Raw genomic sequence first — 214,845 nt, forward strand, 5'->3', positions numbered from 1 at the left:
CCATCGTTTAATCGAACTACTGTAAAAGAAGGCCTTAGTTGCAGCTAAGGCTTGGGCCTCACTTTACCCTAAATAGGTTTAAAAAGAATAAGTAAGATGGGTGTATTATCCATACAAGAGACTATGGTGCTGAACGACCGCGTCTTGCACTTTCTGGCAAGAGCTAAAAGCGGACCTTGGTATTATTTTTTAGGTTGCTAGATCCCCAACGCCTATATTTTCAAACTGAAAAATGAATAAATAAGGAATAACTAACTTTATGGACAAAACACTAGGTTCAATTTTCTCGCTGATAGGTCTATTTTTACTGTCTGTAAATGTTTCTGCTTTCTATTTAGGTAGTGAACCTATAATGAGTGAAACTAAGAATACAACACCTAATCATTCAATCTGGCAAACTCAAGGTTATGGGTACATATTAGAAGTCATCGGCGAAGATATACGTTTTTACGATATTACAAAACACCATTGCATACTTAATACTATAGAAACAGGTGAATATCCTAGTCGTAACTTGATTGTCGAGGGGGATTCGGCTGAATTAGATTGGTATACGGTACACCCTGTAAAACTAAAGAGACTGAGCCATTTGCCTGCATTATGCAAGCAAAACTTGCAGCCCAATGCAGATGCTCATAATATCAAATTCTCAGCCCCAGAAGTGTTTGATATTTTGTGGTTTACCTTTGCAGAAAACTTTGCATTTAACGAAGAGCTTAATTGGAACTGGCATACCAACTATAAAACTTGGCGAAATAAAATTTCAGATAGTATGAGCGAATCGGCATTGGCGGAGGTCATTACGGAACTTATAGATGAATTAGGTGACGCTCATGCATATGTAGAATCAGATAATGACAGCTTCTTTGCTATGAACAACATTAAATGGGAACAGTTCAGAAGTAGGATGATTAAGGAGGGGTTTTCACAACAGACTGAGTTTTCATCCTTACGTGACTTTTTTCAAGCTATTAGTAAAAAACGCAACAACATAATTTCAAGCTATTTTGACAAAAATCACCCGCCGCAGAAATTAAACCGCAGCTTACTATGGGCTTCACTTCCTCATGAAATAAACTACTTAAGTATTGATGATATGAGTGAATATACTGCTGAAGAGACTATTCAAGCGGATATAAAAGAAGTAGACAGAGCGATACAGTATATTATGCCTATGCTCAGGAATGCCAAAGGTCTAGTAATCGATTTACGCTGGAATAGTGGAGGATACGACATTGTTTCACAACGATTGTTATCCTATTTTATTGATAAACCATTGCTAGTTGGCAGTAAATCGTACCGAACTGAAAATGGTTTTAGCAAACCAGAAAGTATTATTGTTCATCCAGCAACATTTGACCGTTACGTAGGGCCTATTGTAGTCCTTACCAGTGGTATAACCATGAGTGCAGCTGAATCATTCTTACTTGGTCTGGCTGCCAGAGCACAAGTTACCATCATTGGAGAGCCATCTAATGGCGGTTTTAGTGATTCACTTCCTAAGCAACTGCCAAATGGCTGGTCGTTTACGTTATCTAATGAACGTTATTTTGACTCAAAAGGCGAAAATTATGAATATCGTGGTTACCCAGTAGAGAAGAACTTTGAATATTTAAACGCATCAGATTTAAAGGGCAAAAAAGATAGTGCACTCATTGAAGCAATGAAAATTCTTAAGTAAAGCCTTTGTAGAGCAGAGTTTTACAATGGCACTACCTTTCCCTTTTGGCACATATGAGATTGCCAGATTTGGTTGGGTTCTATTAATCAAGTCTGACAGTTCAAATTAAGACTTATTCAGCTTAATATTATTCATTTTAATATATGGTATAGGTTGCACCCGCTTCGTTTAACGCCTGATAAAAATCTTCGATGCTACACTCTTCTTCTAACTGGCAGAGCAAGCGGTATTTTTCGATAGCTGGCTGATAGCCTTGTTTAGCCGCTTCAAATAACCAGCGTACGGCATTATTCATATCTCGTGAGCCTTCTATGCCGGTTAAATATAGCTCTGCTAGATTAGTTTGTCCTGGCGGATAGCCTAACTCAGCTGAACGCATTAACAACACGAAAGCTTGTTCGAACCGATCGTCTAGGTAGGTTAGCTTAAGTAATGCCATGGCTTTGTTGTTTTCACTTTTACCGGGAATGAAGCGCCACTTTTGCTTAACTTTTTCGATGTTACTAACAACATTTCCGTCAATTAAATAGGCTGACGTATTTTGAGCAATGATTGCCAACTCTGGCCTGACTGCTCGATAGATAAAACCTTGTTGAAATAAGCTATCTAATTCTGCGTAAGAAAAGTGATGCCTCTTTTTTTCAAAATAATCAAAATCCCGGGTATGGCCTAATGCTACCCCTTTATCTAACGTAGACTTTAGTGGATAAAAGTAATTTCCATAAGTTAGTGAAACCATGCCGCCAGTAATATCGACTACTTTAGCAATGCGGTACTTATGATGAGGACGAAATTCACCGGCTACTTTCTGGTAGTCTAAATAATAGAAATCGTTAATCTTAGGAGTATCAATATGTACTTGGCTTTGACGGTGTTCTATTTGGGCTTCTGAAAAATAAAAACTCAATAACAGGATAATAAGAAAGCTGCCGGTAAAGGTGCTTAACAGGCGAAGCCGGTTTGCTAATGATAAAACAACATTTGAAAAAATTAATTTTAAATCAGGCGAATTGCGTGGTAAATCAGCGACATTTTTACATTGTAAACAAAGCAATTGAGTATTTTGCTTTACCGGAAAAATGGGTAAATATTCAAGGAAGTAATAACAATAGGTAATGACCGAATTAACACGATGAACTTGCCCGCCACAACAATGACAAAGCCATTTATCTGTAGTTCCTATACATAATGTTGATTCGCGGTAGTCCATGTTTTAACCTGTTGTTTTCCGTTAAATTATTTTATAGCACTTGTTTATAAATCAAACAAGGCTTTACTACTAAAAGTTTCGTATTTTCGTTAAGGCCTAGTAAGGTTGAAGGAACAAGAGACTATTTTGGCCCCTATTATGTCGTTTTATTTGGTCGTTAGAAGTGATAGGGAGTTAATTTCAACTAAATAACGAGAGTTGGTTAATAATTAGTGTATACATTAGCAATTGTTTGCTGATATTAATTCAAAAGGAAAACGCGATTGACCAGTGAACACTACATAACCTTAATGCAAACCCTTGGTGGGTTAGGAGTATTTTTACTTGGCATGATAGTGATGACTGACGGACTGCGGGCGTTGGCAGGACCTGCTATGCGCCAAGTACTGGTTAAGTTTACACGAAGTCCATTAACAGGGGCTTTAACAGGGGCAGGGTGTACCGCGATTTTGCAATCATCGAGTGCGACAACGGTTGCCGCGGTTGGCTTTGTTGGTGCTGGTGTAATGAGCTTTTCAGAAGCGTTAGGGATTATTTTCGGTGCTAATATTGGTACAACAATCACTGGCTGGTTAGTGGTTCTTGTCGGTTTTAAATTGCAATTAGCTACCGTGATGTTACCTGTGATATTAGTTGGGGTTGTCTTAAAGCTTTTTAGTAAAAACAAACTCGCTACCTTAGGGTATGCATTGGCTGGGTTTGGCTTGATCTTCGTTGGCATATCAATGATGCAACAAGGAATGACAGGGGTAGAGCAAATTATTACCCCAGAAAGTTTCCCTCCTGATACTTGGCTTGGGCGGATCCAGTTGGTGCTGTTGGGTGTATTAATCACCTTGATCACTCAATCTTCAAGTGCTGGAGTGGCTGCGGCACTCACCGCGTTATTTGCTGGTGCGATAAACTTTAATCAAGCGGCGGCATTAGTGATTGGTATGGATCTTGGTACAACCGCCACGGCAGCGATGGCAACTATCGGTGGCTCTATCGGTTCTCGCCGCACAGGGTTTTCCCACGTAATATACAATGGCTTTACCGCTGTTGGTGCTTTACTACTGTTAACACCGTTTACCTATTTTAGCTCGACGTATTTTCCTGGTAGTTTAACCAATAACGCTGAAGTCGCTTTAGTCGCATTTCACACCACCTTTAATATTATTGGGGTTATTGTGGTGTTACCATTTACCAAGCAGTTTGCGGCATTTATCAAGAAAGTGATTGCCCAGAATGAACTTTCTTATGTTGATCAACTTGATAGTCAATTACTTGCTGAACCCAGTGTTGCATTGACGACAGTATTCTCAACGTTAAAAGTTCAGTTGCATCAATTGCTTAGCTATATTCAATGGCTACTTAATAATACCCATCGTAAATGCTTGATTGATTTTGCTCAATTACAAATTGCCTTAGACGAAACGCATGCTTATGTTGATTTAATTCATTTAGATCGCAGTAATAGTGATGAATGGAATAAGTTAATCAATATTATCCATGTACTCGATCATATGCAGCGCATTCATGAACGATGTGATGAAGCCTCAACCCACAGTGCGAACTTGCTTCGCCAACAACAAGTAGACGCGATACTAGAACAGGTTCGAGATGAAATTTCACAAATTGCGACCTGTTTTGATGAGGAACAATGGCGCAAAGCACAGAAAATTGCATATAGCACCCGTAAAAATTTAGCAAAAATGTTAGAGCCAGTACGTAACAATATTATGGAGCGTATTGCGCAGGGAGAATTAACCGTACCTCAAGCGACTGAGTTAATGGAAGGCATGCGCTGGCTGCAACGGATAATTAATCATATTGCTCGCATAGCTCATCATTTAAGTCATTAATATATACAAAGTTAGTTAAACTATTATGATAAGTATTTTAATCTAATCATTTTTTTAAATATCGAAAGAGTCTTACAGGATGTTGATAAGGAAAGTTTGTATAAGAGTACACTGGATTTTTATACTGAGTATTATGCTACTAAGTGGGGCATGTACATCAAAATTGCATGTTCGCTTGTATAGCGAGCACTTAACTGAAGAGGATGTTGTTAAGGTATCTAATGCGCTTGAGGCAGCTAATATACGTTTTTCAAATACGACGGTTAGAATGCCTAGAGCAATAAATGACAATACCATTATCTACACTCCAGCTATTGATCAAAACCAGCAGATATATTACTTGGTTGAGACATTAAGTTCTGTGGGATTCAGTATTCACAACTCGTCTATTCTAGGAGTAGGAAACCATAGTTTCACAGCTAATAACCTTGGTCTTTATTTGTTTTCAGAGGGAACGAAAAGAAAAGCCCTTCAAGATGATTTGTTGAAAATAGATGAGTTTGGTAGTGTAGAGTGCGGAAGTGTATTGACGTTAAAAGAAAACAATACATTTGACATTGTCTTTGATATTTGGGATCACAAGCGGTCTGATTACATTGAGTATTTGGTAACTGGAACGTGGCAGGATATTGGCTCTGGTGACATTAGTCTTACATCAGAAGGTTGGCGTAACGATTTGAAATTTATTCGAAAAACCACGATAGAATCAACTGAGGAAGGAAAGTTAAAAACAATCATATTAACTCCTGTGGCTTTAGGAAGAGAAGCTGGTTTTTACCTTGATAATGATAAAAATCAACCTGATGTTAATTGTTACTACCGAACCAGTATGTTTATTTAACAGGTTTTTCTTGTCTATCTCCATTTAGTGCTTATTTTGTGTGAGTTAGCTAGTTATACTCATGCTAGCTTTGCCGAACAACAACTACTTTAACAAGGGATTATGATGCAACCACTTTCTAGGTTGATAATGGTTTTGCTACTGCTATGCAGCTTTTCAGTCTATTCAATTAATAGTACACAACAACAAGTTCAAATCAGTCATCCAGATTTCGATGAGCCTTTCGTTTTTAATGTTGCACTACCGGCTGGCTACGATAGTAATCCAGATAAATCGTATGTGATGATGTTTGATTTCCATCCTTTTTCAGATACTTACTTAACGGGTATGCATGATTGGCTGAGTCATAATGGTGAATGGCCTTGGCTGCAAACGATTATTGTTAGCCCTCAGGCAGGAAATCGGGTTGGGATGTTATTTGATCCTAGTGGCAAATCGACACCGATGTTGGATTTCTTTGAAGAAAAGTTATTTCCGCTCATTGACAAAAAATACCGAACTAATGGTTTTCGTATCTTTAGTGGTTTTCGTGTTAATGGCACCATTGTGCTGTCTTCATTAATCAATAAGCCTGATCTATTTAATGCTCATATTGCGGTGAGTCCAGAATTAAAAGATGATTACGCGGCGATACTCTCAACGAGTGCTAAAAAGCTTAACAAACTCTCTGAGCGGCCACGTTTTTTATTATTTAGTCATGGCACCAATGTTAAAGAAGATCACCAACAACAAGCTTATGCACAGTTAAAAGAGATCCTCGAAAAATCAGCCCCTAAAAGCTTAGATTGGCACTATAAACATTTTAGTGATCATTATTTTATGTCATTGCCGTTGTTGTCAGTGATCACTGGCATTGAAAAGTTATTTAATGATATTCACCAAGGGTTAGCGCCTAGTTCTGAGATCTCAACACAAGGTGTTGATGCGATAATTCAACATTATCAATTTTTGTCTCAACAAAAGTATGGCTTTGAGGTTTCTCCTCAAGAATCGATAATCCAACTGGGGTTTTATTTGATTGAACAAGAGCCTGATAAAGGTATTAATGTTTTCAATCAGTTGATTAAGCGATACCCTGATGATGCTTATAGTTATCATCATTTAGCGAAAGCATACGCAAAATTAGGTAACTTCTCGCAAGCTGTTAAACACCAAGAAGTCGCAGTCAAATTGTCGGAAAGTATGCTGACATGGCATCAAAAGCGCATGAAAAAAGCGTTGGAAGAGTTTCGTGCTAAATTGGCGCAGTAAAATACTGGATGAGATGGTTTACTGTTATTATTAGTGCTAGGTTAATTGATATCACATTGCTCCTCGCTAATTAATAGCAGGGTAGTCAATAAGTAATGGTTAAGTAATGTTAAGGTACCTGAGTGAATTATTTAGCGCATTTATATTTTGCCAAGCCTACCGCTGATTCTCATTTTGGCAATCTTTTAGGTGATTTTGGTGGACGTAGGCACGCCAAACACTTGCCATTGTCGGTACAAATTGCGCTCGATAATCATTATTTAGTTGATAAGTTTACTGACAGTCACCCTTTGGTTAATGAGGCTAAACAGTACTTTTCAACAGAGCGTAAACGCTTTGCTGGTATTGCAACGGACGTTGCTTTTGACTATTTCTTAATTAAACATTGGGCGAGCTTTCATCAACAGCCGCTAAAAACGTTTAAACAAGTGAGCTATCAGTTACTGAATTCGCGCTTGGCGTTAATGCCAGCAAGAATGCAACGAGTAGTAACGAGCCTTACCAATAACGATTGGTTTAAAGAATATGAAACCATAGAAGGTATTGGTTTAGCCCTAGATAACATCGCGAAACGAATTCGCTTTGAGAATAATTTAGCGGAGCAATTGATGATGTAGAGCGCTATTATGATCAATTCGAGCAGATATTTTTAGCGTTTTTTCCCAGAGCTTATTGCGCATGTTGAGCATCATCAATTAGAGAAAGACCACGACGGTAAAAATGAGCAGATAACGAAGGTCAGAGCGTCAATTTCATGAAGCTAGTTCAAATGCAAGGGTACATTCAGTCAATTTATTTTGCGGTGTACGAGGATAAAATTTTACTGCTCGACGGTTGCTGCAAAGCCGATGTCAACAACATAAAACATTTTGTTACTCAAGAACTCAATCGGCCAATTGAACAGCTAAAAGCGGTGGTTGTTACCCATATGCATCCTGATCACGCTGGTGCAGCCAACACGTTGAAAAAACGTTTTGGTTGTAAAATTATCTCTGGCAACGCACAAGGGCAATGGTATAGCGGTTTTGATGGTTGGCTGATGTATCTCAGTGATATCTTGTTAACCTTATGGGTGGCTAAGCGACTCAATAAACAACGAAAAAATATTTTCTATAGTCCAAGATTAGAGGCTGATTATTTGTTGGCTGATGAACAATTGGTCCCTGGTTTTGAAGATTGGCAAGTCATTGCAACTCATGGCCACACTGATAGGGACATCTCATTATTTCATCTACCGTCACGTAAGGTATATGTTGCTGATTTGGCGGTTAAGGTAAAAAATAAATTTGTGCCGCCTTTCCCTGTTTTTTATCCGAATCGGTATCGAAATTCGTTAGCAAAAATTGAACAGCTAAAGCCATCGACTGTCATTTTGGCTCACGGTGGTGAAGTTAGTGTCAGCCATCAAGAATATCTTCACTTGGTGAGCTTAGCGCCTAAGGTTCCGCTAACTCATTGGCGCGCCACTAAAGCTAAAATTAAAAAACTGTTTTCAAAAGAACGATGAAAATGTTACTACCATTTAATTTAAAGGAGTAGAAGCGTTAATGAAAATAGCTTCAGTACAAATGCGCTTCGTTTTAGGCGACGTAGACCACAATATTTGTCGTCATCTTGAGAGTATTGAATTAGCAATTAAAGCGGGAGCTCGGGTGATATACTTTCCAGAATTATCGATAACTGGATATTCAGTAGATATCGCTAAAAGAATTGATATTGAGGAGGTTTATCAAAAACTTGAGGTTTTCCAGAAAATTAGTGACCAATACGATGTCTTTATCGGTGTGGGGGCACCTTCGCGAACTTCTCACGGTGTGCACATTGCAATGCATTGGTTTAGTAAGCATCAACCTCGTCGCTGTTATGCGAAACAATTTTTACATGGCGATGAAGCTAGTTATTTTGTGCCAGGTAAGGCACAACTTACGCTAACAATAGATGGTTACCGATTGGTGCCGGCAATTTGCTTTGAATCGCTGCAACCAGCGCATGTTTGCAATGCCGTGAAACTTGGCTGTGATGTTTACCTTGCCAGTGTTGCTGAGTCAGCCAGTGGCTTGGATAAAGCTATGGTGCATTATGCGCAAATAGCGAAACAATATAGATTAGCTGTTGTTTTTGCAAATAGTTTAGGTGATTGCGGTAGCTTTTTCAGTATCGGAAAATCGACTGTATGGAATGCTGACGGACAGCTAGTCGAGCAATTAGACAGCCAAGAAGAGGCAATTATGTTTTTTGACATCAAGACCGCGCAAGGTAGCAGTGTTAAACTGTCTAGCAGCTAAGTGGTATTTGGCTAAAATGCAAATCTATGCGGTGATTAACAAAAATAGTTTTACCTTAATAGTTAGCTCAATCGTTTGGTTTTTAAATTGCATCCTTATGAAAAGGTTGATGTTATTAACATTAAACTTGTTAATGTTTCGACGGCAATCCTTCCTTAAAAAAATTAAAAAATATAATGCTATACTTTATTGGTTATCTAGCGTACCATGACTTCGCTTTAGAAATTTAAAGCCTTATCTACTACTGCATCTTGCACCTCTTTTTCTACTTTTAAGTTGAACTTGTATTTACATTTGCTCTATTGGTTAATGTTTTACTTGTTATCTCTAATGCTTTACTGGTGATTTTCACCCAAACTTAAATTTATAAAAGGTTTCAAATATGTCTAATTCTGTAAAAGGCGTAGTTAAGTGGTTTAATGAAGAAAAAGGCTTTGGCTTTGTCACTCCTAATGATGGTGGTAAAGACGTTTTTGTTCATTTTCGTTCAATTGTATCAGAAGGGTTTAAATCTCTAGCTGAAGGCCAACAGGTTCAATTTGACGTAGAGCAAGGCCAGAAAGGTCCTCAAGCGTCTAACGTTGTTGCTATCTAAGCCAACGACTTTCTTCAAAGGCTAGCACTAACTAGCCTTTTTAAAACAACAGTAATACTCTCTTCTTGAACTAACCCTCATCTAAAGCCTTACTGCTACACTAATATTTATATAAGATTTACAATATGACTCAAACATTTAATGGCATTATTATCGATGCACAACCCCCTATATCTACCATAACGGTTAACAAGTTCTGTGTAGTGTTTAAAGATCGCACTCAACAAAAAACGGTGAGTTTACAAAACTCGCTAGAAACGAAGAAGTTTATTCATTGGTTAACGGCAATGTAATGAAAACAACAGCTTAAAGGATATTTAGTAAAGTATTGTTAAGCAATAGCTGTTAGGAAACCATAAGCATAAACACGTGTAGAATTGATTATACTTTTTCCTGCCACACTTGAAATGCAATGTTATTTTTCTTATTTGATTTGACGGTATACATTAGCTGATCCGCGATTTTTATCGCCTCTTTAATGTCTTTTGGCAACGACTTGAACGTGACGATGCCGACACTGAATGAAACATCCCACTTATTTTCTTTCATTATCATTTTTAGGGCATTAGAGGCCTTGGTAAAAGCATTTTTTACTGCTGCTTGATCAGTTTCTGGAAAAATAATCGCAAATTCATCCCCCCCTAGTCTGGCAACAACATCGGTTTCTCGTAAACTAGACACCAAGATTTCGGCCACTGTTTTTAGCAACTTATCTCCTTCTTGATGACCAAGCGTATCGTTAATACGCTTGAAGTTATCAATGTCGATATAAGATAAAGAAAAGGTATGCTCATACCTAATTGATCTTAGGATCTCATTAGCAAGTTCTATGGAAAAACTTCTTAAATTTAATAGCTTAGTTAAGTGATCAAGGTTGGCGAGATCAAACTCTTGATTATGTGCATCCCTGAATAATAAAACGAGTTTGATAATGAAATAATATACCGCTAACTGAAAAGTGAAATAAATAGCGTCAGAAAAGTGAAGTGTTTGAGCCTCTGCAGTTTGCCAGCTAACGATAGTTGTCAGTGAAACGATAACAACAGCAAGTAGGTAACCATACCTTTTCCCACTATGCCAACTGATGATTAAAAGCGGGAAAACGTTTAACAATACTAAGTGATGTAAATTATTGAAGAATAGACCGGTTAAGGTGATCACTAACACCAAAAATGTGCACACTAACGCTACAGCTAAGCTGTGACAGTGTTCAAGTAGAGCTAAGACAATTAACATTCGGTTATGTTTATTGCCATTATGAGCGCCCACGGGGGTTCCTCGCTTTTACTATCTAACGGAGCAGTAGTTAATAATTCAAAGAGAAACTATTTGCTTTTTAAAGCGTTTGGTTTCCCCAACATGATATTACTGACGACTGCAAAGCCTGTTTTATCATCACAATAGGGTACAGAGACTGATACTTGGATAGCCGGATTATTCAAAAAAGATTCCCTAATATCGATTCGCATTCTTGTCAGTTTTGAATGGTCAATAATTCTTCTCGCTTTTTTAGCGATAAACGCTCGAGGAAATCGACAGGGCAGGTCAACTTTAATTGGCTTGCCTTGGCTAGATAATTGAAATGTAAAAGAGCCATCATCGTTGAACTCGAGATACGAAACTTGGCCACTATAGATTTCGGTTGCTGAAACGTTAAGGTTTATTGCTAAGCAAAACAATAAGGTAGTAGATTTTACGGTAATGAGTTTATGATAACTCACAAGTAACGGCTAATAATGAAAGAGCACATAGGTTAATCTCTAGTTGAGGTTAAGCTTCAGTATAAGCTAATTTCGTTGGGAAAGCTGTCTTTAGTCTCGGTATTTCATATTGCCAACGCATAGCAGATAATGTTTTACTGTATCTAAATAAGCGGGTGAAAGGAACGTTCACCCGCTTTTAAGAACTTAAGTAAGCCTAAAAAAGAAATTTTAGAAGAAGTAAATAATAATATCGACCGCAATCAACCAGATAATAATCCACTCAAGAAACGCTGAATGTTTGTGGTTTTGTTCACTAGAAATCATATCTAATAAGCCATGAATAGTGTCGAGCTTTTTGTTGAGAATATTTAGCCGAGCATTTAAATCAAGGTAGTTGGTGATTTTTAGGTAATAAGGTTCTAACTCTGGATAATCCCAAAAGAATTCGGGGGTATCTAATAGGTTAAAGTGCAGGGCAATATCGCTGCTGGTATCAAACAATATACCGCGCAGTTTCGCTAACTCACGACGACCAATAGAAACTTTACCTTTGTGCGCCAATTCTTTGGAGATAAAAGCGTTATCTTGTATCACTTTTTGAGCCTTTTCTTCAAAAAAATCGAGCTTTGCTGATTGTGCAAAACCGTGGCTAAGTGCCAGTCGAGTTAACAGTGAATCATCAGGCAAGCCAATACTGTCATGATGCACATTAAATTGCCCACTTTGTGAAAAGTAATAGCTATACTGTTCAGATGTCGGGCGTTCAAAGCTTTCGCTAACGTAATCTCTGAGTGAGTAAATAAGCTTTTGACGAGCATTTTCTGGCATGTTCCAACTGACTAACACACCATAGTCAAAGAACCATGCTTCGCCATGGTCTTGCTTGAGTAAATAGGCATCACGGTAACGTATTGCCCCAAGCTTATTGATTAATGCTTCGCTAGCTGTTTCATCCGATAAACTCGTACCTAATGCATCGATTGAAATGCTAAAGCTATCGGTTGTTGTTTGTGTTGCCATTTTTGGTTTTTCCAATAAAAGTTGTTTTCATTGTTAATGTTGAGCTATCACGATCGCGCAGCGTAATCGACTTGTACCGAACATCGACATTTTCTCAAAGTCTGTGCGGGCGATCGGAGTATGCTGACAATCCATTGCCACTTGCCAGTTTTCTTCAACATCAGAATCGTGAACATAAAGGCATCGTTCATCGATGCCAGTAATAAAAACCCAGTGCGGCGCTTTTGCACCATCAAGTCGATAGGTGCTAATTAACATCAATGCTGCTTTACCCTGTGAAAGCCATTGTTCAACATCAAGTAAACTGACTTCTTGATAATGGATCGCCAATTCAGACGCTTGGCATTGTTGCTCGAATTGCTGATGCACTAAAGTCATCACTTGCTTTTTAAGATGAGTACGCACACCATCAATAAAAAGCGGTTGATTGTTATTGATAAAAACTTCGGCACTAAAACCGCGCTTTTGGGCTGCTAATGCGAGACCAAAAGGGTGGGTGCCACCAAGCCCTGATGTCATAAAAATCGTGGTGGATTCGCGCCACAGCTCCAGTTCTAACGACTGTTCACAGCTGATCGTGTCATCTAGGGTCGCCATTGCCATCATCAATGCACAAGGACCACAGGTAAAATCTGTTGTTTGAGGACACCAAGGCGCTGTGTGATGTTGAATCGTGTGAGGTTTATGCCAGATTTTTTTTTGCATCCGCAATGCATCTTGATGATCTTCATAATAATCAAGATACTCTCCAAAGCGTCGATAGCCATGAAGTTCATATAATCGAATCGCCGCTTTGTTTGATTTAGCAACCTCAAGGCGCATAAATAACCGGCCGCTATTTGCTATCGCTTGTTCGCCAGCGTTGAGCAGTTGTAACCCTATCTGTTGTCCTCTAGCTTTTGGTAAAACAGCTAATGAGTACAAACGCGCCAGGCGAGTGCCTTTCAATAATAAACACAATACATAGCCTAGTATTTCTCGGTCTTGGCCTATTGTAGATTCAGCAACCTTAGATTGAGCAACGATGGATTCAGCGACAAGCAAGCGACTATGCGCAGAGTTTAAATGGTACTTAAAACTGCGACGACTTAGCCGATCAACGGTAAAGCATTGCTGTTCGATCGAAAGCAACGTATCGAGATCGTTAGCTTGCGCTAAGCGAATGGACAGTGTCATTACTATATTCCTAAAACCAATACTGGTGTAGCTAAGATCATTTACGTAACCCTCTAGCTTCAAAACGGCGTAAGAACTCCGCCATAATTTGCATATAAAGCTCATTGCCTAGGTGTTTATCTTCGACCCCATATTCTAGGCTTGGGTTATCGTTTACTTCTAACACAAAGGCTTTGCCGTCGACTTCTTTGACATCAATACCGTACAAACCATTGCCGACAGCGCTGGCGGCTTTTAAAGCCGCTTGTAACACGCTTGGTGGTACCTCAAAGATAGGCAAGGCATCAAACCCGCCACTAAAGTTGCGTTTTGATTTATGGTTATATATTTGCCAATGGTTTTTGGCCATATAGTAACGGCAAGCATAAAACGCACGGCCATTAAGCACGCCAATACGCCAATCGAAGTCGGTAAAGAGGTACTCTTGTGCGATGTATAAGGCCGAATCAGCAAGCAACTGCGTTGATGTTTCAATTAACTCTTGGCGATTTTTTATTTTAAAAACCCCTTTAGAAAAGGCACTCTCGGGAATTTTCAATACCAGTGGATACCCTAAGTCTTGTTCAAGTTTTTCTAGGGTTGCTTCATTGTTATTACCGAGGATAAAGGTTTTTAAACTAGGTACATCATGATAGGTAAAGGCATCGTGCAGGTATACTTTATTGCAACAACGTAGTATCGAATTGGCGTCATCAATCACCACTAAACCTAACTTTTCTGCCTCATGGGCGAAGCGGTAAGTATGATGATCAATAGCGGTAGTCTCTCGGATAAATAAGCCATCAAATTGCGCAAGCGAACTCATCATATCGCTGCTAATTTCTGTTGCTTTTATGCCAAGTTTCTCCGCCGCTTTAATAAAACGATTAATAGCACCTTTGTTACTTGGAGGCACTTGCTCTTGACTATTCGTGAGAATCGCAAGATCCCAACGGTATTTCTTCTTATCACGCTGTGTCCGCCACGCTTTTTGTGCAAAAGAGCGTAACACCGTTAGACAAAATTGGTGCTGTTCGCCATTAAGTTGACTCAAGCTACATCGATTGATGGTTAAGCTTTGCTCGTGCAGGTTAACGAGCAGCAATGGCGCAGCAAATTGTTGATAAATCCATTCAGCAAGTTTCTTGTGTTCAACATCATGTGTTTGTCCCATACAAATCACAAAATCTTGATGGTTTGCCTGCTCTAAATGTGATGATTTTACCGGTATAGATGTTAACGATATCCGCTGAGCATGACTTTCTCTTAACGCATTTATCACCTTTACGTTTGGTAAAACTGGATGTTTGCGAGCCTCGGCTAACAATGAACAATAGTAACCATGACTTAGATAACGACTGGTATCGCATAAATTGATTATACGAATTTTGGTTTCGTTAGCTTTTGGATACTCTTCCAAATATTGGGTAAAGCTAATGCAATGCATGCTTTCATCGCTTTGTAAGCTCTGGTCATCTGAAATAAAAAGTGTTTTATACACAAAAAATACTCTGCAAGCTGGGGAGACTTTAGCACATCAAGGGCAGAGCGACTGACGGGGTTGGTTACCCCATAAAAAGGGCAGCTATTTATAACATTTATTTTGAAAAAGAATACGTTTTATTGATGAAATATTTTGGTTATTTACATAACGTTTTTTTATTGATAAACAATTTTCTATCGCGTTCTAAGTACAACGCTGTTAACGAGAAAACTCACCCAAAATGAGATCTTCTTGCAGTTCATCGAGCCGACCTGTTAAGGCCAGTTTAGCTAAACCGCGATTAAAATGTTGCATTAATCTTTTACTGTCTTTTTTAGCTTTGGGGAATAATAAATGCCCCGTTTTGACGCTGAGTGGTGGATACATCACTTCAACACGGTTTATTTGCTCTTTGGCAAATATGTTTTGAAGGATGTGCCAGCCGACAATTTCTTGCGCAGGGGTGATATCGATTCGATCGAGCAGGAGCATTTTTAAGTTTTGTTTATCGGTACTGACAATTGAAACTCGTTCATTATTTTTTTCAGCATACTCCCATAATGCACTGGTGTAGGTATAGCTGCGTGTTAAGCCCATTCTCAGTCCATTAAAGTCTGTGAGGCTTTTCCAAATTAACGGCTTTTCTGATTTAAGTCGAAAAAACACCACTTTTTCGGTGGAAATTGCTTGGCTGAGATAAAAATCTTCAGTATGCATGTCGTCTTTATACCAATAAGAGGTAGCGTCAACGTTACCGTGTTTTGCCTCTTCATAGGCGCGCGACCAAGGCATAAAGAGAAATTCGACGTCAATATTTTCATGATAAAATGCTTCAATAATAATTTGACTAATATAGCCAAACTTAGGTGCCGTTTTTGAAACATAAGGTGGCCAGTTAGAGGTGGTTATGGTGATTTTTTCCTTGGCATTAATCGAAAGGGAGCTAAATAATAAAATTAGCGTTAGCAGTGAATAAACAATTCTCATCAATGTCAGCCCTTCAAGTTCCTTTAGATAAAGCGTAGTGCTTAACATTATTATTTGCGAATAATCACTTGTTCAATATCAACCCATTGATGGGATTGAAGTTAGCTTTGTTACTTCTCTGTTACTTCCCTAAACCATAGAACCTAAAGACGATAAACAAGTTACCTAGCCTTAGCTTGGCGCTGACTGTGTTTTATTTGTACAAAAATGCGATGACAAGCGTCATCCGGCGCTAGCATGAATGAGTAAATATCGGTAACATAAACTCAATGTTCATTGAGAGAGTATAACGTTGTACCAGTCGATAAAGGTTGACCACCTACCTTTGATTTTATCGCCTGATCAAATAGAGGCTTTTAACTTGTCTCCCGATATTATTTGGGTGTTTGATCTAGACCGCCATGGCTTTTGGTGGGGGAATCAAAATGCATTATCATTTTGGGGTTTAGATACCGTTCAAGAGTTAATTGATAAAGACTTGTCTGCAGATACAGAAGGCGCGAGAAAACGTACAGAGCAAACCTTTGTTAAAGCTGCAACTGAAGGTCAAACCCAAGACCCATGGACAACGTATCCTAACGGTAAACCCACTTTAATGATGATGCGACATAAAGCCGTATTGCTCGGCTCTGAAAAGCATCGCGGAATTATCGCTTTTATTAGCGAGCAAGTTGATACCAACCGCCACCCTGAAAACTTATTGTTTGCAGAAGCCATTCGTTATACGAAAGCGCTGGTAAGCTGTTATGACTTAGACGGTAAAAAATTATTTGAAAATCCCGCCTTTACAGATTGCTATGGGAACCCTAAAGGTGGCCAAGGTGTCAGCGATTTTAGTTGCCGGTTTGATGATATTTCTCAAGCACAACAAATTTTTGTACAAGCAAAACAACATCAAGGAGCCTGTGCTGAATACCTAATGAAGACTCGCTTGGGTATTAAGCGCCACAATGTCGATATTCGCTTTAGCCGACATCCGGTTACAGGAGCCTATGTTTTTTTAGTCACGGAGTATGATGTTTCAGAGCTTCATGACACCATCGCTGTTCTTGAGCAAACCAGAGAAGAACTTAAAACGCTTGCCCATTATGATCCTCTCACTCAGTTGCCAACAGCATGGCTAACAAAGGAAAGACTTAAGTCGGCGTTATTGGATGCCAAACGCGAACAGTGCTTAATCGCGGTAATGTTTATCGACTTAGATGGATTTAAACTGGTAAATGATCGATTGGGTCATGGTGCTGGAGATGAGTTGTTGGCTCAAGTAGCTAAGCGATTAGTGCAAACATTTAGAGAATCAGATACGGTTGGACGTATCGGTGGTGATGAGTTTTTAGTTTGTTTACCTAATCTCGTTCAGCAAAAAGATGCCTTAATGTTGGCTGATAAAACCATAACAACGTTGTCACAACCGTTTACCGTTCATGATGATGATAAACAGTCTCACGAGGTGGGTATTAGTGCCAGTATTGGTATTGCTTATTATCATCATAATGAGCTTGATGAAAATGGCGATACACCAGAGCAGTTGATCAGTGCCGCCGATAAGAAGATGTATCAAGCAAAACGCTTAGGTAAAAACCAATATTGTTAAGTCATGACCTTTAATACCTCACCACGGCAGTGGCCACTTAAATAAGGCTGAACCACGCAGAGCATTGATAACCCTATAATAATCAGTTAATAACGGTAGACTTTGGTTGAAAAGTGTTCAATAATTTCCGCTCACTTATTGCTGCTAAAAGGGAACTTTAATGATTTATTTCCTTGGTCAAATTACCTTTGTCCTAATACTCATCTACGTGGTACTGCTGTTTATCCGTAAAGCCGTTGAAAGCGAGGTGGATAAAGTAAAAACGATTATTGGTGTTGAAAATATGCCCGTTCTTCGACCCATTCCTATTGCAACCGTCAAACAGAAAGATCCTTTAAATAAATTGCTGGCATTTGTTTTTTGTATTCGCAAATGGCGTTTAGAAGAGGCTTTTGTTTATGAGTATCGCGGTAAGCGCTATGCTATTCACGCTGGCTTTGTTTTTGATGGGGCCTCGATCCCAAAAGTGTTGTGGGCGTTAATTTCTCCCGTTGGGCTGTTACTTATACCAGGGCTAATTCATGATTATGGTTATCGATACAATGGCATTTATGTCATTGATGATGATGGCAATGTAAATTGGGATACCTCGCTGTCCACACAGCAACAGTGGGATCAACTATTTCGCGACATTGGTGATGAAGTAAATCAAATGCCAGTGTTAAATGCGTTAGCTGAATTTGGTCTTTGGTTAGGAGGTTTTAAAGCGTGGGATACATGGCGCGATAATAAAGAGCTACAACAACCGTTTGTTTGGCGTTTAGGCCAAGCTGATGCTCCTACAGCTCAAAAAGAAACCACAAACGAACCGCAACCACCTGTTGTCAACAACGACAGTGACATTGATGCGGAACAACCACTTGAAAGCCATGACTCAGATCAAGACTTTGTTAGCGGCACGACCAAAACCACCCAAATAGATTACACTAATGCCAACCAACAAAAAGTGCATGGCACGCGCCACGTTGAAGGTACAGACAATAATCAAGTCGCTTATAAGTTAGAGTGTTTAGCATGCGGTGAAGTTTATGGCGCAAATGGCTCAGAAATTTATCGCAGGAAATGTCCAAAATGCCAAGGTGGCAAACCAGGGATAACGTATTAATTGTTCAAATTTTCATGAAGGTTGGGGCTGAGGATGATTTACTCAGCCCCCATAATTTTTGGTAAATTATCTTTTATTGAACAAATACAAAGACAAACAGACTTACTATTACATATTGCTTAACGAGGCGAAAATAGAAAATTGGCAATGTATAGCAAAGTGTTTGGAAATCATATACTCTGAGACTACGAGCCGTGAACTAATGATCTATTAAGTTGTATTGCCGATGAAAGCGCCCAGCATTCCTGTTAATGAAAACCTTCGAATTAACTCACTAAAATCATTAAATCTTTTAGATACGGCACCGGAAGAAAAATTTGATCGTTTAACCCGTACTGTAGCGAATATGTTCGATGTGCCTATTGCGTTATTTACTCTCATTGATACCGATCGACAATGGTTTAAGTCTCAAGTTGGCCTTGCGGTAAAAGAAACACCAAGAGATATTTCGTTTTGTGGTCATGCGATTTTGCAAGAAGACACCTTCATTGTTAACAATGCCCTTGAAGATGAGCGTTTTGATGATAACCCGTTGGTAACTTGTGCGCCGAATATTCGCTTTTATGCAGCACAATCTGTTAAAGCACCTGATGGCAGTGTCATCGGCACCCTGTGTTTAATTGATAATAAGCCAAGATCCTTTAGTGAAAAAGAATCGTTATTACTAAAGCAGGTTGCGACAATTTTAGAGCTTGAATTAGCAAATAAAAACAGTGAGATGCTTTGTAAAGAATCAAAGCTTTTAAATGAACAGGGCTTTAACCAAATCGCGACTATTGCTGTTGAAGCATGTCGTTATACGCAATTACCATTGTGTATTAGTTACTTTTTTGTCTCTGGTTTTTCAGGTTTAGGGGCGAGTGAATACGAAAAATACCGCTCAGTACTTGATATTGTTACCCATTCGCTAAATGCTTTTACTACCCATTCAGACGTTGTCGCTCGATATGATGATGGCTTTGCGGTGTTGTTTTCTAATAGGTCATATCAAGAGGCGTTATCAAAGACGGTTGAAATTACCAGTGCAATCGAAACCAAGTTACAGAAACTACATTATAAAGGGATGAGAGTCGTTTATGGTGTGGTTGAAGACGATGGCCAACAGGCACTCGAAGATTTAATGGTAAACGCCTTTATGGAGAACCATAAAGGCAGTCGTCTTTAATTATTCACGTGGATAATCAAGTCAATTTGTTTTAATTGAATCTACAGGTCATCTTCGTCATCGTCATTATCTTTGCTTTTGTTGGCTTTATGCTTGGCTTTTCGCGCTTCTTTATCAGCTAAATGCTTCGCCTTTCGCTCTTCTTTCTTAGCTTCATGTTGAGCTTTTCTCGCTTCTTTATCTGCTTGGTGTTTTGCCTTTCTTTCTTGTTTAGTTGCTTTACGCTCGGCTTTTCGTACTTCTTTTTCGGCTTTACGCTCCGCTTTTCTCGCTTCCTTATCAGCGAGCTTTTGCGCTTTTAACGCTTCACGCTCTTCTTTTGCTTTCAGCTTGCGTTCAGCTCGCTCTTGCTCTGACAGCGCTTTTTTATCTTGTTGCTGTTCTTGATAGCGTTGTTTCCTTTGTTCGATCAGCGCTTTTTTTTCTTCTTTTGAAAGCGTTTTTTCTTCATTGGCTAAGGTGCTACCTTCAAGGGCTGTTGCCATTAGTGATGAACTGATTAACGCGGTAGATGCCACTAAAACCATAAAGCACAGTGTTTTTTTCATTTTAATCATCCTGTTATTTTTAAACACGTTTAAACTATAAAAGATAAGTAACAATAAATCTTTATCTACAATAAATAAAAGCAGAAAAATTATCGTTGAGCATAGCTTTGTTGTTTTGGTTTAAAAATAACCAATGGATAATGGGGGAACTGCGCAATTATTGAAGTTATCGCACAACTAAACCGAACTCGCTGTATTTACGTACCATGGGTATTACCAAGGTTGATAGGTGTAAAGGTTGATAGGTGCATAAACGCAATTTATCCGAAAAAGTATGCATGACGTGTCAGCGGCCATTTAGTTGGCGCAAAAAATGGCACAAGGATTGGTCAAACGTGAAGTATTGTTCAAAGCGTTGTGCAGGACAGCGTAGCAAAATAAGGGGTAATGCTGTTGAAAGGCATTAAGCGACTACGTTTGATTCTAGGTGATCAATTAAACGTTAATCATTCATGGTTTGAATCTAAAGACTCAGACACCCTTTACCTGATTGCCGAACTACATCAAGAAGCAAGTTATACCCAGCATCATGCACAAAAAATTTGCGCTTTCTTTAAGGCAATGGAGCAATTTGCTCAAGCCTTGCAGCTGGCGGGCTTTAATGTTTTGCATCTAACCTTGGATGACACTGCGCAGTACTCAGATTTACCGGCACTGTTAGCAGATATTATCAAGCAACACCGCATCGAATCCTTTGAATACCAACTCCCTGATGAGTATCGCTTGAGAGCGCAACTTAGCGAATTTTCCCAAACATTAACTATCGATACCGTCGCGGTTGAAAGTGAACACTTTTACTTGGCTGACAGCGAGCTTAAGGATTATTTCAAGCAAGCTACCGGCCATCGTTTAGAGCATTTTTACCGTAAATTAAGAACCCGTTTTGATGTGCTGATGCTTAATGGTCAACCGGAAGGTGGGCGCTGGAACTATGATAAAGAAAACCGACAAAAATTGAAAAGTGCTGACTTAGCCAAAGTGCCTGAGCCTTTGCTGTTTGCTAATGATGTCAGCGACATTTGGCAACGTATTCAGCGCCACAAAATTGTTACCATAGGCAAGGCTGAGCCAACTTTGCTTTGGCCAGTAACTCGCGTGCAGGCGCATGATTTGCTGCAGTTCTTTTGTAAATACTGTTTAGCGCAATTTGGCAAGTTTCAGGATGCGATGACCGGGGCGTTACATTACTTAGGTAAAGACCAAGGGTGGAGCTTGTATCATTCTCGTTTATCATTTGCGTTAAACAGTAAAATACTTAGCCCGCAATATGTGGTTAATACTGCCATAGCCTATTACCGCCAATCTTCTGGAGACATCACTTTAGCGCAAATTGAAGGCTTTGTTCGCCAGATACTCGGCTGGCGAGAGTTTACCCGTGGTATTTACTGGGCCAATATGCCTAATTACGCCACGTTGAATCACTTGAATGCCACTCGACAGCTACCTGATTGGTTTTGGAGTGGTGACACTAAAATGCGATGCTTACAACATGCCATCAGCCAGTCGCTTGAATTTGCCTATGCGCATCATATTCAACGCTTGATGGTTACTGGCAACTTTTGTTTGATTGCCGGTATACATCCAGATGAAGTCGATCAATGGTATCTCGGTATATATATTGACGCGATTGAATGGGTGGAAATGCCGAACACTCGAGGGATGAGCCAATTTGCTGATGGTGGTATTGTCGGTTCAAAGGCTTATGCTGCTAGCGGCAACTATATACAAAAGATGAGTGATTACTGTGGCGATTGTCACTATCAAGTCAAAGCCAGTCACGGTAAAAATGCTTGCCCCTTGAACGCGTTGTATTGGCATTTTATGGTCAGCCATCAAGCTGAATTCTCTAGCAATCCACGTAACAGCATGGTTTATGCGAACTGGAATAAAAAAGCAGAAAATGAGCAACAACGTATTATCGAAACAGCTAGCTATTGGTTGAACCATCTTTCATCACTATAAGGTGATTCATCGACGAACATCGGCAAGCTATCTTGTTGCATTTGATCGACAGCTTTAATGTCTGTAAAGTGCCATGCTTCAATTATCATATTAATAATAAAAGAAGTGCGTATGCTTAAAAAACTTACCTTACTTTCCGTTAATCTTTCGTTTTACCTTGTTACCTTAAGTTTGTCTTCGCTGGTATTTGCCAAAGCAGATCTCGAGATGGCAAATAAGATCAGACAAGAAGGTTTTCATAACTCACACGCAATGTCGACATTGCAATATTTAACTGACGAAATAGGTCCTCGCTTATCAGGTTCGCCAGCATTGCGAGAAGCCAATGATTGGACTATGCAGCAGCTCAGTGATTGGGGATTAAAAAATACTCACCTTGATGACTATCATTTTGGTCGCGGTTGGAGTCATCAATCCGCTACTATCGACTTGGTGTCACCACGAAAAGTTACCTTGCACGGTATTCCAGTTGCTTGGACTCCAGGAACTGAAGGCACGGTTACTGGTGAGGTTGTTGCGTTTAACTATGGCGCGACAGAACAGTTAGAACAATACACAGGTAAGCTAAAAGGTAAAATTTTGTTACTCGATGATAGCAAAGAGATGAAAGAGCCGAAAAAGCCTTTTAGTCGTTTTACGAGCAAAGAACTTACTGAAAAAGCGAAGTATTTGGTTTCAAACCCTGCGAGTCACGCCGAGCGTTACACACCAGCAGAAAAGGAAGAACGCATTCAACAAATTAAGTACAAGCGAGCGTTAAGTAAATTTATTGAAAAAGAAGGTGTACAGGCGGTTATTTATCGAAGCTGGCGTCAAGGCGGCTTAATTGGCGTGTTTGGTGGTAACCACCGTGAAGGCTATACCTTTTCAACACCAGCAATGATCATAGAAGCCGAGCATTATGAAAAGCTTATCCGCTTAATTGAATTAGATAAGAAACCCGTTGTTTCACTCAATATTGATGCCCAATTTCATGATGAGGACCATAAAGGTTATAACACCATTGCTGAAATTCCTGGTTCTGATGCAAACGGCGAAATTGTCATGGCAGGTGCTCACCTAGATTCATGGCATGCCAGTGATGGAGCCGTAGATAACGGTGTTGGTGTCGCTGTGGTGATGGAAGCTGCACGTATTTTATCGAGTTTGGATATTAAACCTAAACGCACTATTCGATTTGCTTTATGGACAGGTGAAGAGCAGGGGCATATTGGCTCGCTAGCCTATGTAGATAAACATTTTGCTTCACGGCCAACGCCAAAAACAGCTTTTGATAAAAGCGTTAAACCCTACTTTCGTCAGGATAAAGGCTGGCCTATTAGCTTAAAACCTGCTCATGAAAAATTGTCGGTTTACTTTAATATGGATAATGGTGGCGGCCGTTTCCGTGGGATTTATACCGAAGGAAATGTAGCCGTTAAAAGTACGTTAAGTGATTGGTTCTCGCCATATAAGGATATTTCCGAAGGGATCATTTCAACGCGTTCAACCGGTGGTACTGATCACGAGAGCTTTGACGATGTAGGCTTACCGGGCTTTCAGTTTATACAAGATCCACTCGATTACTTCCCGCGTTTGTGGCACTCACATATCGACTCATTTGATCATGTGGTTGAAGACGATGTGATTCAAGCATCGGTGATCATGGCCGGAATGCTTTATGAAGCAGCAAATGCCAAAGAGCGTATGGCGCGCAAACCAGTGCCCATGAAACCGTCAGACCATATTCGCGAGCAGCAATTAAAAGCAGCTGAAAAGGCTCGTAAGAAGCGACAAACCGAAGCATTAAAAGCACTAGAAGTTGATAAAATATAGTTTCTAGGTAAATAAAAACGCGGCATTATGCCGCGTTTTTTACATTTACTGTATTAGTTACCACATTTTTTGCCGCGACAAGGTTTATCACCACCGCCGCCGCCACCGTCACCTCCACCCGTAACGGTAACTTCTTGCCACGCTGTCCAAGCGGAAGCGCCTAGGGTATTCAGCGCTCTCACACGATAACGCTTGGTACCTTCACCACTGGCGTCATTATAATTAATAACGTCAGCATTGAGGGTGGCCACTATTTGTGCGGCATGCCAACGGCCATTTTTATGCAGTGATTCTCGCTCGACTTCAAAACTTTGTTCATTATCACTGTTATCTTGCCATGAAAGCTGTGCTGTACCATCTTGGCCATCCGCTACTTGCAACAATGAAGGTGCTAATGGGGGCTCGGGTTGTGGTGGTGCAACTTGCGTTGTCGCACAAGCTTGCGCTGAAGAAACGGTAACATTGCCACTTAAATCACGGGCTTTTACAGTGAAACAATATTCAGATTCAGCGGCTAAGCCCGTAGCACTATAGCTAAGTTGATTTTGCCAAGCAGAGGTTGAGCAGCCAACACCGCCTTGTACACAAGTAAATTGGTAGCTCACCATGCCGCCACTGTCATCTATCGCCGTGCTGGCTTGCATAGAAATTTCACTGTCACTGACAGCAGACGGTAATACCTCAAAGCTCATTGGGTTAGGATCAGGAGGCGTCGTGTCTGGCGTACCAACGCTGACTTGACCATTTAAATAGTAATGACCTTGACTACCATAATCGTTAGCATAAGGCCCCGCCATACCAAATACCTCAAGCAGATGAATGCCTTGACTGAGGTTAATTGCAAGCGTCGCGTTTGAGTCACTATCATCGCCACTACTGGCGATTAAGCTACCCGAAGCATCGTAAAGGCGAATACCTATATCTAAATTAGCCCCTCGACGCGTTGTGCGAGTAAACGCATCCCAAGCAGGGGTTGCGGTAACTTCAAATAGCCCGTCACCGGCGTTAAATTGAAACCAGTCACTGTCGCCAACTTGCACTGTGCCTTTATTTTCTGGCATGACATTGCCAGGGTCGACTTCGCGATTCGTTGCACCAAAGAAACCGTTGGCATCGGTAACCAATACGCTTGGTGAAGCGCTGCTCCCTTCGTTATCGCTGCTGGCCCCTAGGTGATTAGTAATAATAGCGATATCGTCTTGCTTTTGATTGGCATCAGGGTAATCACCTTTACTCCACTGGGTGATGTTTTTACTGTAGCCGACACCCATAATAGGGGCCCAGCTGCTTAGCTCGCTGTTAGCTCCTAAACCTTGGAAGTAACTGGTTGTTGAGGTGCCATCATGACTGAGGCTTAAATTGTGACCCAGCTCATGAGAGCCCGCTTCAGCCATGTAAGTCGAGGTACCACTACCTAAACGGTTGTAGTAGACAAATGCTGGTTGGTAGTAAGTGTAATTACTTCTTCCCCAAACGCCAACATAAGCGACACCGCCTGCGCCTTGTGAAGGAAGTGCTTTATTGTTTGCATCACTATCTTTAGTAAACAATAGCCAACCAGTATCAGGGCCAAAGCTAGCGGGAGCTTCTGTGGTGACATCAATATCAAATGCCGCAAAATCGTCGGCAATGCGAGTCCAAATTTCATGGATACGAGTTCTTTCAGTGGCGCTAAAGGTGGTAGGATCGCCATCTAAATCATAGGCAACAGTGTCGTAACTACTGCCTCCACCCCAAGCACGGCCACTAACGATACCGCCATCAAAATCTAAAAATACTTTATTTGTTGAGTTAGGTTTACTGTGCAGTTTAAATACATCAACTGCAGGTAAGGTTGCAGAGCTTTGCTCGAAGGTTTGGCTTTCTGCAGTGACTAAACCTTCTTCAACGTAGAAAATTTCACCGTCACTATCTGCTTCTAATAATAGGGTATCGATGGCTGGAATACCTAAAGAAGATAGTTTGGAAATAACTTTGTCTTGTACGTGAGGAGGAAGTTTAGATAAGCTTTGTTTTAGTCGTCCTTCAGGCAGTTTTCCATTTGCTTGATAGGCAAGACTTGGGGTTGTAAAACTCAAGGTTGCTATGGCTAAGCTAATGCAGCCTGAGAGCAGACCAATTCTGCTTTTTATTACCGTATTCATATAATGCTCCAAATCATTACTGCTTGGTCATTGGAAAGGTAGTCAGCTGATAAACTAACTGAACTAGCAATCCCGCTATCATAGGGCTATGCCCCTTAGACCGGTGACTTTGCGCCCCACACTTTCACGTGGTTTGCCCATAAATCAGCATTAAGCTGATTAGTTTCAGCCTAGCAAAACCTCATATAAGTTGCCAATAATAAAGGCGTAGATAACGAGCATTTATCGCTAGTTCGCGATTTTACTTATCATTTTTTCACAAGTTTTCTTTTTTGAAACAACTCATTAGTTAGCGGTTCATTTTTTATAGATTCTTTTGTAGGCTAGATAATCACCGATATAAGTTTACGCAATAAAAATAAGCATCAACACGAATAATGTTTAAGTAAAACCATTACTTATGGTCATTTTATCGTGATGCGCTATGGTTGTAGTTAATCGTTTTCAATTGAGGGAATCGCAATGGAATTTCGTACAGAACAAGACAGCTTAGGTGACATCAATGTACCCCAAGACGCGCTATACAGTGCACAAACTCAACGAGCCATTGATAACTTTACATTTAGTTCATTACGATTACCTCCTAGATTTATTCAATGCTTAGCCCGAATAAAGTCAGCAGCAGCGAAAGCCAACGTTGAGCTTGGCTTACTTGACCATGAGGTTGGTGATGCTATTGCAGAGGCTGCAAAGCTTATCACCAATGGGGAATACCTAGATCAGTTTCCTGTTGATGTTTTTCAAACTGGCTCTGGCACCAGTACGCATATGAACATGAATGAAGTGCTTGCTAGCCTTGCATCACGTTTCTTAGCTAAAGAAGTTGATGCTCATAATGAAGTAAATATCGGCCAAAGCAGCAATGATGTTTTTCCTACCGCTATCCACGTCAGTTCAGCTTTAGCCATGAATGAAATGCTGTTTCCAGCAATAAAACAATTGCAAGGGGCGCTCGAAAGTAAAAAGCAAAGTGTTGGTCAGGTGATAAAAAATGGGCGAACCCATTTAATGGACGCTATGCCGATATCATTTGCTCAAGAGCTTTCTGGTTGGCACTCACAATTAGCGTTGTCAGCTGAACGTTTAGTTGATTGTCAAAAACGTCTGTGCTTTGTCGCGCAAGGAGGAACCGCGGTGGGGACAGGTATTAATGCCGATAAAGAGTTTGCCTCATTGTTCTGCACAATTTTATCAGAAGATACAGGTATTAACTTTGCACCGGCAACTAACTATTTTAGTGCAATTAGCACTCAAGATACGGCAGTTGAATTGTCGAGCCAACTTAAATGTTTAGCGGTTAGTTTAATGAAGATCGCTAATGATTTACGTTGGATGAACAGCGGGCCTTTATCTGGCATTGCTGAAATCAATTTAAAAGCAATTCAACCTGGTAGCAGCATTATGCCTGGCAAAGTCAATCCTGTAATACCGGAGGCAGTGACAATGGCTTGTGCCCAAGTTATTGGTCTCGATACAGCAACAACGGTCGCAGGGCAGTCTGGAAACTTTCAACTTAATGTCATGTTACCCATTATTGCCTATAACTTGCTCCATAGTATCGAGCTATTAAGTAACAGTTGTATGTCGCTAGCAAAAACGGTTGAAGATTTTAGCGTCAATCATGATAAAGTTGACGCAAATCTTGCTCGTAACCCTATTTTAATTACCGCATTAAATCCTATCATTGGTTATTCAAAAGCCGCAAAAATTGCTCAGCGCGCTTACGAAGAGCAACGCCCAATTATCGATGTTGCCAAAGAAATGACTGAACTTAGTCAACAACAACTAGAGAAAATGCTAGATCCTAATCAGTTGATTTAACCGAACTAACGTTGAAGAATTGTGCGTTTGATTTGCTGCAAACTGGTGAATAGTGCAGTGACGTGTTATCTTTCCGGGCCACTATAAAAATAATTAAGAGGACTTTTCTCTATGGCGTCTGTGAACCAGCCTGTGAAGGTTCAAAATAATGGTTTATTTAACCGATTTTTGGCTACCGTTGAATTTCTCGGTAATTTGTTACCTCACCCGATAACGTTATTTGCGATTTTTTGTGTCGCCATTATTGTCGGCAGCGGGATTGCTGAATGGCTAGATTTTAGTGCCATCGATCCAAGACCAGAAGGTGCCAAAGGGCGTGATCCTGATGGTGTCATCGAAGTCGTTAGTTTAATGTCAGTAGAAGGGCTTCATCGTATTGTTACTGGCCTTGTTACTAATTTTACCGGCTTTGCACCATTAGGAACCGTTTTAGTCGCTATCCTTGGGGTAAGTGTCGCTGAGCATTCAGGTTTATTATCGGCAACACTACGCAATATGGTGATTGGCGCCTCACAACGCCTCGTCACTTTTACCATTGTCTTTGCCGCTATTTTATCTAATACCGCATCAGAGCTTGGCTATGTGGTGTTGATCCCGTTATCAGCAATGATATTTCATAGCTTAGGTCGACACCCACTGGCGGGTTTAGCTGCTGCTTTTGCTGGGGTATCCGGTGGTTACAGTGCTAATTTATTGTTGGGCACTATAGACCCGCTACTAGCTGGTATTACGACGCCCGCTGCACAAATGATTGATCCTAGTTATCAAGTTGGCCCTGAAGCGAACTGGTATTTTATGATGATATCAACATTTTTGATTGCGATCTTAGGTACAATAATCACTGAAAAGGTGGTTGAACCGCGTTTAGGTAAATATGACCCTAGTGAAGCAAGTGAAGATTTATCTGACAATAAAGTTGAAGAAGTTACCCCATTAGAAAAGAAAGGCCTGCGCTGGGCTGGAGTAACCTTTTTAGCGATGTGCGCCTTGCTCGCGTGGAGCATTATCCCAGAAGATGGTGTTTTACGTAATCCTGAAACAGGCTTAGTGGCGGGTTCACCATTTTTAAAAGGTATTGTTGCCTTTATCTTTGTTACCTTTGCTATCCCGGGTTTTGTCTATGGGCGTGTAGTTGGTACGATGAAAAACGATCGAGACGTGATCAACGCGATGGCCAAAAGTATCAGTTCTATGGGACTTTACATTGTATTAGTTTTCTTCGCGGCGCAATTTGTTGCATTTTTTAAGTGGACTAACTTAGGGACTATTTTCGCGATTAAAGGCGCGGCATTGTTGCAAGCATTGAACCTGACAGGGCCTGAGATCTTTGTTGGCTTTATCTTTTTATGTGCGTTAATTAATTTAACGCTTGGCTCATCGTCTGCACAATGGGCGGCCACTGCTCCTATTTTTGTACCTATGCTAATGCTAGTAGGTTATGCGCCAGAAACTATTCAAGCGGCATATCGTATTGGTGATTCTGTCACTAACCTCATCACTCCAATGATGAGTTATTTTGGTTTGATCTTGGCGGTCGCGTCTAAGTACAAGAAAGACATGGGCATCGGGACCTTAGTGGCAACCATGCTACCGTACAGTATGGCGTTTTTTGTTGGCTGGGTGATCTTATTTTATGTCTGGGTATTCGGCTTTGGTATGCCAGTTGGGCCAGAGTCGCCGATTTATTATCAGCCTTAATTGATTAATATACTAAATCTAAAGGAAAAAGGTGAGCGTAAAGCTCACCTTTTTTGTTTTGTTGAGTATACTTTATGGTAATTAAGATAATAGCTACTGTTGCAGTACAACGAGGTATTAGGGATGAAAATGGTCTACACCCACAGTAATCGACTTATTGTTGGCAACATAAAGAACTTAGTTGAATCTCAGCGAATCGACGTTTTTGTCAAAAATGAATACGCACAGGGGGCAATTGGGGAGATAAGTACCCTCGATTGCTGGCCAGAACTGTGGGTCATTAATGATCATGATTATTCAAAGGCAATGGCGGTTGTTGCCAATGCCAATCAAGCTAAACATGCTGACCAGTGGATTTGCAATGCGTGTTTAGAGCTAAATGAGCCAACTTTTGAGCTGTGTTGGAATTGCCAACATGAAGATGAGGTTAACTAGCAATACATCAGGAGGCATTAGGTAAGAGTTGATACTTTATCGCAATAGCTTGCTTTCCAATTTCTAAACAACTTTTTGAGATATTCTATTCAACAGCGTTATTTATAGTCTTTTATTGAGTTATATAACCAAGATTGTTGATAAATTGTTATTTTTGCAGTTGCTGTTATATTTTTGTTGTTATATTATCACAGTTATGAAAGGTTTTATTCCACCAACAGTTCAATCGAAATTTGGATTAACCAGCCTAGTGCTTTTGGTTAGTTTAATTTTTGCTGGCTTTTTTCATAACCATGCACTGGCTTATGATGAGGCTGCAATGGTTGCTGAGCAGTTAGATTGTAAGCTGTGCCAAGTTCAGGTTGAGCTTCCAAAGCAAAAAGTTGCTTTGGTGGGAATAAATATAGGCTGCTTTTATTTAGATGCAGAGCAGCAAACTAAAGAGCCTGTCATCAAACCACAACGCAATGCTTTTCAGCAGCGCGCTCCCCCTTATTGTTAATTTTATCGATATTTTCTTTATTTATGAGTTTTTCCAAGGAGTGGCTTAGGCCACTCCTTTGGGCGTTATCTGGTATTTGACTTGGCTAGTCTTTGCTTAGCAGGTCATTCCTAATCAAGTGTTTATCAACTAGGTAAGCTCCTAAACTCACTATTTGTTTGTTAACACCATTTCTGGTGTTTTTGCTGTAACGATTTTTATTGGAATTAACATGAAATTATCAAAAATTGCCTTGGCTTGTTGTTTAACTGTTAGCGCTGCTCCGACTGCGTTTGCTCAAGATATTTCTGGCATTGTCAAAAATGCACGAGGTGAGGTAATTGCTAATGCAAACGTCGCTATTGTTAATAGTAAACAGGCCACTAAAACTGACGAAAAAGGCCGATTTATTTTTAGTGGCTTAACGGCTGGAACTTTTGAGTTGCACGTTACTGCTAACAACTACAGTCATAAATATCAACGCATTATGGTTGGTGAGCAGGACGTTAACAATGTCGAATTTTTACTGCACTCAAGTGCAATGGAAGTTATTGATGTCACGGCAACACCATTACACACCTCAACGATAGAGTCAGCATTACCCGTTAACGTGATTGCTGCTGATGAACTGCGCCTCAAACACGCTTCGACGCTTGGAGAAACGCTAAAAAATGAAGTAGGGGTTCATTCAACCTATTTTGGCCCCGTTGCGAGTAGCCCGATTATCCGAGGTATGGATGGTCCGCGGGTTATGGTTACCCAAAATGGTTTAGATGTTGGCGATGCATCTCGTGTTGGCCCTGACCATGTGGTGTCTTCAGAAACGGCAACAGCGCAGCAAGTGGAAGTGCTAAGAGGCCCTGCAACCTTATTTTATGGTAGTGGTGCCATTGGTGGTGTTGTTAATGTTGTTGATAATCGTGTACCAACCAATTTGGAGCAAAGCTTTGACATGATGTTAAAGCATAATGATGTTGCTAGTGAAGATGAAGCGTCATTTTCACTTAACCGTAGTGCAGGACAGGTGGCTTTTCATTTAGATGGTTTTTGGCGCGATGGTAATGACTATAAAATTCCGGGGTTTGCTGAATCTGAGCAAGCTCATGACGACCATGAAGAACACGAAGAGCATGATGAACACGAAGAACACGAAGAACACGAAGAACACGAAGAACATGATGAGCATGAGGAATTAGGTGCTTACGGTTATCTACCTAACAGTGCCTCGAAATCATCAGGCTTTACTGTTGGCAGCAGTTACATTATTGATAATGGCTTTATTGGCTTTTCATATGGCAGTATGAGTCGAACTTATGGTGTGCCAGGGCATAGTCATGGCCATGAAGAGCATGAAGAGCATGAAGAGCATGAAGAGCATGAAGAGCATGAGAGTGAAGAACTTGAGCACGATATGCATGAGGAAGAAGGTGTATATGGTAAGTTAGATCAAGATCGTCTTCAGTTTTTAAGTGAGCTTGCTTTTGATCAATCTTTTATTAATAAAGTGGCGAGTAAATTGTCATACACTGATTATCAGCATCAGGAGATTGAAGAAGATGTTGTAGGCACCACTTTTAGTAACGAAATGCTAGAAGCGCGTTTTGATGTTTATCATCAGGCTTTAGATGGATGGAAGGGCGCTTGGACATTACATTATAAAACCACTGAATTTGCTGCTGAGGGTGAAGAAGCATTTACCCCTTCGTCTGATAGCGACACTTTGGCATTGGCTTGGTTGGAAGAGAAACATTTATCTGAAGATCTTTTGGTGCAACTTGGTGCCCGAATCGAACGAGTCAATATTGATATTCTTGACCACGCTGACGTGCACGATGAGCATCATGACGAAGAACACGGTGAAGAGGAAGAGCATCATGAACAAGCTCATTTTGATGCACAGTCTTTTACGCCAATTAGTTTGTCAATAGGGGCCGTTTGGGAATATGAACATGGTTACAATTTAGGCTTGTCATTGTCTTATTCTGAACGAGCACCTTCTGCTGGAGAGTTATTTGCGAATGGTCCGCATATTGGTACTAATTCTTTTGAAGTTGGCGCATTGTATGAGGCTCATGTTGAAGGTGATGAAGTTCATTTTGATATAGGTGATCAAGATATTGCTGTAGAGGCGGCAACCAATATCGATATTACTTGGCGCAAGTATGAGGGGAACTTTGGCTTCGTCGTAGGCGCTTTTTATAATCAAATTGATGATTATTTTTATCAAGCGAATACCGGACTTTATGCTGAAGATGCTCACGCACATGAAGAAGAGCATGCAGAAGAAGAGCATCATGAAGAAGCTGGCGCGGAGTTAGGCTTACCGATTTATATTTATCAGCAAGGTGATGTTGATATGTATGGTATTGAGGCGGAAATGCTTTACCAATGGGACAATGGTTTTAAAGCAACAGTCTTTACCGACTTTATTAAAGCCGATTTGAAATCAGGAGGAAATCTTCCTCGTATTCCACCAATGCGTCTAGGTGGTCAATTAGATTACCAAGGAAATAAGTATAGTGCTCAACTATCGGTTACTCATTACTTTAAACAAGATGATATTGCAGCGCTTGAAAGCGAAACGGATGGTTACACCTTGGTTGATATCAATGCGAATTATTACCTTGATGGTATCGGCAATGATTTCGTTATTTTTGCCAAGTTAAATAATCTAACGGATGAAGAAGCTCGCGTGCACACGTCGTTTTTGAAAAACGTAGCACCTTTGCCTGCGCGTGGTTTTGAGCTAGGGATCAGAGCAAGCTTTTAATACCAATTAGCTTAAATTTTTAGTCAGTTCAGAGCTATGTCAGGGAAGTTAGAACCAAGTAAATTGATGCTGTTGTAGTCACTCTACATCAAAGAAATTTGTGAGGTTATCACTTTCCTGACAAGCTCCCCAAGGGCTAGTTTAAAAGGCTTATATGCTTCGTTATTGCTCTTGATAAGGGAATGACCATTACCTACAATCAATGCCTTGCCTCTAAGCCTTTTAATTCTAGCTGAATGATCAAATAATTTAACTAATTGGTATAACAAAAAATAGTTGTTAAACACCGACTAAAAGCTAATAAGGGTTATCTCTTATTAGCTTTTTTTTGAACCTTTTTGGGCAATATAGCTACGTTGAAAATAAATAATGCTTAAAGTGACCACAACACCGATTGGTGCTGATATTAAGAAAGAGTAGAGTATTATACTTATTCCTCAATTCTTAGAATCTACTATTGTTATATACTATAAGTGATTGAGTTTCATTGTGTTATAAAATAATTTTTCCTGTCTTGACACAAAGCGTTTTCGTTTGCGACTAACTTAATATCTCATGAGAAAAAACACATTTTAACATTTAATTAGAATTTGAGTTTATGAATAAAGCATTTGAGCAGGTAGTTGCAGAAAATCTTGGGCGAATTCGGCACATCGTTTCACGTTATAGCTATGGTGATGAAGCTGAAGATTTATATCAAGAAATTTTATTGCAGCTTTGGCGCAGCTTTTCATCCTTTACTGGTCAATCGAATCAGAGTACCTGGATTTATAAAGTTGCCTTAAATACCGCCTGTACATTTGTTCGCTGCGCATTGAAACAAAAGCGAGGCTCCCAAAAAAGTCCAGATTTTTCTGTGAGTGAATTGTTTGCGCCGGCACAAGATACTTGCCAAGCAGATATATTACAGAAATTTATGAATGAACTAAGTGAAGTGGATGCCAATGTTTTAATGATGTACCTCGATGGTTTGTCATCTGACGAAACCTCGGATGTTTTGGGGATCAGTGGTAACGCTGTCCGTTCAAGACTAAAGCGCATTAAACAAGAATTCGAGCAGCAGTACATTGGAGAATAAAATGAAGTTAGATGATCTTAAAAGTGAATGGCAAAAATCCATTGAAGGAACTGCAGCTCCGGAAAAAATAACACAGGTAATAGAAAATATGATTAAAGAAACAAACAAGGTTGAGCGAGAGTTGAAACGTCGTGACATTCTCGAAATTACCATCGCGATGTTTTTAATTCCATGCTGGGGTTATGGACTCATTAATTCAAGCGGCATCATCCAATCGCTCGGCTTTATTATTGGTATTTTGACTAGCGTGATGATCTCTTACCGTTTAATTATGGCAAAGAAAGTAGAGCCGGCAGTTGATGAAAGTCAGTATGCTTTTTTGGTGATGCAAAAACAAAAGTTCGTTCAACAAAAGCAGTTACTAGAAAACGTTTTTTGGTGGTACATCGCACCGATCGGACTCACCATCTTATTGGTTACACTAGGAGCTACCGTTGATGAAAGTGGCGTTCCACGATTAACCGAGCACTTAACATATTACTATGCAGTGGTAACCTTTTTTGGGGTTGGGGTGTATTTCTTGAATAAACAAGCCGTAAATAAAAAGTTTCGTCCGCTTATTGAAAATATTGACCGCCAACTCGCTAATCTTAGCCAGTATAAGTCGTAAGCCATTACTAATAGGAATAATCCCATGAAAAAGAAATCATCAGGTGCAATCATCGTCATCTTAATCACGCTATTTATCATTATAATCAGCGCAAATAGCTGATAGTTAAAATTCTCACTTTACCTCAACTTAAGTTGAGGTTTTATGCTGTCGTTCTTTAGATGTAGAGAGAAAAAAGGAGACAGCATGAAAAAATTAGTTTTATTCTCAAGCGCCAATAAACAGGGTAATACCGCCCAATTAATTCATCGATTGACTGAAAATCAATCGTTAGAAGTTATTGATATCGATGAGCTTAACATTAGCCCTTACAATTATCAAAATGATTACCCTAAAGACGACTTTTATTCGTTGGTCGATAAAATTGTTGCTGCAGATAAACTAATATTTGCTTCACCAGTCTATTGGCATGCACCAACCGCTGGGATAAAAACTCTCATTGACCGGATAACTGAGCTTACCGATGTCAGTGAGTTAAAACCTATGGCCCGAGCACTTGCTGATAAAAAGGCATTAGTGGTAACTACGTCAGCCAGCGAGGAAATCTCGGATATTTTTGATGGCTTTTTTAAACGATTCTTTGATTATTTTAACATGGATTATATCGCCAAATTGCACGTTTGCTGCCGCAACGGCTTTGATGTTGATAATAATGCGCTTATACATTTTAACCAATTACTTAACAGATAACTGACCAAATAATAAGTACTTGATAGGGAAGGGAAGACAGCGCCAAATTGGTGCTGTCATTTACTGTCTAACCGGACTATTTGTTAATATCATCACTGTCTAGATCAGCAACTTTATTAAACTTTGCTTTTAGGCGTTTGCGGTAGTTAGCTTTTGCGAGCTTCTGTAAGTCTTCTACTTGGTCACTTTCATCGACAATTTCTCGTCCTAGAAATGTTTCTATCGCATCTTCTAAAGTTACGATGCCTTCGGTTTGACCAAACTGATCTTGTACTAAAAAGATATGCTCTTGGCGTTTAATAAAAATATCTAACAGATGACTCACCGGCATGTTCTCTGATACTGAATACAGCGGTGTCATTAATGTCTCTAAGGTCGTATCCCCTTGGCCATTGCGCTCAGCAATATAAAGTTGCTCTTTGAGGACAACTCCTTTTATATGATCGATGGAATTTTCAAAAATTGGCATTCGGGTAAAGTTTGCCGTTTGCGGATGTTCGAGTGCTTGAGATACGGTGGTGGTTAAAGCGAATGCATGCACGACACTTCTTGGTGTAAAAATATCCGTTGTTCGAACATCTCTTAGGCTCAGCACATTTTCTAATAGTTGACTTTCTTGATGGGCTATTGCGCCTTCTTTATGGCTTAAGGCAGCAAACGCTAACACTTCTTCGCGACTAATGTGTTGTTGATCTCCGCGGCTGAATAATTGCGTTAACTTGGATGATAGCCACACTAACGGGTAAACAAGTTTTACCAAGAGTGCGATTAAATAAGCAGAAGGTATTGCCAGGCGACGCCAATAGGTTGCCCCTAATGTTTTTGGGATGATTTCAGAGAAATACAAAATAGCTAAGGTTAATAAAAAAGCAATAAGTGCTTCTTTTTCCTCGCCAAAAATACGAACCGCTTGCGCACCAACACCTGCTGCACCCATGGTATGAGCAAAGGTATTTAAGATTAATATACTGGATATTGACTTATCGAGATTATCTTTAACTTGTTTAAGTACCTTGCCGCCTTTGGGTCGATCTTTTTGCGCTTTTAACACATAGCTTGAAGATACCGAAAGTAACACCGCTTCTAAAATTGAACATAAAAAAGAAACACCAATGGCAATTGCTAAATAGATAAACAGTAAAGTCATTATACCTTGTCTTATAGTTTGTCAGGTTAGTTGTCAGATCTGCTGTCTAACAACCTTGTTCCATACATTATGGGGATTGTTATTAGCAAATTCTAGTGGTTGAAGGTGAGAAAGTCGCTTTAGTAAGGTTTATTTAATCAACTTAGCACCCAGTTGAGAATTTAGATTTCAACATTGACTTCAATTCAAGATTAGCCTGTATCCCTCCTATAGTTTAGCTGGCCTGATTTTGCGCCAGATGATCTAAGTAAAGTCATTGCGATTAAAAAAACTACAAATAAGCTTGCACAAATTTTGTGGTGCTTGTACCATTGGTTCGAGTGGTACATGAATTAAAAGTTGATTAGATGAACATTGTTATAGCGATAACGAGCACAGATGCAATGCAAGCCGTGTGAAAGAGGAATATTGGCGTGGAGATAGTCATTGATATTGAAGATGAAACACCAATGTTTGCCCAATTGGTTGAACAAGTAAAACAAGCGGTAGCCGCTGGTAATTTGCTTCCAGGTGCGCAATTGCCATCAATTAGACAATTAGCAAATGATTTAGATTTAAACAGTAAGACGGTGGCTAAGGCATATAAGCTATTAGAACGTGATGCGATTATTGAAGCGAAAGGGTATCGAGGTTCTTTTATACACCCCAATGCTAAAGAAAACTGCACAGTAGATTTTGAAGCGTTAGCGACTAATAAATTAACGAATGTCATTAATGAATTAGAACAAGCAGGGGTGACCTCCTCCGAAATTCGTATTGTGTTTAATCGGCTGATGAGCGGGAAAAAATAAGGAAAGAGCATGGTAGAAAATATAGAGTTTTACATCGTATTTGCGCTACAACTTGTCATAGTGTCGATTGTACTGCCAAATAAAATATTTAATCGAATAACCTACGTGGTTAACAATTTTCCACCGGAGAAGTATCCAAAGCTGTATCCAAACACGCAATTGCAACAACAGGTTAAAGAGCATACCTATATAAAATCTAATCGCTATATCTTTGCGACTGGGCTGGTGTTGCTTTTGGGGATTCTTTATTGGGACGTCAACAATGTAGGAAAAGTGAATGAAATGCTGCCCATTGGCTTCTTTCTTTTGCAAATGTACCCGTTGATGATACTTGAATGTAAAGAGCGAAAGTATTTTAACGCGATGAAAAAAGCCAGTAATTTGGCAAAGCGCAACAGTATACTGGCGCCGAGACGCCTGTTTGATTTTGTCTCACCTTATCTGGCGTTAGTGACAGTATTAGCGTTGGGAGGAGGTGTAGCAATTGATGTTATGGTTAACCAAGGTGCAGAGACTTATTTGTTTGGTGTTAGTCAAGATACCTTTTTTAGATCGGTAATGCTGATTTTATGTAACTTGATGTTTTTGGTGGTGATCTACTTTAACTTATATGGCAAAAAGCTGGATCCATATCAAGACAATCAAGATCGTTTGGTAGCGATTCAAGCCAATGTTCGTTCGTTGTTTTATATCAGCATTGCAATGAGCTGCTTCTTTGCAGTTCGAGAAGCAACAGAGGACACTCAGTTTGAATACTTGCAACCAGCAATAATGTCGCTTTACTGCACGATTATATCAGTAATGTCGATAGTCAGTCGCCTCAATACCTTAAAAGTCGAACACATAAATTTTGATGTCTATAAGGCTGAAGTCGACACTAAAAATGCTGAGAAAGCATAGTGATAGGCTGAGAAAGTTCAGTTTTAGCCAATTAAAGTTAGTAAAAAGGAGAAGAAGGTGAAAAACAAATCAAATAGAAATGGTTTATTGGTTATCGTTTATTCGATCATGTATGCTGTTGGTATACTTTGGGTTAGTTACCTCATTAAAGGGCATCCTGAAAGTCAAACAGTAATGTTAATTATGATTTGTTTGTCTACGGTACCGCTTACACTTTTGGGGAGGAAAGATGAGCAGCATTGTAAGCGCAAAGAATAACAGGTAATGCTTCGTTTAAAAAGATAAAAAGCGGACTTATTGTCCGCTTTTTATCATTCAACCGTGTACAGATTTTTAACGAATGACGATGAAGAACGAATTACCCTTACGATTGACTTGAAGTAATACTGAATGACTACTTCGAGAAAGCGCAGTATTAAAGCTTTCAATATCGGAAACACGGCGCTTATTGGCTGCGACAATGATATCGCCAACACGTAAACCACTGTATGCGGCTGTTGAGTTTGGCGCTAATTGTGTAACTATCACGCCTTCATTATTCGGGGTGTTTTCAAATTTAACCCCTTCAAGAGCAGGGTGTAATTTAGTGTTTGATGCCGTTAGGCTTTGTGGCTTACCCACTTTAGCTCGCAGCGTATATTCTTTATTATCTCTAAGTAGTTTAATCGTCACTTGTTCACCAATGGCGCGCATACCAATTTGACTGCGTAATTGTCCTGTGGTTTGACTTGCTTGACCATCGATACTGAGAATAATATCACCAGATTTAATGCCTGCTTTATCGGCTGGAGAGCCTTCAACAACGTTAGACACTAAAACGCCCATCACACCATTTTCTAGATCAAAAGCTTCGCGCAGATCAGGTGTTACATCTTGAATACCAATACCGAGTTGTCCACGCTTAACTTCGCCGTGCTCAAGTATTTGTTCCATGCTTGATTTGGCCATATTGGATGGAATCGCAAAGCCGATACCGACGTTGCCACCTGATGGGGCAATAATTGCGGTATTAATACCTATTAGCTCTCCGGCTAGATTTACTAACGCTCCACCTGAGTTTCCAGGATTGATTGATGCATCGGTTTGGATAAAGTTTTCATAGCCTTCAATACCTAAGCCACTGCGCCCAAGCGCACTAACAACCCCTGTGGTTACGGTTTGACCTAATCCAAAAGGGTTACCAATGGCAACGACAAAATCACCTACTTCAAGTATGCTTGAGTCGGCCAATTTGACTTGGCTGAGATCTTCAGCGTCAATGCTAAGCACCGCGATATCTAAGTCAGGATCGCTACCGACAAGCTCAGCTTGGTAACTTCGACCATCAATCAAGGAGACTCTTATCTCATCGGCTTGTTTGATGACATGATAGTTGGTGATGATGGTGCCTTCTTTTGCATTAACGATAACGCCAGAACCCGCACTTTGCTTGCGTTTCTTGGGAAGAGAATCTTGTTTTCTCCGCTCTGGCACATTAAAAAAATGACGGAAAAAAGGATCATTTAACAGCGGGTTTTGGCTATATTTTTGTTCCGAGTACGTCGCAATATTGACGACTGCGGGGTTCACTTGCTTTAGCATCGGTGCGAGTGAAGGGAATGGTTTTCCTTGGGCATCAACATTGGGCAGCGAAGCGTGCGCTATAGGTGATACCATAAATGCCAGTATAAAAGACAATAAGTAAAGTTTAATAAACCGCATAGTGGGCTTCCTATCTGAAAAACTAAGCCGATTTTATCGATAATAAATGAGTAAGCAGCGGTGCTGCTTACTCTATTGTTGGTGACTAAGCCGCTTTACTTTCTTGTTTAGCGTCTTTTGTCGTGCTATCGACATTGTGTCCAATGGCTTTTTGAGGTTCGCCAATGGCAATGTTTTTTGGTTTCATCGCTTCTGGTATTTCTTTAACCAGATTGATGGTAAGCAAACCATCGCGTAGATCAGCATCTATAACCTCAACATAATCTGCTAAATTGAATTTGCGTTCAAAAGAGCGGTTTGCGATACCTTGATGCAAGTAATTGCGATCTTGTTCATCTTTGGCTTTTTTCCCAGAGACAGTTAATACGCCTTTTTCGACGGTTATATCGAGCTCTTCACGGGTAAAGCCTGCGACGGCCAAAGTGATCGCGTAGTTGCTTTCATCTTTTACTTCGATGTTATAAGGGGGATAACCCGATGTCGAAGTTTCGGTATTTAACGTACTATTTAACATTGAAGCGAGGCGATCAAAGCCAATGCTACTGCGATAGAGTGGGGTAAGGTCTATTGAGTTCATCATATATCCTCCAAAAGAAGCAATACAAAATAAAAACATAGTTTGTAGAAGCAGTTCTCAATGAGACACTGCCTTACATGATAAAAAATAGGGATAGAAATTCGCTTTTCAAGAGCACTATTTATAAAAAAAATTTATAAACTTATTTTTATAAATAACCAATAGATATCATGCTCCAGGAGTAATCGGTAACCTTTTCACTTTAATAGTTGCCCGAGTGAGCGGTTAATATGTTAATCGTAATCAAATATAATCTTAGTTAGCGTTTAAGCTAAGAGGTAAAGTGATGAGCATCAAGTAAAAAATATGAAGTAATTTTGGTTAAAGTGTGTTTTAAAACAATGAAAATACAACTTCGGCTATTATAGACATTACCAAGACTGCTCAATAAGCCCTTTACATCAACAATAGAAGAAAAATGAATGATCTCGATAAAACAAATTAACTACGCACTGGCAGTAGAAAAGCATTTACACTTTAAAAAGGCGGCAGAGTCATGTCATGTTTCTCAATCAGCATTGAGTACCGCAATTCATGAGCTAGAAAAACAGTTGGGTGTGATGATCTTCGAGCGCAACAATAAGCAAGTCATTGTTACCGACAATGGTCATTTGGTACTAAACAAAGCCAAAAAGGTCAAACTAGAGCTCGATGAGTTGATGCAAATAGCGCAAATTAATAATCAACCTTTTACCGGTGAAATGACCATTGGTGTGATCCCAACAATTGGACCTTACTTGCTACCAAAAGTATTACCGGCATTACGGGCAAAGTATCCTGATTTTAAATTGAAAATAATTGAAGACCAATCTCACGTGTTAGTGGACATGGTGCGAGTAGGGGATATCGATACCGCTATATTAGCACTGCCATACCCAATTGATGGTTTATTACAATTTGATTTTTGGCAAGAAGATTTCTACTGGGTTAGTCACAAAGATGAATGTCCAAGTGAAGTGAAAGAAATCACCAGTGCCGAATTAGCGTTAGATAAGTTGATGTTATTAAAAGATGGTCCTTGTTTAAAAGACCATGCTTTAGCGGCCTGTAAACTTAGGCAACAAACGCAAAGCAATGACTTTGATTCAGCAAGTTTGCATACCTTAATTCAAATGGTGGCAGGTAAACTGGGATCGACGCTAGTACCGCAAATGGCACTTGATCAGTTAATTCATCATCAATCAGAGTTACGTGCTATTCATTTAAATGAACCTGGGCCACATCGAACCATTTCTTTTATTATTCGACCAAATTACGTCCGGACGAAAGAGATTACCTTGCTAAAAGCGATGTTTAGCCAAGAGCTACAAAAAGCATGTGGCTAGGTATTCGTTGTTCATAAAAATTAATCATCAGCTTAGTTTTTATCGAATTTACTTAATCAATCAAATGCTTAATGATGGTGATGTCAAAGGCAAATGAGGGATAGACAATGAGTAACTTAATAAAGCAATTGTACGAAAACATCGTAGACAAGCATTTTGAAACGCAAACATTGCAATGTAATTACCCTGATAATTATTATGGCGATCAGGTTTGTCGAGTAATAAGTAACGATAAGATGTCTCAAGTAGCGTTCAAACCTGTGACAAAAAACTAGCAGATGTTTATTCTTTATGATTGAAGGTGGCAATGTGAAGCACTGCGCTTTACTTTGCCACCATAACACTTGCTATTTTATCTACGATTATCAATACAAGAAGTTGACTGCATTAAGCAAATAGCAGCCATTTAATACATAGTACGGTGGACATCTCCGTCTCGGCTAATAGAGTCACTAACGATTATGCGCTCTCTGCTTACGTCATAACTATAAAAATCCGATAATGGTAATTTGCGGGTCTCAGATTTTTTATTAATTGGTATGATATATAGGTATTCTTTATCATTTTCTGCATTAACATAATACAGGTTGTTTGAATCGACCTTTGCATGATAAAAGTCAGTTGGTAAGGATATTTGCGTATTAATGAAACTTAACTGGTTAGGATAAAGGATGCCATCAACAGATGCATAGTTTGCTTGGTACAAGGTATTACTTTGTTGTTCAATAAAATACAGACGATTAGGCTGTTCACTATCTTTCAGCCCATACGCCCATCTTCCATCTAGTTTTAGCGTTTTATTGCTGGGAAGCTGAACTATGACCAACTCAGGATTTCCATTAACAACCTGTGTAATAGCCACACTCTCGCTTGTAAGCCAATCCAATGAGATGATGGGGTATTTACTTTCATAAATTAAATGTTCTGATTTAAATGCATTCAAAAGTTCATTTGGGTTTAGTGCGCTCACAGAAACCTGATAGACCTTGTTATCAACATTTAACAAAACAAACCTATCGTCTTCAGAAATAGAAAGGTACTTAAGCCATTGAGAGTTTTGTAAATTAGTCACTATTTGGGCTTGCTTGTATTGGCTGTTTGCTAGATATAATTGCAGGCGACCACTTCGCTTTGAGACGAATAAGTACTGCTCGCTTTTATGAAATAGTGCAGGATAAATATCAAGTACAGATGAATTATCAATAGAATTGCTGTCGTTAAAAGAAATTAACCAGCGATTGCTATAGTTTTTGTTTTCTGTACTAAAAAGTATATTTTTACCATCAGGCAACCTTGAAAGCTTTGGCAATATTTCTTCAGATATATTGATAACTTCAGTAGTATTCTCGCCATTGATGTCACTTTTTAAAATTCGCTGAGAAGGTGATGCAGCAAAGTAATATACTTGCTCAGAATCATGATGCCATATAGCCTCATACACGGGCTTTTCAAATTTAATACCCTTTGTAATTTTGTTATCCGACAAATTTAGCGATAGTAACTGCGTTTTGTAATCACTATCTGTACTCATTATTAAAAGTTTTTCGCCATTAGGGGATATATCAAGGCTATGATGGCCCCAGCCTTTGGGTTGAGATTGGGTAACGATTCTGTGCTCTGCAGTTTCAACATCAAAAGCATAAATTTGATTCGGCCAATAATTCTTAGGTTGAGCAGCGTAATAAAAAGCATTTTGATCAACATGATAATCTATGTCTTTGATCCTCTTATCAGCGCAATCAAATAACTTTTTTTGGACTTGGCTTGCCTGATTTAGCTCTTCTGGCGCAGGTAAAGGTTCTTGATAAACTCCACAACCTTTCGCGAATAAGTCAAGATAAAAGAGGATAGTTTGATTAGTATTCGTGTCTTCAATGATAGAAATGATTTGACTAATATTGCCTTTAACTCTTACTTGCTTAGTGACGGAGGTGTTAGTGTTTTTTAGCCAAAGCTCAAGACTTGTGTGTTCGTCACTTTCTTTTAAATAATACAAGTGCTTATTGTTAGGGTGCATTATAGGAGAGAGCTCTGCACCTTGGTCTCGTGTTAGTGCTACAGAATGACTACTATTTGAGGAGCTGTTGTTACTCGATTTAAGCATCATAAAGTAGCTTAAAGTAATGAGCAAAATAACAGCAAAAGAAATCCCTATACGGGGTTTCCGCTTTTCCTTCAAAAAACCAAGTGAGGCTATTGGAGGGCTGCTTTTTGTCATTAATTTTGCGTGATTTTTTGCGGAGTCGTTAATTACTAGTGTTTCAACATCACAAACTAGACGGTATCCCCGTTTAGGCACAGTTTGAATGTAATTCGGTTTTTTCGCATCATCAGCAAGTAACTTGCGAAGATTACCGATTAATTTGTTGATGGCATTGTCAGTAACGATAGTGCCAGCCCACAATAGTTCAAGAATATCTTGCCTTGAGATAACAGCATTAGGACGTTCAATGAACAGCAGTAATAATTCAAAAATTTTTGGCTCTATCAGTATTTCAGATTTATCACTAGAATTTAGTAAACGTGAATGTTCTACATCGAGTATATACTCGCCAAATTTAATCATAACTTACTGTAATAAAGCTCAAACTACTCAATCTCGTTCAAACGATATCACATCGAAAGTTATATGGAAAAATAATTAGTTGCACAGCTCAAATAGAGTGACTAATTTTCAAAATTCACCTTTTCATCACTTTTTTTCCCAACATCATCATTACTTTTCGATCGTTAGTTGTCACATTAACTCTTTAATATTAATAAGGTAATGGAATTTTTATGTTTAAACAGATAGCAGTTATACTCTTTGTGCTTTTATTTAGCTCAAGGGAAGCCAATGCCAATGTCCGCGGTATTTCAAAGACTGACAGCTTATATTCAAACGTTTTGTCAGAGCAACGAGACTTGTTAATACATTTACCTAATAACTATAAAGAAAATCAAATGCTTGATTATCCTGTGCTGTATTTATTGGACGGACAAAGAAACTTTGCTCATACCATCGGTACTTTAGATTTACTGAATCAATCTAGCATGGCACCAGAGATGATTGTCATCGCGATAAAAAACACACATCGCACAAGGGATTTAACGCCTAGTTATGATGAAAGCTACAATGAATGGGGGGTCTCAGGAGGGGCAGATAACTTTCTAGATTTCATTGAGAAGGAACTGATTCCCTATGTTAATAAAACTTACCGAGCAAACAATTTCAAGCTAGTGTCTGGTCACTCATTAGGAGGCTTGCTTTCTATCTACGCTTTTCAATCCAGGCCAGAGCTATTTCAAGCGCATTTCGCTTTTAGTCCGAGTTTATGGTGGCATAAACAGATCATATTTAAAGAGGCAGAAAGCTTTTTAAAAAATTCAGACGAGCTAAATACGTATTTGTACGTAAATATGGGGAACGAAGGTGGTCATATGTTAAGTTCATATGAGCGATATATAACATTACTTGATTCACATAACCGAAAAGGATTCAAATTTAATTCAGATTTAGATACCTCTGAAACACACAACACAACAGCGCTTGCTGGAAATTCATTAGCCTTGCAAAATTTATTTGTCACATTGAACCCAAGTCATGAAATTATTGCCAAAGGGATCCCCGCAATTAAAGAGTTCTTCAAGAAACAATCAACAATCTATGGCTATGAAATAAAGCCAAGTTACGAATCGTTAAATCAAGTGGCTTATAAAGCCCTCAAGGAAAAAGATTTTACTAAAGCAATCGCTATTTTTAAGGAAAATGTTAAGAATTACCCTTATAAAGCTGATGCTTATGATAGTTTGGCTGATGGCTATAAAGCAAATGGCGAGCTAGATAAAGCTTTGGAAATGAGAAATCTAGCCATTAAAAAAAGTATTGGTGAGAACGTTGAAAATAACGCCTACAAAACTCGTCAAATGAATCTATTAAAACTGATTGAAGCTGAAAAAAACAAACACTAACAAGGAAGTGATGATGAAATACCTAGCTGCTTTTTTACTACTATTTTTCACCTGTCATTTAAATGCGGTTGTAATAAGACATGACGTAGACCCAAACTTGTACAAGGTTGATAACGTTCCTGAATTTTATATCGATATGCCATTTCAAGGTGGCGCAGTATTGATTGATAAGCACTGGTTATTGGCGCCTGCACACGTCCTTTATACTTTTATGTATGACTATATAGATAAGCCAATAATGATACATGGTGTAGAGAATAAAATTTCAGAAATCATTATTCATCATGATTACAAAAAGGTTGAGTGGCGTAAAGGGGATCCTAAGTCACTAATGGAGCAGTTAAACCAGTCTAAAGATATTGCTTTAATTCGCTTAAATAACGCGGTTACCCACGTGAAACCAATAACCTTATATAAAGGAAATGACGAACTCGGTATGCAAATGACAGGGTTTGGCCGTGGTGCAATTGGAACAGGTCTGACAGGTGAAGTAGAGGACTCTCAAGGACCAACGGCAATAACTTATTATTGGTATCAAGTCACTAAATTTTTTTCAGACTGGGCTTTCACTTCAGATGATTATCAATTGCGCACATACAACAATGTGATCAGTGAAGCTAAAGAGCATTGGCTCAGATTTACCTTCGAGCAAGGAAATTATGCGCTTCCATTGGAAGGAACAATTGGGTCAGGAGATAGCGGTGGCGCTGCAGTCATTTATCAAAATTCAACTCCTGTTTTAATTGGCTTAGCTTCTTGGAGAGAGGTTGACGGTGATTTCGAAAACTATACGTTTGGAAAATATGGGGCGACAGCAGTATTAACCCGCGTATCTTATTTTAATAACTGGATAAATAAGCATATTAACAACGCTACTCATGCTAATTAAATCAGCTCACCCATCGTTTTGACAAATAAGGTTGAACTTGCCAGCGTCTGACATTAATCTATGCGGTGAACTAAGCCTAGGCTAGCTTGACAAAAAAGCCATAGTAGAGATTTCATAACCTAGTTTTTAGTGTAAAAAAACATTTTGGAATACTCGAAGTGAAAAACGCTATATTGAAGTTTGGCGTAAGCAGGTAAAAGTAGTTGCGTTATTCAATTGCAGCTCTGCGATACTGCATCGATTGGAGAGTTTGGGTTGAAGTTTTTTGAATAGATAAAAAGCCAATCAGTCGGACTTAATCCGCCAGTAGTTTTAAAAGGAGTTTTGTATTGGAATCATTGTATGTTTGTCTAATTATCGCTTGTATTGTTATTTGGTTTATCGAAAACAGAGTCGATTTATCCACTGCCCATAAAGCTTTAATTGAAAATGGAGATGAAGTGATAGTTAACCCAACTATGCTATCTCGATGCTGTGGCTTTTCCTCTAAAGTCGTTACTAAAAACAAGGTTACCAAAATTCAACTTGCAGACAATTGTATTAGCTTATTTACTCAAAGCGGTAATGCAATAGACATTTGGTTACCTAAAAAATCATGTGGCGATGTGGCCAATCAGGCTAAGAAATATTTTGAACAGGCTAGTTTGGTAAAAGTATAAGGCTAGTGCTAGTGCTAGTGCATCAGTATCTATATGAGTCAACCAGACTGTATCAAACATAAACGAGAGCACCAACAGGAATTAGCTAAGAAAAAGTTACTATTAGTCGTATCTACTTTTTGTTTACACAGGCCTCTTGTGCAAACACAATATTAATCCTGTTATTTTCTCTATAAACCGAACTTCGAGAGCCAAAATCCCTTGAAGGTGCGATATTATCAACGGTTTACTCGGCTTTCGCTTTACTATTTTAGTAAACTGTTTTTGCCTCGTAGCGGGCTGTCGCTGTCTTAGCGTCGCAAAATCAATCCCAAAGCTATTATTTTTTACTGCAACATTGTTTCCACAGTGTATTGAAACTGCTAGAACTTCTATGATTTCAGTTTTAGTGTTAAGTTTCATGCTGTTAACATGTATTTGTTTGTCTTCTTATGCTCTAATGGCACAGCATGCTAAAACACGCAAGATAAATACATAATTACCAAAATTACTTGGAAATATTTGTGGTGCAACATTTGTTGGTGCAAGCTGTATGCTTGAGACGATCACAGAACAACGGCTAGTTTACTTGGTAATAAAAAGTAGCACTCTTAACTGGTGCCTAGGGTCAGTTTATTTACTTTTTCACCCACTTTTATTCGTCGCTCATAGCGGCGTTAAATGCAAAAGTTTGGCAAGCTATATGCGCTAAGGTAGCATGAAAGCTTCAATTGTTGTGTGAAATCAACTTTATTATTCAAAGGATTAAATTTTATGTTTCAAATAAAAAGGACTATTTTCTTGTTTATCGGATTATTGACTTTTGTGAGTCAATCGGTGTTGGCCGACCAAATATTGTATTTTGGTAATATACGTTATAACCATGTCTCACCGCATGTAGAGATCAAAGGGGTCATTCCTTTGACAAAAGAGCAAGCAACTAATCGTCCTCACTTTATTTTCACTGTTGACGTTCAAAATAGAATAACTTCCATTACGGATCATAGCTACAATGTGGTAAAACGTCATCATTTAGCAAGTTTAGGTGCCTATAAAACAATAATTAACTACGAAGATGCTAAAGAAATTAGAACATTCTTTGATATCAATAACACCCCCATGGCTAATATTAAAGGTGTTTACAAAGAAGTATATTCTTATGATAAAAATCAATTTAAACAACGGCTTGATTTTTATGATGAAAATGATAGCCCTATGGAATCACGTTGGAAAATAAGCCAGTATAAATGGCAGGAGCATAACAACTTGATCATAGAAAACCGTTTTAATCTTAAAGGTGAAAAACAGCCTTTATCGCCATATTTTGCCTTTGGAACCACTGCGATAGAATATGATGAAAACGGCAACCCTTCTAAGCATTTTAATATAGATAGTAACTTGCAGGTGACAAATAACGAGGTAGGTGTCGCTTATTATCAAGATGAATACTTAGAAAGTGGTTTACACACTAAGTATTCATACTTCGATAACACAGGAAGGTTGGTTAACAACCCATGGGGGTTTTCATATGCGGTAAAACATTATGATGATTTACATAATTACCACAGTGTGTCTCGATATAATTCAGATAAAGAGCTCTTACCGCCACCTCGGTTAAATAAAACTAATTCGCCTATTTCAGATATCGATGAACAAGAGGTTTTAAGGGTCTCTCGGGGGTATTTAGAAGCATTGCAGCAATTAAAGCCTGAGTTGATGAAGGAAGTTATGCATGAGGAACTATCAAAGCATACGATTCAAACATTTGCTGATAGCAAGCAAAAATTAAGACCAACAACGTATGCGCAAATGATTAATTTTGCTCACAATTGGAATAAAGATGGTACGCGTTTTCCACCGAACCCAACTAATAAAGTCATCATTTTAGACAGTTATAATGGAATGGCTTCTGTCAAACTCATTTCTGATAATTGGGTTGAGTATTTACATCTACTGAAAATAGAAGGGAAGTGGAAGATTAAAAACTTAGTTTGGGATTACAATGCCCCAGAAAATAAACCATAGTTTTTAGGTTGTGTTGATCTCAGGAGTTGTGTTTCAACAGGTAGTGGTGTTTTTATAGACTGCATCGCTGTAGTTAAGTGGTTATTCCGCGTTAGCTCATTGCACCAATGCTACTGACAAATAGGGTTCAATACTTAACCCCCTATTTGTCAGTCAATGTTGGCACTTATCTACAGTAGATAATATCTTGGTTAAGGGTTAGTGCGAAATCGATTTTTCTGTAAACAAGTAATCTTTTAATTCTTTATCAAAAGTTTTGTCTTTGCGTCGTATCCATTCTAAGACCATGGCAGCATGCTCTTTTTCTTCGTCTCGATTGTGACGAAGAATGGCTTTTAACTCTTCATCTTTACAGGCGTCGATGCGTTGATTGTACCAATCTACTGCTTCTAACTCTTCCATTAGCGACACAATGGCTTTGTGCATATCTTTGGTTTCTTGAGTTAGTTCTTCTACGGGCTCATGATAGCCTTCGTTTGCCATTTGATACTCCTCTTGTTATTGAACGTTCGAATGGTTATTTCTCTTCATTCAGATAAAGCGATTTACGTTTTCGCTTTAACTATTAACCTTAGGGCAAAGATTTAATTTATCAACCCTGTAATACCTTACGTTAAAAAAAATGATAAAGATCAGATGGCTAGTTTGTCGATGTTGAAAGTTTATAGTGACTTGGTCATAAAATATTTGCATCCCTTTTTAGGGTAGCCTTCTTGTATCCATTGAACTTCATAGCCATGTTTTTTGTAAAACGGCATCGCTTGAAAATTTAACGTATCGAGTAAGCACTTTTTACAGCCGCGGGTTTTTGCTGCATCTTCAATCTTTGTTAATAACTCAGAGCCGATATCTTGGCCTCGCAGTTGCTCAGAGACCCATAAGGTATTGAGCAATAACCAATCACCAAATGTTCTACCAGCGGCGCCTGCAATCACTTCACCCGAATCGTTTTTTAGTTGCACCGCCAATGGCAAACGTTCACTGACTTCCCAGTGTGTCCAATTAAATTCCGCAATTTTTTGATTGAGAAAATCAATCAAGTCTTGCTCAGGGTCGTCGAGTATTTCTAATTTCATGTTAAGTTTACTTTTTGAGAGGAATAAAAAGGCAGTTAAACACTGCCTTCTGTTTCAATAACAAGGATACGAGCTTCGCCTTGCGGATGTGCAACATGCTCTGTGCCAACACTGGCATAAAAAATGTCGCCTTGATGAAGAGTAGCAGTATATTCTTCACCTTGCTCTCGATAATGCATTTCAACGCAACCATCGAGCACAACAAATACTTCTTCACCATCATTGATGTGCCATTTGTATGGCTTATTAGTCCAGTGAAGCTTGGTCGTGATACCCTTCATGTTAGCGATGTCGAGCGCGCCCCAAGCACGCTCAGCAGTAAAGTCTTTTGCCCTAATGATTTTCACTGACTCATTTTCCTTTATTGATGTATTACTGGTTGGACATCGAGGCCATAGCCAAACATGGTGGCAGCAATCAATACGATAGCGGCTGCTAACATAAGCTTAGCCAATAGCGGTAAACAAAACTTAAACCACTGGCCGTAAGGAACTCCAGCCATACCAATAATACCCATCAATACCGCATTGGTTGGAATAATCATGTTAGAGAAACCATCCCCAAATTGATAAGCAAGTACCGCTACTTGACGAGGAACACCGACAAGGTCACCAAGCGGTGCCATTAAGGGCATAGTGACGTAAGCTTGTCCCGAACCTGATGGAATAAAAGTGTTGAGTAAAGTTTGGATAAACAACATTCCTACCGCAGAAATTTCTGCACTGACATAAGACAGAGGCAAACTCATACCATACACTAAACTATGAAGGATTTGTCCGTCATCCAAAATAAGTGCGATACCGCGAGCAACACCTATGAGGATTGCGGTAGTGACTAGGTCTGCGGTACCTTCAATAAATTTGTTTGCTGCAGTATTGGCGTCTAATTTCCCTAAAACGGTAATAACAATGCCCCACGCAACAAATAAACCACCAAGTTCATAAAGGTACCAGCCATGGGTAGCAATACCCCAAACTGCGATCACTAAGGTTGCAACAAAGCTAAGTAAAATCATCTGATGGCGACGACTTAACTTCGGGTAATGATGAGATTCTTTTCCTTGAAGAGGGCAAGGTATCCCTGCCATTAATGAGCGTTTGGGATCTGCTTGTACTTGTTTGGTATACGACCAGACATGATGGAACCCAATCAAAACAAAAGGAACAAAAATCGCTAATCGTAACCATAGTCCTGAGTAAACAGGAATTTCAGCTATCTGTTGCGCAATCAATACGGTAAAAGGGTTAAATGCGGATACGCCGTAACCGATCCCGTAGCCTGCGACAATCATACCAACGGCGGTCATCGCATCTAATCGCATAGCCTTGCATAGGGCAACAAGAATTAATACAAAGGGGATATATTCACCAGCAGTGCCAATCGCACTTGATGCAAGGGCAAAGCAAAATACCACCATAAAAATCAGTTTTTGTGGTGAGTCGCCAAATCGCTCTAATAAGCGGCCAATTAACGCATCAACGGTACCCGTTGCGCGAGCAATAGAGAGTACACCACCAACGATCAAGACAAAGAAAATTACATCTTGCGCGGCCGCAAAGGCTCTGGGAATTGCGATCAGAAAATCCCAAGGTGTTAAATAATGTCGTTCGGCGGCTACCTGATAGGTGCCTGGAACAACGGCTTGTCGGCCAGACTCTGTCTGAACCATTTCAAAAAAACCTTGCGGGACGATCCAAGTCGCTAGGTAGGCGATAAACATCATCGCTAATAGCAATACGAGGGTATGAGGTACTTTTATTGTTTTGGTCATACGAAATCTCTCATTGTGAAGAAGGCGTTATTTTATGCGTTATTGGCATGTTAAAAAAGCATTTCGTTGAAACAAACAAGCTGTTAACGAAATAATGCTTAAAAAAAAGAGCGCAACGCGCTCTTTTTGATCAGCTTTTAACAAGCGTCAGTTACTTTTTATTTAAGATCCACTCTGTTAATAGACGGACCCCATAACCCGTGCCGCCTGTTGGAACTTCGTCTTTGCTTGATTTTGCTAACGCATTACCAGCGATATCTAAGTGCGCCCAATTCACATCGCCAGCAAAATGCTGTAAAAAGCTTGCCGCCGTTGTTGCACCTGGACCGCCAGTACCTGTATTTCTAAGGTCGGCAATATCACTCTTTAACATATCTTTGTAGCCCAGCGGTAAACGCCATAAGTTTTCGTTTACTTGCTTACCAGCAAAGGTTAATTCATTAACCAATTCATCATTTTCTGAGAAAATTGCGGCGTACTCATTACCAACAGCACGAACTTTTGAGCCGGTTAATGTTGCTAAGTCAACTAAGGTATGTGGCTTATAGTATTCACGTGCATACCACATCGCATCAGAAAGCACTAAGCGACCTTCTGCATCAGTGTTGGTAATTTCAACTGAGATACCTTCAGCTGTGCGCAAGACATCACCGGGCGCAATGGAGTTTTCAGAAACCATATTTGCTGCCATGCCCATCACAGCGACAACGTTCACTTTTGCTTTGGTTAACGCCAATGCTTTAACCGTACCTAACGCCGCAGCAGCGCCAGCTAAGTCAACTTTCATATGAGCGATAGAGCTGTGGGTCTTAATGTTGTAACCACCTGAATCAAAGGTGATCCCTTTACCTGCAATAGCTAAAGGAGCACCATCGCTATTTTTGTAGTGCGCAACAACTAAACGAGAGCCATCTTTACTACCACGGCCAACGCCTTCAAGCGCACCCATGCCAAGCTTTTTAATTTCTGCCGGCTCAAGCACTGTTACTTTTACACCTAGCTTTTCTAATGCTTTTGCTTCTCTGACAAAATCAACAGGGGTCATTTCTGTTGCGGTTTGACTAGTAATGTCGCGAGCTAAAAAGACACCGCTTTCGATATGCGCTAATGGCTCGTAAGCGGCAGCTGCTTTTTTGCCATCGTTAACGTCAAAGTAATAGCTTTTTTCTTCACGCTTTTCTTTTAAGTATTCGTCAAAACGGTAAGCTCTTAGACTAATACCATGGGCAATTAAAGCCGCTGTTTCTGCATTATTTTCACCGATATTGTCTGTTGCAACGGTAATGGCTTTGATATGATCTTTCTCTAAGTGACCTGACAAGTTGCCACCTAATTTAGTCGCTTGTGATTTCGTTAACGCTTCTTCACCTAAACCAACAACAACAATCCGTTGATAATCTAAATTTGTTGGCGCTAATACGTCAACCATTGAACCATAATCGCCCTTGAATTCTTCAGACGTCAACGCTTTGCTTAATTGGCCATTGGTTTTCTTATCAAAAGATTTAAATGCGTCAGTTGCATTATCTTTGCCATAAAAGAGCACCAAAGTGTCAGTGTTTTTGCTGACAGTCGTGTTGAATGTAATTGATTCAGCATTGACCATCGATGTGGCGCTGATTAATGATGCCGCTAATGCAATTTTTGAAAATTTAGAATGCATGTGTTTACCTATTATTATAAGACGAAATGAACTAAGTTTAATTGAATAAAATTACCAGTATTTTCTATTTGCGCTAAGTAATATACGTTAAACGATAAAGTTTTTGCGATAAAATTTTGTTTTAGACGTAATATTCCGCAAATTGTCACCACAATTTATCTAATCAAGATACAATCGCTATGGTGCACAAACGTAATAAGGAGTGATAACGTGTCAGCTCATCTTAAGGATCAGTTACTTGATCAACAACTTGTTCGTACCCGCTCGTATATTAACGGACAATGGTGCACGGCATCAAAAAAATTTGCCGTTATAAACCCTGCAACCGAAACAACATTGATTGATGTTGACGACGGTGGAGTTTCCCATGCAAACCTCGCAGTAGCTGCTGCTAAAAGCGCTTTTAGTGAATGGGCCAATATGCCAGCACATCAACGTGCGCAGCTTTTGATGAAATGGTATGAGCTGTTAATGGCGAATGTTGATGATCTCGGCTTATTGTTAACCTTAGAGCAAGGTAAACCGCTTGCTGAAGCTAAAGGTGAAATTAGCTATGGGGCATCATTTTTGCAATGGTTTGCTGAAGAAAGCAAACGTGTCTATGGTGATACTATTCCTTCATTGTCCCCGAAACAGCGCATAACGGTAATGAAACAACCGGTTGGTGTGGTAGCAGCAGTAACACCATGGAATTTTCCTAATGCGATGATAGCTCGTAAAGCTGCTGCGGCATTAGCAGCTGGCTGCACTTTTGTCGTTAGGCCTGCCGCACAAACACCATTATCAGCTTTAGCAATGGCTGAACTTGCCGATAGAGCCGGTATTCCGCCGGGCGTTTTTAATGTTGTTATAGGTGAAGATGCTAAAGAAATTGGCGAAGTACTGACTCAGCATCCAGATATCGCAAAGTTTAGTTTTACAGGGTCTACTAATGTTGGAAAGCAGTTGCTTAAGCAATGTGCGACAACGGTTAAAAAAGTGTCGATGGAGCTTGGTGGCAATGCACCCTTTATTGTGTTTGAAGATGCCAATATTGATGCTGCCGTCGATGGTGCAATCAAGGCAAAATTTCGTAATGCAGGACAAACCTGTGTTTGCGCTAACCGAATTTTGGTTCAACGCAGCATTTATCCAGTATTTGTCGAAAAGTTTAGCCATGCACTCTCACAGTTGGTTGTTGGCGAAGGCACTAAGGAAAATGTCGATATCGGTCCGCTTATTTCAAAACAAGCAGTAGAAAATGTTGATAAGTTAGTTAAGCAAGCAGAGCAGGCTGGTGCAAAAGCTAAAATAATGTCTCAGAGTAGAGAATCGACAGGGTACTATTACCCAGTAACATTATTAACCGATGTGACTAACGATATGGAGGTTGCAGCAACTGAAAACTTTGGCCCCGTTGCACCTATCATCGTCTTTGATGATGAAAGCGATGCAATCGCTTTGGCGAATGATACTGAGGTGGGGTTAGCTTCTTATTTCTATGCTCAAGACATTAATCGCATATATCGTGTTGCTGAAGCACTGCAGTTCGGTATGGTGGGAATAAACGAAGGGATAATCTCCAATGCTGCGGCACCTTTTGGAGGCGTTAAGCAATCAGGTAATGGACGCGAAGGCTCTAAATACGGTTTGGATGATTACTTAGAAGTTAAATACCTTTGCCTTGGCGGTTTATAATAGCAATTGAATAAAATCATTTTATTGGTATAAGTGCAGAGCCTTTTAGCCATTGCTCTTTATGACTCAAGGCGGCAAACGCCACCTTGAGTTATCGATTGTTGTTAATCATTACGTTGATAACACAATACGTTTATCTGAATTTTCGTCGGTATAATCCAAGTAGTAGTAAAACTGTTGAAAATAACATTGTACCGCCACTTGATTTGGAGTCATTAGATGGACTTTCCGTAGTGGGGGACTCTTCACCATTATCGCTTGTAGAGTCATCACCTTCACTTTCATCTGATGAAAGCGTATAGATACCATCACCATTGATTGCCAGTTGATTGCTTGTTTCTGAAAGTGTCCCAACAGCTTGGCAATTTCCGTCTAAATCTACCGCAACAAACTTATCACCTAAACTCCAGTTGGCTTCCCACGAATCACCAGGCGATAGTGTGATATAGCTATTATCCGAGCGCATTCCTGTTAAATGATTTAACCAGAATATTTCAATACTTTGCTCTGTTTCATTTAACAAAGAAACGTCAGCGTTTTGTGATGCCTTTCCGTCATAAATTTGTTCTTCCTGACAGTATCTTCCTTCGTCGTGTCTATCGAGTAAGCTATCGACAGCACTAAGCGCTACGTTAACGTAGATATCATTGCCCGGCGCATTAACAAGTGCATAATAGCGCCCTGGTGTAACGTCGCTAAGCGGGCACACTTCATCACTTTTTCCGCCGTTTACTTTTCCTTTGTTTGAAGAGCATAGTACATTTTCTTGTGAGAATGGGTTAGGCACAGTGTCTTTAGCGATGTAAAGGTCGGCATTACCTCCGCCCAGCGTTGTTTGAAAGGATAATGCTGGGAGATCGTTGTCAATATCTATATAGAATAACTGTCCATGCTGGCTGGTAATAGTTTGGGGTTGCTCAAGCACTAATGGTTTGGCACTTTGACTAAATTCTTCAAGTAATGTGGTGTCGAGCCATAGGTCAAAGTTTGCTTGATTCGCTGCTGCCCAATCATTGAGCCACTGATCTAACTGACTATACTGGCCACCTCTTGCCATTGTTCTTAATGTTTGCACATCATTTGGTGTTTGCTCAAACATATATTTTACAACGGTTGCTCCCCAATCATAGGGACTTGCATCGCCATCGTAGCCACTTTCGATAATTTCTTGTAAGGTAAATCTTTGGGCTTTTTGCGCCAGTTTAACCGACAAGTAAGGGTGTTGATGATCCGCAATATATTCGGCGAGTCCTTCTGTCCACCAATCAAGGTGATGAGCACGTGTGGTGCTAAATGTTCCTTGTTTGTTATAGCGGCCATCTAAATAATGAACATATTCATGCCCCAGTTCCCAGATAAAAAACTGATGCTGCGCCCATTGTCGCGCTTCAAAAGTTATCACCTCAGCAGATGCAGTTGAACTTGTTGGGTTAGTTTCAAAATAAATCCCAGTACCAGCATCATCACGCATATTATGAACGTGTTGCCCCGTTGTCATAAAAGCAGCTCTGTTCGCGTAAATATTAACAGAGACTTGATCATTAATATCTTCAGGTACTGGCAATTGTGCTTGCGTTTTATCAAAAAATAGCTGTTCAGCCTCTGATAGCGTTTGGCAGATGCTGTCTTGTTGAGATTGACTTAACGCGGGATTTTGCAATTTTACTACCGTATTATTTGCCATATTCATACATTGATAATCAACAAGGTGTGCTGTGGTAGAAGCTAGCACTGACAATTGATCAAAAGGTGCTATCGTTTGAATATCAAAGGTATAGGTGCCTGCGGCAGGATTTTTAATAACGCAGGACTCGTTGCTACCATGCATTTCACTTTCACAATCGACTTGTGCACCATTACGTTGTGTAATGATCAGGTCTGCATTGCCGTTATCACCATTGATTACAATAGACAGTCGCTGTTTTGTTTGTGGCAGCGTTATGGTGAATGTTTGTACTTCATTTGCACTATTGTCAATGATAAACGGAACACCATCTGACAATTGAGTATCGGCGAAAGCACTTTGCGATAATAGCAATAAGGGGAGTGACAGTGGCAAATTTATTGATTTCATAAAACACCTGTACAATTTAAATTTGCAATAATGGTATTTTAAATATTTTATACAATCAATAGGTTTGTTTATATTTTGTTAATTGAAAGGGTTTAGATGTTAATAGCGGTGTTGTAGCTGAAATTGTTGACTCATGATCAGTTTTTTTGTGTATTTATGCTTGGGCTGCTTTAAAACGGCTCGCGTAGGGCCTTGTTCAATCACACGACCATTACATAACACAATAATGTCATCGCAGAAATGTCTAACGATACCTAAATTATGAGAAATAAGAATGTAGGCAAGTCCCATTTGTTGTTGTAAATCCAGCAACAAATTTACCATTTGTGAACGTAAAGAAGGGTCGAGCGCCGCTAACGCTTCGTCTAAAATCACAATTTGTGGATTGAGTATAATAGCCCTTGCCAGTGAGATGCGTTGCTTTTGTCCACCTGAAAACATATGTGGGTAAAAACTCATATGCTCTGCTAGCAAACCCACTTTTTGTAAGGTTTCACGGATCAGAACGATCCGCTCTTGTTCGTTCAAATTAGTATTAAGTTTCAAAGGTTCATCAAGCAATTGCTCTATGGTTAAACTTGGGTTTAGCGTCGTTCCCGAATCTTGAAAAATCATTCGAATATGCTGACATCGTTGCTTAAAATTACCTTGTTGGAGTAATTGACCGTTTAGCTTTATTTCACCAGTAGATGGAGTTTCGGCACCAGCGAGGAGCTTTGCAAGCGTTGATTTGCCTGAGCCTGTTTCTCCTACTATTGCTAAGGTCTTATGTGCTTCCAGCGTAAATGATATTGGCTCAAGCGCTTCTATGATCTTATCTTTGTTTAAAAAGTTAGCAATACGATATTTTTTGCTGAGGTTGTTTATTTCTAATAGCGCTGACATCCTAGTAACTCCCTCTTAAGGAAAAATGACAACTTACTTGATGTCCTTGATAATTCTTGATTTTTGGTGCTTTTACACATTCTCTTTGTGCTCTAGGGCAACGTGGCCCTAATCGACAGCCAATCGGTAAATGTTGCAATATTGGAATGCTGCCAGGTAAGGTCATTAACCTGGCTTTTGCTGGTATTTGTATGTTTGCACTCGGACTACTATCGACAAGTGCGCGCGTATATGGGTGATATGGCTTAGTAAATATTTGTTCTGTTGTTCCGGCTTCTACAAATTGACCGGAATACATCACAGTAATTGTATTTGTCCAATGGGTAACATTCTCTAAATCGTGACTGATCAGCAAAATCGACATATTTTTAAGCTGGTTTAAGCTGGCAAGTAATCGAAATATCTGACCTTGATTGGTGCTTTCCATTGCTGCCGTTGGTTCATCGGCAATTAATAGTAACGGCTTTTTCGCGAGTGCCATGGCGATCATTACCCTTTGGCATAAAGCTTCCGTTAATTGATGAGGATAACTTTTTAAACAACTGATATGATTTTTAATACCAACCTTGTGCAGTAAAGCTATTGCCGTGGCTTTACGCTGTTGACGTCGTTGCCAAAAATTACCTGTTAGGTCTTGATTTGCAACGGCTTCTTCAAGTTGTTCTCTGATAGTTGCTGTGGGATCTAAGCATGCCATAGGCTCTTGAAATATCATGGCAACATCATTGGTGATGATTTCTTTACGTTCATCAAGCGATAAGCGCATTAAGTCGTTGCCACGCCAATGAAATCTATCCGCGTCTACTTTCCAGCGTTCGTCTAAAACACCCATAATTGCTTGTGCAAGCAGTGACTTACCAGAGCCAGATTCCCCGACTAAACCGCGAACTTCCCCTTCTTTTATCGATAAGCTTACGCGATCAACCGCCATAATGGGTTTGGTTGGTGATAGTAACTCTATTGATAGGTTTCGAATATCGAGTATGTTCATTAGTTTTCTTTTCTAAGTTTTAACGCGTGGCGCATGCCTTCACCTACTAAGTTGGTAGCAACGACCGCAAACAAGATAGCTAAACCAGGTAAATAGACGGTCCAGGGGGCAACATAAAAGTAATCGATACCATTTGCAAGCATAGCGCCCCACTCAGACATTGGAATTTGTGCGCCAAGGCCTAGAAATCCTAGTGCTGCAATATCAAGAATAGCGGCTGATTGAGCTAGTGTTGCTTGGCTAATTAACCTTTCAATGATGTTAGGAAAAATAGAATAAAATAAAATCCGCATTGGACTAGCACCATCTAATCGCGAGGCGAGGACATAGTCTTTTCTAAATTCTTCTCTAACGGCATTGCGGGTGATATGAATAAACTGAGGAATTAACACCATGACAATAGCCCATAATGTATTACTCAAGCCAGGTCCTAATATGGCAACGATAATAATCGCCAGCAGTAATGAAGGGATTGAGAGGATGACATCAAGAAAATGATTTAAAAAACTTGATTTAACCCCTTTAGTAAGTGCTGATATTGAGCCGATAATCACACCGACACCCAACGAAATCATCACCACGACAAAACTTAAACCAAAGGTGAGAGAGGTGCCATGCATTAACCTTGAAAGCATATCACGACCTAAATTATCGGTGCCAAGTAAGAAACTAATATCACCATTGTTGTGCCATGCTGGCGGCAAGAGTATTTGGTCTAAGTGGTTTTCAACCGATGAATAAGGGGTGATAATTGGTGCAAAAATGGCTAAGGCAATTAAAAACATAAAACATGAAAAGCCAATCATGACCACAGGTGTTTGTTTAAAGTTATACCATAACTGTAATAGTGGTGTTGGAAACTCTTCTTCTTGGTATATTTTTTCACGCGCCATATTTTTTGCCTCTGGCCATTGGGTTTAAACCCGCGTAAACAAAATCGGTAATAATGTGCACAATGAAGATATAACTCGATAACACTAAAAGGCCACCTTGAATAGCGGTAAAGTCTCTTTGATAAATACTTTCAATGAGCCAACGACCAACGCCGGGCCAGCTGAAAATAACTTCTGTGACCATGGCAAGTGTCACCAAATTTGCAAATTGAAGGCCGACATCTCGAATAACATTTACCATTGCATTTCTTATCGCATGACGATAAATGATTTGCGTCATGGTTAGCCCTTTTGCTTTTGCTGCTTTGATATACTGGCTTTCTAAAACTTGCATCATCGCCGTTCGCGCTAAACGGATAAAAATTGTCAGTGGTGCTAACGCTACGGTTAGCGCTGGCAAAATAATATGTGCAACAGCATCTTGAAAAGCTTGCCATTTATAGGGGTTATCGCTAAGCAAAGTGTCTACTAAGATCAACCCTGTTTTATGCTCTACGTCAAACAATAAACTAATGCGGCCAGAGGATGGCAACCATGCCAGTTGTATGGCAAAGACTAAAATGACAAACAAGCCTAACCAAAAAACAGGGATAGAATAGCCCAGCATTGAAAATGTTAAAATACCATTATCTATCGGCGTTCTATGCTTTATCGCTGCGATAAACCCTATCGGTATACCGACTATCATTGCGATAAACAGTGCAATGAGCGTTAATTCTATTGTCGCGGGTAAATGGATGAGCATTTCATTAAAAATAGGGGTTTGACTGGTCATTGATAATCCCCAATCACCCGACAAAATATGGCTAAGGTAGGCACCGTATTGGCTTAAAATCGACTCATTTTGTTTATAACTTTCCGCTAGCATTGCAAGCTGCTGCTCAGATGCATTCACCTGGCCCGATAAGTTAATTAGTGCATCGCCAGGAAATAAAAAACTTAAACTAAAAGCAAGCAAAGTTAGCAATACAAAAGTAAAAATAAATAAGTTTAATCTTCTTATCGTGAAAACTAGCATATTATTCCTTTGTCACTTCAGAAAAGTCGATACCGCCAAATGCACTTAAGATGTTGCCTTTAACTGTCGTTTTTCGTGCTTGAAATCGTTTTGAATGTGCAATAGGGATGAGCGGGATTTCGTCGGATAAAATTGAAAGTGCTTGGGTATAATATTGCTTGCGAGTTTTGATATCTGTGGTTAACAAAGCATTGCCAATGGCTTCATCAAACGCTTCGTTACACCAAAATGTCCGGTTATTGCCAGTAAAAGTTGAAGCGCAACTTAACAATGGTGTTAAAAAATTGTCAGGATCTGGATGATCTGCTGACCAACCAAGTAAAGCCGATTGATGGCTTCCCTGACCGAGTAGCGCAAGGAACTTTGACCATTCATAATCTTGAACAATGGTGACATTAATATTGATTTTCGCTAAATCTGCCTGAATTAACTTGGCCATCGTTTTTGCATCTGGATTATAAGGGCGCTGTACTGGCATAGCCCATAAATCCATATCAAAGCCTTGTTCCAATCCGGCTTCTTTCATTAATGCTTGTGCCTTTTCCAAAGAGTACGTCGGCTCCTTAATGGTTTCATTAAACGCCCAGGATGACTTTGGTAAAATGGTGGTCGCATTTTCAGCTTGCGAAGCATATACCGTTTCTAGAATGGCTTCCTTGTTAATTGCATGAGCAATCGCTGTTCTTACTCGTTTATCATTAAGTGGTGGTTTTTGGGTATTAAAGCCTAAATAACCGACGTTAAATGATGTTTTGCTATCAAGTTGTAAATCAGGACGTTCGCTGATTTTTTCATGGGCAATTGGATAAGAGATAATGTCACATTCTTTTGCTAACAATTTTGTTAAACGGCCATAGCTGCTCGGTGTTATGTCGACAATTAACTGTTCAAGTTGAGACTTTTTACCCCAGTATTCTTCATGGGGTAAGTATTTAATATACGTGCCTGCACGATACTCTTTTAATTTAAATGGGCCAGTACCAATGGGGTTAATATCAAGCAAGTGATGGTTATTTTCTTTAGCAAGCAGATCCGCGTATTCTTTTGATAGAATGACAGCGAAATCACTAGCCAAGTTCGCCATTAACGAACTGTCTGCTCTGGTTAAGTTAAAGCGCACGGTGTAATCATTTAGTTTCTCGACACTACTGATCAGTTTTTCAAACTCAACACTTTGAAAAAAAGGAAATTTTCCTCCAACGATTTGATGATAAGGTGCTTGATCGTCGAGAATACGATTAAAGCTAAATATTACGTCATCAGCATTAAGTGCTCGGGTGGGGGTGAAAAAATCGGTTTGGTGAAACTTAACATCTCTACGCAGGTAAAAGGTGATTTTTTTCCCATCCTTAGTGACATGCCACGATTTTGCAAGTGAGGGGATAATGGAATTATCTTCTTTATCGAATGCCATTAAACGGTTAAATAAATGGTTTGATGTAACGTCTATAGTAACACCAGATGTAACCGTTTGGGGGTTAAAGCTTGCAGGAACGCCCTCACTGCAGTAGATAATGCTTTTGGCGCTGAGCGAGGCGCTCTCGCCAAATTCACATCCTGTAGTCAATAAATTAACCGCGCATACAGCAATTATCGACAGTGTTTTCGTCATTGGCCTAATGATGTATGTATTGCCTGGATTAAGCATTAACTATTACTCTTCTTCTTTAGCCGTCGAGTCGAGTAAATTGTATTTTTTTAAGTAACCCCTTAATTGATGATAGGTTAATTCTAGTGCTTCGGCAGTTTTCTTTTGATTATATTGGCAATTTTCCAACGCAGTTTGAATCAAATTAATCTCATAGTCTTGAGATAAGTTTTTAAGCGACAATGGAAACTCGAAATTATCTTTCGTTTGTTGCGTTAATGTGTTTTTAAGGCTCGCAGGCTCTGATGTATTTACTTCTGCTGGAGGAGCAATTGGTGCTGGTGCTGCAACCACTCTATCTTGTGTTTTGATACGTTTAGAAGGTCGGTAAGGAGAGTCAAAAGGATCAATCACCAACTCATGTACTGGTAGATGTGGGTTATTACAGCGATACACACTACGCTCAACGACATTTTTAAGCTCTCGAATATTACCAGGCCAATGGTAGTCGAGCATTGCCCGTTTTGCTTTTTCCGTAAAGCCACTAAACAGCTCAAAATCGAGTTCTCTTGCCATATTAATAGCAAAATGCTCAGCAAGCATTAAAATATCTTCTACTCGTTCTCTTAATGGCGGTAATGTAATGACATCAAACGCTAGACGGTCTAGTAAATCTGCACGAAACTCACCCATATCAGCCATCGATGGCAAGTCTTCATTAGTCGCGGCAATCAAGCGTGCATTGGTTTTTATCGTTCTGGAACCACCGACACGTTCGAACTCTCCATATTCAACTACGCGGAGCAGCTTTTCTTGAATAAGCCCTGAGGTATTGGCTATTTCATCTAAAAACAATGTACCTTTGTCAGCGCGTTCAAAACGCCCTTCGTGTCGTTTAGTGGCGCCAGTAAATGCACCACTTTCATAGCCAAACAACTCACTTTCAAGTAAGTTTTCATTAAGGGCTGCACAATTTAACTTTAAATAATTTTGGTCCCATCGCTTTGATAGGTAATGGAGCCGGGCAGCAACAAGTTCTTTACCGGTTCCTCGCTCGCCGATAATAAGGACAGGTTTACTTAACGGAGCCACTTGAGAAATTTGCTCAAGAACCTCTAAAAAACTATTGGATTGACCGATTAAATTATCCTGTTGACTAAAGCGAGACATCTTTGACCTAATTATTAGTATTTTTCACTAACAAATAGTGTATTTTATTAACGTACTTGTTTGAAGCTTTTTTTTAAAATAAAATAAGTTTTATTAAATCAAGTAGTTAAAATTATATTTCAAGTTGGCTTAGATAATGAATAGTAAATGCCAGCCATAGATAAATTTATTCATTATAGAGGAAGACGTTATGGGTGTTTTTTCAAGATTTACCGATATTATTAACTCTAATATCAACAATTTGCTGGATAAAGCGGAAGATCCAGCCAAGATGGTTCGTTTAATCATTCAAGAAATGGAAGATACATTAGTCGAAGTACGTTCGTCCTCAGCCAAAACTTTAGCAGATAAAAAGGAATTAACCAGACAAGCCGAACGTTTTGAGCAAGATGCTCAACAGTGGCAGGATAAAGCGGAGTTAGCCTTAAGTAAATCTCGTGAAGATTTGGCTAGAGCAGCATTGATTGAAAAGAAAAAATGCCAAGAGAATGCAGAAGCATTAAAAGACGAATTGGCACATGTTGAAGAACATATTGTTAAATTACAAAATGAAATTACGCAATTACAAGAAAAGTTAGCTGATGCTAAAGCGCGTCAAAAAGCAATTATTATGCGAGAAAAAACAGCAAGCTCTCGTTTAAAAGTTAAGCGTAATATTGATAGCGAACGCGTTGAAGATGCGTTAAGTCGATTCGACCGCTATGAACGAAAAATTGATGATTTAGAAGCGCAAGTTGAATCGTATGATTTAGGCAGTAAGTCGTTAGCTGATGAAATTGCTGAATTAGAAAACGATGAAAACATTGATGATGAATTGGCGCAATTAAAAGCTAAAATGAAGTCCGATAAAAAATCTGATAAAAAGACTAAATAAAACGTACTCATTCAGTACAATAGTAATAAGTAGCGCGAGTTTAGGAGAGTACAATGGAAGAATTAATAATGGTGCCAGTGATCATCTTCATGGGTTTAGTCGCACCGATTTGGTTGATTCTGCACTATCGAAGTAAACGTCAGATTAGCCAAGGTTTTAGTGAAGAAGATTACCATAAGTTAACAGAGTTATCTGAACTTGCTGACAAAATGGCCGATAGAATAAAAACACTTGAAGCAATTTTGGATGCAGAAACACCAGATTGGAGAACGAAAGTATGACCAATTTACGTCGAGGTGAATTATTCCGTATACCCAGCAAAGGTAAAGTTGCCGGAGTATGTGCTGGAGTAGCAGATTACTTCGGCTGGGAAACTTGGTTAGTAAGGATATTACTGGTTTCTGGAATTCTATTGGGAATGGGGTGGTTTATCGTAATTTACATCGCGGCTTGGTTTATTTTAGATAAAAAGCCAGGTGATCGTGATGCCAATACCCCGCATAGTAAGTTTGGTAAAAAAGTGCATGATAAAGTGACCGAAGATTTGGCAGATTTTGCTGGAGAGTCAATTAAAGTTAAATCGCGCATTTGGCAAGCAGGTGAACCACCGAAGCAAGCTTTTAAGGATATCAGACATAAGTTTGAATCGATGGAAAAGGAGTTACAGAAAATAGAAAGATATGTAACGTCTGCAGAGTTTACAGTTTCCAGAGAAATCAATAAGTTGTAGAGTAAAAGTAGCGGCAGTAGCCGCTTTTTTATTGTTAAGAAAAACCACTAATCTACCGTTCACCGTTAAACTTTACCCTTTGTTTCCCATCATGAGTAGGCTATTGTAAATAACAATCATCTCATTAACTGAAGATTTTGGTGTTATGCAAGCTTACGAGACAGCCAGTAATTTAGAATTAGAGCCAAAAGCCTTTTCAAAGCAAAGTCACCAATTTTGGACACTGCAACTCAGTGGTTGGTTAGGGTACGCTTTAGTTGTCTTTGTTGCCATTATTCGTCCACAGTTTGATGATCCTAATTTTAACATGTCTGGGCAGCTGATTAATTTGGCGATTGAGGTTTTAGCAGGTTTTGGTTTATCGTACCTTCAATGGTTGATTATCCAAAAGATTGTCCACCTTCCACTTAGAACTACGTTACTTATCAGTTTTTCTAGTGCTTTTATTTTGGGCTTGATTTTAAATATTATTAAACTTGCCGCCTATAAAACGATTGTTTACGACCAGGTTTGGTATGAAGAGCTAAATATGCTTGAATTCGGTGGTTGGTTTTTATTTTCGTTATCTACCATGTTTATTTGGACGGCGCTTTTTTTTATTATGCTCTACAACACAAAGCTTCAAAAAGAGCATGAAATGCTATTGAGGGCGCAAACATCGGCAAAAGAGTCTCAGTTGCAAATGTTACGTTATCAATTAAATCCACATTTTATGTTTAATACCATGAACGCGATTTCAACGTTAATTTATAAAAAAGACAATGAAAAAGCGGGGGAGATGGTTGATAAATTATGCACGTTTTTTCGCTATTCATTGGATGAAAAAAATGCCCGAGTTAGTACATTAAGAAAAGAAGTTGAGTTGTTGGAAGTTTACTTCTCGATTGAGCAAGTGCGCTTTGCCGATAAATTAACCGTCGCGATGAATATCGCACCGCAGGCACTCGATGCTCGGGTACCGACATTGTTTCTTCAACCTATCGTAGAAAACGCCATTAAACATGGAATAGAAGCGCGAAAGCAACATGGTCAGATTGAAATATCAGCAACGTTAGTGTCAGACAATGTTCTAATTGTTGTTAAAAATGATAACGCAGTTGAAACGAAAAAAGCGGGTGAAGGTTTTGGTATCGGATTAACTAATACGATAGAAAGGTTAGAGACGATGTTTAATAAGCATTGTCAACTAACGCTAAATAATCAGGGTGATCAGACAGAAGTTCGCATTATGTTTCCATATATTGTTGAGGGGCAATATGTCAGGTAAAAACATTACGGCAGTTATTATTGATGATGAACAATTGGCAATTGAAGGGCTTAAACTGCGCCTTGAAAATATTGATGATGTCGAAGTTATCGGTGAAGGAACAGACGGTGAACAAGCAATAAAGTTATGCCAGCAATTACAACCTGACGTGTTATTTATTGATTTGAGATTACCCGGTTTAAACGGCTTAGAAGTCGTTCAATTGCTGCAAGCAGATACCATGCCTCTGATCGTATTTGTTAGTGCTTATAGTGAGTATGCGCTTGATGCTTTTGAACTCGATGCGATAGATTACATTATGAAGCCTGCCAATATCGGTCGTCTTAATAAAACGTTAGAGCGAGTGCGCGAGCGATTAACTCCAGTTCAACGCAATGTTGAAAAGTTTCGACTATTGAAGGCTCTTGGTGAAACCTCCGGTCTTGCTATTTCTGAGTTGGAAGAGTGGTTGCAAAGTAATTCGAGCGAATTACCAACGCCTTATCGAAACGAGTTAGTGATAAAAAATTCTGATAATGAAAAGATTTTTGTGCCAGTAAAAGACATCATCTGGATTGATGCCGCCGGTGACTATATGTGTATTCATACGCCTAATGAGAATTATATTGTTAGAATGACCATGAAGAAGTTGGCTGAAGAGTTGGATAACCAAGTCTTCCAACGAATTCATAAATCGACGCTTGTCAATATCAACAGTGTAAGAAGTATTCAACCCTTAAAGAATAATGAAAGTTTGTTGGATGTTGGCAATGACGTAAAGTTAAAAGTAAGCCGCAATTATAGCGACGCTGTTAAACAAATTATTGCTACGAGAAGCAAATAATTCACTTCATCTTGTTTTTATCTCTTTTTATCGCACTTTCTAAGATATTTTCTTTGATACCGCATTAAACATTCCTGATGTCGCATTTTCATTGTGATGTTGATGTGCTTAAACGACTATCTCAATAGTTAAAAGTTTAACTTACAGCTTTTAATCAATAGCCTATCAATGCCAAATGAGAAAAAAAATGACATGGTATTGATAGTCCTGGGGAGAGGGTAGTGTGCGATGCGATCAATATATTCTACTACTATGAATATATGAGTATTCATCGTCGCGTTACTAAAATTGGAAACACATTATGAAAAAACCAGTGCTACATAAATCGACGATAGTCGCTTGCCTATCAGCATCTTTATTAATTGGATGCGGTGGTGGGGTAGAGACTAACACAAACACCAGTAATATTGATCCAACCGCACCAGTCACTGATTGGCAACTTGTTTGGAGTGATGAATTTGATGGAACCTCAATTGATTCAACGAAATGGAATCATGAGGTAAATTGTGCCGGTGGCGGCAACAACGAACAACAATGTTATACCGATAGCAGTGATAACTCATTTATTGCAGATGGGCTTTTGCATATTGTTGCTATGCCAGCTGAAGAGGGGGCTGATAAACCATACACTTCAGCACGCTTAACTACAAAGTATAAAGGTGATTTTAAATATGGTCGTTTTGAAATGCGAGCGAAACTGCCAAGCGGGCAAGGGAGTTGGCCAGCGTTTTGGATGATGCCAACTGATGAGGTTTACGGCGGTTGGCCGAAATCTGGTGAAATTGACATTATGGAAGCGGTTAATCTAAAAACGCTCGATGAAGACGGTAAGGCAGAAAACAGAGTACATGGTACTTTGCACTATGGTAGAGCTGGATTATACAGCGGTCAAGAATATAGTTTGCCTGAAGGAATGAACCCTGCTGATGATTTTCATACCTACGCGATTGAATGGCAAGAAGGAGAAATTCGCTGGTATGTAGATAACTACCTTTACGCCACGCAACGTCAATCAGAAGTACGCTATAACAGCAAAAAACAAGCAGTTGGATTAGCGCATCAAGGTTGGTTTGCTGAATATTATGATCAAACCACTGGGGAGTTAACAACGCATTGGGATAGCGCCCCGTTTGATCAAGACTTTTACATGATTTTGAATTTGGCTGTTGGTGGTAATTGGCCTGAGAGTGCTAATAACACTGGCGTAGATCCGAGTGTTTTTGAAAATGGCCAACATTTTGAAATTGACTATGTTCGTGTTTACGAATGTATTCAAGATATAGAGACTGGTAAAGGATGTGAAACCGTGAGAGCTGGTTACGACCTTGAAGGTGACGGACTGGTTCTTGGTAAAGCTCCAATCCCTTCTCCTCCTTCCGCTGGTGGCGAGGCAAGTGTTGATATCTTCTCTGGTACACCGAATCCGAACTGGCCAGCGTGGGATTGTTGTGGAGGTTCAACGCCGACCTTGGTTGAAGATGATCAGCTTGGTAATGTATACGAATTTGTCGTTGGGGCAACAGCAACAGTCAATGGTTTTATCACCAGAGCAGCTGAAATCACCGATCCTGAAGGCAAGCCAAGTCCTTTTGATGCCAGTGCAGTACTCGCAACAGGTACGGTTAGTTTCGATCTTAAAGTGGTATCCCCACCAAATAATACCGATTCAGTTTGGAAGTTCAAAATAGAAAGTGACCAAGGTGCAACAGCACTAGAACTAAATTTAAGCGATAGTGTTGAGGGGCAAGCACCGATCGTTGGCGAATGGCAAACCTTCACGTTTAATTTGTCCGACCTTGCTGAAGCAGGTTTAGACGTTAGCGCTATTGATGTTGTGATGATTTTCCCAGCCTGGTCTACAGGTGAAGGAGCGGTTTACCGTGTCACCAATGTTAAAATCGGTGCAGATGTATCTTTACCAAAACTAGTTGTTTTTGAAGATGAAGAAAACCCAAGCTGGCCAATGTGGGATTGCTGTGGTGGTTCTACTCCATTAGTTCAGGTCGATGATGATGAGCATGGCGCAGTTGCCGAGTTTTCGATAGGTGCAGAGCCTACCGTGATGGGCTTTATCTCTCGAGCAGAAAATATTACTGACCCAAGTGCACAACCTATGCCTTTTGACGCTAGTGCCATTCTAGCCGACGGTGTTGTACAGTTTGACTTAAAAGTAATAACTCCGCCAAGTAATCCTGATTCAGTTTGGAAATTTAAAATTGAATCCAATCAAGGTGAAACAGCATTAGAGTTATCGCTAACAGAAAGCGTTGAAGCGCTTAGCCCAGCTACAGAGCAATGGCAGACCTTTACCTTTAACTTGTCAGATCTCGCTGATAAAGGTTTAGATGTTAGTGCTATAGATGTCTTAATGATTTTCCCAGCTTGGGGCACGGGTGAAGGCGCTCTTTACCGTGTCGATAACGTGAAAATTTTTGACCCTACTGCTTCAGACGGTTTTATTGGTCACGTGTTATTTGATGACCAACCATTAGATCAATGGACAATTTGGGATTGCTGTGGTGGCAGTACACCAACCATTGAAAATGACGATGCAGACCATGGCTTAACCGCAGAGTTCGTTATCGGTAGCACGGCTACGGTAATGGGGTTAAAAGCAGATGATGGTGTGTACTTGGATGCGTCTAATTTACTCAATAGCGGTGTCGTACAGTTTGAAATGAAAGTGATCTCTGCGCCAAACGATGCTAATGCTGCATGGAAATTCAAAATTGAGTCAAGTGATGCGACTGGAGCTGTAGAGTTAGACTTGACCGCAAGTCAAGAAGGGGTCACACCTGTTGTAGGTCAATGGCAAACCTACACTTACTCGCTAATTGAATTGTATGATGCAGGTGTAGATATAAGTGCCATCGATGTGATTATGGTGTTCCCACAATGGGGGGCTGGAGAGGGAGCGGTTTATCGCCTTGATAATGTCATGATTTATGATCCCAGTAGTCTACCCGCTCAACTTGGTTTGACCTTGTATGATGACGCTCAAAATCCAGAGTGGCCTATTTGGGACTGTTGTGCTGGTTCAACACCTACCGAAGAAGATGATGACACGGAACACGGTAAAGTCGCAGAGTTTGTTATTGGCGATACGGCAACCGTTATGGGATTCAAAGCAGAAGATGGTGTGACTTTTGACGCGAGCAATTTATTTGATAATGGCGCGGTAAAGTTTGATTTGAAAGTAGTCACTCCGCCGTCAGATAGTAGCTCTGTCTGGAAATTTAAAATCGAGTCGAATAAGGCTGAGACTGCGTTAGAGCTTAATTTAACAGACAGTGTTGAAGGGGTTGCCCCTACTACGGGTGAATGGCAAACCTATACGTTTATGCTTGATGATTTATTTGCTGCTGGACTGGATATCAGCGCAATTGATGTCGTCATGGTTTTCCCTGCTTGGGGAACGGGAAGTGGGGCGGTATATCGCATCGACAATGCTGCGATTACAGTGCCATAAATCGTTTTTTTAAAGAGCGTGCGGCTATTTAGCCGCCTTCATTAAACGTAAAAATTTTAAGTAGGTTAACCATGAAAAATTTAACATTTACCAAAAAACATTTAGCAGTGTGTATCTCTTCTGTGTTATCAGCTGCTATGTTATCGCCTGTTTATGCTCAAGAATCTCAATCAGCTAATGAGCAATCAACAGATAAAGAGAAAGAAATTGAAGTTATTGAGGTACGCGGCATTCGCGGAAGTTTGATTCGCTCGATGGATATAAAGCGTAACAAGTCGGGTGTTGTTGACGTTATCTCTGCGGAAGATATGGGGAAATTTCCAGATACTAATTTGGCAGAATCTTTACAGCGTATTACTGGTGTGGCAGTCAGTCGCAGTAATGGTGAGGGTAGTCAAATTACCGTGCGCGGATTTGGCCCAGATTTTAACTTGATTACCTTAAACGGTCGTCAAATGCCTGGTACAGGTAATACGCGTTCTTACAGCCTAGAAAATCTATCTTCTGATGGCGTGCAAACACTTGAGGTCAATAAAACGGCTCGAGCAATGAATCCTAGCGGAGGTTTAGGGGCAACGGTTAATATTGTTACTAATAAACCATTGTCTAGTCCAGGAGAGCGTTATTCGTTATCTGGTAAGGCAATACACGATAAATCGAATGTCGCTGGTGATGATGTTACCCCAGAGTTTTCCGGTTTATATTCCAATACTTTTTATGAAGACACGTTAGGGGTTGCTTTTTCATTTAATCATCATCGAAGAGACTTTCAAAAGCAATATGCAGGAAGTCAAGGGTGGCTAGCGAATGTTGACTTACCAACTAACCTTGACGAATCTATGGTGGTTGATCCAAGACCCGTAGATGAAGAAGGGAATAGAATAGGTAATCATTTTTTTCCTCGTGACACATTTTATGCAATGGAAGATTGGCAACGCGAGCGTGTTAATGGACATGCGATCGTTCAGTATACCCCCAGAGAAGATTTAGTTTTCTCTGTTGATTACACGACAACTACCGCTACTAATGGCATGAACGCCATCGGCTGGAATATTTGGAATGAATTTGGTGGCAATATTAATGCCTATGAGTTAGATGCTAATGGTAACGTGATATACGCTGATATCAGTGGTAACGATGGTTCGTGGACGGTTTCTAGAGAAACGAGTGAGGTGAAAGAGTCCTCGGTTGGTCTCAAAATTGAATGGCAGGCAACCAGTTCGCTCAGTTTTGAATTGGATTACCATGATTCGAGCAGTGAAACAGATAATGGCTTAGATCCTGGATTAGGGAGTCATGGTTCTCTCATCGTTGGTTCAGATCAACTAGAGACAAAAATTTATGATTTTAGAGAGGGAGAAATACCTCAAGCCTATATTCGTTGGAATAATGGCACAACGACACTAACTCCTGCAGAAATTGATTCTCATTTTAGTCAATTTATTCACAGCCCAGGAAAGTCTGAGGTTGAACAGCTGCAACTGCATGGTGTTTGGGAAAATACCTTTGATATCCCGCTGGTTGATGTTCGGTTTGGATTGGCGATGACAGACCAAAAAATTGGCGGGTCCCACGCGTGGAGTCAACTAATTGGAGGGTTCTTATTTAATCCATCGTTTACGGAAATATTCCCCGATGGCATGTTTACCCTGCATGATACTAGTGATTTCCTCAATGCCTTTGAAGGAGGCGGTAATAGTTTAATGTGGGATTATTACTATACCTTTGATTTTGACGAAGCGGTTGCGCGCTCCGAGGCGTTTTTAACCAATGAAGTCTTAGGTGGTGATGATTATTTTGCGACAGACGCATATCACCCTAAAGGGCAGTTTTCGCAAGGTAGTGTCAGAGAAGAAACGAAGAGCTTTTATATTCAGTCAATGTGGGAGTTTGATATTGGTCGTTTTCCTGCGCAGTTAAACATTGGCGTTCGCTACGAAGAAACTGATGTAACCAGTGAAGTTGCTCAACCAGTGCCGACTGAAGTTTGGTGGAAAGGTGGTGCAGAGTTTCATACGCAATACCTTGATGGCGATAACACTGTGTTGTCGTTGACGGGAAAGCATGACTTGTTGCTACCAATGTTCGATTTAAAAGTTGATTTAACTGACGATTTAGTCGGGCGCTTATCTTATGGTAAATCAATTACTCGTGCGCCATTAGGAAATCTTGCTGGTGTTAGGAGTTTGTCGGGAAGTCCAAAAATTGGCTCGAGAAATGGACGAGAAGGCAATACCAATCTCCAACCGTTTGAGTCAACCAATTTTGATATCGCGCTTGAGTATTATTATCAAGAAGGTAGCTATGCGGCTCTAGGTTACTTTAAAAAAGAAGTGAAGAACTTTATCGGTGAACAGATAGTCGATACCACCATTGATGGCTTTAGGGATATTTATAAAGGGCCGCGTTGGAATCAAGCAGTAGCTGATATTGAGGCACGTGGAGAGCAAGCAACTAGCGACGCGATTTTTGCTCAAATGCAGGAAAACGGCGCGGTATTGAATGCTGAGGGATATATCGAACCGAGTAGCGATGACCCATTAATGATCTGGAGTATTACTCGTCCATTTAATAGTCCAGATACCAAAACGGTTGATGGTATTGAAGCAGCAGTGCAGCATTTGTTTGGCGATTCTGGTTTTGGTGTCGGTATCAATGCAACTTTTGTCAGTGGAGATGTCGAGTTTGATGTTGATAGTTTAGAACAACAAACCCCGCTGACCGGGTTAAGTGATTCGGCAAACTTCCAAGGGTTTTATGAAAAAGACGGTTTATCAATTAAGTTAACGTACGCATGGCGTGACGAGTATTTAATGGGGGTTGGGCATGATGAAGGCTCTTCAGATAATCCGCCTGAATTTGTCAAGGCATTTGGCCAATGGGATATTAGCGTTAATTATGATATTGACGAAAATATCACCATCTTCTTTGAAGGTATAAACCTTAACAATGAAACTGAGCAAGGTTTTGGTCGCTATCGCTCGCAATTTTTGTATGCGCGCGAATATGGGCCACGCTACATCTTAGGTGCTAGATATAGCTTTAAGTAGTAAGAGGTAGCGCAGAAAGCCAGTCGGCTTTCTGCGCAATACTTACTTGTTCAGTTTCAATAACCTTTCAATACGTTTTACGACGTGTGGTTCCGTTTAAATTTTTTATAGGGGCTTTATTATGGCCGAAGCTTCAGTGATGTTGCAGTCTGGCGAACCTAAGCTTGATCCTGCATCGAATAGCAATAATCGATTTGCACTAATTTCGTTAACCTCATTATTTTTTATGTGGGGTTTTTTAACCTGTTTAAATGACATCCTTATACCCTACTTAAAGGGCGCATTTGAGCTGTCATATACACAAGCTATGCTAATTCAGTTTTGTTTTTTTGGCGCGTATTTTATCGTTTCATTGCCAGCAGGTGCGCTGGTGAGCAAAATTGGTTATCAACGAGGAATTGTTGCTGGTTTAGCAATAGCAAGTTTTGGTTGCTTTTTGTTTTATCCAGCTGCGCAAATGGGCATCTATGCAATATTTCTAATTGCATTGTTTGTTCTTGCTGCGGGTATTACTGTCTTGCAAGTTTCTGCTAACCCTTATGTGAGTATTTTAGGCCCTGAAAAAACAGCGTCATCGCGCTTAACAATGACACAGGCCTTCAATTCCTTGGGAACCACTGTTGCGCCGTTTTTTGGTGCTTGGTTAATCTTCAGTGGTAGCGAACATGCTCCAACAACGGATGCGTCTTCTGTCCAAGGTCCATATTTGTTTTTGGCGGCGGCATTACTGTTATTAGCAATAATTTTTATGCTACTGAAACTGCCACAGATGGGCAAAAGTGAGCATACGAGTATTTCTCCGCGCATTGCTCTTCAGTATAAACACCTAAAGCTTGGTGCGGTTGCGATTTTTCTCTACGTCGGTGCTGAAGTTGCGATAGGGAGTTTTTTAGTTAATTTCTTAAATCAACCGTCAATTGCTGGTATGAGCGAAGCACAGGCATCAAAATATATCGCCTACTATTGGGGCGGAGCAATGGTTGGACGCTTTATTGGTGCGATAGTGATGCAGCGTGTCGCGGCAGGTATGTTATTGGCTTTCAATGCGTTGATGGCGGTTGTCTTAATTACGACAGCAGTAATTTTTGACGGTAAAGTGGCAATGTGGGCGATTTTAGCGGTTGGTTTATTTAACTCAATTATGTTCCCAACCATTTTCAGTTTAGCAATCAATCGTTTAGGTGATGCAACTAGTCATGGTGCTGGTGTACTTTGTTTGGCCATCGTAGGCGGCGCTATTGTGCCACTTGCTCAAGGGGCATTAGCTGATACTGTTGGCATCCAACTGGCGTTTGCATTACCTATTTTATGTTATCTCTACATTGCATTTTATGGCGTTAAGGGCTCAGAGCCAGAGCTTTCTTTGCAACAGGGAGGCGGTCATGAAAAGTAAATTTTTAAAAGCGGCAATTGTCGTTAGCCCGATGTTATTGCTAGGTTGTAGCCCTGAAATCATTAAACTTGGTCGTGATAATACTAATACGGTAGTAGAAGACAACATCTGGCCGAAAATTACCTCTGAAGTTGAAACAGACCCGAAAATAGAAGCTCGAATCATCGAGATCATGTCGAGTATGACCTTAGAGCAAAAAATTGCTCAGATGATCCAGCCAGAGATCCGAGATATTACCGTTGATGATATGCGTCGCTATGGCTTTGGCTCTTATTTAAATGGCGGTGGTGCTTTTCCAAATAACAATAAGCACTCAACGCCAGAAGATTGGATCACCTTAGCAGAGAATATGTATCAAGCATCCATTGATGATTCGTTAGATGGTTCAACGATCCCAACCATGTGGGGCACGGATGCCGTGCATGGCCACAATAATGTTATAGGTGCAACATTGTTTCCGCATAACATTGGCTTAGGTGCTGCGAATAATCCTGCGCTTATTGAAAAAATAGCGCAGGTGACAGCTACTGAGGTGATGGTGACCGGAATTGATTGGGTTTTTGCACCGACTGTTGCGACGGTTAGAGACGATCGCTGGGGAAGAACCTATGAGGGCTACTCTGAAGATCCTGAAATAGTTAAAAGTTATGCAAAAGCTATCGTTCATGGCTTGCAAGGTCACGCTAATAAAGATTTTCTTGCAGATAATCGCGTTATCAGTACAGTTAAGCATTTTGTTGGTGATGGTGGCACCTTAAATGGTGTAGACCAAGGAAATAACTTGGCTGACGAGCAAACCTTGTTTGATATCCATGCACAAGGTTATGTCGGTGGTTTAACGGCAGGCGCGCAGTCTGTGATGGCTTCTTTCAACAGTTGGCAAGGTGATAAAATTCATGGCAATCGCTATTTGCTAACCAATGTTTTGAAAGAAACCATGGGATTTGATGGCTTTGTTGTCGGTGACTGGAATGGGCATGGTCAAGTTAAAGGCTGTACGAACAGTAGTTGTCCAGCGGCGATTAACGCTGGATTAGATATTTTTATGGCACCAACGGAAACTTGGAAGCCTTTGATGGAAAATACCATCGAGCAAGTCAAGCAAGGCATTATACCCTTATCTCGAATTGATGATGCCGTTAGTCGAATTTTAAGGGTTAAACTACGCGCAGGCTTGTTTGAAAAACCGAGTCCTGAAAAACGTCGCTTTTCAGGAAAAACTGAGTTGATTGGTAGCAGTGAGCACCGTGCAGTGGCTCGTCAAGCTGTCCGAGAGTCTCTTGTCTTGTTAAAAAACAACAACAACCTATTACCTCTTTCACCTAACGCTAAGGTGTTAATAGCTGGCGATGGTGCAAACAATATCGGAAAGCAGTCTGGTGGGTGGACGATCACTTGGCAAGGGACGAATAATACCAATAATGATTTTCCTGGCGGTACATCGATTTATGATGGTTTGAAACAGCAAATCCTCGCTGCTGGTGGGCAAGTTGAATTAAGTGAAGATGGTCAGTCTTCGATGGAAGCTGATGTCGCGATTGTGATTTTTGGTGAAGAACCTTATGCCGAGGGACAAGGTGATATTAAAGACTTGGTTTATCAAGCGAAGACCAAAAGCGATCTAGCGTTGTTAAAACGTTTGAAATCTCGAGGAATTCCAGTTGTTTCTGTATTTATCAGTGGCCGTCCAATGTGGGTCAATGCAGAGCTTAATGCCAGTGATGCGTTTGTCGCTGCTTGGCTGCCTGGCTCAGAAGGTTTGGCCGTCGCGGATGTCTTATTGAAAAATCCTCAAGAGCAAATTCAGCACGACTTTAAAGGTAAGCTTTCGTTTTCATGGCCAAAATCACCTGATCAAATAGTTAATCGTCATGATGAAGATTATCAACCGCTTTTTGCTTATGGTTATGGCCTAACTTATCGTGATTCAGTTAATTTAAGCAACGATTTGAATGAACATTATGATATCGACCATAGCAGTAAATCACTTGCATTTTTTGATGGCGGCATCGTTAGTCCATGGCAGCTAGCGTTGCAATCGAAAGAAGAGAAAGTGGTCGTAAGTTCCAATAGTGTTGAAATTAATGGGGTTTCATTTAGAACGATTGATCGGAATGTTCAAGAAGATGCTTTTCATTTAACTTTTGACGGAAGTGAATACGCCAGTGTTGAATTCTTAACGCAACAAACATTGAGTCCTGCACTCGATAATGATCTTAAGACATTGCTAACGCAACCAAGCTTATTTAACTTTACGATAAACATTGAGAATGAAGTGACTCAGCCGGTGTTGTTATCATTTGGCTGTGAAAATACGGTTAGTTGCCTTAAATCAGTGGATATAAAACCATTGCTTAATCAGTTAGAAAGTAATAAATGGCATAGCTTTACTGTTGATAGCCGGTGTCTTATTGACGCAATTGTGACAGATAAAGAGCTTAAAACAGCGCTTAAACTTTCTACTACTGGCACGTTGAATTTATCGGTTAATCGCATGGTCATTGAGGAAAAACCGGAACATCAAAAAGCAGATCTAGAATGTCAGTAATGATATAAGCGGCTCAAATCTAACTAGCTAGAGTAAAGGCATCACGTTATCGTTGATGCCTTTATTATTTTTTAGGAAGATGAATGATAAAAACTGCGCCAGCCAAACTATCGGTTTGCGTATTACCATTTTTGGCGACAATTGCTCCCTTATGCCAAGATATCACTTTCTTGCAGATAGCAAGCCCGAGCCCAAAATGTCCTTGTTCGCGAGAGCGATCTGCATCAAGCTTAACGAACGGATCAAATATTTCTCTTAGTTTATCATTAGCGATGCCTTTACCATCATCGGTGACAGTAATTTCAATATCGTCTATATTTTTAGTCAATGTTAAGCAAACTTGTGACCTCGCATATTGGCATGCATTGTTTATAAGATTATCAATTGCACGTTGAAACCAATAGCAGTCTATTGGATACGTTATTTCTTTTTCAGGTAATTTGGCTACTAACCTGATGTTATATTGCTCGGCCAGAGGTTGTAGTTCTTGACAAACATCGTAAAGAAATGAATTAAGATTGATCGGCTCAAGCTTTAGATTAACCCCGTGACGTTCCATTCCTGCATAAGATAAAAAGGTGCTGGTCATCTGCTCCATGTTGGTAAGTTCAGCTTCCATTCGTTCAAGATAATTGTTCTTCTTAATTGGGTCATTTGTAGATAAGGCGGCTTCCACACCAAAACGAAGACAAGACATCGGGGTTCTAATATCATGAGATAAGCTTCGAGCAAGTAATTTATTATCGTTTAAGAGCTTTTCAATTTGCGCGGCCATTAAATTAAAGTTCTCTTCCAACGGATGAATATAAGAGAGCTTGCTTTCTGCTACTCGAATATTAACTTCACCTTTACCGATCAGGTTTGCTGCGTTTGTCAAAATAAATAATCTTCTAGCTAAAGGGAGCAGCCAGATGATTAAAATAATGCAAACCCCTAAATACAAGGTGATCGTCAGAATGATATCAAGGCTTTCATTGTGCGCTTGTTTTGTCGGTAGTTCGAGGCGTAATAAGTAATTAGGATGGTTAGGAATTGTTTTTAGTAGATAAGGTTGTTGTTCAGTTGCCAGTAAAAGCCCACCTTTTGCGCTCAACTGGTTTGCAAGCGACGAAGGGAGAGCGACATTGTTACTATTATCAATAGATAATGAAAGGCCAAACTCAGTGGAGAGTGTTTTTACTTTATCAACGATTTGATGTGCTGCTGGCTGATTTAGCTGCTGACTGAATCCATCAATAAGCTGTCGGTAAACAATTATGTCGTCACTTTCTTTTGGCTCATCTTCACTGAGGACTAAGTTATCTAATCCCACACCAATTAAAAATAATGATCCTAACACGGCGATAATGATACTGATAAAGAGTCTTGTCATGATTTACTCATTCCAAGCATCCGCAACGAATAAGTACCCCTTACCCCAAACAGTTTTAAGTTTTTGTGGACTTTGTGGGTCGTCATTAAACAACTTACGTAATGTCGACAGCATCACGTCAAAACGACGATCTTGTCCGTCATATTCACGATTTTTTAATTGCTTAAAAACAGTATCTCTATCAACAACTTTGCCAGCATGCTGGGCTAGAAAACATAAAAATGCGAACAAACTTGTTGATAATTCAACTTCTTTTCCTTGATACATGACGCGGTTGGCTTCGGTATTAATCGACAATTGGCCAAAATTTAGCTCACAATTCTTGGCGTTTGGTGTCGTAGAAGCGCTCAGTGCTCCTTTGATTCGCGCAAGCAAAGCTCTTGGGCGTGCAGGTTTTATAATGTAGTCGTTAGCACCAGCTTCCAAACCGATAACCTCATCAAATTCATCTGCCCGAGCGGTAAGCATGATGATTGGAATCGGCGTTTTTTGCCGCAGTAACTGACATACTTGGATACCATTGATGCCTGGCAGCATTACATCGAGTAATACCAGATCAGGTTTGAACTGTTCAAAAACCTCGATTACCGCATCGCCACGTAAAATATGTTTGACCTTAAATCCTTGCTCTTGCAAATATTCAATAACCCAATTGGCAAGTGATACATCATCTTCAACCAGTAATATTTTTTCATTGTTACTCATAAAGTACCTCGATAAGGATCAAAATAATCGCCAACGACGTTTTCTGGGAGCTGCATTATGGACCCAGCTAACATCAATACTGGTTTTAGCAATCACTTTTTTATCATCGCTAGATGTGAGCAGATAAACAATTTTCTCGCCAGACTCAAATTCAAATATAACTTGTTCATTATTAGTATTTTGCCAGCACTTTAAGGGCGAATGCTCGTTTTTTGCGTAGATACAAAAATTTCCTTTTACTGGTGTACTCCATTGTAAGCTAACTTGAGCATAGCATTTTCTGCCTTGACGAAGCGTAACGCAATTTGCTGGCTGGGCGTTAAAAGAAACTGAGGTTTTACTTGGTGTAGATGTTACCTTTGTATGTGTTTCTGCATTAACAAAAAAAGCAATATTTCCTATGGCGCCTAAAAATAATAACCAAGCAACTCCTTTGCTTTGTTTAAAATACATAAAAGACTCCCAGCATTACTTCGGTAGCGTTTTGTCTTCTAACAATGGGACTGTCCGTAATATTGGCGGTAAAAAAACTGTGACTCGCGCCAAAATTAAGTGTCCATGATTCTGAGAGAGGTTTGAGCGCAAAAAACTCAAATTGTAATTTTGCTGCCTTACTGCCTTTATATTGCTGACGAAGCGAGCTAACCTCACTAGCATCAACACCATAGAAGTAATCGATAATATCGTTTGGGTAGTAAGTTAAGCTACTATTAAAGTACATATCCCAATTACGATAGGGCATCGCGTGACTATAAAACAGCTCAGCTAGCAGACCGTGAGCTCCAGTAGAAGGTGATAAGGTTGCTATATCCAATGAAACCATATCGTCCTGCATGTAACGTGTGTATCGTAAGCCGATGCCAGCACCCACTCTTCTATCTTTTAAACCTGAAAGAATGGGGATGTCGCTATCTGCTTCTTCAAGCGTTTTTTCAATCGAAAGCCCAGCTATATAGGCTTTAGAGATGATATCTAACTCTGATGTTTCATTAACAAAAAGTTGATAGCCTACTTCTCCACCTAAAGAGTGAGTATCAGCCCGATGGTGATCAGACTGAATAAAAAATCCTTTGTAATAAACATCTACGAGTAACGTTAAGTTAATATAATCTGCAAAGTGGCGCTGCTCTAAACCATCTAGAATTTCTCTTTCAAAAGCGAGCGCAAAGCCAAGTTGAGCATTCCAGCTAATGGTTTCGTTAAATATTGTACTTTCATTTTGGGGCTTTTTATCATTGGCAGATAAATAACTGCTGAACAGGCAAAGGACGCCTAACATGATGACTCTTATCATGCCCAAGTTACTCCGGTTATTAGAGGAAATTAACGATAAATAGCAGTAAAACAAACTAGATTTAAGGTTAATGGGTTATAAACATATGGTGGGCATGTTATCAAAGTTAATTGAGTCAGGGCAGCTTTTGAAAGAAGATAATTGTTTAAAAATTGTAAGATTAATTCAAAAAATAGCCTCTAAAGATCAACTCTCTATAGCGTTTAGTTTGCATTAGAGCGCTTATAAAAGCTGTTTATTTCGTTTTGAATATAAATATAAAATTTACGATAACTCTTTATTTAACGGTATAATCATTGAAACATTAAGATGTTTTTAAACTAGCTTCAAAATTGGATAAATAACAATGATAAAACGGACCACCTGGCTATCATTATTGGTCGTTGTGCTATCGGCTTCAGTTCTACCAGTAAATTCTCAAGAAATAGACAATGAAGTTTTATTAACAGAAATGAGCTCTGACAGAGCTAAGCAAACTGCTGAGACTAGCGCAGAGGTTAAGGAAAGTTTTTGGTCGAAAGTTATTAGAAAAAGTGAAGACTTTAAACAACAAAAATGCCAAGAAGAAGGCATGTATTTCCGTTGTTTATCTGGTTTTGAACCATCCTATTTTGGTTACGTTGGGCGAGATGACGCCCATCTAGATGGAAGTCATCTCGAGTTTAAGGTCTCAATGAAGTATCCGCTATGGGGCGGTTTGGATGACTATGGAAGTGATCAAATAAGCGATCTACGTTCAAGTGCCGTATATTTTGCTTACACGGGTTTATACGACTTTTATTTTGGCTCTCGTTATTCTGCTCCCGTTATTTCCCGACGTCAAAACCCTGGAGTTTTTTATCAATATCAATATGAAAATAAACCTAGTGGCTATCAGTATTTTTCCTTGGGGTATTTTCATGAATCTAATGGTCAAGAAATTGATCGAGAGCAAATGTTTGATAATAAAGTACAAGATCTATTGCTACGTAATTGCACAGATAAGGGAGATGACTGCTTGACTGACCCATTCCAGCAGAAAAGGGCTCGAGCAATGGCCACTGACTACTTGAGTAGAGGTTGGGATTACTTAAGAGCATCAACAAAATATACAATAACACATCGCAGAGATTTGCTTGGCCGTCGATTAGCTATTCAAACAGATATCTATTTTTCCGCAAGAGTCTATTTCAATTGGCAAGGGTTAGGGTTTGTTGAAGGTCGAGAAGAAAACATTGATTGGTTACCTGAAATCGATAATAGCCGTGAACAAATTTATGACTTCAATACTTATGAACTTACCTTATCGCGAAAACTAAACTCTCTTAACTGTAAACCAGCGACTTCAAATCGTTGCAGTACGTCAGAAAGTAGAGATATGCAAGGTAAGGATTGGCTCGATTATTTGGCTGACACTACCGATTGGAGTGTCACACTAATAACGGGTAAAGATCTTAATCACCTTTCATACCGATTAGATATTACTCACCATTTGGCTGGTCAGTTTCCATTAAAACTAATGTATTTTAATGGATATGGTGAGAATATCTCGACGTATCAACGTAAAAGTCATTATTGGATGCTTGGTATCGAGTTATGGTAGCTTTTAGTGCTTTTTTAATAACGTTCTTGCTTTTGTTATTGTTACAAAAAGTTACACTTGTCGAACTAGCTAAAAGCTTTAACATTAAAAGCTTTGTTTGAGGTTTGAACAAAAGTTGCTTATTTTTTTATCGGCTTTCTTTACTTCGTTTTTATCACATCTATACTTAAATTAACGCTGGTTTGTTAATTTGCTCAAATCAAGTCGCGGTCAATATCACAATAGTTTTCAATAAATTATTGTATACAAAAAAGATAGAGATATTGTCGGCATTCCTGGGAAAGTACATTGCTTTTGTTTAAGTAGACTCTCTAGTTAGGGGCTAAATTTTGGCTGTGAGGTTTTCGAGGGGGGAGTATGATCCTTAACCATTCAACATTAAAGATGATGGCTTTGCTGATTGCATTGTCATTAGTGAGCGCTCCGTCATCAGCGCGTGGTGATGTGATTAAATCATCTCTATTTGATCGAAATGCAAACTCGAAAAATACACTATCACCAAGTCAAGTTCAAAAAGTGGTCGAGGAATATCAGCAAGTAATCGACATACTTGAATCGAGTGAAGGTGTTTATGGGGCAACCCTCTCTCAAGAGCTTTTAAACCTGGGCAATTTATATCAACAGTATAACCAGCATGAGCTTGCGATTAAAACTTTCAAAAGAGCATTGCATTTAACGCGTGTAAATGAAGGGCTGTATTCAACAGCTCAAACACCCATAGCGGAAAAACTTATTAATAGTTACTACGCGAGTAAGCAATGGGGAAAAGTAGAAAGTCAGCTTTCATATATTTACTGGCTTGCTCGTCAAAATTTTGGTAACAATTCAATCAAGCTGCTTGACGTGACACTTCAAATAGCTCATTGGAACATTAAATCGTTTGCTCTAAGACTTAAAGAGGAGCCAGTTTTAGATTTAGTTAGCGGTTATTATACGCTTGAAAAAGCAATTGAGTTAATCAAGACTCATTATGGGGAAAAGGATCCACGACTTATTGCGCCATTACGAGATTTACAGTTAGTTAATTATCTTATCGCTGTTAGTCCGGTATCTATAGATAGCACACTCAAAAAATCTAGCCAGCGAAACATGGCGATAGAAGACACTAATATCACTAGCAAGATCGGGACGTTAAAGTCGAAAAGTTATGTTAAAGGAGAAGAATTAATTGAATTTGAGTTATCTGTTCAAAAAGCTATGAATGATCAGCCGATTAATGTCGGTAATACCATGCTTAAGTTGGCAGATTGGTATCTATTGTTCGGTAAAAGAAATAGAGCCAATCGCAATTATCAGGCGGCTTTTGAATATGTAGATAGTCAAATAAGTGATGATGAAATTGTCACACAGATGTTTTCTAAACCAGTGGCATTGCCTGATTTTCCCCGTTTAAATAATACGTTTGTTAGTTTAGAGGGGACAAGTATGGTTACAGGCAAGCAGGAGTATGTTCTTGCCTCCTTGGACGTTACTCCTTACGGAAAGCCTCGAAATATTGAAATTGTCAATGACACATTAAAAAGCAATGCAACCAAAAATAAGTTGATGCGAATACTTAGGCAAACTCAGTTTCGGCCAACTATAGCAAGGGGGACACCTGTTCTTGCTGAAAATATTCAATTACATATTTACCCATAACTCGGAGAGAGCTGAAGATGTTTCATGGAAAAAAATTGGTCATTGGCGTCATTAGCATGGTTATGTTTGTTGGTTGTAAAACAACGCAACAGGCACAAACACCGCCGCCGCCAACGAGTATGCCTTCAACTAGTTCACCAAGTTCAATGCCAAAACCTCCTTCAACGGCTTCGCGTCCATCAAATGCTTCTCAGCCACAACAAAGACAAAGTAAAGCTAAGCAGCAGCAAAGTGAAAGTGGTGAACGCTCTTCAAGTGCGAGAAAATCATCCACTGAATCTCAAAGTAATACAGGTGCAAAGACGTCTCGTCAAGCTGATGTAAAGTCGAGTTCGAATGCAGAAGGTAGTGAATCTTCAAGTCAAACGCAACAAACTGCTCAGCAAGATGGTGGCGAAGCATCTGATAATTCACAGGAAGAGTTTGAGCCAGTAACAGGCGAAACAAGTGAGTCGCAAAGCGATGAGATAGACTTTTCAGAAGAAGAAACTGAATCCAGTTCTAGTTCAAATTCAGCAGAATCTAGTTCGGCTAGTCAATCGAGCCAAAGTAGTTCAAGTAACAGTCAAGCCAGTCAAAATAGTTCGAGCAGTAGCCAGGCAAGTCAATCACGTCAAAGTAGTTCAAGTAACAGTCAAGCGAGTCAATCTAGCCAAAGCAGTTCGAGCAGCAGCCAGGCGAGTCAATCGACTCAAGCTAAAAAAGCTAAGAATCGAGGTCAAATAGTAGCTGGAAGTAAAAGTGACCCCTTGGGGTCTAGTAGCAATAATCAAACATCGTCAGAAAAAATCGCTGAATTAGAGCAGGAATTAGAACAAGGAATGGGAGATTTTGACGGCATGATATTAGCTGAACGAGCTCACGTAAAAAGCCGCCAAGATGAAACGGGTAGTGAAGATGAAGTAGCTGCCGCGAACGATTCCTCAGCAGGTGGGGCGTTATATGATGACGTGTTAAATGGAGCACCCGATAGTTCGCAATCACAAGTTGGAGACGGCAGTCCATCGGCCCCTGTTGCCAGTAGTTCTGGTGCAGGGACAATGCCAAATAGCGCGCCAAATCAGCGAGAAGGTGACTATAACCACAGTCCACAAGTATTTGCTCCACCCGCTGATATTCCTAGTGGTAATGATGATGATGTTGTTGCTCGCCAAATAAGAGAGGCTGCGTTAAAAGAGTCTGATCCTAAGTTAAGAGAAAAGCTTTGGGAAGAATATCGTAAGTATAAAAAACAACAAGAGTAAATTACATGAGAATATTCGTAAATCTGGTTACTGTTCTTACTATTATCATGATGAGTGCTTGCAGTTCTGTAGAGGTGAAAACAACTGATGTTGTTAAAATTCAACATAATATGCAAGATATTCCAGATCGTGAGTTATTAGATATTGGCATAAAGATATTTGATCCCGGGTTGGATAAGCTAGACGAACTTGATGAAGATGAACTTGTCTTTCCGGAGATCCGTATTGCTGAGGCAAGCTATTTTCCATATAAGTTAATGGAAGCCATTCAAGCAAGTTCAGTTTGGGGAGCGGTTAGGGTAATACCAAGTAGTTACGATGCTATCGATGTTATCGTCACAGGTACTATTATTCGTTCTGATGGCGAAAGAATGAATATCTCGGTAAATGTTGCCGACTCGAAAGGTCGGCATTGGTTTACTAAAGAGTATTATCATATGGCAAGTCGTTATTCGTACGATAAGAAGATGCGCCGACAAAAAGAGCCTTTTCAGAATATATATAACCAAATAACCAATGATATAAACAATTACAGGCACTCGTTAAGTTCTGAGCAGTTAGTTGAGCTAAGACAAATATCAACCTTAAAGTTTGCTAAAGCATTTGCACCGGAAATATATAGTGAACATCTTGGTCGTGATAGCAATGGAAACATTGCTATTAATCGGCTCCCAGCTGAAAACGATCCTATCTTTCAACGGATTTCAAGAGTACGGGATCGTGATCACCTCTTTATTGATACCTTGCAAGAGTATTATGGTAGCTATTATCAGGAGATGAAAACACCGTACTTGCAATGGCGACATGAAAGTTATAACGAAGTTTTGGCGCTAAGAAATATGCAGCGCAAAGCAACTAACCAAAAGTTAATCGGGGCTGCAGCTATTATTGCAGGAGTTTTAGGTGCAGGCAATAGTAATGCTAGTGTTAGAACGGCGTCTGTATTGGGTGCTACTGCAGGGGCCTATGTTTTGAAAGCTGGCTACGATAGAGAAGCTGATGCTCAAATTCACGTTGAAGCGTTGCAAGAGTTAGGAGATTCTTTAGAAGCGAGTATTGCAGAGCATGTCATAGAGCTTGAGGATAGAACCGTCACTTTAACAGGGACAGTTGAAGATCAATACAAACAATGGCGCGAAATTTTACAAGAACTTTATCGTATCGAAGTTGGAAGTTAAGCAGAAGTTAATTTGTTGTTCTATAGTTTAATTAAGACTAAAAAGTGAGTTGTTTCATGAGCGATAAACTGAAAAATAACAATAATAACAATCAACAACAAGAACAAGCCGTCTCCTTGGTATTTGCGAATAAGCCGACTTTCAAAGAAAGGTTTTTTGCTAAAACAGAGAAACGAAACTTACTTGTATTTACAGTTCTATTACTTTTTATTTTCATTGCTTATTATGTATTTTTTAAGCTACCACAAACGGTTGAAAAGCCAGCGATCGAAACAGATGCTAAAGCGTTTATTGCTAAAGAGGATGCCAAGCCAATTAATGAATCTCCATTTAAACAAACGCAATTGGCAAAGTTTAGACAGCAAGCCCAGCAAATATTATCTGAGGTCATCGACTTACAAAATAACTTAGAAGAACGCAAGGTTCAGTTGTGGTCAAAAAAACCGTTTGAACAAGCATTAAATACGGCGAGCCAAGGCGATCTATTTTATCGCAATCAAGAGTTTGAACAGGCGATCGCGCACTATAATCAAGCGCTAGATGCCTTGACTCGTATTGATGAAAGCGCCGAGACGTTCTTTCAACAGTATTTAACAGCGGGACGCGATGCAATAGCCGAGCAAGATGCAGAAACAGCAAAGAGTTCTCTGGAACTTGCAATGCACATTTCACCGCAAAATGAGCAGGCAAAGCAATTGTTTGATCGCAGTTTAGTACTTGAGCAAGTGATTGATTATTTAAATAAAGGTGACGAACTGGTTTTAGAGCGAAAGCTAGAACAAGCTAAAGTATGGTATGAAAAAGCTACGGGGCTTGATCCTTTGTCAACATTGGCACGTGATAAGCTGGAAGATGTTAGTTCACGCATCATCGAGCAAAATTTTTCTAAGGCAATGTCTCGTGGTTATCAACAATTACAAAATAAAGCTTATGACCGCGCAATTAAGAGCTTCCAGCAAGCATTAGCAATTAAACCTAATGCAAAACTGGCACAAGATGCGCTTGAACAAAGTCATAATGAAAAAACCTTAGCTAAAATAGAAAGTTTACTTAGTCTTGCCGTTGCTGATGAACAAAGTGAGCGTTGGCTGCAAGCACAACAACATTACAAAAAAGCACTTACCCTTGATCCGACCTTGGTTAAAGCCAAAGTCGGAGAATTAAGGGCAACGGCTCGATTAGCGTTAGACACAGATCTCAAGCGCATAATTGATGAGCCCAATCGATTAGCCAGTGAAAATATCTATAATCAAGCGAAAAGTACTTTTGAAGATGCGTTAGCCATTAACAAGCCAGGGAAAAAGCTATCGGCACAGATATCGGCAGCGCGCGCAATACTCAACAAAATGAAAGTACCGGTCTCTATCACATTAAAATCTGACAACATTACGCAAGTAACGCTATATAAAACAGGCTCTCTTGGCACTTTTATCGAGAAAGAATTAACGTTGACACCTGGTGAATATACCCTTGTCGGAACGCGAGACGGCTTTAGGGATGTGAGGGAGGATTTTTCACTAGGTCCAAATGACACGTCAAAAACAATTGTCATTCAATGCAATGAAAAGGTAACCAATGGATGAGTAGATTTGAACACTTCTCTGAGCACAATTTGAATGCAAACCCTAAAAATCATTTTATTCAGGCCAGTGATTTTACCCCGTCACAAGGAAAGAAAAACCCTAAAATAGGTCATTTTTCTCGACCAGTTAACTATATATTAGTACTCGTATTTGTTATGGCTTTGGCAGCGCTATGGTACTTGTTTACTGCAAGATCAGTCCTTGTACAAACGGTACCCGCGAGTGAACAAATTGAAATTTCTGGAGGTTGGGCATTTAAATGGAATGAGTATTATTTAATGCAACAAGGGCAGTATCAGGTTAATGCTCAACTGAAAGGGTATTATCCTATTGCTCAGAGCTTTACTGTCGAACAAGCGCAGAATCAATCGAAATCATTTGCCTTTACGCCTCTGCCTGGAAAGCTGGAACTTAATGTCTCACCTACAACCTCTTATCAGCTTTTAGTCGATAATAAGTTAGTGCAGGTTAAAGAAAATTTGAGTGATGAGATAAGTGCAGGTGAGCATCAGGTTACCATTCGTGCCCCGCGCTATTTTGAACAAACGAAAACGGTAACGATAGAGGGCAAGTCAACAACGCAATCGTTAGCTTTTACGTTAGTGCCCGCTTGGGCCGATATTTCGATTTCAAGTGACCCTGAAGCCGTAGAGGTTTACCAAAACGAAACATTACTTGGCGTTACACCATTAACGACCGAACTATTGCAGGGAGAACATCGATTAGTTTTTCAAAAACAAGGTTATCAAACAACGTATCGTGATGTTCGTGTTGTTGCTGGGGAGCACCAATCACTAAAAACTGTAGGTTTAATAAAAGTCTTTGGTAACCTTGTGGTTGAATCACAGCCTTCGGGTGCCAGTGTTACTTTTGGTGATAGCTTTCTAGGAAAAACCCCGCTAGAAGCTGAGGTAATGCCTGATGAAAATCAACCGCTTATGTTGTTTAAAGAGGGATATAAAGCGTTAACCGTGATGCTTTCAGTACCGTCGGGGCAACAGACTCTTCAACGGTTTACCTTGCAGCCATTAATAGGTGATATAGAAGTTAATGTTGTTCCTGAAGATGCGCTTATCTATATTGATGAACGCTTAATGGGGCGAGCCAATCAAACTTTTTCTTTACCGATAAAGAAACAATCGATAAAAATTGAAAAAGAGGGGTACGTCAGTTATCAAGCCGATATTTTGCCTAGTGCGACACAAGTACAAGCACTATCGATTACATTAAAAACAGAACAACAAGCTCGATTTGACAACTTAAAACCAGAAATTAGTGCGGCAACGGGGAGTAAGTTAAAGCTGTTTAAACCTAATGATACATTTGTCATGGGAGCTTCGCGTCGTGAACAAGGACGAAGAGCAAATGAAGCGCAACGAACCGTAAAATTAACCAAACCGTTCTATTTTGGCGTTACTGAAATTACCAACCAAGAATTTAAACAGTTCGATAAAGCACACTTCTCTGGCCATGTTAAGGGAAATAGCCTCAATGGTGCTAGGCAGCCTGTGGTTGAAGTTACCTGGTTACAAGCAGCGCTATTCTGCAACTGGTTGTCAGCACGAGATAACCTCACCGCTTATTATGTGGTAGAGGATAATAAAGTTGTTGGACAAAATGAACAAGCAAACGGATATCGTTTGCCGACCGAGGCTGAATGGAGTTATGTCGCAAGATATGAAAATGGTCAAATGGCAAAATATCCATGGGGGGAACAACTACCTCCGCCACAAGGAGCAGCCAATTTAGCCGATGTTGCGAGCGCACCGATCTTAGGAAGAATCTTAACCAACTATAACGACCAATATGTTGTTAGCGCTCCGGTGGCTAAGTTTGTACCGAATAGCAATGGGATCTTTGACTTGTCAGGTAACGTCGCTGAGTGGGTAAATGATTATTATCATATTCCGACAGGTTTATCCTTAAAAACAGAGGAGAATCCTCTTGGACCTGACACTGGTGATTATCGCGTGATACGTGGTGCAAGTTGGGCACATGGAACGCGCACTGAACTAAGGCTTTCTTATCGCGATTATAGTAACGATAAAAGAAATGACCTTGGTTTTCGTATTGCCAGAAATGCACTTTAAGTGAGGTAGGTGTATGCATATTGCCATGGTCACATCAAAGAAAGTGCTGAGCGTTGCGCTTGTGTTATCAGTGTCGAATTTTTCCATAGCTCAAGAAACACTAGCAGTCAATAAACCGGAAGATACAAAGCAAGTTACTGCAAAGCAAGATAGTAAACAATCAATTGTGTTACCAGCTGAAAATCAACAAGTGAAAGATAGCAAAGGTGAAGCTAAAACCGATTCTGTTGACGTCAATAAATTGCCAAACAAAAAAAATGATAGTTTTGTACCAAGTGAAGAAATCTCTGAAGACTTAGCGGTTTCTTTTCCGGTCGATATTTAAGAATAATAAGGAAGAACCATGAAGAGAAATGCAGGTAATGAATTTATATATCAAATTTTCGCTCTGTTACTGTCGATCATTGTTGTTCATGCTGCCTATGTCACCATGATTCGTCCCAAAGCTGACGCGATTGCGCAGCAGCAACTCGCGCAGCAAGCTGCGGGAAGTTTAGTGACCAATCACCGTTCACTTTATGTTGTTCTTAAAGACTACGAGCAAGAAACCTGTTTAATTTTAATGTGTTGGGCTTTGTTGATTATGGGATATAAAGCGAAATATTTTCATTTTGAAAAGAATATGCTTAATCATGCGATGCTCAATGTAAAGCCGGGGACCAGTATTTTGCCTGTTGATGCTCGAAACTTAATTCGGCCGTTGCAAGAATTACCTAAAGAACAGCAGCAAATGCTAGCACCTCGCACATTGCTTATAGCGCTGCAAAGGTTTGCAACAACTGGCAATGTCGCTGCCGTTGCCAGCGCGATAAAAGATGTCTGCGAAGCGGAAGCTGACAAGCTCGATAGTGAGTTAGCAATGATTCGCTATATTGCTTGGGCGATACCATCTATCGGTTTTATTGGAACTGTTCGCGGAATTGGTGAAGCGCTAGGACAAGCACATAAAGCCGTAGAAGGCGATATCATAGGTGTCACCAACAGCCTGGGGGTGGCATTTAATTCAACATTTATTGCGCTTGTTATCAGCATATTTTTGATGTTCTTTATGCATCAATTGCAGCTTATGCAAGAACGATTGGTGCAAAATACACAAGATTATTGTGATAACAATTTACTTAATCATATGAAGTCAAACAATGATGAGGTAAAACAATGAATTATGCGGTATTGAATATCAATGACTTCCAGCTATCTTTGCGCTTTGATGGTGAGGCCTGCTATCAACTGGGCAGTGCCTGGGTAACTAAAGATGGTGTCACTTTTGATGAAGAAGCATTGCACCATAGCCGCACCAATCCACAAACTTGCTTTGACCACTATTGGCAGCAAATTTCTTTAGATGACATCGACAGCGCTAATGAGCGAGTAAATAATTACGCTGATTTAGTCTATTTGCAGTTTAATGAAATGCTCAAGTCGTTGCCGGCTTTTCATCAAGTGGTGGTATTGGTTAACGGTCAATATAGTGAAAAACAGTTATCTCTATTACTTGGTGTTATTAAGGCGTGCCATGTCGATGTGATTGCCGTGATTGATAAGTCAGTATTAACCGTTGCATCTGTAGGTAATGAAACTACCAATTATTTTATCGATCTTGGCCTGCATCAAACCACATTAACTATGGTGCAATTAGGTGATAACGCTGAATTAACCGAATTTCATGTCGTCAATCAGCATGGTTTTTTAGATTTATTAGAAGAACTAGCGACTTGGTTAAATCAGCAATTTATTAGCGAATATCGTTTTGATTGTTTTGATGTTGCGATTGCAGAACAAAGCCTAATAGACCAGTTATACGCGTTGATTAAAGATCCCAGTTTGCCATCATGCATAACCATCAGTGATCAAGAGTTGTCCGAAATTACCTATCACTTTAGTGTCGATGACTTTAATGCCATTGTTTCGCGTTTTTTTAAAGATAGTTTAAGGCAGTTCATTTCACCTAACGTTCCATCATCAGCAATTTTTTATAGCACAGCCTTTGGATGTGTCGGTAAACGTTTATCATTTTTAGATGCAACACCTATTACCTTTGAACACAGTATTGATTGGCAATCGTTAAATGCAGTGCTTGAGCAAAACTCTCAGGGCATTTCGAGGATCACAGCATTACCACGATTTTATCAAGTATTAGCGCAACCTATGCCAAAAGAAGAGGTTTCTCATATTATTTTTAATGGTGATGTTATTAAACTCAGCAGTGATGTTATTGCTTTACCATTAGAGAGTGACCAATGCTTATCTTTTGTCGATCAAGAACCATTACAAAGCATGCTGACATTAATTTTACAAGACGGTTGTTGGACGATAAAAAATAATTGCCACGCTAAAGTTTATCTTAACAACACTTTGATCAAACAAACGGCAACGATTAAAAAAGGGGACCTCGTAACTTTTGCTGAAAATGGTAATTGGTTTTCATTAGCTAAGCTTATGTTATCAGGTGAAGTTCATGGCTAATAAGCGTGGTTTCAATACTTTCAGTTTGTCTTTTCTCGATATCATGTCGTGTGGTTTTGGTGCGGTCGTTCTTGTCTTTTTAATTATCAAGCACGATGTCAATGTACAAGTTGAAAGTCAAAACAATGATCTTCAGGCAGAGGTTAACCTACTCGAAAAAGAAGTATTAGTCGGTAAAGAACATTTAGTCGCGGTAAAAAATACGCTGTCGTTACTCGATCAGGAGTTGGTCGAAGCCAATGGTTTAGCAAGGCGCATTAATGAAGAAATTGATGCAATAAAAAACAAGATAGTCACTATTGATACCGAAAGTGATGATCAGCAAATAGTTAAAATGAAGGAAGAATTAAAAACGCTATTATTAGAAAAAGAAAAATTAGAAGAAGAGCAAGCTAAAGGTAATAATGCGAGGCGATTCATTGGCCAAGGAGAGCGTCAATATTTAACGGGATTACGCTTAGGTGGCAGCCGAATACTCATTTTATTAGACACCTCGGCAAGTATGTTAGATCATCAAATTGTTAACGTGATCCGTCGACGTAATATGTCGGATGATACTAAAAAGCTATCAGAAAAATGGCAGCGGGCGGTTAGGGCCGTCGAATGGTTGATTGCCAAGCTGCCCATAGAAAGCCAATATCAAATACATACCTTTAACACGAAGGTTACAGCATCAGATCAGTCAACTCTTGGTCAGTGGCTAGTGTTGTCCGATCAGGAGCAATTGGAAAAGAGTTTAACTAATTTATATGAAGTTGTCCCTCAAGGCGGCACTAGCTTATTAAACGCGTTTGCTAGTATTAATAGTCTTGATCCGCTTCCCGATAATATCATCCTGATCACCGACGGTTTGCCTACAATCGGCTCCCAAACTAAGAAAAGTGGCACTATTTCAGGTCCAGAAAGGGAAGTCTTATTTGAAGAGGCGTTAACCTATTTGCCCGCTAATATCCCAGTTAATACTCTGCTTTGGCCTATGGAAGGAGATCCTATGGCGGCGGAGGCGTTTTGGCGTTTGGCACAATTATCTCGAGGGTCATTTATGAGCCCCTCTCGTGATTGGCCTTAGGGGGAGCTATGGCTAGCAAACGTCGAAACATAGAAGAGTTTTCAATAGCGTTTTTGGATGTTATTTGCTGTGGTTTTGGCGCTATTATCTTGTTGTTAATGATAACTAAAACCATGGAGCCAATAGTACTGGAAGAGTCAACCAATAAGCTTGATGGGCAAGTAAGAGCTTTGCAAGAACAGCTCTTTGCAATTCGTGGAGAGACCAGTGTCTATAATCGTGAGCTAACCGCAAAGCATGAACAAATCGACGTCAATAAAGAGCGGATAGCCATACTAAAAACGCGTTTAGCCACGATAGAAGCTCAGTATGCTCAAATGGCAAAAGCTGCTTCATTTAGTCAAAAAGAGAAGGGTAAGTTAGCCATAGCTATGCAGCAACTAACCGAAGAAATGGAACGCTTGCTAGGGCAAAACTACAAAAGCAAAAATGATCTGGTTGGTGGCATACCGGTCGATAGCGAATATTTGATTTTTATTATTGATACCTCTGGCAGTATGTTTAATTACGGTTGGCAGCGGATGATCGATGAGGTTATCGCAACCTTGAATATTTATCCAGAAGTCAAAGGTATTCAGATTATGAACGACATGGGGGATTATATGTTTACCAACTATCGGAGAAAATGGATACCTGATACACCTGCTCGTCGTTCAGCTATCATTAATCGTTTACGCTCTTGGAACCCATTTAGTAACTCAAGCCCTGTCGAAGGTGTTCAAAAGGCAATCAGTACGTTTTTTGCTCAAGATAAAAAAATTAGCCTTTATGTCATGGGGGATGAGTTTTCAGGACGCTCAATTCAAAATGTGATTGAAACAATAGATCGCATTAATCAAGCCAATCAGAGCAGGGAGCGCTTGGTACGTATTCATGCTGTCGGCTTTCCTGTGCAATTTGCCAGACAACGTCACTTGCAAACGACAGGGATTAGGTTTGCAACCTTAATGAGAGAATTAACCTTTCAAAATGGTGGAACGTTTGTTGGTTTAAATGATTTTCGGCCATAAGTGGAAATAGGTGATTATTTATGTTTAACAAAAAGTTACAAGTAAAAGCGCTATGTTATCTATGGATGGTTTTTTTGGGGCTTCTATCTGGCTGTAAAAGTACCTTAAATGTTGAAGGGACATTTCCTGTGCCTGTTGTAAACCAATTACCGTTGCGTGTTGGAGTGGTTATGTCGCCTGAGTTTCGCGCTTATCAATATATTGAAACTAATGAACAACGAAGTGAGTGGGAGATCACTATAGGTAATGCGCAAGTTGATTTAATGAATACAGTTTTTGGTGCAATGTTTTCGCAATCGGTAAACATCGCATCAGTAGCACCCAATCAGACCCCTAAATTTGATCTTTTTATTGAGCCGAATTTGGAAAGTTTTCAATATAGCGTACCAAGGGAAACACGCGGCAAAATGTACGAAGTTTGGCTAAAATATAACATAAGGGTATTTGATGAGCAGGGTCAGATTATCGCTGATTGGATCTTAACATCTTATGGAAAAACACCCACTGCATTTTTTAAATCTAATGAACAAGCGCTAAATGATGCGTTAGTCATAGCGTTAAGAGATCTTGGGGCCGGTTTATCAATAAGATTTATTAACTTACCTGAAATTAGTCAGTGGTTGAATAGTAAAAACGTGGCGTTAAATAACAAGGCATTTGACAAGGAAAAGAAACTAAAAGGATAGTTTGAAGGTCTAATATTTTACTACCGCATGATAGTTGGAGAGTACATATGATCGTTAAAACTAAAGTAACACTAATGCTCTGCTTGGGCATCATGCTCGGCAGTGGTGGCTGTACATCGGTAACTGTAGATCAAGTAAAGCATCAACAAGTTTCCTTGGAAGCAGATTCTTCTATTGTCGTTATTGGTAGACGTGCTGGTAGTGATTATGAAACAGAGCCTGAACTTGTATCTTGTATTGGCGATGTTATTAATGGGTCTAATCAAGGCGTTTCGGTTGTTCCGGAACAAGATTTTGTCGATACCTTGTATCCGTGGTTTGAAGCGCGTACTGCACCTGCTCATATTCGTGACTTAAAACGATTATTGGCTTATGAGCGAGTTTCACAACTTATAGAAGGGTTTAATGTTAAGTATATCGTTTGGGTTGACGGTAACACGGAGAAAACTCGCTCTGCGGGCAGTATCAGCTGTGGCTTAGCAGCTACCGGAGTCGCCTGTTTTGGTTTTGGTACCTGGGACACTAAAGCTGAATACGAAGCGACTATTTGGGATTATAAAAATGGGCAGATTCTCGGTAAAGTCAGCAGTGTCACCGATGGCACATCATATGTGCCTGCGGTCGTGGTTCCAATACCGTTAATTGCGCCAGTTCAAGGTGATGCATGTAAAGCAATGGCTGCACAACTTAATACATTTTTCTCAACTAATAGCGGCATATAGCGTTATTATATCGTTAACGAATAGATGGAAGCTTAAATGATGAACTTTGGTTATTTACTACAAGGTCTTGGAATATTGACGATGTGTGCTTTTTTGTCGTCCTGTGCAGTTAACCCAGCTACAGGCACTCCTGACTTGGTTTTTATGTCTGAAAAAGAAGAAATCGAAACAGGTCGGGAAATGCATGAAAAACTGATGAAGTCTATGCCGATATATCAGGATGAAAAATTAGCAGAGTATATCAATACAGTCGGACAGAAAATTGTAAAAAATAGTCATCGGCCAGATATAAGCTATCAATTTCATATTATTGATGCACCTGACATTAACGCTTTTGCGTTACCAGGTGGCTACATTTATATCAACAGAGGATTGTTAGCTTATTTAAACTCTGAAGCGCAACTTGCTGCCGTGCTTGCTCACGAGATTGCGCATGTCACAGCTAGACATGTTGTAAGGCAAGATGCTGCTCGAACAGGTGCAACGACGTTGTCGATATTGTCTGTTTTAGCAACGGGTCAAGCGGCACTGGGTGATGCAACAAGTTTATGGGGAACAGCTGCAGTAAAAGGCTATGGAAGAGAAATGGAACTTGAAGCAGATGGTTTAGCCGCGGAATATTTGTTTAAAACGGGTTACGATCCTCAAGCGATCGTGGAAACTATTGGTGTTTTAAAAGACCAAGAGAAATTTACACGCTATCGAGCTAAGAGCGAAGGAAAGCGACCTGTGAGCTATCATGGGGTGTTTTCAACTCATCCTCGAAATGATGTTCGCTTAAAAGAAGTTATTGCTAAAGCTGGAATACTCCCCAAAACTGAAGGTGCAGAAGTCTTAGAACAACCCTATCGAGAGCATATTCAAGGTATGGTATATGGCGTGAACTACGAGGCAATGATGAAAGAGAAGCCAGTAGAGGAAGGGCGATATATTCATCGAAAACTTGGTTTTTCTATTAAATTTCCGAAAGACTGGGAAGTGGAAAATCAGCGCAGTGCAATTGTTGGCTCTGCAAAAGATAAATCAGCGAACATGACACTACAAATAGGATTGAATCGTCAGCGCGTGCCGCCAGATGAATATTTAAGAGGTGCTATTGGTGAAAACCTCTTATTACGGTCTGAAGATTTTGCGCAAAATGGCTTGATCGGACACACAGGTATTATTAGTGGTGATAAAAATAATCAAGAACAGAGGGTCGCGGTATTGTTTCAGGGGACTAGAGCCTATGTAATTAAAGGCAAAGTAATAAAGCCAACTCAAGGTGTAGATTATGATGCAATGTTCTTAAAAAGTATTAAAACCTTTAGGCCTGAGCGTAATATTAGACGACCTAAAAAATCGATGACAATTCATTATGTAAAGGCTAATGAAAATACTGACATCGACGAATTGGCTAAACAGATAAATTTGGGAGCTTATACGCCTCAACAGTTAAGGTTATTAAACGGCTTATATCCCAGAGGTGAACCGAAGCCGGGGGATTGGATTAAAATTATTCAATAGTTAAACCTATTGTTTAATCTACAGCTTGAACGCCAGGCGGGTAATAGCTAATTTCAAAGCGTATTCCGTCTGGATCTTTCATAAACAGTGCTCGTACGTCACCAAAGTTTTGTATTTCTGGTACTTCGAACCCGCTGGCTTTCATCTCTTGTTGTACATGATAAACAAACTCACTAGAAGGAGCGGTAAATCCCAAGTGATTCATTCCTGCCCCAAAGCGTTCATAAGGGCTGCTACCTGCTTTTGATTGATTAAATTGAAAATAGAAGCCTTGTTGATCAGTCCAAACAAAGTCTCGCAATTTCGTATAGCCAATAAGGGATAAAAGCTTCTCATAATAGGGCATACTGTGCTCAAGTGAAGACACGAGAATAGTAACATGATCGATTTTTAAGGCCATTAAAATACCTAACAGATTATATGGTTTTACTCGGGCGTGTTGATCTTTTATGGTTGAATTTTGTTCGAATTAACTGCATGTTAATCGCGGCACTAGTGATACGCATAGTTATTCTATGCGCAGAGCAAGTAGCAAAGCGTAATATGCAGTTAAACAAATCCAAAGGACAGCATTTCTGATGTTTCTTTACTGCGTTATCGTTAATTTACGTGGAATAACCACACGGCATCAACGCTATCTTGTATTACAACATCAACAATTGCTGCCAACATAGCCTCTAAAGATCAACCCATCTTAACGCTAAAGTTACTTAGATAATGCTGCTAGTTCAACGGTAACTTGCTCAATACCATATTTTTCAATGCGATTATTGAGTTCAGCACGCTTGCTGTCAAGTAATGATATACCTTCGGCAATTAAATTAAAGGCTTTCCATTCACCCGTTTGCTTATTTTTTCTTAATTGAAATACCAAGTCTATTTCTGGTTTGTTTGCTTCGACAATTTTGGCAGTGACGGCAACAATCGATTTATCTCCAGTAGACTTTTCAGGTTCAAATAATACTTGTTGATCATGATATTGGGTAAGTGCGGATGCATAAGTACGAACTAAGTATTGTTTCATTGATTCGACAAAATTCTGCCTTTGCTCTTTAGTGGTTTTTGATAAATGCTTGTTACCCAAAATTTTAAAAGCAGCATAGCGATAATCAATCGCAGGCATGAGTTCCTCTTTTACGATATCACGCATTAGTTCAGGAAACTTTTTTAACTCCTGTTGATTATTCTTAATACGTTCGAATAAACGACTGCCAGTCTCCTCAACCACTTTGTACGGTGATAATGGTGCTTGATTAGCGACAGCTTGACAAGGTAATAACGATAGAGCAATTAATAATAATGAAAACTGAACGAGGCGGTGCATAGGTTGTCCTTTATGGTCGATAGTCAAAATACGTAATAGTGGTATTTTACATACCGACCGCTCGGTTTGTAAATAAAAGATTTAACTAAGTTAGCTAATTTCATTGTAAAGGCTTAATTAGGAAGTTTCACAGTAGCTTTTAGATTTCTTATATACTTACACAACTCTTTAATAACCATAGAAAAAAGTTCGCTGTTTTTAGAACTCTTACTTAAGTTTAATGCACCATGAAAAGTAGCAACAATAAAATAAGCAACTTGCTGAACGTCAACGTTGTCGTTAAGTTGATTGGAAATTCTGGCAAGATTTTTAGCGATTAAGCCATTTAGCTGCTGTTGCATACTAAGAATACGTAACCTAAACCCTTCATCGACTGATGACATTTCCTGACAAAGGTTGTTGAGTGGGCATCCACACGCGAGTTCATCACAACTAATTTCAGTGAGCATGCTCTCAAAAAACTCGCATAACCCCTCTATGGGATCGGCAACTGAAACCGCCGGCTCCCAGAGTGCGATAAACTCTGGCGTAAATACTTCTTCAAATACTGCGTATCCTAGTTCCATTTTATTAGTGAAATGGTGATACAAGGCGCCTTTAGATATATCGCAACGAGATAAGATGGTTGATAAGCTTGTGGCGGTAAAACCATGCTTTCTTATTTCTTCAGCACTAATAGCTAATATTCTTTGGCGGGTAGTTTCAGCGTCTCTCACAAGTTTGTACCTCTTTAGTGATTAAGCTTATCTTACCGACCAAGAGGTCGGTTGCCAAGTACTCTCATCAAGAATTGTCATCAATCAGGCAGTTTTTCATCTAATGCTTTTAATGAACGTAAAAATAAACCTAAACCACCAATGGCTAGAATCAGTATGACGATTAGATCAAAAGAGCTCATGGTTTTGAAGCTGAATCGAATAGATGAAATAACTCCAAAGATGAGACCGGCAATAGAGCCAATTGATAATATCCAGCCGAATAAGTTGCGACTGTTGTAAAAGATCATCCCAATACCGAAGATAAAGGGGATCATAATCATTCCGCTAGTCAGTTGATAACTACTACCCATAGCTGAAAAACTATAGAGTCTTGTCGACATGCCAAAACTTGATGAAACGGAAATCGCATTTAATAGCATATAAAAACCACCAGACATCATTATCAAACCAATGAAAAAATGGCCTAATCCGCCAGATGTTCCACCTGCTCCTCTCATATATCCTCCTATGGTGTTACTTTTCTGCAGAGTATGGGTCTTCGGCCAATAGATAAGCCCTTAAGTCAGCTTTGTTGGGCTGTTGGATTAACCATTCTCTAAGCTCTTTAACTTTTTGATAAGTCTGTTCACCAAACTTTTCTTTGTAAATTTCTGCGAAGTGCTCTTTTGTACTACTCATTCGGATGTTCTTTTGCCAATGTGCGGTTAAAACGCCATTGAGTGAACCGGCTAAACCTTCTTTTTTTAGTAGCTCCCATTCACCTTTATCTAACCAAACTCCACCGACACTCGCACTGTAGTCTATGCGATGTTCTGTGTTAGGGGATAGTCTAAGTTTACGCATTATCGTGCCGGTAACAGGGCAAAGAACTGCTTGCTTAGATTCATCGAGTTGCACATCGATAGTGTTGTCAAAATGGTGTTGTGGATTTCTCTCTTTCCATGCCACATAATCTTCAATCAATACCCAGTTCCCGCCACAATGAGAGCATGTATGCGCTCTAAACAGTCCTTCTAAGAAGCTAGGGATTAATTCACCTTGCTTGCAACTCGTACATTTCATTACATTATGTCCTTACAATTGTTAGATTACTTTATCGTTTTATCATAAAACTATTACCCATCAAAAGTCATATAAAATAACTAACCAATATTATTTTTGAGATAAAAGCGATGACTTATTAATACTCTTGTGCTACTTTTCAATGTTATAAAACTGTTAATTAGCATAACGGGTTGACATAATATGTCAACCCGTTATGCTAATTACATTGATTTTAGTGCTCAATTGACGAGCCCTAGCTATGTTTAAGGATGAACAATGACATATGTCTTAGAAGTTTCCTCTCATTTTCCATCGCTGATTTATTCTGTCTTGCTTGGTGTGGTCATTGTCTATTGGCTGGTCGGATTGTTCGGGGTTGTTGATCTAGATTTATCGGGAGATATGGAGGTTGATCTCGATGCCGATGCGGCTACATCCGTTTCAGGGTTAACGGGATTATTCTTAACGTTCGGTTTGACCGGAATTCCTTTTACGTTAGTGATTAGTATCTTAATTTTAGTCTGTTGGCTGATCAGCTTTTACTCTCAACATTATATATTGGCCTTGTTACCAGATGGTTGGCTTTATTATCTATTTGGTACAGTTAGCGGCTTAGTGGTGTTTATAATTTCACTACCGATTACTGCACTGATTATTCGTCCGCTTAAAGGAATGTTTAAAAGTGCTGAAACAGTGACAAGTCAGCACTTGGTTGGTCTTGAGGCAATTATCGCTACCAGCATAGTGAATGCAGACTTTGGTCAGGCTCGTATATCTCATAATGGCGCTGAAATTTTGGTAAATGTTCGGTGTGCGCCAGATCAAATTTTATCTCAGGGGGATTGTGCGGTTGTTGTCGACTACCTCCAAGATCAACATGTTTATGTTGTTGCTCCTTATCAGCGATAACAATTTAACGAAAACCAAAATATTAATATCAATAAATTTCACTGTTTTAGTGAAAAATAGCAAGAGGAAATGCTCATGGTAATGGAACCCCTTTATTTAGCGATAGGAATAGGCGCACTATTAGTCTTTTCCATGTTAATAATGGTTGCTAAATTTTACAATAAAGTCGAACAAGGTCAGGCACTTATTATAAACAAGCTGCGCGCTGAACCAGAAATTACCACGACAGGTGGAATGGTTATTCCTGTTATCCATAAAAAAGAAATTATGGATATTTCAACCAAACGTATGGTGTTAGAGCGAAAAGGTCGCTCAGGTTTGATATGCCAAGATAATATTAGAGCAGATATTATTATTACGTTTTATATTCGAGTTAATGAGACGAAAGAAGACATATTACGTGTTGCTAAGCAAGTAGGCTGTGAACGTTCTTCTTTTCCAGAAACACTTCAAGAACTATTTGAAGCAAAATTTTCCGAAGCGTTAAAGACGGTTGGTAAGCAATTAAACTTTACCGAGTTATTTACTCAGCGAGATAATTTTAGAGATAAAATTAAAGCCGTTATAGGTCAAGACTTATCAGGCTATGTCCTTGAGGATGTTGCAATTGATTTTCTTGAACAAACCTCAATTCATGATCTTGACCCTAATAATATTATGGATGCGGAAGGTATTCGACGCATAACAGAACTTACTGCGCAACAAAGTGTCGAGACTAACGATTTGAAACGCCAAGAAGAAGTAAGGATAAAACGTCAGAACGTTGATGCAGAAGAAAAAAGATTAGAGCTTGATCGTCAATTAGCGGATGCCCAAGCAAAGCAAGCAAGAGAAATAGCAACACTAAAAGCAAGAGAAGAAGCAGAAACCGCAAAAATAGTTGAAGAAGAACGAGCGAAATCAGAAAGAGCACGCATTGATACTGAACAAATGATAGCTGTTGCCGAAGAAAATAAACAACGAGAGGCAGAAATTGCACAGCAAAACAGATTGCGTGCTTTAGCAATTGAAGAAGAAAAGGTAACTCGAGCTCGTCAAATCGAAGAAATCGACAGACAAAAAGAAGTAGAGATATTACGCATCGATAAAGAAAAAGCTCTTGAAGTAGAGCGCAAAAACATTGCAGATGTTCATCGAGAGCGTATCGCAGTTGAAAAGAATGTTGCTGAAGAAGAAGAGCGAATTAAAGATCTTCGTGTCGTTTCTGAAGCGAATCGTAAAAAAGAGCAGCAAGTTATCAGTGCTCAAGCACAAGCAGAAGAAGCGCTTGTTAAAGATATCGAGTCAGCTAAGGCTCAGGAACAAGCAGCAGAATTTATTGCGAAAAAAATGCAAACAATGGCTGATGCGGAGCTGAAGGCTGCGAGTAAACAAGCTGAATCAAAACGGATTCTAGCGGAAGGTAATCAAGCAGAAGCGGCCTGTAAAGGTTTAGCTGAAGCACAAGTTACGTTAGCGCAGGCTGATGCAAGTGAACGTCAGGGGGAAGCAGAGGCAAGAGCATTAGAGTTGCGTTTAACAGCTGAAGCCAAAGGTATTGAAGAGAAATCACTCGCAGAAGCTAAAGGTTTACGTGAGAAACAAGACGTGTTGAATTCAATGTCTGAGCAAGCGAGAGAGTTTGAAACGTTTGGATTGCGCTTAAATCAAGAAAGAGAGCTAACCTTTGCAAAACTTTCTAACAGTGTTGATTTGGCGGAGAAGCAAGCCGAAGTGTTAGCAACAGCTTTAGCGGAAGCTAATATCAATATCATGGGAGGCGATGGTGACTTCTTACGACAATTTATGAAATCAATCACTGTCGGTAAATCGCTTGATGGTTTAGTGAGTGAGAGTGATACCGTAAAACGCTTATTTAAAGATCAACTCGAAGGTGATAGAAACATTATGGATGATTTAGGAAATGTGTTTTCAGGAGCTGCTCAATCAAGCGAAACCCTAAAAAACTTTAACATGGCCAAATTGTTATCAACCTTAAACAATGCTGACGAAACTCAAAAGGGAGCGTTGGCGAGTTTGTTAAATTTAGGCAATCAAGATAAGTCAGATATTAAATAAGTACTTTTTAATTACATTTATGAAAATCAGGCTGTGCAATGTTGCAGCCTATGCCTGTAAAACTAATTAATTAACAGGCGATGTTATGGCAAATTTTGGGGTATGGAGTTTTACATGTCTGATAAGGAAAGTCTTAGCAATCCGTCAGAGGTTGATAGCGGTTCTTACGATATTATTCAACGACGTTTAACGGCTTTAGGCGAAGCATTAAACACGCAAATTAAGCAGTTAAATAATGAACGTTTAACAACGTTCGGCTCAACAGATATGACGGTAGCTGCGCGTATCAGAGTAAGAACCGAACATAATTGTGTTGCTCGTGATATTGCTGCTGTTGGAGATACCTTACTCTTTGGATATAACGTCTTTTTGGGACTAAAACGAAACATTACCGTAGCCGATGTCTTTAGTTTGCACCAACTCCAACAAACTGAAAGCGGGCTTGAAATTGTTGATGTACCAGCTGAAGACTCGTTTTTAGACGATGCTAATTTTATAAGGGATTTCAATGAGCTTTATACTTACTACAATAAAACATATCTAGCTCATGTTTATCGTCAAGGTAGTAAGCTTTTTGCCATCTTTAGGATTGGCGAACGTATTGATGATATTAGAGTATTCCGTTGGGCGATAGATGTCGATCATCGTGTTAGTTATATCGATAACCGTGGTGAGCGAGATATTAAGCCACCGGAGAACTTCGACTTTGAGTGGTTAAAAGTCACACGTGAGCAACAAGAGCAAGGCAAATTTCCTCATTATAATTTATTTGACACCCTGTTTGTTGAATCAACAGGTGGAACAATAACGCTAAAAGTTGAAAACAACACCGAAGATGGCGAGGGCATTTATTCAGAACCAGTAGAAGATGAACATCAATCGCTCGATGATGCTGATATTCACTATGCTAGAGTTGGTGAGTTAATTTTATTAAAGATAAAACCTTATCGAGAAGAGCAAACTAGACATCTCATCTATAATAGCAAAACGCAGCAAGTACTCCGTCAAGATGCGATTGCTCATGCCTGTATTCAGTTACCCGAAGATCATGGGATAATATTCCCTGGTGGCTATTATTTACAAAATGGTGATCATAAGCGTTTTGAAGATAATGCAGAAGACTTGCAATTACATCGGGTGATAAAATCGCCCAATGGTGAAGATTTTCTTTACATATTCTTTGAACCTAATGAGGGCCAATACGCACTATTTGGTTACAACTTAATCACACGTACATTGCAAAATCCGATATATGGGCATGGGCAAAGTATTTATGAAGATGGTCAAGCGGTTATTTTTAAAGCGGAATCGGAACCTTCTCGAGTTCATGCCATGCAAATCTGGAAAACACCATTTTGCTCGCCTGAGTTTGCTAGTCAACAACCGCTCGATAATAGTTTTTATGGCAAAATAGGTAATCCCGAATTGGTAAGAGGGATTTCTGATTTGTACAACATCTCCCGCAAGATAGCGGTAAATGAAGTAACTAGTCAGCACTATCACGATCTAATTAAAGAAACCAAGTTGTTATTTGATAAATATCATTGGCTTGAAGAAGCAAAACTTGATGAAACTCGAGATATTATTAAGCAAATAACTGATACCTCAGAACTCGTCTTAGATGAGTTTGAAAAGGTCTTTAGTGTTAAGGAAAAAAGCAAAGCTGCATTATTAGCATGTCAGACAAAGTTTGAGCAACTCATTCAAGAAACGGAAGTTTCTAAGTTTTCATCGTCAACAGAGTATGTACAGTACTTAACGAAACTGACGAGTTTTAAAGGGGAGTTGTTAACCTTAAAAGAACTGAAGTATGTCGATGAGCAAACTATTGACATGATGGAAGATCAATTAGCACAAAAAACAGCCTCGTTAAGTCAAGCCACAGCCGATTTTTTACTTACTGATTATGCTTTAGAACCGTACCTTAACAGAGTTAAAGCGCTAGAGCAGCAAGTTGAAGAAAGTGACTCTGTATTATCTCTTGTTCCAGTGCACGACGATATTGCATTGCTGATCTCAGAATTGGAACTATTAAACCATACGATGTTGTCCATCGACATTGAAGATAGTCGCCAAAGAACGCGTATTTTAGAGGATATTTCCTCGATATTTGGTCAAATTAATCGAGTTAAAGCTACCGCTGAATTGGCGGCAAAAAAAGTCGGTAGTGAAGAAGCTAGCGCTGAGTTCGGAGCCCGTTTTAAGCTCCTATCGCAAAGCGTTACCAGCGGTCTGAGTGCAAGTACGTCGCCTCAGTTATGTGATGAGCAATTGTCGCAAATCTTAGTTCAGTTGGAGGAACTTGAGAGTCAATTTAGCGATTATGATGAATTCTATCAACAGATATTGATTAAGCGGGATGAGATCTACGACAGCTTTGAGCAACATAAGCAACAGTTAATTGATACCCAACAGCGCAGATGTCTGAATTTAATGACAGCAGCACAACGCATTATCGAAGGTATTATCAGGCGAAGCCAAGCATTTAGTGAAACCAAGGAACTGAATAGCTATTTCGCTGGTGACCCTATGGTGTCGAAACTTAGACAAGTAATCAGTCAATTAAGAGAATTAGATGATCAAGTTCGTGCCGATGATTTAGAAGCCCAATTAAAGAATGCTAAAGAACAAGCCACTAGAGCACTGCGAGATCGTTCAGACATTTACTCTGCAGATGGTACCTTGGTTAAAATTGGTGATCACCAGTTTTCAGTGAACAAACAAAAATTAGAGTTAACCTTATTACCAAAGCAAGAACAAATGCTTTTGCATATCAGTGGTAGTGAGTTTTTTGAAGAACTTCCCAAAGACTTGTTTTTAGGTACTGAAGCATTATGGGAGCAAGAGCTGGTTTCAGAGTCTGCGCAGGTTTATCGTGGAGAGTATTTAGCGGCTTCAATTTTGTTCGAAGCGCAAAAGCAAGAAACATTTGATGAAAAAGCCTTATTAAACGCCTTTGAAAGTAACGAACTGGAAGCTTTTGTTTATCAGTTTGCTCAACCAAGGTATCAGGAAGGGTATGATAAAGGTGTCCATGATGCTGATGCGACCAAGATACTAACTGCATTATTAACATTGAAAGCCTCAATTGGTTCACTTGCCTATCCCATAGAGGAAAGAAAGCTAGCTATTTTTTATTATTTAGAGCATTTGTGTGAGCAAGATAAAGAGTATCTTTCAAGTCGTTGTCAAAACCTTGCACTTATGGAAAAAGTATTTGGCACAACTCAATTAAGAAAAACGTTGACCAATGAGCTTGCCGAGAAGTTACTTGATTATCATCAGACCCATTTGTGGTTAGCGGCTAATGTTAAGTTGTCCGCCAGTTATTTAATTGATGAATTAGCATCTAATCAAGATAAGTTTGTCATAAAAGCAAACACTTTATCATTTGTGCAGCAATATGAATTAGCGATAAAGCGAAATAAAGTTGGCGAGCAAATTAAACAAGCTCTTGTTGGTTGTGAAACGACCTTGCAAAAATACAATTTACATTATCATTGGCTACAGGCTTTTAGCTATAGTGAGGACATAACTGTCGATACGGATGAACTTATTGAAGCAGCGATCTATTTAACCGCGAATGATCAAGAGCTATTTTATAGTTCTGACGCTAATGTGGAAATAACAGTGGAAGGTTTATTAGGTCAACATCGGAGAATTAAAGAGCGTTGCATCGATATTAACTATCAAGAGTTTATTGCTCGCCTGAGTCATTACTATTTTAACGTTGTTGAGCTTTTTCAACAGTTTCATCAAAAGAAGCAACAGGTTATTGCAAAGCAACGAGAGTTACTTAAATTAGATGATTTTAAGCCCAAAGCATTGTCGTCTTTTGTCAGAAATAAACTCATTAACGACGTCTATTTCCCAATTATTGGCGCAAACTTAGCGAAGCAAATAGGTGCTGCGGGCAGTCAAAAACGCTCTGACTTAATGGGCTTGTTGTTGCTAATTTCCCCTCCTGGTTATGGTAAAACTACGCTAATTGAATATATCGCCAGTAAATTAGGAATGACGTTTGTTAAGATCAATTGCCCATCAATTGGTCATGACCAAGTATCATTGGATCCGTCTCAAGCGATTAATTCAACAGCGAAAAGTGAAGTAGAGAAAATCAACCTAGCGTTTGAAATGGGTAATAATGTCATGTTGTATCTCGATGACATTCAACACACTAATCCCGAGTTTTTGCAGAAGTTCATCTCTTTGTGTGATGGTTCACGTAAAATTGATGGTGTATGGAAAGGGCAAAGCAAAACTTATGATATGCGTGGTAAGAAGTTCGCAGTAGTTATGGCTGGAAACCCATATACGGAATCAGGAGAAGCGTTCAAAATCCCGGACATGCTCGCAAACCGAGCAGATATTTATAACTTGGGTGACACATTAAGTGGTCGTGAAATGGAGTTTTCACTAAGTTTTATTGAAAACAGCTTAACAAGTAATCGTTATCTTGCACCGTTGGCAACCCGGGATATGGATGATCTCTATAAGTTAGTAAAAATGGCCGACGGTCAACCAGTAAACGCAAATGAGCTAGCACATGATTACTCGCAAGCTGAAATTAATGAAATTGTAGCCGTCATTCAACGCATTAGAAAAATCCAACAAACGGTTCTAAAAGCGAATACCCAATACATTGCCTCTGCAGCGCAAGACGATAAGTACCGAACAGAGCCACCTTTCAAATTGCAAGGTAGCTATCGAAACATGAATAAAATGGTTGAGAAGGTTGTCCCTGTAATGACAGATGATGAGCTTGAGCAATTGATCGCAGATCATTATCGAAGCGAAGCGCAAACGTTAACCATTGGCGCCGAGGAAAACTTACTCAAACTTGGTGAGTTGCGCGGAACATTAAATGACGCTGAGGCAGCACGTTGGATACAGATTAAAAAAGATTATGCACGCCACCAAAACCTAAATGGTAATGACAACCCGATCAAGACCGTCGCTAATCAAGTCGCATTATTGCAGCAAAGTTTACAGGAAATGACGATAACTTTGAAAGATAGCCAACACAGCGGTTTAGCTAAATTAAGTGAGGCAATTTCTGGTCTGAATTTAGCAGTGAATATTGAAACTGGTCAGAAAGATAATCAAGTAAACCAAGCTGAGCTTAGTCAAGATATTCTTCAACAACTAGCACAAACCCTAACGCCGTTAATAGACGTATTGGCGTCGAATAAAGCGTTAGACCTTGAGATGTTTGAAGCATTACAACGTATGAATATTCCGCCGTTTCAAGATAGTGATACTAAAGAAACGCATATTCAAAAGATAAGTCGAGAAATTAGTCAAAGTAAAAGGACTGATAGTGATTCGATAATTGCGGAGTAGCAAATAAATAAGAGACTGATAAAGCTTGGCTGAACTAAATTATACTATACAGCCAAGCCTTGTTTTCTTAATTTTTAGTCAGCTTTTCGCTGGGTAATTTCTATAATTTTGATGGCTATATCGGTTGCTTTTTTCAAAGCTTTTTCTCGCTCTGTTTTATCTATTGTTACAATTTCTTCTAATTTCTTTCCCAAGTTGACAAGAAATAGTGGGAGCCCTTCAGTTGGAGACCATGTTTGACCAAAAGTTTGATAGTGTGAATAGAATTGATATGTTGTGCCATCCATTCCTTGTAAATTGTTTTCAGAGTATCGAGTAGTTTTGAGAGCACTATTCCACGCTAATACTATTTTGTGTAACTTTTCCTTGTCTACAATCGTGAATTTTCTGTCAACTGCTTTAGTAGTTTTGATGTCCAACACAAAACGACCTTCATCTGCTTTCTTCCACGCCCAAATTTTCTCTTTAGCTGTAACTTTCTCTAACCGCCATTCATTTTTATGTTCATACAAAATAATTGCATATTCTTTACTAAAGCTAGGTCTAACCACCATCCAAAGTTTCGCTCGAATATTACCAATTAATGACTTAAATACAGCTTGATTGTACCCGGAAGAATCATAAGCAGGTACTGGCTCTAAATGGTTTGAGTTAGCTTTTACTGCTCCTGTTAGCATGAATAATAAAAGAGATAATATAAATTTCATTTCTAAAATTCCCAGCGCCCGATTATGGAGCAAATTTAGTTTGTATAATGAAGAGAAAAAAGCTTAATAAAGATGTTGCAAGTTCCTTACATTAAAGGTTTATCATTCAGATGTCTCAAAAAGAACCACCTATTAATACTGGTCTTAAGTCACTAGTAAAATTCAATTTACCAAACAGTTCAATAGCTCAAGCGTATTGATATGCAAAGCGGCTGAAAAGTTGTTTTTAGAAGCTTACTTAGAATTACCAGTAATATAATACCAAGACCATCAAAAAGATATGTAACTCGCATTTGCATTGATACTACTTAAGGATTTAAATTACAAATAAAGCCAAGTTAACAGCAGTGATAAGGTTACCCACATTAAAATGATCAAGGGTGTGCCCACACGAATAAAGTCTGAGAATTGATAACCCCCCGCATTCATCACCAGAATATTGGTTTTATAAGCCATCGGCGTTGCATAACTTAAGTTAGCGCCAAATAATACCGCTAAGATAAAGGGCTCTACGGGGGCATTGAGTTGATTGGCTACCGATATCGCTATTGGGGTGCCGATAACGGCAGCGGCGTTGTTAGAAACGATATTGGTGAGTATTGCCAGTAATAGCATTAGCGCAGCGACTACGCCTCCAGGTGGGAGGGTATAAGACACTGCAACGAACACTTGCGCCATATAATCAGCACCACCAGTTTGCATCATTGCTGAGCCTAATGCCAAAGAGGCAACCACAATTAGTATTACTTGGCTGCTTAGCGCAGCGGAAATCTCTTTCCAATCTAGGCAACGAGTTGCCAATAGCACTAATATTCCGCAAATAGAGCTAACGGCGATAGGAAGAGCGCCAAGTGCTGCTACTAAAACGACTAAAAATAATACACCTAATGCAATAGGCGCTTTCTTTGATTGAGGTAAATCAGCTGCACCATCGATGATTAAAAAGCCGGTAGATTCTTTTAATTCTGCAATTTGTTCAGCTTCACCTTGAACCAACAAAACATCACCCGTTTGGATAGCAACATGACCTATACTTCTGCGACCAATTTCCATTGCTTTACCCCCACGGTGAAGGGCGATCACCGAAATACCATACCTTTTCGCGAATTGAACTTCCTTTAGGGTTCTTCCAACCAACCCTGAAGCTTGAATAACAACGATTTCAGCAAGTACTTGTTTGTCAGCATTTAATGGATGCTTTTCATCTACCTTTTGGCTTCCGGAAAAGAGTGTTGCTTGGATTACTGATTCAAACTCTTTCAGTTGATCTGGGTGATCTTTTACTAACAAGCGATCACCTTCTTTTAATACTGTGTCGGGTAAAGGTACTATGTTCTTGTAATCAGGCTGACGTTGAATCGCTTGAATACTCATCTGACCGTCAGTCATTTTTAGTACTTCCGCGACTGTTTTTCCATTGGAGATACTATCTTCGTTGATATTTAAGTAGGCACTAAATAAGCGCGGCGAGGTATCTGGCAGTGAAGGGGAGCGTTTGGGTAATAGCTTGGGGGCAATAACCCAAAGATAAGCGATTGCTATCGCCCCAGCAATAACCGCAGGTAAACTGAAATCAAACATCCCCATTCTGGGTAATCCCATGTCACTTGCGACACTAACTACCAGCAAATTAGTTGAAGTACCGATTGTGGTTGTCATTCCTCCCACCAGTGTCGCTAAACCCATAGGTAAAAGCATTGGCGAGGAATCAGCTTTTGTTCGTAATGCGACATTGGCTAAAATGGGTAACAGCAATACAACGATAGGTGTGTTATTAACAAATGCGCTCAAGGCTGCAGCGATCAGTAATGTTAATAATAAAGATAATGCAGGACTTATTTTCCAAAGTTTTGCTAAGTTTCGCCCAACTGGCACTAGAGCACCTGTGCGCACGAGCGCATGGCCAATGATCATTAGTGCACATACCGTGACCAGAGCCTCATGACCAAAGCCAAAAAATAGAGAAGAAGGCTCTAACAGCTCACCGTTTATGGAAAACGGAAACACGGTAAATATTAAGGTTAAAGCAACAAGTACCGTCAGCGAAGAAGTTTCTAATGGGATGTCATCACGGCGAAAGAAATATAAAGCGATAACGGTTAATAACAACATGGCAAGCGCATGATTGTTTGGAAGATCTGGAAATATCAAAGTCAGCTCAGTTGTTTTTACGCATTATTATATATTTATCACTAAATTTAGCATTTGCTAAACAACTTTGCATTTAAATATGTAAAAACTTGTTTAAATTACTAATAGTGTAAAGCGCCCTTGGATTTGGACGCTTGATTTACTCTATTTTTTGCTACTTTACCCCGTGCATGAGTTTGTTGATTAGTGGGGCGGCAATTAATAGCACAACCCCTGCGCTGGCTAACAACCAAAAGCTAAATTCAAATCCATAAATGGCAGACGCCACGGTCATCCCCGTATCGCCACTCATAGAACCTGCTAATATTCCTGAAAAATTATTACCGATAGCCGTACTTAAAAACCATCCTCCAAAGGCAAAGCCAGCAAGAGAAACGGGCACGAGCTTACTAACCATCGACAGCCCGATAGGTGATAAGCAGAGCTCGCCAATAGTATGTAATACATAACACAAAATTAAAGGCCACATTGGAATCAAATTATTGTTATTAAGCAAATTCTCTAAAGCATAGACAAGTACTAAGAAGCCCATAGCGGTTCCAAGTAGTCCTAAAGCAAATTTTTGCGGTATCGATGGTTCAAGCTTACGTTTTGCTAAATTTAGCCAAATCAATGAAACAATTGGTGCAAATATTAGGATAGATACCGAATTTACCGATTGATACCAAGCGATCTTAAATTCAAAGTTTTCAGTTATGCTGCGATCAACAATGTTTTGTGCCAAAAACGTAAAAGAGCTGCCTGCTTGTTCAAAAAACATAAAGAAAATAACATTAAAGGCAAACATGATAAGGCATGCGATAACTTTGTCTACGGCAACCTTTCCATCTTTTTTAGCTTGAGCTAACAACATTATTGCTAAACCAATGAATAGCACAAACAGCAACCACGCAAGTACTTTTGAACCTGCAAATGTCATCAGTAAATAAACAGGTATAATTGACAAGATTGCACCAACGATAACTGTCAGTAAATTTTTTGTTCTTAACTTAGATTTGGGTAAGCTACCAATACCGTTAAGTTGCTTTCGACCAAGATAAAACCAAATATAGCTGATCACCATACCCACTCCAGCTGCGGCAAAGACCATCTTGTAATTATCGACCATCGGTGTGTCGGTATAAGTACTGGCTAGCCATTGTGTGACGATAGGTGAAATCATAGCACCAGCATTTATTCCCATATAAAAAATGCTAAATCCATTATCACGGCGAGGGTCATTCTCTGGATAGATTTTACCGACCAAGTTTGAAATGTTGGGTTTAAATAGCCCGTTACCTACAATGACAGTGGCTAAGCCAATCATAAATAAGGTTTGGTTTGAAAACATAATCATAAATAAACCTAAACCCATTACCACAGCGCCAATTAAAATAGAGTGCTGTGCGCCTATAACTTTGTCGGCAATATAGCCACCAAAAATCGCACTAGCATACACTAGTGCCAAATAAGCCCCGTAGGTATTTGATGCAAAAGATTGACCGGATGGATCGCCATTATAAAACTGTGCGACGATATAAAGCGTAAGGGCCCATCGTATGCCATAAAAGGCAAAACGTTCCCAAAACTCGGCCATGAACAGCATCCACAGTGGTTTAGGATGTCCCCATAGGCTATCAAAGTTATCGAGCGTTTCTATTGGTAGATCAGCGCTTAACTCTACGGTTGAAGTTGTCGTCATAAAAAGTATTCCTGTTGTCGATAATTTTTTGTATTTGTCACGCTAACCTAGGGTATACCTCTCGAATATAGCTACTTGATAACAAGTTGAAGCTCGGTAGAATTTTTAGTGAAGCTTTGGTGAAGAATTGATGATTTATTGGACATATAGTGAAATAAGGTTAAATTAATAGACTATTTGGTTTTGATGGCTAAGTTAGTGCAACATTCAAGAAATAATGCAACCCGTTATATTTTCAAAGATTTAGTGTTAGATGTGCAACGGGGCACGCTATCTAGAAATGGTGAAGCAATTGCTTTACCAAAGTTAAGTTATGATTTGTTAGTTGCCTTAGTAAAGTCGGCACCTGCACTAATGAGTCAACAGCAATTAATGGATGTGGTTTGGCCTGAACGGGTAATTGGCGATGAAACCTTAAAGCAGCGCGTTAAATTGTTGCGCAAAGCGCTAGGTGATGATGCATCAGCACCAATCTATATCGAAGCATTAAGAGGAAGAGGTTATCGATTAATTCCACCAGTAAAGCCTGAATGCATTGTTCAACGCCCACCATCTGTCATGCTAGAGATCACGGCAAATGATTTAATGTCTAATATTTTAGCAAATGATGTCAGAAGGTTATGGCGTAAAATAGCGCAAACTGGTGCCATATTACTATTGATTATTTTGGCAGTATTGCTAGTCAATGAAATCTATCTCAACAATATAAAATTAGATGAACCGAGTGTTTCACAGCCTAAAGTTGTCAATGACACAATAAGTGCGGCAGAAATTCTATATAACCGTGGAGTCGAATACTATCAGCGGTATCGGGCACAAGATATTGGTATCGCAATTAATTTTTTTAAGCAAGCCTTAGCGATACAACCTAAATATTCTGATGCTTATGCAGGATTAAGTCAGGCATATAGTCAATTGTTTTTCCAATTTGGGGGCAATGAACAAGACAAAATTAAAGCGATTGATAATGCATATAGGGCAATTAGCTATGACGAAAACTCGGCTGAGGCCTACAAAGCTCTGGGTAGTGCTTATTATGTCTCAGGTTGGTTATCTAAAAGTATCAATGCGCTTTTACGTGCTTATTCAAAAGGTAGTATTAACAAAGATATATTATCTAACTTAGCTTTTATTTATAGCGAACAAGGTAATTTTAAACAAGCGTTGGTTTGGCATCAGCGGGCATTAACTGTTGCGCCAAATGATGCTGTGGCAGCATTGCATTTAGGCATAACGTTAGAGCGTCTAGGGCATATTGAACTTGCTCAAAAATGGTATAAAAAAGCATTAGTTATTCAACCAGACTATAGTCTAGCAGGTTATCACTTTGCTCAATCATTGTGTTTGTATAAGCAACCTGCTCAAGGTGTAGCCTTAATCGAAATGAGTATTGAAAAATACGGGCCAGACTATTTGTCAATGTTGGCTAAAAGCCATTGTTATTTTTACTTAGGTCAAAAAGAAAAAGCAGTAGCTCTGTATCAAAGTATTAAAAGTAAATACCCTAATCGACAACCAGTGAATATTGACTTAGTAATGATTAATGTTAGCCGACAAGATTTGCTTAGTCAGATAGAAAATTATGAATCTTTGTTGAACAAAGGGAGTGGTAAAGCATTTCATTCAGTTAACTTAGCCTTGCTTTATAATAGTTTAGGGCAAGCTGACAAAGTGCTTCGTTATCTTGTCCAAGCTGTTGAACAAGGTGGAAGGCTACCTCAAGAAATTTTGAGTTATCCATTTGATGAAAAGGTAAGAAGTTCACAAGTATATCAAGATTTATTAAAGCGACATGAAAAAGCAATGACGAGGTATCAGCAGCTTGATATCAGCTTTTTTCTTCGGACATAAGTATTGTGGCTAAGCCTAATAAGAAACCACCGAATAAAACCGTCGATATATTTTGCCGACAATGTAATCAGTTACTTTTTAAATATCAAAAAGGTGGAAAAGGCGCATTAGTGAAAAGCTTTAAAGTACGTATTGTTAAAGATTATACGCAGGCTCCTTGTCAATGTCCCAAGTGTGAAGCTATTTTTGCAAGAGAGCAAATGATTAAAGGTCTACCAGCTTATAAGTTCGTAGGTGGTAAAGTCTGGTTTAAATAGTAAGTTGCGCCTTTTGGATTTTGATACAGATTTTTACGAGGCGAATGATGTTGATTGTGTTATGCTCTGGGCACTTTAAAATTTTGACGTTATTTGGTTAAAATAAACTCGATGTTTCAACCTGTTAGTTTATTTATTGGCTATCGATATAGCAGTAGTGGTCGCCGTAGTGGTTTTGTATCCTTTATTACCTTCTTTTCTATTGCAGGTATCCTTTTAGGGGTTGCGTCTTTGATCACCGTCGTTTCTGTCATGAATGGTTTTGAAAGCGAGTTGAAAAAACGAATTTTAGGGTTAGTTCCGCATGTCATGGTGTCATCAGAGTCTCAGTCGACGTTAACCAATTGGCGACAGTTGAGTGAAACGTTTACAAAACTCCCCCACGTCAAGCACGCAACCCCTATTAATGAGAGTGAAGCACTCATTCAATCTACTTCGGTTGTTCAAATGGCAATGATGCAAGGGATAACCCCTGAACTTGAAAATCACAACATTGTTGCCCAGCGTATGACTTATGGTCAATTAACAGATTTAAGCCCAGAACAATATTCCGTCATTATTGGCGAAGCTCTTGGGCGACAATTGAATGTAACCGTTGGTGATAACGTTAGGATTATATTGCCTAATAACACCGTATTTACGCCGATGGGGCGTATGCCGGTACAGCGCGTTTTCATAATAGCGGGCTTTTTCAACGTTGGCTCACAAGTTGATAATGGTATGGTTTATGTTCACAGTGCAAACGCAGCTAAATTATTACGACATCAAGCAAATAGTGCTGAAAAACTTAGGCTTTACCTTGATGATGCATTCAATGTTGACCAGGTTATTTCACAAATAAGCGCTGAATATCCAGATTATGAGTTACAGTCTTGGCGTGATACTCAAGGACATTTGTTTAGTGCAGTACAGATGGAAAAGAAAATGATGGGGCTAAGTTTAGCGCTAATTGTTGCTGTTGCCGCTTTTAATATTGTTTCTGCACTGGTGATGGTGGTTATAGATAAACGCGCTGAAATTGGTATATTGCAGACCTTTGGTATGACGCGCGCAGGTATTGTGAAAATTTTTATTAGCCAAGGCATGATTAATGGGTTGTGGGGAGCACTTCTTGGCGTGCTGCTTGGGATAGGTTTAGCGTATAACTTAAATAATATTTTAGCCTTAACTGGCATTAATATTTTGGGCAGTGGGGCTGTTTCTCAGCAGTTGCCAATCGATATTCAAGCAGCTGATGTCGTAATGATTGCCTTTAGTGCTATTGCAATGTGTTTTATCGCTACGTTATATCCAGCCTTTAATGCCAGTAATACTAAGCCTGCTGAGGTGCTTAGAAATGAGTAGTCAAATGTCAAAAAGTTTACAATGTATTGACCTTACTAAGTCATACTTTCAAGGGAAAATAGAAACCAAAGTACTCAATGGCCTTAATTTGGTGGTCGAGCCAGGAGAGCTATTGGCTGTCGTTGGCAGTTCTGGCTGTGGTAAAAGCACCTTTTTACACCTAGCTGGTGCACTTGATACTCCTTCAAGTGGTGAAGTGTTAATTAATAACACGCCAATTCATCAATTATCCGAAAGTGAAAAAGCGCGCTTTAGAAATGAACATATCGGTTTTATTTATCAGTTTCATCATTTAATGATGGATTTTACAGCAGTCGAGAATGTCGCAATGCCTTTGCTTATTCGAGGAATCTCTCCTAAAAAGGCACAACAGCGAGCGGAAGAGATGTTGACCAAAGTCAGTTTGAGTCATCGAGGACATCATTTACCTTCAGAGCTCTCTGGTGGTGAACGTCAAAGAGTAGCGATAGCAAGGGCTTTGGTTACTGAACCTTCTTTGGTGTTGGCTGATGAACCGACCGGTAACCTGGACTTTGATACGGCTGAAAATATCTATAATTTACTGATTGAGCTTAATCAGCACCTTAATACCAGTTTTGTTATTGTTACCCATGATCTTAATTTGGCGTCTCGTATGAGCCGGCAGTTGAAGCTTGATCATGGTGTTTTAAAGCCATTTGAGTGTTAGTTTCATGAAAATGGCGTCATTTCTTAGTTTGTACTTAGGTAGTCGTTATCTCAAAAGCCGACATCAAAATGGTTTTGCCTCATTTATTTCGGCGTCATCGACCATAGGTATCGGGCTTGGTGTATTGGTGCTCATTGTGGTGTTATCCGCAATGAATGGATTTGAGCGCGCGTTAGCAAAGCATTTATTGTCGGTAGTTCCCCATGCTGAGCTAATCAGTGTTAACAAGCCGATGGATAATTGGCACGATATTGCTAAAACTTTGGCAACGCATCCTGATGTACTAGCGGTTGCACCAGTCATTAAAGTGCAAGGTTTGCTGCAAAAGAAAGCTCAATTAAAGGGCGTTGAAATCAGAGGTGTAGACGTTCAAGGAGAGCAGCAAGTTTCACAGATCGCAGATTATATTACCCAAGGAAGTTGGCAGCAGCTTAACATTAAAAATAGTATTATTTTAGGGGAAGGGACAGCTAAAAAATTGGGCGTTGAAGTGGGTGACTCTGTGCAAGTGTTATTACCTAACTTAAATAATAGTAATGTCAGTGCCAACCAATTTTCTTCTCCGGTAAAGCAAAAACTTAATGTTGTTGGCTTATTTAAGTTTGGTGGCAGTATTGATGATAATCAAGCCTATATTTCTCTCCCTATTGCACGTAGCTTACTTAACTATGAAAAAGCGCAAGTGCAAGGTATAAGGCTGGCAGTTTCAGATGTCTTTCAAGCACCTGTTATTGCCCGTCAAGCAGCGAGAACCATTAATCATTACGTCTACATTTATGATTGGACTTATGTTCATGGCGGTTTGTTTAATGATATTCAACTTGTTCGTGCGGTGATGATGATCGTACTCATTCTGGTGATAGCTGTAGCGAGTTTTAATATTGTTTCCACCTTGATAATGGTGGTAAACGAAAAGAAGGGCGATATTGCCATTCTTAAAACGATGGGGGCGAAAAATTCAACATTGCTGTTAACCTTTGTTATTCAAGGACTCGTCAACGGTATCGTTGGAAGTGCAACCGGTGCTGTTTTGGGCGTGCTTATTGCTGATAATTTGACGGCGATCATGCAATTTATTGAACAAAAATTAGGTAGTAAGTTATTAGCTGGCGACGTTTACTTTATCGATTATTTACCGAGCGAGTTACAGCGTAATGATGTTGTGGTAACTGTCGTTATAGCATTGGCCCTGAGTTTCTTCGCTACGCTTTACCCTGCGTGGCGAGCAACTAAAATAGAACCTGCACAGGTTTTAGGACAGTTATAAAGCGAGTAGTGTCATGATAAAGGAAAATATCGATTATCAATTAATTAAGACCGTGGTCAGTCCTGAAGATTTTGTTCGTTTAAGGAAAGTCAGTGGTTTAACTCCTCGTGAATTATTGGCAGCTAAGAAAGCATTACCCAATAGTCTTTTTGGCGTTCATATTGTGGTCGACAGCAAAACTATTGCGATGGGAAGAGTGGTCGGAGACGGCGCATTAAATTTTGAAGTAGTGGATGTAGCAGTTGAACCAAAGTTTCAAGGTCAAGGCTATGGTCAACTTATTATGAGTGCTATTATGGAATACCTTGACCACCATGCAATGAAAAGCGCTTATATTACCTTGATGGCAGATGTTCCAGCACTTTATCAAAAATTTGGTTTCAAATTTTCTCGACCCCATAGTGAAGGTATGTACATGGTCAAGTAATTGTTAGCGGCTGCGATTTTGACGTTTTCGCCACTCTTTATTCACTGAATGACGCCATAGCGTATGAATTCCGACATAACCTATCATTGAAAATAGCATTGCCAGCACGCCACAACCTAGCAAGAATGCAGGGCCTATCGTCGATAGACTGTTAACCACCCACTCCCAACTCGCTTCAAAAACAAACGCTTTCTCTTTTGCACCTAAAATCCATGTACCGACCAAATAACAAAAATAAAATATTGCTGGCATAGTGAGTGGATTAGTGATCCATACTAACGCTATAGAGAGCGGAAGATTCGCATGTACTATAATAGCTACACCTGCTGAAAGTACCATTTGAAACGGAACAGGAACGAACGCAAAAAACAAACCTACGGCGAAGGCTTTAGCCACTGAACGTCGGTTTAAGTGCCACAAATTACCATTATGAAGTAAATCGCCAAAGATTTGTAGGTGGCGATTAGTCTTGATCGAATGGTGATCTGGCATAAAGCGTTTTATCAGTTTCTTTGGCATAACTTCACTAATATATGGAAAGCAATCACTATGGAAAGGTGGCTACTTACATTTTTCGTTGGGTCTATATTGTCGCTATTTATACCGATAGTGCCAACCTTTTTTTATGTCATTTTGTTTACATTTTGTTTCTGCATTACCTTTTGTTTTAAAAAGCTAAGGAACTTATCTGGATTCTTTTTTGGTGCAGCACTGATAATTAATGCTGGCTATGATTATCTACTGGTATGGGAGGCTAATCACTTACGTCCTGCAGCTGTAGCATATCAGACCGTAGAGGCGGTCGGTCGTATCGCCACAATTCCTCAATGTCAGTTACAGAAATGTCGATTTGAGTTTGAGATCACTCAGTTAAACGCAAAAGCGTTATCGCCAAACCTCACTGCTCGGTTATATTGGCACGATAGTCAAGCAATATTAATGCAAGGACAGCATTGGTCTTTAAGGATAACAATTAAGCCAGCCCATGGGTTAGCCAATCCTAAAGGCTTTAGCTATCAAAGCTTTCTAAGGCATCAAAATATTCACGCAACTGGATATGTTAAGCAGCCCCAATTAGCGGTATTACGAGTGGATAATTCAACGATACGGCATCGGTGGTTTAGTGGCTTTCAACGGGTGCTTGCTACGCATCCGTTATCGCCAATCATCGAAGCGTTAACCTTTGGAGAGCGCGGCAATATTGAACAAGCGCAATGGCAGATATTAAACACTACCCAGATTCAACATTTGATATCGATTTCAGGTTTGCACATTGGGCTAGTTGCAGCTTTTACTTACTTTATCTTGCAAGTACTGAGCAAGGTACTACCTTTTGCGAGCAAAAGCTCATTTGTCAACAGGGTGATAATTACTGGAAATTTTCACATTTACTCGTTGCTCATCAGCCTATCTGTAGCAACGTTTTATGCCTACTTAGCTGGTTTTTCTATTCCAACGTTGCGCGCAATTATTGCCATTGTGTTGATAGTTACCTTGCGGTTACTGCGCATTGAACTCAATCGAGTGAGCATCTTGTTAATTGGTATCTTCTTGATACTGGTAAATGCGCCACTTAGCATTATATCGATAAGTTTTTGGCTATCGTTTTATGCCGTTGCTAGCATATTCTTTTTGTTATGGCGTTACCCTAAATGGTTTCAAGGACAGGATAAAAAAGAAGGTCGTTGGAACCAATACGTTTGGGTAAAGTGTAAGCAGCTACTCATTTTGCAAACAGCACTAACTTTACTAATGATGCCAATTGTCGCGATTATTTCAGCGCAAATCTCACTTGTGGCGATAGTGGCTAACTTGGTAGCGGTTCCTATTATCAGCTTTTTAGTCTTGCCGTTGTCCTTATTGATGCTTGTCGCCTCCTTTATCTCTGATGTTTTAGTTGAGTGCATTGCTATAGTAAACTTTGCTATTTTGGAGCAGTTATGGCGATTACTTGCTTATTTGAGTGGCTTATCTTGGGCGACAATTGCCTTGTCTACACTCAATGTGGTTGCTTTGTTCTCGATATTTTTAGTGCTTTTTATAACGGTCATCAATAGGCGCTTATTTTTGCCAACTTTACTTTCGATGTCTATGGTCTGGACTTTACTATACAAAGTTAACCTATCTGAGCAACCCGACTGGCGAGTGAGGGTATTTGACGTTGGACAAGGATTGGCGGTGCTCATTGAACAAGGAAAACACGTAGCGCTCTATGATACTGGTGCGGCTTATCGAAGTGGATTTTCATCAGCGCAAGCGGCAATTATTCCTTATTTAAAAGGAGCAGCTATCGAACAAATTGATTGGTTATTTATTAGCCATAATGACAATGATCATGCTGGCGGCTATCAAGTAATTAACCACCATTTCATTGTTAATAGGGAGCTTCATAATATTAATCAAAGTCAACGTAGCCTGAGGTGTATCGCCGGAGATCGCTATCAGTGGTTTGCGCTTACATTTGAAGTATTGTCCCCAGAGGACGCCAAAGGGGATGATAATAGTGACTCTTGTGTTATCAGGATAAATGATGGAACCCACCAAGTATTGTTAACCGGCGATATAGATCGTTTTACTGAGCAACAATTAATAAACCGTGCGCGAAGTGATAAAGAGATTTCATTGCACGCGGACGTCTTAATCGCCCCTCATCATGGTTCTAAGACCTCGAGCTCAATCGACTTTATTGATAAGGTTTCTCCACGTCATGTTATTTTTAGTGCTGGCTACCTTCATCATTGGAAAATGCCTAACAAAGCGGTCGTTGAACGTTATAAACAACGTCAAATACTTACCTATAATACCGCTAGTGATGGCATGATCATTATCAGTAGTCGCGAAAATATCCTTAAGGTCGATCGTTTTCGACAAGATATTAATTGGTTTTGGTTTGTAAATTAATCAGGTAAGCACTTGGTTCATTTAGGGATTAACGCTAGAATAAACGGGTATTGAATTTATTGTGAAAAGAGACGAAATGTCAAACCCCCAAAACGTTAGCGCCAATCAAACAGCTAATGTACCAGACGTAAAAACATGGCAAACATTTAAAAGATTGCTCGGTTACACTAAACACTTTCGTATGGGATTATTCGTTGCCGTGTTTGGTATGCTTGGTTATGCCGGTGTCGATACCTTGTTTTTTTCTAAGTTACAGCCATTGATCGATAAAGGTCTTAATGGCGCAGATCCCGATTTTATGAAATGGGCGCCAGCTTTTGTGATTGCTTGTTTTTTTGTTCGAGGGATTTGTCATTTCCTTGGTAATTATTGCTTGGCTTGGGTTGGGAATAATGTTGTCACGCAAATTCGTCAGCAATTATTTGAGCATATTATGCAAATGCCGGTCGCATTTCATGATAAGCAGTCTACTGGCACATTAATATCTAAAATCACTTTTGATACTGAACAAGTACTCGAAGCAACTAGCCGAGCGATGTTAACCCTAGTTCAACAGGGGGCGTTTGTTTGTGGACTCCTCGGGGTCATGTTTTATAACAGCTGGCGACTATCATTGATTTTTTTAGTTATCGTGCCCGTCATAGCAGTTATTGTAACTTATGTTTCTAAACGATTTAGAAAGGTCAGTAAAAGTATTCAAAATGCCATGGGGGAAGTCACTTCCGCGGCAGAGCAAACATTTAATGGTCATAAAGTAGTGCTTACTTTTGATGGCCAGCAACGCGAATTTGAACGCTTTGAAAAGATAAACCAACACAATCGTCACCAACGAATGAAATTGATGGCAACACGCGCTGGTAGTGTGCCTATTATTCAAATTATTGCCTCATTCGCTTTAGCTTTCGTCCTATATACCGCCAATTTGGAAGAGATGAAGGCGACAATAACGCCGGGAAGTTTTATCACAGTCATAACTTGTATGGCAATGTTGCTAAGACCATTAAAATTATTAACAACGGTCAACAGTGATTTTCAACGAGGAATGGCGGCTTGTACAACAATTTTTGCATTACTTGATCAGCAAACTGAGACTGATAAAGGGCAAGTTCCATTGCAAAGAGCAAGTGGTTCGCTTCGTTTTGAACACGTTAACTTTTCTTATCAAGGGGATGAAAACTTAGCACTACGGGATATATGCTTTGAAGCAAAACCAGGTGAAACGATTGCCTTGGTAGGACGTTCAGGCAGTGGTAAAACGACGGCTAGCGCACTCTTATTGAGGTTTTATGATGCAACATCGGGACAGGTGTTGATCGACGGGCGAGACATTACCGAATATAAACTTAAAGACTTACGTAAACAATTTGCTTATGTCTCACAAAATGTTGTGCTTTTTAACGATACACTGGCCAATAATATTGCCTACGGTAAGCCCAATGCCAGTCGAGAAGAAATTATCGACGCTGCTACTAAGGCGCATGTTCTTGAATTTTCGCAAAGTTTAGAACATGGGTTGGACACCAACATTGGTGATAATGGGGCATTACTATCGGGTGGCCAACGTCAACGGGTAGCAATAGCTCGAGCACTATTATGTGATGCACCCTATTTAATCCTTGATGAGGCAACGAGTGCCTTGGATACCGAATCTGAACGACACATTCAAGATGCGTTAAGTGTCTTGCAAGAGAATAGAACCTCTATCGTAATAGCTCATCGTCTCTCAACGATTGAAAGTGCCGACAAGATTATTGTGATGGAACAAGGTGAAATTGTCGAACAGGGTAATCATCAGTTGCTATTAAATAACGATGGTGCATATGCGCAATTACACCGTTTTCAATTTGGTCAGTAGCGAATAATATCGAATGCGCTTAATAGAAAAAGTTTGGTTTCAGAGGCATCCAGCTCAGTGGTTACTTATCCCTTTGTTGCTGCCGTTAACAGCGCTTTTTTATTTATTAACGCTTGCGCGCCGCTGGCTCTATAACAATAAATTCAAACGAGTTATAAAGTGTGAAGTGCCAGTGGTTGTTATTGGTAATATTGGGGTAGGTGGAAATGGTAAAACACCATTAACGATTTATTTAATTGAAAAATTATCAGCGCTTGGTATCAAGGTTGGGGTTATTAGTCGAGGGTATGGCGGCAGTGCTCCGCATTATCCTTATTTAGTTAATGAACAATCGACTGCATTAGAAGCAGGGGATGAGCCCATTTTGATTTATAAACGCACTGGTGCTTGTGTTGCCGTTGGTGCAGATAGAATAGCAAGTGTTAAGTTACTAACTGAGCAAGGTTGTCAATTGGTGCTCGCTGATGATGGCTTACAACATTACCGTTTACATCGAGATTTGGAAGTGGTGGTTGTCGATGCAAAGCGCAAGTTTGGTAATGGGTTATTATTGCCAGCCGGGCCGTTAAGAGAGGGGCAGTGGCGTCTAGCAACGGCAAACTATGTCGTGTTAAATGGTCAGGGGGAGTTATCCACGACTCATCAGCCGAAAATTAAACGGCCACTATTAAAGATGTCATTAAATGGCTACAGTGTCACTAATCTTGTTTCTGGTGAGACGTTACCTATAGCGGCTTTCATTAAACAACATAGCAAAGTCAATGCTATTGCGGGTATTGGTGATCCTCAACGATTTTTTGATACCTTAAGTAAACTTGGCTTTATTATTGAGCAGAAAAAAGGTTTCACCGACCATCAAGCGTTCACCTTGGCACAATTATCCGATTTTTCTGAACAAACTCCGTTGTTGATGACAGAGAAAGACGCGGTAAAATGTCAACGTTTTGCGTTAGAAAATTGGTGGTACATCCCAGTAGATGCTAGTTTTGAGCATAATGGCGGTGCAGATTTGGTTGACGACATCGCGTTGTTGGTAGATCAAGATACATTACAAAGAGAAAAATGAATCATGGCGTTTGATATAAAATTATTAGAGATACTGGCGTGTCCGGTTTGTAAAGGCAAGCTTGACTATCGCAAAGAAAAAAAACAATTAGTCTGTAAGTTTGATCGACTAATTTATGACATTGTTGATGATATTCCTGTGTTGTTGGAAAGTGAAGCTCGTCGCTACAACGAATCTGATGATATATAGAGTCTTTTATGTCTTTTATCGTAATTATTCCAGCGAGATATGAATCGTCCAGGTTACCTGGAAAAGTTTTAGCGGACATTAATGGCAAGCCGATGATTCAATGGGTTGTCGAAAAAGCTGAGCAAAGTGGTGCCAGCCAAGTAATTGTTGCGACAGATAACGATCTGGTTGCTGATGCTGTGTCAGCGTTTGGTGGCGAAGTTTGTCGAACGAGAGCAGATCATCAATCAGGCACTGAGCGTTTAGCCGAAGTCGTAGAAAAGTATAACTTTTCGGCTGACCAAGTGATTGTTAATGTTCAAGGTGATGAGCCCTTTATCCCGCCTGAAAATATTCATCAGGTCGCCTCAAACTTAGCTAATCAAACTAAAGCTCGTATGGCAACCTTAGCAATGACCATTTCTGAGCCAGAAGAGGCGTTGAATCCTAATGCGGTAAAAGTTGTTTGTGATCAACAAGGCTATGCGCTGTATTTTAGTCGCGCTACGATCCCCTATGATAGGGAGCGATTTTTGAATAAAGACGTCATAAGCGATATTGGTGACTTTTATTATCGCCATATAGGCATATATGCCTATCGCGCTGGTTTTATTAGTGACTATGTTAATTGGCCAGCGAGTCAACTAGAGCAAGTAGAATCACTAGAGCAATTACGAGTGCTTTGGTATGGTGAAAAAATTCATGTTGCTGTTGCTAACGAGCGATTACCCGTTGAGGGAGTTGATACGCCTGAAGACTTAGAAAAAGCGCGTCGTTACGCAAGCCAACACTAATAGCTCAGCGTTTGAACGCTTATCTAACTCTTATTTTAATTACTCATAGGTAAAGCAAAGTGTCGCTTGAAAATCAAGGCGGCACTTTTCTTCATTAGAGTTATTTTTAAGCTATTTTGTCGCTGTAGAACCGCTATTTTGTCTATTTTACTCCTGAAAAATCACAATCGTGCGATTAGTTGATTTATGTCATAAATCCTTCATTAAACTATGTTTACAATGCCGCAAATTTTTAGCAGTAGGTAAATTAACTCATGCCAATTTCTCGATCTCGCAACACTCAACATAAAGTGTACTTGCCAACTTCGGCACGCAGTAATCAATATATTATGGTTAAATTTCCAGTGACGGAAAGCCTGATAGCAAAGTATCAACATGAAATAGATAAAGCGTCAAACAAACCTTACGAAGGCTTTTATCAAGTGCTTTCAGAGGCTTTTTTTGACATTAATCATCAGTATGATATTGAAAGCGGACAATTCATCGCTAGCGATAAGTACTCTCGTGTACGTTATAGCCCTGAGCGTTTGACGGTAGAAACTGAACAACAAATCTTGTTTTTATATAACCCAAGAAATCATTATGGCCATAATAGCTATGTTGATAACAGTATCTTGGCTAAAAACATTACCCTCTTGTTTTTAGCCAATGGTGATGATGTGCGTAAAGAGTCGGCAAAATTCCATTCTCGCGTAACGAAAGCGGTAAAAGCTTATAGTGACTTTTTAGGTGAAGAAGTCATCGATGCTCGAATTCGCGACCATCAGCATTTAACTTATGATCTTTTTGCTAAAGACAAAGGGGTAAGTGGTACATTGCCGCATAAATTTAGAACCATTAAAAACCGTTATGCTGCTGATGATATTGTATTGCCTGAACAACGTGACGTATTAACTTATGTCGTTGCTGATATTCCGGTCAATCGTCGGATTAAACAGTTAGCGAGCGCTGATAAAACCAGCAGTGAACCGTTTATGCCGCTATATCGTTTAGTTGAAGACGCTATAGTGAATGCTGCTAAACAATATAAATTAACTGATGGGGCTGTGTTAGCTAACGGGCTATTTCCATTTGTAAGACGCACAGCGCAACAAAGCGTTAAGATAGATGGTGACGTGATCAAATTAGGATTCAATCCATTTGAACCCGAGAATACAATTCAGTTTATCTATGATGGTACTAAGTTGGTGGATTCAATTCGTGTCATTTTTGTTGCCACGAAAGCAGACAAGACTAGCCATGGCTATGGAAAATTCTTAAACCACGTCGAACTTGCGTTAAAAGCAGCGGCAAACAGACTTGATTATGTCACTGACAAAGAAGAGTTAGTTATTAGAGTGCATCAGCATCTTGGTTACAAGCTGTAAGCAATAAATTAAAAAACACATTTAAGAAGTAACCCCCAATAGTTGGACTCTCCGATTACTGGGGGATTATTTTGTCTAAATATCACAAAATAATCGTATTAAACCTCCCTCGAGTTGTATAAAAAAGTTTAGGGCGAACCTCTCTTTAGAGGCTATTTTTTGCAGCAATTGATAATGTTTTTAAATAACCTCAGCTTTGTATAAGAAATAGCACGAAAACAATAAAATCAAACGCTTAAGCTCACTGTGACTTTCTAGCAGGCTACTATTTACTTCACTCAAGGCGTATTGTGGTAGGAATAGCCAGCTATTTCAGGACAATATAACGCAGAAGTAAGTAAAAATAGGCGTTAGAAATGCATTCCTTAAGCAAAGCTGAGGTTAAATAAGGTAGAGTTGATGTCGAGTAGTTATTGCCCATTAGTTTATCGGCTCAATAGCGCTGATAGTTTCACTGTATTGAACCATTACATGCCAATATACCGTTGACGTTTTTTATCCTTTAATTGAGTGATATCCGTTAATACCAGGCCATCGATACAGTCACTAAAATCAGGATCAATATTGAAGCTTAAAAATTGAACACCTCCTGGTTCGCAAAGCTCAGAATATTGCTTAAACAACGTTGGCACACTAACACCCATATTTGCCAGTAAGTTCTTTAATTGCGTAAATTCACTTTGGTAGTCTTCACCAGTAAATGCATTAGCCATTTGCTGTGGTAATTGACATGGATATTTTGCAGTGGCACAGCATTCATGTTGACCAAAGTAGGCTTGATAGAAACTAACAATAAGATTTTTAGCTGCCAGAGGGTAGCTATTGCTTAAGCTAACAGGACCAAATAAATAACGATACTGAGGATTTTTCTTTAAAAAAGCGCCAATGCCATACCATAGGTAGTCTAGGCTACGTTTACCCCAGTATTGAGGTTGAACAAAACTTCGTCCAAGCTCAAGGCCCTGAGCCATATAAGGGGCCATTCTCTCATTGTAGTCAAACAATGTTGCCGAATATAATCCCGTCTCGTGCTCGGCTGCGGATAAACGTTGAGCGTCGCCGAGTCGATAGGCACCAACAATTTCAAGGTCTTGTTCATCCCATAAAATTAAATGCCAATAATGGTTATCATACTTATCAATATCGCGGCGTTTGTTTGTGCCTTCGCCAACCGCTCGAAAAGCGACTTCTCGTAATCGACCAATTTCTCTCATGATCACTGAGCTACCCTGGTGCTGATACAGGTAAATTGATTTACCATCGCTTGTCTGACCTAGTTGTTCACAGTCTTTTTTGATTGCTTTGCTTAAGGTGTGACGTTCTTCGGGAAGCGCAATTGCTTTTTGCGTATCAAATATTCCTTTTTTATTAAGACCCACTCGATAAAGATGTTTCTTAAATAACTTGATTTGCTGGGTGATGGCAATTTTATTCGCAGAGTAGGCATCAAATGGAATTATTTCACCAATACGCATCGGTAAATGTTTGCGGCGCTGCTTAAACATTTCTTTAACTAAAAACAGCGTAGATAATGGTTTGTAAATCATCGATACGCTGTAAAACAACGGCGAATTCTTAGCATCAATAAAAATCGGCAATATCGGTGCTTTTGCTTTTCTTGCCATTCGTAAAAAGCCACTTTGCCAGTGTTTATCACGAACACCTTCAGGTGTGAGTCGAGAGACTTCCCCAGCCGGAAATAATAATAATGCACCGTCTTGTTGCAAGTGAGCTTGAATGTTATTTAAGTCCTGTTTTGCGGTGCCACCTTGCATATTGTTTACTGGTAAGAGAATATCATGCAGTGGTTCAATAGCCATTAATAACTCATTCGCGACCACTTTGATGTCATCTCGTACTTCACTGATTAGTTTTATTAGTGCCAATCCATCGATAGAGCCAATCGGGTGATTGGCGATAATCACAACACGACCTCGGCTAGGAATACGTTCTTTTTCATTATCGCGGGTTGAATAACTGACGTTAAAGTATTCAAGTACTTGCTCAACAAAGTCTATACCTTGTAAATGTGGGTAATGTAGTCCAAATTCCGTTATTTCTTTTTCGTGAAGTAAATGCCTAAGAACAAAAGTGAGAGATTTAGATAGCCAAGGCTTTTTGGCAACGTTTGGGTAATGTTTGGTAACGACATCATTAACTTTAAACATAGTTGACTCTTAGATGATTGATCCTGCTTGTGGGCTAAGCAATTTTTTGTTTGTCTGATTCATGGCTATCGATCGGTTTATTGATTGGATGTGTGGCACTAATCTGTCGCCAAAACAGCAGTGATAGTTCACCTTGGTGGTCTTCTGTCAACGCGGAGCAGTTCTCAATCCAATCACCATCATTTAAATACAGTACATTGTCTTGTTTGATGATTTCTGGGTGATGAATATGGCCACAGACAATACCGTCAACATCTCGTGCTTTAGCGTAATCACAGCAAGCCTCTCGATAGCGTGCAATGGCAAGATTAGCGCCTTTGACTCTAGATTTAATGTAACTGGAAAGCGACCAATAGGAGCGTCCTCGTTTGCTTTGCAGCCAGTTATACCAACGGTTGATAAATAACAGTAAATCGTAGAGCGTGTCGCCTAGCCATGCATGAAATTTGCCTAAACATACTTCTTGATCAAACTGATCGCCGTGTAAGACGATCAGTTTTTTGTTGTTGGCTGTGGTATGCACATACTGTTGGTGGATCTCAATATCTGCAAAATTCATATCAGCATATTTTTTTAAAGGCTCATCGTGATTACCTGGCAGGTAAATCACACGAGTACCTTTTTGTGGAAGCGAGAGTAGTAAGTGAAATAAATCGTTGTGCAGTGCTGGCCAACGAAACTGCTTGCTCATTGCCCACATGTCGATAATATCACCCACTAAAAACAAGGTATCAATTTTAGTGTGCTTTAAAAAATCGATGAGAAAAGCTGCTTTGCAATCTTTGCAACCTAAATGAATATCAGATAACCAGACTGTCCTATAATGAGCTGCCATGACAAATTCCAATATTAAGGTAATGAAATGTTTCGTTGCTTAAGTTAAGTGGCAAGCATGACACTTAGGTGACAATTTGTTGAAGTTAAGATGACACGGTGAAATGAGTGATATCGTTGCAAGATGATTCTTTGTTAGGCTTGATAAAAACTGTGCTAAGATCGCACCATTGATACAAACACTGTTTAAAGGTTATCCATGAAGGCACCACTATTTGACGACATTATTACGATTTGCCAAGCAATTGCCGAAGCATCTTCTCAAGAAGATGAGCAAGCACGTGAGCAGCACTATCAGGCACTTATTCGTTTGTGCTCTACTCATGATAATTCGCCAAGAAATCACCCATTACAATGGCAAGCGTTGGCTGATTTCACCCTCGATGGTGATCAAGCCATTGATATATATAAAAATGCTTTAGCCTATGCTGAGAAAATGAATCTGGTAAATTCACAAGCTTCTATTTATTTGTCTATGGCAATGCGTTTTCAAGAAATGGACAATCTATCTGAAGCGAAACAACATGCCACGTTGGCTTTTGAACTTAGCGATCAGATTGACAATGAAGAGCTGATCGCTGACATAAAAGCGTTTTATCAACAGTTTGAAGTCTAAGGACATTGTTCATTGTCGTTTCAAAGAAAACTGAAACGAATGTAAAGTGTACTGCCAAGATCAATAGTATTAAATAACCTCAGCTCTGCATAAGGAATGCATTTCTAACGCCTATTTTTACTTACTTCTGCGTTATATTGTGGTGAAATAGCTGGCTATTCCTACAACAATACGCCTTGAATTAAGTAAAAAGTAGCCTGTTAGAAAATGACAGTGAGCTTAAGCGTTTGATTTTATTGTTTTCGTGCTATTTCTTATACAAACCTGAGGTTAAATAGTTAAGACTTTAACTTTGCAAAAATCACGTTGTCGTAAAATTTATTATTTTTAAAAATGGCTTTTCGTAAAATAGCTTCTCGCTCGAATCCTGCTTTAAGCAGCAAGCGCTGAGAAGCTATATTTTCGTTAAAAACACAGGCAAATACTCGTTCAATATCGGTTGTTGAAAATAGTTCGTGGCACAGTCTTTCAATTGCCACTTTAGTAATTCCTTGACGCCAATATTGAGGAGCTAGCCAGTAACCGAGTTCTCCACTGCGCTGATATTCAAATTCTCCACGGCTAACACCGATGCATCCGATTAACTCATTCTTAATCGTTATCGCTTTTATTAATCCTGTTTGGCTGCCATCCTTTATCCACCACTGGGCATCTTCTTGGGTGTATGGATAGGGAATCTTGGTCGATAAAAATTTTACGACCTGCTCATCATTGAGTATTTTAACGAGTGCTTGGCTGTCCGCCATTTCAAAATTGCGTAAGCTAAAAACCGGTACTTCTATTTGTGGCAGTGGTTGAACATCTGATGGCATGAATTTACTCTAGAATGCGTCATGGAAAGTTTTGCTGCTCAATATTACCGTGCTAAAAAAATTTTAGCTAGTAAGCTGTTGCACAAGAAATAAAGTCATCATTATCTTGTTGTAGTCATGCATATCAGGCAAATATTCATTTTCAGTGGCGGGATGCATCACCAACATGTCAATGTTCATATAACAACAAGCCAAGCATAGGTTAGCGACATGCCGTATGAATTAGCTAACCTATGCTTTGCATAAGGAATGCATTTCTAACGCGCTAGAAAGTCACAATGAGCTTAAGCGTTTTACTTTATTGTTTTCGTGTTATTTCTTATTTAAACCTGAGGTTAAATCGTTATCTCTGAAGCGGGAGTTAAACTCAGCACCCCCTAAAGTGGTATTAACTATTCTCTATCCTAAAACCGACTTTTAGGGTTACTTGAAAATGGCCAACTTTACCGTCTACGATATGGCCGCGGGTTTCTGTGACTTCAAACCAGTCCATATTTTTAACAGACCGACTGCACTCAGTTAATGCATTTTGAATTGCTTCTTCAATACTACTTTTAGATGAGCCAACTAATTCAATTTTCTTGTAAGTATGATGATTAGACATAGTTATTCCTTAATATTGCCACTTTAATAACTATAGCTGTGATCATTATTAATGCTTAATTCATTGAATTATTATCAACCTATTTTTGGGAGAGAGGACAATTAATCTAAACAATAATTACCTCGGTGCATTGGCATATGGATCCAGAGATTGCTTGTCGCTTGAGTCATTTTGTTGAGTTTTTCGAGGACCTTTATCTGAACGGGGCGTCTTACTAAAACTTTTCGCTGTTCTAGGTTTTGGTGCTGGTGCTTGACCAAGTACTAATTTTTGCGGTGCTTTAGGTTTGTGATGCAGAGGAATGAGACGCTTTCGCGGTGGAATATCAAATTCACTTTCATCGGCTTTAGGTAAATTTTTATAAGTGTACAAATAAAAACGTTCTATTTTTTCTCTCGCCCACTCGGTTTTCTTTAAAAACTTTAAACTTGAAGCAATGCTCGGACGATTTTTGAAGCAATTAATACGGGTATATTCAGCTAAAATTTCGAAACCATAAAAAGAGACGATTTCAGCTAATAGTTGATCTAGGCTAACACCATGCAGGGGATTATTTTTTTGTTCGTCTATTGATGTCATGTCATACCTTCACTACCTAAAACGGCAATTATACACAATTTCCGCCTAGTACAGTATTAATGCTGTTTACTTAACGATAATAAAAATGCGTATTCCTTAGCGATCTCTTCATATTGTTTGAACCTTCCTGAACTACCACCATGACCAGAATTCATATCCATATCAAGCAATAACAGGTTATCATTTGTTTTATTAGCTCTAAGCTTAGCAACCCATTTACTTGGCTCAAAATATTGTACTTGCTCATCGTAGAGACCACTCGCCACATAAAGGTGTGGATAGGCTTGTTGTTTAATTTGATCGTAGGGTGAGTAGGACAACATGTAATGGTAATCCTCAGCAATGTTAGGGTTACCCCACTCATCATATTCTTCAGTCGTTAATGGAATTGAGTCATCGAGCATGGTGGTGACGACATCAACAAAAGGAACATTGGCAATGGCACCATGATATAACTCCGGTGCTTCGTTGATTACGGCACCAATTAATAGGCCGCCAGCACTCCCACCTTGAGCGTAGATGTGTTTTGGATCAGCATACCCTAACGCGGGTAATGCTTTGGTGACATCAATAAAGTCGTTAAAGGTATTGCGTTTGTTTTTTAATCGACCGTCATCGTACCACTGCTTCCCTAACATACCGCCCCCTCTTATATGGGCGATAGCAAAGACAAAACCGCGATCTAATAAGGTTAAACGAGCACTGGAAAACTTAGGATTTACGGTAATACCATAGGCTCCATATCCATATAGTAGTAGTGGATTTTTCGTATTTTCGTGAAAGCGATCTTTACGATAAACAAGTGAAACAGGAACCTGCTTTCCATCCCTTACCGATATTGTTATCCGCTCACTTTGATAGTTACTACTGTCAAAAGGGCCTAACACTTTATCTTGCTGTAGCAGTGTTTTTTGTTTTCGGGTGAAATCATATTCATAAACAGATTCTGGTTGAGTAAAACTTGAATAATGAAAACGAAGTTTTGTTGTATTCGCCGTTAAATGCTTGCCAATGTTAACTTGATAAGCGGGGTCGGGAAACGATACCTCATCAAGCAAAGAGCCATCATGAGAGCGGATATTGAGCTTTTCAACACCATTGATGCGCTCTTTGGTTGCCAAAAAGCCATTAAATAATTTCATGTCTAAGACAATGGTGCCATCAGTTTTATTTACAATTGTTTGCCATTTTCGCTTATCGCCGATATCCAAGTGATGCACCCGCACTATTTGATTATCTGGCGCTTGATCATTAGAAATGATGTAAAAAAACTCACCAATATGGTCGACAAAATAACGATGCTCCTTTTCACGAGGTAGAACGGTTTTTAACGCCGGAGCTTCTTGCGATAAATCTAATACGCGGACTTCGCTAGCGTTAGTGGCTGAAAGCGTTATGATTAGATATTTTGTTGATGCACTTTCAGATATTGATGTGTAAAAGGTATTGTCGCTTTCTTGATAGATTAATTTATCGTTTTGTGACGGTGTCCCCAGCCTATGTTGATAAACTTGGTAAGGAAGTAGCGTCTCAGGGTGCTTTTTAACATAAAAAAATGACTGGTTATCTTTTGCCCAAACCACATCTCTAGCGCTGTATTCAATTACCTCAGGGTAAAAATTATTCGTTGTTAAGTTCTTTATTGATAATTGAAAAATGTAACTTCCTTGCATGTCTTCAGCTATCACAGCAATATCATGGCTGTTATTAACCGCAAAATTACCTAGGTTATAATAGGATGAACCTTTTGCTCGTTGATTTTCATCTAAAAGTAATTCTTTTGGAGATTCTAGAGCCCCTTGTTGTCGAACATGGACAGCATATTCTTTGCCTTCCTCAAAAGTACTACTATACCAATAGCCATCTTTAAAATTTGGAACGTTTTCTTTTGTTTTACTCAAGCGTTGAATAATTTCTTGATAGAGATCCTGATGCAATGGGGCGATTGAAGCAAAGTAGCTTTGAGTATGTTGATTTTCACGAGCTAAGTGCCCGAGTACGGCTTCATCACTTAGGCTGTCATCCCTTAACCAATAATAGGGGTCATTTCGCTGGTGCTGATGAATTCCCATAGTAACAGGTCGTTTTTGAGCAATTGGAGGAGGAGAAGCAATCTGCATTTTCAGAGTTTGATTCCTTTCAAGTTCCAAAGTCAGCGGAGGCTGATTTGGGTAATAAAAAAACGCCAAGATAATACCAACCATTGAAAATAGAGACAATAACGCAAAGCGATATCGAAAAAAGTATCGATAGGTCATTGAATAAACCTCCTTGTTTTAAATCCTTTACCATTGCTGGTGCTTCTAATAAGGATAGCAGCAAAATCAAGAAGGGGTTAAAAGAGAGCTTTATATTTTAGTGGAAACTGCAGCACTTCAGTCCGAGCTTAAATAGCATTTTCGATTTATGCTATCTTTCATTTGTGAAATGGCACTTTGTATTGATTCAGCGACCTTAGGAGCTAAAGCTTTATTGCTCGCTAAATACAACGTATTATTTAACTCTTGAACACGAAATTGTCGTTTAAACGTTCCTGCAGGAAGTTCTTTCATCGCCACTAAATGAGCAAGGTGGTCATCAGATGTCATAATTAAATCAACGCGATCAAACTCCATCATTTTTCTTAGTTGTTCATTGTTATTGACCTCAACTAGGTTATTTTCAAAACCTTTTCTGATTAAATACTCCTTTTTAGCTTGTTCACGCGTTATGCCTATTTTTAGCTGTTTAATACCATCAAAGTTTTTAATATCAATATCGGTTCGCTTGCTTAAAGAGTAGAAACTCATTTGTAAGGTACATAATGGTACTAACCATTCAAATAAAGGCTCCCGCTCATTAGTGCGCATAATAGAATATATCAAACTATTGCTATTGTTAAGGGCACTTTTATAGGCTCTAGCCCAAGGATAAACATGGAGTTTATAAGAGAGGCCTGCTTTGGTTAGCAAGGGTATGACAATTTGATGAGCCCAGCCAGATAGTTCGCCTTGATCATCAATAACTTGATAAGGAGGAAATACTTCAGTGTATACGTCGATTGCATCCGTTGCGTTTGCAAATTGCCACACCAGTAGCAACCCGAAAAAACAGTATGCTTTAATCACAGTGAACTTCGGTTGGTAAATATACCTTAAGCTTATGGTACTAAATGATGTTAAGCAACTTTAGTTGTTATATTTTCGCTGATTATTACTACCTTGATTATTTTACCGTAACGACGTTTGAGTTGATTTACAAAATCGACACGCTTTACTTTTATTGGGTAACAGCAGTAATTTCCTGAAATTTTTAATTAAAATACGATCAAGCCAAACAAGCACAGCACTTAAGGTTAGCATTATCACGGGTAAATATAATAGTGAATAGATTAGGCTTCCTTGATTGATAAGGTTAATTGTTACAGGGAGTATTACCAGAGTAATTGCGGCTAAGCGATAAAGCGTTAACCCCGTTTTTATCAAAAAAGACATCGTGGCTTTCCATTGTGGCCTCAAAATATAGAAGGCATTTTAATGGGAAGCGTTTTGGGCAACAAAAGGAAAATATTCACTAAATAAGTGAATACAATTCATCTTTTAAGTCAGGCGATGTTATTGAGTTTCATGTTTGGGGATTGTACCAACCAATTAATAAAACATTGAATATCATGACGGTCTTTATCTTCTTCACGATATACCGCATAAAGTGATTGTGGAAACGGTACTTGAATGGCAAAGGGATCAATTAAAATTTCGCGTTCAATGAGAGAGTTTTCGATAGGAAGCAATGCTAACGCTAAGCCTAGACCTTGCTCTGCGGCTTGCAAGGTTGACTCGTAACTACCCAAGGTTAATTTATGTGAAAAATTACTCGCTTGAATATTCGCTGCTGTCGACCATTGTTGCCACATATCTTCCATGTATGAAAGGTTAATCAAAGGGACTTCATTAATCTGCTTAACATTGGTTAGCTTATGCTTTACGGCAAATGATTTTGAGCATACAGCAGCAACGTTAATATCGACCAGTTTTTTGGCGATGCTATGGTTAACTTTATCGCCACCAACTCGAATCGCTAAATCAAAATCTTCATCATGAATATCAATTAAGTTCATGCCGGTTGATAATCTTATATCAATATCTGGGTGAGAATTTTGAAATAAACTTAACTGCGGAATAATAACATTACTGGCCATGGTCGGAAATGTGGTGATGCGTAGGGTTGGTGAAGCAAATTTTTGTTTTACTTTACGCGTACCTTTTTCAATTAGTGCTAACGATTGTTGAACATAATCTAAATAGAGCTTGCCGGCGTCATTGAGCTTTACTCGACGAGATTTACGAAGAAATAATGGAAAACCAATGAACTCTTCCAGCGCTTTTATTTGATGACTTACTGCTGATGGGGTGATAAACAGTTCTTCGCTGGCTAGCTTGAAACTCTCATGGCGTGCAGAGGCTTCAAAAATCGTTAATAAATGCAGTGCAGGTGTTTTCTTGCTCATAAATTAAGTTAAAATTGTAGCTTGTTGTTAGCATACAATAAATATCGAGATAGTTGAACAACAGTCATCAATGTTAGTTTGGTTTTGGAAGTTAAATCAGAAAAGGTTAGTACGTATTAGTGTGGTATCGGGTAATAATTTCTTGATATTTTCTATTCTTTTTTACGTTGTCTAAGCCATTATTAATTTGATCAAGAACGGTCTGTTTGACGTCTTTACTGCACATGATATAGCGATTATTTGCCTTTAAAGACTTTTCAAGTGTTATTACTTCAATACTTTTAGCGAGGTTTGGGTGCTCAGAAATAAACCAGCTTAACTCTAGAGGGTTCATTAAGTAGTAGTCTATTCTTTTATGTTTAATTAGCTCAAATATATTGCGGTAGCTACCTTTTTGATCGTTTTTAGTCAAATAAGACAGTTTTGCTTTAGGGGTGTTTAACACCTTTATTTTATTATCGACAATACTTCCATACGAAAAACCATCGATATGCCCCATGGTATATTTCGATGCTAGCAAAGTATCAATAGCAATCGTATTTCCTAACTGCTTTTTGATATTTTTGTGGGTAATAACCACATAGGGCGGCTCGGTATATATTGGATTGGAATATTGATAAATTTTAGCGCGTTTTTCAGTGAAGTAACTTCCAGCATAACAAGCATTTACCGGTTTCTTGAGCAGTTGAAGAACAGATTTCCAACTGTTAATTTTACTATAATCCAAAGTGATGTTGCTTGATTTGCCTATTGCGTCAACAATCTCTGCTATCAAACCTGAAAGCTGATCCTTGTTTGTTGTGAAAAAAGGCGGTCGTTCTATATATAAGATGGTGAGTTTTTCTGCTGCTAACGCATTTGTTGATATCATCAGCCACAACATTAAAAAATATACATTAAATCTTACATTCAACAAACTAACCTCGAAAGCAGCTTATACCTCTATCCTACTATAGTGTAGCAGGTGTTCAAGCTTTTAACTTATTGTGCTTAACTTGATCAATAGCGATCAACATCAACTGCTATTTAACCTTGAATATTCAACGTTAAGCAGTGAGAATAACGTCAACACTTAGCAATTAGAGAAGATTGGAAATGGCAGAAGAGTATTATCATATTGGAACTAAAGGAATTAAATGGGGAAAAGCTGAAAAAGAGGCTTGGTATCAAGAGCAAACCATAAAACGAAGTTATCAAGAACTTGTTGTCGATGAAATTAAAAACTTGGCCGGCGATTTTAACGTTGTTCAATATGGAGCGTTAAGCTATGACGTAGAAAAATACCCGCTATTTGTGATTCAAAGTAAGGATTTTAGTGCTGAAAAGATTAATGTTCTTGTTACTGGAGGCGTGCATGGCTACGAAACCAGCGGAGTTCATGGTGCAATCCGTTTTGTGCAGAGTCAAGCTAAGTATTTTTTAGATAAGGTAAACTTAGTCGTGGCTCCATGTATTAGTCCATGGGGATATGAAACGATAAACCGTTGGAATCCTTTAGCAATTGATCCAAACCGCTCTTTTTACGCTGATAGTCCATCAGAAGAAGCTGCTGCCATCATCAACTACTTAAACAAACTCGATATAGCTTTTGATGTCCATATTGATTTGCATGAAACGACAGATACTGACAATAGTGAGTTTCGTCCAGCTTTAGCCGCTCGAGATGCCGTTGAACATAAAAACTGGAGTATTCCTGACGGATTTTATTTAGTGGCTGATTCTGTAAAACCAGAAGCTGAGTTTCAAACGGCGATCATTAAGTCGGTAGAAAAAGTAACTCATATCGCCCCCGCTGATGAGGAAAATCGATTAATTGGAGAGCCTATTGAACAAGTAGGGGTTATTAATTATGCGGCGAAATCGTTAGGACTTTGCATGGGAATGACAGAGGCAAAATACGTGACGACTACGGAAGTTTACCCAGACAGTCCTGTGGTTGATGATGAAAACTGCATTTTAGCGCAAGTTGCAGCGGTTACTGGCGCGATAGACTATGTGATTGCAAAAGAAAATAACGTCTAGGCCGTTAAGTACTTTATCAGAATACAATTTGGTATTTTTGGGATATTATGCTCAACAATATGATTAACGTTAGTTTTTGAGGAAGTTATTTCGTGCCTAAAGCAAGTGAAATTAAAAAAAATGCCGCCGTAGAACATAATGGCAGTGTATATATTGTCAGAGATATTGAGCGTTCAGTACCACAAGGAAGAGCAGGTGGCAGCTTATATCGTATGCGTATGTATGATGTTGTTACCGGTGGCAAGGTTGATGAAACCTTTAAAGCGGAAGACATGCTAAATTTAGCTGATCTTATTCGCAGAGCAAGTATGTTGTCTTATATTGACGGTGATGAGTATGTTTTTATGGATAATGAAGATTATACGCCTTATAACATTCACAAGGACAATATTAGCGACGAAGTGTTGTTTATCAATGAACAGACACAAGGTCTTCAGGTAATTTTAGTTGATGGTAATCCTGTTGGATTGGATCTACCATCGAGTGTTGAATTAGAGGTTACTGAAACAGATCCGTCGATTAAAGGGCAGTCAGCAAGTGCACGTACCAAGCCGGCTATTTTATCAACCGGCCTGACAGTGCAAGTACCTGAGCATATTTCTGTAGGCGACAAGATTAAAGTCAATACTGAAGAGAAAAAGTTTATGGGAAGGGCCGATAAGTAATTAGCTGCTTTCAATCAATGATAGGCTAAACGCTAATGTGTTTAGCCTTTTTTTTGCCGTTAGTTTATTCAATTGGTATAAGTTCTTGATGTTTTTTGATAAAACTGTCAGCTTATTAGTGTTACCTTTTTGAGGGTCGATGGAGAGATATTTTGGCAGGAACAAATTTACTTGCGTTATTAGATGATATTGCAACCATGCTAGATGATATCGCTATATTATCTAAAATGGCAGCCAAGAAAACGACAGGTGTTATTGGTGATGATTTAGCGCTCAACGCCGAACAGGTATCTGGTGTTAGGGCCGATAGAGAACTACCGGTTGTATGGGCGGTTGCTAAAGGCTCTTTTATCAATAAGCTGATATTGGTGCCATCTGCGCTATTGATCAGTGCGTTTTTTCCTCCTTTGATCACCGTATTGCTGGTAATTGGTGGGTTATATTTGTGTTTTGAAGGATTCGAAAAAATCGCGCATAAATATTTGCACTCTCAAGAAAAATTAGCACTTGCCCATCAACAAAAATTAGCCGCTCTGGTGGATGAGAGTGTTGATTTAGTCGAGTTAGAAAAAGACAAGATTAAAGGGGCGATTAGAACCGATTTTATTTTGTCTGCCGAAATCGTTGTGATTGTTTTAGGGTTGGTGCAGGACGCTGCTTTTATGACGCAAGTAGCGGTTTTATCAGGGCTTGCGATAGCCATAACGGCAGGTGTCTATGGCTTAGTGGCCGCAATCGTTAAGCTTGATGATATTGGCTTATACTTATTGCGAAAGTCTGTCTCAGGACAGTTTAACGGTATACAAAGGGCGTTAGGTCGCGGTTTACTAATATTTGCTCCTTTTTTAATGAAAATGTTGGCTATTGTCGGCACCATTGCTATGTTTTTGGTAGGCGGTGGTATTTTAACCCATAGTTTTTCATCGTTGCATCATCTGATTGAAGCGAGTGTTTCTTTGCTTGAAGGGGCTGGGCAGTTGGTAACATCATTTGTGCCAATCATGGCTGATGGTATTATCGGTATTATTGCAGGTGCAATGGTCTTAATAGTCGTTAAGTTGGCCTCAAGATTAGTATCACTATTCAAAAAAGAAGATGTTAATCAAAGACCATAAGTTTATAGTTACAATAAAAGTTTAGGTAAAAAAGGAAGCGATTTATGACAATGACAGCCTTAGATTTTGCTAGAGAAGCGGAGCAGTTATGTGCATTGCCTGATGTATATTTGCGCCTAAAGGAAATGATTGAAGATGAAAACGCAAGTCTAGAAGATATTGGTCAAATTATCACCTTAGATCCAGCGTTATCATCAACACTATTAAAACTGGCGAATAGTGCCTTTTTTAACTTTCCGCGAGAGGTAGATTCTATACCTCGCGCTTTGATGATTTTAGGATTAAAAGAAGTTTCGAGCTTGATAAATACCTATGGTGCGACTCAAGCGTTTTCTGAGACGGACAGAAACATTATTGATTTGGATCGTTTTTGGGAAATAAGCGTTGATTGTGCTTTGATGACGAAATTTCTCGCGCAGAAGAAAAAGCTTCCCAATAGTGAGGGCTTGTTCCTATCTGGCCTATTACATAACATCGGCGAACTTGCCGTTATGCCAACACAACAGAAAAAAGTTCAGTACTGTGAGCAGTACGATAGTGAGGAAACACCATGGCAGCGCCAGCAAGATGTATTTGGTTTTACGTTTTCTGAGGTCTCAGCCCACTTATTAAGACTGTGGCAGTTGCCAGAAAGTATTATTGAGCCGATAGAGCAATATCGCAATGCCTATACTGAAGATTTGGCGCCAACTAGCTCATTACTCTACATTACCACTCGTTTAGCACTCATCAATTCTCATCCTGGCATGTACTCGAAAAAGACGTTTTTAGGGCAGCACCTACTGGTTGAGCTTGGTATTACTATGGATGAAATTAACGAAGCAATAGACTTTTGTAATGCCGAAGGGTTAGCGATTATGTCTGCGTTAAAACTTAAAGGTACCAGTTAATTGGCAGAACATTGCGCTATATTCGTTGCAGTTGTAGCGCAATCAAAACACCCGTTATCCAATCAAGCCCTTGAGATGTTCAACCACGCTTCTGCCTAAGGCACTCGGTGCATATCCGCCTTCCAATACTGACACCATTCTGCCTTTGGCAAAGCTATCTGCGATTACTTTAATCTGGTCCGTTACCCAGCGATAGTCACTTTCAACTAAACTGACACTCGACATCTCATCTTCAAGATGAGCATCAAAGCCTGCGGAGATGAAAATAAATTCGGGTTGAAATTCAGCTAAAGCCGGTAACCAGTATTGAGACACGGCTTCGCGGAACTCCTCTCCTTTAGCTGTCGCATTGAGCGGGGTGTTAATAATAGGCGGAGTGAAATTGGCATTGACGTTAAAAGGGTAGAAAGGGTCCTGATAGCTTGAGCAGAAAAGATAACCACTTTTGTCTTTAATTATATTTTCAGTACCGTTTCCGTGATGAACATCAAAATCGATTATTGCCACTCGATCGAGTTGGTATTTTTGTTTAACGTAAGCTGCGGCGATGGCGACATTGTTAAAGATACAAAAGCCCATGCCCTTATCGTATTCTGCGTGATGACCTGGGGGGCGAGTGGCGCAAAAGGCACTGGTTAGCTCACCGAGCATCACTTTATCAACCGCGTTTATCGCAGCCCCAGCGCTGTATAGTGCTGCCGATAATGTTGCTGGCATCATGACGGTATCATCATCTATTTTATAAGTGCCTTCGTTGGGCGCATTTTTGATTATCGAATCAATATAGTTTGGGCAATGGGCAAGCGTTAGTAATGAGGGCTCTATAGGCGTTGCATCAAACTGCTGAACGACAAACTCTAAACCACTTCGAATTAACTGATCTTGAATAGCGGCTAATCGAATAGGGCTTTCGGGGTGATGATTTCCCATATCGTGAGCACTACATTTGGGGTGACTAAAAACACCGACCGTCATTTATCATTCCTTATTATGTTTCAATCAATAGTTAAAAACTAAAGGGGTAATGTAAGTTGAATTTCGTCGAATTCTTCACTGTAGCTACGATTAAATCCCGCCGCTTCAAAAACTTTAAGCATTGGCGCGTTATCGCGCCTTACACAGGCAATTAGTTTATCTAGCCCACGTTTACCGGCTATTTTGATCATTTCGTTTAGTAACGTCGTCGCCATTCCTTTACCACGCTTAGTTTCGCCAATAACAAAAGCAATTTCAGCACTATTATTTGACTCGATATAGTAATAGCGGCCAACGGCATGAATAACTTCGCCAAGTACATTCTGTTGCGTAAAACATAGTGCCAGATCTTTATGTTGATTAACACTAACTAACTTGCAGGCGTTTTCACGTGTCATTTGTCGGGCGTAATGGTTATATCGCATGATTAGCGTTTCTTTATTATGAGAATAAAAAAACTCTTGAAGCTTTCTTTCATCGGCGGGGCTTAGCGGGCGTAACAGATACTCGACATTGTTAAATTGGTATTTTTTTATTTCAACGGGCCCAAGTTCAGGGACAGAGGTTGGGCTTGATTCTTGATAAGGTGGCACCCAATAGTGCTTGCGAACATCTTCTAGTAATTGTTGCCTAAACTTAGGGTGCGCTATGCGAATTAATTCTAATGCTCGTTCTCGAATACTTTTACCGATAAGGGAAGCAATTCCATATTCTGTTACGACATATCCCACATGACCTCGCGATGTGACAACACCGCCACCTTCAGTAATATGACTGACAATACGCGAAATTTCTCCATCTTTAGTGGTTGATGGTAAGGCAATGATCGGCTTACCGCCTTTGCTTAACCAGGCGCCACGAATAAAGTCTACTTGACCACCAATACCAGAATAAAATTGATAGCCAATAGAGTCGGCAACAACTTGACCCGTTAAATCGACTTCAATGGCACTATTAATCGAGACCATATTATCATTTTTGGCAATATTCACTGGCGAGTTTATGTGTTCTGAGGGATAGAATTCAACGTGAGGGTTTTCATCAACAAAATCATACAAACGTTTCGTTCCTAAGCAAAACGTGACTACAGACTTTCCTTTGTGAAATGTTTTTCGGCGATTATTGATCACTCCCTTGAGCATTAAATCAATAATACCATCGGTGACCATTTCACTGTGAATGCCTAAGTCTTTATGGTTCGATAAGTAGTGCAATACTGCCGAAGGGATTTTACCTATGCCCAATTGAAGAGTAGCGCCATTATCAATTAATAATGACGTGTATTGACCAATTTGCTCAGATACTTTATCCATTTCCGGCTCAGCAAGTTCAGGCAAGGCTTGCTCATGTTCTATCCATGCGTGAATTTGATTAAGATGGACAAAACTATGTCCGTTGGTACGAGGCATTTGAGGGTTTATTTGGGCGATAACATATTTCGCCGCTTTTACCGCTGCAGAGACTACATCAATGCTGACCCCTAAAGAGCAATAGCCATATTCATCAGGTGGACTCACCATGATAAGGGCAGCATCTAGAGGTAAGATATTATTTTTAAATAATGTTGGAATCTCAGAAATAAAACACGGCGTGTAGTCCGCACGTCCAGAAGCGACGGCTTCTCTTACATTTTTTCCGCCGATAAATAACGAATTGACCTTAAATAAATGTTGGTGTTCTTCCTTGGCCCACTCGTTTTCGGACAGCGTTAAAATATGAACCGCTTCAATATCATTGAGTTGTTGGCTGTGTTTTATCAAATCATCTATCAAAGCGTTTGGCACAGCTGCATTTGATCCGATAAATATTCGATTGCCAGACTTAAGAAAATCTTGCCATTTTACGTCTTTTCCATGTCCATGCAGAGACATAATTTATAATCCTGAAGCGTTTAGTACTTATTTTGTCAACACAATGATATCGCGTGTTGATACACATCAAATTAATTGTAGTTAGTGTAAAGAATAGTTGTTATTCAACTTTAGTCGCATCTAGAGTCGTTTGCTGAAAAAAAGTCGAGAAACTGTCATGAATTGATGGTGGAAGATGCTTAATATGAGCCTGATGCAACGAGTTATTTTCATACAAAGACTTCAAGACTTTATTTGCGTCTTCAATAAATTTTTTACCAACATTGCTATCATGACAAGCAATATGAGCGACAACATAATTGTCGTTATTGGCTATTTCTAATGCGACTATATTTTCACTTTGACGATATTGTTTTATCTTATCTTCAACCTGTGTCGGGAAGTCTAAAATAAAATCCACTCGATGATTGAAAAATAGCCGACTTATCGCATTGTATCTATCATCACCTGATCGAATAGCAATATTGCGTAAAGGAACTTTTGCCAGTTCTTGATCTAAATATTTACCAAAAGATATGCCCTTAGCTTTACCGATAACTCTCGATGGTAGCTTTTCAAATAAGCTTTGTAGTGATGTTAATTGACCCTCTGCATTAAGCAACTCAGCAGGTATTGAGACATTATCCTTTAAGTAATAGAGTCGATGGCTAGGGTGTATATTAAGCGGTAAACTAAAAATATTTTCCCTAGCTCTTTGCTCGGTTTTTATTCGGTTACCGACACAAGCATTGTGCATGTTTTGCAACTGATTATTTATCCGTGCGAGAGAGGCATATTGAAGATCAAATTTGTATTGTGGCAACGCCTGAAGCACTAAGTTGACCGAGTCTGTGCTAATAGAAACCGTTTTATCTAATAATAAATCACCCAAGTCTCTGCTGTCGTCGGTTAACCAAGTAATTAACGTTTGAGCATTTAGCGTAGATGACACGAGTATCAATAAAATGGGAAGTATTCTATACAAAACGACGACTTATATATCTTTAAGCTGGTAGCTCAAGTTTAGTTGATTTCTGATATTATTAAAGTGTTTGCTAACACACTACGCGTAATAGTCTAGCGCCGTGAACATGCCGTTATTATGTTAAATATATAGGGAAGGATGTTAATAAAAAATAGTGGATAAGACTAATAACTGGTTTTATCAACTAAGCTAGTTTTGGAATGTTTTAGTTTTCATTTTTAACTTGCTGATATATAAGCTTAAAATTATTATCTTTATCGTGGTGTAATAATTGCTTGTTTTGAAAGCATTCGCGGTACATTGGAAAAGTATAGAGAGTAAGGAAAGAGTATGCCTGTTGTCATTGAAGATAGACCACTAGAGAAAGTAAGAGAAGAAGTCATAGATCAACTGATTTTTAATTACAGTCATGGCAAATTGTCCTATGAAGCGTTTGAGCGTCGGTTAGATGCGGCAATGGCAAGCAAAAGTAATCTAGAGCTTGCCAAATTAGCCGAAGATTTAGAGGAAGTTACTGATAGTCAATATGTCGAGAGTAAAAGGCGTGATTTCGCTCCTCAATACACCACAGAGCAAATTGATGATGTCGACTATCTAGTTAATGTATTCGGTGGTAGCAATCGTAGTGGGCGATGGACAGCTGCACGAGAAATACGTTCGGTAAGTATTTTTGGCGGTGCCGATATAGATTTTACTGATGCCCAATTTGGTGAAAAGAAAATTACCTTAAAAGTCTTGTGCATTTTTGGTGGTAATAATATTTACGTTCCAGAAAATGTAAATGTTGTTTCCAAAGCTTTTTGTATATTTGGTGGCGTAGATGATAAAGCAGCGACAATTGCTGATTCGAATGCGCCAACAATCGTTATCGAAGGTTTAGTCGTTTTTGGCGGTATTGATATTAAGTTAAAACGTACGGTAAAAGAAAGGTTTGTTGCATTTGCTGATAGCTTAAAAAAAATGATCCAATAATTAGGGTCTGTTAGTCTTTTAAGGCTATTTTCAGTATGTGGTGAAGGTTTTATTAATGGCTGAGATGGCGTTTTGCTGTTATTCAAGTGGCTAGCAATAGCGTAGCAGTTAGACTTTAGAAACCTGCTCTGTGGATTTGATGAGCTATATTTTCCCTTTTGATGGTTGCTCTGCGCATAGAGCAACTATGCTTAGCATTAGTGCCGTGATTAAAATACCGTTAACTCTATCTAAACTTATCTGCTAAAGATTAACGCTCCCTATTGTTTGAAAATTTCTCAACGTGTTTCGATTTGATATTTTATCATCACCACAACATTTTAAGGACTCAAAATCTCACAGAAACAATTGTGTTACAGCAAAGTCATTGCCAAACTCATCGGATGTGCCTACTATTTGTTCAAAATATCAACTCCTCGGACAGTGTAAGTTATGTCAATTTCTAAAAAACTTTTAGTTTATTTACTAGGTTCTATTTCCATTCTTTTATTGATCAGTAGTGTCATCGTTGTAAGCTCACTTGCTCAAGATAGTCGTGAGAGCGTTAGAACCGAGCTAACCAATATTGTACAAATTGAAAGTGATAAAATTATGGCGTTTTTCACCGAAAAGGGTAAGCGCTTAGAAACCTTATTTAGAAATCCAGCTTTTACCCAATGGTTAGATGCTTATCAAGACAAAGATCACGATACCAGTGAAGATCAGCAGTACAATAATATGATTAAGACATTTACGGCTGAATCATCAAGTGACGCTAGTATTAAATCGATATTTTTTGCCCATGATCGTACCGGGGTCTATTTTTATGAGAAAGGTACCCATTGGGTGGAAGGCTATAACTTAACAGGCCGTTCATGGTACGTCGCAGCTGTTGAAAAGGATACGCTTAATATTGGCAAAATGGACTTAGATTCAATTGACCAATCAATTTATACTGCTATTTATTCTCCATTGAAAAATAGTCGTGGAGAACTGATTGGCTTGGCAGGGATGGACATTTTATTGCAAACAATGGCTGATATCGTTAGCAATACCAAATACCGAGGTCAAGGTCAGGCGTTATTGATCAATAAAAATGGCGAAGTAATGTACATGCCGCCTGTAGATGGTCAAGAACCTTTACCATTGAACGGACAATTGAGTTTACTTGATGAAAATAAGGGAAATTCAGGTTTTGGCGAATTAAAAACGTTAATTAGTCAAACGCATAATGGACGTTCAACGGTTACATTAGCAGGTGTTGAACAAGAAGTGACATACATTGAGTTAGATAATGCTCAGCCAGAGTTTACTTGGGTACTTGCTTTAATGGTACCAAGTCAACTTGTTGAAGAGAAAGTTAACCAATCAATAACTACTAGTATTATTTTTATTATCATTATTTTAGCGGCAATTACCGCAGTTGTACTGATTGTGACTCGCTCAATTGTTAAGCCACTAGTTGATATTAGTGATGCTATGGCAGATATAGCTCATGGTGATGGTGACTTAACCAAACGTATTGATATTAAATCTAATGATGAAGTTGGTACGGTAGCTAAAGAGTTTAACCACTTTGTCGAGCGAATTCATGAGTTAGTTATTCAAGTATCGGGTTCATCTCAAGGCCTAAATCAAACCATTGAGGACTTCTCTGTGATCACTGAACAAGCGGCGGAGCGTTCGCAGTCTTCGACTATCAAAGCCTCAGAAGCGACTTCCATTGTTGATGCGGTAGCAAACTCTGCGCAAACTATCGCAACCAATGCCCAAGAAGCAAGTGTGCGGGCACAAGAAGCAAGTGAAAGTGCGCTTACAGGACAAAAAGGAGTTGAGACGTCGGTCGATTCTATTGCACAAATGGCGTCGACAATTGAAGATGCCACGTCTGTTATCGCAACATTAAGACAAGATTCTGAAAGTATTGGCGAAGTGCTTAATGTGATTAGAGGGGTTGCTGAGCAAACTAATTTATTAGCACTTAATGCTGCGATAGAAGCAGCGCGCGCAGGTGAGCAAGGTCGAGGCTTTGCGGTTGTTGCAGATGAAGTGAGAACTTTAGCGAGTCGTACTCAAGAGTCGACTAATAACATTCAACAAATGATTGAAAACCTTCAATCGAGCTCAAAGCAAGCTGAATCTGTAATGGATTCAAGCCAGCAACAAATGCACCTTACGGTAGAGCAAGTGAATAACATCAGTGAAATATTTAAAGATATTTTAGTAAAGATAACGGATGTACAAGAGCAAAACGAATACATCGCGCAATCAACTGAAGAACAGACTCAAGCAACTGTTGAAATGTCTGCAACAATTGAAAGCTTTAAGCAAATGGCCGAAAAAGGCCAATTAGCTGCCGATAGTATGAAAGGTCGCTGTCAAGACCTGACCAACAACGCTCAAGAGCTGAACACTGTCGTTAGCCGGTTTAAATTGTAAGTTGTCACAATGTATTTGCTTATTGCGAAAGTATTAGTGGTTGCAGGTTAGGCCATTTCGAGCTACTGTTTCATTATTTGGTCAGACCAGTTTAGTTAACATGAATCAACAGTCGTATTTTATTGAGGATAAACACCATTTATTACATTTACGTCATATATGGTGTCAACCTGGTGGCATACCAGTGCTAATGCTTCACGGTACGATAGAGAATGGACGGATCTTTTATACTGAACGAGGTAAAGGGCTAGGATGCTTTTTAGCTGAGCAAGGTTTTGATGTGTTTGTCGCTGATTTTCGAGGGAAAGGAAAAAGCACGCCCGCGATTGCTGATGACCCTGAACATGGCCAGTTTGAAGCGATTACTCGAGATATTCCGCTATTTATCGAAAAGGTAGGTAGTATGAATCGTCAACCTGTGCATGTGATCAACCATTCTTGGGGGGGAGTGCTATTTGCCTGTAGTTTGATTCGTTATCCAGACTTAATTAAACGCGTAGCAAGTCAAATATGCTTTGGAACCAAACGTTCGATATACACCAAAAACCTTGAAAAGCTACTTAAAGTTGACCTATTTTGGAATATTGTTGCACCCAAGGTTGCTAAAAAATCAGGCTATTTAAATGCTAAAAAATTGAGGATCGGCGCAGAGAATGAGACAGCACACTTCTTGAGGGACTCTATTCGCTGGGTAAAGCCAAGTCGTTGGCATGATCATTTCGATCAATTTAATTATCATCAGGCAGCTAAGAATCTTAGATGGCCGCCAACCTGGCACCTTACTGGCGCAAAAGATAAAGTGCTTGGCAATCCAAAAGACGTAGAAGTTTTTATTAAAGAATGTGGCTTAAATCAAGCGAAATTTAATGTACTTTCAAAGCAAGCTGGCAATGCACATGATTATGATCACATTGATATTTTAACCAGTACTTCATGTGCTAAAGATCATTTTCCGGAGGTGGTTGAATGGTTGCGAAGTCATTCAACCTAAGCAACATTTATCAATTATTATCTAAAAAAATATCGACAACGGCTATTTTAATTTCGCTTTGGCTAGGGTCTGTTGACCTTTGTTTATTTTTTTTGCAATAGGTTATTTTTGATAATGGCAAAGCAGCGTGAGCGATGTTTGGTTATTCCAAATAAGCGAATGCTAATGACGCTAGTATTAAAAATAGCCATTGCCCGAAGGGCTGAAGCTAAAATGGCGTTACTCTTCGTTAAAAACCTATCATTTAGCTCACTAAACTTCTAAGTTATAGCCTTGATTAACGTCATTTTATCACTCAGCACAAATATAAAACAAAGATCAACAGACCCTAGCTTAACCAATTTTTGTTCTTAGCATGGAATGCAAGCCAAAACAGCAGTATTGCGATGGTAAAAACAATCGAGGGTAAAATAAGACTTTCTTGCCCTAAAATTTGATAAGCATCAGCTATTAGAAAGGCATGCACATTTTGGATAACAATGCCAACAATTGATAGCCCATACAAATGCAATGCCCATTGCTTTTTCATTAATAACACTATGCTCGCAAGGACTCCACTCCCGACAGCAATGGCAAAAGCCATCGTTGCCCACAAAGGCATGGTGTTATAATATTCTTGATGTTCTACGGGCATGGTCGCAAGTTGTTCCGGAGCTAAGTTAACTTGGCTGATAAACGCAAATGCGCCAATAAGATTCCACAAAATGGCGATAATTGCTGCTAAAGTAAACCAAAAAGGTACATTTGTCTTATTGTTCATATCAGCGCAATTTCCGTAAGAGCTTGTTAACTATGTTATTAAGTTTAACTTAAGTAACCAAAATTACTATAAAAAATTTCCTATAGCGGAGGGGCCCGCTAAAGGAAAATTTAACATGCACTAACCTTTTACTTTGTTTTAGTCATGTGCAGGCGACGATATATCATGATAAAGCTCAGTAACGCGAGAAGTGAAAAAGGCATGTTGCCACCATGGCCATGGCTTTCACTATGGTATACGACATATTCAGGGTCATAATCGCTACTTTCTAATGGAAGCGCGTATAAGTCATTAGTATCATCGCTACTATAGCTGGCAACAACGTCTTCATAACCCACTTCATATAAATCTATCAGTACGTCATATTCATTGGTGATATAGCCTTGTTCTAACGTGGTATACACTTCGTAAACATCATCGGTACTTTCGCCATAAATATTAAAAGGGTCAGTGGTAAAATAGTGGATCCATGGGCCACCATTTTTACTTAAATACAGATCTGCATAAACCGTAAATTCATCGTAGACACTAGCAGTAATAACGTCTGCGTCAAATGTGACACTAAATGTTTGAAAATAGCCATCTTCATCATAATCTTCAATAAGTTGCGCATAACCTTCGTAAATTGAGAAGCTATAAAACGCGGCTGACTTTTGTGGCGAAATCATTGCTTTTCGAGTTTGCTTATTAGCCATTGTCTGCTTTAGTAGTTGGTGTTGTTCTCGAGGGAGATAGGTCGCTCGTTTCTGTTGCTGGTCGTCTTGTTTGTTGATAAATTTTTCAGATAGTTCCTTTAAGCGTTGCTCTTTTGAGTTCTGTGCATGCTGTCCAGAAACAGAGTAACTTTTTGGCTGTTCTTGATCAGTGGCTTGTGCCGGCAACATGATAAAAATTGAAGAAGTTAATAGTGTTAAAGCGGTAGTGATGTTTTTCATAGCTTCTGTCCTTAAACAATAACGTTAAGGCTATTAAAGCTGAATAAAAATGAACTAAGCCTGAACGGGAAAGATGTTTTTTGTTCAGGTTTGATTCATCTGCATCGCGTTAATATTTAGCATGAGTTTGTTTATTTAAACCGAGTTATCTTTTACACTGACGTTTAAGTAACTGGATTCTGGTGTAGGTACATTATGAAGAAAATCATCGCGGTATTCGTTTTTCTTTTCGGGATAAGTTCACCTAATTTTGAAACTTTCCAATTTGGCGCTGTGGCTAATGCATATCAAGAGAACAATTCAAAAACCAAAGCGGTTAAGAGCTCACAGCAAGCGGCGAGTGTCGTAAAAAAGAAATACGGCGGTAAAGTGCTTAAAGTTAATAAGCAAAAATCAGACTACAAAGTGAAGTTATTAAAGCCTAATGGCCATGTGGTTTCAAAGAAAGTTGATGCTAAAACTGGCAAGATTAAAAAGGATAATTAATGCGGTTATTGTTAGTAGAGGACGATTTAGCGCTTCAACAGCAGTTACAACGTCAGTTAGTGAATGAAAACTACTCTGTTGATGTTGCTGATGATGGTGAAGTTGGCCTATTTCAGGGGGTGGAATACGATTACGATGCTGCCATCATAGACATTGGTTTACCTAAGTTAGATGGTGTTTCTGTGGTAAAGCAACTAAGAGCTCAAGATAAAAATTTTCCTATCCTAATTTTGACTGCGCGAAATCATTGGCAGGATAAAGTCAATGGCTTAGATGCCGGTGCTGATGATTACCTGACCAAACCCTTTCATGTCGAAGAGTTAACCGCTCGCCTTAACGCGTTGATTCGACGTAGTGCTGGCAAAGCCAGTACAGAAATTACCAATGGTCCATTTACCCTGAATACCGCTACCGCTGAAGTTTTCGTTAACAATTCTCCCGTGAATCTCAGCGCGCATGAATTTAAAATTTTCAAATACATGATGTTGCATATTGGTGAAGTCAGTTCAAAAACAACCCTCACAGAACATATTTATGATCAAGACTTTGATTTAGACTCTAATGTTATTGAAGTGTTTATTCGTCGATTAAGGAAGAAGCTTGATCCAGATAACCAATGGAAGTTTATCGAAACCTTGCGAGGGCAGGGGTATCGGTTAGTACGGTTTAATTAGCGATAGATACCTTGAAGCATTTGTTTGGGGTTGTTCGACAATCGTTAAAAGCACGCTTATATCTCAGTATTTTTTTAATGACAATTATTGTTTTACCGGTAATTGGCATGATCATCGTCAGCGCCTATCAACGACACATGTCAACCAGCCTTGAGAATGAGCTTAGTGCCTACGTATATTCTATATTAGCGGTAGCAGAAGTCGAAAATTCGAATTTGATCATGCCAGAGGCTCTGGCGGAAAATCAGTTTAATGTTAGTCAATCGGGTTTATATGCCGCGATAACATTACCCAACATACCTTTATCTCAAGCAGTATGGCGTTCAGAATCTTTATTGACAGTAAGGTTACCTAGTCGAGCATTCGTTCTTGAGGTCGGTGAACAATCATTTAAAAGCTTAGTGGTAAACAACACACCGCATTTCCTGTTTAGTTATGCGGTGAGTTTTACTGACGAAGATAGTGAGTTTCCACTGGCGCTGCACATCATCAAAGATAAAAGTGAGTTTCTTAGCCAATTAACCGCATTTAAACAACAAGTTGTTGTTGGCTTGCTTATCTTAATGATTGTGATTCTGCTTGTGCAACTTTTGTGGCTTAAATGGACGTTAAATCCGCTGTCTACTTTAGAGCAGGAAATTCGAAAAATTGAACAGGGTGTTGGTAGCAGTTTAACAGAGCATTATCCCAAAGAGCTAAGTAAAGTCACCGATAGGCTTAATCAACTCTTGGCTACAGAGCAAAAGCAACGTGTTCGATATAGAAACTCTCTTTCTGATCTCGCACATAGTTTGAAAACACCTTTAGCGGTGTTGCAGGCTGAACCCAATATAAGCGCGCAATCGCTAGAGCAGTTGCAGCGAATCAACAATACGATCGAACACCAGTTAAAGCGAGCACAAAGCGCAGGGCATAATTCTTGGTTGGTCGGCGTAAATATTAAAGAATGTGCAAATAAGCTCATTACAAGTTTACATAAAATCTATCGAGATAAGCAGGTCGAATGTCACATTGTAATAGCGCCTGAAGTATCATTTAAAGGAGATGAAGCAGACTTATTAGAGATATTAGGTAACTTGCTTGATAACGCCTATAAAGCGGCCAAACATCGTGTGAACCTAACCGTTAATCAAAATAAAGAAGAGCTACATATTACTATTGAAGATGATGGTAGCGGGATATCTGAAGATGTTAAACAAGTCATCTTTGAACGAGGTGTCAGGGCCGATACTTATCAACACGGTCACGGAGTTGGCTTAGCCATCGTCCGTGACCTCGTTGAAAGCTACAGTGGTAAGTTAACTATCAGCCAGTCTCAAACATTATTAGGCGCTAAGTTTGTGCTAGTTTTTGATGTGTTAAGCAAAAACTTAGCCTGAAGTTGGTGAACATTTCAGCTGCCACTATGTTCCTTCGATAAATTGTTATATAGGGTACTAACGTTGTCGCTGCTAAACGCTTCCATTTTCTTTAGATGTTGTTGATAGTGACTATCGTTCGACTCGACGGGCGTGCCACCTAAATGCTGTTTGAAAAAACGCTCCATTAAATAAATGAGTGAAGACCAAGTAGGATCCCAGTTAAATGAATGAGTGGCGTCATTATCGATAAATAAACTGATTGGTTTTCCAGCATTCTTAAGTGCCAATGCATAACGTTTTACGCCCGCAACAGGTACTTTTCGATCTCTTGCTCCTGCAGCAATTATCAAGGGCGCTTTTATCGCCATTTTATGTGCTTCAGGAGAAACAGAATACATGTGCTCGACTTCTGCTTGATTTCTTTCGTCAAACAAAAATACGCGGTCTTGATGTAAGCGGTCAAACCCTCGAAGCGCCCGTTCTCGTCCTGATTTTTTTAATTCTTTGTCTGAATTAAAGCTGATCATTTGTGCGGGAGGCGCAGACGCAAAACCCGCTTTAAAGTAGTCAGGTTCAAATGCAAGCGCACCTAATACAGAAAAACCACCAAAAGAATGTCCGAAAATAGCGAGCTTTTGACGGTCACCTATGCCTTTTGACAGAAGTGTCTCGATACCGTCAATGATATCGTTGTGTGTTGGACCTTTACCAAAGGTTTTGGCGCCAGCGGTTATAAAGTCAACGCCAAAGCCCCAAGATGCCCTAAAGTTTGGTTGAAAAACAATATAACCATTGCTCACTAAAATCTGTGTTATCACATCATATTCACCTTTTAAGCGCGTCCATGGTCCGCCGTGTATAAAGGCGACGACTGGCGCTGTTGTTAGATCAACATCTTTTGGCAGCCAGACATAACTTTGAATATCGAGACCATCACGCGCTTTGTATGTCATTGGCGAGGGTTTTGCTAAATGAGTAGACGAAATTTTGACTGAATTAAGCTCGATTTTATTGGTGATCTTCGTTAGATGCTCGTTTCTCGATTTAAAAATATAGTAGTCAGGTAATTGCATATTGCCAGCGGAAACCTGCACTAGCCATTGAGATAAATCGTTATTCAATTGCAAAGATAAGTTCTTTTCGGGAAATTGATTTGTTAAATAATCAAGTGATGACTGCAACGATTTATTAGGACTATAAAATCGACGGTAGTCACCAAAAAAGCTAGTAAATACATGTTGCCCACGATGAATATAAGATGTTTCTCTATCTGAAATTTCTTCAGGGTCGACCATTAAGATGACTTCGTCATTAGAATCGATTGTTAATCTTGAAATCGCGTCAAGGCGAGATTGCGCATTGCTATCGATAAACAGGTATCGCTGTTCAATATTTACACCCAGTAAACTGCAGCGTGTAATCATGTCGCAAGAGCGCAGTGAGCGTAACTCGCCATTTTCGAGCGCCATGATTTCAACGTGATCGTTAAACGCTAAGGTATAAAATAGTGCGTTATGGTTAGGAAAGTGATAGAAGTTTTTGATTCGTTGTTTAGATGATAATAACACTTGCTTTTGGTTTTGTTCATTTAAGGTAAAAATACGATGTGATTTCTCATCTTCTTCACTGAAATAAATGCGCTCGTTAGCCGTATCGTATTTAAAAAACCTCTGTTTTAAGGTCGGATCGAATTTTAATATGGTTTTGCGCTTATCTTGCTTATTTATTGGCATAAACAGCAACGAACTTTCAGTTAAGACATAAAGGGACTCACTAGAACTATGCCATATGGGAGCGGTGATAAAAGGAGATGCGAGAATACTATCAATCTTATTCGTTTCTATATCTAACACCTTCAATTGACGCACAGATTTACCGTCAATGGCATAGATCCATGCGATCTTTTTACCGTCTGGTGATAAAGTTACTTGATGGCTACTGGGTTGTTGATAAAAATCGTCGATGCTTGCTTTCACCAATTTAGGTGGTAGAGTTTGAGCAGCAAGCTTGGCACTCATCGCTATTACAGCGGTTAGTAGTGATAAACAGGCGCAAAGCATCCTCGCCCATTTGATTGGGTGATTCATCATATATTTCCTCTGTTAGTGGCGCAAATGTAATTGCGCCGTTTAGATAAGTTGAAGTTTGAGCTAACTTTTCGTTTGGGTGTCGTTACCTTCTGGCTGCCAATCAGATAACATCCAGCAAGCAATAGCGCCCGGGATGCCAGCTAATGCAGAGCCTACTACCCAACAAGTTTTTTCTAACAATGATTTTGTAGAGCGCCTCATTAATACAAAGGCAAAGAGTGCAACAGCAAAGGTTATCGCTATTGAGATATAAAGAAATATCAGTGGTAGTTTCACGGGGATATCTTTGATTAGGCCAAATTTAATGCTTGCGTAAAGGTTCGAAATCATAAAATCTCGATAGTACATCCAGTCTGGCCAGCCTTGAGATAACTGACGTTCAGTCACTTTTACAACTTCGCCTTCATAAAGTGTTTTATAGGTAGCCACATAGCCGTTTTTGATATCGGCAGCTCCTCTATCAAATACTCCATACTTGGTCGTACCGTATATGATTGATACTAAGTGGCCATCATATAATTCTGCAAAGGTGATTTGTTTTAGGTCATCTATCGATTCAGTAATAGGAACGATTGCAATGGGCTCTATGATCTGTGTGCTATTGAAAAACTGTCTTTTTAAGAATATTTGAATTTCATTGGTTAAAATCACAGCAACGAAATTAGAACCAACCAAAGGAGAATATTCAATACGTTGCTCTGAGTTGATATTTAGCTTGCTATCAAATGTTTCTGTTACTTCATTAAACTGAGCTAGCGTTTTGGCAAGAATAACGTAGCCTTTGTTTATCAACGGGACGCTATTAAAAGGAACCGCAGAGGCTAATGATTCAGAACGACCATTTACGCCAAGCCAGCCAGAAAAATTGTTATTTTTGTCCATCCCGACAAACAACATATTTTGATGAGAAAAGTTCCATCGAACTTGGCGTGTTTTATCGTAAAATGAAATGCCTCTGTCGTCCATAATTGGTTGATTTTTATAAGGCTTAGGTAATCTTGATAAATGACCAGTCGAGAAACTAGAAAAAGTAGCTAATGCTATTTCATTTTTGAGCGCTGAAAGTTCCTCGTGTTGATCGCCATGAATATTCCATAGCATTCGTTCTTTATCATCCATTACGTAAGTGTTGGTATAGTAGTTAGTCGTTGCTTCTGAAGACAGATTATTGTTAGTTAGACTAATGCCAAGATGACCAATTTCAAAAACGATGAAGCTAAGCACGGCAAAAATACTGTATTGAAGTAGGATATTGCTTGAAAGCGCGGATAACGGTTTTCGTAAGTTGATTTGTAAATTAACTTTAAATGTAGACCAAGCTAACAAGAACAGCACCAACATCATTATTCCCATCGGTACGAACTGTTCTATGCCTTTTATTTCTGCAGCAAGCACTGCAAATGGCAGCAGCACGGCACAGTAAGCAAGTTTTTTAGGGTGTAAGGTTGCAAAGACACAAGCAAAGTAAAAACTCATTGTCGTCAGAAAGGTATATAATACAATTAAGTAATGTCTAGGCTCTATTAATAGTGGATTGTTGATATCAAGGATCAGCAAGTAAACACTTACCGGTACCAAAACAATCACAAAAAGCATGGTGATGAAGGTTAACACCATACCAATAAAAATGTTAAAAAGTGAGATTGGTCTATGGATTAGATACGTCCAGTGGCTCATTTTCTTGTAGTGGATGAATTGGATCACGCCGATGACTACAGCAAATAAACTAGGAATAATGATCAATAAAATAAAGGCCAATTCACTCATACGATAAAGCGGAATTTTAGCGTTTAAAAACACAAGACAAAGTAAGTAGAGCAATGCTAAGACAGCCGTAAGTTTTTTGTATCTAATCCACTCGCAAATAAAAATATGCTTCATTTGTTTCTCCTATTATGCTGTGCAAGCGTGATTTTGAGCCAAAATGCTATTTATCGCTTTTTCTAAATTAACGGGTATCTTAAAAATGTCTGAAGCGCCAAGTTCTTGCAGATGTTGTTGGTAATCTTCGCTTTGATCTAGCACGACTAACTGATAGGCGTCATCAATTCGACTAACGGTTAAAAGGCCTGGAAGTTGCTCTTTGCTAGGAAGGCCATGGTCAAAATTTGCCATCCAAGCACCAACACGTTCAACAAATTCATCAGGGGTTGAGTGAATCCTTAACTTTCCTCGTTCTAAAACAAGGAGTTCGTCAGCAACTCGCTCTACTTCATCCATTGAATGCGAGCAATAGACGATGCCACATGGCGTTGAGTCTTGAATAGTTATTAACGCTTCTAAAAACGCTCTTTTAGCGATAACATCTAGGCCAAGAGTAGGTTCGTCTAATAAAAGTAGCTTGGGCTGTTGTGCTAATGTCATCGCGAGGTTAACACCAGCGCGCTCACCGCGAGATAATTGATGAATCTTTTGTTTTTGGCTGACGTTGAAGTAAGCAATTACGCTGTGATAAATATCGTCACTCCACTTTGTATATAAGGCCTTTTGCATCGAAACGAGTTTGTCAATCGGCATCCAATAGGGGAGTGAATGCTCTTCATTAACAAAACCTATTTCGCCACGAATGCTTGGTGTTAACGATTCGGTCGGGCAATTTAACGCCTTAGCTTTACCACTAGATGGCGCCATAATACCCAGTAAAATTTTAAATAAAGTGGATTTCCCTGCGCCATTGCTACCAACAATTGCGGTCGTTTTTCCGGCAGATATTTTTACGGAAAGGTCTGTCAGGGCTTGTTTTTGTCCATAGTATTTACACAGATTATCAGTTTCTATGACGTAATCACTCATAGGTTTCTTCCTGTTTTAATTTTTAGATTTATTTCGATAAAGTTCGTTGAGTTCTTTATCGATCAAGTCTAAAACGGTTTCTTTATCCAAAGTTGTTCCGGCAATATCAGCAATAAAACACGTCAAGGCTTCATTTAATTGTTTTATTTGTTCTTGCTCCGTTGCGCTTTGTTTAGGCGAGCAAGTAAATAATCCTAATCCGCTTTTTGACTCGACAACACCTAAGGCAGTTAACTCTTTATAGGCTTTGGCAACTGTATTGGTATTGATCATTAGCTGAATTGCTAGGCCACGTACACTAGGAAGTTTACTTCCCGGTGGCAGCTCACCTTTTACTATTTTTAGGTGAAGTTCATCGACAATTTGTTTAAAGATTGGCCGCGAATCTCCGGCATTTATTTGAATCATCTTAGTAACCAATTTGACTTTGTCATGAGTGTACCACCGAAGGTAGTACACCATAAACAGTGTACCATTTCAAGTGGTACACTTCTCTTTTTATCAATTTCAATAAACCGTGGCATTGGTTGCCAAAACTGTTCAGCTTTAATTCAGTTTACGTTGGTTACTCTATCGATATCGTCAACTATTACTGCGATATGCAAGGTGAACGTATGAAAATAACAGCAACACCACTTACTCCAACTAAATGGCTTCTGATCTTTTTGTTTATCATTTTCAGTAGCTTTTCACAGGCTCAAGATAGCGAAGAAGTCATTTTTTCTGATGCTGAACTCGCGCAATTATTAGCACCGATTGCACTGTACCCAGATACGCTATTAACCCATATCTTGATCGCGTCAACTTATCCGCTCGAGGTTATTGAAGCTGAGCGTTGGCTGTCACAACGGGAGTCTTTATCGAAAGCGGAAATCATAAAACAAGGGGAATATAAAGATTGGGATGCAAGTATTAAAGCCTTACTTCCTTTTCCTTTGATAGTGAACCGCTTAAGTGAGGATATTGATTGGATGCAAAGTTTAGGCGATGCATTCTTACAAGATGAAGCGCAGGTTATAGCCATGATTCAGACCTTGCGACAACAAGCTGAACAAGCGGGTAGCTTGGCGGAAATGGATAATGTTAAGGTTATTAAAGAGCACAAAACGATTATCATTGAGCCCGTTAAAGAAAGAGTAGTGTATGTACCTTATTATGATGCTCGAGATGTTTATGGCCACTGGCGTTGGACACATTACCCACCGGTTTACTGGCATAGACCTCATCACTATGCTTATCATCGTGGTCGTTTTTACTGGGATGTTGGTGTGCATATTGGCGTAAACTTCTTTTTTAGCGCTTTTCATTGGCACAATCATCACATTGTTGTTGATCACCACTCAACACGTCGTTATCACTCAAGTAGAAGGATCGCTAAAAGCCATCATGCCAAGCGTTGGTATCATAAGCCTAAGCACCGTAAAGGCGTTGCGTATAGCAGCGGCCATTTGAAAAAGAAATACGCCAGTAGTCGAGCAGCTTACTCAAATAAGACGATTCATCGCTTGAACAAAGAACAGACGAAGGTGATTAAAACGCGACATCACTCGCTAGAAAAGCAGCGTAAATTTTCAGAAAAGTTAGCTAAAAGCTCTGATAACGTTTATCGAACTAAAGGGCATAGCACTTATTCGAAACATAAAGAGAACGTTGATAAGAACAACGCTTCGCGCTTCAAACATAAAGAGTCGAAACCTAACTTAGATCACTTTCGTAAACAACGAAAAGCTGAGAAAGCGTATGACAAGCAAAAGCGAGAATTTCATCAGCGAGAAAAGAAAGCTGCAGGTTTTAATGCAAAAAGTACTGCTAAAACCAATAAGGAGGTAAAGCCTAAGGCGCATAAACCTCATCGCAGTCAGCATGTAAAGCCTGTTCATAACAAAGTACGTGTTGAACATAAGCGAGAGAAAATACGCAGAGAGTAAGATGATACAGCTAACTTTATTCCAGGCCTATTAGCAAGACGTGCTCAATGGGCTTTCTTTCGCTATACTCTAAGTTACTTTAATTAATAAGAAAAATCATATGCGTTTTTTATCTCGTCGACTGGTTTTGCCCAGTGATCTTAATTATGGTAGCTCACTTTTTGGTGGCCGAGTGCTTCAATGGATAGATGAAGAAGCGGCTATCTACGCTATATGTCAATTAGAAACCAAGTTTTTGGTTACTAAGCATATTGGCGAAATTAGTTTCGAAGCTCCTGCACATAAAGGCGATGTTGTTGAGTTTGGTCTTGAAACTAAAACCGTTGGACGAACCTCAATTACCATTAGTTGTTTAGTGCGCAACAAAGCGACAAAGAAAACCATTTGTTTTGCCGATGATATTGTCTTTGTAAAAGTTGATCCCGAATCAAGAAAACCAGTGCCTCATGGCAAAACGAAAGAGCAACTAGTTCAAAGGGCCAAACAAGAAATAAAGGATATCAAGAGCACAGAATCTTAGTTGCAGCAGCTTATATTTGACAGGCGGTGAAGAGCGAATAACGAACGTTGATAAATCTAATGAAGACCTAGATAACTTTGAGACGTAAAATATTATTAGAGTCACGGCAAATAATTTAGATGAAATATCTAATCCAATAGAAATAAGATTTTTTCAGCCTTAGACCCTAAGGCTTATCGAAATGTGTTCTCGAATCGACTCAATAAAAAGGTGATTTCGCCACTGGGATGACCTTTTTAACGCACTGTACTGACATACAGGTATAATAAGGGTTTTACAAACAGCAAGGATTACCTTCCTATTAAATAAATATTCTAGTTCTCGCTTTGTTTCTATGAAAATAAATAACTTATTGATTTATAATTATAAATTAAGGCTGCTATAGTATTTAATAGGAAGTAAAGCAAGTCTCGTTAAATAAGGTCTCGCTTTGTTTTTCAATTAGTTTGCAAGAATGGAATTAATGTGATGGAATATTTCAATATAAATCAATATATTATTATCGATGCGTTTAATTTTGATTTTGGTTTACACAAAATGCAAAAGTGTACTTCTCGATAATAAGCGTTATGTGTTTAAGTTATGGATTGTCCTCATTGCAAAGAAAATAGTATTTCTAGAGCTCGCCTTATTCTGAGTTATGTGGGCGTTCCTGTGGGCGTCGTTTATTGTAAACATTGTCATGCTATTGTCTCTATAACGGAGGCCAAAAATCCGATTCTCCAAGCTTTGCTTTACATAACTTGGTTGATTACAGCAGTTTTACTTGCTTTTAGTTCATTGTCTTTATTTGGTAACTTTTGGCTGGGCATTGTTTTAACTTTAGTTTTATATTTGGGGCGTGCTTATTTAAAGTCTAGAGAAAAACTGACTTATATCAGGTAAACACATAACAAGCCATTGCAGTGTGGGACTTTTAATAGTTGGCTTTCCTCACTGTGTTCGTTATTTTAGCCAACAATTAAAAGCCCCTGAATGGGGCGTTAGCTTTCCGGAGGGCATATCTACGAATTTAGCTTGTGGTGGGAAAACTTAAAAACACTTTCCCTTATGCTTTTTTTAATATTTATGGCAATTATGTTTGCTGTAACGATGTATAGCTTAGGCCTTCATAAAATCCAACATAAAGCTAAATATTTGCTGCTAATAGCAATAGGGTACCCATTAATTATTTGTTACGGTGTGTTCGGACATTTTGAGGAAAACGAACAATTGAGCCTCAGAATAAAAAATGGAGAAGTCGAGAAAGTTTCAGGTACTCTTCATAATTGGTTTTGGGGTGAAAAGTGAGGTTATACTGAACCTAAATGGAGTTTAAGCTCAGTTGAGGAACTTAAAATAGGTGACAGTGTTTTGGTACGTCTTAGCCCACGAATAGAGTCTGGGGGAGTTGGGTGCTACGACGGCTCGCTAAAAAGTATTTTGAATAACAAAATAGGTAAAAAAATAGAAATAACATACATTTTCAAGCACAGTAATACAGAAACCGACTATCCAATTCCTTGTATTTTAAAAGTAGAAGAATTGGAAAGCTAACAAGTTACTCAAAAGGACGCAAAACGCTTGGCTTGTGCTCCTTCGTCGCTAATTTTAGCCAAGCATTTATGCGCCCATTAGTAAGGCGTTATATTTTCAATGGAGTGAGAGTTTGAATTCTAATAAATCCAAAATAGTATGGTTAAGCCTTTCTACCTTATTACTGTTTTCTTATTCTGCTTTTTCTCTTTGGCTTCCCCATTACATTGAGAATCAATATGAAGAAAGTAACTCGAGAAATCTAGAAGAGCGAATTTCTTTAATAGAGCAAGCAATTGCAAAAGCTGAAAGTGAAGAGCCTTTTAACAAGTCTCAGATTGTTACTGTTTTCAAATCAACCATAGAAAGTGAAAAATCTACGGAAAATTACATCTCTAAAGTAGTTAATATGTTTACAACTGTTTCTAGTATTTTAATAGGCGTTTTGCTAATACATTTAGCTTCATTAATATATGTGTTTCAAGGTTTGGTGAAAAAGAAAATATAACAAGCCATTGCAGTGAGGGACTTTTAACAGTTGGCTTTTTCTCACTGCGTTCGTTATTTTAGCCAACTAGTAAAAGCCCCTGAATGGGGCGTTAGGCATCTTAATGAATCAAGCTCGTTGCGTTTTATGTGGTGAGAGAAATGCCACAACTAAGGAACATGTCCCTCCTCGGTCAATTTTTCCGAAACCAAGGCCAAGTGACCTAATTACAGTTCCCGCATGTTTTAATTGTAATAACGACTCTTCACAAACAGATGAAAGCTTTAAGGTCCATCTTGGTATGCACGTTTGGAATGATGAACAGGCTATGCGTACACTAGACCATAACACCAAACTAAAAGCAGAATTTATATCAAAAATAAAACCTGCCCAAGTTTTAGATGCAAATAATCAAGTACGAGGAGAAGTACACTTAAGCTTGTGGGACAGTAACGCACATTCAGTGACAATTGAGAAGTGTATTAAAGGTTTATATTTCCATCACTTTGGGGAAATTCTTAGTAGCAAAGCACAAATTAAGACTCATTATTTTCAATCACTTACTCCTGAATTAGTTAAGATGTCAGAAAATTGGGCATTTAATAGTGTAGGTAATGATGATTTTGTTTATAAATATACCTCTGCTTCCAATGGCTCCCAGACAATGAGTGTTTGGATTTTTCAGTTTTTTGGTGCCCATTGGGCTGGTGGGCAAACATTAATGGATGTAGAAGAAAACGATGCCTAACAAGGCCATTATGGTAATTGGACACAAAACGCTTGGCTTGTGCTCCTTCGTCGCTAAGTTTAGCCAAGCATTTATGCGCCCCATATGGTGGCGTTAGGTTTTACGGAAAGAAAGGACTCAACATGAAAAAATTTTTTCTCGCCACTTTTTGTATTATTACTGTAGGGTGTGCAAGCACTGAACAAGGTGCTAGTTTTTCAGGAGCCTCGTTTGAATATATTGAACCAGTAGGTTCTGATATTGCCTATTTACATCTGGAAACTGAAGAAAAAACAGATGGTTTTGGGCTTGCCCCTTATCCCCATACCGCAATTATTTACGAGCTGTGTTCACGCGAAGATGAAAATAGCACCTTTGGTTACGCTGGAGATATTAAGGTATCTACAGAGTTAAAATTAGGAAACCCTGCAACTGTAAAAGTGGCGTCTGGAAAACCTATTTTTGTAGCTTTTGGTTTAATACACCCCGTTAATGGCTATGAATGCACATCAAAATATATATTTACACCTGAGAGAGGTAAAACGTATTCATTGGTTAATTCCGTTAGTTGGTCTGAGTGTCCAACTAAGGTAGGAGTTGTCTCAAACGGTAATCAAGTTTTACCTATTAACGGTTTACAAGTTTTAGACAAAGCTACGAATTTACAGCTGGAAAATAAAGGCGTAAATGTAATTCGAAAGAAGTGTAAAACCTAACAAGAGACTATGGTGCTCAATGTCCGCTTCTGGCACTTAAGTGACTTTAGGTTTGTTTAAGTGCTACCAAGTCGTTGAATAATGAAATAAAAAACATTCCGGTGATTTATTTACCACACTTTATTGTCTTTTCACCAACATGGTAGATATTATTCACGGCAACGTAAACGCTCGAGACTATCGCCGACGTAGGTATGGTAATAATTGACAATACTTCATCATTCCATCGATAAAAACTGGTATCATTTTCCAACAGGTTGACGACTTTTAAATATTTCTTATCAGAAGAGAGTTCACAGCGATATTGTGCTGAATGATCCACTTCTGGCACGACCATACATCCTGAAGTCATAGTGGCTAATGTAAAGAGCAATGTTGTTCTCATGTGTTAAGTCCTTTTGCTTGATGTTTGACGTTTTTATACCTTCATGATTAATTAGGGTTGCAGCATGCTTTTATGCCATTGCTGATCGCTTTGGCGATATAACTCTCTCGTGTGTACTCGGCTCTCTTTAAATGTTAAAAACTCAATGGTTATTGGTGTGATTAAATAGCCACCCCATGTAGCTGGGCGCTCAATAGGCTGATTGTCTTGCGCTTGTTGTTGCACGTTAAAATAGTGTTCCATTGATTGCTGCTGATGCCATTCTTGGCTTTGCTTAAAACTTAAAGAAGCTAATTGAGCATCACTATTACGTGTAGCCCAGTAGCTATCAGCGATGTTATCGGCAATTTTTGAGGCTACGCCGACGACTCTAACCTGCTCGCCAATATGATCCCACCATGCGGTTAGTGCTATTTTAGGGTTAGTGGCCAGTTGCTGACCTTTTGCCGAATCATATGCCGTACAGAAAATAAAACCTTGTTCATTTACAGCTTTCAAATCGACAAAGCGCGATTGTGGAAAACCCTGTTCATCAATGGTTGAGATACATACTGCACTTTTTTGGGTAAGTGGAGAGTCAAGTTTTGCCTTTTGCCAAATGTAATGAAACTTTTGCACTATTTCCTTAACGACGGTTTCGTTATTCACTTTCCCTCCTGTGCTGATGTTAAATGCCTTTAGCCACAATCCTAAATAAAACTGCGCTCGCTATGCTAGCGCAGTTAAGCGATATTTTCGATGATAACTTTGTAAGTGTTTGTATGAAAAGTGTATCTTTAATAGCGCAATTTCGACCAGACTGAGTTATTTATCCCTATGATTTTGTGGTTATTAATGATACAACTTCTGTTGGCTATTTAATCATGTGGCGATAGAGATCGCTAAAATAATAACAACGAATGAGGGTGCTTTATGATCATAGGGATCCCCAAAGAAACACGTAAGGGTGAAAATCGTGTAGCTAGCTCGCCAAGTGCGGTAAACGCGCTGATAAAGCTAGGGTTTGATATTCAAATTCAAAAAGGGGCGGGTAATAAAGCGAGTATCAGTGACGAAGAATTTGTCGCTTCAGGTGCTGCTATTGTTGCTAAAAAGGCTTGTTGGCAAGCGGATATTGTTTTTAAAGTTAATGCGCCAACACTTGAAGAAGTTGAGCAAATGAAAGATAACGCTTATCTCATTAGCTTTATAGCGCCGACCAATAATAAAGAACTGCTTGATAAGCTTAAACAAAAATCAATCACCACACTTGCGATGGACATGGTGCCACGCATGACACGTTCGCAATCAATGGATGCGTTAAGTTCGATGGCCAATATTGCTGGCTATCGGGCGGTAATTGAAGCAACACACCACTTTGGCCGATTTCTAACCGGACAAATTACCGCCGCAGGGAATTTACCACCAGCAAAAGTAATGATTATTGGGGCAGGTGTTGCTGGATTGGCTGCTTTAGGCACTGCGGGAAGTTTAGGTGCCATAGTTCGGGCCTTTGATACGCGTCCAGAAGTTAAAGAGCAGATCGAAAGCATGGGCGCAGAATTTTTGGAGCTAGATTTTAAAGAGGAAGAGGGAAGTGGCAGTGGCGATGGTTATGCCAAAGAAATGAGTCAGGCATTTATTGACGCTGAAATGGCACTCTTTGCCGAGCAAGCTAAAGACGTTGATATTATTATTACCACGGCGATGATACCGAATAAACCTGCGCCTAAGCTGATCACTGAAGACATGGTGAAGTCAATGAAAACTGGCAGTGTTATAGTCGATTTAGCGGCCGCTGGAGGGGGAAATTGTGAACTAACTGTCCCTGATAAAGTCACCAATGCAGATGGCGTCAAAATCATTGGCTATACCGATTTAGTGTCACGATTACCCAATCAGTCTTCTCAACTCTATGCCAATAACCTGGTCAATTTGGTCAAACTTATTTGCCCAAATAAGGATGGTAAGATTGACGTAAATTTTGATGATGAAGTTATCAGACATATGACGGTGGTCAATCAAAATGAAATTAGTTTTCCACCACCTCCAATAAAAGTCAGTGCAACGCCTAGCAAACCAGCAGTTCAGAGCAAAGACACAAAATCAACCCAAGTGGCAAATGAAGAAAAAACAGCCAATCCGTTTATCAAATATGGAATCTTGGTATTGGCCGCGATGTTATTTGGTTGGATAGCCAGTGTCGCGCCGGCTGATTTCTTATCACATTTTACCGTCTTCGTGTTGTCATGCGTAATAGGTTATTACGTGATTTGGAATGTTAGTCACTCGTTGCATACGCCACTGATGAGTGTCACTAATGCCATTTCAGGGATCATTGTCGTCGGAGCACTTTTGCAAGTGGGGAGTGACAATCTTGTCGTGCAAGTGCTAGCCGGTATTGCGATTTTAATTGCCAGTATTAACATCTTTGGTGGCTTTTTCGTCACTAAGCGGATGTTAAAGATGTTTAGAAAATAAGGAACTGATATGGAATTCTCACAAGGTTTTATCTCAGCTGCTTATTTGATAGCAGCGCTATTGTTTATTTTTTCGTTGTCGGGCTTGAGTAAGCAACAAACCGCAGAACGAGGGAACTGGTTTGGCATCATTGGTATGACCATAGCGCTAGTTGCGACGCTTATCGATCCTAAAGTTAATAATCTAATGATTATTATTGCTGCTGTTATTGTCGGTGGTTTAATTGGATTGCGCTTGGCCAAGAAAGTTGAAATGACGCAAATGCCGGAATTGGTCGCAATTTTACACAGTTTTGTCGGTTTAGCGGCAGTTTTTGTTGGTTTTAATAGCTACTATCAAATGCAAGGAGAGCATCTGAATCTGAGTCATATTCAGCAAAGTGCCGCGGTCAATATTCATTTGACTGAGGTTTTTTTAGGGGTCTTTATTGGTGCGGTCACCTTTACTGGCTCTGTGGTAGCGTTTGGTAAACTTCGCGGAGTATTCGATTCTGCGGCATTAATGCTCCCACATCGACACAAGCTTAATTTAGTGGCTGGTTTTATTTCATTTATCTTAATGATTAAATTTGTTACCGCTGGAGGCTCAGACGCCGCACTTTATATTATGACCGTTATTGCATTAATTTTTGGCTGGCATTTAGTCGCGTCGATAGGTGGTGCCGATATGCCAGTGGTTGTTTCAATGCTAAATTCTTATTCTGGTTGGGCAGCTGCGGCGGCAGGGTTTATGCTAAGTAACGATTTGTTAATAATCACTGGCGCTTTAGTTGGCTCATCAGGTGCAATCTTGTCATATATTATGTGTAAAGCAATGAATCGCTCATTTATTAGCGTTATTGCTGGTGGCTTTGGCAATGATGTTGTCATTGATAATGATAGCGATTATGGCGAGCATCGAGAAATAAAAGCAGAAGCTGTCGCTGATCTCTTAACTCAAGCAAAGTCAGTTGTCATTACTCCTGGTTATGGGATGGCCGTGGCTCAAGCACAATATCCGGTGTATGAATTAACCAAAAAATTACGCGATAAAGGGATTAAGGTTAGATTTGGTATTCATCCTGTAGCAGGACGTCTACCTGGTCATATGAACGTCCTGCTTGCGGAAGCCAAAGTTCCTTATGACATCGTTTTAGGGATGGAAGAAATAAACGATGACTTTACTGATACTGACGTGGTGTTGGTGATTGGGGCCAACGATACCGTTAACCCTGCGGCAACCGAAAACCCTAAAAGCCCCATAGCCGGTATGCCGGTTTTGGAAGTTTGGCATGCTAAAAATGTTATTGTTTTTAAACGCTCAATGAATACAGGCTATGCGGGCGTGCAAAACCCGTTATTTTACAAAGAGAATAGCCAAATGTTATTTGGGGATGCGAAAGACTCTGTTGAAAAGATAAACAAAGCACTTTGATGTTAATTAATCGAATATGAGATGTTGTGAAAGATTAAATAATATAAATAACTTAATTCAAATCGTTATTTGACCTAAAAAGCCAGTGACTTCACACTGGCTTTTTTATAACGCATAGATAGGAAAGAAAAAATATGACCTTAATTGAGCAATGGGTTGGAACGATAAATGGTTATCTTTGGGGAAGTATTCTTATCTATTTGCTCACCGGGTGTGGTATTTGGTTTACCTTGCGTTTAAAGGCATTACAAATTACCCGCTTTACTCATATGTTCTCACTGCTAAAGTCTAGCCGTCAGCAACAACGTCATGGTATTTCATCTTTTCAAGCGTTATGCACATCTTTAGCTGCGCGTGTCGGTACCGGTAACTTAATGGGGGTTGCAGTGGCAATTTCTTTAGGAGGGCCTGGTGCAGTATTTTGGATGTGGGTTATTGCCCTTGTTGGAATGGCAACTGCTTTTGCCGAAAGTACGTTAGGTCAACTGTATAAAGAAAAAGATCTCAATGGCGATTACCGAGGAGGGCCAGCCTATTATATGAGTAAAGGCCTTAAAAATCGTTATCTAGCGTTACTTTTTTCGGTGTGTTTATTTTTTGGATATGGCTTTGTTTTTAGTTCAGTACAAGCAAACTCAATTACTGATGCATTTAATGGCTCATTTAATATTCCGCCGTTAGTGACCGGCATCGTGATAACTTTAGCTACTGCCTATATCATTATGGGGGGCTTGAAGAATATCGCGCGTTTCGCCGAGATAACGGTGCCTATTATGGGTATTATTTATTTTATCGTTGCCATTGCTGTTATTGCGATAAATATTGACAAAATTCCAGCGATTATCAGTGATATTTTTATGTCAGCATTTGGCCTTAAGGAAGCAGGAAGTGGCTTAGTTGGTGCGGCGATCGTCCAAGGGGTTAAACGTGGCTTATATTCTAACGAAGCAGGGATGGGCAGTGCACCTAATGCCGCCGCTGCAGCAGAGCCTTATCCACCGCATCCAGTTTCTCAGGGTTATATTCAAATGTTAGCAGTGTTTTTCGATACGATTGTGGTATGTTCTTGTACCGCATTTTTGATACTACTGTTTGATAATAGTGAATCAGGGATTGCCGGTATTCAATTAACACAACAAGCGCTGGCATATCAGGTAGGAGACTGGGGCAGTGACTTTATTAGCATAGCGATCTTATTGTTTGGTTTTACTTCCATCGTTGCCAATTTTGCATACGCTGAAAACAATTTGAAATACCTTAGCCTTGATCATTTACTTGGGCATTGGTTTTTACGCATTGGTTTTCTGGCTATGTTGCTTTTTGGATCGGTTGCGAGCTTACCTGAAGTGATAGCGTTAGCAGATTTATCGACAGGCATGATGACCATCGTTAATGTTACTGCGCTGTTTTTATTAACTAAAGTGGTTGTTAACCTTACCTATGATTATCACATTCAAGTAAAGCGAGGTCAGCTACCTGAATTTAAACCAACAAAGACATTACATGAAGAGTTAAATTTAGCCAAAGGTGTTTGGCAAGATGAGCATGGCAAATAAATTACAACAGCTAGGAGTAAAGCTGATATAATCGCCGCGTTTGAATTTTGAGGAAAGTTTGTTTATGAGTGTTGATGCTATTGGTTTATCAGAAGAGTTACTTAAAGCGGTAAAGCAATGTGGCTATAAGAATTTAACGCCAATTCAACAACAAGCGATCCCTGCTATTCGTTCTGGCGTTGATATTTTAGCTAGTGCGCAAACAGGCACAGGGAAAACGGCAGCGTTTAGCTTACCCATTTTAGATGCCGTTGCAAAAAGTAATGCTGATACGCTGCAAGCTCTTATTTTAACGCCGACACGAGAGCTAGCTCAGCAGGTTGCTGAAAACCTCCAGCAGTATAGTGAGTATTTGCCAGTAACCTCAGGGGGTATTTATGGGGGGGTAAATATGCCCGCTCAAACTCAAATGCTCAAAGCTGGCGTTCATATTCTGGTAGCCACCCCAGGTCGTTTACTTGAACATATGGCCTTAAGGCATGTTGACCTCTCTCATGTTAAATATTTGGTGTTAGACGAAGCTGATCGGATGCTAGATATGGGCTTCTTGTCTGATCTTGAACGAATATTGCAGCACATTAAACAAGCGCATCAAACGTTAATGTTTTCTGCAACGTTTTCTAATAAAGTTAAATCGCTAGCCACACAAATATTGCACACCCCTAAAACGATTGAAGTTGCAAAACAAAACTCTACCTCAGGGAAAGTAAAACAGTCGGTGTATTGGGTCGCTGAAGCACGCAAGCGGGAATTATTGTCTGAACTTATTGGTGTTAATAACTGGCATCGAGTTTTGGTTTTTGCTGGTACCAAGGAAAGTGCCAATATATTAGCAAAAGAACTAAAGTTAGACGGAATAAAAGCAGCACTTTGTCATGGTGACATATCTCAAGGTGGCAGAAACAAAGCACTTGATCAGTTTGCTGAAGGAAAAATTCGTGTGTTGGTGGCAACGGATGTAGCAGCTCGTGGGCTAGACATAGAAGATTTAAGTCATGTGATCAATTTTCATTTACCATTTCTGGCAGAAGATTATGTCCATCGTATTGGTAGAACAGGGCGAGCGGGTAAGTCAGGAACGGCGATATCGTTAGTTAGCCCTAAAGATGAAAAGTTTTTAGGTAACATTGAAAAATTAATCGGTCGCCGTTTTGAGCGTATCGTTGTGCCTGGATATGAGCTTGATAAGGCAACCCCTATTGTTCACCAACAAGCGGAGCAATCAGAGCAAACGATCAAAAAAAGTCGTTATCAAATGACAAAAGAGAAGAATCAAGCACTCGCCAAGAAGAAGTCAGCTTCATCGAGTAAGAAAGAAAAACCGAAAAAGCTAAGCAAAAAGAAAAAGTTAAAGAAGAGTTTAGCGAAAGTAAAACGTAAATAATGTGATCTTTGTTTTATGGATTTTTCTCGCGATGAATATTGCCATATAGAAGCGCCATTTAATTATCGACATAGTTGTTGGTTTTGTGGGGAACCTGCAAGCCATGAATTGTTTTTTCCTCACCCACATCTGAACTTACTTCAATGTTCACACTCGCCGCTGATTATTAATTGTTGTAAGGAGTGTCAAGGCGCCGCGCATCAATCGATTGCTGACAATATCTGGCAAGTAGCAACAGACGTTAAAAAATTCCTAGTAAAAAAATATCATAAAGACCTCGCTATTGGATTAAATTGGACTCAAGATGAGCTGGCTAACAGTCAATTTGAAGGTGGAAATTTTGAATCATTTCAACGTAGTGCTTGGTTTATGTTCGAAGTTGCTCAGGCAAGAGTAAGTTTTCAGGGATGGCCTATTATTGTCAACGGTATTGAAATAGAGTCGGCATCACTTATTGAAGAGACATTTTCGGTTAATGGTACTGATTTTCCGTCTTTACACCATGCCATAGCCCACTATACAAAAGCCTATGGTTTGGCAAAAGGTTACTTGGCTGATGTGGTCACTATTGTTGGACAAGAGCAGTTCTCGTTCGCGGTTCGTTTATGTCGAGAAATGAAAGATGCAACACCTGATGAGCGCCGATTGGCGCTTGAAGCTCTTATCGATTAAGTTCATCAGGTCTTAGATTATTAAACCACGGATAGTTTAACCGGCATGTTCATTTTGCGTCGGTAAAGCATATTATCAGCACGTTCAAATAGGCTCTCTTCAGTATCTACTCGCGTCATAAAGGTATAACCTAACGAACAAGTGACTTGATACTTGCTTAAGGTAGCGTTTCGCTTAATGGTGTGATCAATGCGTTGCTCAATTAACTGCAATGATTGATCGCAGGCATTTTCGACTATTACGGCAAATTCATCACCGCCAAACCTAAAGACACTGTCAGAATCTCTTGTACTTTGAACAAGTGCATCAGCAAATGCAATTAACACCTCATCGCCGATCTGGTGGCCATAAGTATCATTAATTTGTTTGAATTTGTTTAAGTCACCGACAATGATACCCAGTCTAGATTGTTGGCGGTTGGCGTGATGCATTGCGCGTTTCAACTGCTGATCGAACTGTCTTCTGTTGCCTAGGCCTGTTAATCCATCCTCCATCGCAAGTTTGATGGCATTTTGATATTGAATAGCGTTATACAGCGGATATAAAAGGAGTTGATGCAGTTGCTCTAGCTTTTTACGATTAACGATACTGATTGGGCGATTAAGTGCATAGGTCAAAGAACCTAGGTAGACACCATCTAATTTAAGTTCGAAAATTCGTTCTTTTTTCGTATTGCGACTACCACGAGCCTTCGCGGTAATATTACCTTGCTTGAAAAAAAGCCCTGAGAAGTTAACTAGATTTGCCGCTTCTGCAGCAAAACTATTAAGAATAGTGTCTAACTCCAAACTTGTTTGAAGTTTTTTGGCTAAAGTAAGCTGTTGTGACGCCGCTAGCTCATCTTCCCTGTTGAGTAATGTAAAGGCGTTAAAATCGATTCGGGTCTTTTCGATTATATTTAACGTTTGCATAATACCACCTATTTGCTCGAACACTAGTTACTAAGCGAGAATCATGCCAAATTTTATGTTTTTCAATAGTATGATTTTTAACTATATTTTAATTGTTTGTACCAATTAACTTTCAAGAAATTTGCATGGCAATATTTTGACGGCAAGTTTTCGCCGCCTATCGTTGCCATGGTTTACCCGATAGAAATTCACGTTATACTGTAAAGACAGCTCTTTGTTTTTATTTTATTTTTGCAGTGTCGGTGAAGGTCAATGCAACCTAATCAATAGTGCGAAATAATGAGTAGAGCGTTAGTCGTTTAATGCGCAAGGTTGATGATTTCTAGCAATTAGATTTTTTGACGCAGTAATTAAAACTAAAAGGATATAAATCAATATGTTACTAAGGTTGAATAGTGTTGAGTAGTTTTGTCGAAATCTTGGCAATGCTAATGAGTGCAGTTGTTTCTGTATGGTTGTTTCGTAAACTCCATTTACCGACCATTCTCGCTTATCTAGTTGCAGGTATCTTGGTCGGGGATCACGGGTTTGCGCTGACAAATGAGCATGTTGATTATGAGCACTTTGCAGAGCTTGGAATCGTCTTTTTATTGTTTACACTTGGCTTAGAGTTTTCTCTTCCCAAACTGATCGCCATGCGTCATTTAGTGCTAACGGTAGGTAGCTTACAGGTCATTATTTCCTTAGCGATATTTATGGCGATTGCTATGTTCTTTGGGCAAAGTGTGGCAAGTGCATTTACCATCGGTGGTGTATTGGCACTTTCTTCAACCGCTATTGTTATCAAACAGTTGAGTGAAAGTGGAGCGGTAAAACGCAAGTCGGGACAGATATCCGTTTCAGTTTTGTTATTTCAGGACGTTGCGGTCGTTCCGTTACTCATTATTATCCCCATGTTTGCTATCGGAACCGAAGCGTCAATGGCAACGGCATTGCTTGAAGCTTTATTTAAAGGTATTGCGGTTGTTGTCGTGTTATTAATGACTGGTAAGTGGTTGCTACCGAAGTTATTTAACTTAGTTGCTCAAGTGAGAACCGACGAGTTGTTTGTATTAACAACCTTATTAGTGACTTTAGTAGCGTCAGCATTAACACAATGGTTTGGCTTGTCGATGGCTCTTGGGGCTTTTCTTGCGGGGATGATGTTAGGAGAGAGTCAATATAAACATCAATTAGAAGCAGATATACGTCCTTATCGCGATATTTTGTTGGGCCTATTTTTTGTTACGGTTGGTATGAAACTCGATATTGCTTTTTTGTTTGCATCACCCGGTACTATTTTGTTGGTAATGTTTGGCTTTATGTTAATTAAAATCATAGTCATTAAACAATTAGCAACCTTATCTGGAGAGTTAGCTAAAGACGCTTGGGCATCTGGGATTATGTTGGCTCAAATGGGAGAGTTTGGTTTTGTCATGATTGCGCTGGCGGGGCAAGTGAATGTCTTACCGGATCATATTGCTGCGATATTGCTAGGCTCAGGGGTTTTGAGTATGGCGTTAACCCCTTACATGATTAATAAAGCAAGACAATGGGGGATATGGTTGAGTAATGAAAAAGCGGCAGATACCAGTCATTTGACTGAATTAAGTGAAACTAAGCTTTTGCATGATCATGTCATAATTTGTGGCTTTGGTCGAGTTGGTCAAACCGTGAGTCGTTTTTTAAAACAAGAAAGTATTGATTTCGTCGCCATTGATATTGATCCGTTGCGAGCGACTAAGGCACGTGAAGCGGGCGAAAATATTCTGTTTGGTTCATCACGTAAAAACGAATTATTACATGCTGCAGGTCTTGATAGAGCGAAATTAGTGGTCATCGCGTTTGGTGAGGATCGGCAATCGTTAGAGGTGATTCAAAAAGTTCGAGCTCTAGCGCCCAATGTACCGATATTAGTGAGAACCCGAAATGATGACCAACTTGATATTTTGCAACAAGCGGGTGCTAATGAAGTAGTTCCTGAGAGCTTAGAAGGAAGCTTAATGTTGGTATCGCAAGTATTGTCGCTATCAGGTGTGCCTTTTTCAAGGATTGTCAGGCGAGTTCAAAAAGAGCGGAAAAACCATTACAACCACCTTCATGGCTTTTACCAAGGTGAACACACGGATTTAGGTCCTGAAGCTATCGATAGAATCGAGTTTGCTCATGCGATTCACCTAAACGATGATTCATTCGCTTGTGGACATTCGATCCGCTCATTAAAGTTGGATCCGCGTCGCGTCGTTGTTGTCGCCTTAAAGCGAGAAAATACTGAAATTGAAGAGCCAGATGAGCATACCGTATTGCGCTCGCAGGATACGTTAATTGTTCGAGGAAAACCTCGGCGGGTTGAACGAATTGAAAGGTTTTTACAAGAAGGGCACTAACGTAATGTCGGTATTTCTTGATGAGTGAACAGGCAGTAAAAGCACATTATCGCCATGGCGATCTTTTGTCGTCTATCTTAAACGATTTAGCGTCTATTGGTAAAACGCAGGATGATATTACCTACGAAGAGTTAGGTTTTCTTGATGAATTTCATTTAGGCGGCCCTCAAGCCAGCGAACGTTTATTATTAAATAGTAATTTAGCTAAAGATGGTTTCATCCTCGATGTGGGATGTGGCCTTGCCGGTACTTGTCGGCGTTTAGCCTTAGCTAATCACCAAGCGGTGATTGGGTTGGATCTTTCATTAGAGTATTGTCAGGTAGGTTCGCACATTAACGGCTGGTTTAATCTCGATAAAGTGGTTTCAGTTATTAATGGAAGTGCAACTCAAATTCCAGTGCAAAATCATTCTATCAGTGGTGCGATTATGTTGCATGTTGGTATGAATATCGAGGATAAAAATGCCTTATTTAAAGAGCTAAAGCGAGCCTTAAAACCCAGTTCAAAGTTAGCAATCTATGACTTGGTCACCGGCAAAGATACGCTACCCACATTGCCATTACCATTCGCCTCAACTGCTCAGGAGTGTCATTTAGCAACAATTGAGCACTATATTGCTGTGCTAGAATCTGCGGGGTTTAACAATATAAAAGCTATCAATCGTAAGCCAGAGGTTATTGAATACTTAGCTTCACTAAAGCGTATTCAAACATCAATTTTGTCTGTTAAAAGCCTGTTAAAGAAAGATTCATCGATAAAAATGAAAAACTTGTTGGAATCGATAAATGAGAATACGATTTTGCCTTATGAAATCTATGCAACATCGTGAGTATCATCACTGTATATTGTAATCATTATGTAAAAAAATTGATTTTTGTTGTAAAGATAAGTAAAGTAGCGGCCAAATTTTATTGGAGTGAAGTGCAAGGATTGCAGACATGGATGTAGTTACTATTTCTTTTCTATCAGTTGTTATTTCATGTTTATTACTCGTGTCTCGTATCAATAAGTTTAGAAAGCTTAACTTAATTATGAATGGAAATTTTTTAAATATTGAAAGAATGAGGGATTTTAAATCCGTAGCTTTACGAATTGCTAGTGTTCATGTCATTGTTTTTTCACCGCTAGTATTCTATTTTCTTGTTAAACTGTAACGCACTTATAAACTCAAAAATTCTCGGATTTGTGTTTCTTTTTTCATGGTATCTTCATAACCAAGCTTAATAAGTTGGCGGCAATAATTCTTTTCAAAAAGAATGTAACTGATCAAACTTGACTCTGAATCATTACTAATTCCAAAATTTCTCAGTAATAGACGAATAGAAATGGGTAAATCCGAAAAGTATTCAACCGCCATTGCATTAAAATCATGGCTCGGATTAAGCAGCATTGAATCTATATTTTTAAGGCCTTTTTGATTATTTTTTGTATCCTCAGGTACGAGCTTTAATGTTCCGTTGATACGCTTCATACGCTCTAGATCACTTTGAATCGTATCTGAGAAAATACCGTCGAGAAGATGACCTGCAATTGTTGCGGTTGTAGGTGGGTGAGGATTATTTTCCTTTGCGTGAAGCGGTTCTTTAGGTTGTTCTACACCGACTATAAAAAGTTGCTCGCCACCCAAGTGAATAGCTGGACTTAATGGTGATAGCTGATGAATAGAGCCATCACCATAATGTTCATGCTTTATTTTTATCGAAGGAAACACTAACGGGATAGAAGCTGACGCCATTAAATGTTCAGCGTCAATCCTCGTTGGTTTTCCGTAACGTTTTGCTCTAAACCACGGTGCAATATTTGATTGTGATTGATAAAAACTAACTGAATTGCCACTACTATAACTTGAAGCAGTAACCGACAGACCGGTTAAATAACCCTTATTGATATTGGTATCGATACGTTGAAAGTCGATAACATCATTGAGTAACTGCCGCAACGGCTCATTATTTAATAAGCTTCTCGGCTTTTTATTGGCATAATCGGCTTGAAATGTTGCTAAGAGACCGCGAAAAATATGGCCAAATACCCGAGAGGGATCGCTATAATAAACGCGGTTAGTATTTAAGTTATTCCAAACCCACTCTAGCTTCTTTACCGCTAAATGAAAACAAGAAGAATAACACGCCAGAGCGGTACTGTTGATAGCACCCGCTGAGGTTCCACAGATGATCGGAAATGGACTGGCATAATGTCGAGGGATATATTGAGCAACCGCTTTTAAAACCCCGACCTGATAGGCTGCTCGGGCACCGCCTCCAGTAAGTACTAATGCATTTTTACTGTGTTGAATCTGGCGTTTTGACATCATACTAGTTATTGTTTTTCTTAAACTATTTTTAATTGTAATGGTAAATTCATCGTTGCACTAGTTTAAATCGTGATTTCTTTGCTTCGATAAAGCTTAGACAAAAAAAAAGCCAGTATAAACTGGCTTTTTTAACTGACAGAAAGAATTATTAACTGGTAAAACATTATTACGAATGCCTACTAGCTAACAAATTAGCTACTTACACGTTCGTTAGCAGCATCTATCAATGGTTGCGATCCAGATTGAATTAGCGCTAGGTTCTCTGAAACAACTTTCTTAGGTAATTTACTAATTATCATCGAGCCTGTTTCAACAGCACCTGCTACAGCGGCAAATTCTAACAAGTTTTTACCATTACATTGAATATCGTCAAAAATCTTACGAATTTTTAAACGATTCGTCTTTAAAAAAGAACGCATACGTTTCTTATCATCGGCAGCGACATATTCACAAATACTTTGTGCAATGTTTGCTGCTTTTGCCTGTGGTGCAGTGACCATAGACGACAATGTTAAAGCTGTGATAGTAGAAACTAGTAATAATTTTTTCATTTTAATAACCTTTTAAATCAGTAGAGTTAATAAAAGAAAAAACCACAGGATGTACCTATTGTAACTCGGTAACTCCGCTGTCATAGACTTTTGATAGCCCTTAGACCGGTGGTTTTGCGTAACACGTTTTCGCGTGTCTTGCCTTTTCTTCGTCTCTTTAAGTATCGCGAATGGCTAGCGCAATTGCAACTAAAAAGCTAGTTTATTTTTTGGAAAATATAAGTTATTTTTTTAAGTTTTTGTTTTGTAATGCTTTATATTGTTTTGTTTTGTTATTTATATTTTTGTTTTTGTATTTTTGTCCAGAATAAAACATGCTTTATTCACGTGGAGTTTTAAATATACTTAAAGATTTTAGACAAATGGCAGTGAAGAAAGGTTGAAAAATAGCGGATTTAAAGTAGAGGTTACTTTAATTAAAAATAAAAAACCGTCACATTGGAGTGACGGTTTTTTGCGTAAGTACGAGCAATGAAAGGTTAGCTAAACTGCATTTCCGGCACGTGCTCAGGAACAACCAATTCACCTTCAGTGAGTTTAACAATTTCTTCAACTGAAACACCTGGCGCTCTCTCTAACAGGTGAAACTTTCCATCTTTTATTTCGATAAAAGCTAGGTCGGTTAATACCCGTTTGATACAACCTTTACCGGTTAGTGGAAGAGTACATGATTTTAATAACTTAGACTCGCCATGCTTCGAGGCATGGGTCATGGTGACAATGATATTGTCGGCACCAGCGACGAGATCCATAGCTCCGCCCATACCTTTAATTAACTTGCCTGGGATCATATACGAAGCAATATTGCCATTAACATCGACTTCGAATGCTCCTAAAACCGTTAAATCAACATGGCCACCACGGATCATTGCGAAAGATTCAGCAGAATCAAAAATTGATGCTCCCGTTGCCATGGTAACCGTTTGTTTACCTGCATTAATAAGGTCTGCGTCAATTTCGCTTTCTGTTGGGAACTGTCCCATACCCAGTAAGCCATTTTCTGACTGCAACATAACTTGCATGCCATCAGGAACATAGTTAGCAACTAAGGTAGGGATCCCTATGCCAAGGTTAACATAGTAGCCGTCTTGAAGTTCTTGAGCGACACGCTGTGCTATTTGTTCTCTTGTTAAAGCCATAATTTTAATCCTCTTACAACGTGTTTAGCTTTGGCGAATTGTGCGTTGTTCAATACGTTTTTCAAACGTACCCTGAATCAAACGATCAACGTAGATACCAGGTGTGTGTATTTGATCTGGGTCTAGTTCACCAGGCTCAACAATCTCCTCAACTTCAACTACGGTTATTTTTCCCGCTGTTGCTGCCATTGGATTAAAGTTGCGAGCAGTTTTTCTAAAGACTAAGTTACCGTAACGGTCTGCCTTCCATGCTTTAACAATGGCGAAGTCTCCGGTAATGGATTCCTCTAAGATATAGTGGCGACCATTAAATTCACGAGACTCTTTGCCTTCGGCGACAGGCGTTCCATATCCGGTTGCGGTAAAGAATGCTGGAATGCCAGCACCACCAGCACGCATTTTTTCAGCAAGTGTGCCTTGCGGGGTTAATTCTACTTCAAGTTCACCACTCATCATTTGACGTTCGAACTCGGCATTTTCACCGACGTAAGAAGCGACGATTTTTTTAATTTGGCGCTCTGGTAACAATACGCCCAAACCAAAATCATCGACACCACAGTTGTTTGAAACCACAGTTAACCCTTTGGTACCTTTTCTTTTTATCTCTGCGATAAGGTTCTCAGGGATACCACAAAGGCCAAATCCACCGGCGATCACTGTCATGTTGTCTTCTAGACCTGCCATGGCTTCTTCATAGCTTGACACTACTTTGTCAAATCCGGCCATCTTTTACTCCTTAATCGTAAAAAAGTGCGCTATTGCTTAGCGCGAAATGCATTTGAAACTTTAGAAATAGGGGCTTTGCCTAATACGTCGCTAATAAACCAACCTGCGTTAAGCAAACGCTTAAGATCAATGCCAGTTTCAATACCTAGCCCGTTCAATAAATACACAACGTCTTCAGTTGCAACGTTACCGGAAGCGCCCTTAGCATAAGGGCATCCGCCTAAACCAGCAACGGCTGAATCGATCACTGCTATTCCATTTTGTAGTGCAGTGTAAATGTTCGTTAACGCTTGCCCATAGGTATCATGAAAGTGAACCGCTAAATGAGCTTTGTCTACTCGGGCGCTCACTGCCTGTAACATCTTTTGTACGCTATCGGCAGTGCCTACACCGATGGTGTCACCAAGGGATATTTCATAACAGCCCATTTGATAGAGTTTTTCGCTCACCCGCGCGACCTGCTCAGCTGAAATATCACCTTCATAAGGGCAACCAACTACACAGGAAACATAGCCACGAACTTTAATATTCGCTTGCTTAGCCGCTGCCATTATTGGCGTGAAACGCTCGATACTTTCGTCAATAGAACAATTAATATTTTTTTGACTAAAGCTCTCAGAAGCGGCGGCAAAAATTGCCACTTCATCAGCTTTTGCGGCCATGGCTGCTTCAAACCCTTTCATATTAGGCGTTAATGCTGCGTAAGTAACACCAGGCTTTTTATGTATACTTTCAAAAACCTCGGTAGATGTGCCCATCTGCGGCACCCATTTGGGCGAAACAAAGCTACCACTTTCAACGTAGCGTAATCCTGCATCAGCGAGTTGCTCAATCAATGCGACTTTATCTTTCGCACTAATTAACTGTTTTTCATTTTGCAGTCCGTCACGCGGGCCGACTTCAACAATTTTTACCGATTTTGGCAAAGTTTGCGTCATCATTATTCTCCTGCGGTGAAGGCTAATAATTCACTGCCACCATCGACCATGTCACCTTCTTGATAATACAAGGTATCTACTGTGCCATCACTCGGAGCTTTAATGGTATGTTCCATTTTCATTGCTTCCATGATGACCAGAGGCTGATCTTTAGTCACCTTATCACCCGCTTTCACTAATACGCTTACCATAGTGCCATTCATCGGAGCGGTTAAACCCCCAGCGATATCGCTGTCTTGCCCTTCACCGATATCTGGTAACACATGAGTAAAGTTAAACACACCATGTTGGCGATATAAGCTAATTTGTTGTCCGTCTTGAGCGATGGTTGCTGAACTGCGATGTCCATTACAGGCAATATATACGGTATTACCTTCGATGCGACCTTGACAGTCATAGGTGCTGTTATCAACGGTGATCAAATAATAACTGTCACTTCCTTGTCGCTTCTGTTCGATACTCACGTCATAGTTAATCTCGTTGTGAGCTAAAGTGATCTGATGAATATGTGGTTCATTTAATCGCCATGCATTGGTCATATTCCAAGGCGAGTAGGGATCGCTTGTTGATGCCGCCGCTTGTTCTGCTTGTCTTGCTTTGGCTAACACGAGATAAAGTGCTGCCATCGGCAATTCTAAAGCAAGATCTTGGGCTTGATCATGAAATATTTTATCGTGATGCTTATCGATAAAGCCGGTGTCGATATCTTCTTCAATAAACGGCTGACAAGTCGCTAAATTATAAAGAAAATCTATATTAGTGGTTACGCCACTTATGCGATATTCAGCTAAGGCTTTTGCTAAACGCTGTAATGCTTTCGTTCGGTTTTCATCCCAAACAATAAGCTTGGCGATCATTGGGTCATAAAACACACTGACTTCATCACCTTGTCTAACACCGGTATCAACACGCACGTTAGTACTTTCTGCTGGCGGTTGTAAAAACGATAACTTACCCGTTGCCGGTAAAAAATCGTTGTTAGCATCTTCAGCGTAAATACGTGCCTCAAAGGCATGGCCTTTAATGGTTAATTCTTTTTGGGATTTAGGCAGTTTTTCACCCGCTGCAACTCGCAGTTGCCATTCCACTAAATCTTGTCCAGTGATCATTTCGGTAACTGGGTGCTCTACTTGCAGGCGAGTGTTCATTTCCATAAAGTAAAACGAACCGTCGCTATCGAGTAGAAACTCTACCGTACCAGCACCTTGATAGCCGATAGCTTGGGCTGATTTAATCGCGGCTTCACCCATGCGTTGACGTAATTCTTCACTCATGCCAAAGGCTGGGGCTTCTTCAATGACTTTTTGGTGACGGCGTTGGACTGAACAGTCACGTTCAAATAGATAAACGGCGTTACCGTGGTTATCACAAAATACTTGAATTTCAACATGGCGTGGCTGGGTGAGGTATTTTTCAACCAACATCGTATCGTCACCAAAAGAAGATTTTGCTTCACGTTTTGCAGCAGCAAAACCTTCACTAAACTCAGCTTCGCTCCATACTTGGCGCATACCTTTACCGCCACCACCTGCGGTTGCTTTTAATAATACCGGATATCCCATATCATCAGCGGCTTTTTTGATCACAGCTTCTGATTGGTCGTCACCATGATATCCCGGCACTAATGGCACTTGTGCTTTTTCCATGATTGATTTCGCAGCAGACTTTGAACCCATTGCTTCAATTGCGCCGACTGGAGGACCTATAAAAACGATGTTTTCTTGCTGGCAAAGGCGACAAAACTCTGCGTTTTCTGAAAGAAAACCATAGCCGGGATGAATTGCCTGAGCACCAGTTTGCTTAGCAGCCTCAATCACTTTATCAGCAAGTAAATAACTTTCTCTCGAAGGTGAGGGGCCCAAGTAAATAGCTTCATCAGCCATGGTGACGTGTAAAGCACTTTCGTCGGCATCAGAATATACCGCAACAGTTAAGATACCTAGCTTACGTGCAGTTTTGATCACACGACAAGCTATTTCACCACGGTTGGCAATTAATATTTTCGTAAACATGCCTTATCCTTCACTTTCTGAATTATTGTTATCTATTGCCCAATTTGCTTGTCGTTTCTCAAAAAAGGCTGTTAATCCTTCTTGGCCTTCGGCTGAAACCCTAATAGAGGCAATGCGTTCGCTGGTTAACTCTATCAGTGCTTCATCGATATCCTGATAAGCAACATCTAATGCCAATTGTTTCGCCTGACATACCGCTTCAGGGCCATTGGCTAAAATGGTTAAAATCATCTCATCAACGGCTTTGTCAAGTTCGGCTGATGAAACGACTTCACTGACTAAACCTAGCGCTTTTGCTTTATCAGCAAAGAAACGTTCAGCAGTAACAAAATAGCGACGACATGCTTTTTGGCCAATGGCATTAATGACATAAGGGCTAATGGTTGCAGGGATTAAACCGAGCTTTACTTCACTTAAGCAAAAACTCGCTTTTTCACTAGCGATAACGATATCACAACAACTTGCAAGACCTACTGCTCCGCCAAAAGCAGCACCTTGAATCTTAGCAATGGTCGGTTGTGGTAAAAAGTTTAATGCTTTTAACATTAATGCAAGCGCATTGGCATCCTTTAAGTTTTCTTCAAGCGAATAATTTGCCATGCGCTTCATCCAACCTAAGTCAGCGCCAGCACTAAAACTTTTGCCGGTTGAGGCCAATACCATGACGCGGATATCATTGCGTTTGCCAATATCCATGAAAATGCTCGTTAATTGGGCAATAATTTCGTCATCAAAGGCATTATGCTTATCTGGGTTATTTAAGGTGACCGTAGCAACACCGTAGCGATCAACGTCATATAGTACTTTATCTGTCATCATCGGCTCCTACATTCTAAACAGACCGAACTTGGTCTCTTCAATAGGTTTATTTAAAGACGCTGATATTGCTAAACCTAACACTTGGCGTGTGTCAGCAGGATCAATCACACCATCATCCCATAATCTGGCCGAGGCATAATAGGGGTGACCTTGATGTTCATAGGTATCAATAATAGGCTGCTTAAATGCTTGTTCTTCTTCTTGAGACCATTGTTCACCGAGTTTGGCTTTTTGATCGCGCTTAACTTGTGCGAGAACGCCCGCGGCTTGTTCACCACCCATCACTGAAATTCTTGCATTTGGCCACATAAATAAAAAGCGGGGATCATAAGCACGACCGCACATCCCATAGTTACCTGCACCAAAGCTTCCGCCGATTAAAACGGTAAACTTGGGCACTTGCGCGGTAGCAACTGCAGTGACCATTTTGGCACCGTGTTTAGCAATACCGCCGGCCTCATATTGCTGTCCTACCATGAACCCGGTAATGTTTTGGAGAAATACCAGTGGAATTTTACGTTGCGCACATAACTCAATAAAATGAGCGCCTTTTTGTGCGGATTCGCCGAACAATATCCCATTATTGGCGACGATGCCGACAGGATATCCGAAGATACGTGCAAAACCACAGACTAGGGTCGTGCCATATAATGCTTTGAATTCATCAAAATGACTGCCATCAACAATACGGGCAATAATTTCTCTAATGTCAAATGGCTGGCGAGCATCCTTTGGGACAATGCCATAGATTTCATCAACTGAGTAAGCTGGCTCTTCAATGGCTTTAATGTCCATCTCTACCGGTTTTACCCGATTTAAATTACTGACTGCTTTTCTGGCAATTTCTAATGCATGATGATCATTTTGAGCGTAATGATCTGCTACCCCTGAAGTACGGCAATGAACGTCTGCACCGCCAAGTTCTTCTGCACTCACTACTTCACCGGTAGCGGCTTTAACTAAAGGAGGACCGGCTAAAAATATCGTACCTTGCTCTTTAACGATAATCGATTCATCGGCCATTGCTGGCACATACGCACCACCAGCGGTACATGAACCCATCACCACAGCTATTTGTGGAATAGCTTGCGCTGACATATTCGCTTGGTTAAAGAAGATTCGTCCAAAGTGCTCTTTGTCTGGAAAGACATCGTCTTGGTTAGGTAAGTTTGCTCCACCTGAATCCACCAGATAAATACAGGGTAAATTGTTTTCTTGAGCAATAGCTTGCGCGCGTAAATGCTTTTTAACCGTCAATGGATAGTAGGTACCACCCTTAACCGTGGCATCATTCGCAACGATAATACACTCTTGCCCAGCAACGCGACCTATGCCAGTGATAATGCCTGCTGCTGGAACATTGTCTTTGTAAACATCGTAGGCTGCTAATTGAGATAATTCTAGAAACGGAGAGCCAGGATCTAAAAGGGCGTTAACGCGATCTCGAGGTAATAGCTTGCCACGAGATAAATGACGTTCTCGGCTGCGCTCACCACCGCCTAGTTTTATTTCAGCCAATTTTGCTTTTAAATCATTGACCTGTTCTAACATATGCGCTGAATTTTCGATAAATTCAGGGCTACGTGTGTTTATTTTTGAAGTAATTTTAGCCACGGAGCTTTACCTTGTTAGCTGTATTTATGGTGTTAGGTGGTTAAAACAAAAGGCATATTGATTTATCAATATGCCTTCGCACTTTAGTGGTCGTTAGTTTGATTCGTTGAATAACTCACGACCAATCAGCATGCGACGGATTTCCGATGTACCCGCGCCAATCTCATAAAGTTTAGCATCGCGCAACAATCGGCCGGCTGGGAATTCATTAATATAACCATTACCACCGAGTAATTGGATCGCATCTAATGCCATTTTAGTGGCTAATTCTGCCGAGTATAAAATGACGGCTGCAGCATCTTTACGTGTTGTTTCGCCACGGTCACATGCTTGAGCAACCATATACACGTATGATTTCGCCGCATTCATTTGGGTATACATATCAGCGACTTTACCTTGTACTAATTGGAACTCACCAATAGATTGCCCAAATTGCTTGCGATCATGGATATAAGGCACCACTAAATCCATGCAAGCATCCATGATCCCTAGTGGGCCGCCAGAAAGCACAACGCGTTCGTAATCTAAACCAGACATTAATACGCGAACACCTTTGCCTTCTTCACCTAAAATATTTTCTGCGGGTACTTCACAGTTTTCAAAGACCAGTTCACAAGTGTTTGAACCACGCATACCTAACTTATCGAGTTTTTGATGACGACTAAATCCAGGGAAATCACGTTCAACGATAAAGGCGGTGATACCTTTTGAGCCAGCCGAGGTGTCAGTTTTCGCATAAATCACGTAAACATGAGCGTCAGGACCATTTGTGATCCACATTTTGTTACCGTTAAGAATGTATTTATCGCCTTGCTTATCTGCACGAAGTTTCATGCTTACCACATCAGAGCCAGCATTGGGCTCTGACATCGCCAGTGCACCTATATGCTCACCGGTACACAACTTTGGTAAATATTTAAGTTTTTGTTCATGAGTACCGTTTTTACGTAATTGGTTTAAACACAAGTTGGACATCGCACCGTAACTTAAACCAACTGAGGCAGAGGCGCGTGAAATCTCTTGCATAGCAACAACATGTTCTAAATAGCCTAGTCCAGAGCCGCCGTACTCTTCTTCAACCGTCATCCCCAATAACCCCATGTCGCCAAACTTGCGCCATAAATCATTTGGGAATTCATTATCGATATCAATTTGAGCTGCGCGAGGCGCAATTTCTTCGCGGGCAAAGGCGTTAACTTGATCACGGATCATGTCAACTGTTTCACCAAGGTTGAAGTTTAAAGAAGAAAAACGTGAAATCATGGTATGTCCTAACTATTTAATTATCTTTTTGTTGATGCCAGCGAGTTTATTTTGTTGATATTTTCGCTAACGTTTCTTTGCAGCTGGTTTCAAGGCCGTCTAATTCTACCAATACGGCTTTTATGTCATCGAGTTGCTGTGTTAAGTCAGCACGTTTTTGCTCAATGAGTTCCATAATAGTAACGAGTTGCGTTACACTACTTTTGTCTGCATCGTACAGTTCAAATAAACGACCTGTTTCAGCAAGAGAAAAGCCCAAGCGTTTACCACGTAGAATTAACTTTAGACGAACTTTATCTCTTTGCTTATAAATTCGTGTTTGTCCTTTACGTGTTGGATGCAACAAACCTTGATCTTCGTAGAACCTAATACTACGCGTGGTAATATCAAACTCCTTGGCAAGATCTCCTATAGAGTAGGTTGTCTTAGAAGAAGTACTCATAAATTACTCTGTATTTTATACAATAACGAAACATTACATGAAGTTTACGTAAACGTAAAGTTTTTGCTTTTTATTCATCTGCGCTACTTCGCCTATGAAAATGGAAATTTTCTAATACACTTTCTGTGAATGACCTGCGAATGACTAGTAAGTTTACGTTAGCGTAAAGGTAATTTTTCGGTTACTCTGTTAGCCAATAATTAAATTCTATTTCTTGGAGTACTTAAATGTCTTCTATCGATCCTATTGTAATCGTATCTGCTAGCCGCACCCCAATGGGCGGTTTTCTAGGTTGTCTTTCTCCGGTGTCGGCACCAAGTTTAGGGGCTACTGCTATTCGCAGTGCTTTAGAAGCAGCGAATTTGGCGAATGACCAAGTTGATGAAGTGATCATGGGCTGTGTGTTACCCGCTGGTTTAAAACAGGCACCAGCTCGTCAAGCAGCGTTAGAAGCGGAATTAGATCTATCAACGGCTTGTACCACCATTAACAAAGTATGTGGTTCAGGAATGAAGGCCGCGATGCAAGCTCATGATGCACTATTAGCAGGCTCTATTAACGTTGCTATCGCTGGTGGTATGGAAAGCATGACCAATGCACCACATTTATTACCATCTGGTCGTGGTGGTATAAAAATGGGCAATGGTCAGGTACTTGATCACATGATGACTGACGGCCTAGAAAATGCCTATGACGGTAAAGCGATGGGATGTTTTGCCCAAGATACTGCTGATGATGCAGGGTTTACACGCGAGCAAATGGATGAATATGCGATTCGTTCATTATCACGTGCTAATGCCGCGATTGAAAGTGGCGCTTTTGCCAACGAAATTGCGCCGGTAACGGTTAAATCAAGACGTGGTGATGTTGTCGTAGATACTGACGAACAACCAGGTAACGCGCGTCCAGATAAAATTCCATCATTACGTGCAGCGTTTAAAAAAGACGGTACGATTACCGCGGCAAACTCTAGCTCTATCTCCGACGGTGCTGCAGCGCTTGTGATGATGAAGTTATCTGAAGCACAAAAACGTGGTTTAACGCCATTATGTAAAGTAGTTAGTCATGCAATGCATGCTCAACAACCAAGTGAGTTTACTGTTGCTCCAGTTGGTGCAATGAAAAAAGTGTTAGAAAAAGCAAACTGGTCAGTAGACGACGTTGAATTATGGGAAATTAACGAAGCGTTTGCCATGGTTACCATGTTAGCCATTAAAGAATTATCGTTAGATGTAGAAAAGGTTAACGTTAACGGCGGAGCATGTGCCTTAGGCCATCCTTTAGGTGCAAGTGGTGCTCGTATTATGGTAACGCTAATTCACGCACTTAAGAATCGTGGTCTATCTAAAGGCGTTGCGTCATTATGTATTGGTGGTGGTGAAGCCACTGCAATTGCGTTAGAGATGTTATAATCTCAAGCGTTAATAAACGATAAAAAACCGCTTAGTGAATAGCTAAGCGGTTTTTTAATGTCAATTTGGAATGAAAAATCATGTATCACATAAAACAACCAAGTCATTTTAAAACGACACCGTGGAAAAATGGCTCAGGTGTTACCACTGAGCTGGCAATCAATGACGGTGGCCAAATGGCGGATTTTGATTGGCGATTGAGTATTGCTTCGGTCAAAGAGGATGGCGCCTTTTCAAATTTTGAAGGCTATCACCGCCAACTGTTCCTGCTAAGTGGTCATGGTATTACCTTAACGCATAAAGCACCGAAAACCGGTGCCGTGTTATCGGTAGATACACTTGTTGATCGCTTTGATTGCTCAGTGTTTGATGGCGGTAGTTCAACGACTGGCCAATTAATTGATGGTGAAATTATTGATTTTAACGTGATGACAAAGCACGGGGTCGCTAAAGCAAATGTTACCAGTATTGAAGCAAGGGAACATGTAACTTTTGAAAGCGATTCAATGGTATTTATTTATTGTTATCAAGGAGGGGCAAGTATAGTGTTCGAGCAAAATCAACAACAATCAATAAAGCTTGAACAAGGTGCTTTACTCGAATGGCGCGATAATAGCCTTAAGCAATTTAGTGTATCAAGTGCTGAGGTTATTGTTATTGAAATAAAAAAAAGCTAAGGTCTAAACGGTAATGATGCCAGCCATTTAACAAGGATTTATATCAATCATGTTTGAACCGTTACCGATAACGATTGTTGCTAATGACGCTTTGAAAACGCGCTATCAACATTTGGCGAGTCATTGTAATAAGCTTGAAGCACAGCTTAATTTTCAAACGATGACGGCAGGCTGGTATGGAGATGAAGATAAGATTTACCAAATTAGGTTGTTGATTGAAACGGTTGATGACTTAGCTAATTACCTTCATCAGTTTCAACAAGATCAAAATAACGCTAATAAACAAAATCTGCATCAATTGGCAGATGACGTGCTCTGTTTTGATAACCAACAGCAACTTCACATGGATGTCGTTATAGCGCTTACCGATAGTGAACATGCATTACTTACTAGTAATGAAAAGTTAGTGTTACCGTTAATGCAGAAAAAGCTGACTAAAGTCATGAATTTAGTCGCACCTATTCAAGGTCATCACCCAATTGTTTAACTAAGTTCACAACCATAGATGTATTTTTTAAAATACGCTTCAAATTTAATTCGATTTATAAAATTATTTACAGATATTATACAATTGTGTAGTATCTGCGCGATTTTTATTACAGTTTATGCAAGGAAGTTGAAAGGTTGTTACCAGCCCGTGAGGCAAAGCAACATTGCCAGATAAAGGATTATGATGAAACACTTATTTTCTGCTCTATTAGTTGTCTTTTCTTTTCATGGCAGCGTCAATGCCAACATTAACTATTTAAATGTTAACGCCAATCATGTCACTTTTTCATTAATCGAAAATAAAACCCATAGCATGCCAAGTTGCGCGATCACCGAAACCAACCAGCAATATGGTGTTTCATTGTTAAAGGTTGCATGCAGATTAATTTATTAGTTATTTAATACTTCTATTTCGAGTGCGCGAGCGGTTAGTGTTGTTTGCGTAGATGATTATTTTGCCCAGTAAAATCATGGAGCTGGTTCGTCGATTTCTACTAACAAAGGGTTATGTTTTAATACTATAGGACTTTTTATGAAAACATTTTTTTCAAGGTTAACGCAGTTAAGCGTTATTTTTAGTGCGTTCGCAAGTATTTTTGTAAGCGCTGAAGCCCAGTTAACGTCATTAAAAGTAGAATCCGACGTGGTCTATTTCACCACTGCAGAAGCCAAATCGGGTACAAGACCAAGTTGTATGGCAAGTGAAAATAGTGAGCTTTGGTCATTATCTTTAACAACGGCTACCGGCAAAGCGATTTATCCTTTACTAGTCGCTGCAAGTACCGATCGTCGTCCTATTACAGTGCATTCAGCCAACGATTGTTCAGATGCAGAAGGATTTGAGCGTGTCGCTGGAATTGAATTGGGGCAGCAGGCCTTATCAAGTTTTGCTGGCGGGCAAGGGAAAGCCATATATTTGTTTAAAGCTGATGGTGTTACCAAAGTTGGACGATTTGTTGCACCTTTTCAAGATAGATCAGATCAATTTTCTTATCTACCAATAGAGGGCGTAAATTACTCAACGAGGCTTCATGTATATCAACCAAACAAAGGCATATCTCAAGTTTATTTTAAGGCTGCTAATTGCACGGGTACCCCATACTTTACTCAACCTTCTAGAGTAGGGAGAAACCGATACATTAATAGTGGAAAGTTTTTCAAATCCGGTGATGAGGCGGAAGGTAAGGGTTATCAATCATCCTATCGATATGCAAACAGTAGAATTAGTTGTAATAACTCAGGAAATTCAACAACGGTTACCTACCCATTAGATTTCAGTCAAGGTGATGATTTATGTGGTGAACACTTGTGTGTATTAAGAGAAGAGTAGCCACTAATAAAATAACAAATATTTTGCTTAATTAACTCCTGTGTGTCGACAAGGAAAATGTCCATGTCTTTGAATAATCGTTTGGCGTTATGTGTTTTAAGCGTAGTGCTTTTAATGCCAAGCATGCTCCATGCCGCAACTGCTAGCTCGTGGCTAACCGTACTCCTTTACGATTACCTTGATGAGAGTGCGTTAAGCACCGTTAAACCCAGTTATACCCGCAACGAGTGGGATGTGTATTCGCTTGATTTATCTGTAAATCAGGAACAGCAAACGGTACTAACTTGGCAAACACAAGAAAACGTCGACCGTTACTTGGTTCGATATCGCATCGCCAATGGGCAATGGCAAACTCAGTGGGTTGATGACAATGTCTTTATATTGCCCGACGATGTTATTGGTGAGATAGAGTTTAGTGTCGCAAGTTGTAATAGCAATAATGAATGCGCAAGCTATTCTAATGAATTAACAACCACCATCAATAACACAGATAAATCCCTGCCTGTTTATTTTTATGTGCCGAAAGTTATTAGTTCAGCGCAGTCATTTAGTGTGCTATGGAGTGAGGTGCCAAATGCCACGGGTTATCAATTAGAACAGTTAAATGTTGGTGATGGTAACGTATATCAACCAATATACAATGGCGCAGGCGATCAATTTGACGGGAATTTAGAATATCGTTCACCGGCATTACCTGATGGGCAGTACTGTTACCGATTGCAAGTCATTTTTGCGCAAGAAACCACAGGATATACGACACCAGTATGCACTACTGTTGGCGAACGGCAACTTGATACACCAGAACCGTTAACAGTTACCGAACAAAGCGCTGGTCGTTATCGTGTTTCTTGGCAAGATGTTGCGCACGCAACAGCATACATTTTAGAGCGTGAAACTCGCGTTGTCGTTGAGCCAAGTGGAAGTGTTAAGTCAACAGCACCTTTATCTTCAAAGTTTAGCGACAGTGCACAAGCCAGCAAAATCCAAACTAATGAAAGCTCAGAAACAACGAATACTGAGATTAAATGGCTACCCGTGGTTTCAGGCAACATAAATTCATCAGAGCATGTTCATACGATTGATACTTTCGATCAAAATGGCGTACAACGTTACCGATTAAAAGCGTGTAACGAGCAAGGGCAATGTGGTCAAGCTACTTCGGTTGAATATAACGTACCTGTGGCAAATATTGTTGATGGTATTCCGACAAATGTTATTACTAACCTAGCAGGTACTAACAATGTCAAACTTGACTGGCAAACGGTTCCTGGGGCTAATTATTATGTCGTTACAATGCAACGTAAAGGCTCAACGTGGAGTCGAAGCTTTACTGGTCTGAATGAGCCAACCTTGACCTGGCCGATTTATCAAGCAGGTGAATATACTTTTAATGTCAGTGCCTGTATTAGCACAGGATTTTGTGGGCAATTAAGTACGATAGCAGAGTTTACTTACGTAAAAGATGCAGTGGCAGGCAAAACCCCCCAGTTTGATAATGTCGACTGTTTACGAGAAGAGCTAGGTAATGCGTTGTCATTGTGTCAAGCACCGCCAAACGGAAAAGTGATTTTTAGCTGGAAAGCGCCTCAAACAGAAGGTGTTGCAGAATACGAGGTAATGGGAGAACTTAAAAATGTTATCGCTAAACGAGTATTCACTGCCGATAGCGACGGATACTATCACTTAGAGCGTGATGCTCTCACCGAAGGGCGTGAGTATTGTTATGTGGTTAGAGCATGGTACCAAGACGGCAGCGTTGGTGATTTTACCAATGCTAAGTGTATTGTCATTGGTGAACTGGCATTTCCAAAACCGAACAACCTGCAACTTGTGCAATTATCGGCGCAAGAATTTGAAGTTCGCTGGGATGCAGTGGCTGGCGCAACGCGATACTTATTAGAATTTCAAACCAGCAAATCTGATTGGCAAGCGGTTCACTATAGCAGCGCGAATAAAAAACGTCAGCGGTACAGCGCATTTCACCAAACGGCATTTAACTTGTTAGGTCATATGGGTTATCGGGTATCAGCCTGTAATGATGAAAATATTTGTGGTAACTATGCGCGGGTTTATAACGGCTCTATTAGCCAAAGTGCATTTTTAAGCCAGCCCGCAGCCGAACATACCATGCCTGCATGTATGTATGTGCCACCTCAAGTAAATGCCAATCAAGCTATTCAAGTCAGTTGGTGTATGCCTGAACATGAAAGCGTGCAAGGGTTTGAGTTACAAGGTGAATTAAAAAACATCATCGTCGTCGATTCAGTAGCAAACTTCGCTGTTGATAAACAAGGGTTATTGACCATAACAAGACCGATTTTACCGCAAGGGCGTGAATATTGTTATAACGTAAGAACGGTATTTATCAACGGTGCTCGCAGTGCTTATCATAACAAACAGTGTGTTGTTGTCGGCGAAGTTGTCTTTCCGGCAACAACTGAGTTTACTCACCGTAGAGTTACAGGCGTTGTTAATCGCGTTGATTTGCTATGGTCACCAATTACTGGCGCTCATCACTACTTGTTAGAACAACAAACAGAGCTTGGCATTTGGCAGCCTTTAAACTGCGCTATTGATTCAACAACAGATAATGGAAATATTTATCAGCGTTGTCAGGTAGATGTCAAAGCATCAGATATCTTTACGGGCACAGACAAAGCCTCTTATCGAGTATCGGCTTGTAATGCCAGTAACGTCTGTGGCAATTATCAACGAGAATATGTGCCTTATATAGAACCGATTAGCATTAAAACCGAGCTGCTAAGTAAGCCTATATTGCACTAATTGAGGAAAGTTGCCGCGCCAATATTCGAGAAGTTTTGGCGTGGCATTTCAAAAAAACAAAGCAATAAATATTTACATATTTTATACATAAATATAACATGTAGCCGATTTTTACCAACGTAAAACGGAATATTAAATTTCAACGTGCAGTGAATTAAGCGCTGAACGTTATCAATAAAGGATTATGATGAAACACTTATTTTCTGCTCTTTTAGTCGTATTTTCATTTCATGGCAGCGTCAATGCCAATATTAATTACTTAAATGTTGAAGCTAACAAAGTTACGTTTTCATTAACCGAAAATAAAACCCATAGCATGCCAAGTTGCGCGATCACTGAAACCAACCAGCAATATGGTGTGTCGTTATTAACCGAATCCGGTCGCGCCATGTATTCGCTATTGATCACCGCGATGTCAACTAAACAAGCAGTGAGTGTGGTTAGCGCTAACGATTGCGCTGATGTTGATGGGGTTGAGCGGGCATTATCGGTGAGTGTAGAACCTGTTATTGAACCTGATGATATAGCAGTAGTTGAAGGAATCAAATTCGTTGGTTTTGGCTATCATTATAAGGATACGAGAAGTCCCTATACCAGTCACCGTTGTACAGTTCAACTAACTAAAAAGTCTCCCAATAATATCGACTATATGTTTCAACAGGCTACCAGTTCTAAGGATTGTGGTTGCCAAGAAGGGGCTAAATTATTGTTTCAAAACTACGGCAACTCGGATGCTTGGGGCAAGCAAACATATTATGCCTGTATTATTGAGTGATATAAAAGGGGGCGGAGACTTTTCTCTTAGACCCTGTTACATCTAATAAACAAAAAAAGGTTTAAAGGACATCATGAAAACTATTTTATCGCTGGCTATCCTATGTGTGCCATTTATTGCCCAGGCAAGCTCAAAAATCTCCTACTTAAATGTTGATGGCAACAATGTCCATTTTGCCTTGGCAGGTGATAAAGCGCATACCATCCCAAGTTGTGCTGTGGCTGAAACCAATCAGCATTATGGCGTTTCTTTGTTAACTGAAGCCGGGCGCGCGATGTATTCGTTGTTGATCACCGCGATGTCAACTAAACAAGCAGTAACGGTAGTGAGTGCAAACGACTGCAGTGATGTTGATGGGGTTGAGCGCGCGCAAAGTGTTAACCTAATACCTGATATAAAAAAAGATAAAAGCTCTGTAGTAAGTTGGGCTGGGTATGTTGGTGCTGTCAAAGGGAGTTTTACTATCTTCACTTCTAAAGGAGCACACTTATTAGCTTCTGAAAAATGCGCACGTTCATATGCTGGTTCAAGGGTAATGACTTGGGAAGATTACGTAAAAATTATAAATCAATTCCCGCACTCAGAAACGGTTTGGTTGTTTGACGCAGTCCAATCACTCGCAATCAATAAAGTGGGGAATTATGGTGTAAGTGAAACACTAGTTTTTAAGTCTGGAAAAGTTCTTAGACATACAGATACTAATGGTGGTATTAAATATTCTGATCTTAATAGTCAAACACAATGTGCAGATTGGAAGTCTACACGAAGTAATGATTATGGAACGGTGTTAACAACTGGTGGATTTATAAGCCTTCAATCATGTACCAGCAGTTTACACCTTGCTTGCGTCAAATAGTTTTTCGTAACTCAAGATGGTTCTTCAACCAAACAATAAATCATTCTTAAACAGGAAACGACAAAATATCATGACACGTATTTTATCTCTACTTTTTATACTTTTTCCCGCACTTGCCCTAGCAAGCTCAAAAATCTCCTACTTAAATGTAGATGGCAACAATGTCCATTTTGCCTTGGCAGGTGATAAAGCGCATACCATCCCAAGTTGTGCCGTGGCTGAAACCAATCAGCATTATGGCGTTTCTTTGTTAACTGAAGCCGGGCGCGCGATGTATTCGCTGTTAATAACGGCGATGTCGAGCAAACAAGCAGTAAGTGTCGTCAGTGGTAATGACTGTAACGATGTTAATGGGGTTGAGCGGGCTCAGAGCGTCAGTTTAACGCCTGATGCTAGTGCCGCGGGCGGTTCAGGCAAAGCGATGTACTTATACAAAGGTGATGGTATTACGAAGCTTGGTCGAGTATTTAATACAAATGATAGCTTTAATATTTTCTTTTATTTTCCAGTAGAAGATAATACGCTATTGAGAACATATAATAACACTAATTGGACTTCGGGATATAAAGCCAACTATAGGTTACACTTCAAGCAAACTGGCTGCCAAGGTGATGCTTATATAAGGTTCACTGGCAACCTGTCTAGCACACCATACTATGTTACCAATGATTCATTTAATAATGGGGAACTACTAAAAAGGGTCTCGAGTAGCCGGTTTGGACCTAAGTCTGTTCTATATACTAATGGTTCCTGTAGTGATTTTGCTGAGTCCTATGAAAAACATTATTTAGCCGTTCCTGCCCCAAATGAACTCTGCGGCAATAGCCCATGCATATTCAAGGAAGAATAACCCGATGAAACGATTGTTAACTTTGGCTTGCGCTGCATTAGTGGCATTGCCAGTATTTAGTGTTCACGCCAGTACCGTTGATTACATCAATGTTGAAGCAGATGTCTTGTATTTTTCTATCAAGTCCTCAAAAACTGAAGCCAGCCCAGAGTGCGTTTCTGTTGCCACGAATAATCGTTGGGCGGTGGCGCTCAGCACCCGTTCAGGGCAAATGATGTATGCAACTTTACTTACCGCGGTAGCTAACCAGTTATCGGTTGAGGTAAAAACGGCGGGTGATTGTAAGCATGCGCCCGGTATTGAGCGACCACGATCTGTGGCGTTAATTGCAGTTCAGGGGTCGTAACATGACAAGGAATAAATTACTGCAGGCGTTAAGCTTGGTCAATTTACTCGCGTTGAGTTTTTCTGGCCACGCGTCGATAGGGTGGCTACCCAATGTTGTCCACTATATTAACGCAGAAAACCCGCTGCCGGCACCGCAACCTGAAATACCATTATTAAACGATAACTTTCAGGAAAGCTCACTGATTGATTGGCATAACTTTGGCGGAGAAGGATATATCTATACCTTGTCTTTTCAGTTGGCAGGTAGCAGTGAGTGGGTGCAGTTATATCAAGGTGAGCAAAGCTATTTTGCTACGGCTAACACCTTAGCCTCGGGCACCTATACCTTTCGCTTAAGTTGTGATGGTGTAGAAGGTTGTCCAGCCGAAGGCTATATCACTCGCACTATCGACATTGTGCAGAAACCAAGCTTTGTTAATGCAGAATTTGATCACCAACAACAAAGCGTGCATGTTTATTGGAGTGATTTGGCTCAAGTTGCTGGTTACACCGTTGAGCAAACCGCAGATAATGGTCAAAGCTGGCAAGTGATGAACCCAGGGCAGGGCACAGGGGTTGACTATCAGGGGGTTAACTATTCTGGGAAAATACATACCCAAAACCACGTGGTGTTATCTAACGAAGCAGTCACACAAGGAATTCAGGTGGCCAAAGCGCTGCGTCAACAACGTATTCAGTCAAACAAAGCCAAACGCAATACCAAGGTAAGTGCGTTAAACGGCATTAGCGCTGTTTCAAGCACAAATACTGCCTACGAGGTGGGCTCAAAACTACAATATCGTGTCCGTGCTTGTGCTACACAGCAATGTGGCGAAGATGAATACTCGAAAGTATTACCGATTGTTAACCTTAAAGCATTAATCGCAGATCCTGGGTTTGAGCAAGGTAATGTTCAGTTTGAAGCGGATGTTGGGGCAACGCTGGCGATTGATAGCAGTACACCGATTAATCAACAAAAAAGCTTAACTATCGCATTAGAAAATTATGGTTTGGCGCAGTACATTCATCGATATGCTGAGGCAGATTACCCTATTTTAAACGGCGCAACCATTACCGGTCGATTGCGTATAAACAGTATCGATAAAGACAGTCGCATCAGCATATTACCGATTGCCTATTATGATGGTTATAACCACCGTGTTGAAGGGCAAAAACTCGAGTTTGACGCCAGTGATATCGGGCAAGATATTCAGCTTAAAGGGGCTGTGTGGTTAGACAGTGAAGATAAGCCTAAAAATAAAATTAAGCGTTTATATTTTTCAGTACGTTTAATGGGCGAAGGGCACGCTAATATCACTTTAGATGATGTGCAGCTCTACGAAGGTGGCGGCTTAGCACAAACCGACCCAACATTAACGTCGTATTATTCAAACTATTCGGGATTAGTTAAAACCGGTTGGAGTCAGTTTTATCAACCCAATGCCGTATATCATCTTGAATACAAGGAGCGTAAGCAATTAGCGTGGCAAACGTTTTATCGAGGTGTTGATACTGAGTTTGAAAGCGACGTGCCATTAGAAACGGGAATTTATGATTTTCGTATAGCCTGCACAAATATTGGTAATTGCCCAGCGTCTGGTTATGTTACCGCGACAACGGTTATCGTTCGTGAACCATATCATTTAACCGTAAAAGTTGATGATAGTAATACTTACCTCGATTGGTCAGAAACGGTTTCAGCATTAGGATATTTGTTAGAAAAAAGTACCGATAACGGTGTGACTTGGCAACCAATCACGCCACAAAGCGGCGACCCTCAGCGCACCTATGTCGCTAATGATGGGGTTAACTTAACCACTTTAACCGTTTTTACAGGCACGTCATTAACCTTTGATGGCGTTGCAACACCGGGAACCAAGTATCGCGTTAAAGCGTGTCGCTGGGCAGGTTGCAGAGGGCGTTTTCGAGTATCCAACGGTATTTACCCGTTAACGCAAAAGCCAATGACGGTAAATAACTTTATCGTTGATAAAACCACCATCGAGCCGGGCGAATCGATTCAATTATTTTGGGATCGACCTGATAACTACAGCAAAGATTTTTATTATCAACTTCATGTCACCAAGCCTAGTGGCGATGGTTATCCTTCTGTTCCTAGATTTTTATGGGAAGATAACGTTAAATTTCATGCGATTAGTCGTGGTGGTATAACGGGCATTCAACGTATCGGCACCCAAACTATTGATATTCGAGCATGTAACGCCGAGGGCTGCAGTGAACAACTTCAGCAAGTACATGTGACTGTGCAAGGGCCACCACCAGCACCGCAAACATTTACCGTCGATAACGCCAATATTAGTGTTGGTGATGTGGTTAACTTTACCTGGGCCATGAGTCGAAATTACCAACAAGCGGTGACTTACAACCTTGGGGTACTTAAACCCAGTGGCGCAGATGTTGTCTTTTTGCAAAATAGCGAGGCGACACAGCACAGCCGTCAAATCTATATGCCAGGTAAGCATTTGTTTTATATAAAAGCATGCGAGGTAGATGGCGAATGTGGTGAAGACAAAGCCGAACTCAACGTTTACGTATCGGGGGTAATGCAAAGCGGTAATACCCACTATGTGGTAATTGCCACTGAAACGGGGGTGCGCTACCTCTCATTAATACAAGTTAATGGTGAATGGCAAATTAGCCCGTTAACCGAAGAGGCATGGCAAGCACTCGATGCTTATAACAATTTTAGCTTGAGTAGCTATGCCGTGACGGTTTCAGATTTAAGTCAAGACGGTTTAGTCGACTTAACCCTATCAGATGGCAATAACGAACTTGTGCTGATTCAAAATAGTGACGGTGGTTTTGTTGAATCACTTGGCCGTAACATAATTTTTATTCATACCGATATTTTAGGAACGCCGGTGGCAAGTTCTAATGGCAATGGAGAGATCAATTAATGAAAAAAACAACCTTAACCTTATTATTGGCAAGTTTAAGCATCGCTAGCCACGCTGCACAAACCATTGAAAAAGTCGCGATTGCTAATGACATCGTCACCATTCATATGAGTGAAAACCGCACTGACACGATTGCAAGTTGTGTCAGCCAAGACCAGCACAATACATGGGCGTTTTCACTAACATCTTCACAAGGCAAAAACTTATACCGAGCTGCAATTGCTGCTCACAGCGGCAATAAAACTGTGGAGATTAGTGGCGCTAATGATTGCCAAGCTCAGCAGGGCATCGAGCGCCCACAAGCCATTGAAATACTTTTAGGATCTTAAGTCATGAACACTTTTTTTAAGCATTTTTCTAAAACTGTATTGTTAACAAGTGCAATTATACTGCCTTCCCTAGCTAGTGCAGCGAGCAATTTAACTTCACTAAAGGTGAAAGACGACATTGTCTATTTCACCACTGACGAGCAAAGAACGACTGTTCCGAGCTGTATGGCAACCGACAATGCCAGTTCGTGGACGGTATCGCTCAACACGCCAACAGGTAACGCCATTTATGCGCTGTTAGTCACCGCCAGTGCCGATAACCGTCAAGTTACCGTTGAAGGGGCTGACGATTGTGGTGATGTGATCGGGTTTGAACGAGCAACTTCGGTTGAGTTAGGTGCAGCATCAGCAAATGCATCGGTAGGTAGTTCTGTAGAATTTATACCGACATTTTTCAGCGGCACTATTATCGTGCCTTCAGGAGTGTCTGGACAGATCATCGAGTTGACGCCACCTGAAGGACAAAGAGTTAGATTAATAGGGCTTATGCCGTTTCGTACAGGTCGTGTCGCTAATGTTGAAGTAAAGGTAGGAAGTAATATTGTCGTCGATAGCCTTACATTACAGCGCGCAACATATTCTAATGGTCATTTCAACGTAAGTCATAGTACCGATACAACCAACGGCAGTATTGGTTCAATACCCTATGTACAAGGGGAAATAGGGGAGAAAATTTTAGTCAGTATAACAAGTGGAACCAGTGGCTCTCAAATTAACTATAGCTATGCATTCAGCTACTAAAGGAATTGTTATGATAGATAAAATTATTGTAGGTTGTTTAAGCTTAATGCTAGTACCAATTGGCTTTACGGCTAACCTTACCTCATTAAAAGTGAAAGACGATATCGTCTATTTCACTACTGACGAGCAAAGAACGAATGTTCCGAGCTGTATGGCAACTGACAATGCAAGTTCGTGGACAGTATCGCTCAACACGCCAACTGGGAACGCCATTTATGCGCTGTTAGTGACAGCCAGTGCCGATAAACGTCAAGTTACTGTTGAAGGGGCTGAAGATTGTGGTGATGTGATTGGGTATGAGCGTGCCGCTAGCGTTGAGCTTATGCAAGGTAATGCAAGTAATGGCAATTCACAAAGTTATTATTTGTACAAAGCCGATGGGGTAACCAAGGTGGGTGAAATCTATCAGGTGATTGATTTTGAAAACCTCTTGTATGTGCCAACGTCTTCGCCGCAGGGTTCACAGGTTGTTCAATATACGCAAGATCCAGGTACAAGCGAGTTATATTTTGCCACAAGTGGTTGCCGTGGCACGGCGTTCGCCGGTTTACCGAATATTACGGGAAGACACAAAGATATTAATGACGGCGCTTTTTTTAAAAGTTCAGAAGAAATCGCCAGAACAGGAGTGTATTCGCGACTGCTTGGTAGTGGCAAATGTAGCAACTTTAGTTCGAGTGCGATGAAAGCATATTCATTAGATTTTTCTTATGAAGACCCACTTTGTGGCAGTAATGTTTGTGTTATCAAAAAGGGTTAAATGGTCATAATAAGGATTAGTTGATGTTAGGTAATTTTGTTAGAGCCAAAATTTTGGTGAATTCATTGGCGACAGCGCCAAGTATTTACCTATTCAGCAAGTTTTTGGCTTTGGGTGAAGTAAGGCTATGAATAAAGGAAAGAGATTAATGGATTTTGAGAACAGCTTTACTAAGCTTGGCTTTTTCAAGCGCCAAGGTATTGCTTATTTGGCGATGACCACGTTAAGCTTTATAGCGTTTCAATCACATGCTAACAATGAATGGTTATCGGTCATTGCGTTTAACTTGGTTGATAAATCTCAAAATGCTGTTGAAGTAAGCCCAGTAGACGACCAAGCAGTTACTGCATGGAGTGAGTCTATTGCCATCGATGTTACTGCTAACGATGGGCAATCTGACACCTATCTTCCGCAATTAACAACGCTACCTCATCACGGTCAAGCTAAGGTTTTAGATAACAAGATTATCTATACGCCAAATTCTGAGTATATCGGAAGCGACAGCCTTAGTTATAAATTAGTCAGTGCCGATGGCAGTTACATCAACAGTAGCTATGCCAGTGTATCAATAACGGTTAATGATATTGACCGAGGCGCTGCACCTACTGCGCAAGATGATATATTGGTCACCACCGGGGAAACCAAAGCCTATTACATTGATGTAGTAACCAATGACAGTGATCCTGATAGCGATACGTTAACCATTCAGTCGTATACCTTACCTAGTAATGGCACTGTTGTTAAAGAAAGCAATACGGTTATTTCATACACGCCTAATCTTGATTATTGCAGTACTGATAGTTTTAGTTACACCATTGAAGATGAGTTTAAAAATATAGCGCAAGCAACAGTAAACATCAGTTGCGATAACTCTTATGTGCCGCCGCCGAGTATTCCAAAAATATTGGTGGCGAAAATTGAAGTGAATTCAGCCCTTCGTCAAATGCAAACTTTTGATGTTGTTAAAACAGAATATGCTTCAGATGAAAAATTCGCTAATAGTCAACTAAAGATTGTATTGGATGACCCAAGTACGCCTGGATTAGCCTTGCCCTCTGATGATGACGTTGCTCGTATTTTAAATGGCCGTCAAGACACATACTCTAAAAAAGGAAGTCAATTTGATTTGATCAATGTCAATCGCGGGCGATATCCTGATAGATATAAAGGTGATATTATTTATTATACGTATCTGCAAGATAACGAAGCTGCTGGTGTTATCGAAGAGGTACATTACAAACTTGTTAATCCCGATGGGCAATTTTCAGAAGAATGGGGATTATTGCGTGTTAGTTTAGATGACGCTTTCGATCAAAACTACAATTATATACCTAAGAATGATCAGACAATTACCGCGCAAGGGGTGGCAATTGATATTGACGTACTAGCAAATGATCCCAATTCGCAGCCATATTATCAAGTAGTGCTTCATGCTTACCCATCCAATGGTAAGTTAACGATTAATGACGATAAGATGACTTTTCATTATCAGCCGAATGCTGGTTTTGCTGGAACGGATAGCTTTAAATATAAAGTCATATCACAGTTTGATGATGACGGTATAGTCAGTGCCCCTGCAACTGTAACTGTAACTGTAACTGGCCAAAACCAAGCGCCAATTGCCGTTGACGATCAAATGGACGTGGGCATGAACTCAACCGGCACTACTTTCGATGTCATTGCTAACGATACCGACGCTGAAAATGACTTTATTTATTTACTCTCCGTTGGTAATGCAACCCACGGTACGGTAACGCAACACAGCAACCGCGCGGTAAAATATGTCCCCAATGGCAGTTGTCAGGCCGACACCTTTACCTATGTAGTCTCACAAGATCAACGTGGAACATTGTCAGATACTGGCAAGGTAACCGTTAGCTGTATTGATGACAGTATCCCGCAAGCGTTTGTTGTGCCGGTGAATACCCAACCTAACAATAGTATCACCATGACCTGGCAAGCACCGATTAAAACCGGCGTTGCTCAATATCAGGTACTCGGTGAGCTTAAAGGTATTCTTACTGAGCAAGCCTTTACCGCTGATAGTCAAGGCATCTACAGCTATACACGCCCAGCATTAACCGAAGGGCGTGAATACTGTTATAAAGTGCGTGCGAAATTTACCGATGGTAGCTATGGCAATGAAACCGAAACGTTATGCACAGTAGTGAGTAGCTCAGGGCAACCGCTATTTGACGCGCCAGAGCCGCTAACTTTTACCCAAGAATCAACGCAGCAAACGAGGATTGCTTGGTCATCAGTAGCTGGGGCGCAAAAGTATCTACTTGAGTTACAAACGGTTGCTTCAACGACCGAAGCGGAAGGCAATCAATGGCAACCCGTCTATTTTGGCGCGGAAAACCAGCAAATAGTGCAGTTTAGTGCGTTTCATCAGGCTATTTACAACAATTTAGGGCGCTTGACCTATCGCGTATCGGCCTGTAATGCCCAAGGTTTATGTGGTAATTACGCTCGTGAGCCATTAAAAACCTTAACCGCGACAAACTTTTTAGCCACGGTACCCGCAGCGCATAAACTCCCCGCATGTATTGATGTGCCCAGCCAAGTGTCAGCGGGGCAAATTATACCGGTCAGTTTTTGTCCAACGCAAAGTTTGGATACTGCTAGTTATGACTTATATGGTGAATTAGCTGGGGTTATTAAAAGTGGCAAGGAAGCGGACTTTGCTCGCACTGCACAAGGCTTGTTGTTGGAACGTCGGCCATCGTTGCCAGAAGGGCGCGAGTATTGTTATAAATTGGCTGCAATAGACAAGCAAGGCAGTCAAAGTGCCTACACTGAGAAGCTTTGTGCATTAGTTGGAACACTTGCATATCCCGAGCCGCAAGAGTTTATTCATCGTTTTACTCAAACAACGCCTAATAATGTTGATTTGCTGTGGTTGGCTGTTGATGGTGCAGACCATTACCAGCTTGAACAGCAAACGACGATAGGCGAATGGCAAAGCGTTGTTTGTACCATAACTACCACCAGTCACAACGGTGTCGATTATCAAGGTTGTAATATTGATATCAGCGAAGCAGATATTTTGCCGGAAATAGGCAAAGCCGTGTATCGAGTTTCTGCATGCAACGCTAGTAATGTCTGTGGAAACTATGTCCGTGAAAATGTCGCCTTGGGCGAAAAAATTAGAATGACTACTGAGCTTTTAAGCAAGCCGCGTGGTGCCAATATTTTGGGGGGAGGTAACTAATGCAACCTTCCTTATACCAATATTTAACCGAGCGTTCACGCTCTGTACAACAACGAAAAAGGATGTTCAAAGCAATGACTTCCCCATTTAAATCAACAGCACTGCTGCCGATATCATTACTCATCTCAGGTAGCGTACTTGCCTTTACCTCGCCGTTAGCGATAGCTAGCAACGTGGTTGAATCATTAAGTGGTGATGAAAGCGTCGCAACGTTCACCACTACTGAAGCAAGAGAGGAGCTTGCCGCATGTGTCTCCGCGCAAAACAACGCATCGTGGACCTTGGGGCTAGATACCCATTCAAGTGTTGTTGATTTGGTGTCAATTGCTGAGAAAAAGCAACAACCCATTGAGGTAAGCTCAGCGGCAAATTGTGATTTGGTGAGCGGGATTGAGCAAGCCAATGATGCACTAATAAACTACCCATATTCAGAGAGTAGTATTCCGGAAGTTGCCGCTAATTTAGATTTTGTTGCCCGCAGTGCAGTGCAAGTAGCCGAAGGCAGCACCATTGACTCGGTAGAATTTGAACTGATTAATAACGCCCAGCAAAGCACTACCCAGGTTGGTGTCTTAGAAAATGGTGTTTATGTGGCCAACTTTGGTCAGTTAGCGGTTGATGGTTACGTCTTGGTAACCCGAGTGACGAGCGGTGATGAAACGCGCGAGCAAAGTGCATCATTTAATGCGGTGCATGTTAATTTAGCCGATGTTTATCAAGTCGGTGATGTGTTATATGTTGCTCTGCCAATCAGCCAAGGTGGTGGCTATTTAAAGCTGACAGATGATGGCAACGGAGGCTGGGTTGTCACCCCTATCGATTTAGCTACTTGGCAAAGCGAGGTCGGTGATACCAGCCCATCTACGTTGTATCAAGTCGATTTGGGCAACTTTACTGGCAATGAATTAGTGGATCTACGTTTAACCAACACCAGTGACGACAGCATCATAATGCTAGAGCGCACAGCTAGCGGCTACCAGCAAAGCTTACCACAGCGACGCGTGCTATTTATTCATACCGACGTTTTAGGAACGCCAGTGGCAGAGACGGATGAAAGCGGGGTTGTACAATGATAACCCTTAATAAGTTTTTAGTGGGAACTTCAGGAGCTGTGAAGGTATTACATCCAGCCTTTGGTTTAGTTAAGTTTAACAATTGTCATTTAAATTTTCAGGCATTAAAAAGGACTTTATAATGAGTACAAACGGACGTCGCTTTTCATTCTTTAAAAATAAAATATTCGTTATTAGAGCTGTACTTTTGTGCGCTATTCCAGCCGTTTTTTCTAGCTACGCAAATGAAGAGCAAACCAATATTTATCAAGGGGCAATAATTCAATTACCTGAGCCTCCTTCGCTAGATACTCAAGCGAAAATTGTTCCAGAAACAGATCCTGACGGGGCAACTAGGTCATACTTCAAAGATACGTTAGCATTAGCTCAAGTCGATTTTTCTGTAAATGCTGAGACAACAGAGTTGTTGGGTGATCAAATAGACCTTGCGAGTGGGAGTCTCAGTTTTTCGCATACGGATATATCCTTATCCGGAAACAATGCCTTACCTGTTTCTTTAAGCAGACGTTTTCATGATGCAAACTATAATCGTCGAAATACTATGGAGTTTGGTGACTGGTCGTTAGATGTACCTGCTATACATACAACGTTAGTTCAACGAGGCACTAGTTTTTATGGAGCTTGGGGCGAAGGCAAGGAATGCACGGGTAATCAGACGCCTCCTGCTATAGTGCAACATGGGCAAACCTACGCACCAGAAAGTTATTGGGGCGGCACGAGTGTGCTAATTGGAGGTTCGAATACTCCGTTATTATTTGGTGGAACGGAAGATAAGCGATACACAACTAAAGAACAATGGACGATTACTTGTTTTACACGTGATGACGGTGCAGGCGAAGGATTTGAAGTGAAAACCAATGAGGGGTTAACCTATCGTTTTGACGTACCACATTTAGTTCAAGACCGCCGTTTTACGCTGAGTGCAATACCGATGAGGTTGTATAATGTTTACCTTAGAGTTTCTTCAATTACTGACCGTTATAATAATAAAGTTACCTTTAATTACGATAGTATTGATCTACCCGATGGTTTTTCCGCCAAGCGATTAAAATCAATAGAATCGAATGATAACCGTAGTATTTCATTCACTTATTATCCTGATGAAAAGAACTTTTTGGTCAAAACAGCAACAGCCAATGGTAAAACTTACACTTATCATTACGATAAACTTTCCACTTCTTATACGCTAACCCACGTAGATTTGCCCTTAGAGCCAGGACAAAGTGAAGCACGCAAGTGGCAATATAATCTAAGCAAATTAACATTTGCTGGCGCAGCTACTGAGTTTATAGATCTAAAAGTTGATGAAATGACGCGTTGTGAGGCTAGCCCCTTGGGTGTAAGTGGTGATATTACTAGCCCGGATGGAGTCAAAGGGCAATTTAACCTTAAGCCGGTTTTGCATTATCGTACAATGGCACCAACATCAATGGATTATTATGAAAGCAGTCACTTAGATTGCTTTGTCGTAATGGCATTGCAGAGAAAAACTCTTTCTGGAGCGGGGCTTGATGAACTAACATGGAATTATAGTTACTCATCAAATCTAGGTAGTTATACCAGTGACCCATCACAAGCAGTTGCACCAACTTACACTGTAACGGGTTATGATAGTAAAGATCTAAAAAACACTGTAGTTACGGCTCCTGATAATAGTAAAACAGTACATGTTTTCTCTCGTCGCTGGGACGATATTGAAAATCAGGAAGTTGGTATAATTAGTTTTGATACGAATGGAACAGCCAAGCAAAAGACTGTTACCAAAAGCTACTTTCCATTCAATATCACCGTTACGTCATTAGGGTTGCCATTTCAAGGTAACTGGCATCAAAAACTTCACAAAGCGGTAATAAAGAAAACTGAAGTTATTTTACATGACGAAGGAGTGGTGAATAAATATGTTACCTTATATGGCGCGAACTCTGAAAGCAGTGATCCTATCCTAAACGATTACGGTAGACCTTTCCTAAAAAAAGAAAGCTTTACTTCAGGTTCAACGGTTAAGACTAAATATGCCTATCAAACCTATATTCATGACAATGATAGTCATGTTCGAAATATGCCTGGTGCAGTTTACCTCAGTGACAGTGTGATAACAGCATCGTCTTTAACGTCACTAACGCCGGTAAGTGAAACCACTTACCAAACCGTTAACTTTACCGATGCGGGTGGCTCATCGCACGCGGTATTAATGCCAGATGAACAAAAATCGTTTGGCGTTTGGCAAAAGCAGTTTAGCGAGTATCACACCACGCAAGGCACTTATCAGCAGTTAGGGCAAGTCAAAAAGGTCGAGTACAACCAACCTTTAGTTCACGATGCTTCACAAAATGTTTATCAACTGTTTGAAAACTACAAACGTGGTCAGGCGCAAAAAATCAGTGTACCTAAACGCAGAAGTAGCGGGACAGAATACGTATTGCGTACTATTGATAATAACGGCTGGGTTACCTCTACCACTGATTTTAAAGGCAATAAAACCGAGTATGGTTATGACGATTTAGGCCGTATTCAATACATAAAAGCGCCTGATAAAGCGGGAGAGGTTGATTGGGCGGATACCTTCTTCACGTGGTCATACGATGGTGGCGATGGTGCTAATCAACCAGTACGTAAAGTTGAGCGTTGTACGCTAAACGTTGCTAAAACGGCCTGTTCTGATACCGCATTGATGACCGAAACCACTACGTATGATGGTTTATTACGCCCGGTATTGGTAAAAACAGAAGATGGCATTACCGGTGATGGTAGCAATACCGTTTATCAAAACAATGAGTATAACGCCTATAACAAGCTAACCTTTCAATCGTTTCCATCAAGCAGCGACACCGAAACAAGTGGTACGACTTATAGTTACGATGGATTACAACGTTTAATCTCACAAAGCATCACCGATGGCGGCACTGTCACCACTGAATATTTAGCTGGCAATAAAATTAAAGTCACCGATGCGGGTAAAAACACTGAAGTTAAGAATAATGAACAACACTCAACCACCACTACGTACTTAGCTTATGGCAGCCCAAGCTACGAGCAAGCCATAAAAATTGAATCACCAGAAAGTGTTACCACCACCATCGATATCAACCTGTATGGCAATATCGACAGCATTACCCAAGCGGGTTATCGTAACGGCAATCGCATTAGCGCTACCGAATATCGCTACTATAACGATGAGCAGCAATTGTGTGCGGTAAAACGTGATGATGTTGGTTCAACGGTTTATCACCGAAATAATCTTGGCCAAGTTGAGTGGCAAGCCGAAGGTCAAAGCTTAACCGCCGCAGATGAATGTAATACGGCAGTAGCTGATAGCGATAAAGTTACTTTCACCTATGATAACCTGGGCGCGATTTATCAAACCAGCTTTGGCGATAACACGCCAACCCGTACATATAGTTACGACGATAATGGTAATATCACGTCGATTGTTGGCGCGGTTAGCCAAAGTTATACCTATAATGCCATCAATTTACTTGAAAGTGAGTCATTAGTTGTTGACGGTAAAACCTTCGGTTTAGATTATGGTTATAGCAAGCTTGGTCATCTTGCGTCGCTAATCTACCCGGATAACATTGAGAAAATTGAATTTGCCCCGAACGGTTTTGGCCAGGCAACGCAAGCCATACGTACCTATGAAGATACCACTAAAGGTACAGACGTTTTTGTAAAAGGCGGCGATGATAAAGCCACTTATCACGAGAACGGCATGATTGATACCTTTACCTATGGTAACGGCTTAACCCATAAAACCACACTTAATAGCCGTTTAATGCCACAGCAAATTCGTGATTATAAAACAGGCACGGATGCGGTTAGTTTAACTTACAGCTATGATAATAACGCCAATATTACCTCAATTACTAATGGTAGAGCGGCTGATTTAAGCACGCTAAGTGCATTAACCTATGATGGTTTAAATCGCTTAACGTCAACGACAGGGGAGCAAGGGTCACATATCGGTAGCTCATCACTGCGTTACGATGGTTTGGGTAATATCACCGCGTACAGCAACACCAGTGCAATAAATCCTCACGATTTAACTTATCACTATAATGAGAGCAACCATCTCCTGACCCGTGTCACCAACGCGGGTAATGCTAACGTCAGAGATTTTAGCCAACCTAATAGTTACGACAGCCGTGGTAATGTTAAGAAAAACGGTGAGCGCGAGTTTATCTATAACCTAGCCAACCAAATGATTGCCTCGGGCTCAAATCAATACACTTATGACGGTTATAACCGCAGGGTAAAAACCAATGACAGTAAAGGCATTAGTTACAGCATGTATAGCCAATCAGGGCAGTTGCTGTATCGAGAAACCGACCAAGGCGGTATTAACTATGTCTTTTTAGGCGGTAAGTTGGTGGCGAAAGAAGGCACGGGCGTTAGACCGGTTAACGAAGATGCTGGTGAAACCAGTATTGCCAATTATAAACCGTTTGGTGATATCATTGAGCGCAAGGGTGAAGGCTATCATAATAACCGCGACGAAGTCGGCTATACCGGTCATAAGTTTGATACTGACCTTGGCTTAAGTTATATGCAGGCACGATACTATGATCCAGTCATAGGTCGTTTTTACTCGAATGATCCTATTGGTTGGACTCCTAAGAATCCTGTGATGTCGTTTAACCGTTATTTATATGTGAATAACAATCCATATAAGTATACTGATCCTAATGGCGAATTTTTAAACTTTATCATAGGGGCTGCGGTAGGTGCAGCTATAGAAGCGGGAGTTCAACTAGCGACAACTGGAAGCATTGATAAAGACTCGGTTATGGCAGCGGCTGCTGTTGGAGCTGTAACTGGTGGAGTTGGTGGTTTGCTGGCTAAAAGTGCTGCTAAAGGTGCTATTACTGCTGGGGAAGCTGTTGCAGCGACAGCTTCTACTGGAGGGCTTGCAAATGGTATTGCAACAACAACAACTAACCCTGACGCTTCAGCAGGAGACATTGCTACTTCAATGGTATTAGGTGCTGCCGGAGCAGGAGCAGGTGCAAAAATCGCGAATAAAGCAGTTGCAAAGTTAGAGAATATGGCAAGTTCTGGAGGCATTCCAGGCCACATCGCTAATACAACTAGAAGTGCAGGCGAAGTTGCTAGTAAAACGTCTGCTGGTGCTGAAGTCGGTAAAATTGCAGCAGATACAGTAAGTAATGCAGGTACAAAAGCCGCAAGTTGTGCTTCCAAACAAGATGGGTGTTAATAAGAGGATCTAAATTGAAAACTCAATTAATTAAATATCTACTAGGTCAAGAACTAACTTACGCTGCTATATGTGTAGTTGTAGCTTTAATAGTTAGTATTAACCACGGTTTATATCCGGCATTAAAAGCTTTTGGTTACTGTTTTCTATTTCTTCAACCTATCATTCTATTTGTTAATAGAGATATCGTAATGGAGCTATTTGGCAGTAATAAGAACAAAAACCTGTAACTGTTCATTTTGAATCCAAAGCCTCGCACTCGCGGGGCTTTTTCTTGTTTTCAATATTTGAGTGAATTAACCTAGAAAGTCAGACCAATTAAACAAAAGAATAAAGAATGTATATTGCTCCCAATTTTACGGACCAAGATTGGAACAATCTTGATTTAGATGGAAATGAAGATGACTGGCAGACTGCAATAAATGCCTTGGAAGATCGAATTAAATCCAGATATATAGAACCTGTTGATCAATTAATTGAATTTGAAAAAGATGTTTCTCATAAAAACAAAAGGTATGGCTTTACATGTCTCGCTATCGATATGCTCCTAATCGAGACTTTTCAAGCGTTCAAAGAAGGTTTAGCTGACAGTAAAGGTAGATCTAAGTCATTGTTCACAAAGTTCCTAATGGAAAGTCAGTGTTTCAGTCATTACTTCAAAAATGAAAAAGAATGCAAAGAACTATACGAACAATTTAGGTGCGGAATTTTACATCAAGCGGAGGTCCAGGGACCCGTTCTAGTTTGGTCCGTTGGAGATTTAATTGAACGAGATGCTAATCCCCCTACGCTCAATAGAGTGTTCTTTCACCGTGGATTAAAAAAAGAGTTTGAAAGCTATGTTGCCTCACTTCGTAATTCAAGTTCAGTTGAGTTGAGGAAAACATTTAGAACCAAAATGGATTTCATTGCGAAGTGATCGCAAGGTGATTTATTTTGGCTGTTTTTAAAGTCAAAGGGATTGAAAATTGGCTTCATGGCTTGAAGGGAATCTTGGTGCTTGTCATATCCTTTACACCTAAGAAATGTTTAAAAGACACCCACTGTTAATTGCAGAACTAACTAGCCGTGGCTATAGTTAATTTACTCGTTCAACGGAGATGAAGAGGTTAACCATGGCAACGGCTCGCCAACGACAAATTAGTTTAACAGATACCCCTTATTACCATTGTATTTCTCGCTGTGTTCGGCGAGCATTTCTTTGTGGAGAAGATAACGTCTCA

General features: G+C 39.8%; 181 protein-coding genes, 2 pseudogenes and 2 riboswitches. Of the genes and pseudogenes, 113 read left to right on the plus strand and 70 right to left on the minus strand.

The genetic code is table 11. From position 1 onward, the window contains the following. Nucleotides 1–259 precede the first annotated feature (259 nt). Nucleotides 260–1,681, plus strand: a complete 1,422-nt coding sequence (locus ACSLUH_RS09675; protein WP_448566399.1) for a S41 family peptidase — start codon at nt 260–262, stop codon at nt 1,679–1,681. Nucleotides 1,682–1,817: 136 nt separating this feature from the next. Here the strand turns inward: ACSLUH_RS09675 and ACSLUH_RS09680 are convergent, their stop codons facing one another. Beyond that, nucleotides 1,818–2,891 (minus strand): tetratricopeptide repeat protein, encoded by a 1,074-nt coding sequence (locus ACSLUH_RS09680; RefSeq protein WP_448566401.1) that lies wholly within the window; start codon nt 2,889–2,891, stop codon nt 1,818–1,820. 263 nt (nt 2,892–3,154) lie between these two features. On the opposite strand from ACSLUH_RS09680, the gene ACSLUH_RS09685 reads away from it, so the two are divergent. The 8 genes and pseudogenes from ACSLUH_RS09685 to ACSLUH_RS09720 all read left to right on the plus strand — a co-directional run bounded on the left by ACSLUH_RS09685 (nt 3,155) and on the right by ACSLUH_RS09720 (nt 10,000). Then, entirely contained in the window at nt 3,155–4,735 is a 1,581-nt protein-coding gene (locus ACSLUH_RS09685; protein ID WP_448566403.1) for a Na/Pi cotransporter family protein, read from the plus strand. 133 nt (nt 4,736–4,868) lie between these two features. Further along, a complete protein-coding gene (locus tag ACSLUH_RS09690) occupies nt 4,869–5,576 on the plus strand; it encodes a hypothetical protein (protein ID WP_448566405.1) in 708 nt (235 codons plus the stop codon). Between the two features lie 102 nt (nt 5,577–5,678). After that, nucleotides 5,679–6,827: a hypothetical protein gene (locus tag ACSLUH_RS09695; protein ID WP_448566406.1), complete on the plus strand. Its 1,149-nt coding sequence runs from the start codon at nt 5,679–5,681 to the stop codon at nt 6,825–6,827. A gap of 122 nt (nt 6,828–6,949) precedes the next feature. Continuing rightward, a pseudogene (locus tag ACSLUH_RS09700) lies at nt 6,950–7,585 on the plus strand (acyl carrier protein phosphodiesterase). Beyond that, complete coding sequence (locus tag ACSLUH_RS09705) at nt 7,582–8,334, plus strand: MBL fold metallo-hydrolase (RefSeq protein WP_448566408.1); 753 nt, start codon at nt 7,582–7,584, stop codon at nt 8,332–8,334. Before ACSLUH_RS09700 ends, ACSLUH_RS09705 begins: the two are co-directional and overlap by 4 nt. Nucleotides 8,335–8,374: 40 nt before the next feature. Continuing rightward, nucleotides 8,375–9,112, plus strand: a complete 738-nt coding sequence (locus ACSLUH_RS09710; RefSeq protein WP_448566410.1) for a carbon-nitrogen hydrolase family protein — start codon at nt 8,375–8,377, stop codon at nt 9,110–9,112. 382 nt (nt 9,113–9,494) lie between these two features. Continuing rightward, on the plus strand, nt 9,495–9,707 hold the full coding sequence (cspE, locus tag ACSLUH_RS09715; protein WP_448566412.1) for a transcription antiterminator/RNA stability regulator CspE: 213 nt from the start codon (nt 9,495–9,497) through the stop codon (nt 9,705–9,707). 125 nt (nt 9,708–9,832) lie between these two features. Beyond that, nucleotides 9,833–10,000 carry a hypothetical protein gene (locus tag ACSLUH_RS09720; RefSeq protein WP_448566414.1) on the plus strand — a complete coding sequence of 56 codons (168 nt, stop codon included), beginning with the start codon at nt 9,833–9,835 and terminating at the stop codon, nt 9,998–10,000. 88 nt (nt 10,001–10,088) lie between these two features. On the opposite strand, the gene ACSLUH_RS09725 is transcribed toward ACSLUH_RS09720, so the two are convergent. From ACSLUH_RS09725 to ACSLUH_RS09750, 6 genes are all read right to left on the minus strand, one after another. Continuing rightward, a complete protein-coding gene (locus ACSLUH_RS09725; protein WP_448566416.1) occupies nt 10,089–10,976 on the minus strand; it encodes a GGDEF domain-containing protein in 888 nt (295 codons plus the stop codon). A 56-nt stretch (nt 10,977–11,032) separates the two neighbouring features. After that, nucleotides 11,033–11,428 (minus strand): hypothetical protein, encoded by a 396-nt coding sequence (locus ACSLUH_RS09730; RefSeq protein ID WP_448566418.1) that lies wholly within the window; start codon nt 11,426–11,428, stop codon nt 11,033–11,035. Between the two features lie 210 nt (nt 11,429–11,638). Next, nucleotides 11,639–12,430, minus strand: a complete 792-nt coding sequence (locus ACSLUH_RS09735) for an RMD1 family protein (protein WP_448566420.1) — start codon at nt 12,428–12,430, stop codon at nt 11,639–11,641. 33 nt (nt 12,431–12,463) lie between these two features. Beyond that, the gene (locus ACSLUH_RS09740) at nt 12,464–13,606 is read right to left on the minus strand and encodes a GNAT family N-acetyltransferase/peptidase C39 family protein (protein WP_448566422.1); all 1,143 of its coding nucleotides are present in this window, start codon (nt 13,604–13,606) and stop codon (nt 12,464–12,466) included. A gap of 37 nt (nt 13,607–13,643) precedes the next feature. Continuing rightward, nucleotides 13,644–15,086, minus strand: a complete 1,443-nt coding sequence (locus tag ACSLUH_RS09745) for a RimK family ATP-grasp domain-containing protein (RefSeq protein WP_448566424.1) — start codon at nt 15,084–15,086, stop codon at nt 13,644–13,646. A gap of 201 nt (nt 15,087–15,287) precedes the next feature. Continuing rightward, nucleotides 15,288–16,055, minus strand: coding sequence for a substrate-binding periplasmic protein (locus tag ACSLUH_RS09750; RefSeq protein ID WP_448566426.1), 768 nt, complete (start codon nt 16,053–16,055; stop codon nt 15,288–15,290). A 292-nt stretch (nt 16,056–16,347) separates the two neighbouring features. Here ACSLUH_RS09750 and ACSLUH_RS09755 point away from each other — a divergent pair, with 292 nt between their 5' ends. The 3 genes from ACSLUH_RS09755 to ACSLUH_RS09765 all read left to right on the plus strand — a co-directional run bounded on the left by ACSLUH_RS09755 (nt 16,348) and on the right by ACSLUH_RS09765 (nt 19,919). Then, complete coding sequence (locus ACSLUH_RS09755) at nt 16,348–17,649, plus strand: diguanylate cyclase domain-containing protein (RefSeq protein ID WP_448566428.1); 1,302 nt, start codon at nt 16,348–16,350, stop codon at nt 17,647–17,649. A gap of 160 nt (nt 17,650–17,809) precedes the next feature. Next, the gene (locus tag ACSLUH_RS09760; RefSeq protein WP_448566430.1) at nt 17,810–18,754 is read left to right on the plus strand and encodes a DUF1353 domain-containing protein; all 945 of its coding nucleotides are present in this window, start codon (nt 17,810–17,812) and stop codon (nt 18,752–18,754) included. A gap of 226 nt (nt 18,755–18,980) precedes the next feature. After that, on the plus strand, nt 18,981–19,919 hold the full coding sequence (locus ACSLUH_RS09765) for a GAF domain-containing protein (protein WP_448566432.1): 939 nt from the start codon (nt 18,981–18,983) through the stop codon (nt 19,917–19,919). Nucleotides 19,920–19,960: 41 nt separating this feature from the next. Here ACSLUH_RS09765 and ACSLUH_RS09770 read toward each other — a convergent pair whose 3' ends face one another. Continuing rightward, nucleotides 19,961–20,467 (minus strand): hypothetical protein, encoded by a 507-nt coding sequence (locus tag ACSLUH_RS09770; protein WP_448566434.1) that lies wholly within the window; start codon nt 20,465–20,467, stop codon nt 19,961–19,963. Nucleotides 20,468–20,712: 245 nt separating this feature from the next. On the opposite strand from ACSLUH_RS09770, the gene ACSLUH_RS09775 reads away from it, so the two are divergent. The 3 genes from ACSLUH_RS09775 (at nt 20,713) to ACSLUH_RS09785 (ending at nt 24,244) form a co-directional block, all read left to right on the plus strand. Continuing rightward, entirely contained in the window at nt 20,713–20,874 is a 162-nt protein-coding gene (locus ACSLUH_RS09775; protein WP_448566436.1) for a DUF2256 domain-containing protein, read from the plus strand. After that, on the plus strand, nt 20,855–22,429 hold the full coding sequence (locus ACSLUH_RS09780; protein WP_448566437.1) for a cryptochrome/photolyase family protein: 1,575 nt from the start codon (nt 20,855–20,857) through the stop codon (nt 22,427–22,429). Before ACSLUH_RS09775 ends, ACSLUH_RS09780 begins: the two co-directional genes overlap by 20 nt. A gap of 111 nt (nt 22,430–22,540) precedes the next feature. After that, on the plus strand, nt 22,541–24,244 hold the full coding sequence (locus ACSLUH_RS09785; protein ID WP_448566439.1) for a M20/M25/M40 family metallo-hydrolase: 1,704 nt from the start codon (nt 22,541–22,543) through the stop codon (nt 24,242–24,244). Between the two features lie 53 nt (nt 24,245–24,297). Here the strand turns inward: ACSLUH_RS09785 and ACSLUH_RS09790 are convergent, their stop codons facing one another. Further along, nucleotides 24,298–26,388, minus strand: coding sequence for a zinc-dependent metalloprotease family protein (locus tag ACSLUH_RS09790; RefSeq protein WP_448566441.1), 2,091 nt, complete (start codon nt 26,386–26,388; stop codon nt 24,298–24,300). A 62-nt stretch (nt 26,389–26,450) separates the two neighbouring features. Further along, nucleotides 26,451–26,536: riboswitch (cyclic di-GMP riboswitch) on the minus strand. Nucleotides 26,537–26,850: 314 nt separating this feature from the next. On the opposite strand from ACSLUH_RS09790, the gene ACSLUH_RS09795 reads away from it, so the two are divergent. The 8 genes from ACSLUH_RS09795 to ACSLUH_RS09830 all read left to right on the plus strand — a co-directional run bounded on the left by ACSLUH_RS09795 (nt 26,851) and on the right by ACSLUH_RS09830 (nt 35,971). Next, the gene (locus ACSLUH_RS09795) at nt 26,851–28,209 is read left to right on the plus strand and encodes a class II fumarate hydratase (protein WP_448566443.1); all 1,359 of its coding nucleotides are present in this window, start codon (nt 26,851–26,853) and stop codon (nt 28,207–28,209) included. Between the two features lie 111 nt (nt 28,210–28,320). Next, complete coding sequence (locus tag ACSLUH_RS09800) at nt 28,321–29,907, plus strand: AbgT family transporter (protein WP_448566445.1); 1,587 nt, start codon at nt 28,321–28,323, stop codon at nt 29,905–29,907. Nucleotides 29,908–30,030: 123 nt separating this feature from the next. Continuing rightward, a complete protein-coding gene (locus ACSLUH_RS09805; protein ID WP_448566447.1) occupies nt 30,031–30,342 on the plus strand; it encodes a putative signal transducing protein in 312 nt (103 codons plus the stop codon). Nucleotides 30,343–30,538: 196 nt separating this feature from the next. Then, nucleotides 30,539–30,844, plus strand: coding sequence for a hypothetical protein (locus ACSLUH_RS09810; RefSeq protein WP_448566449.1), 306 nt, complete (start codon nt 30,539–30,541; stop codon nt 30,842–30,844). A gap of 211 nt (nt 30,845–31,055) precedes the next feature. Next, nucleotides 31,056–33,593: a TonB-dependent receptor gene (locus tag ACSLUH_RS09815; RefSeq protein ID WP_448566451.1), complete on the plus strand. Its 2,538-nt coding sequence runs from the start codon at nt 31,056–31,058 to the stop codon at nt 33,591–33,593. A gap of 598 nt (nt 33,594–34,191) precedes the next feature. After that, a complete protein-coding gene (locus tag ACSLUH_RS09820) occupies nt 34,192–34,671 on the plus strand; it encodes an RNA polymerase sigma factor (RefSeq protein WP_448566453.1) in 480 nt (159 codons plus the stop codon). Nucleotide 34,672: 1 nt separating this feature from the next. Beyond that, nucleotides 34,673–35,281, plus strand: a complete 609-nt coding sequence (locus tag ACSLUH_RS09825; protein ID WP_448566455.1) for a hypothetical protein — start codon at nt 34,673–34,675, stop codon at nt 35,279–35,281. A gap of 186 nt (nt 35,282–35,467) precedes the next feature. Then, nucleotides 35,468–35,971: a flavodoxin family protein gene (locus ACSLUH_RS09830; RefSeq protein WP_448566457.1), complete on the plus strand. Its 504-nt coding sequence runs from the start codon at nt 35,468–35,470 to the stop codon at nt 35,969–35,971. A 76-nt stretch (nt 35,972–36,047) separates the two neighbouring features. Here the strand turns inward: ACSLUH_RS09830 and ACSLUH_RS09835 are convergent, their stop codons facing one another. Then, nucleotides 36,048–37,118, minus strand: a complete 1,071-nt coding sequence (locus ACSLUH_RS09835; protein WP_448566459.1) for a CNNM domain-containing protein — start codon at nt 37,116–37,118, stop codon at nt 36,048–36,050. A gap of 413 nt (nt 37,119–37,531) precedes the next feature. On the opposite strand from ACSLUH_RS09835, the gene ACSLUH_RS09840 reads away from it, so the two are divergent. Genes ACSLUH_RS09840 through ACSLUH_RS09850 form a run of 3 tightly spaced genes read left to right on the plus strand, consistent with a single transcriptional unit; the run spans nt 37,532 to nt 39,067 of the window. Beyond that, entirely contained in the window at nt 37,532–37,909 is a 378-nt protein-coding gene (locus tag ACSLUH_RS09840) for a GntR family transcriptional regulator (RefSeq protein WP_448566461.1), read from the plus strand. A 9-nt stretch (nt 37,910–37,918) separates the two neighbouring features. Next, entirely contained in the window at nt 37,919–38,809 is an 891-nt protein-coding gene (locus tag ACSLUH_RS09845) for a hypothetical protein (protein ID WP_448566463.1), read from the plus strand. Between the two features lie 57 nt (nt 38,810–38,866). Further along, nucleotides 38,867–39,067 (plus strand): hypothetical protein, encoded by a 201-nt coding sequence (locus tag ACSLUH_RS09850; protein WP_448566465.1) that lies wholly within the window; start codon nt 38,867–38,869, stop codon nt 39,065–39,067. Nucleotides 39,068–39,142: 75 nt separating this feature from the next. Here the strand turns inward: ACSLUH_RS09850 and ACSLUH_RS09855 are convergent, their stop codons facing one another. Both ACSLUH_RS09855 and ACSLUH_RS09860 read right to left on the minus strand, forming a co-directional pair. Continuing rightward, complete coding sequence (locus ACSLUH_RS09855; RefSeq protein WP_448566466.1) at nt 39,143–40,510, minus strand: DegQ family serine endoprotease; 1,368 nt, start codon at nt 40,508–40,510, stop codon at nt 39,143–39,145. Between the two features lie 85 nt (nt 40,511–40,595). Continuing rightward, complete coding sequence (locus ACSLUH_RS09860) at nt 40,596–41,087, minus strand: Hsp20 family protein (protein ID WP_448566738.1); 492 nt, start codon at nt 41,085–41,087, stop codon at nt 40,596–40,598. 422 nt (nt 41,088–41,509) lie between these two features. On the opposite strand from ACSLUH_RS09860, the gene ACSLUH_RS09865 reads away from it, so the two are divergent. Continuing rightward, nucleotides 41,510–42,412: a hydrogen peroxide-inducible genes activator gene (locus ACSLUH_RS09865; protein WP_448566468.1), complete on the plus strand. Its 903-nt coding sequence runs from the start codon at nt 41,510–41,512 to the stop codon at nt 42,410–42,412. 107 nt (nt 42,413–42,519) lie between these two features. Continuing rightward, nucleotides 42,520–42,687: a hypothetical protein gene (locus ACSLUH_RS09870; protein ID WP_448566470.1), complete on the plus strand. Its 168-nt coding sequence runs from the start codon at nt 42,520–42,522 to the stop codon at nt 42,685–42,687. A 131-nt stretch (nt 42,688–42,818) separates the two neighbouring features. On the opposite strand, the gene ACSLUH_RS09875 is transcribed toward ACSLUH_RS09870, so the two are convergent. Continuing rightward, nucleotides 42,819–44,978, minus strand: coding sequence for a winged helix-turn-helix domain-containing protein (locus ACSLUH_RS09875; RefSeq protein ID WP_448566472.1), 2,160 nt, complete (start codon nt 44,976–44,978; stop codon nt 42,819–42,821). A 212-nt stretch (nt 44,979–45,190) separates the two neighbouring features. On the opposite strand from ACSLUH_RS09875, the gene ACSLUH_RS09880 reads away from it, so the two are divergent. The 4 genes from ACSLUH_RS09880 (at nt 45,191) to ACSLUH_RS09895 (ending at nt 49,915) form a co-directional block, all read left to right on the plus strand. Beyond that, nucleotides 45,191–46,363 (plus strand): alpha/beta hydrolase-fold protein, encoded by a 1,173-nt coding sequence (locus ACSLUH_RS09880; RefSeq protein ID WP_448566474.1) that lies wholly within the window; start codon nt 45,191–45,193, stop codon nt 46,361–46,363. Between the two features lie 10 nt (nt 46,364–46,373). Next, a complete protein-coding gene (locus ACSLUH_RS09885; protein ID WP_448566476.1) occupies nt 46,374–47,252 on the plus strand; it encodes a trypsin-like serine protease in 879 nt (292 codons plus the stop codon). A gap of 329 nt (nt 47,253–47,581) precedes the next feature. Further along, nucleotides 47,582–47,911, plus strand: coding sequence for a hypothetical protein (locus ACSLUH_RS09890; RefSeq protein WP_448566478.1), 330 nt, complete (start codon nt 47,582–47,584; stop codon nt 47,909–47,911). A 753-nt stretch (nt 47,912–48,664) separates the two neighbouring features. Beyond that, nucleotides 48,665–49,915, plus strand: coding sequence for a nuclear transport factor 2 family protein (locus tag ACSLUH_RS09895; protein ID WP_448566479.1), 1,251 nt, complete (start codon nt 48,665–48,667; stop codon nt 49,913–49,915). A 198-nt stretch (nt 49,916–50,113) separates the two neighbouring features. Here ACSLUH_RS09895 and ACSLUH_RS09900 read toward each other — a convergent pair whose 3' ends face one another. The 5 genes from ACSLUH_RS09900 to ACSLUH_RS09920 all read right to left on the minus strand — a co-directional run bounded on the left by ACSLUH_RS09900 (nt 50,114) and on the right by ACSLUH_RS09920 (nt 54,425). Further along, nucleotides 50,114–50,398: an encapsulin-associated ferritin-like protein gene (locus ACSLUH_RS09900; RefSeq protein WP_448566481.1), complete on the minus strand. Its 285-nt coding sequence runs from the start codon at nt 50,396–50,398 to the stop codon at nt 50,114–50,116. 179 nt (nt 50,399–50,577) lie between these two features. Next, nucleotides 50,578–50,991: a GNAT family N-acetyltransferase gene (locus ACSLUH_RS09905; RefSeq protein ID WP_448566483.1), complete on the minus strand. Its 414-nt coding sequence runs from the start codon at nt 50,989–50,991 to the stop codon at nt 50,578–50,580. A gap of 35 nt (nt 50,992–51,026) precedes the next feature. Then, the gene (locus ACSLUH_RS09910) at nt 51,027–51,338 is read right to left on the minus strand and encodes a cupin domain-containing protein (RefSeq protein WP_448566485.1); all 312 of its coding nucleotides are present in this window, start codon (nt 51,336–51,338) and stop codon (nt 51,027–51,029) included. A gap of 14 nt (nt 51,339–51,352) precedes the next feature. After that, nucleotides 51,353–52,762 carry a YfcC family protein gene (locus ACSLUH_RS09915; RefSeq protein ID WP_448566487.1) on the minus strand — a complete coding sequence of 470 codons (1,410 nt, stop codon included), beginning with the start codon at nt 52,760–52,762 and terminating at the stop codon, nt 51,353–51,355. 151 nt (nt 52,763–52,913) lie between these two features. Continuing rightward, the gene (locus ACSLUH_RS09920) at nt 52,914–54,425 is read right to left on the minus strand and encodes a leucyl aminopeptidase (protein WP_448566490.1); all 1,512 of its coding nucleotides are present in this window, start codon (nt 54,423–54,425) and stop codon (nt 52,914–52,916) included. Nucleotides 54,426–54,635: 210 nt separating this feature from the next. On the opposite strand from ACSLUH_RS09920, the gene ACSLUH_RS09925 reads away from it, so the two are divergent. Then, on the plus strand, nt 54,636–56,102 hold the full coding sequence (locus ACSLUH_RS09925; protein ID WP_448566492.1) for an NAD-dependent succinate-semialdehyde dehydrogenase: 1,467 nt from the start codon (nt 54,636–54,638) through the stop codon (nt 56,100–56,102). Nucleotides 56,103–56,235: 133 nt separating this feature from the next. On the opposite strand, the gene ACSLUH_RS09930 is transcribed toward ACSLUH_RS09925, so the two are convergent. From ACSLUH_RS09930 to pspF, 7 genes are all read right to left on the minus strand, one after another. After that, nucleotides 56,236–58,176 (minus strand): collagenase, encoded by a 1,941-nt coding sequence (locus ACSLUH_RS09930; protein ID WP_448566494.1) that lies wholly within the window; start codon nt 58,174–58,176, stop codon nt 56,236–56,238. Nucleotides 58,177–58,275: 99 nt separating this feature from the next. After that, nucleotides 58,276–59,061 (minus strand): peptide ABC transporter ATP-binding protein, encoded by a 786-nt coding sequence (locus ACSLUH_RS09935; protein ID WP_448566496.1) that lies wholly within the window; start codon nt 59,059–59,061, stop codon nt 58,276–58,278. Nucleotide 59,062: 1 nt separating this feature from the next. After that, on the minus strand, nt 59,063–60,052 hold the full coding sequence (locus tag ACSLUH_RS09940) for a peptide ABC transporter ATP-binding protein (RefSeq protein WP_448566498.1): 990 nt from the start codon (nt 60,050–60,052) through the stop codon (nt 59,063–59,065). After that, the gene (locus ACSLUH_RS09945) at nt 60,052–60,945 is read right to left on the minus strand and encodes an ABC transporter permease subunit (RefSeq protein ID WP_448566500.1); all 894 of its coding nucleotides are present in this window, start codon (nt 60,943–60,945) and stop codon (nt 60,052–60,054) included. The genes ACSLUH_RS09940 and ACSLUH_RS09945 overlap by 1 nt, the downstream gene beginning before the upstream one ends. Further along, nucleotides 60,935–61,963 carry an ABC transporter permease gene (locus ACSLUH_RS09950; protein ID WP_448566502.1) on the minus strand — a complete coding sequence of 343 codons (1,029 nt, stop codon included), beginning with the start codon at nt 61,961–61,963 and terminating at the stop codon, nt 60,935–60,937. The genes ACSLUH_RS09945 and ACSLUH_RS09950 overlap by 11 nt, the downstream gene beginning before the upstream one ends. Before the next feature lies 1 nt (nt 61,964). Further along, nucleotides 61,965–63,611, minus strand: a complete 1,647-nt coding sequence (locus ACSLUH_RS09955; RefSeq protein WP_448566505.1) for an ABC transporter substrate-binding protein — start codon at nt 63,609–63,611, stop codon at nt 61,965–61,967. A gap of 6 nt (nt 63,612–63,617) precedes the next feature. Then, nucleotides 63,618–64,721, minus strand: a complete 1,104-nt coding sequence (pspF, locus tag ACSLUH_RS09960) for a phage shock protein operon transcriptional activator (protein WP_448566507.1) — start codon at nt 64,719–64,721, stop codon at nt 63,618–63,620. A 190-nt stretch (nt 64,722–64,911) separates the two neighbouring features. Here pspF and pspA point away from each other — a divergent pair, with 190 nt between their 5' ends. The 9 genes from pspA to ACSLUH_RS10005 all read left to right on the plus strand — a co-directional run bounded on the left by pspA (nt 64,912) and on the right by ACSLUH_RS10005 (nt 78,875). After that, complete coding sequence (pspA, locus tag ACSLUH_RS09965; protein WP_448566509.1) at nt 64,912–65,595, plus strand: phage shock protein PspA; 684 nt, start codon at nt 64,912–64,914, stop codon at nt 65,593–65,595. A gap of 53 nt (nt 65,596–65,648) precedes the next feature. Beyond that, complete coding sequence (gene pspB / locus ACSLUH_RS09970; RefSeq protein WP_448566511.1) at nt 65,649–65,876, plus strand: envelope stress response membrane protein PspB; 228 nt, start codon at nt 65,649–65,651, stop codon at nt 65,874–65,876. Next, nucleotides 65,873–66,325 (plus strand): envelope stress response membrane protein PspC, encoded by a 453-nt coding sequence (pspC, locus tag ACSLUH_RS09975; RefSeq protein WP_448566513.1) that lies wholly within the window; start codon nt 65,873–65,875, stop codon nt 66,323–66,325. Before pspB ends, pspC begins: the two co-directional genes overlap by 4 nt. A 145-nt stretch (nt 66,326–66,470) precedes the next feature. Continuing rightward, entirely contained in the window at nt 66,471–67,592 is a 1,122-nt protein-coding gene (locus ACSLUH_RS09980) for a sensor histidine kinase (protein ID WP_448566515.1), read from the plus strand. Beyond that, a complete protein-coding gene (locus ACSLUH_RS09985; RefSeq protein WP_448566517.1) occupies nt 67,582–68,415 on the plus strand; it encodes a LytR/AlgR family response regulator transcription factor in 834 nt (277 codons plus the stop codon). The genes ACSLUH_RS09980 and ACSLUH_RS09985 overlap by 11 nt, the downstream gene beginning before the upstream one ends. A 301-nt stretch (nt 68,416–68,716) precedes the next feature. Continuing rightward, complete coding sequence (locus ACSLUH_RS09990; protein WP_448566519.1) at nt 68,717–71,884, plus strand: family 16 glycosylhydrolase; 3,168 nt, start codon at nt 68,717–68,719, stop codon at nt 71,882–71,884. A 71-nt stretch (nt 71,885–71,955) separates the two neighbouring features. Beyond that, a complete protein-coding gene (locus tag ACSLUH_RS09995; RefSeq protein WP_448566521.1) occupies nt 71,956–74,934 on the plus strand; it encodes a TonB-dependent receptor in 2,979 nt (992 codons plus the stop codon). A 121-nt stretch (nt 74,935–75,055) separates the two neighbouring features. Then, a complete protein-coding gene (locus ACSLUH_RS10000) occupies nt 75,056–76,327 on the plus strand; it encodes a sugar MFS transporter (RefSeq protein ID WP_448566523.1) in 1,272 nt (423 codons plus the stop codon). After that, nucleotides 76,317–78,875: a glycoside hydrolase family 3 protein gene (locus tag ACSLUH_RS10005; RefSeq protein ID WP_448566524.1), complete on the plus strand. Its 2,559-nt coding sequence runs from the start codon at nt 76,317–76,319 to the stop codon at nt 78,873–78,875. The genes ACSLUH_RS10000 and ACSLUH_RS10005 overlap by 11 nt, the downstream gene beginning before the upstream one ends. 64 nt (nt 78,876–78,939) lie before the next feature. On the opposite strand, the gene ACSLUH_RS10010 is transcribed toward ACSLUH_RS10005, so the two are convergent. From ACSLUH_RS10010 to ACSLUH_RS10025, 4 genes are read right to left on the minus strand one after another with little or no spacing between them, the layout of a single operon-like run. After that, nucleotides 78,940–80,247, minus strand: a complete 1,308-nt coding sequence (locus tag ACSLUH_RS10010; protein ID WP_448566526.1) for a sensor histidine kinase — start codon at nt 80,245–80,247, stop codon at nt 78,940–78,942. Between the two features lie 3 nt (nt 80,248–80,250). Further along, on the minus strand, nt 80,251–80,952 hold the full coding sequence (locus ACSLUH_RS10015) for a response regulator (RefSeq protein WP_448566528.1): 702 nt from the start codon (nt 80,950–80,952) through the stop codon (nt 80,251–80,253). An 18-nt stretch (nt 80,953–80,970) separates the two neighbouring features. Further along, complete coding sequence (locus ACSLUH_RS10020; protein ID WP_448566530.1) at nt 80,971–81,405, minus strand: DUF3019 domain-containing protein; 435 nt, start codon at nt 81,403–81,405, stop codon at nt 80,971–80,973. Further along, nucleotides 81,395–82,231 carry a MipA/OmpV family protein gene (locus ACSLUH_RS10025; RefSeq protein ID WP_448566532.1) on the minus strand — a complete coding sequence of 279 codons (837 nt, stop codon included), beginning with the start codon at nt 82,229–82,231 and terminating at the stop codon, nt 81,395–81,397. The genes ACSLUH_RS10020 and ACSLUH_RS10025 overlap by 11 nt, the downstream gene beginning before the upstream one ends. A gap of 361 nt (nt 82,232–82,592) precedes the next feature. Here ACSLUH_RS10025 and ACSLUH_RS10030 point away from each other — a divergent pair, with 361 nt between their 5' ends. From ACSLUH_RS10030 to ACSLUH_RS10095, 14 genes are all read left to right on the plus strand, one after another. Beyond that, on the plus strand, nt 82,593–83,828 hold the full coding sequence (locus ACSLUH_RS10030) for a phospholipase A (protein ID WP_448566534.1): 1,236 nt from the start codon (nt 82,593–82,595) through the stop codon (nt 83,826–83,828). Nucleotides 83,829–84,185: 357 nt separating this feature from the next. After that, on the plus strand, nt 84,186–85,466 hold the full coding sequence (locus ACSLUH_RS10035) for a tetratricopeptide repeat protein (RefSeq protein WP_448566536.1): 1,281 nt from the start codon (nt 84,186–84,188) through the stop codon (nt 85,464–85,466). A 17-nt stretch (nt 85,467–85,483) separates the two neighbouring features. Further along, nucleotides 85,484–86,710, plus strand: a complete 1,227-nt coding sequence (locus ACSLUH_RS10040) for a hypothetical protein (RefSeq protein ID WP_448566538.1) — start codon at nt 85,484–85,486, stop codon at nt 86,708–86,710. Between the two features lie 5 nt (nt 86,711–86,715). Then, complete coding sequence (locus tag ACSLUH_RS10045) at nt 86,716–87,888, plus strand: hypothetical protein (RefSeq protein WP_448566540.1); 1,173 nt, start codon at nt 86,716–86,718, stop codon at nt 87,886–87,888. 56 nt (nt 87,889–87,944) lie between these two features. Beyond that, nucleotides 87,945–89,471 carry a tetratricopeptide repeat protein gene (locus ACSLUH_RS10050; RefSeq protein WP_448566542.1) on the plus strand — a complete coding sequence of 509 codons (1,527 nt, stop codon included), beginning with the start codon at nt 87,945–87,947 and terminating at the stop codon, nt 89,469–89,471. Further along, a complete protein-coding gene (locus ACSLUH_RS10055; RefSeq protein WP_448566543.1) occupies nt 89,468–91,561 on the plus strand; it encodes a PEGA domain-containing protein in 2,094 nt (697 codons plus the stop codon). Before ACSLUH_RS10050 ends, ACSLUH_RS10055 begins: the two co-directional genes overlap by 4 nt. Before the next feature lie 13 nt (nt 91,562–91,574). Continuing rightward, the gene (locus ACSLUH_RS10060; RefSeq protein WP_448566545.1) at nt 91,575–91,886 is read left to right on the plus strand and encodes a hypothetical protein; all 312 of its coding nucleotides are present in this window, start codon (nt 91,575–91,577) and stop codon (nt 91,884–91,886) included. An 18-nt stretch (nt 91,887–91,904) separates the two neighbouring features. Further along, entirely contained in the window at nt 91,905–92,720 is an 816-nt protein-coding gene (locus tag ACSLUH_RS10065; protein ID WP_448566547.1) for a MotA/TolQ/ExbB proton channel family protein, read from the plus strand. After that, a complete protein-coding gene (locus tag ACSLUH_RS10070) occupies nt 92,717–94,024 on the plus strand; it encodes a hypothetical protein (protein WP_448566549.1) in 1,308 nt (435 codons plus the stop codon). Before ACSLUH_RS10065 ends, ACSLUH_RS10070 begins: the two co-directional genes overlap by 4 nt. Continuing rightward, complete coding sequence (locus tag ACSLUH_RS10075) at nt 94,017–95,093, plus strand: VWA domain-containing protein (RefSeq protein WP_448566551.1); 1,077 nt, start codon at nt 94,017–94,019, stop codon at nt 95,091–95,093. Before ACSLUH_RS10070 ends, ACSLUH_RS10075 begins: the two co-directional genes overlap by 8 nt. An 8-nt stretch (nt 95,094–95,101) precedes the next feature. After that, on the plus strand, nt 95,102–96,103 hold the full coding sequence (locus ACSLUH_RS10080; protein ID WP_448566553.1) for a vWA domain-containing protein: 1,002 nt from the start codon (nt 95,102–95,104) through the stop codon (nt 96,101–96,103). A 20-nt stretch (nt 96,104–96,123) separates the two neighbouring features. Continuing rightward, nucleotides 96,124–96,789, plus strand: a complete 666-nt coding sequence (locus ACSLUH_RS10085) for a hypothetical protein (RefSeq protein ID WP_448566555.1) — start codon at nt 96,124–96,126, stop codon at nt 96,787–96,789. A gap of 47 nt (nt 96,790–96,836) precedes the next feature. Then, complete coding sequence (locus ACSLUH_RS10090) at nt 96,837–97,511, plus strand: hypothetical protein (protein ID WP_448566556.1); 675 nt, start codon at nt 96,837–96,839, stop codon at nt 97,509–97,511. A 36-nt stretch (nt 97,512–97,547) separates the two neighbouring features. Next, entirely contained in the window at nt 97,548–99,017 is a 1,470-nt protein-coding gene (locus tag ACSLUH_RS10095; protein WP_448566558.1) for a M48 family metalloprotease, read from the plus strand. Between the two features lie 13 nt (nt 99,018–99,030). On the opposite strand, the gene ACSLUH_RS10100 is transcribed toward ACSLUH_RS10095, so the two are convergent. The 5 genes from ACSLUH_RS10100 to ACSLUH_RS10120 all read right to left on the minus strand — a co-directional run bounded on the left by ACSLUH_RS10100 (nt 99,031) and on the right by ACSLUH_RS10120 (nt 102,122). Next, entirely contained in the window at nt 99,031–99,417 is a 387-nt protein-coding gene (locus tag ACSLUH_RS10100; RefSeq protein WP_448566560.1) for a VOC family protein, read from the minus strand. A 306-nt stretch (nt 99,418–99,723) separates the two neighbouring features. Next, the gene (locus ACSLUH_RS10105) at nt 99,724–100,341 is read right to left on the minus strand and encodes an MlaC/ttg2D family ABC transporter substrate-binding protein (RefSeq protein ID WP_448566562.1); all 618 of its coding nucleotides are present in this window, start codon (nt 100,339–100,341) and stop codon (nt 99,724–99,726) included. Between the two features lie 113 nt (nt 100,342–100,454). Continuing rightward, nucleotides 100,455–101,057, minus strand: a complete 603-nt coding sequence (locus tag ACSLUH_RS10110; RefSeq protein ID WP_448566564.1) for a TetR/AcrR family transcriptional regulator — start codon at nt 101,055–101,057, stop codon at nt 100,455–100,457. Between the two features lie 80 nt (nt 101,058–101,137). Beyond that, complete coding sequence (locus ACSLUH_RS10115) at nt 101,138–101,557, minus strand: hypothetical protein (RefSeq protein ID WP_448566566.1); 420 nt, start codon at nt 101,555–101,557, stop codon at nt 101,138–101,140. 16 nt (nt 101,558–101,573) lie between these two features. Beyond that, the gene (locus tag ACSLUH_RS10120; RefSeq protein WP_448566568.1) at nt 101,574–102,122 is read right to left on the minus strand and encodes a zf-TFIIB domain-containing protein; all 549 of its coding nucleotides are present in this window, start codon (nt 102,120–102,122) and stop codon (nt 101,574–101,576) included. 258 nt (nt 102,123–102,380) lie between these two features. On the opposite strand from ACSLUH_RS10120, the gene ACSLUH_RS10125 reads away from it, so the two are divergent. From ACSLUH_RS10125 to ACSLUH_RS10135, 3 genes are all read left to right on the plus strand, one after another. Beyond that, nucleotides 102,381–103,013 (plus strand): DUF1449 domain-containing protein, encoded by a 633-nt coding sequence (locus ACSLUH_RS10125; protein WP_448566570.1) that lies wholly within the window; start codon nt 102,381–102,383, stop codon nt 103,011–103,013. Nucleotides 103,014–103,088: 75 nt separating this feature from the next. Further along, on the plus strand, nt 103,089–105,071 hold the full coding sequence (locus ACSLUH_RS10130; protein ID WP_448566572.1) for a flotillin family protein: 1,983 nt from the start codon (nt 103,089–103,091) through the stop codon (nt 105,069–105,071). Between the two features lie 114 nt (nt 105,072–105,185). Next, complete coding sequence (locus ACSLUH_RS10135; protein WP_448566573.1) at nt 105,186–110,414, plus strand: DNA repair ATPase; 5,229 nt, start codon at nt 105,186–105,188, stop codon at nt 110,412–110,414. A gap of 74 nt (nt 110,415–110,488) precedes the next feature. Here the strand turns inward: ACSLUH_RS10135 and ACSLUH_RS10140 are convergent, their stop codons facing one another. The 3 genes from ACSLUH_RS10140 to ACSLUH_RS10150 form a co-directional block, all read right to left on the minus strand. After that, nucleotides 110,489–111,121 (minus strand): hypothetical protein, encoded by a 633-nt coding sequence (locus tag ACSLUH_RS10140; RefSeq protein ID WP_448566575.1) that lies wholly within the window; start codon nt 111,119–111,121, stop codon nt 110,489–110,491. Between the two features lie 321 nt (nt 111,122–111,442). Beyond that, complete coding sequence (locus ACSLUH_RS10145; protein ID WP_448566577.1) at nt 111,443–113,272, minus strand: SLC13 family permease; 1,830 nt, start codon at nt 113,270–113,272, stop codon at nt 111,443–111,445. Nucleotides 113,273–113,426: 154 nt separating this feature from the next. After that, nucleotides 113,427–114,953, minus strand: a complete 1,527-nt coding sequence (locus tag ACSLUH_RS10150) for a peptide MFS transporter (protein ID WP_448566579.1) — start codon at nt 114,951–114,953, stop codon at nt 113,427–113,429. Nucleotides 114,954–115,139: 186 nt separating this feature from the next. On the opposite strand from ACSLUH_RS10150, the gene ACSLUH_RS10155 reads away from it, so the two are divergent. From ACSLUH_RS10155 to ACSLUH_RS10180, 6 genes are all read left to right on the plus strand, one after another. Beyond that, nucleotides 115,140–116,804 carry a winged helix-turn-helix domain-containing protein gene (locus tag ACSLUH_RS10155; protein ID WP_448566581.1) on the plus strand — a complete coding sequence of 555 codons (1,665 nt, stop codon included), beginning with the start codon at nt 115,140–115,142 and terminating at the stop codon, nt 116,802–116,804. Between the two features lie 5 nt (nt 116,805–116,809). Next, on the plus strand, nt 116,810–117,061 hold the full coding sequence (locus tag ACSLUH_RS10160; RefSeq protein WP_448566583.1) for a hypothetical protein: 252 nt from the start codon (nt 116,810–116,812) through the stop codon (nt 117,059–117,061). A 111-nt stretch (nt 117,062–117,172) separates the two neighbouring features. Beyond that, nucleotides 117,173–118,405: a lipoprotein-releasing ABC transporter permease subunit gene (locus tag ACSLUH_RS10165; protein ID WP_448566585.1), complete on the plus strand. Its 1,233-nt coding sequence runs from the start codon at nt 117,173–117,175 to the stop codon at nt 118,403–118,405. A 4-nt stretch (nt 118,406–118,409) separates the two neighbouring features. Then, nucleotides 118,410–119,093 (plus strand): lipoprotein-releasing ABC transporter ATP-binding protein LolD, encoded by a 684-nt coding sequence (gene lolD, locus ACSLUH_RS10170; RefSeq protein ID WP_448566740.1) that lies wholly within the window; start codon nt 118,410–118,412, stop codon nt 119,091–119,093. Nucleotides 119,094–119,103: 10 nt separating this feature from the next. Next, a complete protein-coding gene (gene lolE, locus ACSLUH_RS10175) occupies nt 119,104–120,360 on the plus strand; it encodes a lipoprotein-releasing ABC transporter permease subunit LolE (RefSeq protein ID WP_448566587.1) in 1,257 nt (418 codons plus the stop codon). Between the two features lie 13 nt (nt 120,361–120,373). Next, on the plus strand, nt 120,374–120,787 hold the full coding sequence (locus ACSLUH_RS10180) for a GNAT family N-acetyltransferase (RefSeq protein ID WP_448566589.1): 414 nt from the start codon (nt 120,374–120,376) through the stop codon (nt 120,785–120,787). Nucleotides 120,788–120,790: 3 nt separating this feature from the next. Here ACSLUH_RS10180 and ACSLUH_RS10185 read toward each other — a convergent pair whose 3' ends face one another. Next, complete coding sequence (locus ACSLUH_RS10185; RefSeq protein ID WP_448566591.1) at nt 120,791–121,306, minus strand: DUF2062 domain-containing protein; 516 nt, start codon at nt 121,304–121,306, stop codon at nt 120,791–120,793. Nucleotides 121,307–121,336: 30 nt separating this feature from the next. Between ACSLUH_RS10185 and ACSLUH_RS10190 the strand changes: the two genes are divergently transcribed. The 6 genes from ACSLUH_RS10190 to ACSLUH_RS10215 all read left to right on the plus strand — a co-directional run bounded on the left by ACSLUH_RS10190 (nt 121,337) and on the right by ACSLUH_RS10215 (nt 128,938). Then, the gene (locus ACSLUH_RS10190; RefSeq protein ID WP_448566593.1) at nt 121,337–123,688 is read left to right on the plus strand and encodes a DNA internalization-related competence protein ComEC/Rec2; all 2,352 of its coding nucleotides are present in this window, start codon (nt 121,337–121,339) and stop codon (nt 123,686–123,688) included. 76 nt (nt 123,689–123,764) lie between these two features. Further along, nucleotides 123,765–125,543 carry a lipid A export permease/ATP-binding protein MsbA gene (gene msbA, locus ACSLUH_RS10195; RefSeq protein WP_448566595.1) on the plus strand — a complete coding sequence of 593 codons (1,779 nt, stop codon included), beginning with the start codon at nt 123,765–123,767 and terminating at the stop codon, nt 125,541–125,543. A 13-nt stretch (nt 125,544–125,556) separates the two neighbouring features. Continuing rightward, nucleotides 125,557–126,609 (plus strand): tetraacyldisaccharide 4'-kinase, encoded by a 1,053-nt coding sequence (lpxK, locus tag ACSLUH_RS10200; RefSeq protein WP_448566597.1) that lies wholly within the window; start codon nt 125,557–125,559, stop codon nt 126,607–126,609. 3 nt (nt 126,610–126,612) lie between these two features. Then, on the plus strand, nt 126,613–126,798 hold the full coding sequence (locus ACSLUH_RS10205) for a Trm112 family protein (RefSeq protein WP_448566599.1): 186 nt from the start codon (nt 126,613–126,615) through the stop codon (nt 126,796–126,798). A gap of 8 nt (nt 126,799–126,806) precedes the next feature. Then, nucleotides 126,807–127,571 carry a 3-deoxy-manno-octulosonate cytidylyltransferase gene (gene kdsB / locus ACSLUH_RS10210; protein ID WP_448566601.1) on the plus strand — a complete coding sequence of 255 codons (765 nt, stop codon included), beginning with the start codon at nt 126,807–126,809 and terminating at the stop codon, nt 127,569–127,571. A 254-nt stretch (nt 127,572–127,825) separates the two neighbouring features. Then, entirely contained in the window at nt 127,826–128,938 is a 1,113-nt protein-coding gene (locus ACSLUH_RS10215) for a DUF3083 family protein (protein ID WP_448566603.1), read from the plus strand. A gap of 467 nt (nt 128,939–129,405) precedes the next feature. On the opposite strand, the gene olsF is transcribed toward ACSLUH_RS10215, so the two are convergent. Together olsF and ACSLUH_RS10225 are read right to left on the minus strand one after the other, a co-directional pair. Continuing rightward, a complete protein-coding gene (gene olsF / locus ACSLUH_RS10220) occupies nt 129,406–131,106 on the minus strand; it encodes a bifunctional ornithine lipid synthase OlsF (RefSeq protein ID WP_448566605.1) in 1,701 nt (566 codons plus the stop codon). A 34-nt stretch (nt 131,107–131,140) separates the two neighbouring features. Further along, nucleotides 131,141–131,941: a UDP-2,3-diacylglucosamine diphosphatase gene (locus tag ACSLUH_RS10225; RefSeq protein ID WP_448566607.1), complete on the minus strand. Its 801-nt coding sequence runs from the start codon at nt 131,939–131,941 to the stop codon at nt 131,141–131,143. Nucleotides 131,942–132,139: 198 nt separating this feature from the next. Here ACSLUH_RS10225 and ACSLUH_RS10230 point away from each other — a divergent pair, with 198 nt between their 5' ends. Then, the gene (locus tag ACSLUH_RS10230; RefSeq protein ID WP_448566609.1) at nt 132,140–132,556 is read left to right on the plus strand and encodes a hypothetical protein; all 417 of its coding nucleotides are present in this window, start codon (nt 132,140–132,142) and stop codon (nt 132,554–132,556) included. Nucleotides 132,557–132,834: 278 nt separating this feature from the next. Here ACSLUH_RS10230 and ACSLUH_RS10235 read toward each other — a convergent pair whose 3' ends face one another. The 8 genes from ACSLUH_RS10235 to ACSLUH_RS10270 all read right to left on the minus strand — a co-directional run bounded on the left by ACSLUH_RS10235 (nt 132,835) and on the right by ACSLUH_RS10270 (nt 139,908). Then, nucleotides 132,835–133,368, minus strand: coding sequence for a GNAT family N-acetyltransferase (locus ACSLUH_RS10235; RefSeq protein ID WP_448566611.1), 534 nt, complete (start codon nt 133,366–133,368; stop codon nt 132,835–132,837). A gap of 388 nt (nt 133,369–133,756) precedes the next feature. Beyond that, nucleotides 133,757–133,972, minus strand: a complete 216-nt coding sequence (locus ACSLUH_RS10240; RefSeq protein ID WP_448566613.1) for a dodecin — start codon at nt 133,970–133,972, stop codon at nt 133,757–133,759. A gap of 117 nt (nt 133,973–134,089) precedes the next feature. Next, nucleotides 134,090–134,551, minus strand: a complete 462-nt coding sequence (locus tag ACSLUH_RS10245; RefSeq protein ID WP_448566615.1) for a VF530 family protein — start codon at nt 134,549–134,551, stop codon at nt 134,090–134,092. 56 nt (nt 134,552–134,607) lie between these two features. Then, nucleotides 134,608–136,809, minus strand: coding sequence for a S9 family peptidase (locus ACSLUH_RS10250; protein WP_448566616.1), 2,202 nt, complete (start codon nt 136,807–136,809; stop codon nt 134,608–134,610). A gap of 117 nt (nt 136,810–136,926) precedes the next feature. Beyond that, nucleotides 136,927–137,622, minus strand: a complete 696-nt coding sequence (locus ACSLUH_RS10255; RefSeq protein ID WP_448566618.1) for a substrate-binding periplasmic protein — start codon at nt 137,620–137,622, stop codon at nt 136,927–136,929. A 138-nt stretch (nt 137,623–137,760) separates the two neighbouring features. After that, nucleotides 137,761–138,024 carry a hypothetical protein gene (locus ACSLUH_RS10260; RefSeq protein WP_448566620.1) on the minus strand — a complete coding sequence of 88 codons (264 nt, stop codon included), beginning with the start codon at nt 138,022–138,024 and terminating at the stop codon, nt 137,761–137,763. Nucleotides 138,025–138,134: 110 nt separating this feature from the next. Continuing rightward, on the minus strand, nt 138,135–139,037 hold the full coding sequence (locus ACSLUH_RS10265) for a LysR substrate-binding domain-containing protein (RefSeq protein ID WP_448566622.1): 903 nt from the start codon (nt 139,035–139,037) through the stop codon (nt 138,135–138,137). A gap of 106 nt (nt 139,038–139,143) precedes the next feature. Beyond that, nucleotides 139,144–139,908, minus strand: coding sequence for a substrate-binding periplasmic protein (locus tag ACSLUH_RS10270; RefSeq protein WP_448566624.1), 765 nt, complete (start codon nt 139,906–139,908; stop codon nt 139,144–139,146). Between the two features lie 224 nt (nt 139,909–140,132). On the opposite strand from ACSLUH_RS10270, the gene ACSLUH_RS10275 reads away from it, so the two are divergent. From ACSLUH_RS10275 to ACSLUH_RS10290, 4 genes are all read left to right on the plus strand, one after another. After that, entirely contained in the window at nt 140,133–141,059 is a 927-nt protein-coding gene (locus tag ACSLUH_RS10275) for a M14 family metallopeptidase (protein WP_448566626.1), read from the plus strand. 92 nt (nt 141,060–141,151) lie between these two features. Next, entirely contained in the window at nt 141,152–141,724 is a 573-nt protein-coding gene (gene efpL / locus ACSLUH_RS10280) for an elongation factor P-like protein EfpL (protein WP_448566628.1), read from the plus strand. Between the two features lie 152 nt (nt 141,725–141,876). Then, nucleotides 141,877–142,839, plus strand: coding sequence for a DUF808 domain-containing protein (locus tag ACSLUH_RS10285; protein WP_448566630.1), 963 nt, complete (start codon nt 141,877–141,879; stop codon nt 142,837–142,839). 44 nt (nt 142,840–142,883) lie between these two features. Beyond that, nucleotides 142,884–143,729 (plus strand): HDOD domain-containing protein, encoded by an 846-nt coding sequence (locus tag ACSLUH_RS10290; RefSeq protein ID WP_448566632.1) that lies wholly within the window; start codon nt 142,884–142,886, stop codon nt 143,727–143,729. 54 nt (nt 143,730–143,783) lie between these two features. Here the strand turns inward: ACSLUH_RS10290 and ACSLUH_RS10295 are convergent, their stop codons facing one another. The 3 genes from ACSLUH_RS10295 to ACSLUH_RS10305 form a co-directional block, all read right to left on the minus strand. Continuing rightward, nucleotides 143,784–144,704 (minus strand): histone deacetylase family protein, encoded by a 921-nt coding sequence (locus tag ACSLUH_RS10295; protein ID WP_448566634.1) that lies wholly within the window; start codon nt 144,702–144,704, stop codon nt 143,784–143,786. Between the two features lie 38 nt (nt 144,705–144,742). Further along, nucleotides 144,743–146,575 (minus strand): GNAT family N-acetyltransferase, encoded by a 1,833-nt coding sequence (locus tag ACSLUH_RS10300; protein WP_448566636.1) that lies wholly within the window; start codon nt 146,573–146,575, stop codon nt 144,743–144,745. A gap of 100 nt (nt 146,576–146,675) precedes the next feature. Next, the gene (locus tag ACSLUH_RS10305; protein WP_448566638.1) at nt 146,676–147,539 is read right to left on the minus strand and encodes a type 2 periplasmic-binding domain-containing protein; all 864 of its coding nucleotides are present in this window, start codon (nt 147,537–147,539) and stop codon (nt 146,676–146,678) included. Nucleotides 147,540–147,869: 330 nt separating this feature from the next. On the opposite strand from ACSLUH_RS10305, the gene ACSLUH_RS10310 reads away from it, so the two are divergent. From ACSLUH_RS10310 to ACSLUH_RS10320, 3 genes are all read left to right on the plus strand, one after another. After that, nucleotides 147,870–148,511, plus strand: coding sequence for a DUF1707 domain-containing protein (locus ACSLUH_RS10310; protein ID WP_448566640.1), 642 nt, complete (start codon nt 147,870–147,872; stop codon nt 148,509–148,511). A gap of 432 nt (nt 148,512–148,943) precedes the next feature. Then, nucleotides 148,944–150,929 carry a methyl-accepting chemotaxis protein gene (locus ACSLUH_RS10315; RefSeq protein WP_448566642.1) on the plus strand — a complete coding sequence of 662 codons (1,986 nt, stop codon included), beginning with the start codon at nt 148,944–148,946 and terminating at the stop codon, nt 150,927–150,929. 100 nt (nt 150,930–151,029) lie between these two features. Continuing rightward, nucleotides 151,030–151,920 (plus strand): alpha/beta fold hydrolase, encoded by an 891-nt coding sequence (locus ACSLUH_RS10320; protein WP_448566644.1) that lies wholly within the window; start codon nt 151,030–151,032, stop codon nt 151,918–151,920. Nucleotides 151,921–152,248: 328 nt separating this feature from the next. Here the strand turns inward: ACSLUH_RS10320 and ACSLUH_RS10325 are convergent, their stop codons facing one another. After that, the gene (locus ACSLUH_RS10325; RefSeq protein WP_448566646.1) at nt 152,249–152,680 is read right to left on the minus strand and encodes a hypothetical protein; all 432 of its coding nucleotides are present in this window, start codon (nt 152,678–152,680) and stop codon (nt 152,249–152,251) included. A gap of 128 nt (nt 152,681–152,808) precedes the next feature. After that, on the minus strand, nt 152,809–153,615 hold the full coding sequence (locus tag ACSLUH_RS10330) for a choice-of-anchor H family protein (protein ID WP_448566648.1): 807 nt from the start codon (nt 153,613–153,615) through the stop codon (nt 152,809–152,811). A gap of 195 nt (nt 153,616–153,810) precedes the next feature. Between ACSLUH_RS10330 and ACSLUH_RS10335 the strand changes: the two genes are divergently transcribed. Genes ACSLUH_RS10335 through ACSLUH_RS10345 form a run of 3 tightly spaced genes read left to right on the plus strand, consistent with a single transcriptional unit; the run spans nt 153,811 to nt 156,154 of the window. After that, nucleotides 153,811–154,101, plus strand: coding sequence for a PepSY domain-containing protein (locus ACSLUH_RS10335; protein ID WP_448566650.1), 291 nt, complete (start codon nt 153,811–153,813; stop codon nt 154,099–154,101). Beyond that, nucleotides 154,101–154,775 carry a response regulator transcription factor gene (locus ACSLUH_RS10340; protein WP_448566651.1) on the plus strand — a complete coding sequence of 225 codons (675 nt, stop codon included), beginning with the start codon at nt 154,101–154,103 and terminating at the stop codon, nt 154,773–154,775. Before ACSLUH_RS10335 ends, ACSLUH_RS10340 begins: the two co-directional genes overlap by 1 nt. 11 nt (nt 154,776–154,786) lie before the next feature. Next, nucleotides 154,787–156,154, plus strand: coding sequence for an ATP-binding protein (locus ACSLUH_RS10345; protein ID WP_448566653.1), 1,368 nt, complete (start codon nt 154,787–154,789; stop codon nt 156,152–156,154). A gap of 14 nt (nt 156,155–156,168) precedes the next feature. Here ACSLUH_RS10345 and ACSLUH_RS10350 read toward each other — a convergent pair whose 3' ends face one another. The 4 genes from ACSLUH_RS10350 to ACSLUH_RS10365 are packed head-to-tail and all read right to left on the minus strand — an operon-like array spanning nt 156,169 to nt 161,427. Further along, the gene (locus tag ACSLUH_RS10350) at nt 156,169–158,226 is read right to left on the minus strand and encodes an alpha/beta hydrolase family protein (protein WP_448566655.1); all 2,058 of its coding nucleotides are present in this window, start codon (nt 158,224–158,226) and stop codon (nt 156,169–156,171) included. Between the two features lie 60 nt (nt 158,227–158,286). Further along, nucleotides 158,287–160,107, minus strand: coding sequence for a hypothetical protein (locus ACSLUH_RS10355; RefSeq protein ID WP_448566657.1), 1,821 nt, complete (start codon nt 160,105–160,107; stop codon nt 158,287–158,289). A gap of 12 nt (nt 160,108–160,119) precedes the next feature. Then, nucleotides 160,120–161,019, minus strand: coding sequence for an ABC transporter ATP-binding protein (locus ACSLUH_RS10360; RefSeq protein ID WP_448566659.1), 900 nt, complete (start codon nt 161,017–161,019; stop codon nt 160,120–160,122). Nucleotides 161,020–161,034: 15 nt separating this feature from the next. Continuing rightward, nucleotides 161,035–161,427, minus strand: coding sequence for a GntR family transcriptional regulator (locus ACSLUH_RS10365; RefSeq protein WP_448566661.1), 393 nt, complete (start codon nt 161,425–161,427; stop codon nt 161,035–161,037). A 206-nt stretch (nt 161,428–161,633) separates the two neighbouring features. Here ACSLUH_RS10365 and ACSLUH_RS10370 point away from each other — a divergent pair, with 206 nt between their 5' ends. The 5 genes from ACSLUH_RS10370 (at nt 161,634) to ACSLUH_RS10390 (ending at nt 166,912) form a co-directional block, all read left to right on the plus strand. Further along, a complete protein-coding gene (locus ACSLUH_RS10370) occupies nt 161,634–162,947 on the plus strand; it encodes a DUF3300 domain-containing protein (RefSeq protein ID WP_448566663.1) in 1,314 nt (437 codons plus the stop codon). Nucleotides 162,948–163,047: 100 nt separating this feature from the next. Beyond that, nucleotides 163,048–163,467, plus strand: a complete 420-nt coding sequence (locus ACSLUH_RS10375) for an acyl-CoA thioesterase (RefSeq protein WP_448566665.1) — start codon at nt 163,048–163,050, stop codon at nt 163,465–163,467. A 1,648-nt stretch (nt 163,468–165,115) separates the two neighbouring features. Next, nucleotides 165,116–165,490 carry a hypothetical protein gene (locus ACSLUH_RS10380; protein ID WP_448566667.1) on the plus strand — a complete coding sequence of 125 codons (375 nt, stop codon included), beginning with the start codon at nt 165,116–165,118 and terminating at the stop codon, nt 165,488–165,490. Nucleotides 165,491–165,593: 103 nt separating this feature from the next. Then, a complete protein-coding gene (locus tag ACSLUH_RS10385; protein WP_448566668.1) occupies nt 165,594–166,217 on the plus strand; it encodes a hypothetical protein in 624 nt (207 codons plus the stop codon). A 122-nt stretch (nt 166,218–166,339) separates the two neighbouring features. Continuing rightward, on the plus strand, nt 166,340–166,912 hold the full coding sequence (locus ACSLUH_RS10390; RefSeq protein ID WP_448566670.1) for a hypothetical protein: 573 nt from the start codon (nt 166,340–166,342) through the stop codon (nt 166,910–166,912). 106 nt (nt 166,913–167,018) lie between these two features. On the opposite strand, the gene ACSLUH_RS10395 is transcribed toward ACSLUH_RS10390, so the two are convergent. Next, nucleotides 167,019–167,297, minus strand: coding sequence for a hypothetical protein (locus ACSLUH_RS10395; protein ID WP_448566672.1), 279 nt, complete (start codon nt 167,295–167,297; stop codon nt 167,019–167,021). Nucleotides 167,298–167,348: 51 nt separating this feature from the next. Beyond that, nucleotides 167,349–167,945, minus strand: coding sequence for a pyridoxine/pyridoxamine 5'-phosphate oxidase (locus ACSLUH_RS10400; protein WP_448566673.1), 597 nt, complete (start codon nt 167,943–167,945; stop codon nt 167,349–167,351). Between the two features lie 264 nt (nt 167,946–168,209). Here ACSLUH_RS10400 and ACSLUH_RS10405 point away from each other — a divergent pair, with 264 nt between their 5' ends. From ACSLUH_RS10405 to ACSLUH_RS10425, 5 genes are all read left to right on the plus strand, one after another. Beyond that, complete coding sequence (locus ACSLUH_RS10405; protein WP_448566675.1) at nt 168,210–169,757, plus strand: Re/Si-specific NAD(P)(+) transhydrogenase subunit alpha; 1,548 nt, start codon at nt 168,210–168,212, stop codon at nt 169,755–169,757. Between the two features lie 9 nt (nt 169,758–169,766). Then, nucleotides 169,767–171,170 (plus strand): Re/Si-specific NAD(P)(+) transhydrogenase subunit beta, encoded by a 1,404-nt coding sequence (gene pntB / locus ACSLUH_RS10410; RefSeq protein ID WP_448566677.1) that lies wholly within the window; start codon nt 169,767–169,769, stop codon nt 171,168–171,170. A gap of 134 nt (nt 171,171–171,304) precedes the next feature. Continuing rightward, nucleotides 171,305–172,726, plus strand: a complete 1,422-nt coding sequence (locus tag ACSLUH_RS10415) for an alanine/glycine:cation symporter family protein (protein ID WP_448566679.1) — start codon at nt 171,305–171,307, stop codon at nt 172,724–172,726. Nucleotides 172,727–172,790: 64 nt separating this feature from the next. Beyond that, nucleotides 172,791–174,110 carry a DEAD/DEAH box helicase gene (locus ACSLUH_RS10420; protein ID WP_448566681.1) on the plus strand — a complete coding sequence of 440 codons (1,320 nt, stop codon included), beginning with the start codon at nt 172,791–172,793 and terminating at the stop codon, nt 174,108–174,110. 15 nt (nt 174,111–174,125) lie between these two features. Then, a complete protein-coding gene (locus ACSLUH_RS10425; RefSeq protein WP_448566683.1) occupies nt 174,126–174,782 on the plus strand; it encodes a hypothetical protein in 657 nt (218 codons plus the stop codon). Nucleotides 174,783–174,802: 20 nt separating this feature from the next. On the opposite strand, the gene ACSLUH_RS10430 is transcribed toward ACSLUH_RS10425, so the two are convergent. Next, entirely contained in the window at nt 174,803–175,693 is an 891-nt protein-coding gene (locus ACSLUH_RS10430) for a GGDEF domain-containing protein (protein WP_448566685.1), read from the minus strand. Between the two features lie 425 nt (nt 175,694–176,118). Here ACSLUH_RS10430 and ACSLUH_RS10435 point away from each other — a divergent pair, with 425 nt between their 5' ends. Together ACSLUH_RS10435 and ACSLUH_RS10440 are read left to right on the plus strand one after the other, a co-directional pair. Further along, nucleotides 176,119–178,059 (plus strand): monovalent cation:proton antiporter family protein, encoded by a 1,941-nt coding sequence (locus ACSLUH_RS10435; protein ID WP_448566742.1) that lies wholly within the window; start codon nt 176,119–176,121, stop codon nt 178,057–178,059. 20 nt (nt 178,060–178,079) lie between these two features. Further along, complete coding sequence (locus ACSLUH_RS10440; protein ID WP_448566687.1) at nt 178,080–178,889, plus strand: class I SAM-dependent methyltransferase; 810 nt, start codon at nt 178,080–178,082, stop codon at nt 178,887–178,889. Between the two features lie 330 nt (nt 178,890–179,219). Here the strand turns inward: ACSLUH_RS10440 and ACSLUH_RS10445 are convergent, their stop codons facing one another. The 10 genes from ACSLUH_RS10445 to ACSLUH_RS10490 form a co-directional block, all read right to left on the minus strand. Further along, a complete protein-coding gene (locus ACSLUH_RS10445; protein ID WP_448566744.1) occupies nt 179,220–180,368 on the minus strand; it encodes a patatin-like phospholipase family protein in 1,149 nt (382 codons plus the stop codon). Nucleotides 180,369–180,562: 194 nt separating this feature from the next. Next, a complete protein-coding gene (locus tag ACSLUH_RS10450; protein WP_448566689.1) occupies nt 180,563–180,922 on the minus strand; it encodes a DUF3718 domain-containing protein in 360 nt (119 codons plus the stop codon). Between the two features lie 64 nt (nt 180,923–180,986). Continuing rightward, nucleotides 180,987–181,075, minus strand: a riboswitch (cyclic di-GMP riboswitch). A 326-nt stretch (nt 181,076–181,401) separates the two neighbouring features. Next, on the minus strand, nt 181,402–182,061 hold the full coding sequence (locus ACSLUH_RS10455; RefSeq protein WP_448566691.1) for a CoA transferase subunit B: 660 nt from the start codon (nt 182,059–182,061) through the stop codon (nt 181,402–181,404). Between the two features lie 24 nt (nt 182,062–182,085). Then, the gene (locus ACSLUH_RS10460; RefSeq protein WP_448566693.1) at nt 182,086–182,787 is read right to left on the minus strand and encodes a CoA transferase subunit A; all 702 of its coding nucleotides are present in this window, start codon (nt 182,785–182,787) and stop codon (nt 182,086–182,088) included. Between the two features lie 29 nt (nt 182,788–182,816). Continuing rightward, complete coding sequence (locus tag ACSLUH_RS10465; protein WP_448566746.1) at nt 182,817–183,725, minus strand: hydroxymethylglutaryl-CoA lyase; 909 nt, start codon at nt 183,723–183,725, stop codon at nt 182,817–182,819. Between the two features lie 2 nt (nt 183,726–183,727). Next, entirely contained in the window at nt 183,728–185,737 is a 2,010-nt protein-coding gene (locus ACSLUH_RS10470; RefSeq protein WP_448566695.1) for an acetyl/propionyl/methylcrotonyl-CoA carboxylase subunit alpha, read from the minus strand. Nucleotides 185,738–185,740: 3 nt separating this feature from the next. Then, complete coding sequence (locus ACSLUH_RS10475; protein WP_448566748.1) at nt 185,741–186,553, minus strand: enoyl-CoA hydratase/isomerase family protein; 813 nt, start codon at nt 186,551–186,553, stop codon at nt 185,741–185,743. A gap of 9 nt (nt 186,554–186,562) precedes the next feature. Further along, complete coding sequence (locus tag ACSLUH_RS10480; protein WP_448566697.1) at nt 186,563–188,170, minus strand: carboxyl transferase domain-containing protein; 1,608 nt, start codon at nt 188,168–188,170, stop codon at nt 186,563–186,565. Nucleotides 188,171–188,263: 93 nt separating this feature from the next. After that, nucleotides 188,264–189,433 (minus strand): isovaleryl-CoA dehydrogenase, encoded by a 1,170-nt coding sequence (locus ACSLUH_RS10485; protein ID WP_448566699.1) that lies wholly within the window; start codon nt 189,431–189,433, stop codon nt 188,264–188,266. Nucleotides 189,434–189,479: 46 nt separating this feature from the next. Beyond that, the gene (locus ACSLUH_RS10490) at nt 189,480–189,875 is read right to left on the minus strand and encodes a MerR family transcriptional regulator (RefSeq protein ID WP_448566701.1); all 396 of its coding nucleotides are present in this window, start codon (nt 189,873–189,875) and stop codon (nt 189,480–189,482) included. A 227-nt stretch (nt 189,876–190,102) separates the two neighbouring features. Between ACSLUH_RS10490 and ACSLUH_RS10495 the strand changes: the two genes are divergently transcribed. The 19 genes and pseudogenes from ACSLUH_RS10495 to ACSLUH_RS10585 all read left to right on the plus strand — a co-directional run. Continuing rightward, nucleotides 190,103–191,287 carry an acetyl-CoA C-acyltransferase gene (locus tag ACSLUH_RS10495; protein WP_448566703.1) on the plus strand — a complete coding sequence of 395 codons (1,185 nt, stop codon included), beginning with the start codon at nt 190,103–190,105 and terminating at the stop codon, nt 191,285–191,287. A gap of 80 nt (nt 191,288–191,367) precedes the next feature. After that, entirely contained in the window at nt 191,368–191,964 is a 597-nt protein-coding gene (locus ACSLUH_RS10500; protein WP_448566705.1) for a HutD/Ves family protein, read from the plus strand. 49 nt (nt 191,965–192,013) lie between these two features. Further along, nucleotides 192,014–192,451, plus strand: a complete 438-nt coding sequence (locus ACSLUH_RS10505; RefSeq protein ID WP_448566707.1) for a hypothetical protein — start codon at nt 192,014–192,016, stop codon at nt 192,449–192,451. Nucleotides 192,452–192,634: 183 nt separating this feature from the next. Continuing rightward, nucleotides 192,635–192,847, plus strand: coding sequence for a hypothetical protein (locus tag ACSLUH_RS10510; RefSeq protein WP_448566708.1), 213 nt, complete (start codon nt 192,635–192,637; stop codon nt 192,845–192,847). A gap of 138 nt (nt 192,848–192,985) precedes the next feature. After that, a complete protein-coding gene (locus tag ACSLUH_RS10515; RefSeq protein WP_448566710.1) occupies nt 192,986–193,783 on the plus strand; it encodes a hypothetical protein in 798 nt (265 codons plus the stop codon). Nucleotides 193,784–193,846: 63 nt separating this feature from the next. Further along, nucleotides 193,847–196,567, plus strand: a complete 2,721-nt coding sequence (locus tag ACSLUH_RS10520) for a fibronectin type III domain-containing protein (protein WP_448566712.1) — start codon at nt 193,847–193,849, stop codon at nt 196,565–196,567. A gap of 184 nt (nt 196,568–196,751) precedes the next feature. Beyond that, nucleotides 196,752–197,342, plus strand: a complete 591-nt coding sequence (locus ACSLUH_RS10525) for a hypothetical protein (protein ID WP_448566714.1) — start codon at nt 196,752–196,754, stop codon at nt 197,340–197,342. A gap of 73 nt (nt 197,343–197,415) precedes the next feature. Continuing rightward, the gene (locus ACSLUH_RS10530) at nt 197,416–198,198 is read left to right on the plus strand and encodes a hypothetical protein (RefSeq protein ID WP_448566716.1); all 783 of its coding nucleotides are present in this window, start codon (nt 197,416–197,418) and stop codon (nt 198,196–198,198) included. Between the two features lie 70 nt (nt 198,199–198,268). Continuing rightward, nucleotides 198,269–199,048, plus strand: a complete 780-nt coding sequence (locus ACSLUH_RS10535) for a hypothetical protein (protein WP_448566718.1) — start codon at nt 198,269–198,271, stop codon at nt 199,046–199,048. A gap of 4 nt (nt 199,049–199,052) precedes the next feature. After that, nucleotides 199,053–199,394: a hypothetical protein gene (locus ACSLUH_RS10540; RefSeq protein ID WP_448566720.1), complete on the plus strand. Its 342-nt coding sequence runs from the start codon at nt 199,053–199,055 to the stop codon at nt 199,392–199,394. Between the two features lies 1 nt (nt 199,395). Next, complete coding sequence (locus tag ACSLUH_RS10545; RefSeq protein WP_448566722.1) at nt 199,396–202,293, plus strand: hypothetical protein; 2,898 nt, start codon at nt 199,396–199,398, stop codon at nt 202,291–202,293. Beyond that, on the plus strand, nt 202,293–202,622 hold the full coding sequence (locus ACSLUH_RS10550) for a hypothetical protein (RefSeq protein WP_448566724.1): 330 nt from the start codon (nt 202,293–202,295) through the stop codon (nt 202,620–202,622). The genes ACSLUH_RS10545 and ACSLUH_RS10550 overlap by 1 nt, the downstream gene beginning before the upstream one ends. A 3-nt stretch (nt 202,623–202,625) precedes the next feature. Then, nucleotides 202,626–203,363, plus strand: coding sequence for a hypothetical protein (locus ACSLUH_RS10555; protein ID WP_448566726.1), 738 nt, complete (start codon nt 202,626–202,628; stop codon nt 203,361–203,363). A 10-nt stretch (nt 203,364–203,373) separates the two neighbouring features. After that, nucleotides 203,374–204,123 carry a hypothetical protein gene (locus ACSLUH_RS10560; protein ID WP_448566728.1) on the plus strand — a complete coding sequence of 250 codons (750 nt, stop codon included), beginning with the start codon at nt 203,374–203,376 and terminating at the stop codon, nt 204,121–204,123. Between the two features lie 148 nt (nt 204,124–204,271). Continuing rightward, on the plus strand, nt 204,272–207,337 hold the full coding sequence (locus ACSLUH_RS10565; RefSeq protein ID WP_448566730.1) for an Ig-like domain-containing protein: 3,066 nt from the start codon (nt 204,272–204,274) through the stop codon (nt 207,335–207,337). Further along, nucleotides 207,337–208,410, plus strand: a complete 1,074-nt coding sequence (locus tag ACSLUH_RS10570) for a hypothetical protein (RefSeq protein ID WP_448566732.1) — start codon at nt 207,337–207,339, stop codon at nt 208,408–208,410. Before ACSLUH_RS10565 ends, ACSLUH_RS10570 begins: the two co-directional genes overlap by 1 nt. A gap of 121 nt (nt 208,411–208,531) precedes the next feature. Further along, a complete protein-coding gene (locus ACSLUH_RS10575; protein WP_448566734.1) occupies nt 208,532–213,622 on the plus strand; it encodes an RHS repeat domain-containing protein in 5,091 nt (1,696 codons plus the stop codon). 337 nt (nt 213,623–213,959) lie between these two features. Beyond that, nucleotides 213,960–214,541, plus strand: coding sequence for a hypothetical protein (locus ACSLUH_RS10580; protein ID WP_448566736.1), 582 nt, complete (start codon nt 213,960–213,962; stop codon nt 214,539–214,541). A 196-nt stretch (nt 214,542–214,737) separates the two neighbouring features. Then, a pseudogene (locus ACSLUH_RS10585) lies at nt 214,738–214,845 on the plus strand (transposase); the annotation flags it as partial.

Source organism: Thalassotalea ganghwensis, from assembly GCF_053485795.1.

Coding starts and splice junctions, on each gene's coding strand:
- ACSLUH_RS09705 (WP_448566408.1), top strand. CDS start 7,582: ATGAAGCTAGTTCAAATGCAAGGGTACATTCAGTCAATTTATTTTGCG.
- ACSLUH_RS09860 (WP_448566738.1), bottom strand. CDS start 41,087: ATGAACTCAATAGACCTTACCCCACTCTATCGCAGTAGCATTGGCTTT.
- ACSLUH_RS09885 (WP_448566476.1), top strand. CDS start 46,374: ATGATGAAATACCTAGCTGCTTTTTTACTACTATTTTTCACCTGTCAT.
- ACSLUH_RS10320 (WP_448566644.1), top strand. CDS start 151,030: ATGAATCAACAGTCGTATTTTATTGAGGATAAACACCATTTATTACAT.
- ACSLUH_RS10575 (WP_448566734.1), top strand. CDS start 208,532: ATGAGTACAAACGGACGTCGCTTTTCATTCTTTAAAAATAAAATATTC.
- ACSLUH_RS10065 (WP_448566547.1), top strand. CDS start 91,905: ATGAAGAGAAATGCAGGTAATGAATTTATATATCAAATTTTCGCTCTG.
- ACSLUH_RS09770 (WP_448566434.1), bottom strand. CDS start 20,467: ATGAAAAAAACACTGTGCTTTATGGTTTTAGTGGCATCTACCGCGTTA.
- ACSLUH_RS10550 (WP_448566724.1), top strand. CDS start 202,293: ATGAAAAAAACAACCTTAACCTTATTATTGGCAAGTTTAAGCATCGCT.
- ACSLUH_RS10020 (WP_448566530.1), bottom strand. CDS start 81,405: ATGTATTTTAAACAAAGCAAAGGAGTTGCTTGGTTATTATTTTTAGGC.
- ACSLUH_RS10425 (WP_448566683.1), top strand. CDS start 174,126: ATGGATTTTTCTCGCGATGAATATTGCCATATAGAAGCGCCATTTAAT.
- ACSLUH_RS10235 (WP_448566611.1), bottom strand. CDS start 133,368: ATGCCATCAGATGTTCAACCACTGCCACAAATAGAAGTACCGGTTTTT.
- ACSLUH_RS10055 (WP_448566543.1), top strand. CDS start 89,468: ATGAGTAGATTTGAACACTTCTCTGAGCACAATTTGAATGCAAACCCT.
- ACSLUH_RS10515 (WP_448566710.1), top strand. CDS start 192,986: ATGAAAACATTTTTTTCAAGGTTAACGCAGTTAAGCGTTATTTTTAGT.
- ACSLUH_RS09815 (WP_448566451.1), top strand. CDS start 31,056: ATGAAATTATCAAAAATTGCCTTGGCTTGTTGTTTAACTGTTAGCGCT.
- ACSLUH_RS10565 (WP_448566730.1), top strand. CDS start 204,272: ATGGATTTTGAGAACAGCTTTACTAAGCTTGGCTTTTTCAAGCGCCAA.
- ACSLUH_RS09690 (WP_448566405.1), top strand. CDS start 4,869: ATGCTACTAAGTGGGGCATGTACATCAAAATTGCATGTTCGCTTGTAT.
- ACSLUH_RS09940 (WP_448566498.1), bottom strand. CDS start 60,052: ATGAACATACTCGATATTCGAAACCTATCAATAGAGTTACTATCACCA.
- ACSLUH_RS10045 (WP_448566540.1), top strand. CDS start 86,716: ATGAGAATATTCGTAAATCTGGTTACTGTTCTTACTATTATCATGATG.
- ACSLUH_RS10370 (WP_448566663.1), top strand. CDS start 161,634: ATGAAAATAACAGCAACACCACTTACTCCAACTAAATGGCTTCTGATC.
- ACSLUH_RS10520 (WP_448566712.1), top strand. CDS start 193,847: ATGTCTTTGAATAATCGTTTGGCGTTATGTGTTTTAAGCGTAGTGCTT.
- ACSLUH_RS10230 (WP_448566609.1), top strand. CDS start 132,140: ATGAAGGCACCACTATTTGACGACATTATTACGATTTGCCAAGCAATT.
- ACSLUH_RS10310 (WP_448566640.1), top strand. CDS start 147,870: ATGCCTGTTGTCATTGAAGATAGACCACTAGAGAAAGTAAGAGAAGAA.
- ACSLUH_RS10240 (WP_448566613.1), bottom strand. CDS start 133,972: ATGTCTAATCATCATACTTACAAGAAAATTGAATTAGTTGGCTCATCT.
- ACSLUH_RS10405 (WP_448566675.1), top strand. CDS start 168,210: ATGATCATAGGGATCCCCAAAGAAACACGTAAGGGTGAAAATCGTGTA.
- ACSLUH_RS09920 (WP_448566490.1), bottom strand. CDS start 54,425: ATGCATTCTAAATTTTCAAAAATTGCATTAGCGGCATCATTAATCAGC.
- msbA (WP_448566595.1), top strand. CDS start 123,765: ATGTCAAACCCCCAAAACGTTAGCGCCAATCAAACAGCTAATGTACCA.
- ACSLUH_RS10510 (WP_448566708.1), top strand. CDS start 192,635: ATGATGAAACACTTATTTTCTGCTCTATTAGTTGTCTTTTCTTTTCAT.
- ACSLUH_RS10250 (WP_448566616.1), bottom strand. CDS start 136,809: ATGACCTATCGATACTTTTTTCGATATCGCTTTGCGTTATTGTCTCTA.
- lolE (WP_448566587.1), top strand. CDS start 119,104: ATGGCGTCATTTCTTAGTTTGTACTTAGGTAGTCGTTATCTCAAAAGC.
- ACSLUH_RS10105 (WP_448566562.1), bottom strand. CDS start 100,341: ATGCACCGCCTCGTTCAGTTTTCATTATTATTAATTGCTCTATCGTTA.
- ACSLUH_RS09785 (WP_448566439.1), top strand. CDS start 22,541: ATGCTTAAAAAACTTACCTTACTTTCCGTTAATCTTTCGTTTTACCTT.
- ACSLUH_RS10490 (WP_448566701.1), bottom strand. CDS start 189,875: ATGAGTACTTCTTCTAAGACAACCTACTCTATAGGAGATCTTGCCAAG.
- pspF (WP_448566507.1), bottom strand. CDS start 64,721: ATGTCTCGCTTTAGTCAACAGGATAATTTAATCGGTCAATCCAATAGT.
- ACSLUH_RS09870 (WP_448566470.1), top strand. CDS start 42,520: ATGAGTAACTTAATAAAGCAATTGTACGAAAACATCGTAGACAAGCAT.
- olsF (WP_448566605.1), bottom strand. CDS start 131,106: ATGTTTAAAGTTAATGATGTCGTTACCAAACATTACCCAAACGTTGCC.
- ACSLUH_RS10385 (WP_448566668.1), top strand. CDS start 165,594: ATGAATCAAGCTCGTTGCGTTTTATGTGGTGAGAGAAATGCCACAACT.
- ACSLUH_RS10395 (WP_448566672.1), bottom strand. CDS start 167,297: ATGAGAACAACATTGCTCTTTACATTAGCCACTATGACTTCAGGATGT.
- ACSLUH_RS09710 (WP_448566410.1), top strand. CDS start 8,375: ATGAAAATAGCTTCAGTACAAATGCGCTTCGTTTTAGGCGACGTAGAC.
- ACSLUH_RS09810 (WP_448566449.1), top strand. CDS start 30,539: ATGAAAGGTTTTATTCCACCAACAGTTCAATCGAAATTTGGATTAACC.
- ACSLUH_RS10225 (WP_448566607.1), bottom strand. CDS start 131,941: ATGGCAGCTCATTATAGGACAGTCTGGTTATCTGATATTCATTTAGGT.
- ACSLUH_RS10580 (WP_448566736.1), top strand. CDS start 213,960: ATGTATATTGCTCCCAATTTTACGGACCAAGATTGGAACAATCTTGAT.
- ACSLUH_RS10525 (WP_448566714.1), top strand. CDS start 196,752: ATGATGAAACACTTATTTTCTGCTCTTTTAGTCGTATTTTCATTTCAT.
- ACSLUH_RS09985 (WP_448566517.1), top strand. CDS start 67,582: ATGTCAGGTAAAAACATTACGGCAGTTATTATTGATGATGAACAATTG.
- ACSLUH_RS10365 (WP_448566661.1), bottom strand. CDS start 161,427: ATGATTCAAATAAATGCCGGAGATTCGCGGCCAATCTTTAAACAAATT.
- ACSLUH_RS09760 (WP_448566430.1), top strand. CDS start 17,810: ATGATTTATTTCCTTGGTCAAATTACCTTTGTCCTAATACTCATCTAC.
- ACSLUH_RS10040 (WP_448566538.1), top strand. CDS start 85,484: ATGTTTCATGGAAAAAAATTGGTCATTGGCGTCATTAGCATGGTTATG.
- ACSLUH_RS09905 (WP_448566483.1), bottom strand. CDS start 50,991: ATGAAATTAGAAATACTCGACGACCCTGAGCAAGACTTGATTGATTTT.
- ACSLUH_RS09915 (WP_448566487.1), bottom strand. CDS start 52,762: ATGACCAAAACAATAAAAGTACCTCATACCCTCGTATTGCTATTAGCG.
- ACSLUH_RS10070 (WP_448566549.1), top strand. CDS start 92,717: ATGAATTATGCGGTATTGAATATCAATGACTTCCAGCTATCTTTGCGC.
- ACSLUH_RS10190 (WP_448566593.1), top strand. CDS start 121,337: ATGGAAAGGTGGCTACTTACATTTTTCGTTGGGTCTATATTGTCGCTA.
- ACSLUH_RS10460 (WP_448566693.1), bottom strand. CDS start 182,787: ATGGCCGGATTTGACAAAGTAGTGTCAAGCTATGAAGAAGCCATGGCA.
- ACSLUH_RS10430 (WP_448566685.1), bottom strand. CDS start 175,693: ATGCAAACGTTAAATATAATCGAAAAGACCCGAATCGATTTTAACGCC.
- ACSLUH_RS10115 (WP_448566566.1), bottom strand. CDS start 101,557: ATGAGAGGAGCAGGTGGAACATCTGGCGGATTAGGCCATTTTTTCATT.
- ACSLUH_RS10080 (WP_448566553.1), top strand. CDS start 95,102: ATGGCTAGCAAACGTCGAAACATAGAAGAGTTTTCAATAGCGTTTTTG.
- ACSLUH_RS10290 (WP_448566632.1), top strand. CDS start 142,884: ATGACAATGACAGCCTTAGATTTTGCTAGAGAAGCGGAGCAGTTATGT.
- ACSLUH_RS10450 (WP_448566689.1), bottom strand. CDS start 180,922: ATGAAAAAATTATTACTAGTTTCTACTATCACAGCTTTAACATTGTCG.
- ACSLUH_RS09825 (WP_448566455.1), top strand. CDS start 34,673: ATGAAGTTAGATGATCTTAAAAGTGAATGGCAAAAATCCATTGAAGGA.
- ACSLUH_RS10035 (WP_448566536.1), top strand. CDS start 84,186: ATGATCCTTAACCATTCAACATTAAAGATGATGGCTTTGCTGATTGCA.
- kdsB (WP_448566601.1), top strand. CDS start 126,807: ATGTCTTTTATCGTAATTATTCCAGCGAGATATGAATCGTCCAGGTTA.
- ACSLUH_RS10470 (WP_448566695.1), bottom strand. CDS start 185,737: ATGTTTACGAAAATATTAATTGCCAACCGTGGTGAAATAGCTTGTCGT.
- ACSLUH_RS10185 (WP_448566591.1), bottom strand. CDS start 121,306: ATGCCAAAGAAACTGATAAAACGCTTTATGCCAGATCACCATTCGATC.
- ACSLUH_RS10445 (WP_448566744.1), bottom strand. CDS start 180,368: ATGTCAAAACGCCAGATTCAACACAGTAAAAATGCATTAGTACTTACT.
- ACSLUH_RS10075 (WP_448566551.1), top strand. CDS start 94,017: ATGGCTAATAAGCGTGGTTTCAATACTTTCAGTTTGTCTTTTCTCGAT.
- ACSLUH_RS09805 (WP_448566447.1), top strand. CDS start 30,031: ATGAAAATGGTCTACACCCACAGTAATCGACTTATTGTTGGCAACATA.
- ACSLUH_RS10505 (WP_448566707.1), top strand. CDS start 192,014: ATGTTTGAACCGTTACCGATAACGATTGTTGCTAATGACGCTTTGAAA.
- lolD (WP_448566740.1), top strand. CDS start 118,410: ATGTCAAAAAGTTTACAATGTATTGACCTTACTAAGTCATACTTTCAA.
- ACSLUH_RS09945 (WP_448566500.1), bottom strand. CDS start 60,945: ATGGCGCGTGAAAAAATATACCAAGAAGAAGAGTTTCCAACACCACTA.
- pspA (WP_448566509.1), top strand. CDS start 64,912: ATGGGTGTTTTTTCAAGATTTACCGATATTATTAACTCTAATATCAAC.
- ACSLUH_RS10300 (WP_448566636.1), bottom strand. CDS start 146,575: ATGTCTCTGCATGGACATGGAAAAGACGTAAAATGGCAAGATTTTCTT.
- ACSLUH_RS09795 (WP_448566443.1), top strand. CDS start 26,851: ATGGAATTTCGTACAGAACAAGACAGCTTAGGTGACATCAATGTACCC.
- ACSLUH_RS10390 (WP_448566670.1), top strand. CDS start 166,340: ATGAAAAAATTTTTTCTCGCCACTTTTTGTATTATTACTGTAGGGTGT.
- ACSLUH_RS09950 (WP_448566502.1), bottom strand. CDS start 61,963: ATGCTAGTTTTCACGATAAGAAGATTAAACTTATTTATTTTTACTTTT.
- ACSLUH_RS10205 (WP_448566599.1), top strand. CDS start 126,613: ATGGCGTTTGATATAAAATTATTAGAGATACTGGCGTGTCCGGTTTGT.
- ACSLUH_RS10095 (WP_448566558.1), top strand. CDS start 97,548: ATGATGAACTTTGGTTATTTACTACAAGGTCTTGGAATATTGACGATG.
- ACSLUH_RS10355 (WP_448566657.1), bottom strand. CDS start 160,107: ATGAAGCATATTTTTATTTGCGAGTGGATTAGATACAAAAAACTTACG.
- ACSLUH_RS09800 (WP_448566445.1), top strand. CDS start 28,321: ATGGCGTCTGTGAACCAGCCTGTGAAGGTTCAAAATAATGGTTTATTT.
- ACSLUH_RS10360 (WP_448566659.1), bottom strand. CDS start 161,019: ATGAGTGATTACGTCATAGAAACTGATAATCTGTGTAAATACTATGGA.
- ACSLUH_RS10275 (WP_448566626.1), top strand. CDS start 140,133: ATGGCAGAAGAGTATTATCATATTGGAACTAAAGGAATTAAATGGGGA.
- ACSLUH_RS10545 (WP_448566722.1), top strand. CDS start 199,396: ATGACAAGGAATAAATTACTGCAGGCGTTAAGCTTGGTCAATTTACTC.
- ACSLUH_RS10010 (WP_448566526.1), bottom strand. CDS start 80,247: ATGACAAGACTCTTTATCAGTATCATTATCGCCGTGTTAGGATCATTA.
- ACSLUH_RS10500 (WP_448566705.1), top strand. CDS start 191,368: ATGTATCACATAAAACAACCAAGTCATTTTAAAACGACACCGTGGAAA.
- ACSLUH_RS09880 (WP_448566474.1), top strand. CDS start 45,191: ATGTTTAAACAGATAGCAGTTATACTCTTTGTGCTTTTATTTAGCTCA.
- ACSLUH_RS10050 (WP_448566542.1), top strand. CDS start 87,945: ATGAGCGATAAACTGAAAAATAACAATAATAACAATCAACAACAAGAA.
- ACSLUH_RS10570 (WP_448566732.1), top strand. CDS start 207,337: ATGCAACCTTCCTTATACCAATATTTAACCGAGCGTTCACGCTCTGTA.
- pntB (WP_448566677.1), top strand. CDS start 169,767: ATGGAATTCTCACAAGGTTTTATCTCAGCTGCTTATTTGATAGCAGCG.
- ACSLUH_RS09955 (WP_448566505.1), bottom strand. CDS start 63,611: ATGCTTAATCCAGGCAATACATACATCATTAGGCCAATGACGAAAACA.
- ACSLUH_RS10150 (WP_448566579.1), bottom strand. CDS start 114,953: ATGACGACAACTTCAACCGTAGAGTTAAGCGCTGATCTACCAATAGAA.
- ACSLUH_RS10025 (WP_448566532.1), bottom strand. CDS start 82,231: ATGTTAGGCGTCCTTTGCCTGTTCAGCAGTTATTTATCTGCCAATGAT.
- ACSLUH_RS10420 (WP_448566681.1), top strand. CDS start 172,791: ATGAGTGTTGATGCTATTGGTTTATCAGAAGAGTTACTTAAAGCGGTA.
- pspC (WP_448566513.1), top strand. CDS start 65,873: ATGACCAATTTACGTCGAGGTGAATTATTCCGTATACCCAGCAAAGGT.
- ACSLUH_RS09820 (WP_448566453.1), top strand. CDS start 34,192: ATGAATAAAGCATTTGAGCAGGTAGTTGCAGAAAATCTTGGGCGAATT.
- ACSLUH_RS09695 (WP_448566406.1), top strand. CDS start 5,679: ATGATGCAACCACTTTCTAGGTTGATAATGGTTTTGCTACTGCTATGC.
- ACSLUH_RS10245 (WP_448566615.1), bottom strand. CDS start 134,551: ATGACATCAATAGACGAACAAAAAAATAATCCCCTGCATGGTGTTAGC.
- ACSLUH_RS09995 (WP_448566521.1), top strand. CDS start 71,956: ATGAAAAATTTAACATTTACCAAAAAACATTTAGCAGTGTGTATCTCT.
- ACSLUH_RS09765 (WP_448566432.1), top strand. CDS start 18,981: ATGAAAGCGCCCAGCATTCCTGTTAATGAAAACCTTCGAATTAACTCA.
- lpxK (WP_448566597.1), top strand. CDS start 125,557: ATGCGCTTAATAGAAAAAGTTTGGTTTCAGAGGCATCCAGCTCAGTGG.
- ACSLUH_RS10135 (WP_448566573.1), top strand. CDS start 105,186: ATGTCTGATAAGGAAAGTCTTAGCAATCCGTCAGAGGTTGATAGCGGT.
- ACSLUH_RS10530 (WP_448566716.1), top strand. CDS start 197,416: ATGAAAACTATTTTATCGCTGGCTATCCTATGTGTGCCATTTATTGCC.
- ACSLUH_RS10315 (WP_448566642.1), top strand. CDS start 148,944: ATGTCAATTTCTAAAAAACTTTTAGTTTATTTACTAGGTTCTATTTCC.
- ACSLUH_RS10270 (WP_448566624.1), bottom strand. CDS start 139,908: ATGATATCAACAAATGCGTTAGCAGCAGAAAAACTCACCATCTTATAT.
- ACSLUH_RS10265 (WP_448566622.1), bottom strand. CDS start 139,037: ATGAGCAAGAAAACACCTGCACTGCATTTATTAACGATTTTTGAAGCC.
- ACSLUH_RS10120 (WP_448566568.1), bottom strand. CDS start 102,122: ATGAAATGTACGAGTTGCAAGCAAGGTGAATTAATCCCTAGCTTCTTA.
- ACSLUH_RS10140 (WP_448566575.1), bottom strand. CDS start 111,121: ATGAAATTTATATTATCTCTTTTATTATTCATGCTAACAGGAGCAGTA.
- ACSLUH_RS10060 (WP_448566545.1), top strand. CDS start 91,575: ATGCATATTGCCATGGTCACATCAAAGAAAGTGCTGAGCGTTGCGCTT.
- ACSLUH_RS09680 (WP_448566401.1), bottom strand. CDS start 2,891: ATGGACTACCGCGAATCAACATTATGTATAGGAACTACAGATAAATGG.
- ACSLUH_RS10165 (WP_448566585.1), top strand. CDS start 117,173: ATGTTTCAACCTGTTAGTTTATTTATTGGCTATCGATATAGCAGTAGT.
- ACSLUH_RS10130 (WP_448566572.1), top strand. CDS start 103,089: ATGGTAATGGAACCCCTTTATTTAGCGATAGGAATAGGCGCACTATTA.
- ACSLUH_RS10340 (WP_448566651.1), top strand. CDS start 154,101: ATGCGGTTATTGTTAGTAGAGGACGATTTAGCGCTTCAACAGCAGTTA.
- ACSLUH_RS10440 (WP_448566687.1), top strand. CDS start 178,080: ATGAGTGAACAGGCAGTAAAAGCACATTATCGCCATGGCGATCTTTTG.
- ACSLUH_RS10335 (WP_448566650.1), top strand. CDS start 153,811: ATGAAGAAAATCATCGCGGTATTCGTTTTTCTTTTCGGGATAAGTTCA.
- ACSLUH_RS10350 (WP_448566655.1), bottom strand. CDS start 158,226: ATGATGAATCACCCAATCAAATGGGCGAGGATGCTTTGCGCCTGTTTA.
- ACSLUH_RS09865 (WP_448566468.1), top strand. CDS start 41,510: ATGATCTCGATAAAACAAATTAACTACGCACTGGCAGTAGAAAAGCAT.
- ACSLUH_RS10000 (WP_448566523.1), top strand. CDS start 75,056: ATGGCCGAAGCTTCAGTGATGTTGCAGTCTGGCGAACCTAAGCTTGAT.
- ACSLUH_RS10005 (WP_448566524.1), top strand. CDS start 76,317: ATGAAAAGTAAATTTTTAAAAGCGGCAATTGTCGTTAGCCCGATGTTA.
- ACSLUH_RS10535 (WP_448566718.1), top strand. CDS start 198,269: ATGACACGTATTTTATCTCTACTTTTTATACTTTTTCCCGCACTTGCC.
- ACSLUH_RS10415 (WP_448566679.1), top strand. CDS start 171,305: ATGACCTTAATTGAGCAATGGGTTGGAACGATAAATGGTTATCTTTGG.
- ACSLUH_RS09835 (WP_448566459.1), bottom strand. CDS start 37,118: ATGACTTTACTGTTTATCTATTTAGCAATTGCCATTGGTGTTTCTTTT.
- ACSLUH_RS10180 (WP_448566589.1), top strand. CDS start 120,374: ATGATAAAGGAAAATATCGATTATCAATTAATTAAGACCGTGGTCAGT.
- cspE (WP_448566412.1), top strand. CDS start 9,495: ATGTCTAATTCTGTAAAAGGCGTAGTTAAGTGGTTTAATGAAGAAAAA.
- ACSLUH_RS09980 (WP_448566515.1), top strand. CDS start 66,471: ATGCAAGCTTACGAGACAGCCAGTAATTTAGAATTAGAGCCAAAAGCC.
- ACSLUH_RS10215 (WP_448566603.1), top strand. CDS start 127,826: ATGCCAATTTCTCGATCTCGCAACACTCAACATAAAGTGTACTTGCCA.
- ACSLUH_RS09990 (WP_448566519.1), top strand. CDS start 68,717: ATGAAAAAACCAGTGCTACATAAATCGACGATAGTCGCTTGCCTATCA.
- ACSLUH_RS10540 (WP_448566720.1), top strand. CDS start 199,053: ATGAAACGATTGTTAACTTTGGCTTGCGCTGCATTAGTGGCATTGCCA.
- pspB (WP_448566511.1), top strand. CDS start 65,649: ATGGAAGAATTAATAATGGTGCCAGTGATCATCTTCATGGGTTTAGTC.
- ACSLUH_RS10465 (WP_448566746.1), bottom strand. CDS start 183,725: ATGACGCAAACTTTGCCAAAATCGGTAAAAATTGTTGAAGTCGGCCCG.
- ACSLUH_RS10030 (WP_448566534.1), top strand. CDS start 82,593: ATGATAAAACGGACCACCTGGCTATCATTATTGGTCGTTGTGCTATCG.
- ACSLUH_RS10295 (WP_448566634.1), bottom strand. CDS start 144,704: ATGACGGTCGGTGTTTTTAGTCACCCCAAATGTAGTGCTCACGATATG.
- ACSLUH_RS10455 (WP_448566691.1), bottom strand. CDS start 182,061: ATGGCTTTAACAAGAGAACAAATAGCACAGCGTGTCGCTCAAGAACTT.
- ACSLUH_RS10125 (WP_448566570.1), top strand. CDS start 102,381: ATGACATATGTCTTAGAAGTTTCCTCTCATTTTCCATCGCTGATTTAT.
- ACSLUH_RS10435 (WP_448566742.1), top strand. CDS start 176,119: ATGCTAATGAGTGCAGTTGTTTCTGTATGGTTGTTTCGTAAACTCCAT.
- ACSLUH_RS09830 (WP_448566457.1), top strand. CDS start 35,468: ATGAAAAAATTAGTTTTATTCTCAAGCGCCAATAAACAGGGTAATACC.
- ACSLUH_RS10260 (WP_448566620.1), bottom strand. CDS start 138,024: ATGTCTTTTTTGATAAAAACGGGGTTAACGCTTTATCGCTTAGCCGCA.
- ACSLUH_RS09895 (WP_448566479.1), top strand. CDS start 48,665: ATGTTTCAAATAAAAAGGACTATTTTCTTGTTTATCGGATTATTGACT.
- ACSLUH_RS10375 (WP_448566665.1), top strand. CDS start 163,048: ATGCGTTTTTTATCTCGTCGACTGGTTTTGCCCAGTGATCTTAATTAT.
- ACSLUH_RS10475 (WP_448566748.1), bottom strand. CDS start 186,553: ATGACAGATAAAGTACTATATGACGTTGATCGCTACGGTGTTGCTACG.
- ACSLUH_RS10330 (WP_448566648.1), bottom strand. CDS start 153,615: ATGAAAAACATCACTACCGCTTTAACACTATTAACTTCTTCAATTTTT.
- ACSLUH_RS10090 (WP_448566556.1), top strand. CDS start 96,837: ATGATCGTTAAAACTAAAGTAACACTAATGCTCTGCTTGGGCATCATG.
- ACSLUH_RS09720 (WP_448566414.1), top strand. CDS start 9,833: ATGACTCAAACATTTAATGGCATTATTATCGATGCACAACCCCCTATA.
- ACSLUH_RS10085 (WP_448566555.1), top strand. CDS start 96,124: ATGTTTAACAAAAAGTTACAAGTAAAAGCGCTATGTTATCTATGGATG.
- ACSLUH_RS09750 (WP_448566426.1), bottom strand. CDS start 16,055: ATGAGAATTGTTTATTCACTGCTAACGCTAATTTTATTATTTAGCTCC.
- ACSLUH_RS09900 (WP_448566481.1), bottom strand. CDS start 50,398: ATGGCAAACGAAGGCTATCATGAGCCCGTAGAAGAACTAACTCAAGAA.
- ACSLUH_RS10155 (WP_448566581.1), top strand. CDS start 115,140: ATGGCTAAGTTAGTGCAACATTCAAGAAATAATGCAACCCGTTATATT.
- ACSLUH_RS09930 (WP_448566494.1), bottom strand. CDS start 58,176: ATGAAATCAATAAATTTGCCACTGTCACTCCCCTTATTGCTATTATCG.
- ACSLUH_RS09735 (WP_448566420.1), bottom strand. CDS start 12,430: ATGGCAACACAAACAACAACCGATAGCTTTAGCATTTCAATCGATGCA.
- ACSLUH_RS09780 (WP_448566437.1), top strand. CDS start 20,855: ATGCTGTTGAAAGGCATTAAGCGACTACGTTTGATTCTAGGTGATCAA.
- ACSLUH_RS10485 (WP_448566699.1), bottom strand. CDS start 189,433: ATGATTTCACGTTTTTCTTCTTTAAACTTCAACCTTGGTGAAACAGTT.
- ACSLUH_RS09855 (WP_448566466.1), bottom strand. CDS start 40,510: ATGCGGTTTATTAAACTTTACTTATTGTCTTTTATACTGGCATTTATG.
- ACSLUH_RS09935 (WP_448566496.1), bottom strand. CDS start 59,061: ATGTCAGCGCTATTAGAAATAAACAACCTCAGCAAAAAATATCGTATT.
- ACSLUH_RS09740 (WP_448566422.1), bottom strand. CDS start 13,606: ATGACACTGTCCATTCGCTTAGCGCAAGCTAACGATCTCGATACGTTG.
- ACSLUH_RS09675 (WP_448566399.1), top strand. CDS start 260: ATGGACAAAACACTAGGTTCAATTTTCTCGCTGATAGGTCTATTTTTA.
- ACSLUH_RS09875 (WP_448566472.1), bottom strand. CDS start 44,978: ATGATTAAATTTGGCGAGTATATACTCGATGTAGAACATTCACGTTTA.
- ACSLUH_RS10100 (WP_448566560.1), bottom strand. CDS start 99,417: ATGGCCTTAAAAATCGATCATGTTACTATTCTCGTGTCTTCACTTGAG.
- ACSLUH_RS09845 (WP_448566463.1), top strand. CDS start 37,919: ATGGTAGAAAATATAGAGTTTTACATCGTATTTGCGCTACAACTTGTC.
- ACSLUH_RS10495 (WP_448566703.1), top strand. CDS start 190,103: ATGTCTTCTATCGATCCTATTGTAATCGTATCTGCTAGCCGCACCCCA.
- ACSLUH_RS10555 (WP_448566726.1), top strand. CDS start 202,626: ATGAACACTTTTTTTAAGCATTTTTCTAAAACTGTATTGTTAACAAGT.
- ACSLUH_RS10560 (WP_448566728.1), top strand. CDS start 203,374: ATGATAGATAAAATTATTGTAGGTTGTTTAAGCTTAATGCTAGTACCA.
- ACSLUH_RS10325 (WP_448566646.1), bottom strand. CDS start 152,680: ATGAACAATAAGACAAATGTACCTTTTTGGTTTACTTTAGCAGCAATT.
- ACSLUH_RS10015 (WP_448566528.1), bottom strand. CDS start 80,952: ATGAGTAACAATGAAAAAATATTACTGGTTGAAGATGATGTATCACTT.
- ACSLUH_RS09790 (WP_448566441.1), bottom strand. CDS start 26,388: ATGAATACGGTAATAAAAAGCAGAATTGGTCTGCTCTCAGGCTGCATT.